The organism is Chloroflexota bacterium, from assembly GCA_016875875.1.
Taxonomy (GTDB): Bacteria; Chloroflexota; Dehalococcoidia; order GIF9; family UBA5629; genus 9FT-COMBO-48-23.
In genome coordinates this window covers 57,672-221,245 of the sequence record VGOP01000003.1, presented here as the reverse complement: position 1 = coordinate 221,245, position 163,574 = coordinate 57,672, and the positions used below count along the sequence as shown (strand labels likewise).

Genomic DNA, 163,574 nt, shown 5'->3' with positions numbered 1-163,574 from the left:
CACACCTGAGCCGACACCTACACCTGAACCGACACCTACACCTGAACCGACACCAATACCTACACCTGAGCCGACACCTACACCTGAACCGACACCTACACCTGAACCGACACCAATACCTACACCTGAACCGGTACCTACGCCTACACCTGAGCCTACACCAACACCACCTGAGATAACAACAACGCCACCTACAGCTGACAAAGGGGATAAAGAACGGGATGCCAAGAGGGAGCGTTTCAAGACAGTGCTAAAGAAGTCTCTGGAGACGAGCACCTCCAGGAGTTTGACAGCTTTGGAAAACGCTAAGGAGAAGGCATCACCGCAAGCCAAAACTGACTGGCAGCAAGCTATTAACACAATATCGAAGAAAAGCTACGGAAAACCGTCACATGAACATGGTACCGGGGCTGGGGAAAGTGGCCAAAGTGATAACAAAACCTGGAATGGAGAAAACACAAATCCTACTAGCCCCAGTCAAAGCCAGCCTTCCCCTTCGAAGTGGCAAAAACACTGGTAACAGAGCCCAGCCATCTAATAAATTCCAGACTAATTCGCCAAATGCAGGCACTATTAAATAACAGCTAAAATTGCTAGAATACAATCAAACTGCCCAACTCCAAGGAGGCTGAGATGAAAGTTGCCAAAATCCTTACCGCTGCCGTCATTGCTCTAGCCATAGTTATCAGCGGCTGCGCAACCCAACCAGCACCAAGTCACACCACGCCACAACTCACCGTTCCTCCAACCAGCGAACTGCCTAATCCCAAGCTGGCAATGGCTTCAGCCTACAAGCCAACTTCAGTCAGCTTTACCCCGAAAAGTCCAACATATTCTCTCCCCTTAGACTCGACTCAAATAACTAACTCGGACCAGATTCAAAGCGAGTTCAACTTGAATTCCGGACAGGAAGCCCTGCTCAAAGGAAACGGCTTCGTGGTTATTCAGTGGGGTGGTGATGACATTGTGGGGCCATATAAAACCCTGAAAAACATGGATGTCCCTATATTCGTCACCACAGACACTCTGCTTCACCTGTATCATATTCAGTTCAACGAAATTCTGAAGCGAATCGAGGAGGAAGAGTTTTACAGCCAGCTTATCGATATGAGCCTGGCAATGCTTAAAAGAGCCGAAGCCGACTACCAGGCTTTCACCCAGCCGGCGCTTAAAGAAGCTGCCAGAAGAAACGTAGCCTATTTCGCCGTGGCTCTAAAGCTGCTTCAGACACCTTCAAATAAGATAGACTTCGACATTCCCAGCTATGTCAAAAAGGAGGTCAACGAGGAACTCAAGAATATCGAAGCTCACCAGGGATTCAAACCCAGCTCTGTCTTCAATTCAGACAAAAATTGTATATGCGATGTGCCCCTCTGCTACTGTGAGGACTATTCTCAATATGTGCCCAGGGGACATTACACCCGCAGTGAGATATTGAAGAGCTACTTCAAGACGATGATGTGGTACGGCAGGATGGCCTTCTTGCTCAAGGGAGGCGATGACGCCTTGATATCCGAGGAGGATGCCGAAATCGCTACCATTCAGGCATCTCTTATTTCAGCCGAGCTGCCCAGTGTCAAAGTCGCCGATTATACCGCCAAAGATGTCTGGGACAGAATCTATGCCGTCACCTCTTTCTTCGTCGGCACCGCCGATGACCTGACACCATACGAATACCTGACCGCCTTAGAGAAAGTCTTCGGACAGGAATTCGCCCTCAACCAGCTCGCTGCTGAAACCAAGATGCTCGAGCTGAAAGCAGAGCTGGCTCAGATGAGAAATCCTGAAATCTACGGCGGCTCAGGAGTTTGTATCATCTACCCCCCTGTAACAAAGGAGAAACTCTACGAGTGCCTGGCCAAGACCAAAGGCATGAGGTTTATGGGGCAGCGGTTCGTCCCTGACTCCTACATGTTCCAGAACCTGGTATCGCCAGCAGTGGGATTGTATGTCGGCACGGGTAATCCTTTCACCATGAAGATGACCCAACTGGGCCCGGCCAGGTGCTTCCCCAGAGGACTGGACATCATGGCAGTGCTCGGCTCAGACAGAGCCTATGACATATTAAAACGAGAAGGAGACACCGAATATCAGGGCAAGGACACCAGCTATGATAAGCAGCTCAAGCAGCTTAAAGACCAGTTCGCTGCCTTCACCGAAGAGGACTGGAACCGCAACCTGTATTGGGCCTGGCTATATGCCTTGGACTCATTGCTTGAGAAATTCGGCAAGGGCTATCCCACATTTATGCAGACCGAAGCCTGGCAGGACAAGGAGCTTAACACCGCTCTAGCATCCTGGGCGGAGCTCCGGCACGACACCATACTGTACGCCAAGCAAAGCTACACCCCCACTTTAGCAATGGCACCGGGACCGCTGCCGCCGCCAAAGTCGCTCGTCGGCTATATCGAGCCGGTGCCAGCGTTTTACGCCCGTATGCTAGACCTGACCAGAATGACCAGAGCCGGACTATCTCAGCTTGGCGCTCTGAGCCAGGAAGAGGATAATCGCCTGGTAAGCTTGGAATCCGTTCTGGAAAGGTCGCTGACTATAGCCGTCGACGAGCTTGAGGGCAAGGAGCTTACCCAGGACGACTATGACTTCATCAGGGACTTCGGCAAGAGCCTTGAGAATATAATCGTTGGCGTCGAAGCCGAAGGCAAGGAAACGACTATTGTGGCTGACGTCCACACTGATACCAACACACCGGCGCAGGTTCTGGAAGAAGGAGTGGGCTATGTCGACCTTATACTGGTAGCTTACAAAGTCCCTGATGGCAGGACTATCATCGGCGCCGGGCCTACCTTAAGCTACTACGAGTTCAAACAGCCCATCGACAGCCGCCTCACCGACGAGCAGTGGAAAGAGATGCTCAAGTCAGGCCAAGCACCACCCAGACCCGCCTGGACAAGCAGCTTTTTCCAACCATAACATGAGCACCGCTCAGGCAACCCTCTAGTAAAACACATAGCCGCGGGGCTTTAGCCCCGCTCAGCCTCCTGCCTAACCGTGCATAAACCTTTTCTGCTCCATTTCGTTTATTAATTAGCGACAGGACGGAATTCTATACAGAAAACCGTCCTATCAAAAAAACCCACAAAGAGGAGGTTCAAAACATGAAAAAGTGGAGCATCCCGGTACTAATAGCCATCGTCGCCCTGCTGATGCCCATGTCCATGATAAATGTCAGCGCCCAGGAGGAAGCTAGCCTCAGCATCAGCAAATCAGCCGACCCAACCTCGGCTTCTGTAGGTGATACCATCACTTACACCTATACTATCACCAACACCGACAATGTCACCATCGAGAACATCACCTTAGAAGATGACCCGCTTGGTACAATCGACCTCGGCGGGCAAACAAGCCTCGATTCCGGTGCCACTATTACAGCTACTGCTACCTACACTGTGGCTGAAACTGATTTACCTGGCCCGCTGGTGAACACCGCCGAAGTCTCAGGTACTGACCCTGACGGTAATCTCTTCACTGATACAGGCACAGCCACGGTTGAATTGTCATACAACACTGAACTTCAGATAAACAAAGAAGCTGACAGGGAAACGGCCTCACCACATGAAGTTATTACCTATACTTACACTATTACGAACACGGGTGACATCGCTATTGACAACATAACCTTGGAAGATGACAAGCTAGGCCCAATAACCCTGAATGGTAACGACAACATGGCGCTTGCCCCCGGCCAGACTATCACAGCCAATGCTACTTACACCGTCTCAATCTGGGATTTTCTACGAGGCAAGTCCATCGTCAATACGGCTAATGTTACCGGTACTGACGGTCTCGGCAATAGCCTAACTGGTAGCGACACAGCTACAGTTTCCCTCACTATTATTAGCAAGACGCTTTTGACCAAATTTGAGATACTCAAGCTAAGTGGCGTTCCCGGTAAGGGGATTGAAAAAGCGCCGGGATTGCAAAAGCCGTTTAATCCGAAGTCCCAGGCTGCTGAGCACGCCGGCAAGAAGGACAAAGACCAAGAAGAGGAACAGCTTCAGATAAGGGAGAGGGTAGAGAACCAAGGCGCAGAGGAGCAGCTCCAAATAATGTCAGAGGTGCAAAACCAGGCTGGCAGCGAACAAGCGACTCAAGACGATGACGATGAGGAAGCCAATCCGGGTAAGGGGCAGCTAAAGAAAAACTCGGTCACAGACAATCAAACACAGGGACAGGAAGCTACCCAAGACAATGGTCAAAACAAGCCCGACAAGGATAAGCCAAACAACAAGTCCAAGGCGGGGAAATAACCTTAGCCAAGAGTAGTTTTCGCCAAATCCTGCCAGGGCGACCTTGTAAGGTCGCCCTACTTTATTCTGCCCACCGGCATCACATACAGCGGAGCTTCATCAGAGGACATTCCAATAATTTTTGCTATCGCAGCATCATCGAAGGCACCAATCGTCACCAACCCCAACCCCAGGGCGGTCGCCTGAAGACATATATTCTGAGCAGCATGACCAACCTCGATATGGACATATCTCTCGCCCCTGGGGCCATATTTGATTTGCGTCCGCTCGTAGACAGCAGCAATCACAATATCTATGGCTCCGTCCGCCACACTTCTCTGGCCCAGAGATGCCGAAGCCAGAATAGCCCGGGCATCTCCTTCCTTGACAAGGGTCAGGTCATTCTTTACAGGATTATATTTATAGATGCCAGGTGCCAGGTTATCCACATTACCAGCTACCAGATATATCTCAAGAGGGTAAAGCGCCCCGGCCGAAGGCGCAGTGCGAAAACCTCTGGCACTGGTTATCCCCTGCCCAGCCCAGAGCAGCTTCATCACTTCGTCTTGAGTTAGAGGTGCGTCAATATATTCTCTGATTGACCTCCGCTGCTGCAGTAGTTCCTCCAGAGAAGCAGTCTTAACTGCGGTAACCTCAGCTTGTATTCCTTCCAGCTCAGCCTTAAGCTTATTTAATTCAGCATTGGCTCTATCCAGCTCGGCTTGCAGCGTGCCACAGTCGCTATCCGAAACAGACGACATACAGCCAATCGTGCCAAACAGGAGCACAACTACAAGCATAAGCATAATTCCAAATACATGTTGGATTTTTGACATACCGGTCCCTCCTTTCAACCACTACACAGAACGAGGCATCATCCCTTATATGCGCCGATAGCTTCCAGGTACTCCTTATATTCCACCATCTTAATCAGAACCCTGGCGGCATGTCTGCCAGAAGGATAAGCATAATGAGTCCCCTGTAGACGGGGCTGGTCCTCAGCAAAGAAGGTGGTGGTAAGCACCGGCTTCCCATTACTTGCCACCCACTGCTCCGCCAATGCCACCAGAAAATGAGCCACCGCTTCATTAGTTGTAGGTTGATTTCGAACTCCCATCTCGGCTAGAGCCTGAGAGCCCGGGGGCAAAAAACCGCTAATGAGAAATGGTACATTGAGCCGCCCAGAGGCGATGGCAGAGGCAACTATCTCCGTCAGTTCGCCGATTTCTTCCTCATGATAAATACCCATCCTTGAAGCCATACCAGAAACAATAGGCTTTATAAATTTGCCGATTTCCGCAGCATCTTTCGAACTAAGCGCCTTGGTAAATGCACTGGCAAGCTCACGGAATGCTTCGCGTGAGGAAAGCCACGGAGCAGTTCCACCAGAATCTGTAGACACGAACAGCGAGGCAAAAATTGAGAAACCGCTAAATCCCATAAAAATCAGTGAATCAACCTCGCTCACCTTTAACAATTTATCTGGAGCGGTAAGAAAGGCGACGAAGTTCCTATCTCCAGCAGGGTCCACAGGGTTGCCACGGCTCCACCGTGGTGGAAATACTCTATCGAACGCTGCGATAACGTTGTCTGGCAACTTGACCACATTGAGGCCCTCTGCGGCACAGGCGTCAGCACAGATAACTCCGTAGCTACCGCCGGGGGTCAATATGGCCACGTTTCTGCCTTTGGGGAGCGGCTGGGTTATAAATCCGATGGCAACATCCAGCAGCTCTTCAGGACTTTCCACCCTGGTTATCCCAATGCTCTTGAAAGCAGCCTCATAAGCCTCATCAGAACCCGCCAGCGCCCCGGAGTGAGACGTTATCGCCTTGGCAGCAGCGTCCGTTTTGCCCGGCTTCAGAACGATGACTGGCTTCTTCGGAGTCACTTTTTTTACCTTCTCTAAGAAACGCCCGCCATCAACCAAGCCTTCTATATATGCCAGAATGACTTTTACTTGTGGGTCCTCACCGAAGTACTCTATGTAGTCCTCAATCTGTATGTCCGCAGCACAACCGCAGCTTACGTAACGATGAAAACCTATTCCGCGCATGTGGCCGGATGTCACCACAGCACCGCCAACGTTCCCACCTTGCGATACAAAAGCCAATGGCCCATCCTCAACCGGCAACGGAAACATAAATGCCCTCAAATCGGACGAGGCGCTCCAGAATCCCATGCAGTTAGGGCCAATGAAACGAATCCCACCTTTTCTGGCAATCCTCAAAACTTCATCCTGCAGCTTCTTCCCCTCTTCTCCAATCTCGGCAAAGCCAGCTGAAATAATTACTCCCGCCTTCACACCCTTGGCCACACAGTCCTCCATGACTGAGGCAACGATGGGAGCCGGGATAACGAAGACAGCAAGGTCAACCGGCTCCGGTATATCACTTATGCGGGCAAAGGCTTTATGGCCCAAGATTTCATTTTCTTTATTGTTCACCGGGTATACTGGACCACGGAAACCATTTAGGGCGCTGGTGAAAGTCAAGCATCCCCACTTGTTCCAGTTGTTTGTTGCCCCGACTACAGCAACTGACTTGGGATTGAATAGCGGCTCTAGTTCTTCAACTATAGACTGACCCATTAATGCCCCCTCTCTGCTTTACTAGTCCAAAACCGATAGAGAGTGATGGCTACAAAGCTAGCCCAGCATTCAAATATTATATCAGATTCGCCTCTTGGGCATTCTACTTTAGACCAGTCAGATGTATAATTAGGCACATAGCAACCGCTAAAGCTCCAGGAGGTGCTTACATGACATCGCAGAAATCAACGACTAAGAAAGAGCCACAGATACTCCACATGCCATCACAGAAGATGGCTGTCGTCTACACGAAAGGCGACCCCAACAAAGTTGCGGCTGAATTCCTGCCGGCGCTATACGGTTCGGTTTACAAGCTGAAGTTCGACTTGAAAAAGAAGGGCATTGAGTTCAAAGTCAGCGGCCTGCGGGCGCGCTGGCCTAATGCCCATCTTGCCCCCAAGAACGACTGGCTCGGCATCTGGGGACTGCCTATCCCTGACAAAATAACATCCCTCCCACAGAAAACTGCCGGTATTGAAGTCAAAATCGAGCAGTGGGACTATGGAACTGTGGCTCAACTCCTCCACATCGGCTCTTACAGCCAGGAACAACCTACAGTTGAGCGACTGCATAAATTTATTGAGGAAAACGGCTACGAAATAGCCGGTGTTCACGAGGAAGAATACCTGACATCGCCTCGAGCCAAAGTCCAGAAGACTACCATCCGATATCCGATTAAGAAGAAATAGGCTTAGCCATTAAAATATAAACTTTAAAGGCATTGGTTCGTTAATCTGTAATACTTTTCCAGATTATCCGTATATTACTAAAAGAAAAGGACAAAAGGAGGTAAAAATGAACAGGCTAGCTAAAATCGTCATACCTGTACTTCTAATCCTGGGGCTGGTACTGGCTGCAGGCTGTGCAGCCAAACAAAGTCCAATACCGCCACCAGCACCATCGGCAGAGAGAGTGTTTCCAGCGGCAGGAGGAATATCTAAGAATTACGCCTATGAAGCTGCATCAAGCTATGCTCCCACTGAATCTGAAGGGGCAGATATAGACCGCAGACTGGTGAAGACTGGCTATATGACGCTGGAGGTGAACGATATAACCGAGGCTATTACTGGCGTCACCAGAGTTGCCAAAGAATTAGATGGCTATGTAGTCTCCTCCAATAAGCAAGGAGATAAAGACATAACCTATGGCAGAATTTCGATTCGAGTACCGTCTGACCGCTTCGATGAAGCTTTCGAGAAACTCCGCAAACTAGCAGTCAAGGTGACTAACGAGAGCACCGACAGTCAAGACGTAACTGAAGAGTACACCGACCTGCAGGCTCAGCTTCGCAACCTGGAAGCAACCGAAGCCCAATATCTGGAACTGCTCAAGAAAGCCGAGACGGTGGAAGACACACTAAAGGTGTACCAGCAACTCTCCAACGTGCGACAGGAAATCGAACGGATTAAGGGGCGCATTCAGTATCTGGAGCGCACCTCGGACATGGCGCTTATCGAGGTAAGTTTACAGAAAACAAAGCCCATAGACGGAACCGGCTGGAGCGCTCTGGAGACCCTCAAATCGGCGATTCGTGGCCTGGCTACCTTTGGCAAGGCATTAGCTAACATAGCTATCTGGCTGGTGATATTCAGCCCTGTTTGGATTATCATCCTGGTTGTGGTACTCTATTTCACGCGATGGCGCAAGGCGAAAGCCAAGCTTTCTAAAAGATAACCCGCCGGACGCCAACCAAAGGAGGAAACCATGGACAAGATGATTGCCTACTGTGGAATAGTCTGCACTGAATGCCCGGCATTTGAGGCGACTCAGAAAAACGATGACGCCAAAAGGAAGAATGTCGCCGAGATGTGGTCTAAGCAGTACAACATGGCCATCAAACCAGAGGACATTAACTGCGATGGCTGCAAGTCCGACAGCAAAAGAATCATCAATTACTGCTATGTTTGCGGGATAAGGAAGTGCGGCAAGGAAAAGGGTGTCGAGAACTGCGCCTACTGCGATGAATATGCCTGTGAAAAGCTGACCAAATTCTGGGGCATGGCACCCCATGCTAAGGCATCTCTCGAAAAAATCAGGAAAAGCAAATAAAAAAGCCTTCAGGTCTGCAGTATCACGTCGCCGACATGCCGCCGTCAATGCAGATAGTTTGCCCGGTTATGAAAGAAGCTTCGTCTGATGCCAGGAAAAGGACGGCATAGGCTACTTCCTCAGCTTTACCGTGTCTGCGCATTGGAACGCGTTCTTCAATACTACGCTCACGCTTCTCGTTCATAATAGCTTGAACCATTGGAGTGTCTATATAGCCGGGCGCCACGCAGTTCACCCTGATGTTATCCTTCGCCATTCCCACTGCTAGAGACCTGGTCAATGCCATAACACCGGCTTTTGAAGTAGCGTAGGCATAGATGCGGTGACTGTAAAATGCTGCCATAGATGCATTATTAACGATGGCTCCACCGCCAACTTTCCTCATCTCCGGCACGGCATATTTGCACATAAAGAGTATACTTTTGAGGTTTGTATCCATGATAGCATCCCATTCTTCCTCGGTCACCTTAAGGCCGCTACCACCCAGGCCGATACCTACATTATTAAACAGTATATCCAGCTTGCCATAAGTAGACACCGTTGCATCGATAACTTTTTTAGCCTCCGCTTCCCTGGTCACATCGGCCTGTATTGCCCTTGCCTCACCACCTTCTCCAACAATTAATCTGACCGTTTCTTCAGCCGCTTCAAGATTCTTGTCCACGGCGATTACCTTTGCTCCCTCCCTGGCAAATAAGATGGCGGTTGTCTTCCCGTTCCCCATACCAGGCCTTATGGAGCCGGCGCCCGATACAATTGCCACCTTATCTTTTAATCTCAACATAGAATGAACCTCCCTGAATGCAGCGCCTTAGTATTTCGGTATGAAAGCCTTTTCGCCAGGTTCCAGTTCTATCTGCAGAGCCACCAGTATCCTGGATACCATTCCATAGTAGCCGATGGTTGCCGTAAGCTTGACGATTGCCCTGTCATCAAAAAATCTCTTCAAACTAGCAAAGGTGCTGTCGCTGACCTTAACGTTCAGCGTTACCTCATCGGTGTATTGCAAAACAGCACGTTCTATATCGGTGAACTTCTTCGAAGATGCCCAATTGGAAAGCTCGTCTATCTGGCCTTTAGCCACGCCAACGTCCAGGCCTATGGTTACATGCTTGGTGAACTCGTATTCCGACCTGAGCAAATTGCCAACCCGTAAAATAGCCAGTTCCCTTAACTTCGGGTCGATAAACTCCGGATTGAGTATTGAATTGCCCAACCTGACGAAATTGCGGCCTATTTTGGGACAATTGCCCACGGCTTTGAACAAATTGAGTACGGGAACTCTACGGTCTTCCAATTTCTGGAACATCTCTTTAATAACTTCATCGGCTTGTTCTTTCTCAACTAATTTTACGCGTGCCATCTTACCTCCCAAATGATTAGCGTCCCGATGATACGCCTATGTCACCTGACTGTCAAACAAATTTATGTAGGGGCGGACCTTCAGGTCTGCCCGTGAAATTGTATATAATGTTTTCGGACAAGCCTAAAGGCTTGTCCCTACATTAACTATAACACACACCGAGACAACGCTGAAAGGATAACAGAAATGAGCATCTGGGATAGATATGCCGATTATGTCTACAGGGTAGCCACCGGAGGCATTAAGCGTAGAATGCGTATAATGCCGATAGCTCTGGTTATCTTCTTCGGCATCGTAGTCCTCTTCATCTTCGCCGCATTATGGCTGGACAAATGGCTTGCCTGTCTCCATTTCAGCCCGTCGTTGTGGAGCCTGGTGCTGGGCTGGCTTATTACGGTTCCTGGCTTCCTCATCATGTTCTGGCCGGTCATAGCCTTCTTTAGCACCAGAGGTACACCCGTACCCTTCAACCCGCCGCCGAAGCTGATTACCAGTGGACTCTACGCCCATATCAGAAACCCTATATTGCTTGGCCTGTTTATCTTCATGCTCGGGCTGGGGGTACTGCTCGGCTCATTGTCACTCATCTTCATCTTCACCCCGCTGTTCATAGTGATCAACGTCCTCTACATTAAAGCTATTGAAGAAAAGGAGATGGAGAAAAAGTTCGGCAGGGAATACCTGGAATACAAGAAAAGGGTGCCCATGTTCATCCCCTGGCTTAAGAAAAGGGAATGAGGCACGCCGAGCGACCACTCAACAGGATGTTCAACCTCTAGGCTTTTTTCTTGCCCTTCGGGTGCCGCCTCAGAAAATCGAGTATTGCCTTTGTGGATTCGTCCGCGGCGTCACCGAAGAAACCATGACCTGCATTTTCCAGTATAACCAGCTCAGCATTTGGTATTCTGGAAGCTAGAACCCTCGAGTTCTCGACTGGAATCAGCCTGTCAGCATCGCCGGCTATAACCAAAGTTGGAGCCTCTATTTGGGGCAGCCGCTCATAGGTATCATGACCAATTATTGCCTGTGCCTGGCATGCATAGCCATGAGTCGGCGTGGGATATTTCGAGGTGATGGCTACATAAAATTCAACAGCCTCAGGATATTTATCGATGAATTCCTGAGTCCACAGCCAGGGCGCCGTCTGCCTGGCTCGCTCCTCCACGGGCAATTTTGCCATCTCCGGGCTGAAAAGAAATGCCAGCGCCTCCTCGGAGGGCAATATCGTTTTTTCTCCCCCACACTGGGTGCAACCCAGTATGAGACTTATCAACTTGTCAGGATGATTAAGTGCAAACTCCTGAGAGATCATGCCGCCCATAGAAACGCCGAAAACATGTGCCGAGTCAACACCGATGGCATCGAGCAATCCCTTGGCATCATCGGCCATCATCTTCATGGTGTAAGGTATGTCTGGCTTGTCGCTCCGCCCGGTACCCCGGTTGTCAAAAGAAATCACGCGATACTCCTTAGAAAGGGGAGGAATCAGGGTTTCCCAGTGTCCAGAGTACTGCCCATAGCCCTGTATTAGCAATATTGGTTCACCATCGCCCTGGCTCTCATAGTAGATATTTATATCGCCAACCTTTGCCGTAGGCATTTCACACCCTCCTTCTTTTAAATATCACATCGCCCATTTTACATCAACTGTGTCTACAAAAGCGATAGTTGCCAGAAGTTATTCTGGAATAGAAATTCTAAATACTAAAAGCCAAACCCTAAACAATATCAAAATTCCAATACTTAAATTCAAAACACTAAGGGCTCGCCCAAAAATGTCATTGCGAGGCGAAGCCGAAGCAATCTCAAGTATAATCGCCGCTATCAGTCGACATCAATGCGATCATTTTTGATTGGGATATTTGAATTTGTTTGGAGCTTAGAAATTGGGATTTAGGGTTTTCCCAGGCGCATGTAGCATTGCGGGGTATTTTCAGCTAATATGTATATCCGAGAACCTGTATCAGATGCCCCGCACTGGAGTTGGATAGGAGCTGTTAAATGGACGCTGTAATTTACGAAGACATCCCCCGCTATGACGTATATCTTAAAGCCATTATGGTGCTGCCTGTGTTCTTCATCATTGCCGGGGTATATTATCTATTCATCGCCGAAGTCGAGGCAGCGATTGGCATGTTTGCCACAACCATCCTTATGGCTGCCTTATACTGGGCAATACTTCCCAGGAAGTACCAGATACTCGATAGCAAGTTTAGAATAGTCCTCGGTGGCCCATTCTCTTTCAATATCCCCTTCGACAACCTGGAAACTGCCGCCAAGCCAGAGGGGGCGACCTTCGGCATCAACTTCGCCACCTGTTTCTCAAACGAGCGCACCGTGCAAATAATTCGAAAAAAAGGCTGGAATGTAAATATAACCCCCAGCGACCGCGACCTGTTCCTCGAAAACCTGAAAAAAGCATTGATTGACTGGAGGCGAAGCAACCCAAGTACCTAAAAGTAGACATTTAATTTTAACTTTTAATTTGTAATTTTGACCTTTGGCCTTTAACTTTTGACTTATCATGAAACCGATTGAATATCTGGGGAACAAAATTAAAATCATCGACCAGACAAAACTGCCTGGCAAGCTGGTCTTTGTCGAGCTCCACAGCTACACCGAGGTCGTCGCCGCCATCAAGTCGCTGAAGGTGCGCGGCGCGCCAGCAATCGGCGTGGCTGCCGCCTACGGCATCGCCCTCGGCGCACAAAATATAAAGGCACAGAATAAGGCAAGGTTCCTCAGTCAACTTGATAAAATCCTGCGCGCCTTCGCCTCAGCCAGACCCACGGCGGTCAATATATTCCGCGCCATCGACCGCATGAAACAGGCGGCTACAGTGGCTGATTTCGCCACCATAAAGCAGTCGCTCATCGATGAGGCAAAGGCAATTCACGCCGATGAACAAGCCGCCACCGAGCGTCTCAGCCGTATCGGCGCTGAGCTTATCAAGGATGGCTTTGTCATACTGACCCACTGCAACGCCGGTCCACTGGCTACTGCCGGCTACGGCACGGCTTTAGGCGTCATCAAAGCCGCCGCGAAGCAGGGCAAAAAAATCGAGGCCATCGCCACCGAGACGCGCCCGCTGCTCCAGGGCACCCGCCTCACCACCTGGGAGCTGATGCAGGACGACATACCGGTAACTCTAATTACCGATTCCATGGCTGGCTATTTCATAAACAGGGGCAAGGTGAACTGCGTGCTGCTCGGTGCCGACAGGATTGCCGCCAACGGTGACACCGCCAACAAAATCGGCTCCTACACCCTAGCCGTACTGGCTAAAGAAAACGGCATACCGTTCTATGTGGCAGCGCCCACCAGCACCATCGATTTGTCTTTGAAATCCGGCACCCAAATACCCATCGAAGAGCGCGATCCCGAAGAGGTAACTAGCATCGGCGGCATCCGCCTGGCGCCAAAGGGCGTCAAAGCCGCCAACCCCGCCTTCGACATCACCCCGCACAAATACATAACCGCCATCATCACCGAGAAAGGTATAATTACGAAACTATATACAGAGAGATTTAAGGAATTACTAAGGTAAGATTTATTTAAGAGCAATGGATCTACAACTACATCTTTGATTGAATTTACATAGAGGTTTATAATCGTAGAGTATGGGCTGGATTAGTATTATCTTTTCTGCATTTGCGTTAATTATATCCGCAGTGGTAGGGTATATTACCTGGAAAAATCGTGATGAATCCCGTAAAGCACGTGATTACTCTGTAATGGCAAGAATCATTGATACTGTGGATAATGATAAGGCCAGAGAAGACAGAAATTATATTTATACACTTGTAGATAAAGGACACTTGGATTTTAAAAATATACCCAAAATACTAGACCAGATAGGTAGAGAGCGAGTTCATTCTATAGAAAGAACCATTAATGCGCTTGACAACGTCGGCTTCTTCTTAAAAACAGGCTACAGTAGTTATTCAGAAGCACCTCAAGGTATATGGCAAATGGCTAACGCAATGTGGGAACGGTTAGAACCCTTTATTAACCACTTTAGGACCCAGCCAGGCAGACAAAAAGGATATGCCGAATATTTTGAACAAATGGCTAAAGAGGCTTTAAAACATTTAAAAACCACCACTAAATAAAAGTGCAGCGATTTTGTTCAATTTTGATCTATCCATAACTTTAATCGTTGTTTGTAATTATGAATGAAACTCAACATAGGATAATTGTCGCTATCGCGGTTCCCAAGTATAATCTTGCAGTTTGCATTATAGATTGGCAGCAAGTCTGCCCGACTACAAGGGACCAAAATGTAACCTGCGTTTATGCTAAGGAGATGCTTTGAAAGTAGTTAACCGGGTTTCGTAATCACGCCAACACCATTCGGCCAATCTCTTAGGATTTCTGTTTTTAATACATCAAATTGAGCATCCGAAAATTTTGGGTCGAACAAAACAACATATACTAGGTCAAAATAAAATGTGTAATTATGTATTTGACCACGTAATTTATGAAAATCAGAAGCTTTTGTAGACACCTTAATTTCAATTCCAATCTTATCTATTTTTATGTCGATTTTTGCTTGGGGCCCAACTAATACTTGCTCTTCCGCATTAGGAAATTTTCTGTTTAGGTATCTATAAAGTTCTTCTTGATAATCTGGCTCAGTTTTACAACTTTTCCGTTGTCGGAAGTATTTGATCTCATCCCAAATTTTAAATTCTTTTTCATTTTCCATACCTTGTGCTTCGAAAGTCCATTTTGGGATATAAGGTCGCTTGGATGGTCGTGGCGGGGGTCTTCCTCCTATAATTTTCCAAAGGACTATTGCGACTATGACCACAATAGCCAGCGGCAATACCTTAGTCTTTATTATATGCCATATTCGTTGGATTATTGAGCTTATTGTCTGCCCGATTTGTGCTACCGAATCTTGAATTTTTTTCACCGCCGCTTTCAACCACTCTGATATTGGAGGAGGAGGTGGCGGTGGTGGAGGACCACCAGAGATTGTTATTGTGGCTATAGTTTTATATGTTTTGTTTGCTTCCTTTGAACGAAAATTTAGCTCGGCATCTGAGCAAGAATAGTTGCCGTCTTGCATGGCACGGAGTCGATAGGTACCAGGAATACCTGGATTGTCCCAATGAACGCTTACCGTGCCAGTTGTCCACTGGGGGCACACCTTCGGTACCCCATCATATATGCATTTAACATCAACGACCGTATTTTGCGAATCGACTAGCCCTACCAAAATCTGTTGAATACACGCTGGGACGTCAGGCGGATTGTTTATCTTGAAGCTTACACTACCACTGATGGTTTCCCCGGACTGGTAATTGGTCTTAATGCCACTCATACCAGTAATATCCCAATCCGCGTAGCAGTTCTGCGCAGATGCATTGGCTGTTGGGAAAATACTTAGGCAGAATAGTAAAAGTGAAATCAGGACAACCGCAAATAACTTACTCACGAAGATATCTGACAACTTCCTAATCAACAGCGCCATGCTCCCCTTCATCTCGACATAAACCGCTGGTTAAAAATAATCAGAATAGCTTCTGATACAAATTTGGAGCGAGAGCTAAATCTGCATCAAAACATAGGGCAGATGAACCTGGTAAGCACCCACCATATCAGTGCGATAAGAACCAGGGCTATAAGTATGTTGAGTAATATTCTAATCATTAGATTGACCCCCTCTCGGCATTGCATTCAACTACTTGGACTGGATACCACCCCGATTATACACCCAGCCAAAGAGAAATAGAATACCTGCTTTTCCCCCTCACTCTAACTCTCTCCCTCCAGGGGAGAGAGGATTCTATAGATTTTCTCTCGCCTGGGGAGAGAGACTTAATATTTAATCTCCTCTCCCTCGACGGGAGAGGATTAAGGTGAGGGTGAGCATTAAATCCTAAACCCTAAGCACCAAATCCTAAACAAATTCAAATGACCCAAGTGTTCCCGGGGTCATTGCGAGCCGAAGGCGTGGCAATCTCATACCCGCCTACTCTCCGCCGAGATTGCTTCGTCGCTGGTGCTCCTCGCAATGACAGAAGGAAGGCAGGAATCCTTCGACGGGCTCAGGATGAACGGGGAGGAAGGGGTCAGAATAAGCGGGGGAACAGGGGAGAGAGAATAAATAAGGCGATGAGATTACCACGGCACTGCGTGCCTCGCAATGACAGAGGGAAGGCTCAGATCCTTCGACAGGCTCAGGATGAGCGGGGGGAAGAGCACGCTTGATTGTCAGCAACGAGATTTCCAAGTATAATCTTTGCATTTCCGCACAGCCCTAGTAGCTGGGCAAGTCTAAATACGGAGGGGTAAAATGCAACCTGCATTGATGCTGGTGTTCATCACGGTATGGCTATTTTTACTGTGGTTCGGCTCCATTGCGCTGGAAGCTACCGGCATGGAGCGGTCGAGAGCCCGCTTCCAGGCGTTGTCAGCGCTAACCACTAGCGGCTTTACCACCAGAGAGTCAGAAGATATAGTTGGCCATCCCAGGCGTCGACAGATAGCCAGCTATCTGATGTTTTTGGGCAGCGTCGGCATCGTACTGTTCTTAATTTTGATATTCATGTTTGTCATATTCGGTATGCAACCATCGAAACCGACCTCACCCTTTGTCCTCATCCTCGCAGCACTGCCAGCAGTTGCCCTGCTGGTGCTGTTCTGGATAGGCGTCCTGGATAAGCTGGCGACCCTAATAGTCAACCGGCTGAAGCGTTCGGCATATTTCAAGGCTGAACTAGCAAACGCGGAAATAATTCATCAGGCAGGCGACTACAGCATAGCCCGCCTGACCATAGCCGAGAAAGCGCCGGAGGTGGGCTGTAAAATAGGCAACACCAGCCTGGCAAAGCACAAAATCACCATACTGGCGATTGAAAGAGGCGACAAGGTATTACCTTCGCCCGGAGCTAAAGAGGTTGTGCAGGCTGGAGACCACCTGCTGTGCTACGGGGAAACGGAGAAGTTAAAGGTTAAAGGCTAAAAGTCAAAATGGCAGAAATTTTTCGATTACAGCGATATTATCCGATTACAACGATAATCTTCGAGATGCCATTTTGACTTTTGATATTTGATTTTTACATTTATAACGAGGAGGCTTGAATATGACTGAAGCTAAAGTTGGCATTATCGGCGGGAGTGGGCTGTACCAAATCGAAGGCATGACCGAGGCTAAGGAAACAAGGATAAAGACGCCGTTCGGCGACCCGAGCGACGCTATTACACTGGGCAAACTGGAAGGGGTGAATGTGGCTTTTCTGCCCAGGCACGGCAGGGGACATCCCATCAGCCCCACCGAGCTGCCGTCAAAAGCCAACATCTACGCCATGAAGTCGCTGGGCGTGGAATGGATACTCTCCGTAGCCACTGTCGGCAGCCTACAGGAGAAAATTAGGCCTCTGGACATAGTTATCCCTGACCAGATTATCGACCGCACCTTCCTCAGGCAGGATACCTTCTTCGGCAAGGGTATAGTGGGGCATGTCGCCTTTGCCGACCCCTTCTGCCCGGTACTCGGCGATATACTATACGATTCAGCGCGCAAGCTCGAGATTCGGGCTCATGACGGCGGCACCTGCATCGTCATGGAAGGACCACAGTTCTCCACCAGGGCTGAGTCAGAGCTGTACCGGTCGTGGGGAGCTGACGTCATCTTCATGACCGGTCTGCCAGAGGCTAAACTGGCGCGGGAGGCGGAAATCTGCTATGCCACCATGGCTGTGGTAACCGATTATGACTGCTGGAAAGAGACCTACGAGGTGGTGACCGTCGACATGGTCATTGACAATCTGAGGCGAGGCACCGAAACCGTCAAAAGGCTGCTGAGGCAAGCCATAACCCGTCTGCCTAAGGCAAGGAATTGTATTTGCGCCAGCGCCCTAAAAAATGCCATAATCACCTCCCCGAAGCTTATACCAGAGCAGGTTAAGAAAGACCTGGCACCAATTATCGGCAAGTATATAAAGTAGTCCGTCGCTTGCGGACAGGTCTAAAGACCTGTCCCTACACTAACACAACAATACAATATGTTGACCGCACCAGAGGTAATCGTGGTATTATGAATTCATGTTAAAATATAAGGTGGGAATTGTAAGCAAAGAGAAGCTATAATTGTGAAAAGGAAAGAGCTTATAAAGCATCTAACCTATCACGGTGCATTCCTCCTGAGAGAGGGACGAAGACATAGCATATATCAAAAGGGCAAATATAGGACTGAAATTCCGAGACATAGAGAGATAGTGGACGAACTGGCAAGGAAGATTTGTAGGGATTTGGATATTCCTATGCCCCGGTGAAGAAAGGAGTGATGTTTATTATGGAGTTTAGAGCGGCAATTAAGAAAAGCGGAGATTGGTGGATTGGCTGGCTTATAGATTTACCCGGCGTCAATGCTCAGGAACGAAGCAAAGAGAAGCTCATAGAATCTTTGAGAATTGGGGCTGAGGATATGCTGGCTACTCCCTTCGAACCAAAAGAGGAGGAGGAACTGGTACGCATTAAGGTGTAAACGACACCGAAGGCAACCTATGCTCAACCAGGTGCCCAACCACTAACGAGACTCCAAGCATATAAATCAAAGAACAGAGTCCCACAATTCCTGACAAAACACAAGGCACTGAAAAATGGTAGCTAAAATAGAATTCAACTGTCTGCCCACGGCTATAGGGAGTATGCCTCAGACTGACCCGAAGGAGGCATGTTCTCTGGTGGCTAAATATCTGCCTGACCTGCCTGCCTGGCCGCAACTGCCGAAACGCTCCCAACTGGAGAATATGTATGCCCAGTTCAGCGAAGGCTTCCCCGGGGTGGTACTGGAGGAGGCTAAAGTCTACGTGGAACGCACGGCGGATTTCGACAGTCAGCTTGAGCAGCTTTATAACGCCGCCTCGGAGGATAATTCTGACGACTACGGCATAAGCGCCGAATATGCTGCCGGGCTACATGCTTTTCTGGCTCTAAAGGAACAGCATCCCAGTATGGTCAAGGGGCAAATAACAGGTCCTATCACCTGGGGGCTCTGCGTCACCGACCGAGAACAACGAGGCATACTTTATGACGCCCTTCTGGCTGAAGCCCTATCAAAGTTTCTGCGACTGAAAGCCATGTGGCAGGAAAGTTTCTTAAGCCAGATTTCACCAAATACTATCATCTTTGTTGACGAGCCTTACCTGACCTCACTGGGCACAGCCTTCGTCGCCGTTCCTAATGAGCAGGTAACGACCTTGTTGGAAGAGGTTTTCAGCGGCATAACCGGACTTAAAGGAGTGCACTGCTGCGGCAGCACAGACTGGTCATTGCTTCTGAAAAGCTCAACTGACATACTGAGCTTCGATGCCTATAACTATGCCGACTCACTGAGCTGCTATCCTGCCGAAGTGAAAGCCTTTGTGGAGCGGGGCGGTAGCATCGCCTGGGGCATTATACCTAACGCCGAGGAGGCTTCAGCCAAAGAATCTGTAGCCAGCCTGTATGACCGGCTTGGTGAAGCCATGGCACCTTTTACTCGAGAGGGCATTCCCTTTAAGCAGCTAATCGCCCAAGGGTTACTCACCCCTTCCTGTACGCTGGCGTCCATGTCCACTGAAGCTGCCATACACTCATTGGAATTGCTGGCTGAGCTTTCAGTCAAGGTGAGGAGCAAGCACTCTGTTTAACAGAGAAATGTAGGGACAGGTTTTCAAACCTGTCCACAGCGGACAGACCTAAAGGTCTGTCCCTACGTTTAATGAGATCGCCACGTCGCTGAAGCTCCTCGCGATGACAGTGAGGGTGAAATTTGAAATCTCAAGCTACTTAAGCGATAATACACTGAAAAGTCTGAGATTTGTTAGATTGGGTGGTAAACGATGAATAAAAGTAGAAGAATGGCTATCCTAAAGCATCGCAAACGCCGCAAGAAGCTGGAAGAGAGAAGAAAGATGATGGCGCTGGCTGGCATTGACGTCGCGGCAGCCAAACCAGCAGTGGCAGTTGTTGAGGCACCGCCAGCACCGAAGAAGCCGGCCAGAAAGAAGATGGCAGAGGCAGTCGCCGCACCTGAAGCTGTAACCCCAAAACCGAAGGCGAAAGAAGAGGCATCCGTCGTAGCAAAAGCCCCGGCTAAAGCTGTAAGGGCAAAACCAAAAGCGGCTAAAGCAAAAGTAGCAGAGGAAGCACCGAAAAAACCAAGCAGGAAGAAGGTAGAAGCCGCCGCGGCTGAAGCTGTAACCGCCAAACCAAAGGCAGCAGAAGCAGCCAAAAAGCGTGCTTTAAAGAAGACTGAGGCCGTGGCCGAAGCCGTAACCGCCAAACCAAAGGCAAAGGCGGCTAAAGCGAAGGCAGAAGAACCGGCAGAAGAGCCGAAAAAGCCCGCCCGAAAGAAGAAGACCGAAGCCACATAGACTTAATGGCCAATGTCTACCTCTTAACCGGTAGCCCGGGTACAGGCAAAACTACCGTCATCAGACAGGCGGTAGCCATGTCTAAAGCCAAAGCCGGCGGCTTTTATACCGAAGAGATAAGAACCGGCGGAGCAAGGCAGGGCTTCAGGATTGTTACCTTAGATGGGCAGGACGCCATGCTGGCACATGTTGACTTCCCCGGCCATTATCAAGTGAGCAAGTACGGCGTCGACGTCCAGAATCTGGATAACGTTGGTGTTACCGCCATTAATCAGGCGATAGAGGAAAGCGATTTAATAGTTATCGACGAAATCGGCAAGATGGAGCTTTTCTCGCCCCGCTTTAGACAAGCCGTGCTCAAGGCGATAGATAGCGGCAAGAAAGTTCTGGGCACGGTTATGCTCAGCCCCCACCCTTTCGCCGATGACATAAAACGCCACGCCAGGGTAAAAGTTGTCCAGCTTACCCGAGCTAACCACGATCAGGTGTTGAAAGAAATACTTGATTGGGTGAAATAGACTGCACGTGAAGATAATCCTTAAGCCGATAGGCAGCATTGATAGTAACATACTACAAGAGCTCAAGGAAAAGCTGAATCAAACCTTTGGCTGCCCTGTAGAGATAATCCCAGAGGCTAGCAAGCTTGAGCAGGCCTACGACTCAAAGCGAGGGCAATACCTGGCTTCAAAACTACTTGCCAAGCTGAAGAAATCAGGCGTGGCCAAGGATGAAAAGGTCTTGGGCATAGTTGATGTTGACCTTTATGCCTCGGGGCTGAACTTCGTCTTCGGTCAGGCTGATATAGCCTCCGGAGTAGCTCTTATCTCTTTATGCCGTCTGAGACAGGAATTTTACGAGTTGCCTTCGGACGAACCTTTTTTTCTGGACAGAGCTACCAAGGAGGCGGTTCATGAACTAGGGCATACTTTTGGCTTAGAACACTGCAACAATACCAAGTGTGTTATGCACTTTTCCAATAGCCTGGCTGATACCGACTGGAAGCAAGCCACTTTTTGTAGTCAATGTCGGCCAAAGCTGATAAAATAATGTTTGTTTGAACCTCACCCCCTTGGTCCCCCTCTCCTTTTTAAGGAAAGGGGGAAGATAGTTTAGAAGAGGAGTTGATAAAGTAATGAATGGAGGTATAGACGTATGAGAAAAGTAGCTGTAGTTGGCGTTGGGATGACGAAATTCAGCGGCAAGCAAGATAAGACAACCGTTGAACTGTTTGCTGAAGCCGCCATCGACGCCATAAACGAGTCTAACTTGAAGCCAAAAGATATGCAGGCTTTGTTTATGGGCAACGCGTTGGGGGACTTCGCCGAGGGACAGGCACAACCGCAAGCTTTTGCCGCCGACTATATCGGCGCCTCGCATATACCGGCCAACAAATACGAAAACGCCTGCGCTTCATCCAGCGCTGCCTTCCGAGATGCCTTCATGTGGGTGGCTTCAGGATTCTATGACATAGTTCTGGCCGGTGGCGCTGAGACCGCTGCCAAGATGGGCACGCCTTTAGCCACCCGGACCTTCGCCATGGCCAGCGACAGCCGTTATGAATACCCAAGCGGAATCACCTTCCCCGGCGTCTTTGCACTGCTTGCCCACCTTTATGCAAAGAGGTACGGCATACCGCTGGAAAAGCTCAAGCAGCAGATGGCTCAAGTTACTGTCAACTCCCACTACTACGGCGCACGCAATCCCAAAGCCCAATTCCAAAAAGAGATAACTGTAGATGATGTGCTCAACAGCTTTATGGTATGCCAACCTCTCCAGCTCTACGACTGCTGCCCCTTCTCCGATGGTGGTTCAGCCATCATTCTAGCTTCAGAAGAAAAAGCTAAGAAGCTGACCAATAAGCCCGTTTATGTGGTCGGCGTCGGTCAGGCTTCAGCTGGAAACCTGCTCAGCCAGAAAGAGTACCTGCCGCGGCTCAGGTCTAGGGAACTGGCTGCCGAGCAATCCTATAAAATGGCCGGGCTTACACCCAAGGATATAGATGTAGTTGAGCTTCACGACTGCTTCAGCATAGCTACAATCGTTGCCCTAGACAGCCTCGGATTCTTCGAATTCGGTAAATCCGGTGAGGCTGTGGAGAAAGGTGAGACCAGGCTCGGAGGCAAGATACCGGTAAACCCGTCCGGCGGCCTAAAAGCCAAGGGGCACCCGATAGGCGCCACTGGCACTGCTCAGGTATATGAAATAGTGAAGCAGTTGAGAGGCGAATGCGGTGAACGCCAGGTCGAAGGAGCCAAGATAGGCATGACCGATACACTTGGTGGAGATGGTGGCACACTTTGCAACGTGATTCTGAAGAGGGGCTGGTAATACGACCGCAGTCTAATTCCGAAGGAGGCTAAAAGTGGAACATAAACTTAGTTTCAAACAATATAATGAGGCGCTTAAACAAAACAAACTGCTGGGATTGAAATGCAAACAGTGTGGCAACATAATTGTGCCACCGAAAATAGCCTGCGGAAATTGTTCCAGCACCGAACTAGACATCGTGGAATTGAGCGGCAAGGGCAAGATACAGACTTTTACCACTGTTTTCGTGGCACCAGAAGGACGTGAGGGAGAATGCCCGTATGTCATAGTTCTGGTGGAACTAGACGAAGGGCCGTGGATAATGGGTAACCTGACCGGCATTGACCCAAGCAAAGTGACCATGGAGATAATGGGCAAAAAAGTGCAGATGGGGCATGCGGTCTTCCCCGGGGACAAGTATTCTGCTGGTGACGAAGCCAAGCCGCTCTTCAGCCTAGGGACTTAAAGGCTATTGACATCGAAATACGTCACCGTTATACTCATTGTCAAAAGTATCAGGAGGTAGACATGAAGAAGGTGTTTTTATTCGGTTTGCTATTATTGCTGATCAGCGGCCTAGCACTGAGTTCTCTCGCCTGCTGGCCTACATCAACAACTACAGAGACTACCACCACAAGCGTGCCAACCATCGTGGCATTCTCCGCCACTTCAACCGATATAACGGAGGGAGAGTCAACAACGCTGCTCTGGAACGTTACCAACGCCACCAGTATCCAGATAGACCAGAACGTCGGCAGCGGATTGGCGGCGGCCGGAACCACTTCGGTTTCGCCAAGTTCCAGCACAACCTATACGTTGACTGCCAGCAATAGTGCCGGAAGCGTTACACAGTCCGTGACCGTCACTGTAACTTCATCAACTTCAACTACACCACCACCGGCGCTGCCACCCAATATAGTGGTCTTCGATATCAGCCCGAATACTATCCATCACCCACCCGGACCTGGACCCAACAAGGCGGTAATGCGCTGGGAAGTACAAAATGCTGCCAGCGTGACCATAAACGGCATATCAGAGTCTCACAGCGGGAACAGAATACTCACGCCGGCGCTGGGAACCCATACCTACACGCTCAGAGCCACAAATGCTCAAGGTACCGTAACCAGAGTCCAGGTTCTTCATGTAGTGCCATGAGGCAGTTTGGTTTAACAAGCTACGTATCTAAGGCCTGAGTAGCCAGCAAATAAATACGGGAGGTGATAATTCCCGTTTGATAGTTAAGGGTGGTCTACGAGTGATATTGTAGACCACCCTATGCATGCTAGAAACTTGCTTATGTTTAAAATAGAAAAGTGACAAAACAACCAGCTTTAGTTCAAGCATTACTTAAACCTGAAACCTATCCTCATAAACCGCAAAAGGTAGAGTTGGTGCAGACCCAGATGTCATTCCTGTTTCTCAGCGGCGACTACGTCTACAAAATAAAAAAACCGGTTGATTTGGGCTATCTGGACTACACCACACTGGAGAAGCGCCGCTTCTTCTGCCAGCAGGAAATAGAACTGAACAGACGCCTTTGCCCCGACGTCTATTTGGAAGTCGTGGCTATAGTCAGCAGTCGGGGGCAAATTCACCTCGGCGGCAAGGGAAAGATAATCGAATATGCAGTGAAAATGAAACAGCTACCTCAGGAGCGGATGATGGACAGGCTTTTGCCCCAGGATTTGGTGACCGAGGAGATGGTGCTAAGGGTAGCTGAAAAACTGGCGGCATTTCACGACAAAGCCAAAACAAGCCCGGAAATCAGCGCCTACGGTAAACTGGACGCCGTTAAGGTAAACACCGATGAAAACTTTGCCCAGACCGAGAAATATATCGGCGTTTCCATCACTGCCCAGCAATATCGCCAAATCAAGGTTTACACCGATAACTTCGCTGAATCGAATAAGTCCCTGTTTGATAACCGAGTCAAGGACGGCAGGATAAGAGATTGCCATGGCGACCTTCACGCTGCCCACGTCTGTCTCAGCAATGGAATCTATATCTACGACTGCATCGAGTTCAATGACAGGTTCAGATATGGTGATGTTGCTTCCGAAGTCGCCTTCCTGGCTATGGACCTGGACCGCTTTCAACGAGCCGACCTGTCCCAGGCTTTCGTCAATGCTTATGTCAGCTTTAGTCAGGATAAAGAACTGCTCCAGCTGCTAAACTTCTACAAGTGTTATCGCGCCTATGTTCGGGGCAAAGTAGCCAGTTTCATGCTGGATGACCCTCATGTCCCGGAGGAGGAAAAGACAAACGTTCTGGCTGCCGCTAAGAGGTATTTCGAGCTTGCCGAGTCATATATATGATATATTAGGAATGGAGTAAGCTAAATCGGATTAGGTGAACGTTGGGCTTGTCTATATAGTAGCGGATAAAAAGAGGCAATAGATTGAGACAGCCGTTTGTTGGATTTGTGGAAAACGAGTTGGGGACCAGGTTCTTGCTTATTGTTTGTGGCCTGCCCGGTACCTGGAAAACCGAGACGACTGAGGAAGTGTCCAAGATTAAGGGTTATCCGCTCCTTCGAACTGACCTGATTAGACTGGAGGTACTGAAAAACGAGGACATATTTGATGAGAAAGTCGCCTCTAACATGGATAAACGGACACTGGTCTATGATGAGATGTTCACCCGAGCCGAGGAGATTCTAAGTGAGGGCGATGGCGTGATTCTCGATGCCACTTTCGTCACGCAGTCATTAAGAAGACGTGCCGCTGCCATAGCCACCAAACACAACCTGACCTTTATCATCATGCAGACAGACTGTCCACAGGAAGTGTCCATCGCGCGGATACTAAAGCGCACCAAGGAAGATTATGAATCGAACGCGCTAACCGAAGAAGCCTACTTCAGCAATAAAAAGAAGTTCGAAGAAGTAAATCTGGACGACTTAAAGGGCTTGTATCCTAACCTTAATATTATCCACTTCATAGTTGATACCCGTAATGACCAGCCTGAGGACTGGTACATCACCAACGTGCAAAAGAAATAGATGAAAATAGACTTGCACATCCATGATTGGATGTTGTGCTCAAGTACTCTTTCATGCAGACAGATTTCAGATAAATTATAATAAGGAGTAGCCCATGAGTATAAAGAGCTACGATGTTAAAGACACCTCCCTGGCTTCAGCCGGCAAGCTGCGCATCGAATGGGCCGGTCGGGAGATGCCGGTAATCAAGCTAATTAGACAAAGATTTTCCAAAGAAAAGCCTTTGAAAGGTGTACGCATTTCTGCCTGTCTCCATATCACCACAGAGACAGCCAACCTGGCCTTGACTCTAAAAGATGGTGGCGCCGAGCTGGTTTTATGCGCCTCAAACCCACTGAGCACCCAAGATGATGCGGCGGCAGCGCTTGTTGAATACGGCCTGCCCACCTTCGCCATCAAGGGCGAAGATAACAAGACATATTATAAGCACATAAATTCTGCACTGGAGCATAAACCGCATCTCACCGTAGACGATGGTGCTGACCTGGTCAGCACCGCCCATCGGGAAAAGACTCAACTTCTACGAAGTATAATAGGCGGCACTGAGGAAACCACCACCGGCGTGATAAGATTGAGAAATATGGCCGATGAAGGCAAACTGAAGTATCCCATTGTCGCCGTGAACGATGCTAAAACCAAACACTTTTTTGACAACCGCTATGGCACGGGACAGAGCACCATCGACGGCATCACCCGAGCCACTAATGTTCTGTGGGCGGGGAAAAAGGTAGTGGTCTGCGGCTACGGCTGGTGCGGCAGGGGTATAGCCCGAAGAGCCCAAGGGATGGGCGCCTGGATAATCGTAACCGAAGTCAATCCTATCTCAGCCCTCGAAGCCGCCATGGATGGCTACCAGGTTATGCCTCTAATCGAGGCGGCTAAGATTGGGGACATCTTTATCACCACCACCGGAGATATCAATGTTATCGATAAGGCTCACTTCTCCCAGATGAAGGACGGGGCTATTCTGGCCAACAGCGGCCATTTCAATGTCGAGATAAACATATCGGCACTGGAGAAATTAGCCAAGTCGAAAAGGCAGATGCGCCCCTTTGTTGATGAGTATAATTTGGCTGACGGACGCCGGCTTTATCTCCTGGGTGAGGGCAGGCTGATAAATCTGGCGGCGGCCGAGGGACATCCCGCCAGCGTCATGGACATGAGCTTTGCCAACCAGGCACTATGCCTTGAATATCTGGTCAAGAATAAGGGGAAGCTTCAACCAAAGGTTTACCCCGTGCCCGAAGAAATAGATAATGAGATAGGTCGACTGAAACTCAAAGCCATGAACATAGCCATCGATTCTTTAACCAAGGAACAAAAGAAATACCTAGAAAGCTGGGAGGAGGGGACATAGCCTGGAAAAGGGCTTAATATGAAATACATTGGTTTAGACAATAAAGAAGGGATTGTAAACCGCTTTGCCGAGCATGTGTCTTCGGGTAAGGTGGAGACGTTCAAAATGTTCGGCCTGGACTTTGTCTTCGGCCGCAGAGAAGGGGCTTATGTCTGGGATGCCACCAGCGACAAAAGGCTGATTAACTGCCACTGCAATGGAGGCGTATTCAATCTGGGGCATCACAATCCCAAAATCATCGCTGCCCTAATGAATAGCCTTAAGGAGCTTGATATCGGCAACCACCATTTTGTCAGCGAGCAACGGGCAATACTAGCAGAAAGGTTGGCACAGTTAATCCCGGGCGACATCACCTACACTGTCTTCGGTGTCAGCGGGGGCGAAGCCATCGACCTAGCCATCAAACTGGCCAGGGGCTATACCGGCAAGCTCAAAATCATCTCAGCTTTGGGCGGCTATCACGGACATACCGGCCTGGCACTGGCTACCGGTGATGAGCAATACCGTCAGCCTTTCGGCCCCAACCCACCTGGTTTTGTCCAGGTGCCTTTTGGCGACATCGCTGCACTGAAGCAAGCTATGGATAAAAACACGGCAGCAATGATATTCGAGACCATACCCGCCACATCCGGAATGCCGATACCGCCAGCAGACTTCTTCCCACAGGTAAAGAGCCTCTGCAGTGAGAACGGCGCCTTATTGATTATTGACGAGGTCCAGACCGGGCTGGGACGCACCGGCAAGCTCTGGGGAATCGAACATTACGATGTAGTGCCGGATATCATGGTCATCGGCAAGGGTCTATCAGGCGGAATTTACCCCATGAGCACCACGTGTTTCAGAAAGGAATTTGAATCCTTCTTTCACGAACACCCGTTCATCCATGTGTCCACATTTGGAGGCGCCGAAGTAGGTTGCCCAGTGGCCTTGGCAGTGCTGGAGGAGTCATCTCGCCCTGAATTCCTTGAGCACGTGCATGAGTTGGCTGAGGTCTTTGCCCAAGGTTTCAAGGAACTTAAGACAAAGCATCCAACCATATTGGTTGGCCTGCGGCAACTGGGGCTGATGATGGGCATTGAGATGATAAATGAACAATGCGGGCCGATAATGACCAAGGTCTGCTATGACCACGGTATACTCTCCATCTACGCTAACAACGATAGGCGAGTCAGTCAGCTATTGCCGCCTTTGAATATAGACAAGGAGATTGCATACGAGATACTAGAGCGTCTGGACGGCGCTCTCAAGGATACCAAAGATTTTCTTAGCCTCTAATGGGGGAAACGGCGACATGAAGATAAACGCAGACTTACTGAAAGAATTCGAGAGGGGACTTGACCCAAGTCACCCAGAGAACAGCAAAATCCCAGCAAAGGTGCTGGGGTATGGGGAGATAAGCACCGTCTTTGCAATCGAAGGCGAGCCAAAACTGGCCTGCAAGCGCATGCCCATTTTTAGACACCAAGAAGAGCTAGACCAATACAAAACCATCTACGATGAGTACAACCGCATACTAAATGACCAGGTAGGCATAAATGTGCCACCATTCGGTTTTGTTTCTTTCGCCTGCGATGCTGGATACATAGTTTGCTTTGATGTTCAGGAAAAGCTGCCTTCAGAATCCTTCGGCGATAAACTCATCCATATCCTCAAAGACGATGACTTAATAACTTTCTTCCGCCTTGTCTTGAAACAGCTAAAAAAGGTCTGGGATTTTAACGAAAAAGGCACCGGCATCCAAATAGGTATTGACGGACAGATATCCAACTGGGCAATAAGGGGTCTCAACCCCAACAGTCCGCACATAGACTCAAAGACGCAACTCTACTACATCGACACCAGCACCCCATTTATCCGAAAGAACGGTAAAGAGCAGCTCGATCCAGAATTATTCCTGCGCAGCGCGCCCTCCTTTCTCCATTGGCTGATCCGCTGGCTCTTCCTAAAAGATGTCATGACTCGCTATTATAACTTCCACCTGGTTGTGGTAGACCTTATCGCCAATTTCTATAAGGAGCAGCGCCCTGAGCTAATTCCAAAGCTAGTTCAGGTCGCCAATGACTTCTTTGCCAAGGAGGCAAAAGGCTTAGAGATAAAACCTATTACTGCCGAGGAGGTACGCTCGTATTACAAAGAAGATGCTCTAATATGGACCATCTTTCTGGCGATGAGACGACTGGACCGCTTTATACACAGACGAATTTTACACAAGCCTTATATATACATACTGCCGGGCAAGATAAAGAGGTAGGTGCCCCTAACCAGGTGCCTTTAACAATGAATAAACATGAGGAGAAAAAATTGTCAAACAGCTTTAACACCACGGCTTCCTATTTTTTTGCCTCGGAGTCGGTCACTGAGGGGCATCCAGATAAGCTCTGCGACCAGGTCGCTGATGCTGTCCTCGATGCCATAATAAAGCAGGATCCCGTTGCCAGGGTTGCCTGCGAGGTTGCCGTAACCGTGGGCCTGGTGATTGTTCTGGGCGAAATTACCACCAAGTGCTATATAGAAATACCTGACATTGTGCGTCAGGTGGTCAAAGACGTGGGCTATATCAAGCCGGAGTACGGCTTCGATTATGAAAGCCTGGGCACACTGGTATCCATTAAGAAACAATCGGCCGATATCTCCGCAGGCGTAACCAAATCAAAGGAAGCCAGAGAGGAAAGGAAAATCGACGAGCTGGATAAGACCGGCGCCGGCGACCAGGGGATGATGTTCGGTTTCGCCTGTAACGAGACACCAGAACTGATGCCACTGCCCATATCACTGGCACACAAGCTGTGCCGCCAATTGGCTAAAGTCAGGAAGGACAAGACCATACCCTATCTCCGCCCCGATGGCAAATCACAGGTAACCGTGGAATACGACCACGGCAAACCTAAAAGGGTGGACGCTGTAGTCATCGGCGCTCATCATGACCCTGGCATCAGCCGCGACCAAATGGAGCAAGACATAAAAGAGAAGGTTATCAAGGCCGTCATCCCATCAAAGTTCCTGGATGATAAAACAGCTTATTACATAAATGGCGCTGGACAGTTCGTCATCGGTGGCCCGGTATCAGACACCGGCTTCACCGGCCGCAAGATATTAGTCGATACCTACGGTGGCTATGCCCGCCATGGCGGTGGAGCCTTCTCAGGCAAAGACCCTACCAAGGTCGACCGGTCCGCCAGCTACATGACACGGTATATTGCCAAGAACATCGTCGCTGCCGGGCTAGCTGACCGCATCGAAGTGCAGGTTTCCTATGTCATCGGCGTTGCCCACCCGTTATCCATCTCCTGCGAGACCTTTGGCACAGGCAAGGTGCCTGACAAAACCATCACTGACCTGATTAAGAAGCACTTTGACCTCCGCCCTGAAGCCATTATCAGGCACCTCGACCTTCGCCGCCCGATTTATAAGCAAACCGCCGCTTACGGGCATTTTGGCAGGGACGACCTCGACCTGCCCTGGGAAAAAACGGACAAAGCCAAAATATTGAAAGCCGAAGCAGGATTAAAAGGCTAAGAAGGAAACACATGAATAAGGCTATCAAATTCGGCACTGACGGCTGGCGAGCAGTTATCGCTGAAGACTTCACCTTCGCCAACGTCCGAGCCTGTGCCCAAGGGGTAGCCGACTACTTAAAACAGGCTAAGCTTGCTGAGCGCGGGCTGGTTATCGGCTATGACACCCGTTTTGCTTCAGAAGACTTCGCTGCCGCTGCTGCCGAAGTGCTTGCTGGCAACAAGATTAAGGTGCATCTTTGCTCCAAAGCAGCGCCGACACCGGTTATAAGCTATGCCGTCACCGCCACCAAGTCAATCGGCGGCATAATCATCACCGCCAGCCATAATCCCGGACGCTGGAACGGCTTCAAATACAAAGATGGGGCTGGAGCCAGTGCTCCGTCTGAGGTCGCCGTAGAAATAGAGAAGAATGCCAACGAAGTCCTATCCACAGGCGGGGCGAAGCGACTTCCCCTGGCTGACAGCCTGAAAAATGGGCTGATAACATACCTCGATCCGGACCCGGCGTACTTCAATCAGCTAAAACGACTTGTTGACCTGGAAGCTATTCGCCGCAGCCAATTAAAGGTCATTGTCGACTCTATGTATGGGGCTGGCATCGGCTATTTCAAGGAGCTTCTCAAAGGTGGTGAAATAGAAATCATCGAGATTAACGGTGATCGAAATCCATCATTCCCCGGAATCAACCCCGAGCCTATAGCCAAAAATCTAAACAAGCTTTCCAGCCTTATTAAGGAACATAAGGCAGAGGTAGGTCTGGCAAATGACGGCGATGCCGACAGAATCGGCGTCGTCGATGAAAAAGGAAACTTCCTCAACCAGCTTCAGGTCTTCTCCTTGCTTGTCCTTTACTTCCTCGAAATCCGTGGTGAGCGAGGTCCCATAATCAAGACCTTGAGCGACACCGTTATGATTGACCGGCTGGGAAATCAATTCGATGTACCCGTCTATGAAACGCCGGTAGGCTTCAAATATGTAGCGCCGCTGATGATAGAGAAGGATGCCCTTATCGGCGGTGAGGAGAGCGGCGGCTACGGCTTCCGCGGTCACGTCCCTGAGCGCGACGGCATACTTGCCGGCCTGTATTTCCTCGACTTAATGATAAATACAGGCAAGACCCCATCACAACTGCTGGGATATTTGTTTAGCAAGGTCGGGCCCCACTACTATGACCGCGTTGATGTCCATATCTCCAGCGATGAACGCCAAATGCTATCTGACAGGCTGGCTAAGGGCGATGTCGGCTCCATCGCTGGTATAAAGGTAGCCAAACTGGACACCACCGATGGTTATAAATACTGCCTTGCTGATGATTCCTGGCTGCTCATCCGCTTTTCCGGCACCGAGCCGCTCATCCGCATCTATGCCGAAGCTAACAGCACGAAACAGGTGCAGAAGTTGCTGGAAAGCGGTAAAAAGCTGTTAGGGCTTTAAGATATGGTCAATTTGGACGACGTTCAAGTATATAAACAGCTCGACCCAGCAAACATGCTGGAGCACCTCCACGGCTTGCCCCAGCAATGCCGTGCTGCTTGGCAGAAGGCTAAAGATTTTGAGCTACCCAAAGATTACGCCACCATTGATAAAGTGGTAATTCTGGGCATGGGCGGCTCGGCAATAGGCGGTGATTTAGTCCGCAGCCTGCTTTCAGCAAAAATCAAGCCCATCATCTTCGTCAATCGCGATTACGACCTGCCAGATTTTGTTGACGAAAGGACGCTGATTATCGCCTCGAGCTACTCAGGAAATACCGAGGAAACGCTGTCTGCTTTTTCTCAGGCTCTGAAAAGGAAGTGTAAAAAGCTGGCGATGACCACCGGCGGCAAGCTGAAGACTATAGCTGAAGATGCTAAAGTGCCGGTTTTCATTATAGACCATACCTCCCAACCCCGAGCAGCCCTGGGCTATAGCTTCATGCCCCTTATAGCTTTTCTGCAAAAGCTAAGCCTACTCGAAGACAAAACGGCTGAGATCGAGGCGATGATTCAAGACCTTGAGGGGCAATTGGAAGAGCTTAGGGAAACCGTCTCAACTAGCTCAAATCGAGCCAAGAAGCTATCTGCCACGCTGCACGGCAGAATAGCCGTGATTTACGGCGCCGGTATTCTCTCTGAGGTCGCCCACCGCTGGAAGACACAAATTAACGAGAACAGCAAGGCCTGGGCTTTCTACGAGACTTTCCCTGAACTCAACCACAACGCTGTAGTCGGCTACCAGTTCCCCCCGGAACTGGCCTCAAAGATGTATGTACTCCTGCTCCGCTGTCCTTCTATCCATCCACGAATCTTGATTCGCTACCAGGTGACTAGCGAGCTCCTGAAACAGAACGACATCAGCCACGAGATTATTAATAGCCAGGGCGAAGGTGAACTGAATCAGATGATGAGCCTGATTTACCTCGGCGATTGGGTTAGCTATTACCTGGCCATCCTCTACGAAACAGACCCCACGCCGGTAAAGGTAATTTACCATCTGAAAAAGCGGCTAAGTGAAGCGAAGTAGGCTGTTCCCTTTTCAATCCCCCTGCCGCCTGTTTATCTGATCAGTGACGTCCTGATGTTTTTTGTCATTTCGAGAAGTGCCAGCAATGTGGCGATCTCGGGCGCAGAGGTAAAGTGGAAAATGACGTTTTTTCATAAACACGGAGGTGAACCTAATGAGAAGTCTAGTGATTGATTTTAAAGCAGCACTTCTGATTCTGGCAGCTTTCCTTTTGATGGGAACGAATATCAGTTGTGGTACCCCAAGTCAAGAAAAGGCGGTCACGACCCCCGAAGTTCTCAGTAAACACTGCGAGGAAGCTATCGGCGAGCCACGAGTTGAGCAGATTTCCGAGCATGTCTGGGTCGCCCTGGGTTACGATCAGGCCAATACCGCCTTGATACACACTGAAGACGGCAATGTAATAGTGGATGTTTCAATGAGCCCGGTAGCAGCCAAGGCGGTTAAGCAAGCGCTACTAGAAAAAGCTCCCGCTGGCCCGATTAAGGCGATCATCTACACGCACAGCCATATTGACCACGTAGGCGGTGCCTCGGTGTGGGCAGAAGAGAACACGCAAATATGGGCGACGGATGCCTTCATCGAGCACTTCTTCAAGCAATATGGATTGTTCATAAAGGCAGAAACCACACGCGGCGTGCGCCAATTCGGATTCAATGTACCACAGGAAGAGTTGCCCTGCTGTGCCATCGGCGCACGCACTTATTACCAAGCCTCATTTGAAAGCGGGGTTCTAATGCCTACACATACTTTCCCCAAATCTAAGACCCTTGAAATCGGCGCCCTGCAAATTGAAATGCGCAAGGGATACGGAGAAACTCACGACCAGCTTTTCGTCTGGATACCTGAAGATAAGACCTTAATCCCTGCCGATAATTTCTACTGGGCGTTCCCCAATCTCTACACTATCCGTGGAACCAGCCCCAGACCTGTTGATGAGTGGATTAAGAGCCTGGATGAAATGCGGCGGTTGGAACCAGAACACCTAGTACCCATGCACACAAAACCGATTCACGGCAAGCAGGAAATCGCCGAAGCTTTGACGAACTACCGTGACGCCATCCAATGGGTTCGGGACGAGGTGGTTAGAATGGCAAATAGAGGAGAGGACATTGACACTATAGCCGAAAACATAAAGCTTCCTACCCACCTGGCTGAGAAACCTTACTTGCGCGAACTATACGGACAGGTTGACTGGTCCGCCCGTGGTATCTACACCAATTCGCTGGGATGGTTCGACGGCAGGCCGGATGAGCTTTACCCACTTCCTCATAACGAGGTGGCCAAGCGAGAGGTGATGCTTATGGGCGGGCCAGAAAAGGTGCTGGAGCTGGCCAACCAGGCTCTGCAATCAAATGATACACGCTGGGCTATACATTTGTTAGCAAAACTTCAAGACAGCGGCCTGGCAGGTGGTGAACTTGGCAAACTGCTGCGTGAAAGGCGGGTAGAAAGTTATAATCAATTAGCAGAAACAGTTGCTAACACTAACGGCCGGGCTTACCTGCTGGAATCGGCACTGGAACTCAGTCAAGACATTCCTGAACCCCAAAGTCCAAGAATCAGTGAGAAGATGGTCTCAAGCATTCCACTGGAAACAATATTTTCACACATGGCAGTCCGCCTGAATCCCGAAAAATCCAGCAACGTTCAAGAATCCGTGCACTTTGTCTTCCCCGATGAAAACAAGCAATTCGTAGTTACGGTGCGAAACGGAATTGCCGAAATAGTCGAAGGTGAACCGCTGCCGGGCACGCCTGAGCCGGTAGCTATAATCTCCGCCGATTCTCAAGCCTATCGCATGGTGGCCATGGACATATTAAACCCAGTATCAGCATATACATCGGGTAAGATAAAGATAGAAGGCAGCTGGCCGGGATTCTTGAAGTTTATGGGTCGTTTTCAAACCGCAGGGTTTAACAAATGAAGCCGTGATATTTCTGCTCGGTATTCCGTAAAATAGCACCACAACCGGTGAAAGGAGGCTCTGTATGAGACCTAAGATATTTCTTGTCCAATCCGAAGAGCTGGGGAGGGGGGACGAGCAACTGGGCTCTATGCTCATGGCTAGTTTTCTGCGGTTGCTCGGTGAAAGCGAAGATAAGCCAGGCAGTATGATATTCTGGAATGCTGGGGTACGCCTGCTTTGTCAAGGCTCCAAAGTTCTGGAACATTTGAAACAGCTTGAGGAACGGGGTGTGGAGCTTTTAGCCTGTACCACCTGTCTCGAGTATTTCGACTTAATGGACAGGCTGGCAGTCGGCAAACCGACAACCATGATGAAGTCCATCCAATCCATGCTGGATAGCGATGTCGTCAGCCTGTAACTTGAATGTCCCAGAAATGGCAAGAAGGGATTGACAAAAGGTGTATAATCCTGTTAAGGGCGTAACGATAAACTTAATAGAATAACAGGGTAGTGGGGGCAAGTAAGCAGCGTCTGTAGAAGGGTCACTTGGACGCCGTGGAGCCAATAGTGAAACCGACCACATAGGTGGTCGGTTTTTGTTTTTAAACGATAATCTCCGAGGTGTCTTGCCCCTGTGGTAACGAAACTCAGAAAGGAGGTGTAAAATGAAGTTTATGTCATTGGGATTGTACGATGTCGCTAAGTCGGCGGAGGTGGCGAAAGCTGCTGATCAATTACTGAGCAATCCGCCACCCGGATTTAAGTTATTGGCTCAGTACGTATGTCTCGGAAGACCTTTTGATGGCATTCCGCCGAACACAATGGTAAGCGTGGCCATCGGTGAGACTGATAGTGCCGAGGCAATAGCCGCCGTCAGCTATCCACTTCAGCTCGCAGGTGTAACGTTCTATAGAGTACCTCTCCTAGAGATACCTGTGGCCGGCGCGACAGCGGTGGAAAAGAAATTAAAGGGCTGAAGGCTTGCTTATTAACTCCCGCCGAAACTTTACCGCTTTGTGTATTGAGGTGCTTTGCGGGCGCGCTTGAGTCCGTACTTCTTGCGCTCTTTTACTCGGGCGTCACGGGTTAACAACCCTTCCTGACGCAGGAGGGGTTTGAACTGTTCGTTAGCCTTGACCAAGGCTCGAGCAATGCCATGTCGAATAGCCTCAGCCTGCCCTGTGATACCACCACCGGTCACCTTGATCTCACCATTATACTTCCCCACAGTATCAGTAGCCCTGAAGGGGTGTTCAATGGTATGTCGATGCTCAAGGCTAGGGAAAACCTTCTGGTAGGGCTTGCCATTAACAATAATCTCCCCCTTGCCTCCTGAGAACAGCTTCACTTGTGCTATAGCGCACTTGCGCTTGCCTGTACCGCGGTCATAGGTCTGAGTAGTCACGAAATTCAACTCCCTTTTTCAGTTGTTTTCATACCAGCGACCTGCGCCTGATGAGGATGGCTATCACCGACATAAACCTTTAGCTTTTTAAACATAGCTCTACCCAATCGATTATGCGGCAGCATACCTTTAACTGCGTGCTCAATCACTCTGGTAGGATGAGTAGCCATCATCTTTTCATAAGTCTCAGCTTTTATGCCGCCAGGGTACCCCGAATGCCGATAGTAGGTTTTCTGCTTGGCTTTTTTCCCTGTAACTCTAACCTTAGCTGCATTGAGCACAATGACATAGTCGCCAGTATCAAGATATGGAACGTATATCGGCTTATGCTTACCCATAAGCAAGGTTGCTATCTGGGTGGCGAGCTTGCCTAAGGTCTTCCCAGAAGCATCTATAACATGCCACTGACGTTCGACATCTTTAGCTTTGGTTGAATAAGTTTTCATGCTGCCAGCTCCAGACTGTTGGGATAATTGACTTTAGTAAGACAAAGACCATAAGCCGGTGCCGTCGGCCCGGCCAGGCCCAGCGTCTTTGTCTCCATAATCTGATGAAATTCCTCAAGCCCTACTTTACCTAATCCTACCCTTATTAGCAAGCCTAAGGTATTGCGAACCTGATGAGGTAGAAAAGAATTGGCCATCATGCGATAAGTGACCAATTCATCATCCTTTGTCACCCTGGCTGCGTAGACATTACGCACCGTGCTTCTCAGCTTGCCTAGAGCGGTAGCAAAGGAGGCGAAATCGTGTTCACCTTCAAGAAATTTACATGCCTTATTCATAGCTCTAATATTCAACTTCCCGGGTACAAAATATGCAAAGCCCTCGAACAGAGGTGACCGAGTTGAACTATTTAATATGTAATAATCATATTCTCGGCTCACAGCATCACGCCTGACGTTAAAATCCACATTCACTTTACAAGCACCCTTAACCGCAATATCTCTGGGCAAATAGTAGTTTAAAGCTCTAACAAAAGTCTGTGGAGGTAAGGCAGACTTAGTCCGGAAGCTAATTACCTGTCCCCTGGCATGTACGCCAGAGTCAGTCCGGCTGGCAGCTATTACACGGCTGCTTTCTCCAGTAACTTTTCTTATAGCGCCTTCCAGTTCAGCTTGAACCGTAGGCAAGTTAGCCTGCCACTGGAAGCCATAATAATTTCTGCCGTCATACTCCACAACCAGAACGATCTTGTTAAAACTGTTAAAGAGCTTCACCGATACGGTTTCTTCTTATTCTACCATCTCAATCTGAGCCAGCCGCGCTCCATCACCGACTCGGCGTCCCAATTTGACTATCCGCGTATATCCACCGGGACGTTCCACATACCTGGGCGCAAGCTCGTTAAATATCTTGTCAACAAGCTTCTTATCAGTAACAAAAGCCAGAGCCCGACGCCGAGAAGCAAGATTGCCCTCTTTTCCCAGAGTGATCATCTTCTCGGCCAGACTCCGAATCTCCTTCGCCTTTGCCTCTGTAGTGACAATTTTCTCGTATTTAACCAAATCAGCCACCAAGTTACGGTACAGTGCCCAACGGTGCGCCGTAGGCCTACTCAGTTTTCGTCCAGCTATACGATGTCTCAATCTGTAGTCTTCCCTTCAATTTCTTCAGCACTTTCGGTTTGCTCAGAAGCCGAAGCGCTTGATGCTCTCTTCTTCTCCTTTTTCTCCTTAGCCTCGGGGATAAAAGGCAAGTTAAGCAGTTTAAGAGCTGCCTCTACTTCCTCTCTAGATTTGGCACCGAAACCAGCTAAGGCACATAAACCATCGAGGCCTCTTTCCAAAATCTGGCCCAACGTGGTAACACCACCTCTTCTTAAGCTGTTATAGGTATGTGTGGATAGATGCAACTGATCCAGAGGCATCAAGTATTGCTCTGGTGGAATCAGCCGTTGCCACACTACCTCGGCTCCCGCTTGAGTAATGGCTTTGGTCAGTTCGCGGAAACAACCAAACTGCTCTATTAGTACAGCTGCACTCTGGCTAATTGCCTCTATCGGAGATACCGAGCCATCGGTCCAGATTTCCAAAATAAGCTTCTCTTGTTTACTTCCCTCTCTAAGGCTACTAGGCTCAACTGAGTAATTGACTTGACGAACCGGAGTGAAAATAGCATCTATGGGAATCGCCCCAATGGGTAGGCTGTCGCTGGAACTGGCCGGCACATAACCTCTACCTATCTCAACATTAAACTCGATATCAAGTTTAGCCTTTGGCGAGTCCAGGGTAGCCAGATAAAGCTCAGGGTTAACAATTTCGAAATCCGCCGATGGCTTAATGTCACCCGCACAGACTTGCCCTTCTCCCTCAACCTCCAGTCTTAGCTTCCCAGAGTGCTGGGCAAAATGACGAATGCGTATCGCTTTGACGTTAAGCAGAAAATCTATAGTATCCTCTTTAACGTGGGGGATTGTTGAGAATTCATGCTGGACACCATTAATCATGACCCAAGTTATTGCAGCACCAGGCAGAGAGCTAAGAAGCACCCTGCGTAGGCTATTACCTAATGTGACTCCGAAACCGTCCTCCACAGGTTCAGCAATAAAACGGCCATAGGTTTCGGTGCCTTCGACACATTCTACCTTTGGTAGTGCTAATCCTGCCAAGAGGCCTCCTTATCGGGAATAGTATTCAACGATAGCTTTTTCATCAAACTTAACTTCAATATCTTCAGCCGTCGGCAAGTTGACGATTTGACCGACCAGTTTTTGTTTGTCCAATGCCAACCAACCGGGAACAGTTCTGCCCTCAATTTCTTGAACCAGGGTTTTGTAATATTCAGTTCTAGTACTGCTTTCTCGCCAAGCAATAGCATCACCGGGCTTCACCAGACAAGAGGGGATATCTGTCTTGCGGCTATTTAAGAGAAAGTGACCATGGCAAACCAGCTGTCTGGCTTGAGAGCGTGAGCTAGCAAAGCCCAACCGGTAAACCACATTATCTAACCGTCTCTCAAACAGAATTAAGAGGTTCTCACCAGTTATGCCAGGAAGCCTTTCCGCTTCAGCAAAGAATTTGCGGAATTGTCTTTCCAAAAGTCCGTAAGTATAGCGAGCCTTCTGCTTTTCCTGCAACTGAAGCCCACGGTCAGATTTCTTTGCGCGCCGCTTTTTTGCGATACCCCTATACCCAGGGGGGGTATCCCTGCGCTCCAAAGCACACTTTGAGGTAAAACACCTATCTCCCTTGAGCATTAATTTGTCGCCAACACGACGACACAAACGACAGTTAGCCTGTGTATACCTTCCCATTTCTACACTCGCCTTCTCTTACGAGGTCGGCAACCATTATGCGGAACGGGAGTTACGTCCCTAATGCCGGTAACCAAAATCCCTGAAGCCTGGATTGCTCGGATTGCTGCTTCGCGGCCGCTACCAGGACCGCGGATATATACCTCGACCTGACGCAAACCGTGTTCTTTGGCTTTCTGGGCAGCTCCTTGCGCTGCCAATTGAGCCGCATAGGGAGTGCCTTTTCGAGAGCCCTTAAACCCAGCTGTGCCGGAACTCCCCCAAGAGATGACATTGCCCTTCTGGTCAGTAAGAGTAATGATTGTATTATTAAAGGTGGATGTAATGTAAGCCTTGCCTTCAGCAATCTGCTTACGCTCTCGCCTTCTTACTCCGGTTTTCCTTTTCTTAGGCATATTCCTTTCGTCACTCCTTTATTTCTTAGCCGTTCCACGCCTTTGTCCGCGGCCAGCCACTGTCTTACGAAGTCCTCGCTTGGTCCGAGCATTAGTTCGTGTCCGCTGCCCTCGAACCGGCAATCCGCGACGATGCCTGAGGCCTCGATAACTGCCGATTTCAATAAGTCGCTTAATATTAAGATTAACTTCCTTTCGAAGTCCGCCTTCTACTTTATACTCTTTATCGATAATCTCACGAATACGGCTAACCTCCTGCTCGCTAAGGTCCTTTACCTTAGTATCAGGATTTACACCACTGGAAGACAGAATCCGACGGCTTAAATTAGGACCGATGCCATATATATACTGTAAAGAAATCCCTACTTTTTTATCTTTCGGAATGTCAACACCAGCGATACGTGCCATATCTTATCACTCCTACATTATCCTTGACGCTGCTTATGCTTAGGGTTCTGACAAATAACCCGAACTACTCCGCGGCGTCTGATAATCTTGCATTTATCACAACGACGTTTAACAGAAGATCGTACTTTCATGTAATCACCTTAAAGCAAAAAACCCTATAATGATAAACGTTGTCAGCACTTATGTCAAAAAGTAAACTTCTCATGATTACTTATTACTTGAACCGATAAGTAATTCTCCCCCGACTCAAATCGTAAGGCGAAAGCTCCACTAATACTTTGTCTGCCGGTAAAATTCTAATGTAATGTTTCCTCATCTTACCCGAAATATGAGCTAAAACCTCATGCCCATTAGCCAGCTCTACACGAAACGTAGCATTAGGTAAAGATTCAATCACTGTGCCTTCAACCTCTATTGCTTCCTTCTTAGGCATACTACACTTCTACTATATATTATAATAGAGTCAATATCTCTGCTTCATCTTCGCTAATAGCAATAGTATGCTCGAAATGTGCGGCGAGGCTGCCATCTGCAGTAAGCACCGTCCATCTGTTCTCAGCAAGCCGCGTCCGCCAGTCTCCAGCAGTCACCATCGGCTCCACTGCCAAAGTCATGCCCTTTCTTAAACGGGGGCCTTCACCAGGCGAGCCAAAGTTGGGCACCAAGGGGTCTTCATGCAAGTCTCTACCTACCCCATGCCCCGAATACTCCCGAACCACAGAAAATCCCCTTGTTTCAACATAGTTCTGGATAGCTGCCGAAACATCTCCTAGGTAAGCACCATTACATGCCGCCCTTATTCCAACCATCAAGGCGGCTTCGGTAACCGCTATGAGTTCCTTGGCTTTAGAACTAATTCTACCCACCCCAACCGTTATCGCTCCATCACCATGGAAGCCATCAACGATCGCTCCAAAGTCCAGGGAGACAATATCACCATCACTCAGCCGCCGTTCTCCGGGAATACCATGAACAATCTCATCATTCACCGAAACACATAGGTATGCAGGGAAGCCTCGATAACCCTTAAAAGAAGCTTTAGCCCCATATTTCTTCAGTTCGCTTGTAGCTACTGAGTCAAGGTGGCTGGTCTTAATCCCTGGTTTTATTTCTTCCTTCAATCTTTGTAAAGTTGTCGCTACAATTCTTCCAGCCTGACGCATAATAGCCACTTCCCCTAGTGACTTTATCACAGTCATTCGGCCTTCACCAACTTGGGCCCGAGAACATCAATTATCTCCTCGGATACCTCCTCTATGCCGAGCTTACCATCCACTGTAACAAGCTTGCCTGCTTTCTTGTAATAATCAAGGACAGGGGTAGTCTGAGCAAAATAGACTTTCAGTCGCTCTTTTACCGTCTCCTCATTATCGTCCGAGCGCTGATATAACTCGCCACCACATTTATCGCACTTCCCCGGAACTTTTGGCGGCGAAGCCACCTCATGGTAAGGTGCCTGGCACTTGCGGCATATCCAGCGCCCACTAAGGCGTTTTAACAGCTCCCTATCAGGCACCTCGATGTATATCGCTTTGTCGATGCTCCTTGCACGACCGATTAACATCTTGTCAAGCGCCTTGGCCTGCTCGATAGTTCGCGGAAAGCCATCAAAAACACAGCCTACTTTACAATCAGGTTCATTCAGTCGCTCTGAGATTAGCTGAATTGTAACTGCATCAGGAACCAGGGCACCTTTATCCATATAAGCTTTGACTGATTTCCCCAGCTTGGTTCCTTTCTCTACTGCCTGTCTAAAAAGGTCACCTGAAGCTATGTGAGCTAATCCCAATTTTCGTGAAATTATAGCTGCTTGAGTCCCTTTACCTGCCCCTGGAGCACCGAGAAAAACCAAAAACATTTGTGCATCTCCTTACCTAAGGAAACCTTCATAGCGGCGCATTGTCAGCTGTGCTTCTATTTGTTTCATGGTATCTAAAGCCACACCCACAACGATAAGAATACCAGTGCTAGATAAAGTCAGCACAGCAACATCTGTCATTTCTCGAACCAGGAACGGCATCACCGCCACAAAAGCCAAAAAGAGAGCCCCACCCCAGGTTATGCGGCTAATGACTTTGTTAAGGTAATCAGTCGTGGGGTTACCAGGGCGAACACCTGGGACAAAGCCTCCTTGGCGCTGTAAAGTCCGCCCCAAATCCATCTGCTCAAATATCACCATGGTATAGAAAAAGGCAAAAGCTACCACCATCAAGAAATAAAGCACCCAGTAAAACAAGCCCACGGGGAGAGGTGTACTGGGGTCGAACCACCTCATAATTGTGCTGGCAAAATTCGGATCCTGCCCCTGTGGGCTAGCAAAATAACTGGCTATCGTTCCTGGGAAAATCATCAGCGACATAGCAAAGATGAGGGGTATCATCCCGGCAGTATTCACCCGAAGAGGAATATGGGTTGAACCCGTTTGGCGATACATGCGAGCCCCACGGAAGGCAGTTCGTGCATATTGCACTGGGATACGTCGATGCCCCTCTGTAAATATAACTATAAGCGCCACCATGGCCAAGCCAACAATAAGAAAGGCGATCAGGCCGACCATGTTCTCTCTGGCAATAAGGCCACGACCGACCATTTCCGGCAAACCAGCCACAATGCCGCCAAAGATTATTATGGACACACCATTTCCAATACCTCGCTCAGTTATCAACTCACCAAGCCAGACAAGAAAGACTGTCCCAGCTGTCAGCGACAGTATTATAGCTATGGTAGGCAATGCTGTGGCTTGACCAATCGCGCCCTGGCTGCGCAGCAGCGCCAACTGAGCATAACCCTGAAGAGCTGCCAAAGGTACAGTTAACCAGTGAGTAAATTGATTAATCCTACGCCTCCCAGATTCCCCTTCTTGAGATAATGCCCTAAGTTGGGGAATAACCGGGACTAATAACTGCATAACGATGGAAGCAGTTATATAGGGATAAACTCCCATAGCCGCCACGCTGAAGTTCCTCATAGCCCCGCCACTAAACAGGTCAAGCATGCCCAAAAGTTGATTTTGCTCAAAAAGCTTTTGTAGCGCAGCGAGGTCCACACCAGGCATGGGAACATGAGCTATGAAGCGAAAAACTACCAGCATTCCTACAGTGAAAAGTAGACGCCGTCTCAAATCTGGAAGGGAAAAGGCATCAAGCAATGCTTGAATAAGACGTGGTCTACCTGACACTTGCTGCATCTTAAATACCCTCCACTTTTCCACCAGCAGCCACGATCTTCTTTTCAGCAGCGGCAGAGAATTTGTTAGCCTTTACTACAAGCGGACGATCGATGTCACCGTCGCCGAGAACCTTAACCGGATACCTAAAAGACTTAATCAGTCCAACTTCAAGTAACTCTTTTGGAGTAATCTCAGCATTAGGAGAAAACACTTTCAGATCGCCCACATTAACGATGCTGTACTCAGCTTTAAATATATTAACGAAACCGCGTTTCCGAGGCAAACGCTTAATTAAGGGTAGTTGCCCTCCCTCAAAACCGAGGCGAACTCCACCCCCAGAACGAGATTTCTGCCCTTTACAGCCTCGTCCTGAATAACTACCATGCCCGCTGCCATCGCCACGCCCCACGCGTTTTCTCTTGTGCTTGGCACCTGCTGGGGGCCTTAGGTTATGCTGCTGCATCGGTGATCACTTCCACTTTAACTAAATGATTGACTTTAACTATCATACCTCTAACCGGAGGAGAATCTTCATGCTCCACCGTTTCATGAAGGCGATGAAAACCTAGGGCTCTCAAGGTTCGCTTTTGCTCCTTGGCATAGCCAATATCGCTCTTTATCCATTTGATACGCAGCTTAGCCACTTAACTCAGCCTCCTTAATCTCAAGCTCAGCTTTGCGCCTTGCTACCGCCTCCTCAGGGTTCTTAAGGCTAGCTAAAGCCAACGCAGTCGCTCTAACTACATTAACAGGATTAGAGCTACCTAGAGACTTGCTAAGGACATCCTTTATACCTGCAGCTTCAAGCACTGAGCGAACACTGCCACCAGCGATGACTCCAGTCCCAGGCGACGCTGGTTTAAGCAATACCTTCGCCGCTCCTGACTTAGCCATAACCTCATGTGGTATAGTAGCCCCTGACATAGTTATCTTGCAAAGCCTCTTCCGAGCTGTAACACCAGCCTTGCGAATTGCTTCCGGTACCTCCTTGGCCTTGCCTAAGCCAACCCCCACATGTCCGTTTCCATCACCAACAACTACTAGAGCCCTAAAACGAAGTCGCTTACCACCTTTGACAACCTTAGTTACCCGGTTAAGTGACACTAGCTTTTCACTAAGGTCGAGCTCGCTAGCATCAACTTTGGTTTTCTCTTCAATTAGTTTCTTAATCGCTTTCATCCATAAGCCTCAAAAGTCTAGGCCAGCTTTCCTGGCAGCTTCCGCCAAATCTTTAACTCGTCCATGATACTTATAGCCGCCTCTGTCAAAAGATATCTGTTTAATCCCCTTATTCAAGGTACGCTGAGCCACAAGGGAACCAACCAGCTCAGCGCTTTCCGTTTTTCTCTTTCCTGTGATTTTGTCCCTTATCTCTGAATCCAAACTGCTCGCCGAAACCAGCGTCTGCCCAATAGAATCATCTACAACCTGAGCATAAATATGCTTCAAGCTGCGAAAGACGCAAAGCCTTGGCCTCGTCGCTGTACCGCTTAACTTGGCTCTAACCCGAACGTGACGTCGCTTTCGCGCCAATCTTGTATCTGTTTTAACCGCCAATGTCTTTATTTTATCCTTTCAGCGCTGCTTTGCCCGCTTTGCCTGGTTTGAGACGGAGCCTCTCACCAGCATACTTGATACCCTTGCCTTTGTAAGAATCCACAGGCCGTATAGCTCTAATTTGAGCCGCTGCTTCACCCACAAGCTCCTTATCAATACCGATAATCCGAACACGGTTTGTCCCTTCCACGACAATCTCTATACCATCTGGTGGGGAAAAATCTACCGTATTGCTGAACCCAATTTGCAGCGATAGCTTATTCCCTGCTTTCTGTGCTCGGTAACCAACACCACTCAACTCTATAACCTTTTCAAAACCTTTGGTTACGCCCTCAACCATGTTAGCCAAAAGGCTCCGAGTCAAACCGTGTAAGGCACGATGATTCCTATTATCAGTAGGTCGCGCCACTACTAGGTTTCCATCCTTAAACGTAATGGAAATATCGGGGTGAAATGAGCGCGCCATCTTACCTTTACTTCCCTCCACAGTCACTTCATTGCCCTTAACATCTACCTTGACACCTTGAGGCACAGGTATAGGCAACAATCCTATTCGAGACATAAACTCGCCTCCGAAAGCCTACTTACCAAACATAACATAACAATTCACCACCGAGATTTCGACGCCATGCATCCTGGCCAGTCATAACCCCTTTGGAAGTAGACAAAACAGCAACACCAAGCCCACCATAGACACGGGGAATCTCCTTACGGCCAACATATAGTCTAAGACCTGGCTTACTAACCCTTTCTAAACCTGCAAGGGCAGGACGTTCATTTATATACTTTAAGGATATCTTAATCACTCGTTGTGGCTTACCCTTGAGAACAGTATAATCAGTTATAAAGCCCTCATCTTTGAGTATTTTGGCGATAGAGAGCTTAATCCTGGACGCTGGCATGAGCACACTTTCATGGTGCGCCATGATTGCGTTGCGAATTCGAGTTAACATATCAGCAATTGGGTCAGTTACCATGGACTTATGCCTCCAGCACTTTCAATCACCAGCTTGATTTTCTAACTCCAGGAATTTCACCTTTTAAAGCCAGCTGCCGAAAACAAATACGACACAGACCAAATTTGCGTATATAGGCACGCGGCCTGCCGCACAATTTGCATCTATTCCGTTGCTGCACCCTGTACTTCGGAGGGCGTTCCGATTTCAAAACTTTGGATAACTTTGCCATCTTATCGAGAACTTAACTCCTTCTAAAAGGCATACCTAGAGACTCGAGCAAGCTCCTGCCTTCTTCGTTGTTAGTTGCAGTAGTAACGATAATTATTTCAAACCCCCGCAGCTTATCCACTTTATCATAATCAATCTCAGGAAAAACCACCTGCTCCTTAATTCCTAAGGTATAGTTGCCTTCACCATCAAACGAATCGCGCGATATTCCCTGAAAATCTCTGATCCGTGCCAAAACAACACTGACGAGCTTATCAAAGAAGTCGTACATTCGCCTGCCCCGCAATGTCACCATCATACCAATAGGCATGCCGGCTCTGAGTTTAAAAGCAGCGATAGACTTCTTGGCTCGCGTTATTACCGGATGCTGCCCCGAAATAGCCACCAAATCCTTCTCAGCTCCTTCTAAAGCCTTAGGATTTTGTATCGCTTCGCCCAAACCGATATTTAGCACGATTTTATTAAGCCTCGGCACCTGCATCACATTCTCATACCCAAACTTACGCATTAGTTCAGGCACTACTTCTTTCTCATACTTTTCCTTCAACCGTGACATCCTTAAAATACACCTTCTAATTAGTCAATCACTTCATGACAGGAGCGACAAATTCGCGCTTTTCTACCATCCTCAAGAAAACGGATGCCAACCCGAGCCGGCTTGTTACATTTATTGCAAACTAACATGACATTTGATACGTCGAGCGGTGCTTCTAGCTCAATTATGCCAGCCTGCCTAGCTGCGCCGCGAGCTCGGGAATGACGCTTAATCATATTAACACCTTCAACTATCACCTTGTCGTTCTTAGGCAAAGCCTTTCGTACCTTACCCTTCTTCCCCCTGTCTTTGCCGGCAATAACAAGAACCGTATCATTCTTTCTAACCTTCATTTCACAGAACCTCAGGAGCCAACGATATTATCTTCATAAAATTCTTATCTCGGAGCTCTCTAGCTACCGGACCAAAAATGCGAGTGCCTCTAGGATTGTTTTTATCATCCAAGATAACCGCGGCATTGTCATCAAATCTAATATAAGAGCCATCCGGGCGATGATGCTGTTTAGCTATGCGCACAACCACCGCCCGAACTACTTCGCCCTTTTTCACCACGCCACCGGGTATGGCCCGCTTTACTGCGCCGACAACAACATCGCCAACAGTAGCATATCTTCTCCGCGTGCCACCAGGCACGTTGATGCACATAATCTGCCGAGCTCCAGTATTATCTGCTACTTTAAGTCTAGTATAAGGCTGAATCATTATTCCTTATCTCTTTTAAATTATTTCAGCAGGCTCGACCTCAACTACTTCTTTTCTGCTTATTATCTCCGCCACCCGCCAGCACTTTTCCTTAGACAAAGGGCGAGTCTCAACAATCTTCACTACATCGCCAACCTTACAGGCATTAGCCTCATCATGGGCTTTGAATTTAGAGGTATGCCTGACTACCTTCTTGTAAAGAGAATGGCGTCCTCGACTTTCTACCAACACCACCACCGTTTTATCCATCTTATCGCTTATTACCTTGCCGGTTCTGGTTTTTCGTTTCTCTTTCATAAGCTATCTTATGCCAAATTCCCTCTCTCTTATTATGGTCTCGATTCTGGCGATTCTCTTCTTGACTTTGGGCAACTCACGGTGATTAGCCAACTGCCGAGTAGCCAAGCGAAGTCGTAAGTTAAAAAGCTCCTGGCGAGCTTCTCCTAACCGCTTCAATAATTCTGCATCGCCTAAAGAACGAACTTCATCGATTTTCAACTTTTCGCCTCTTCTTTAACCGTCTCTTTTACCACAAACCTAGCAGCAATAGGTAGCTTATAAGAAGCTAGATGCAATGCTTCCCGAGCCATGTTTTCTTTTATGCCACCTATCTCAAATAGCATCCTCCCTGGTCTGACTACAGCTACCCAGTGGTCTGGAGCACCTTTACCGCTGCCCATCCTCGTCTCCGCCGGCTTCTTAGTCACCGGCTTATCTGGAAAGACCCGAATCCACATCTGACCGCCACGACGCAGATAACGGACGATGACACGGCGAGCAGCTTCAATCTGCCTGGCTGTTATCCACGCCGCTTCCTGAGCCTGCAAACCAAACTCACCGAAGACAATAGCGCTGCCGGCTTGCGCCTTGCCTCTCAATTGCCCTCGATGAGTTTTACGATACTTCACTCGCTTCGGCTGTAACACTTTCTCTCCTTACTTCAGGGTAAACACGACCTTTGTAAATCCAAACTTTAACTCCGATGTGACCCAGCGTAGTGCGAGCCTCAGCAAAACCATAATCAATATCGGCACAAAGTGTATGTAACGGTAACTGGCCCTGGAGGGTGGTTTCACGACGAGCAATTTCGACGCCCCCCAACCTTCCAGCACAGCTTATCTTCACTCCTTTGGCACCAGCCTGCATTGTCCGAAAAGCTGTTTGTTTCATTGCTCTCCTGAAAGCCATCCGACGTTCAAGCTGGTCAGCCACATTCCTAGCTACCAAACGAGCCTCAAGCTCAGGTTGTTCGACCTCTTTAATAGATAGTCGCACTCTCTTGCCACAGATTCCTTCTAAATGTGACCTCAACTCCTCAGCGCGTTGTCCTCCCCTACCAATAACAATACCAGGACGCGAAGAATACAAAGTTACCAGAATTTCATTACCCTGGTGGTCAATTTCCGCTCTAGCAATGCCACCATCACGGCACTTTTCTTCGACAGCGCGGCGTAGCTTCAAATCCTCATGCAGTAACTCAGTATAGTGTTTCTCATCATACCACTTAGCCTGCCAGCCCCGAATGACACCAATTCTAAAACCGTAAGGATGAACTTTATGTCCCACTTTATTCCTCCTCCCCAGCGACAAAAACGCTGATATGAGTACAACGCTTCAAGATAGGATTAACCCGTCCTCTAGCCTGCGGCCGGAATCTTTTGAAGGTATGCCCCTCATTGGCAAAAATATCGGTTATCTTAAGCTCAGTAGGTTCCATCTGGAAATTGTTTTCTGCATTTGCCGCCGCTGATTTAATTACCTTAGCCACAGCCTGAGCTGTAGGCGTCGGCAAGAACTTAAGAATAGTCAAGGCCTCATCAACTTTTTTGCCCCGTACCATATCTACAACCAACTTAACTTTACGAGGCGAAATACGAACATCTTTAGATATCGCTGCTACTTTCATGCCTAAAAACTACGCCTGCTTTCTTGCCTGAACAGTTACTTGCGACTTACTAACATGCCCACGGAATGTCCGGGTCATAGCGAATTCTCCTAGTTTGTGCCCTACCATATTCTCAGTGATGAAGATGGGCACATGCCGACGACCATCGTGTACTCCAATTGTATGACCTATCATTTCAGGTAGGACAGTAGAGGCACGAGACCAGGTCTTTATCACTATCTTTTCCCCAGAGCGATTAAGCGCCTCTATCTTCTTAAGTAACTTAGCGTCACAATAAGGACCTTTTTTAGATGAGCGTGACATTCTATCCCTGCCTTTTCAGCTACCTTTCTATTTCCGACGCTTGACAATCAATCTGTCTGAAGCCTTGTTAACACGTGTTTTCGGACCCAAAGCCGGCTTGCCCCATGGTGTTTTTGGCGCCATCCCCCGAGGAGCTCTGCCTTCACCACCACCATGGGGATGGTCACGTGGTGTCATAGCTGAGCCGCGAACTTGGGGGCGCCGTCCTAGCAATCTTATGCGTCCAGCCTTGCCCAACTTTACACCTTGATGTTCAACATTGCTTACTTGTCCCACGGTAGCCAGGCAATCGCTCAAAAAACGCCGTACCTCTCCAGAAGGCAAACGAACAAGCGAATATCTGCCCTCTTTACCCAAAAGCAGCGCCGCTGTACCAGCACTACGCACTATCTGCCCGCCTTTTCCAGGTTCAAACTCGAGATTATGAACCAAAGTGCCATCCGGAATCAAGCCTAGTTGCAGGGCATTACCGGGCTTTATCTCCGCACCCTCTCCCGTCATTATGACATCACCCACCTTGAGCCCCAGAGGAGCCAGAATGTAACGTTTCTCTCCATCAGCATAATGAATGAGAGCAATACGAGCTGAGCGATTGGGGTCATATTCTATAGCAGCTACCTTCCCCTGAACACCAAGTTTATTTCGCTTAAAATCAATTATACGTAATCTACGCTTAGCACCACCACCACGATGCCGCACAGTTACTACACCCCTGTTGTTACGCCCTGCCTTTTTCCTAATCGGCAACAATAGTGACCTCTCGGGAACCGTCTTGGTTATCTCCTCAAAAGAGGCACTAACCATGCCTCGCCTGCCCGGTGATGTTGGGCGATAAGTTTTTAGCGCCAAAGCTTACCTCCCCCTAATTCTAGGGGTGTCTCCTTTGCCATCGGGTCTTTTTAAGGAGCTTGCGATGTTTATGCTTCGCCATTTTTTTCTTCCGTTTCTTAATAACTGATCCCAATTCTATTCCCCTACTTTTTAGACTCCTTCGAAGAACTCTATTTTCTGACCTGGTTCCAAGGTAACAACTGCTTTCTTCCAAGACGGAGTCATTACATACCGTCTGCCTATTCTTCTCATCTTCCCTGGGACACTCATCACATTGACTTTAGCCACATTTACCTTAAATGCTGCCTCTACAGCTTCCTTAATTTGACGTCTGTTAGCCTCTTTCGCCACCTCAAAAGCATACTTGTTCTGTTCTTTTATCAAGGTAGCCTTTTCAGTGATTAAAGGCCGTCTTACTATCTCATAAAGATGCATATCTACATAAATCCTAAAATCTTGGCTTAATTGACATTACCCGCTGCCTCCGGGACTGACTTTGCGCCCCAAAACTCTTCCACCTTCCGCACTGCGTCCACAGTCATTACTAAGTCTTTAAAAGAAAGTAAATCAGCCACGTTGAGCAGAGGCGCCGGCATTGTCTTAACGCCTAGTAAATTGCGCGCCGACTTAACCAAATTAGTCCCAGCTTCAGCGGTAGCGATGATGACAGAATCACCAATCCCCAAAGCTATCAACATATCCAGTATTGCCTTGGTTTTTGGGCCATCAATCTCAAGTTTATCTACAATTTTCAGCTCGCCACTACCTGCTTTAGACGAAAGAACACACCTCAAAGCCAAACGCCGCATCTTCTTGGGCATATCCTGTTGGTAGCTTCGAGGATGAGGGCCAAACGCTACACCACCCTTTCTGAGCATAGGTGACCTGATATCACCACGACGTGCCCGCCCGGTATGCTTTTGAGCAAAAAGTTTCCTGTTGCTGCCACTAACCTCACCTCTTCTCTTAGTATCAGCAGTCCCCAGACGTCGATTAGCTAATTGCCTGACTAACGCTTGATGCACCACAGCCTCATTAAAGGGCACAGCAAAAACATCGTCCCTTATTTCGATCTGCCCGGTTACTTTACCCTTCAAATTATAAATCTGAACTTGCACTCTGCTTACCCCCCACCAGCTTTCTTGATGAGCAACAATCCCTTTTTAGAACCGGGCACCGCCCCCCTCACCAGCAACAAGTGACGAGCCAGATCGACATCGAGTACTTTAAGATTACGCTCGGTTACTCGCCTGTCCCCCATGTGCCCGGCCATACGCGTTCCTTTTAATACGCGCCCCGGAGATGTAGTGGCGCCAATCGAGCCAGGAGCCCGATGACGATCGGACTGCCCGTGGGTCTTAGGGCCACCAGCAAAATGATGGCGTTTGACTACACCGGCAAAACCTTTACCCTTTGATATACCGGTGACATCAAGCAAATCGCCCGGCTTAAACATATCCACATCAACTTTCTGTCCCACTTGAACAGAGTTGACATCCTCCACGCTAAACTCACGGAGATGTTTGAATTGACCTATTTCCTTAAGGTGGCCTTTCTGTGGAGAATTAAGCCGCTTGGCTTCCCCGAAGCCAAGCTGAACAGCATTATAACCATCATTAGCCTCGGTCTTTACTTGAGTAACAAAGCAAGGACCTACTTCAATAGCTGTCACTACCACTTCTCCATCATCCTGGAAAAGTTGTGTCATACCTATTTTTCTACCAATCGTACCCTGAATCATTTTTTAGCTACAACCTAATATCTATTTCCACCCCAGAGGGCAGCTGAAGTTGAGTCAACGCATCTATAGTTTTGGAGGTTGGGCCCAAGATATCAATGAGGCGCTTGTGCGTACGAATCTCGAATTGCTCTCGCGAATCTTTATCAATAAAGGGAGAGCGAATAACACAAACCTTTTCGATTTGAGTAGGGAGGGGCACTGGACCGGCAACCACAGCACCAGTACGCTCTGCAGTCTCCACAATTTGCTCCACTGACTGGTCAACTAGCCTGTGGTCATACCCTCTGATTTTGATTCGAATCTTTTGCTTAGGCATTTATCTACCTCTGACCCTAACCTCTATTTGCTCCGCTAGGCTAGCTGGTAACTCTCTATAACAATTAAACTCCAAGGAATGGGTTGCTCTACCCTGACTCAACGATCTTAGGGTAGTGGCATAACCGAAAATCTCAGCTAGAGGAACAAGAGCACGAACAATACATGTTTCACCGTGTGTCTCAATCCCCTCAATATGCCCCCTTCTTGAATTCAAGTCGCCGATGACATCGCCCAAGAACTGGGCTGGCATCACTACCTCTAACTTCATAATTGGCTCGAGGAGTATAGGATTGGCCTTGCTCACACCACCCTTCAAAGCTATAGAGCCTGCCATCTTGAAAGCCAGATCAGAGGAATCCACTTCATGGAAACTACCATCAAACAGAGCTACCTTGATATCTACTATCGGATAGCCTGCCAAAACACCGCTTTCCAACGCTTCCCTCGCCCCGGCTTCGACTGCTGGAATATACTCCTTCGGTATGTCTCCACCTCGAATCTGGTCAACAAACCTGAAGCCACTACCTCGCTCTCCTGGCTCAAGCTTGAGCCAGACATGACCATATTGTCCTCGACCACCAAACTGACGGATAAATCTACCTTCTATCTCTACTGGTACAGTAATAGTCTCTTTATAGGCTACTTGCGGCTTACCGACCCTTACCTTCACATTGAACTCGCGAAGCATGCGGTCTATTAAGACCTCTAGATGCAATTCGCCCATCCCGGAAATAAGGGTTTGTCCGGTTTCCTGGTCAGTACGTACTTTAAAAGTGGGGTCCTCTTCCGAAAGCTTGTTCATGGCCTCACCCAGCTTATCTTGGTCCGCCTTGCTTTTAGGTTCTACAACCATCGACAGCACCGGCTCAGGGAAACGGATAGCTTCGAGAAGCACTGGACGAGCCGGGTCACACAACGTGTCCCCAGTGAAGGTGTCTTTGAGGCCTAAAGTAGCGGCAATGCTGCCGGTATCGGCTTCCTCAATCTCTTCACGACGATTGGCATGCATAAGAATCAACCTTCCAAGGCGCTCCTTGCGCCCCTTACTGGAATTGAGGACTTGCATCCCCGCTTTGACTTTGCCTGAATAAACGCGAAAATAAACAAGTCTACCCATAAAGGGGTCAGCCACCACCTTAAAAGCCAAAGCCAAAAATGGAGCGTCATCGCTGGCCTGCCGAACATCCGCCTCTCCAGTTTTCAAGTCAATAACATGAACCGGAGGTATATCCAATGGGGAAGGTAGATAATCCACAACCGCATCGAGAAGGGGCTGAACCCCCTTATTCCGCAAAGCAGTACCGCAAAGCACAGGCACTATCCGATTAGCCAAAGTTAATCTTCTTACGGCAGCCTTAATCTGACCGCTTTGAATTTCTCCACCTTCAAGATAGAGTAACATCAACTGGTCATCGTTCTCGGCTAGTCTCTCAATCAATGCCTGTCTATGCTTAGCTGCCTCTTCCTTCTCTTCCTCTGGAATAGGCGATTCTACTGGCGCAACGTTCACGTCATCAGAGAACAGCCAAGCTTTGCTGTCAACCAAGTCTATTACACCCTTAAACTGACTCTCCCTACCCCAGGGCAATTGCACTGGTACAGCTTTAGCTCGCAGCCGTTCCTCAATCATGTTGACTGTGTGATAAAAATCAGCACCAATCCTATCCATCTTATTGATAAAGCAGATTCTCGGTACACTATATCTATCCGCCTGCCTCCATACTGTCTCAGATTGAGCCTCTACTCCAGCCACGGCATCGAGCACTACTACCCCACCATCCAATACCCGGAGACTGCGCTCGACTTCAGCAGTAAAATCGACATGCCCCGGTGTGTCAATGATATTTATACGTTGTTCCTGCCAGTAGCAAGTCGTAGCTGCTGCGGTGATAGTAATCCCTCGTTCCCGCTCCTGTGCCATCCAATCCATCACCGCCGTGCCTTCATCCACCCCACCAACTTTATAGGTACGTCCTGTATAAAACAAAATTCTCTCAGTAACAGTTGTCTTACCAGCATCAATGTGAGCGATGATGCCTATGTTCCGCACCTTGTCTAAAGGAAAAGTCCGGGTCATGACATTGTTTCCTATACCAACCGCTTTTTGGGGTTGTTGGGATTTAATTCCTGCTGTAGTTACCATCGATAATGAGCAAAAGCTTTATTTGCCTCGGCCATCTTATGAGTATCTTGACGCTTCTTGATAGTTGCCCCCTGCCCTTGAGAGGCATCTACAATCTCCGCAGCTAATTTCTCCGCCATAGATTTACCGCTACGGGCTTTAGCATAGCTGATCAGCCAGCGCATAGCCAGAGATAGTCCACGTTCGGGATCAACCTCAACTGGCACCTGGTAAGTAGCGCCACCGACACGCCGAGATTTTACTTGAAGTACAGGAGTGGCATTCTTAAGTGACTGTTCAAGAACCGCCAAAGGCTCTGTACTTAATTTCTTATTAACCAAATCCATAGCATCATAAACAATCCGCTCGGCTGTAGCCTTCCTCCCATCCAACATTATTTTTTTGATGAGTATAGCCACCGTAACGTTTCCGTATTTAGGGTCAGGAGGTGTTTGTCTTTTTATTACTCTAGCCCGCCTTGGCATTTATTCCTCTCCTCCCGCAATCTTCTCCTCTCCCCCCGCAATCCTCACTGCTTTGCCTCGCTTAGCTCCATACTTGCTCCGCCCCTGCTGTCTATTTTCCACCCCACCTGTATCCAGGGCACCCCGAACAATGTGGTACCGGACCCCAGGCAAATCCTTCACCCTACCACCACGGATAAGCACCACAGAGTGCTCTTGTAAATTATGACCCTCGCCAGGTATATAAGCAGTGACTTCAATGCCGTTGGTAAGCCTAACGCGGGCGATTTTGCGCAAGGCAGAATTTGGTTTCTTAGGAGTCATTGTCTTGACCAGTACACAAACCCCGCGCTTCTGCGGCGAGCGTGTATCCCGCCGAGTTATATTTTTCAGGGTATTATGAGTAACACCCAGCGCTGGAGCTTTGGTCCGCTTGCCAAGCTTCTGCCGCCCCTTTCTAACTAATTGATTGACCGTTGGCATTTCACCATTCCTTCTATTTACAGCAATTAAAAAGCCACCTAGTTGTCTACCGGTGTAATTCCCAATCAGGTCTGCGTCCCGGTTCAACCAGCCGGCTTACTCAGGTCTTCCAAACCCAGACTAGTGGCTAGTAGACACAAAGACTCACTATAGCATAAGTGTATAATAAATGTCAACAATAGAATAGCTCTGCCCAATATTACTACTTGTTGGCCTGAATCCAGTTACCAAGATTGTTTGTCTTCTTTACGGTCACCAATTACAAACATGTGAGGAAAAATCTTAGCACTGCCCATAGGCAAACACGCCTTCAAGTTTGACCAACTTTGCGGGTTCAAAGGGAAATTACTTTGATTCGCCAAGCAGGAGTTCGGCGATTGCTTTCATTTCCTCGGTGGCTTTTGAGTTAGCAGGAATTGCGCCTTCGAAGCCAGCTTCGCTGAGTTCAGGGTCGAAGTAAATCGCGCCGAGGGTTTTGACGCCCTTTCTATCAAGCTCCTCGGCCATCCGCTGTCTCACTTTATCAGAGGGGACTTTGTTGAGGATTGCCCTTACTCTGCTTATGCCCATGCCCTCAGCCATGTACGTTATTTTCTCTGCAAGCGCCATGGACTCGAAGGAGGGCTCGACTACTATCAGCACCATATCAACGTTCCGCTCCACACCCCGGCCGAAGCTCTCAATGCCTGCCTCAATATCTATAAGCACGAGCTCCTTGTCCTGCACTACAAGCTTCCCCACAAAGTCACCAGCTATATTTGCCATGGAACAGGCACAGCCCTGAAAGGGGTCTTCGATCTTGCCCACCATGAGGAACTTGAAGCCATCACCACCGAGAATGTACTCAGAAGGGATATCTGCAACCGTTATTTGGTCTGGCGTGAGCCATTTGGCACTTACCTCTCTCTTGCCAGAAGGGAGCCTGCTCAGCACAGTCATCAGTGCCCTGGGTTGTTTATCAAAGCCGAACATCCGGTAGAGCCCAGGGTTCGACTCATCGGTGTCAAAAACAAGCACGCTGTAGCCCGCTTCTCTCAAGGCATTTGCCAGCAGTGTGACGATTGTGCTCTTCCCCACACCCCCTTTGCCACAGACGGCTATTTTTTTGACGGTGCTGTTCTTCAAAGCGTGAGCTTTCAAATAGGTTCTTATTCTCTTTGAAGCTTCAATCATCTCGTCCTTGGTCTTGGCATAGCACATGCCGCAGTCGATGCAGTCGTCATCTTCATAGAAAGCCGCCCCCATGGGGCAGTGGAACAGGCCCATTTAAGATTCTCCAAGCTAATATATGGTTATGCTCTCAGCGACGTGCTCAGGCGGCCGTACCAGCTTCATTGTCCTAGCTTCAGATGGGCAGGAGATCACACAGCAGCCACAGCCCCGGCAGAGCTCTGGGTCAACATATGCCCGCTCACCTCCGAATTCGGGATAGTGCTTCATGGAGATAGCTCCGAACTGGCACCTTTCCACACAGGTGCCGCAGGCTTGGCACTGCTCCGGATGGGCTTCAGCGACAAAGCGGCTCTTGGCTGCGATCTTAATTGCCATGCAGCAGCAGTAGTGGCAGTTGCAGACCAACTGGTTGACTTCTCTCTGGTTTACCGTAGCATTGACTGTGGGATGCTGGTCTAGTCTATCCAGAATTTCGAGTGCCTGTTCATACGTGATTTTCCTGCCAGCTCCACGGTCGAGGTTATACTGGGCAGTGCGGCCAAGCGTTATGCACGACTCTACAGGGACACCACACCATCTGTCCGTGTGGGATCTCTTGCAGCCGCAGTGAAGCAAAACAATGGGGTCTTGCGATTTCAAGATAGCCCTTATGTCTTCAAAAGGCTGGACGCCGGGAACATTCTCTATCGATTTCCACCTTGGTAAGACTCGGAACTCGCTATGTTGACCCAGGTTTTCGGGCTTGGGCTGGTTCATTGGTCCCTCCATGACACCCCAGAGGTCAAAGTAGCCCCTGCCAAGCTGTTTATCGAACTTGGGGTTACCCAGCGCTGCATCATGAAGTTGTATGAAAGTGCGAGCCATTGAAGGCCCTTTCTTTGTAGGGAAAAGGAGCCCTTTCTCATAAAGCTCCCTGATATGCTTGTCTACTACTTTCTTATCTATGTTCAGTTTCTTAGCGAATTCTTCAGATATCTCCAGTGACCTGCCAGATGATTCCGCACGGTATGGGTCCGGCAGCGCAGCCACTATCTTCGCCTGCTCCAGATCGGCTAGCTTGGCAATTATCCTCTGTATGTGCTCCGATTCGCCAGCCCCGACTTTGGCTGCTAACTCCTTGTAAATAGGGGCGACCTCGCTCTTCTCTGCATCAACCCTTGCCACCAACTCCTTATAAATCTGCTCTGCATCAGTCTTTTTACTCACGGTTCTGCTGCTCCCTTCTTCTCGAATACAATGGTCGCTCTATTTTAGGTGATAAAGATTGCCAATTGGCAAAAGCATACCTTACACCTGCGTTTATTTCAAGTTTCGGGCGGCTTTCGTGCCCGGGCAACACTGCTAAATAGAAGACTCCTCCAAACTAACATAAGAAACACCGTCAAAGTTGACAATTTCGCCTAGCCTAATCTAGACTATCTACATAGTAGACGACCCCCACTGTTACAGTGATGCCATTAAAAACAATCCTCTATCTGCTACGAAGTTTGAAACAAGGAGGCCAATAAATATGTGTGTATGGTGTGAGCGCTACGCCGAAGGCTATGAGAGATGGTATTTCAACCCGGCAAATTACGCCAGAAAGCTATATAGAATCAGAAAAGAGGAGGCCGCAGGTCTCGAGCCCGGCCCACAAGCTGCTGGAGGAATGTCTTTATTGACCCGAGACTTCCTGGAAGCTTTAGACAGAAATGACCATGAGGCCATTGCCAAGGTCAAGCACGATGTGGAACAGCTTTCCTGGACTGCACACTTCGGGCAGGTTGTGACCCTAGAGGATGTCCTTAAGGTCATTGATACCATCTATCCCATCGCCATTATGACCTGCGCCTGCCGCCGCTCCATGCTGGGTCTGGCGGACGAGGAGAACTTCACCTGTATAGGTATGGGGTCAGGGATGTATAAGTGGGAGCGATGGCCTGAGACCTACCGAGGTGGAATCCAGTTCCTCACCCCTGATGAAGCCAAAGATATCGTCACCAAGCTGAACAAGAGGGGCTTAGTGCAGACTCTGGCTACCTTCGGTACCCCATACCTAGGCGGAATTTGCAACTGCGATTATCCCGATTGTAGTTTCATAAGAACCACACTGGACTACAATGTACGTGTCCTATGGAAAGGGCACCATGTGGCCCGTGTTGATACTGAACTTTGTAGTGGCTGCGCTTCATGCATCCACCGCTGCCAGTTCAAAGCACTCAGCTTCTCCCCCAGCCAGAATAAAGCTTATATTGACTCGTTCCAGTGCTTTGGTTGTGGGCTTTGTGTCTCTGAATGCCCCCAGGATGCCATCACCTTGGTGGAACGGGCCAGCCTACCCGCCCTAGCCGATGCTTGGTAAAACCTTACAGAGAGGGATTAAACATGCTGCCAACAATCACCGTAGATGACAAGAAATGCACTGACCCACTTTCCTGCCATAAGTGCCTCCGCATTTGCCCAACCCATGTCTTGGGCCTTGCCACCAAGGTGGGTCCCCAAAAGTTTAGAGAAATGGACCCGAGTCAGTTCATCGTGGCCGGGGTCCGCTTCGAAAAATGCACCGGCTGCATGGACTGCGTTAGTGTCTGTCCCAAGAGCGCCATTCAGGTGAGCTTCTGAACGGAGGTATGAAAGAAATGACCACTGGTTGGAAATATGGCAAGATACTAAAGGAAAGATTGCTGACCCTGGAAGAGCCAGGGAAAGTCCTTCCCTTCGATGCAGATAAAGGTCTGGTAGAGGAAATTACTCAAAAGTTCGATATAGGAGCTGTAGTCAGTAGCCTGCAAGGCAAGGACGAGAAGGAGGCATACAAGGCCCTCGAAGATTTGGGCAAGAAGTTGATGAAGCTCACCATCGAGCTAGCTGACACCAAATACCAGGACCGCACCGGGGAGATGGTGGAGAAGGTGTATAAGCAGACAGGTATCTCTTTCCCCCATCGCCTGAGTAGATATGTAGAGCTATCCATCTTTGGCCTGAGGCCTACCGACCGCTGGAATATATCCAGGGCAACTACCAAGGAACTGGTGCTTCAGGTCTCTGCCTGTGCGGTACACAAGGTGCTTGAGGAGGTCGGCATAAAGGGCCTTCCTTGCAAAGGATTCTGCTTCGCCTGCTTTGAGGCTGCCGCAGAGAAGACTGGCGACCACATAAATATCGAGATGCCGAAGACACTGCCACAGAACGGTATGTGTGAGTTCCACATCTCAATATAGCCAAGAGGCTGCAAATGCGCATTTATCTCTCCTTAAGCGACTCCGCTGGCTACGGCTTCTTCATCTCCAAAAGCTTCAGGTCTCACTTCCCACAGACCGCCGAAGTCCTTGAGGAGTGGTATGACCGCAGCGCTGAGAACTGTGACCTCTTCGTAAACATAAGCGAGGTAAACAAATACAGCGTGACCTGCACCGTGTGCCGCTATTTCGACAGCGAGAGTTGCGGCTCCACAGACCTTAAGGGCCCAAGCATAATCAAGCTTCTCCAGAACGCCTGCAAGCACGACAGTTTGCATTAGTCCGAATCAAAATCACTTATTCGCCAGCTAGGCCAGCAAGACAACCATCTTGGCCTTTCAGTTTCCGGGAAGATGTGGTAAAATTAAGGCAATGCAATCCCTTGTACAGTTGGGGTTGGCAGGCACTAAATGTGGGATTGACAGGTTGTCTGCTTTCCCATTATGTCCAATCTAGAATTACCGATGAATCACAAAGTTTATTGAAGGATTTTCTGTAGCCATGCCACAACAAGCTAACAATAATAATACAACCAACAATACATTCGAAGACTATACTGCCGAGGATATCCGTATTCTCGATGGCCTGGAGGCGGTGCGACGTCGCCCGGGCATGTATATTGGCAGCACTGACGAACATGGGCTGCACCATCTGATCTATGAGATTGTCTACAACAGCATAGACGAGGCAATGGCCGGCTACTGTGACAAAACCGAGGTAATAATTCATGAAGACAACTCGGTAACAGTTATCGACAATGGCCGGGGCATACCGGTGGACGTCCACCCGGCAACCAACACCTCAGCATTGGAAGCAGTCATGACCAGACTCCACGCCGGAGCTAAATTCGGCGGTCGCACCTATACAGTATCCAGCGGATTGCATGGTGTTGGCGCTTCAGTAGTAAATGCCCTATCTTCCTGGCTCAATGCCGAAGTCAAACGCCAGGGTAAAATCTATCGCCAAAAATATCAACGGGGTGATCCTACCTGCGATTTAGAAACTATCGGCGATACCGATGAAACGGGGACTACCATCACTTTCCTGGCTGACACTGAAATCTTCAGTGAGATTAATTATGAATTCGATACAATCCGCCAGCGCCTAAAAGAGCTAGCCTTTTTGAACAAGAACCTGGAAATAAGTCTCAAAGATGAGAGAACTGACCAAGAGGCAACATTCCTATTTGAAGGTGGCATAGCTAGCCTTGTCAGTCGGTTCAATAAAGACCGGCAAGTCCTCCATCGCCAGCCCGTCTACATATCCGGCATAACGAACAGCACCGTTGTAGAAGTAGCTCTTCAATACAACGATGGCTTTTCCGAGTCTACACTTAGCTTTGCCAACTGCGTCAATACCATAGACGGCGGCAGCCATCTTACCGGGTTCCGCTCAGCACTAACCCGTGTCCTCAATGACTATGCACGGAAAAACAAGCTGTTAAAGGACTCCGATCCCAATCTGATAGGTGATGACGTTCGTGATGGGCTGACATCAGTCATCAGTGTCAAGCTCGTTGAACCCCAGTTTGAGGGGCAAACCAAAGCCAAACTAGGCAATCCCGAAATAAAAACCCAGGTCGAAGCCATAGTAGCTGATGGACTTTCCCTGTATTTGGAGCAGCACCCCGATGATGCCAAATCAATCATAGATAAGTGCCTAATTTCGGCCAAAGCTAGAGAGGCAGCCCGAAAGGCTCGCGACCTTATCTTCAAGAGAAGCGGATTAGAAGCCGGCACTCTGCCCGGAAAGCTAGCTAGCTGTTCAGAGACTGACCCTCGCGAGTGTGAGCTTTACCTGGTTGAGGGTGACTCAGCCGGAGGTTCAGCCAAGCAGGGTCGAGACCGCCGTTTCCAAGCCATCTTACCACTACGAGGTAAAATACTTAATGTAGAAAAGGCCCCTAAAGATAAGATTCTGGACCATGAAGAAATCCGGGCCATTATCACCGCGGTAGGAGCCGGCATCGGTGACCAGCTCGACTTTTCCCGACTGCGCTACCACCGCATAATCATTATGACTGATGCTGATGTCGACGGCTCCCACATCCGAACGCTTCTTCTTACCTTTTTCTACCGCAACATGACAGAGCTAATAAGTCAAGGTCACCTGTTCATTGCCCAGCCGCCTCTCTATCGCATTCAAGCAGGAAAGGAACTATGCTGGATTTACTCGGAGAAGGAAAAGGAAGCCAAACTTAAGGAGCTCAAAAGTAACAAAGTGGAGATACAGCGCTATAAAGGATTGGGAGAAATGAGCGCTGAGCAGCTATGGGAGACTACCATGAACCCGGTATCACGAACTCTGCTCAAGGTGGAAATCGAGGATGCCATATCCGCTGACAGGATATTCCATATGTTGATGGGCAGTGAAGTCCCACCACGAAAATCGTTCATCCAAGCCCACGCCAGAAATGTAAGAAACCTGGATATCTAGCTCATCAGGCTTTATCTCCATTTCAGGTATAGCTTCTGCTCTTCTATATAACTCTCCACCTCATCAGGCACAAAGCCGTGAATAGATAGCCCCTGAGCTAATCTCCTCCGTATGTCCGAGGAACTGATGTCAACTGGCGATATATCCAGCCAGATCACACTCTGAGTTATTCCAGGAACAGCTGATTCCAAAGTCTTTAAATCCGGGCGGCTAAAACCCGGTCTGGTAACAACCACCAACTTACAGAGCTGAATCAATTTGGTCGGCTCCTTCCACTCCGGGAGCTCAGGCAAGCTATCCCAGCCTACTAAGAAGAAAATCCTTGCCTCGGCACCTAATTGCTGCCGCAAAATATTTATGGTCTCCACACTATAAGAAGGCCCGGGGCGGTCTACCTCGATAGCCGAAAGCTCAAAATAAGGGTTGGTAGTAATAGCCCGCTTCACCATCTCTACACGGTGCACTGCTGGGGTAATGGTCCTACCTGTTTTAAGCCACGGTTGCCCTGCGGGAACAAAGAAAATCTTGGCCAGGCTGAGCCTCAATCTGGCTTCTTCAGCTATGACAAGATGTCCCAAATGAATAGGGTCAAAAGTGCCGCCTAATACACCTATGTTCATTTGTCCCGCCTAACCTTGGGCTCAGGTCGAAAAACAGCTATTGGCGCCTCTAGAGCAGCCACCTCTTCTTGAACCATATCCAACATCCTGATTATTTCTGATATAAGCTCAGACAAACCCTGCTTAGTAATCGCTGATATAAAGAAGGCCTTTATCCCCAGAGAGCTGAAAAGCTGTCTAATCTCTGGCAACTGAGCTTGAACCTCCGGTAAATCCACTTTGTTTACCACCACAAGCTGAGGCTTTTGAGCCATCCCTGGCTTATATAAAGCCAGCTCCGTGTTCAGATTATTTATGTTATCAGCTATATTCGGCGAGCTACCATCAATCAGGTGAAGCAAAACCTTAGTCCTCTCAGCATGGCGCAGAAACTCGTGCCCCAGCCCTCTACCTAGATGAGCGCCATCCACAAGCCCGGGGATCTCCGCCAAAACGAATGTCTTCATATCCACTTCAACCACGCCAAGAGCTGGCTCAAGAGTGGTGAAAGGATAATTAGCTATTTTCGGCTTGGCTTCAGATACGGCAGCCAAAAGGGTGGATTTACCTACGCTGGGATAGCCAATAATGCCAACATCGGCAATAAGTTTGAGGTCAAGGGTAAGACGGCGTTCTTCGCCAGGCTCACCCTTAGTAGACGTTTTAGGAGCCTGATTCCTAGATGTAGCAAAATGGACATTACCCAACCCACCACGACCACCTTTAGCCACCAGAACTTTTTGTCCTTGTTGGCTCAAATCAGCCAGCAGCCCTTCCTGTTCCTCTTCTTTAAGAAATACCATTGTCCCTAAAGGCACTTTAATTATAAGGTCATCACCCTTGGCACCATGTTTTTTCTGCTTCCCTCCGCTCTTGCCGGATGCCGCCTTAAAACGCTTCTTACGTTTAAAGTAATCCAAAGTGTTAGCGCTCCTATCAGCAATAATGTAGATGCTTCCACCCTTCCCACCATCCCCACCATCAGGACCACCAAGCGGTACAAACTTCTCATGCCGAAAGCTGACTATTCCATCTCCACCATCTCCTCCACATACTAAAATGTCTACTCTATCCACTAAAGTAATGTCCTTATAAATCTTTTATCTTCTATTATATAGGTAAGCTAATAATAATATGTAAGTTACACTATTATGTGGATGGAAATATATTATGAATGGAAAAAATTGGTATTGCAATCTGCGATGTTTATCAACAGAGTTGGCAGAATTATCCACTATCCAGTGCTGTTTTTCCACAAGCGCCTAAATCAAAATGCGGATGAGGTTCTTTTGGGGGTTAATTTTTGGCGGATCTCTTTGATTGAATTGTGGAGCTGGGGATTAACGTCTATTTCCGCAGCGATTTTTTCGCAGCCGTGCATTATTGTTGTGTGGTCTCGGCCTCCTAATATTTTGCCGATTTCAGCCAGGCCGCAGTGGTTTTGCTCGCGTAATAGGTACATGGTGACCTGACGGGCTAATGCGGTTTTCTTATCTCTCCGTTTGCCTGTTAGTCCTTCAAGGTCAATGCCGTAGTAGTTAGCCACAGCGGTCATTATGCGCTTTGGTGTAAGCGTGGCTTCTTGCCTACCGTCTTTCGGTATTATGTCTGCCAGTGACTGTGTGGTTAAGTGCATATCTAATTTTGTGCCGCTCAGCCTTGAGTAAGTGACTACTCTATTAAGAGCACCTTCTAATTCCCGGATATTGTGCTGGAACTCTGTTGCTAGAAACCGTAGAACTTCCGGTGGAAGGGACATGTTAAATTGCTTCGCTTTAACTCTCAGGATGGCCAAGCGCGTTTCCAAATCTGGTGGTCCAAAATCAGCGATTAGCCCCCACTCAAGCCGGGACCTTAATTTCTTGGTGACCGAGGATATGGCTCTTGGTGGTCGGTCGCTGGTAACTACAATTTGGCAGTTATTTTCATATAGGTCGTTGAAAATGTATAACAAGCATTCCTGGGTTTGCGCTTTGCCACTCAGGAATTGAATATCATCGACCAGCAAGCAGTCGGCACTCCTGAACTTACGGTGGAAGTCATCGATCCTGTTGTTCTTGAGGGCGATTACAAATTGGTTAGTAAACTGCTCGGCGCTAGCCAGAAGCATGCGCAAGCCCTTAGCTTTAACTGTGTGTCCAATGGCATGCAGCAGATGAGTCTTGCCTGTGCCGGTGTCACCGTAGATAAAGAGGGGATTGTATCTATTCCCGGGATCTTCGGAAATCTCTAAAGCTGCTGAGTAAGCCAGGCGGTTGCATTCCCCGACTACAAAGCTGTCAAAGGTGTACTTTGGATTGAGCCTGAATGCTGCTGTTACTGGTTCCTTAAGCCTGGCGCTTATCCCGCCGTCAGCCTGGTAAGCGGCTGTTGAGCAGATAGCCTGGTTGAGAGGCCGAATTGCAAATTGGACGTCAATGGTCTTGCCAGTAACGCCGGTTAAAGTCCTTTTAATCAGAGAATGTAGGCGACTTCTTAGCCATTCGGCGATGAAGATATTAGGGACACCGATAACAAAGACGTCTTCTTTATAGCTTATACCGGTGGTGTCCTTAAGCCAAGTATCATAATTCGGCTTACTGACTTGGAGTTGAAGTTCTCCTAGAGCGGCTTCCCAGATTTCTTGTGCTGACTTCAACTCATTCCTGCCAAATTTAGTTTGAAAATCCCCGCAAATGAAACAACCCCCCACCCAGAGGTATTTTCGAGCTTTTGAGTCCCAGAGTCTATATGCTGGACCGCAAGCGATATTTAGCGGATTATTAAAAAAAGATTAGTAAAAAAATAGACCGAGGACCCGCACCACAACTCCTTAAGAGTAACACAGCGGTCTGTTTGGGTGTCAAGGGGTTTTTTGACATAATGGAGAAAGTTGGTAAAATTTATTTGTCATGGCAAAAAACATCATTTTTATGGGCACTCCGGAGTTCGCTGTTCCCAGTTTGGAGGCTTTGATTCGCAGCACTTACCAGGTGGTTGCCGTATATACGCGGCCAGATAGTAAGGCTGGAAGAGGACAGGCGGTTATGTCCTCTCCGGTAAAACAGCTGGCTCTATCTAATGGGCTGCAGGTGATTCAGCCGGACAACTTGAAGACCAGTAGCGCCATTGACCAGTTAAATAGTTTTGCTCCTGACTTGATTGTGGTGGCAGCTTTTGGGCATATTCTACCGCCAGAAGTATTGGCTTTACCCAAATTCGGCTGCCTTAATGTCCACCCTTCCCTTCTACCTAGGCATCGGGGTGCTTCCCCAATAGCCACGGCCATTTTACAAGGTGATGAAATTACGGGTGTCACAATTATGTTGCTGGACGTTGGTTTGGATAGCGGCCCCATTTTGAGCCAGAGGGAAGTCTCTATATCGGCTGATGATACTACTCGTTTACTCGCCGTTAAGTTAGCTCAAGTTGGGGCACAATTGCTCATGGAGACGTTGCCTTTGTGGATTGATGGGCGAATTAAGCCGCAACCTCAAGACGAAAGCCGGGCTAGTTATAGTAAAGTCATCTCTAAAGGCGATGGAGAGATAGGCTGGCGGCTTTCAACTTTGGAATTATGGCGACGAATCCGCGCCTTTGACCCCTGGCCGGGGTGCTATGCCTGGTGGCACGGTAAGCGATTGAAAATTTGTAAGGCCGTGCCGCTGTATGGCGAGAAGTCTGGCGAACCTGGCAAGGTGATAGCCTTGTCTCCATCAGCGCCGGCGATAGTTGGAGTTGAAACTGGAGATGGAGCTCTAGGGCTGCTGAGAGTCCAATTGGAGGGGAAGCGTGAGGTGTCAGCAGAGGAGTTTGTGCGCGGGCAGCGTGATTTTATCGGCAGCCGCTTACTTTGACATGACTTTATATTTTGACTAGAATAGAGTGTTATTCAGGAGGGATGTAGAAGATGTTTTTCTTTGACCCAATGTGGTTTCTCATTATGCTGCCACCTTTTATTTTTATGATTTACGCTCAGGCAAAGGTGAATTCAGCATTTAAAAAGTATTCCAAGATGGCTAATTCACAGCGTGTCACCGGGGCTGAAGCAGCCGAAAGGTTGCTTCGTGCCAACGGCTTGAATGATGTTAGAGTTGAAGGGGTGAAAAGCCGGCTGGGTGACCACTATGACCCGAGCAAAAAGGTGTTGCGCCTTTCCCCGGCAGTAGCTAATACTCCATCTGTGGCTGCATTAGGGATAGTGGCTCACGAAGTAGGGCATGCCGTTCAAGATAAGACTGGCTATGCCTTTCTGAAATTTCGAACGTCTTTAGTGCCGGCGGCTAATGTGGGTAGTACTCTCGGTTATATCTTTGTCATCCTGGGTTTATTATTGGTTATGTTTAGTGCCAAGTTCGGTATGACTGTAGTCTGGGCCGGCGTTTTTCTCTTTTCATTAGCGGTGATTTTCAGCCTGATTACCTTGCCTGTGGAATATAATGCCAGCAATCGGGCGAGGCAAATGTTACGCAGCACCGGCATGGTTTCTACTCAGGAGTATGACGGAGCCAGTGCTGTTCTATCGGCTGCGGCTTTGACGTATGTCGCTGCTACACTCCAGGCGGTGGCTCAGCTTTTCTATTTTGTTTTGATTGCCTTGGGCATGGGTCGAAGGTAAACTCTGGATTCTGCTTTTCTCAGCCCCCCTGAAAAACCTTTTTTCAGGGGGTTTATTATTTAGAACCCGCCCACTGTCATTCTGAGCGAAGAATCTCTGGGATTGCTAATTTATATCCGCCCCTATTATAATTGCGCCGGAACAAGCAAATTCTCACTGGGGTTATATTTTGCCTAAGAAGGAGAGACTGGACAGCTTCGCTGCACTTAAGGAGATTATTACCAGGCTGCGTGGTCCAGATGGCTGCCCTTGGGATAAAAAGCAAACTCACGCCTCGTTGAAACCGTACTTAATTGAGGAGTGCTACGAGGTCTTACAGGCTCTGGAGGAAGAGACTCCGCAAAAGCTCCGTGACGAGTTAGGAGACCTCCTGCTTCAGATTATGCTTCATGCCCAAATTGCTGCTGAAGCGGGGCAATTCAGTATCGATGATGTTGTCCAGGGCATAAGCAACAAGCTGATCCATCGCCATCCCCATGTCTTCGGTGGGCAGAAAGTACGTGATGCCGGGGAGGTGGAGGTAAACTGGGAGGCTTTAAAGCAGGAAGAGCGGGAGGAGGGAGAATCGCTTTTAGCCGGCGTACCTGAACAAATGCCAGCCCTGGCCTACAGCCAATCTATTCAGCGACGAGTAGCCAGAGTCGGTTTTGACTGGGAGAAAGTGGAGGAAATCATAGATAAGCTGGCTGAAGAGGTGGCTGAGATTAAACAGGCACCCGACCAGCAGGAAAAAGTTAAAGAGTTCGGCGATTTGCTTTTTACGCTGGTCAACGTGGCTCGCCGGTTGGATATAGACCTGGAGATGGCGCTCCGCTCGGCGAATCAGCACTTCTCCTGTCGCTTTGCCTATATGGAAAAAGTCTGCCGTGAGCGTGGTATCAACCTCGGCAGCCTGTCTTTGGATGAGCAAAACGCCTTGTGGGAAGAGGCCAAGCGTAGGGTAAAATAATCTGGTCGGGGCGAGAGGGTTCGAACCTCCGACCTCAGCGTCCCGAACGCTGCGCGCTACCAGACTGCGCTACGCCCCGCCACCGCCTATTATAAGCGGCTTTAACTTTTGGGGCAAGCATTGTAAACTATGGAGACGTTGGCACGTTTTATGTGTCATTGCGAGCGAAGCGAAGCAGTCTGATTGCCTTTCCCAGCCACCCCGAGATCGCCACGGGGTTGATGCCCCTCGCGATGACAGTGAAAGTTACTGTAGGTAGAACATAATGAAATACTGTGTTCTTATAATTGACGGTGCTGCCGGCTGGGCACTGCCGGAGCGTGATGGTAAGACTTGCCTGGAGCTTGCCCGCGTCCCGAATCTGGAGGCAATGGCGCAGGAAGGTGTTGTCGGGCTGGTTCGAACTGTGCCGCAGGGAATGGAGCCCAGCAGCGCCTGTGCCTGCATGTCGGTTCTCGGCTATGACCCAAAGGTCTATTACCGGGGGAGGAGCGGTATCGAGGCTAAGAGTATGGGCATTCCTGTTGCCGATAACGAGGTCGTTTTTCGCTGCAATTTGGTCGCCGTTCGTGACGGAAAGATGTGGAGCTATAGCTCAGGACATATCGACACCGACGAAGCCCATGCACTTATCGCTGCTCTGAATGAAAAGTTTGGCAGTGATAAAATACATTTTTATCCCGGTGTTCGCTATCGGCACATATGCAAGATAAAAGGGCATGATGATGCACTTTTGGCTAACTGCACACCGCCACACGATATACCGGATAAGCCTATTGCTGATTTTCTGCCCCAGGGACCGGGCAGTGACCTGTTACGGGACCTTATGGAAAGGTCGAAAGCTGTGCTTAAGGAGCATCCGGTGAATGTGGAGCGGAAAGCTCGCGGCGATATCCCGGCGACTATGATTTGGCTATTCTGGGGCAGTGGCAAAATACCTGAGATGCCGTCTTTTAAGCGAGTTTATGGCCTCGGGGCGGCTATGACATCCGGCGTTGACCTTCTCCGCGGCTTAGCCCAGATGGCGGATATGACAGTGCTGGATATACCGGGTGTGACCGATGGCCTGGATAATGATTATGCTGCTCAGGCAGCTGGAACTTTGAAGGCGCTGGAGAAGTACGACTTGGTTGCCATCCACGTTGAAGCGCCGGATGAGGCGGCTCATGCCGGCTCGATTGATGATAAGGTAGAGGCCATCCAGATGGTGGATAAAGAAGTTGTCGGCCGGATACGCTCCTGGAATCTCGATGTACTTAGAGTTCTGGTGTTGCCCGACCATCCAACGCCGATAAAGATTCAGACCCATACTGATGAGCCGGTTCCATTTGTGCTCTGGGGTTCTGGGGTCGCCTCCAGCGGGGCGAAAAAGTTCACCGAGGCCGAGGCTAAAAGCACTGGCATTTTTATTGAAGACGGGTATAATATTATGAGCAAGCTGACACGTGTATAGGCAAGTGGAAACCGCTTTCCAGATAGTTTAGAATAGGCAGGAAAGAGAGATGGCACTGATAGTCCAGAAATATGGCGGCAGCTCGGTGGCTGATGCCGAGAAAATAAAGAATGTGGCTCGGCGCATAGTTGCCACCAAAGAAAAAGGTAATGAGGTGGTTGTAATTGTGTCTGCCATGGGCAAAACTACCGATGAACTGATAGAACTGGCCAGGAAGATTAATCCTAAGCCTCATGAACGGGAGCTTGATGTCTTATTGTCCACTGGCGAGATAGTTTCCAGCACCCTCCTGGCTATGGCTTTGCATGAAATGGGCCATAAGGCGGTGAGCTTGACAGGTGCCCAGGCGGGCATCGAGACTGATGCTATCTACAGCAAAGCTCGCATACTGCGTATTGAACCCAAACGAGTTGTTGAAGAGTTGGAAAAGGGCAATATTGTAATTGTAGCTGGATTCCAGGGAATAACTAAGGATATGGACATCACTACCCTGGGTCGAGGTGGCTCGGATACCACGGCTGTAGCTTTGGCTGCTGCTCTTAGGGCTCAGATATGCCAGATATATACAGATGTTGAGGGTGTGTTTACTGCTGACCCTCGACTTGTGCCTGAGGCCCGTAAGCTTGAGGAAATCGGCTATGAGGAAATGCTGGAGCTGGCGACATTAGGTGCCAAAGTGATGCACTCTCGGGCGGTGGAGTTGGGCCAGGTTTACAACATGCCGATAATGGTGGCTTCCAGCTTTAGTGATAAACCTGGTACTATTATTCATGGAGGGATTCCGATGGAAGTAAGAAACAAAGCGCGGGGTATCGCTCATGACCTTAATGTGGCTAAGGTTACTGTGGTCGGTGTGCCTGACCGACCGGGTATAGCTTCAGCAATCTTTGAATCGTTAGCTAAAGCAAATATAAGCGTGGACACTATCGTTCAGAATGCCAGTATCGACAATATTACTGACTTAACCTTTACCGTAGCTAAAGGTGATTTAGATAAGGCAATGGCTCTGGTGCAACCGATAGCCAAGTCTATCGGGGCTAAGAAGTGTGTCAGCGATTCGACATTAGCCAAAGTGAGCGTTGTTGGCACCGGCATGGTGAATACGCCGGGCTATGCGTCTAATATGTTTCGGGCTCTTTCTGAACAGGGCATCAATATCCAGTTGATTACTACTTCTGAAATAAGGATAACCTGTATTATTGCTGAGGATAAGGTGAAGGACGCTGTTAAGGCATTACATAAGGCTTTTGACTTGGAGCAAGATGCAATTTAACGCTATACAGCGACAACTTCTTTTATACCCGATATCTCTTGTTTCAGGACTCGCTCGATGCCGTTCTTGAGGGTCATGGTTGACATAGGGCAACCAGCGCAGGCCCCCTTAAGTCTCAGGCTGACTATGCCTTCTTTAACGTCAACTAATTCTACATCTCCCCCGTCGGCTTGTAGGCTCGGTCTAATATTGTTCAGGACTTCTTGTACCTTCTCTTTCACAGATTCTCCCTCTTGCTTTCACTTGAATTTACTGTGGTAGTAAGCTAACATAATCAGCTTTTTTTGTCAAAATTACCTTTCGACTTAGCTTGAGATACTTGACAATGTTCACTTTTTTTGCCACAGTGACTGCGGTAAAATAGTAAGGTTATACTGGAGAGGTAATACAGAGGAAAAGCAATGCCAGATCGTGAAGAAGATAAGGCTAGACTGAGACGAAAAGCGAGTCAAGAAGCTATTGCCTTGGCTATGCAGAGTAGGTGGCAGGAAGCAATAACTGTCAATCAGAGCATAATTGAGCTTTTTCCTACAGACATCGATGCCTACAACCGGCTGGGTAGAGCATTTATGGAGCTTGGTGAATTCGCCAAAGCTAAAGAAGCCTATAGTCGTGCTTTAGGCCTTGACCCTTATAACTCTATTGCTCAAAAAAACCTCCAGCGGCTGTCTTTGTTGCCGGATTCCCAGGTTAAAGTAAAGGAGGAACGCCGCGAGGTTTCCCCGGACCTTTTCATCGGCGAGATGGGAAAGGCTGGGGTGGTAAACCTACAAAGCCTGGCACCTCGTGAGTTGTTGGCCAGGATGGCTGCTGGTAATCAAGTTCACTTGAAAGTTAAGGGAAAGCAGCTTGTAGTTGAGAATGACCAAGGGGAGTATCTGGGACTAGTTGAGCCGCCTCACGGTTTGCGCCTGGCTAGATTGATGGAAGGTGGGAATAAGTACACTGCGGCCATTGTCAGCATCGATAATGACAGTGCAAGGGTTATCATCAGAGAGGTATTTCAGCACCCGAACCAAATTGGACGTCTTTCCTTTCCAGTTAAAGCAGTTGAAGGCTTTCAACCTCATGTTCGAGATACCTTGCTTAGACATGAGGCTGTGGGGGAGGAAGCCCTGGAGGAGGCAGAGGATATCGAATTAGAGGAGGGCGAACTCATACCCGAAGGCTTCTCCATATTTGAGGGGGTTGCCCCTGATGAGGAAACGACGGTAGAAGAAGAATTCATGGAGGAGTAGTTAATTACCCCCTGAAGCGAGCGAATTTTCAGGAGATGACTAAATGGAAGTTGGAGTAGTTAAGCCAGTTATCATTGAAGAGGAGATGAAGAGCTCCTACCTTGACTATGCCATGAGTGTCATAGTCTCCCGAGCCCTGCCGGATGTGCGCGATGGCTTGAAACCGGTACATCGGCGAATCCTCTATGCTATGGATGGGCTGGGTCTCCGGCATACCAGTTCGTATAAAAAGAGCGCTCGCATAGTCGGTGAGGTTCTTGGTAAGTATCATCCTCACGGAGATGCCCCTGTATATGAGGCCATGGTGAGAATGGCGCAGGATTTTTCCATGAGGTATAGACTTGTTGACGGACAGGGCAATTTTGGCAGTATGGACGATGACCCACCAGCCGCTATGCGTTATACCGAAGCTCGCCTGGGGAAAATTGCCGAGGAAATGCTGGTTGATATTGATAAAGATACCGTTGATTTCATGCCTAATTTTGATGATAGCTTGAAGGAGCCAACGGTTTTACCAGCCAGATCACCCAATCTGCTGGTGAATGGCTCATCAGGTATCGCTGTGGGTATGGCTACCAACATACCGCCTCATAACCTCAGTGAGGTATGTGACGCTATTAATTATCTTATAGATAACCCTGAGGCTGATGTCGATGATTTGATGAAGATTGTGAAGGGGCCGGATTTCCCCACCGGAGGCATTATTTTAGGCCGGCAGGGTATTAAGAGCGCTTATGTCAGTGGACAAGGTAAGGTCGTGGTTCGGGCTAAAGTCACCGATGAAAACCTGAGAGGCGGACGTCAGCAATTGGTCATAACCGAACTTCCTTATCAGACCAATAAAGCCGCTTTGGTGGAAAGGATAGCTGAACTGGCAAGGGAAAGGCGGATCGAGGGGATAAGTGAGGTTCGCGATGAATCAGACCGCCATGGTATGAGGGTAGTTATAGGGCTGAGAAAGGATGCTCAACCTATCAAAGTGTCCAACAATCTCTACAAGTATACATCTATGCAATCGTCTTTCTTCATTAACATGCTGGCTCTGGTTGATGGGCAGCCTCGAGTCATTAATCTTAAAGAAACTTTGACTTGCTACATAGATTTTCGCCGGGTGGTTATTGCTCGCCGCTCCCAGTTTGACCTCCAGAAGGCGAAGGACCGAGCCCATATTCTTGAAGGCTTCAGAATTGCCCTTGACCGCCTGGATGAGGTTATTCAGACCATCCGAAAGGCGGAGACCGCCGATTCAGCTCGATCCAATTTAATGGAGAAGTTTGGGCTATCACAGATTCAAGCCCAGGCCATCCTTGATATGCAGCTACGTCGGTTGGCACAGCTGGAGCAGAAGAAAATAGTCGACGAGTATAGCGAGGTGGTAAAGAACATCGCTTATCTCGAAGACCTTCTGGTGAATCCGAAGAAAATACTCTTTCTTATTAAGCAGGATGTCACCGAGCTTAAGAAGGGGTATGGTGATGGTCGGCGTACTGCGATTAAGCGGGAAGAGGCTGAGGAATTTCAGGACGAGGACCTTATCCCCCATCAGGATGTGGCGATTACGCTGAGCGAACAGGGGTACATAAAGAGAATACCGGCTATAACTTATCATAAACAGCATAGAGGAGGCGTGGGCGTTACGGGAATGGTCACCCGGGAAACTGATATGGTGAAACATCTTGTGGTGGCTGATACTCATGATAATTTACTGCTGTTTACCAATCGGGGTAAGGTTTACCGGCTTAGATGTTATGATATCTCCCAGGATTTATCGCGAACGACGAAAGGAACAGCTCTGGCTAACTTGGTGCCTGTTGACCCAAGGGAACAAATAACCGCCTTGGTGGTGGTAAAAGATTTTACCCCCGGCTTGTTTATGGTTATGGCTACTTCGAAAGGCGTAGTGAAGAAGACAAGCTTTGACAAATTTGCTTCGGTCAGAAGCAGCGGGCTTATTGCCATGAAACTTCGAGGTGATGAAGAGTTGGTCGCGGCTGAGGTAGTGACCCAAAAAGGTGAAGTCATTTTGGTAACTCAAAACGGCCAAGGTATCAGGTTTGCTGTAAAGGGCTTGCGACCGGCCTCTCGGACTAGTGGTGGAGTGCGTGGTATCAGGCTCGGCCCTGGTGACCGTCTGGTGGCGATGGGTGCCATCTTTCGTGAGGCTGCTCTGCTTACGGTTACGGAGAAAGGCTTTGGCAAGCGTAGCCGCGTGCGGAACTTTCCTCTCTACTCTCGGGGTGGCAAAGGGGTAATTGCTCATCGAGTCAATGAAAAGACAGGCAAGGTTATTGCAGCTAACCTTGTCCCTCCAAATCAGCACGTTATTATCATTTCAGCCAAGGGCATTGTCATCCGTATCTCTGTTGATGAAGAAGTTTCGCTTCAGGGCAGAGCTACCCAAGGGGTACATTTGAAGAGACTGGAACAGGATGACAGTGTGGTCTCAATTGCCTGTGTCCATCAGGGGGATGATAAGGGAGGCGACAAGGCTAAGGCTGAGTAGGGGCGCCTTTCCTATCTGCTAGCCATGGAAAAAGTGCTGCAAATTGTGCAAGAGTTCGGCTTGACCTTTGTTCCCCTATTTGTGGCTATGGATGCAATTGGTGTCTTGCCCATATTGGTTCCCTTGACACAGGATATTAAGGCCAAAGAGCGCAGTCGAACAGTGCGCCTGGCGGTAGTTACAGCTCTGGGATTAGGCTTAGGCTTTGTTGCTATCGGCAAGGGCATTTTCATCTTTTTGGGCATCGAGGTGTCCGACTTTCTGGTCGCCGGCGGACTCATCCTTTTCCTCTTGGCTGCCAGGGATTTAATAACCGGCAAGATGGTTGAAGCTCAAGCTTCAGTTGGTGCTGATATGCTGGGCGTTGTCCCGTTGGGCACCCCTCTGGTAGTTGGGCCGGCAGTGCTTACCACGCTGCTGATACTGGTCGACCAGTACTCGATTATCATTGTAATAGTTTCTTTCATCCTAAATCTGGCAATAGCTTGGTTGCTTTTTGCGCAAGCTAACCGGGTAGTGGCTTTCCTGGGGCAGGGAGGGGTCAGAGCCACATCCAAAATAGTGAGCCTCTTTTTAGCAGCTATCGCCATAAAAATGATTCGCCAGGGCGTCTTGCAGGTGTTAGGATGACGCTCATCTTTATTCATGGTGCTGGCAATACCGGCCTAGTCTGGCATTATCAAACCAAGTATTTTGCCGATTCTGATGCTATCAGCCTTCCTGGTCATCCAGAAGGCAAGCCCTGCACCAGCATCGACGATTATGCCGAATGGCTTCACCGATATGTTCTGGATAAAGGTTATTCGCAGCCTGTATTAGTGGGACATTCTATGGGCGGCGCTGTGGCCCAGATGTATGCCCTGAACTATCCCGCGGATGTCAAGGCCCTTGTACTTGTCGGCACAGGAGCCAGATTAAGGGTGAGGCCAGATTTTTTAAGTTTGTTGGGAGCCGGCATCGATGCCCCTGCTGACTGGGTGAGAAATATGCTTGAGCCACTTTATAGCCGGGTAGCTCCTGAAGTAGGAGAAAAAGTAATAAATAGAGTGATCGAGGTAGGCATTGCTGTGCAGCTCAACGATTTCAGATGCTGTGACAAGTTTGACATCATGGATAAAGTTCACCAGATTACAGCTCCCACATTGGTTATTTGTGGCACTGAGGATGATATGACGCCAGTCAAGTATTCCCAATATTTGGCCAACAAAGTCGCTGGTGCCAAGCTGCTCATCATTGACGGCGGCTCTCACTTAGTCTTCATGGAGAAGCCCGGCGAAGTGAACCGTGATATTAAAGAGTTTTTGAAAGACCTTTAGGATCTTGCTTTAGCTTGTCGGAGATTCTCCATGAGAATCGGTGTGCTTTCTGATACCCACATTCATCTGGCAGAAGAGATACCCCAGGAGATCATCAGGGCGTTTTCAAATATTGATTTGATCGTCCACGCTGGTGACTTTGTTGGCTCATCGGTCCTTGAAGGGCTGCAACGGCTGGGTGGGGTGAAGGCGGTACACGGTAACGTGGATTCGATGAAACTCAGAAGCTTGCTACCAGATAAGGAGCTTTTGGTGGTCGGAGGCAGGAAAATCGGGCTTACCCACGGGTGGGGTGGCCCGGAAGGCATAGAGCACAGGGTGAGGGAGCTATTTGACGATGTAGATATCATCATATACGGACATAGTCACCGGGCCAAGATTGAACACATTGGAGGAGTTCTCTTTTTTAATCCCGGGCCAGGATGGCAGTCCTTTGGTATCCTGACAATTGGGGAAGATGTTAAAGGGGAGATAATAAAGATTTAGCGATAGGCACTGTTGGATTTCGGTTGTGTAGTTGCGAGGCTTTAGCCTCGCTTCAAAAAGCGACCCCAAAGGGTCGCGCTACATATGGCAAAATTGTAATGAGCAACAAAAGTCAACAGTATTAGGAGGTATCATGGCTGAGCCTTGGCATGAGCTTGAAGCGCTAGATAAACCGGAAATTTTGCAATTTATTTTTTACCCTCGAAAAGACTCCTTTGAGATATCAGCAGCAGCTAATGTCATTGCTGACACCGTTCTGGTTGATAAGGCGACCTCCGTTTCCTATTGCTTCTATTTTGGTGATAAGAAATACCCAAATGTTCTGTTCTTTCATGGTAACGGTGAGATAGCCAGCGATTACGAGCCCATTGGCTCTATTTATAACCAGATTGGGCTTAATCTTTTTGTAGCTGATTACAGAGGCTATGGTAGGAGTGGAGGCAAGCCCACGCTCACCAGCATGATGAAGGATGCCCATCCTATATTTGAGGGCTTTAAGCGAGTATTGAAAGAGAAGGGGTTTTCAGGAAACCTCTTTCTTATGGGTCGCTCTCTAGGCAGTGCTTCTGCTATTGAGCTGGCCTCGCATTACCAGAATCAGCTCAGTGGTCTGATTATAGAGAGCGGCTTTGCCAATGTATTCAACCTATTTGTATATTTAGGCTTTCCGCTCGAAGCTCTTGGTATCTATGTGCCGAAGACGCCTTCCAGCCTTAAACTTATTCGGAAAATTTCTCTTCCCACCTTAGTTATGCATGGTGAGTATGACCAGATAGTGCCCGTTGAGGAAGGCAAGGCGCTTTATGACAGTATTGCTGCCAAAGACAAACGCTTGCTCATAATCCCTGGGGTCGACCACAACACCATTTTCTCAGGTGGCATGGAACAATACATTAAAGCATTGCGGGACTTCATTTCGGCATATAGCTAGCCCGCGGTCTACTCTTCCTCGGCACCAGGTTCAGCCTCGGCTTCAGCCTCTTCTGCCACTTCCTCAACCCCTTCCTTAAGCTCCGCCTCAACCACCTCAGGCACCACCTCAACCTCTTCTTTGCGTGCCTCGGCTACTTTGACCACCATCTGTTCTGGGTCGCTGAGGAGGGTTATGCCATCGCCGAGATGGATGTCTTTGACGTGGATTGTACTGTCAAGCTCTTCAAGGCTTGACAGGTCTACCTCGAGGCTGTGAGGTAAGTCATCGGGCAAAGCTTCAATGTGCAGGGAATCAATTAGAGGAAGGACGGAGGCTTTCTTGATTTTATCAAGCACCGGTGCCTCTCCGACGAATACCAGAGCAACGTCTGCCTTTATCTTTTCGGTCATCTTGACCTGATAGAAGTCCACGTGGAGAAGCTCATCAGTGAGCGGGTTTCTTTGCACATCGCGAACTAGGACTAGTACTGGGGTCTTTGAATTGTCGATTTTTAGGGAGATAAGGTCGGTTCCGCCTACATGGGCCAGCAAATGCTTCAAACTTTTGGCATCCATCTTTACCGCGGTGGAGTCAATTCCGTGCCCATAGATATTACCTGGAGTGATACCTTGGCGGCGTAGAAATCTTACTTTCTTGCCGGTTATGTCTCTTTTGGAAACTTCGAGTTCATGTCGTTTCATATTGTTACCTCTCTTTGGTCTGCCGAGATTGTCCAGATCCTCAGTGTCATTCTGAGCAGAGCGAAGAATCTGGAGACCCTTAGCTATTGCTCAGTGTGACAAGCAATTTCTACTTAGACCGAAGGATAAAGAATAGTGTTTTTCAACTAAGAAGTCAAATCCTTGTACTCGTCTAGTACACTAGTGACACATCAAACAACAAGACGGTTACATCCCCACCAACTGAGAGAACTATATTTTCCCTTCATAATCAACCTGCCAGTAATTGCAAGTCTATAAATACTACCAAGTTTGGTACTTATAAAGGCACCAAATGCTATTTCTGTAAAGACTGGAATGTGAAATCAATCAAGAGCAAACGGAACCTTTAAAAACCTGTCCCTACTTCACATATATGACTCGCTAAGGGCTAGATACAAAGCTAACGGTACAGTCTACTTCTCTTCTAAGGCCTCGATGGCTATGCAGCTATGTGCTAGAGTACCGCCGGCACGTAGCGATGCAGCGACAAATATTGCTTCTGCTAGCTCCCCATCCGTTGCTCCTGCTGTTTTTGCTTTCTTTGTGTGCGCGGCAATGCAGTAAGGGCACTGAGTGATGTGAGCGCAGGCCACAGCAATCAGCTCTTTAATCCGAGTGCTCAAGGCGCCGTCAGCGAAGACCTTGCCATCGAAATTCATAAAAGCCTGCAAAAGCTCAGGCTTCAGCTCATACAACTTGCCTAATTTAGCAATGCTCTCTTTATGATAGTGACAATCAGCCATTTTTACCTCCTTTTGTTGCAGAATTCACAATTACTTTGGACAGGCCTAAAGGCCTATCCCTACACTTATTGGGGATATAAAGCTAAGCCTGGCTCAATCAGACGTGTTTAGCTAGCCAGACATCTACATCGGCCATGACACGTTTGTGCTCCGGCTCATTGAAGATTTCGTGATAGAAGCCGTCGTAAAGCTTCAGCGTCTTATCTTTCGAGCCTGCCCGCTCATACAACAGCTGGCTGCCTTCTGGGGCCGCCAACTGGTCGGCGCTTCCATGCATAATCAGCATGGGCAGGTTTATCTCTGGCATCTGCTCGGGCAGCTTCTTCCACATCTTGGCCAGCTCGGCACCGATTCGAGCAGGTAACTTGCCGCGGTATACCAGCGGGTCACTGTCGTAGGCGTCCACCACAGCCTTATCCCGGCTGAGGGTAGAGGCATCAATGACGGTGAGACGCATTTTCGGTGCCAGCGCTGCGATTACTCCGGCTATGGCAAGCAGTGCCGGCGAAACGGTGGGACTTGCCACAAGAAGTGCCGCAGACGTTATCACACCTGCTAGCTCCTTCTGGTGCTCGATGGCATAGGCGGTGGCAATCGTTCCACCCATACTATGGCCAACGAGGAAAATCTTGGCATTTTTATACTCTTTGCGCACCATGTTGAAAAAAGTTTTGAGGTCAGCGAGGTAATCAGAGAATCGGTCAACATAGGAGCGTATGCCCTCTGACTTGCCATGACCGCGATAGTCAAGTGCATAGACAGCATAGCCCTTGGGGACGAAGTAATTGACCAAGTTTTTGTAGCGCCCGCTATGCTCAGCCAAGCCGTGAGCAACCAGCAATACCGCCTTGGGGCTTTTGTCTGGCAGCCAGCACTGGTAATAGATGGTAAGCCCTTCATATCCTTTGAATTTACCTTCTTTATGTTTCATTTGCCTGCCTCCTTTTTCCCACAATTTATCGAATCACGATGACTATTGCTGTATCTGCTAAGCCGACAGACTAGGTTGCTCAATCCTACACAGTGTTGCCCACTTCTGTTAACAAAATACGCCATTATTTTGAAGGTTGGAACTCCTATCTCTCAATTTTTCCGAGCTCTCACAGCAGCCCAAAGATACATGAATGGCAAGAGGATAACCCAGAGAACCCACAATGCGTAAAATACAACCCAGTCGAACTTCCGTACCTTCATGAGCTATTACATTAATACTTCTGCAGAAGCCGTGTCAAGTGCTTGGCCTGGCACAGGAGACGAGCAATTGCGGCTACCGTCATACTTTAGCGAGATAGGCAAATAGCAAAGAGTTTTACTCTTCCTTTTGCTTGGGCTGCCTGACACGTTGGCTAGATTGAGCTCCCCAAAGCAAGATGCCCAGACCGGCGAAAAAGATGCCTAGGCCAACTGGTGTTGTCCATCCCAATATCTAGACCATATTTTCGCACCCCCTTCTCAAGATTTATGTTATCCTTTGTGGGCTTATTGTTCACAACTGATAGAAAATACGGCACATGTAGAGGTAGAACTGGAAAGCCTCTGAGGTGGCATTGTGGAGATTGGATATTCGTGCCTTTAACAAGTCCTCGATGCTGACGTGGTAGAACTGGCGAAATACCTTGAAGTAAATCTCTTTTTCATCCTCAATGACTTCGGCCAGCTTGCTAGACTCTACCCAGGGTATGACATCGTCGGTAAAGGTGTGGATAATAGCTATCTTTGTCTGGAGCTGATTAATCCTCAGGTGTGGCGATAAGCCATCAAGCGTCTGCTGGATCTCTGGGTCGAGCTCTGCCCAGAGGTCTCCTGCTCGAGCGGGATCGCGATTGGTAAGCAGTTCATGCATAGCTTGTCCTGTGGGAGAGAGGTCACTCCTGGCAAAATCCACGGAGTCTCCTCTCAGCATCTCCTCAAGATAGGACTTGTCCGAAGATTCAGGCATAAGCTCGATGAGCCACCTGGGGAGTTCTTCCGTCAAAAAAATGCGGGGTTTCCACGGTTTGGTTTCACCTTCATCAAAGTAGTGTCCTGTAATCACAGCCCCCAACCAATCATTGATGTTGTAGTAACCACCCCAGTAGCCGATAACGGATATATCATGGCTTATACTCGGCTCGGTGGCAGCAAGAAACACCAGTGGCGCGCTTAGGCAGATGCCTATCATCCCTATTTTCCCGCTAGTGAATTCTTGTCCCGAGATATATTGAAAACTGATGACTAAAGCCTCGATATCACCCTGGTGGAGTCGAAACTTAGCCAGGTTATCAAGTTGAGGCACCAGAACGATATACCCAGCACGTGCCAAGCTTTGGCCTGCTAGCAGCAGGGCTGGATCATCTTTGCCATCTTTAACAGCGCCATGAGCCAGGATTATGCCCGAGTGTCGGCCTCGGTCATTGGGACGATATAAATTGGCAACAATATCCCGGTTGCCACAGGGATATGTTACCTCAGAGATAACTATGCTTTTGGGAATAGCGTTGGTTTTCCATCTATAGCTGACACCTAAATCTATTAGCAAAGCGATGGTTCTGAGACCGGTCTGGACTGGCTTAGTCAACAGGACTACGACAAGCACGATAGGGATTATTAAGATTAGTATTATCCACTGCCAACCCATGGCCATTACCAACAAGTTTTATCTGCCCGCTACCTTACTGTGCGCCGGCACGGGCTCGTGCGCCTTTCGACCGTACACCTTCTCATACGCTTTGCAATACGGGCATATACCACCCTCAATGTTTTTGACTACCCAGAAGGCAAATCCTTTTTGCTTTTTTCGGGCTTGGGCGCACATAGGACACTCCACACACCGCTGTGCCATAGCCTTATCTTTGTCAGTAACAGTCTGCTGTTTCATGAAGCTGACTCCTTTTGCAAGCAAGAGTAGCATCTGCCTGAATGCGTGTCAATGGCAATACATCTAAACGGTACATAACCAATTGCTAAATTTTCTGCTACAATAGAAGCAGTTTAATTGCAAGACTATGTTGGTTTTCAGTTTCAGCATAACATTGGAGGGGAGGAAATCTTTCTATGGTTAAGCGAACGTCCACAGATTTTCTGGCTCGGGTTCTACTTCTACTGATGGCGGCAAACTACAACCTCAGGCCATCATTGAGGAAATATCTTAAAAGTAGCCACGGGTGGCTCAATTTTTCCATCGGTGTAAGGACGGAGACCAACACTGTCGAGAAAGCACTCATCTTTAATGACGGCAAAGCAAGAGTTTCCTCCAGTATTCCCAAAAATGTTGACGCCACCTTGATTTTCGCCGGGGACGAAGTGGTCAAAGAAATGCTGAAGGTAACACCCAACGAAGTATTGAATATGCTCTTAAAGAGCAGACTGCGGATAGAAGGAAATATGAACTATGTCCAACTATTTAACTTCCTAATGTCCTTGCTACTATGGAAAAAGCACAAGAAGATGGTGGAAAAGCAGAAAGCTGAAGATGCCAGAGAGAAGGCTGCATTGCCGCCGTCTGCCCCAATACTCCATCAGGAAATGAGTCGGAGAAGAAAGGAACGCCTGGTAGGTAAAAAGGTAGATGCTGGCGTTAAATACCTTTCCGAGCCTTACCTGTCACAATATGACATAAACGATTTCCCGAGGTTAAAAAAGTTCCTTGACATCCATTTTGAAACAAAACCTGAAATTTGTCATGAACGCGCAAAGCTAGTAACCGACTGGTGCGTAGCAAACGGCTTTGAGGTGGACAAATCGGGGAAGACCTGGGTTCCGGAATTGCGCCAGGGAGATATGTTTAGGTACTTAATGGAAAATAAAGAACCCGTCATCCGTAAGGACGACCTCATTGCTGGGACTACTACGACTAAGGAAATCGGCGTGATTCTTTACCCCGATGCCCACGCAAACATGATCTGGGGGGAATTGTTATCCACTCCTGACAGGCAACTCAATCCCTACGATATATCGCCTGAAACGGTTGAAATCCTGCATCATTATGTCTTTCCATACTGGATGAAGAGGAATTTCCGTGAGTGGGTCAGGGAAAAATATAACAGACCGCTCTCCCAGATGCTTGATGAGCGCTTTGCCGTCTACTTCCTATGGAAGACAGTGGCCATGTCACACACCATACCAAATTTCCCCAAACTTCTAGCACTCGGTACGAAAGGAATTATCCGAGAAATCAAAGAGGAACTCAAGCGCGATAAATCAGCAGACACACAGAAAAAGCATACTCTTGAGGCGATGATACTTTGTTTGCAGGGACTTGCAGCTTATGCCAGGAATCTTTCCAAGCAGGCAGCAGCCGAGGTTAAATTAGAATCAGACGCCGAAAGGAAAGCTGAGCTTGAGCGGCTAGCCGCGATCTGCGCCAGGGTACCTGAGAACCCAGCAGAAACCCTTGACGAGGCAATCAATGCTATGTGGATAGCCTGGATTGGGCTTCACACGGAAAACACCAATGCCGGTTTGTCGTTGGGCAGACTCGACCAGTGGCTCCAGCCCTATTTTGTCACTGATATGAAGAAGCTTGCCACCGAGAAGGAGAGAGAAGAGTATATTAAAAAGGCAATCGAACTGGTGGGCTGTCTCTATATGCGCTGCGCTGACCATCTACCACTCGTGCCTGACATCGGCAACTACCTTTTTGGCGGCAGCTCTTCCGACCAGGTTATTACACTGGGCGGAGTTACTCCCGCTGGCGAGGATGCAGTTTGTGACATGACTTACATCTTCCTCAAAGTGACCGAGATGCTAGGGATCCGTGACCCGAATGTGAACGCACGATATAACAGGGCAAAAAACAGCGACACCTATCTCAAGCGCCTCTGTGAGGTGAATATGGTTACCGCCGCCACCCCTTCGATGCACAACGATGAGGTAGTTATGAAATCGCTGGAAAGTTTCAATTATCCCGTCGAGGACTTAAGAGACTGGTCGGCTACAGGTTGTGTTGAGCCTACCCTTTGCGGTAAGCACATGGGGCACACCAACTGTATGATGATGAATATGGTTGCTGCACTCGAGATGGCGCTGAATAATGGCAAACATCCGCTCATGAATTGGGAAGTCGGCCCGAGAACAGGTAGCATCGAAGACGGAGCTTTCAAGACATTTGAGGGTTTCTTTGACGCATTTAAAACCCAGTTCAAGTTCCTTATCGACAAATCCGTGGAGTATAACAACATGCTTGGTGAGGCGCATGGTGTGTTGCGTCCGACTCCATTACTGTCGGCACTTATTGACGGTCCCATCAAGAAAGGTAAAGATATTACCAAGGGCGGCGCCAAACACAATTCATCTGGCTCTGCCTGCATCGGCCTGGCTGATGTAACCGATTCGTTGATGGTGATAAAGAGACTGGTGTTCGATGAAAAGAAAGTCACATTTAAAGAGCTAAAGAGGGCGATTGATAACAACTTCGCTGACAATTCTGTGCTCCATGCCATGGTAACCAAGAAGGTCCCTTTCTTCGGTTCAGACAACGGTGAAGCGGTTGACATCGCCAACAGGGTGACTGAATTTGCCCGCGATACCTATTGGAACCATGTGAATTACAGGGGTGGGCGTTACACAGCTGGATTCTGGTCCATGTCCAATCATGTTGCTTTCGGTACTCTGAGCGGTGCGCTCCCCTCCGGTAGACTTGCGGGCAAGGCATTTACCCCAGGCCTAACACCTGAGCCAAATGCATCGAAGAACCTTCTGGAAAATATCCGCGATGTGGCTCGGCTGAATCCCAGAAATATGAATAACAACATAGCTTTCAACATCAAGGTTGTGCCCAGTGCACGGGATACGCGTGAAGAGGTGGTCAACAGCATGTTCTCCTATGCCAAGACTTATTTCGAGCTTGGCGGTATGCAAATGCAGATGAATGTGGTTACCTCGGCTATGCTGCGGGATGCCATGGCCCACCCTGAAAACTACAGGAATTTGCTGGTGCGTATCTCCGGCTATAATGCCTATTTCGTTACGCTCAACAAAGACATGCAGGTCGAGCTTATCGAGCGCGCCGAATATGGGATTTAAGAAACCTCTCATCCTTGATATAAAGGGCAATTCGCTCGATGACGGGCCGGGCATACGTACGGTGATCTTCTTTAAGGGATGCCCACTTTCCTGTGTTTGGTGCCACAACCCCGAATGCAAATATGTGGGGCATGAACTAGGCTGGGATAGAAAAGAATGCATTGGCTGCAACAGTTGCATAAACGTGTGTGAACCCGAGGCGCTTTCACGCGATAACCCAGATTTCATTGACCGACACAAGTGCACTCTCTGTTTCAAATGCGCCGAGGTCTGTCCTGCCGATGCCGTGACAAAGGTAGGACGTGACATGGAAATCGAAGAAGTCATCGAGACAATAACAAAGGACGTTCCCTTTTTTGTTACCTCGGGTGGAGGCGTAACCTTGTCAGGCGGGGAGCCGACACTATTTATGAGGTTTACTGCGGACCTGTTAAAAAAACTGAGGTCACTCAATATCCAGACGCTGATTGAAACATGTGGCCACTTCGATTGCGCTGCCTTCTTCGAATTGCTGTACCCCTACCTGGACTCGATTTATTATGATATCAAGCTAATCGAGCCACAGGAGCACAAAAGATATTGCGGGGTGAGCAACGAGCGTATATTGCATAACTTCAAGGAGCTGTACCAGGCTTCCCAAAAAAAGGACGGTGTTCAAATTTTACCCCGCATTGCCCTTATTCCTGGCATCACCGATAGGCGGGAGAATTTGGAAGCGGTTGCCTCATTTTTGAAGGGAAATAAGGTTAGAAAAGTGGCCCTGCTCCACTACAATCCCTTATGGATTGAGAAATCAGAAAAGCTTGGTGTTCACAACAGCTACACCGAAGACACGAAAATGACCACCTGGATGTCACGGTCACGCGTGAAAGAGTGTCTGGCTATATTCGAAGATTTTGAGGTGGTTGGGAACTAGGTAAAGAGCGAAGCAGGTGGTTGGTAGTTTTAGCCTGCTTATGATATAGTTTTTCCACCATAGCAGCTAATTCACTGATGGTTTACAAGACGACTTAGTTATTGAATGGAGGGTGAGACTATGACCACAGCTATACCTGAAAAACCGAAATTCGCCATTAAGGAACCGAAGAACCTGTCGCCGCGAATTAAATGGCTTCGCGACTATTACTTCCAGGGCCTTAAACGGAAGTGGAACAATGAATTTACCGGCTGGACCACGGGAACACCGTGGGACTTCCAGTTCCGCGAAGGGCAGTACTATATCGTGCCCGAGACTTACACTTTTTTCTCAACCTTCACCGGTGCCTTCAAGCAGACGGCGAGAAAGGTGAAGCTACACCCCGATTTCTGGAACTGGAGTCTGCCCGAGCGCCTTGCCTGGTTTGTTAGAGAAGTGATGGTGAACTATCTGCCGCACGAGATTTTGCCCGGTGACCTCATTGCTGGCGGACGCTTCAACTTACAAGCCTCCACCTGCCTCACCAAAGAGGAGGCTAGACAGTACCGTAAGCTGGTCTATGGCAAGAACGGAGCCCGAGCCGCCATCTTATGGTTTCATGACCATGGCTATGGAAACGTAGGAGCTACCAGCGGCCATCTTATCCCCGATTACGGAACAGCAGTTGAAAAAGGCTGGAAGAGCATTTTTGCCGATATCAACAAGCACCATGAAACGCTTTCTTCAAGTGGTAAGAAAGGCAAAAAGGGTGGACAGCTCAGGGCTATGCTGACCGCTGCCACAATGGCTCGAGATGTGGCAGCAAAATACAGCCAGGTATGCACTGGTCTCGCTGCTAAAGAGACTGATAAGACCAGGAAAAGTGAGCTGCTCCAAATGGCAGAAATGCTTAAGAGGGTACCTTGGGAACCAGCGCGGACATTCTGGGAGGGGGTACAGTCTCTGTGGCTGACCCACATGCTGGTCATGAGCGATGAAAGTTATCCTGGCCCCGGCCTCTCCTTCGGCAGAATAGACCAATATCTGTACCAACTGTGGCAGAAATCCATCAATGAAGGTATGGATAGAGAATTCGGCAAAGAGATATTGAAGTGCTTCTGGATTCATTCCAATACAGCCTATGATGCCATGATTCGCACCGGGGGCAATCAGGGTATCACCTCCGGCTTCGGTCAGGTTGTTACCCTCTCGGGCATGGGGCCCGGCGGCAAGGATATGACCAATGACCTTACCTATGCTATGCTTGAGGTCATAGATGAACTGGCCCCCATTCTGGAGCCAAAGCCAAATGTTAGACTGCACAGAAACACCCCCAACAAGCTCTATGACAAGGTCATAGATATGATTTCCTCAAGCCAGGGAGCACCGTTCCTCATAAACTTCGACGAGCGTTCCATTGCCGGAATGATGCTGGAAGCCAAGAAAGCCGGCGTTGAGCATCTCATTAATAAAGACAATGTACATGATTACGCCCCTGTTGGCTGTCTGGAAAACACGATGTGCGGCAATGACCGCTCTGGTACTGTTGATATTAACCTCAATCTCCTGAAAGCGGTCGAGCTGGCACTTATCGGTGGATATGACCTGATTCCCCACACCGACCCGATGACGGGTAAAACGGAGCCTCGTAAACTGTGGGGAGCCGATACAGGCAATGCAGAGACCTTCAAGACCTGGGAGGAGTTCTGGAATGCCTATGTTGCCCAGACAAAATATATCGTCAAGAAGATTGCCGAGCTCTACGAGAGAACCGACGAGGTGCGGGCAAAGTTTCTGCCAACGCCTTATCTATCCTGTCTGGTCAAAGGATGTGCCGAGAAGGGTAAGGACATCAATGAGGGCGGCGCCGAGCTCAGCTTTGTCACGCTGGAGGCGGTGACCTATGGCACTACGGTTGATTCCCTGCTGGCAGTCAAATATTTGGTGTTCGATAAGAATATTTGCACCATGAGGGAGTTAATTGATGCTTTGAAAGCTAACTGGACAGGCCATGAAGTGCTGCAAGCCCAAGCCCTCAATAAAGCGCCCAAATACGGCAGGGATGATGATGTTGCCGATGAATTGGGAAAGAAGGTGATGGGCCTGTGGACACAGGAGACCTGGAAATACAAGTCCAAGCCCACGGGTAAGCAGTTCCGGCCCGGCATGCTGAGCTGGAATTACTGGATTTCCGATGGATATGTTTTGTCAGCAAGTCCTGATGGCAGACCCAAGGGCAAATTCCTGTCAAACGCCATCTGTCCCTCAAACGGTGCTGACATTAATGGGCCGACAGCTAATGTCAACTCGGTGGGGAAAGTTATCGGTGGCAAAGACCCCAAAGGCAATGGTGACTGGCTGGAATATTATAACCTGCTGCCAAATGGTGCCAGTCATACCATGACCTTCAACCCATCGCTTATCCGCGACCCTGAGCACAAGAGCAAGTTCAAGGCCTTTTTGCGCGGCTATGTGGAAAACGGAGGCACCTGTCTCCAGGTTAACATGATTAACGCAGATATACTGCGGGATGCCCAGAAACACCCGGAGAACTATCGGCATTTATTAGTTCGCGTTACTGGCTATAACGCCTACTTCACTGCCATAGGCAGAGAGCTGCAGAATGAGATTATAGCTCGTGAAAGCCACCAGATTTGATAAGGCTGCTTAAGTATAAGTATGGTAAGCAAAAAGACCGTTATATCTGATGACCGGGTGGTAACCCAAGAGGCAGCCCTGGAAGGTATAGACAAGAGCCAGAGTGGGCTGATACTGCACTTGCAGAGGTTCTCCACTGAAGACGGGCCCGGTATACGCACCACGGTATTCTTCAAGGGATGCCCGCTAAGATGCCTGTGGTGCCACAACCCCGAAAGCATATCGATAGAGCCACAGATACAGTGGCTGGAAAACAAGTGTATCGGCTGCGGTACCTGCATCAAAGTATGCCTCCTAGGTTGTCTGTGCAAGACAGAACAGGGAGTTGTGATTGACCGCGAAGTTTGCAACGGCTGTGGGGAATGTGCTGAAGCCTGTCCGGCGAATGCCATGGAGCTTCTGGGCAGGCGAGTCAGCCTGGCTGAGCTTTTCGATGAGTTGCTCAAAGACCAGATATATTTTGAGAAGTCGGGCGGCGGTGTCACCCTTTCCGGTGGAGAACCTATGATGCAACCTGGTTTTGCCGCTGCATTGCTCCGCCGCCTCAAGGAAAGAGGAATCAACACCGCTCTTGATACCTGCGGCGTTTGTCCCAGCGGGTCTCTGGAAAAAGTTTTGCCCTATACCGATATCGTTCTGTTTGATTTGAAGGAAGCAGAACTAGAAAAGCACTACAATTTCACCGGGCAGTATAACCAGAGGATTTTCGACAACCTTCTATATATTCGTGACTATATCCTGAATAGGGCTCCTGAAAAAGTACTGTGGATTAGAACACCACTCATTCCTGAAGCAACAGCCACATGTGATAACATCACCAGCCTCGGCGCTTTCATCGCCAAAAACCTTCAGGGCGTCGTCGAGCGATGGGAACTGTGCGCCTTTAACAATCTCTGTCGCGATAAGTACCGCAGACTAGGTATCGCCTGGGAATATGCCAATATGCCGCTTATGGGCAAAGACACGGTGCGTGAACTGGAACAATGTGCCAAACTATCCGGCATGGACCCGGAAATTGTGAGTGTCACTGGCGCCACAAAAGTGGAAGATTCATAGGAGATAGAGAAATGAGCAATCAAAGAAACATCTACAAATCCTTTTCAGAATCAGACATAAAAGATTTCGAACCCGAGATGAAGGTGGGACTGCTTGCCACGATAAATGAACAAGGTCTGCCTCATCTAACTTTAATCTCCACGCTGCGAGCTAGTTCACCCACGGAGGTTGTCTTTGGTCAGTTCGCTGAGGGATTGAGCAAAGTCAACATCAGGAAAAACCCAAAGGTCAGCTTTCTCATTCTGACGCTGGACAGGAACACCTGGCGTGGTAAGGCGAAATTTACCCACACCGAAAGAAGCGGCAAAGAATTCGACTTGTTCAACAATCTGCCTATGTTCCGCTACAACGCCTATTTCGGCATACATACGGTTTATTACCTTGATTTGGTCGAACAGTATGGTAAAGAGCCTCTCCCGATGGGCAGCATTATACAGGCAGCCTTAAAGACCTTGGTGGCAAAAATGATATCCCGCAAGAAGGGGAGAAAGGAAGTCCTCAACTTGTGGACCCGGCAACTTATAGATAAAATTGCGAACCTCAAATTCCTAGCTTATGTCGGCAAAGATGGCTATCCTGTGATTATCCCGGTAATTCAAGCCCAGACCTCCGACAACGAGCATGTGATATTCGCAGCTTCAGCATTTAATGAAGATATCAGGGCAATACCTATCAATACGACTGTCGCTTTCTTCTGCATGTCCTTCGATATGGAAGACGTCCTGCTGCGGGGAACCTACCAGGGAATACAACGGATAGGTGGCATCCAGTGCGGTAGTATCTCAGTCAAGTGGGTCTATAGCCCCATGCCACCAAAACCAGAGCAGATTTACCCGGAGACCAAGCTCGAACCGGTGACAGCTTTTTAGCGCGGTAGCTTGAGTCTCTAGTTGAAATTCTTACTATCTCTGAATGCTGCGACTATTCTTTCCCTAGCAAAAGAGACTATTCTACCGTTGAGATGTACTTCGTCAGCGAGATATTTCTTCTTAATGAACCCGTTTCCATCGGCTGAGATGAATTGCACATCTATGTAAGGAATGCCATTCATCTGGCAAAATTGTCCAAGCCTCTCGTTAAATTCTCTGGATATTTCACTCCTCTGTTCCGGACTTCCCAGAAAAGGCAAGTCAGACACAAACCGCTTCCTTGCCGCCGGTGGGATGCCATGAACACATACGGCGAATCCGTCATCTCTCAATCTCTTGATAACCTCTCCATATTTTTCTACAGTAGCCTCTACAATTTTCGCGATACTCACTTTCTCATTGTGCTTTTTATATTGCAGGTAAATATGAACCCGGGCATCTATTTCTCCGAAAACCAAAAGCAAAACGTCCCTTTCTCTGTTTATTCGCGGCAGGAATGAGTTCAGGTATTTCTTTGACTGAGAAAAGCTGTTGTCTTTATTAAGATTGTATGCTGTCGCCTGTGATATGTGGTGTATGATGAAAGGGCTTCTGAACACAAATGGCCTAACATGGCTATCTCCTATAATGTGAACTATTGCGCCATTAGATAGCTTTGACCTTAAGATGAGGCAGGTGTTGTGTAAGCACAGCCAAGGATACTTAAAAAGGACATCCGCATAATTAAAATAGATGGAGCCTCTTTTAGATAGTGCTTTTCTGAACGTTGTGTTTATTCGCTCAAAAATGTTTTTCATCGCAAACATCTTCATAGCTATGCCAGATTGGCTTTACTTTACCACTGGGAAGCCATGCCTTTCAATCAATGGATGAAAAATTTGAAAAACCGAAGCTGTTGATAAGTCTATCCGCCTGGTATAGGTATTGATACCTGCACCTACGTTGCATAGGAATTCAGATTTCGAGTTTGTTTGCAATTCTGGGGGTTAGTATTTAGGATTTCTTATTGTAAGGTGGGTAGCTGAAGGCGAGCAGTTAACTGACCTTCTCGTCTCCACAAATAGAAACGTCCCAAGTAACCTCACTTGTCCCCGGCTTTTCCTCTGCCTCTCCTCTCGGTTTTGGCTTACCTTGTGCCCGGTCGTGTACCACACACCTTCCAGCCTTCACCGCCTCCCCGTCCCTGCCAGGTCTAAGCTTGACTGCTTGGGACTTTTATAATAATAGCACATTTCGGGTTGATTTGTCAAATCTCGGTAGTGGGTCAATTTGGACATAAGGTTAAGGTGTTGTCACCGGAACTGGCTGAGTTGGTAGCAAGCTATTTATATGAAACCATAAAAATGTTGTCCCTATGCCGAAAGCAATTATTAGGGCAGCAACCATCCAATAGATAGTTCGGTTAATTTCTTTGGACAACCTCTTTCTTCGGTATGAGTCCTCAACATTTCGGAAACATGGCTTAAGGTAATAGCAGGTACCATGATATTAGTAGTGGCCTTATGGAACCTCGCAACGCACCAATACGTACCATTACCCCAATAAGTGAAGAGATTTTTATCCCCTGCCCGTGCTCCAATGGTCTAATCACGTAATTTTATACAGGGAAATAATTTTCTTTACAAGTTACTAGAAGGTAAAGCCTTTCTTGGTGAAGACTTTTATGCAAGCATCCACGACCTCTGAAGAATAAAGGACACCCTTTTGCTGTGAGATTTCTAAGAGGGCTTCTTCTATGCTGAGAGCTGGACGGTAAGGTCTGTGAGATGCCATAGCCTCAACAACATCAGCCACACTCATTATTTGTGCCTCAAGCAGAATGTCGTCGTCAGAAACCCCGAAAGGATATCCAGAGCCATTCATCCGCTCGTGGTGTTGTAAAACTATCCGGGCAATAGGCCAGGGAAATTCTATCGTGCTAAGCAAGTCATAACCCACCTGGGCGTGGTCCTTGACCAGATTAATCTCGTTTTTTCTTAAACGGCCTGGCCTGCTGAGAATCTCTGCGGGCACGTATATTTTTCCGATATCATGCAGTGTCCCGGCAACGCGTATCCCTTCGATCTGCCCTTCGGAAAGGCCAAGCTCTCTGGCGATAACACAGGCCAACTTGGCCACGCGGTGCTGGTGGCCAGCAGTGTAGGGGTCTCTGATTTCAGTTGTCAAGGCAACAGCATTGATGGTTCCCTCGATAGCTCTTTGTAATCTCGCTGAAGTTTGCCTTAGTTCTTCCTCAGTCCGTTTGCGCTCGGTAATATCAAGGATAACACTTAGTATCAGCTTACGGCCACTCGACTCGATAAGGCGGCTCTTTACCTCCACTGGCATTAAAGAATTATCTTTACGCATATGAACTGACTCGAAGGTTAACTGGCCTTTTTCGATTAGCTCTTTAATCTTTGCCTCAACGGTATTGGCATAATCTGGAGCGCTGAGTTCATAAAAATTTATCCGCACCAACTCTTCTTTTTCGTAACCATGAGACCTGCAGGCGTCCTCATTTGCGTATATGCAATTGCCGTTCAAGTCGTGGACCATGATTGAATCGGTGGTGGCGCTGAAAAGCTGGGCATTGAACTCCATCTGGTCCTTTAAAAGTTCATGTCTGCTAATAATGTAGGCCAAGAACCATGACCCCACGCCCCCCGGGATAAGCAGAATTGCCAGTGCCACCAGAAGAGGTGTGCTAGATATCAAATCAGCGATAGTCTGGAAAGAGCTTGAAGGAATGAAAGGAATATTCTGATAGTAGAATAATGCCAGAACCACACACACCAATGCTGCCAGAGACAAAAATATAGCGAGAAAATATTTTAACACTTTCCCGCGGAACCACATGCCTTTTGGTAATATTACCGGTGGCTTATAGCTCATTAATATCCTATTAAGAATATTGTCGACAATATTAGCACTAACTTTAATGCTTGGCAATCATCGCATGGAGATTGACGCACTGTATTTACTTTGGAATTTCTATAAAAAATGCACCATCACTTAGTCTCTCAAATCCAGGAGGGGAAAATCGCCTCTCCCTCTCCTGCAGTTATGGAGTTAAAAAGGGAAATTGTAAGCTGAAAAATTTCATGTTATAATGCCGCCAGTTTAATAATAGCTTTCCGAGCCTTTTGTCCTAAAGGAATAGCCAAGGGCATCGGCCGATAGGGTGCCACTGGAAACGGTGACGCCTCCCATGTTTGGAAAGGAGAGCCGAATTGAAACTAAGTTACGTTGATATTAAAAGCGCCCTGGTAACGGTGGCGTTTTATTTTTGGATCAGAAATCGTTCATATTTTTACGCTTTCGCCCCTGACTCTCTTTCAACTCTACAAGGTTCACTTCTTTGTCTTGGCTATGACAGAATATCTAGCTGTCACTGGCACAACGGACAACTGCTAGCCATTAATAAGTCGCCTCCACTTCGGCATAAATTGGAGCAAACTGTGTCAGCTTCGTATCGGAAAGCATTACAGCTAGTTATAAAAAAGTGATAAGGAGGATAGACAATGAACAAAAGGTTTTTCAGGAAATTAACAATCTTTACCACAATAGCGGTGTTGCTCTCACTGTTGATTGGATGTGCACCTTCTACCCAATCTGAACCACCAACTCCGCAATATCCAGTTCATGCCCCCGAAACAAGGTTCAAAATTGCTACCACGACCAGTCTATACGACACGGGGTTATGGTACTATTTAGAGCCCATGTTTGAGGAATATGCTGATGTAGAAATGGATATCATCTATGCGGGCACAGGAATAGCACTTGAATATGGCAGGAGAGGTGACGTGGACGCGGTGATTGTTCATGACCGTGCCGCTGAAGACAAGTTCATTGCTGAAGGTTACGGAATTAACCGGAGGAACTTTGCTTATAATTTCTTTCTTATTGCCGGCCCGGCCGGTGACCCGGCTGGAATTAAAGGCGCAACAGCAACCGAGGCCTTTAAGAAGATATATCAGGCAGGGATGAATGACCCGAACACCGTCAAGTTTATTTCCAGAGGTGACAACTCCGGGACTCACTCCAAGGAAAAACTTATCTGGAGCAAAGCCGGGTACAAATACGAGGATGTTGAGAAGTCTGGCAAATGGCATATAGAAGCTGGCAAAGGAATGGGGCCCACCCTGCTGATGTCTAACGAAGAGCAGGCATATGTACTTGCGGACATATCCACATTTCTCGCCTATACAAAAAAAACTAACTTAACCATTGTACCAATAGTAGAGGAAGACCCTGTGTTCCTCAACGTATATGCAGCTATCGCCGCCAATCCTGACACGACAAAGGTTATTAACCTAGATATTGCCAACAAGTTCATCAACTGGCTCATTTCAGCCGAAATCCAGAATTTAATCGGGACTTATGGCAAAGCCGAATACGGCAGGTCTCTTTTCTTCCCGCTGGCCGATGGTGGCTGCAAGATAGAAGGTTGCCCGTCACATGAAGAATATACAAAACCAGTTCCGTAACAGGTTTACAGAGAGCCCGGGCCATGTCTGCCTCACTACGTAGATGGTATAAACATCCAAGGTGGTAGTACGAATTGGCTGAAATATGGCAAGGATTTCTAAAAGCAATCCAGCTTATTGTCACGCTTGACCCCGAAGTCCTGGAGATAACCGGCAGAACGCTGGCCATCTCTATTTCTTCAACCATTATCGCCGCTTTAATGTGTTTACCTCTGGGTAGCCTGATTCATTTCAACAATTTCCGTGGTAAGAGAACTCTGATAAATTTGATACAGACTTTCTATAGTGTGCCCACGGTGGCGGTCGGCTTAATTGTATTTCTGCTTTTCTCTCGGTCTGGACCATTGGGTTTCCTGGAGCTTCTATTCACACCTCAAGTCATGATAATAGGTCAAGTAATACTTATATCGCCGATAATGCTGGGGCTGGTGATAGCTGCTTTAAGTGGTGTGGACAAAGCTGCACATGAAACGGCAGTAGCCATCGGCGCCAGTCAATTTCAGGCGACAACCATTGTCATACGAGAAGCCAGATATGCCATTTATTCTGCTCTAATAATGGGATTTGGGAGAGCTATATCAGAAGTCGGTCTGGCTTTGATGGTAGGTGGTAACATACGTGGATACACCAGGGTAATGACCACGGCTATTTCTTTGGAAACGTCGAAGGGAGATATAGTGCTGTCTATCGCGCTCGGAATAATACTGATCAGTCTGGCGCTAATCATCAATTTCGCTTTCAGTAGACTGCAGCAGAGGTGGAAATAGATGGCTTTACTGGAAACCGTGAGCCTGGGGCACAAATACGATGGATGCCCGGTCTTAAAAGATGCAAACCTGGGGGTCAACAGGGGCGAAGCTTTTGGTCTAATTGGTCCCACAGGTGCCGGCAAAACGACATTGCTCAGACTGTTAGACTTTCTTGAGGTGCCCACTTCAGGAAAAATTTATTTCGAGGGCGTGGATGTGACCCTTTCTGGGAAGCACAGATTAGAGACACGCCGCAGGATGGCATTTGTGCAGCAGAAGCCAATAGTGTTCACCATGAGCGTCTACGATAATGTCGCTTGTGGCCTTAGATGGAGACGGGAGGCGCATGATATTATCCGCAAGAAGGTGGATAATGCGCTGGAGCTTGTCAATCTGGCCGAATACAAAAACAGAAACGCCAAAACACTCTCCGGAGGCGAGACGCAGCGGGTTGCCATAGCCCGTGCTCTGGTTACACAGCCGGAGGTACTCTTTTTGGACGAGCCTACCGCCAACCTGGACCCCGTCTCGGCATCACAAGTAGAGAAAGTCTTAAGCAACATCATCCAGGAGCAAAGAGTAACTGTGATAATGGCTACCCACGATATGTCACAGGGGCAACGCCTTGCCGACAAAATCGGCGTGCTCATAGGTGGCGAGATACTGCAAATAGGCAGCCCCAACGAAATATTCTGTGCCCCCAAGAATATGGAGGTGGCTGAGTTCGTTGGCGTAGAAAACATCCTGAACGGAGTAATAGTGGAGAAAGATGACAATCTGGTAACCATACAAGTGAATGATAGCACCATCCAGGCTGTCTCTGATTGTGAAATCGGCGAGGCGGTTTATGCCCTCATCAGGCCCGAAGACATAACCTTCACACTGGCAAAAGGCAGGACCAGTGCCAGAAACACGTTTCAAGGGAAGGTAACCAGAATGACCCCGGTGGGACCGCTGTTGAGAATCGAGGTAGATTGCGGCTTTAATTTGCTGGGCGTGGTAACAAAGATGTCAGCGGAAGAGCTAGACCTTGACATCGGCAAGAAAGTTTACGCCAGCTTTAAAGCCACTGCGGTACATACTATTAAGAGGTGGACCTAGCGGTTCGATGGTGATGAGCGCAAATACGCCCCTATGGAATCTAGGGAATTTTTCGACCCGGTGCGCTGGACTAGCTTTTTGTTTTCGCCAGTCCAACAGATATCGCCACACGCCTCCATAATTTCGATATGAGCCCTGATTTCGTTTTCCGCTAATGCTTTTCCCATGCCAGCAAGCCGCGAAGGAGGAAAATGCTGGACGGCGATATCTTTTATGCCAGCCGGTTTGTCATCAATAATTTCCAAGATATCGCCACAGCGGTCAATATGAAACTGGATAATTTCCTTAGCTCGCTCGGCACTACCAAGAAGGTTGAACCGACCGTTATAGAACAGGCGATGGGCGGGAAAGGTAGCTTTAAGGGGCTGTGAGGCAAGATGGGCTATCTTGCTTAAAGATTTGATATAGTTCATTAGCCCGTAAACATTGTTTCTTCGGCGATACCCTTCTGGTAAGATCCGGCGATTGACTTCGAAGGCATATGCCAGGGAAGGCTGAGAGGTGATGTCAGGCAGTAAGGTATCACCGGTAAATATAGCCTCATCCTCCAAAACGATGCAGATCGAGTCGGGGGTGTGCCCCGGGGTAAAGACGAAGCTAAGGGCGTCGTCTGGCAGCTCTTGGTCATCCTCGATATTAAAGTCAATTTTCAACGAACTTCTTGCCTTATGGTATGGTAAGCAGTTCTTGTAGAAGGTTTCAGGCATTCTGCAGAAACGGCAAGAACCGGGCAGCTCAGGATGCAGGGCGCCTTCTTTTATGTGGGGGTGATAGGAAATCATCTGGCGGTAAATTGCGTGGGCCCATAATTCAGTCTGCGTTGCGGAGATTATTTCAACCACATTACCATCATGGTCTTCGTGGCTGTGGGTGACGACGGTTCTATCGATATCCGAAAATCCCTTGCCTATTGACTTTAGAAGAATCCCAAAAACCTCGAAGTTACCGAGCCGGCCAGTGTCTATCAAGGTAGTCTTCTGGCCAACGACTAAATAACACCAGGTAGGCCCAAGGTCCCAATCGGCATGGGTGTATATGTTAGGTATGGCCAATCCGAAGACATCGGTTCCTTTAGTGGTCTTATAATGGATGACCATACCTTCTCCATTATCTTTCCCCTTAACTATTAAATCCGGTGTCTTCATTGTTCGACCTCTATACTTTCTACGCGGCACTCTTGCCCGCTAATCACCTCAAGATTGGTTCCCTGGCAATCCGGACAAATCCATGCGGAGTCTTTTGGATTAAAGGCAATCAGGCAGTCTCGACACCGCAGTTCTGCCGGCACCAGTTTAAAATCGAGGGTGGCTCCCTCAGCTGCATTACCTTTCTTGAGAAAATCGAAGTAGAAAAGGACGGAATCGCTGACGACCCCTGATAGCTCACCGATGACCAGATTTATCTTGGTGACCTTATTTGCCGGAGCTGCTTTTGCCTCTTTTAGGACGATATCCAGTATGTTCTGCGTTATGACTAATTCGTGCACCGTCTTAGTTTTCGCACCTTTATCCCAAAACCTGGTGAATTATAGACTTTTGCCTTCAGCTTTTCAAAAATGTAGGACGCCCGTCCTTGACAAAACAGGGAGAACTCGCTAAAGTCTTCAACCATCCAGTAGGGCACTGAAGATCATGGCCTTTTGATATAGGAGGTAAATGAATTGCTAATTGCTGTAGATGCTATGGGCGGTGACTACGCTCCCCGGGAAGTGATTAAAGGGGCCATAGAAGCAGCTAGAGAGTTCCCGATAGATATCGCGCTAGTCGGTAACAAACCTGTGCTTGAGATGTTGCTTCGGCGTTATTCAAGAAAACCGAATATTAGCATTATCGAGGCGAGCCAGGTCGTCGAGCAAGATGAGGATCCAATACAGGGAGTCCAAAATAAGCCGGATTCGTCAGTAGTGGTCGGAGCCAGGCTGGTAAAAGATGGTATCGCCGACGGCTTCATCTCCGCTGGTAGCACGGGAGCCGCTGTAGTCGCCTCATTTCTCAATCTAAAGGCAGTAGAGGGCGTCCAGCGGTTGGCAGTGTGTGCCGTAGCCTACCTTAACCAACCTCAGCCGACTCTAATTATTGATTCTGGGGTCAATGTCAACTGTCGCCCCATCTTTCTGGTTCAATTTGCCCAGATCGCCAACATTCTAGCTGAACAGGTTCTTGATATAAGCTCACCACGAGTGGGATTACTAAACGTTGGCTCAGAGGAACTTAAGGGCAGCACTCTGGCCAAAGAGGCCCATCAGCTCATAAAAAAGACCGATTTGAATTTCATCGGCAATATAGAAGGTTTTGATGTCCTCCATGGGAAAGCTGATGTAATTGTTACTGATGGCTTCACCGGGAACGTATTGATTAAGACTATAGAAGGATACTCGCAAGTTGTCCAGAGTTTGCTGGAGCTGGGGCAAGCCGCTAAAATCGACCGTTACCTCACGGGAGCTGCCCTAGCACAGTATGTACAACTGACCGCGACTGTTAAGAATCTGGACTACAAAGAATACGGTGGAGGATGTTTACTGGGGCTAGAAGGAAACATCGTCATAGCTCATGGCCGTAGTCGGGCCAAAGCCATCAAAAGCGCTATATACTTGGCCTATCACGCTGCACGACAGGGTATAGTCGAAGCCATCAAAAATGGCCACTACGCATCAGAATAGTATTGGTATTTAGAGTTGGTGGTGCTGATGAAAACAGTCTCTTAAAGTTCGCTCTATAACGTGCTACAATTGCTCCTGATGGTATAAAAAAGGAGTGAAAAGAGAAATTTCCATAGTCAAGCTGGAGCCAGGCGTAAGCCATGCCATCAGAGCATTTCTAGCCGATAAAGGTACCCAGCAGCCTATTCGCATCGATACCAATTTTAGCGGATGCTGCGATGCCTCACTATGTCTGCGCGTGGACAATATCCTTGAGACGGATTTGACCGTAGAATTAGAAGGCCTGACATTCGTTATCAATCCCGATACTTACCAGCTTGTTGGTGAAGTAACCATCTCCTACGTGGATGAAAGGGAGAGAAAAGGATTTGTTCTCACATCAAGCAAACCTATAAGCGAGTGGGATGGTTTCGGTGTCAGTGACATTAAGATTTGACCTGAAACTTAAAAAATAAATCATAGGGAGGGTTCAAATGGAGCAATATAAACTGTTTATTGATGGAGAATTTGTCGACGCCGCAGACGGAAAGACCTTCGAATCGATCGACCCTGGCACTGAAGCTCCTATAGCAACAGTAGCACAAGCGGGAAAGGCTGATGCAGAGGCGGCTATAGCCGCCTCACGTAAGGCTTTCGACAGCGGGGGCTGGAGCGGGTTGTCCCCGGTGGCCCGTATGGCAAAAATTCAGGATTTTGCCGACCAGGTAGCACAGCAGGGGCTACGTCTGGCTGCAACTGAATGCATGGATTCAGACCAGATCATGGGACTCGCCAAGTTCGGGCCCTTGCTCGGCATCGGGTTATTGCGCAATCTGAGTCTAGTAGCGGCCACAAAATTTCCCTGGGAGGAAGAGATCCAGATCTCAGGGAATGTATTTGCACCGGGCCGTGAATTTATCCGCAGGGAGCCAATTGGCGTATGCGTGGGAATCATTCCCTGGAACTTCCCCATGACCATGGCTTTCTGGAAAATCGCCCCTGCCCTCGTAATGGGAAATACCATCGTTTTGAAACCGGCTTCGGCAACCCCATTGAGCGCACTTATCATTGCTGAAGCCGCCAAAGCGGCCGGCATTCCCAACGGGGTGGTAAATGTCATAACCGGACCAGGGGGAGAGCTGGGCAAAATTCTCTGTACCCACCCCGATGTGGGCAAGATAGCCTTTACCGGCAGCACGGAAGTCGGACGTGAAATCATGAGACTGGCATCCGACACGGTGAAAAAAGTGACACTCGAGCTCGGCGGTAAATCGGCCAATATCATACTTGACGATGCTGATATGGACCTGGCCGTAGAGGGCGCCGTTTTCGGCACCTTCTTCCACCAGGGACAGATATGCGAATCAGGTACACGCGTACTAGTCTCATCAAAGATATATGATGAGTTCCTCGACAAGATGAAAAAGCGAGCTGAATCTATCCGCATCGGATACCAGATGGACCCTAACTCGCACATGGGGCCTCTTGTCAGCAAGACGCAATTGGCCACAGTCGAACGTTACGTCAAAATGGGTAATGAAGAGGGAGCGGAACTGATCACAGGTGGAAAACGCGTCGAGGTTAAAGGAATCAATGGCGGATTCTACTATGCTCCCACCATTTTCGCCAACGTGAACAACAAAATGCGTATCGCGCAGGAAGAGATCTTTGGCCCAGTTGTCTGTGTTATAAAATACGACAGCGATGAAGAAGCAGTGGCAATTGCCAATGACTCCATTTATGGCCTGGGAGGAGGGGTATTTTCTTCTAACACCGCCAGGGCCGAGCGTGTAGCCCGCGGGGTACGTACCGGAACAATGTGGATAAACAATTACCACGTCTTTGCCGATTTCTGCCCCTTTGGTGGGTATAAGCAGTCCGGCGTAGGACGTGAGCTGGGGCTCGCGGGATTACATGAATATACCCAGATCAAGAGAATACATGTGTCCGCCCTGGCCGACCATAAGACGAATATCTCCTTTCAACTTATGTCGGACTATAAAAAGGTAGACGGTTTTTCGTACAACTGTCCGACTAATGTAGTCGCTGGCCACGGAGCTCTGAGCTCAATCTACAAGGCAGTTGCGGATCTTGGCTGCCGCAGGGCTTTGATTCTTACCGATCCCGGCGTAAGGCAGGCCGGGCTGGCTGAGCTGGCGAAGAATGCCCTTGCGGATTTCTGCGTGGGTATCTATGACAATATCCCGTCGGATCCCGATCTGGAAACAGTAGATGCGGCCACTGCCATGGCCCGCGAACTGAAGGCGGACTGTATCGTAAGCGTGGGTGGTGGGAGCGTTATCGATACTGCCAAAGGGGTCTGTGTGACCTTAAAGAACGGCGGCAAGGCGAATGACCATCTGAACATGTTGGTACTCACTGAGCCTCAAACCCCTCATATCGCCATTCCAACAACAGCGGGAACCGGCAGTGAAGTAACAAGCATAGCCGTACTCACAAGCAAAGGCGCGGGACGTAAACTGTTCATAGTCGACACACGAATCATGCCAAATGTGGCTATTCTGGACCCGCGCTTCACCACGTCTTTTCCCCAAGGATATAACCGTATCCACCGCCATGGATGCCCTGACACATGCCATCGAGGCTATGACAAGCACCATGGCAAACAAGATATGTGACGGTCAAGCATTGCAGGCTATACGCCTGATCCACGAGAACCTACCGCTCGTGGTAGCCGATGGCGAGAATGAAAAGGCACGGCTCAATTTGCAGTTAGCAGCCACCATGGCAGGTTGGGCATTCACCATGGCCCAGGTCGGCCTGGCACATGGTATGGCGCATACTATAGGGACACTATACCATGTCCCACATGGGGCAGCTTGCGGCATAGTGCTCCCGAAGGTGATGCGGTACAACGTCGATCACGCGGCTGACAAACTAGCTCAGGTAGCACAGGCCCTGGGCGTTAACACCAGCGGCATGGCGGAGCGCGATGCCGCCCTGGCAGCAGCGGACGCAGTGGAAGCACTGATGACAAAAGTGGGCCATCCGATGAGGCTGCGCGACGTGGGCGTTCCGGAAGAGAACCTGGCCATATGCGCCTTCCATGCTATTGCCGATACGGCTGTCCTATTCAATGGGCGCCCTGTCAGTGACCCGAATGAAGTTCTGCAAATTTACAGCCAGGCTTATTAGAGCTAAGACCATGATATAGAGGGGCATGAAATAACTGAATAACTGGCCTCTCAGTTGATCTCTCCAGTAAGGAGTCATCGGGGACCTGTTCTGCTTATCTGGAAACGCTTTAGAACCATGAGCAGAATAAGAATGAGAGGATATATTGCTAGAATAAGGGGTGCGTTCTGAAACAAGCTCTGGACCAAAAGAACAATGGATAACGTAATAATTAAAATGGCAGTGCTCAGCCCTGATTTTCGTATGATCAAGAAGAGTGTGAAGGCTATCGCCGCCACTATCAAAAAGTGCCACCATACTAGGCAAACAAGCACTCCATAAATCGTAGTGGCCCCCAGCCCCCCTTTGAATTTCAAAAAGACGGACCAGTTATGGCCGACCACTGCAGCAAAGCCGGCAATCATCACTACCACAAGAGATTCAGTGAGCATACTGGCAATCAATACAGCTAGCGCTCCTTCGCCCACATCCATTGCAACAACCAATACAAAAGGAACAACACCCAACTTCCTGTGGACAGCCGCTGCGCTTATACGGCCATCACCCTCCTGGCGCACATCAATCTTCCCCATCAAACGGCCGATAATGTAAGCGGAAGGAATGGAGCCTATTAGATAACCCAGAACTACTGCTATGACCTCATTTATCAAAGCGGTCTTCCTTGTAATAAGCCAGAGCGAGTGTTCCCCGACCGGTGGCATAACCCATAATGGGGCTGAAATCAGTTATAAAGAGCTCAGCGCAGTTGAACTCAGCGGCTATCTTTTCCTTGAGTTTTTCAGCTTCTTTCAAGGCGTCAGCGTGCATAACCGCCACGTGGACCGGCTCCGAATTGACTACGTGATTTCTCATTATCTTGAGCATTTTTTCAATCCCGCTCTGTTTAGTTCTAGCAGCGGCGGCGAAGTGGATGTTGCCATTGGAACCGGTTAGAATGGGCTTAATGGAAAGCATAGAGCCTATTTCAGAGGCAACTTTAGGCATCCTTCCGGTTCTATAGACATGGCGAATGGTTTCCAGAAGACCAACGAATTTAACCCGTCCTTTAACTTTTTTAGCTATGGAAATGACTTCATCAAAAGACTTACCCTCGGCGGCTGCTCTGGCTGCTGCCAAAGCGATAAGACCTTCAGCAGCGGCAACGGTTTCGCTGTCAAGAACTTCAATGGCAGTTTGAGGTGACTCTTCCTTGAATATCTCTTTAGCATTTTGGGCACTGCAGTAGAACATGCTCAGTTTTGAGGATATGGTGACCACTAGGATACTACGAGCATGCTTACTGAGTTCCCGGTAGGCCTCAAGGTAGTCCTCAGGAGAAGGCGCGGAACTTTTCCAGAATTCGGGAGCTTTTTCCAGAAACTCATAGGCCTGAGTTGAACTCAGGTCTATAAAGTCTCGATAAACGTGGCCGTTGAATAATATATTGACCGGGATTATTCTAATCCCATAGTCCTCGGCTTGCTTTTTTGTAATGCAGGCAATGCTGTCAGCGATAATAGTGGTGCTGGTCATGCCTTTCCAGTTAACATAATGTGTTATGCCTCGGATAACGAGGCTATCGTAGCACCATATATCATCGCTGTCAAGCAGGTGTAGGCGAATCTGCGAAGAAAAGATTTCAAATTTGCCCTCGGCACTCGCCTGAAGTACAATTCATTTGTTTATGGCTAGAGTTGGAACAGTAGAATTAGCTCGAATAAGCACTCGCGGCGTGGTTCAGGGGGTTGGCTTCAGGCCTTTCGTTTATCAGCTGGCTGCTAAATACAACCTGAAAGGCTGGGTTTGCAATACCTCCGAGGATGTTAAAATTGAAGTTCAAGGTGAAAGCAAAGATCTGAAGCGTTTCTTGTTTGACCTCCAAGATAAGGCACCGCCGCTGGCTCGCATAGAAAGCATAACTGTTACCTATCATCCGCCGACAGACTACACAAACTTTGAAATCCGTAGTAGCATCGCCGAAGCAGACAAATATCAACTGGTGTCTCCGGACATCGCTACTTGCCTGGCCTGCCTTGAGGAAATCTTCAACCCCGAAGACAGACGCTACCATTACCCCTTCACTAACTGTACCAATTGCGGCCCCCGCTTCACCATTATAGAAGACATTCCCTACGACCGTCCCAAAACCACCATGCGCTCCTTTCAGATGTGCACTGATTGCCAGATAGAGTACAAAAACCCTTTAGACCGCCGTTTCCACGCTCAGCCCAATGCCTGCCCCAAATGCGGGCCAGAGCTGGAACTGCTCGATGTCAAGGGAAATCATGTCGAAACATCCGACGTCATTGTCATTGCCAGCCGTCTTCTCAAAGAAGGAAAAATTCTTGCCATCAAGGGTCTGGGTGGTTTTCTCCTGGCCTGCGATGCCACCAGTGAGAAAGCTGTTGAACTGCTGCGCCAGAGAAAGAGACGCCCATTCAAGCCACTAGCCATAATGGTCGCCGACATAGAGGAAGCTAAGAGACATTGCTACGTATCTGAAATAGAAGAAAAGCTGCTTACATCGGCGCAGAGTCCAATAGTGCTGATGGGGTGGAAGCCAGAGTCCACGGTATGCGAGGCAGTAACTCCAAACCTTAAATACCTTGGTGTGATGCTACCATACACTCCACTGCATCATCTCTTGCTCAGAGATATAGGACTGCCGTTGGTAATGACCAGCGGCAATATCAGCGAGGAGCCGATTGCCAAAGATAACGATGAGGCTGTCAGACGGCTCTTGGGAATTGCTGATTGCTTCCTGGTCCATAACCGTGACATACATGCCAGGTATGACGACAGTGTGACTGTCATCGAAAGAGGCGAGCTCCAGCTTACACGGCGTGCTCGCAGCTATGCACCGTATCCTATTCACCTACCTTTCACAGCTAAGCAGGTGCTCGGCTGTGGTGCTGAGGAGAAGAACACTTTCTGTTTAACCAAAGACAATTATGCCTTCATCAGCCAGCATATCGGCGACATGGAAAACCTGGAGACCATGGAACATTTCGAAAACACATTAGCTCTGTATAAAAAGCTGTTCCGTATCGAGCCTGAAATCGTTGCCTATGACCTCCATCCGGAATACCTTTCAACCAAATACGCGCTGGAGCTGGGTAGCCAGTTCAGCCATCTTAAGCTCGTGCCGGTTCAGCACCATCATGCCCACATCGTTAGCTGTATGGTTGACAATGGAGTAGAGTCGCCGGTTATCGGTGTGGCTTTAGACGGCACGGGATATGGTAGCGATGGGCGCATCTGGGGAGGAGAATTTCTGGCCGCTGATTACAAAGGTTTCCAGAGAATGGGGCACCTTGAGTACCTCCCTTTGCCCGGTGGAGCTGCTGCCATCAGAAGGCCGTACCGAACTGCCATAGGCTACCTTCTCAAGCTACTGGGAGAGGACTCCATCAGCCCCAAACTAGGTTTCTTGAAGCAAGTTGATGCTGTTGAAATTGAGCTTATCAAGCGGCAAATCCAGACCGGACTTAACTCACCATTGTCTTCGAGTATGGGGCGTCTATTCGATGCCGTATCAGCCTTGCTAGGCATCAGGGGCGAGATAGATTATGAAGGTCAGGCAGCTGTCGAGCTTGAGATGGCAGCCTATGATGCTGGCGATGAAGTCGGCAGTGACAGTTACCCATATTCTATAGTTGAGCATGATGGGACAAATATCATCCAGCTCAAAGAGCTGCTTTCTGCCATAGTCAAGGATTTATATCAAGACGTGTCTAAAGCTACAATATCAGCCCGATTTCACAATACCGCAGCCCAGATGATATGCAAGATGTGTCAATTGATAGCCAAGAAGACCGGAATTAACCGGGTAGCCTTGAGCGGCGGTGTCTTCCAGAATCGGTTGCTGCTAAGAAAAGTCGTGCCTTTGCTTGAATCTGTCGACTTTTCGGTGTTAACCCATAAGCAGGTGCCATGTAATGACGGCGGTATCTCCTTAGGCCAGGCCGTCATCGCCAATTTCAGTTGAAAGGAAAACTATGTGTTTAGCTGTTCCAGTACAGGTTACTTCGATAGACGGCAATGAAGCTGAGGTGGAAATCGGCGGTGTAAAACGCCGAGTCAGCATAATGCTTACCCCGGAGGCCAAGGTCGGCGATTATGTCCTGCTACACACCGGCTATGCCATAAACGTTATCGACGAAGCCGAAGCCCAGGAGACACTGAAGATATTGGAGGAGATGGTGAGGCTTGGCGATGAAGCGGAATAGGTACGTATTGCATGCCGCTTTGGTTGCTGGAGTTGTGCTTTTGCTCGCCGGCCTGGCTTTATTGTGGGTCCCCAGAAGTCTCAACCGAATTGAGGAACGCAAGCCTGTCGACCCCTATGATGCGATGAAGGGTTATATTGAGGAGACTCGTGGTATAGCCTTGGAGCTCAAAGATTTCACCTGGGATGAGTTTTCCGTTATTGGCCTGGAAGTGCCGCCGAGTGACGTATGTAAGCTGGGTGAGTATGTGACTACAAAAGGGTCATTTGATGAAAGCAGCGGCTGTAAGTGGATCCCCCTGCCCGAGATGCTGCCGCGGCCAGAATCGGCAGGGACTCTAGTGCTTTATTGCGATATGTCTTTAGAGATGGCGGAAAAGGTACGAGCAACAAGGCCGTCCGATAATTCCACCATGCCCCAGTGGCTGGATCTGTGCAACCAGCTTCAGTCGACGCTGAATGGCGCAGAGCACTTAGCCATGAGCTACAAGAATACTAATGAGTACGTCCTCACTAACATTGGGGACAGCATCGGTAACTCAGACCCGGCGATAAAGCAGAAGTACCTGGATAAATTTAAAAACAAGTCTGCAGAGTATCTAAGCCTTCTTGAAGATTTGGCAAATAATCTCGAGCAAGCCGAGCAGGCGTTGTTGCAGCTAACCAACGGGAAGCTTGCTGGTGAAACTGTCCTGGAAGAAAGAGTCGAATAGTGAAATTTATTGATGAATACCGGGATGTTGAGCTGGGCAAAAAGCTGGTAGCCAGAATAGAGCAACTGTCGAAAAGGCCAGCCAGGCTGATGGAGTTCTGCGGCGGGCACACCGTAGCCATCATGAGAAACGGTATCCGCCAGCTTCTTCCCCCAACTGTAGAGATGCTCTCTGGCCCGGGCTGCCCGGTGTGTGTTACCGCCAACGCCGATATAGATAAAGCTATTGCCCTGGCCCGCTTGCCCGATGTCATTATCACCACCTTCGGCGATATGATGAAAGTCCCCGGCAGCTATTCCAGCCTGCAGAAAGTCAGAGCAGAAGAGGCTGATATCCGCATTGTCTACTCCACCCAAGATGCTCTGCAAATTGCCAGGGACAACCCAACACGGTCGGTTATCTTCATCGGCATCGGCTTTGAGACCACCAGCCCAACCATCGCCGCCTCCATTTTTCAGGCTGAAAATGAAGGAATCAGAAACTTTTACGTCCTCTGCCTGCTGAAGCTATGCCCACCAATAATGAAAGCTATCCTTGATTTGGGTGAGCTCAAGCTGGACGGCATCGTTTGCCCTGGGCATGTCAGTGCCATAATTGGCTCTCGTCACTACGAATTCATCCCCCGCGACTACGGCGTTGCCTGCGTAGTCTCAGGCTTCGAGCCGCTGGATATTCTGCAGTCCGTAGCCATGCTGGTGGAGCAAATCGAAAGCGGCAAGCCGCGGGTGGAGATAGCCTACCGCCGTGGCGTTAAGCCTGAAGGTAACATAACAGCCTTAAAGCTAATGGACAGCGTTTTTGAAGTCAGTGGCGCCGATTGGAGAGGTATAGGCGTTGTTCCAGCCAGCGGCCTGAAACTGAGAAAGGAATACGGACGTTTCGACGCCGAGCTAGCCTTTTCAGTAACCCTGGAGCCGGTCCGAGAAGCGAAGGGCTGCATCTGCGGCGATATCCTTCGCGGTGTAAAGACTCCTAATGAGTGCAAGCTATTCCGCAAGGCCTGTTTTCCAGAGCAACCTGTAGGGCCATGCATGGTATCTTCAGAAGGTGCCTGTGCCGCTTATTATCAATATGAAATTGTTTAGCAACCTCACCCCCTTAATCCCCCTCTCCTTTGTAAGGAGAAAAACTGTAGGGACAGACCTTCAGGTCTGTCCACCTCGGACAGGTCTAAAGACCTGGCCCTACATTCTCTACTATAAGTACGGAGCTGATTATGGATGATGAAATAATCCTGCTGGCTCATGGCAGCGGCAGCCGGCTGAGTCATGAGCTGATAGAGAAAAATTTCCTGCCGCCTCTAGCCAATCCGCTATTAGCCAAACTGGACGATTCGGCAGTTTTCGACCTCAGCGGTCGCCTTGCCTTCACCACTGACAGCTATGTAGTTAGTCCCATCTTCTTCCCCGGCGGCGACATTGGAAAGCTAGCTGTCTGCGGCACCATTAACGACATAGCCATGAGCGGAGCCACACCACTGTACCTGAGCCTATCGTTCATTATAGAAGAAGGCTTAACGCTCGGCGAACTGAAAAAGATAGTCAGCTCAATAAAAGCTGCCGCTGAAGAAGCTGGAGTGAAGATAGTCACCGGCGATACCAAGGTGGTAAACCGGGGCGGTGCTGATAAACTGTTCATCAACACCTCGGGCATAGGTATCGTCCCACAGGGTATAGATATATCAGGGGCTAATGCCAAAGTAGGCGACAAAATTATCCTCAGCGGTACCATCGGCGACCACGGCATTGCGGTGATGAGCCAGCGCGAAGGGCTGAAGTTCTCAGTCCCAGTTCAAAGCGACTGCGCCCCCTTGAACAAACTGGTGTCGCAGATGGCGGAAGACTCATCGCAAATTCATTCCCTGCGTGACCCAACTCGAGGCGGCTTAGCCACCACACTCAACGAATTTGCCAAACAGTCCAAAGTGGGCATCAGGATAGAAGAGGGAAAGATACCTATACATGATGGCGTACGAGCTGCCTGCGAGCTTCTCGGCTTCGACCCGCTTTATGTCGCTAATGAAGGCAAGCTGGTAGCTATAGTCACCGCAGACGATGCCCAAATGGTTCTGGCCAAGATGAAACGGAATCAATATGGTGCCGAAGCTGCCATCATCGGTGAGGTAACCGATGAGTACAAAGGCAAGGTGATAATGAAGACGCGGCTCGGGGCATCCCGCATCGTTGATATGCTTAGCGGAGAGCTTCTGCCCCGGATATGCTAGTTCTAGCAACCCATCCCTCCTCCCTTGCTAAGCAGGGAAGAACGAAACCTTATGTTTATCAGCCCTTGTAAAGAGCCAAGGGCAATACTGTATGCCTTATTGATGCTTTGCATGAAAAAGAATGCACGTTTTTAATTGAAAGTACGTTCAGGAAAGGGGAGCCATGTTATCAAACATAAGAGCACAAATAGTATCCGCTTCTTTCGCGTTAATAATGGTTATTATAATGGGCACGGTGACATATAGATATTTTGAGGGATGGACATGGATTCAATGCTTCTATTTCTCTGTTTCGACCTTTACCACAACCGGTTACGGAGACTTGCACCCGACTTCTGACGCCTGCCGCCTGTTCACTGCATTTTATATTCTTATAGGGGCAGCAATAGCATTGACTTCCCTCAGTATAATCGGGACGAGCTATCTCAAAAGGAGAGAGGATAGAATAGTAGAAAGAAGGAAGAAGAGGGGCAAGTTGCCATAAGATTTCCTCGTCCTTCTGCTAAGAGAAGTGGCAGTATAGTTTAGGGAGTGCTACCCCTATCTAAAAATTGCCACCGAATCTACTTGCATTAATCGCCACAAACCTGTAGAATTTGCGGTTGGCAACTCTTGGCAAAGAAAGGGGGTCGAATGCCTAAAGCAAACGTTCAAGAAATTCCGGTTGTCTGGATACAGACAGGTACTTGCACCGGATGTTCAGTCACAGTCCTCAATACAGTTAGCCCAAACATCAAGAATGTCCTTATCGATGAAGTTGTACCCGGTAAACATGTAAGCCTGAAATTCCAGGCGACCGTAATGGCTGGCGAAGGAGAAGCCGCAATTCATGTCCTCGAAAATATGCCAGAGACAAATAAAGGCGGCTATGTTCTGGTAGTCGAAGGCGCCATACCCACCAAAGATGGTGGTATCTACGGAGCACTTGGTGAGAAAAACGACAAACCGGTGCCCATGACAGAGCGGGTTGAAGCTTTAGCCAAGGATGCTCTGGCAGTCATCGCCCTGGGCACCTGCGCTGCCTACGGCGGTATCGCTGCTGGCAAGCCTAACCCCGGTGGTTATATCGGCACCGACAAATTTTTGAAATCGTGCAAAATCAACAAGCCCTTAGTCAATCTACCAGGTTGCCCACCCCACCCCGACTGGTTCATAGGCACGGTCGCCTCCGTGCTGCTTCTAGGCTTACCTAAACCAGAAGATTTAGATGAACTTAAACGCCCCAAGGTTTTCTACGGTAATTTAATACATGAGAATTGTCCCAGACGAGCCTATTTTGATGAAGGAAAATTTGCCAGGAAGTTCGGGGAGCCTGGGTGCCTCAACGAGCTTGGCTGCAAGGGGCCGGTTACTCATGCAGATTGCCCATTGAGGAAATGGAACCATGGAACAAACTGGTGCATCGATGCCGGTTCGCCCTGCATCGGCTGCTGCGAGCCCGGATTTCCCGATTTGGTGGCTCCTGTCTATCAGAAATTAAGCGACGCCAACATGCCCGCTATAGGCAAACTCCGAGGAAAGGAGAAATAGAAATTGAGCAAGATTGTAGTTGACCCTGTCACTCGTATTGAAGGACATTTTAAGGTTGAAGTTGTCACCGAGAATGGTGTGGTAAAAGAGGCTCACAGTTCAGGCATGATGTTCCGAGGCCTCGAAATCATCCTCCGTGGTAGAGACCCCCGTGATGCCCAAATGTATACTCAGCGTATCTGTGGCGTCTGTCCCACAAGCCATTCTATAGCCGCCACTCTGAATTTGGATAGCGCTTTTGGTCTTGCCGATAAGATACCCGATAACGGCCGGATTATCCGCAATCTCATACTGGGAGCAGCCCACGTCTCCGACCACATACTGCACTTCTATCATCTGGCAGCTCTGGATTACGTGGACGTCACCAAGGCGCTCAAGTACGATGGCAACGACCCAGATTTGAATTCAGTCAAAGAATTTGCCAAGCGAGGAGAGCTGGCCCCATTTGTGCCTCGCTACGAAGGCGATTACCGGCTCAGCGACCAGATGAACATAGGCGCCCTGGCTCATTATGTCAAGGCTCTGGAGATGAGGCGCAAGGGGCAGGAAATGCTGGTTATTTTCGGCGGCAAAATGCCCCACAATATGGCAGTCATCCCGGGCGGAGTCACTGCGACGGTTACCGTAGACAAAATAGCCTCTTTCCTGTGGATGCTGAATGAGCTAAGGGACTTCGTCAACAATGTCTATATTCCTGATGTCCTGGCAGTAGCTGAAGCCTATCCTGACTATTTCGAAATCGGCGCCGGTTGCGGCAATCTGCTTTCTTACGGAAGTTTCGACCTCGAAGGCAATAATCCTGACTACACCAAGAGGAAGAGGTTTATGAAGCAGGGAACGATTTCAACCGACCTCAAGCTTGGTGCCATCGACACGAACAAGATTATGGAGTATGTGAAACACTCCTGGTATGCCGAGTCGAGCACCGGCAAGCATCCGTCCAAAGGTATGACCGAGCCTCAGATGGGCAAGAAAGATGCCTACTCATGGGTGAAAGCTCCTCGGTACGATGGCAAAGTCTATGAAGTTGGTCCGCTGGCCCGTATAGCAGCTACCTATGCCAGCGGCGAGCCAACGGTAAAGCAACTGGTTGATTCCGTGCTCTCCAAGTTTAACGCCAGCCCCAATGCTCTATTCTCAGTACTCGGCCGCCATGCTGCCCGTGCCCTCTACACCAAGTTCCTGGCCGATTCTATGCCCGAGTGGCTGCTCCAGCTCAAGCCCGGCGAACCAGCTTACATAGATTACACCTTACCCGACGAAGCCTTCGGAATGGGGCTGGTTGACGGTGCCCGAGGTGCTCTGGGACACTGGATCGAGATTAAAGATAAGAAAATTGCCAATTATCAGTGCGTCGTGCCAAGCACTTGGAATATGTCTCCTAAAGATGACAATGGGCAGCCAGGGCCGGTAGAGCAAGCCCTTATCGGTACCAAGATAAAGGATGAAAAGAATCCCTTTGAGCTCGGGCGTATTATCCGCTCCTTCGATCCCTGCCTGGCTTGTGCCATACACGTGATTACACTTAAAGGGAGAACTCTTGGAATACACAAAGTCCGCTGAGACGCAAACGCTTCGCCGCAGTCCCAGAATCACAGTTCTTGGCATAGGCAACCTGTTGCTCAAAGACGAAGGTATAGGCGTACATCTGGTTGAAAAACTAGCCGGCGTTGTGGACAACGCCAATGTCAATATAATTGACGCTGGCACTTACCCCGACTTCCTGTCTCTGGTAAATGACAGCACAGACAAATTAATCATCATCGATGCCGTCAAGGCCGGCGATAGACCAGGTACCATCTATCGGTTCAGCTTAAATGACGTAGACCTGGACTCAGCACCGTCTATTTCCCTGCACGAGATGGGTGTTTTAGACAGCGTGAGAACGATGGCCTTGTTTGACAGACAACCAAAATCTACGGTCATCATCGGAATCGAACCCAAAACAATGGACTTCGGAATTGACCTCTCCCCAGAAGTCGAAGAAAAAATACCCAAAATAATCAATTTAGTTCTCAAGGAGATAGAGGAAACCACAGCTATGGAGGTAGACAAATGATAATCTCTGAATTAAAGCCGCTTCCGGAAATCCTGGGCTATTTAGACGGGGACAAGAAAATCTTTATAGTCGGCTGCAAAGGTTGTGCTGAGGTCTGCCAGACTGGCGATGAACCTCAGGTTCTGGAAATGAAGCAGAAACTGGGGCAGGAAGGCAAGACCGTCACCGGCTATTGCGTTGTCGATTTTCTCTGTGACAAAGCGCTGGTTAAGACCAGACTGTTTCCTCATGAGGATGAAATAGATGCTGCCGATTCCCTGTTGGTAATGACCTGCGGTATCGGAGTCCAGGCTACTGCTGCCGTGGTAAACAAACTGGTCCATCCGGCGGCTAATACCATCAATGTTGGTGGTAGCCGTGGGGAATGGCGGGGCAGCGAGCGTTGCCGTGAATGCGGCGACTGTGTGCTCGATTTGACCGGCGGCATTTGCCCTCTGACCGCCTGCACCAAATGGCTCATTAACGGGCCTTGCGGCGGTGCCAAAAACGGCAAGTGCGAGGTTGAACCCGATGTACGCGATTGCGGCTGGCACTTAATCTACGAGAGGCTGAAAAAACTAGGTCGGCTGGATAAAATGCAAACCATGCCGATAGTCAAGAACTACGCCAAAATGCAGCCGCCAAAGGAACTAAGGTCCACCATAATGTGGGCACTGGAGCAACAAGAAACAAAAGTTTAGCTATCCTTGAAGGAGGTAACCATACTATGAGTCTGCGTGAAAAACTTCAGAACGGCAAGTTTGTGGTCACCGCTGAAATCGGCCCAGCTAAGGGTGTGGATATCCATGAGTTCAACGAGAATGCCGAATTACTTAAAGGCAGAGTGGATGCCGTGAACTGCACCGACCAGCAGAGCGCTGTCATGAGGCTGGGGTCACTGGTTGCTTGTCACTTGCTCAACCAAAAAGGCGTCGAGCCAGTGTTCCAGATGACCTGTCGAGACCGCAACCGTATCGCCCTCCAATCGGACTTGCTCAGTGCTTACGTTATGGGTGTTGAGAATGTTCTCTGTCTCACCGGAGACTATGTAACTTTAGGAGACCATCCTGATGCCAAACCTGTTTTCGACCTCGACTCCGTCTCCTTGCTGCATGCTGCCCAGCAACTGGAACAGGGCAAGGATTTAGCTGGCAAAGAACTAAAGGGCACACCCAAGTTCTTTCTCGGCGCCTGTGTTACTCCCGGAGCCGACCCTGTCGAACCGCAGCTCATCAAAATGGAAAGAAAGGTAAAGGCCGGCGCCCAGTTCTTCCAGACCCAGGCCATCTACGAGCCCAAAACGTTCGAAGCCTTTATGAAAGAAGCTAAGAAATTCGGCGTGCCAGTTTTAGTCGGTATAGTAGTGCTCAGGTCAGCAGCTATGGCCAAATTCATGAATAAGAACGTAGCCGGTATACATGTCCCGGATGAGCTTATTGACGAGATGGACAAAGCCGAGAACAAATTGCAGAAGGGTGTGGAGATAGCTGCCCGCCTGATAAATGAGATGAAGGGCATGTGCCAGGGCACACACATAATGGCTATCGGCCTGGAATCCAAGGTGCCAGCAATTCTCGATGCTGCTAAATTGTAACACTAGGATAAGGGGGCAGATTTGCGAATCGTTCGCTTTGTTGCCAAGGGTAGAGCCAAATATGGTCTGCTAGCCCAAAATACCATAAGCGGACTCCGCGGCAGCCCCTTTTCTCATTTTAAGCATTTTAGCAGCACATCTACACTTGACGGTAGTACCTACAAACTGGATGAGGTCAGGCTGCTCGCCCCCTGTCTCCCCTCCAAGATAATCTGCCTGGGACTCAATTATCGCAGCCACGTTGAGGAGATGAAACTGCCCATGCCTTCAGTGCCGCTCATCTTCCTCAAACCATCCACTGCTGCCATCGGCCCCGACGACAAAATCGTCCTGCCCCGCGGCTGGAAGCGCGTTGACTACGAAGGTGAGCTGGGTGTAGTCATCAGCAAGAAGGCAAAGGATGTTCCAGAAGAAGAGGCAAAGGAATACGTACTTGGTTATACTTGTGTCAATGATGTCAGCGAGCGCCATAATCAGGCTGAAGATGGTCAGTGGACAAGAGCTAAGGGTTATGACACCTTCGCCCCCATAGGCCCATGGATAGAGACAGAAGCCAGTCCAGACAACCTGAAACTCGAAACGTACCTCAACGGCGAACTGCGCCAGTCGGCTTATACCAGCGACCTTATCTTCGGAACATCCAAGCTCATCAGCTTTATTTCCGGTGTAATGACGCTGCTCCCTGGCGATATCATAGCCACAGGCACACCATCAGGTATCGGCCCAATGAATACGGGCGATGTGGTTGAAGTCAGAATAGAAAACATCGGCACGCTGAAAAATTTCGTCATCGCCCAGCAGTGACTAGCTTACTTTTGTAGCAAGCCTGTCTTCCCCTTTTGGGATTCTATTTGACTTCTTTTTGTTTGGCTCTCTCTTCTTCCTGTAGAGCGCGGCGCAGTACCTTGCCCACCATTGTCTTGGGAAGCTCAGTGCGGAACTCAAAAAACCGGGGCACTTTATAAGCCGCCAGTTTCTCGCGGCAATAGTTTTGCAGCTCCTCCGGTGTAGCCTGCGCCCCTTCCTTCAGAATAATCCAGGCTTTCACTGCTTCCATCTGGCGGGGGTCAGGTATGCCAGCTACACAGACTTCGGATACTGCTGGATAAGTCATGAGTACCTCCTCAACTTCCCGAGGCCAGACCTGGAAACCGCCCGGCTTTATCACGTCCTTTGTACGAGAAGTTAAAAACAAATAGCCATCCTCGTCCAGGTAACCGACATCGCCGGTATGTAGCCAGCCATTGCGAATTGCTTCAGCGGTATCCTGGGGACGGTTCCAGTAGCCAACCATGATTTGAGGTGCCTTGATTAACACCTCACCGGCTTCACCCGTCTTCATCTCTTTCGTCCCCGTCTCCACATCAACAATGCGGATAAGGGTATCCGGCAGCGGGCAGCCCACAGAGCCTTCTTTCCAGACTCCACGGGCTGGCGTGGTGGTCATGGCCATCGTGGACTCACTGAGCGCATAGCCTTCAGTGATAAAACCGCTAATCCGTTCATCTATTTTCTTCTTTGTTTCTGCCATCAGCGGTGCTGCCCCGGTCCCTATATTCTTTACACATTTCAGCTCGTCTGGCTTGAGGTCAGGGTGCTCGAGTAGCTTGATGAACATCGTCGGAGTACCAGTGAGCATGGTGGGCTTGACCTCACGAACAGTTTGCAGGATGACATCAACATTCCGCGGGTCAGCTACCAGCACCATGGTCATATGTGCTACCGGTGTCATGGCAAAGCAGAAATAGACCCCCATGGTATGGAACAACGGCAGTGTGAGTAGCATCACGGTTTCCCATTCCGGGCCTACACCTTCCATCCATGCCCTTATCTGCATCCCCGTCATGGTATAGGAGATGTGGTTGCCCATCACCCCCTTAGGCACACCAGTGGTTCCTCCACTGAACATGATAGAAGCCAGATCTTTCGGGCCTACTTTTACCTTCGGACGAGCCGCCTTGGCATATTTCTTCATCAGGTCACTGAACCACAAGTCACCGCTTTTAAGCTCCATGGCATGTGGAGCATCCATGTCTTTTCCCAATGTATATTCGTCCAGTTCGGTGACAATAAGCAATCGCAGTTTGGTTTTTGGTTTCAGCCCATCCAGCATGGGGTACCAGAAATTCAACACAAAGGCTACCTCAGCCCCGACATCATTGAGAGCATTTTCCAATTCGGCCGGGGTGTAAAGGGGATTCAAGGGCACTATTATGGCACCCGCCTTCCAGATGGCGTAGTAGGTGATAAAAGTCTGGGGGATGTTGATATATAGCACCGCCACACGGTCGCCTTTTTTAACGCCGCTGGCAACCAGCGCCGCAGCCATTTTATCGCTTAACTCATTAACAGTCTTCCAGGACAGGCAGCTGTGCTGGTAAATAAGCATGGGATGGTCAGGATGCAACTTTACCACATTGTCCAACAGGTCTATGGCGTTATACTGGGGATAAGGTTCCAGAGTATACGGAACTCCTGGGTCGTAGCTTTTATACCACGGATAATCGGCCATTTTTTGTTCCTCCCTTTCAGCAATTTGCAGACATTGTAATGTTTGGACTTGAGAGTTGGCAAGAGGTTGGGGATAATTCGGGGCATTGACAAGTGGGCAGTGGGGTTTTAACATGGACGCGGAGGTTTGATATGGGTAAGTCTGACTTAGAGATAAATAAAAGCTATATGCAACATGCCTTCGATTTCACTGACGAAGTCGTAGAGCGATATCCCAATCGCCTGGCAGGGACGGAGGCCTGCCGAAATACGGCAAATCGGATAAAAGAGGAATTTATCAAGAATTGTGACCCTAGTTCAGTAAAAATAGAAGATTTCACAGTCCACCCCAAGAGTTTCTTGAAGTATATCCCCGGGCTGGTGGTGCTTTATTTTATCTGCACCATTCTATTATGCTTGCGGCTTCCTGTGCCGGCGTTTATCGGGTACACATTGGGGATCTTTGTGTTTTACGCCCAATTCGCACGCTATTGGAAACTGCTCGACCCATTGTTCCCTAAAGCCACCGGATATAACGTCTTCGGCTCCATTGAACCAGAAGGGAAGGTAAGGCAACAGGTCATCGTAAGCGCACATCACGATGCGGCATATGTGTTTCAGCTCATTGCCCGTTGTCCCAAATACTATGCTAAGCTTATCAATACAGGGGTACTATTTTTGTTGCTTGGTTTCCTCGTTGCTTTGGTAGGAACCATCTTGACCATATTTCACATTCCCATTCCTGGCTGGACGCATCCCTGGATACCCGTGATATTGCTAGTCGGTGGGGTTTTCCTGCTTCCACTGGCATTCTTCACCACCGGACAAGTATCCCCCGGTGCTGGCGATAACATGATTGCCGTAGCAATTGCCAATGAGACGGCAAAGCTTTTTCATCAGGCCAAGCAAGCAGGGAGAAATCCGCTGCGTCATACCCGGCTGATAGTAGCCTCTTTTGATGCTGAAGAAGCTGGCCTCCGTGGCGCCCGAGCGTTCTGCAAAAAACACGGTGAAAAACTGCTCCACACCAAGACCTATGTCTTGAATATTGATACACTTTACAAAGTCGAAGACCTCTCCTTTTTAGAGAATGACTTAAATGGGTCGGTAAAACTGTCACATCAAATGGCGCAGGATTGCGTCAGCATTGCAGAATCGTTAGGTTACCCTGCCAGAATCTCAGGCATGCCTTTTGGTGCCGGGAGCACGGATGCGGCCGCATTCGGCAAAATCGGCGTGGAGGCTACCAATATGGCTGGCATCAGCTTTGATATCAGCAAGTTCAGCCAGGGCATAGTGTACCATACCCCAAATGACCTGACCAAGCATATCGAGCCGGAAATGGTCGAGGCAGCTCTCGAAATCGTCCGGAATTACGTACTCAAGAAGGATAATAAACCTGAGAACATTTCTGGTCAGAAATAAGGTTCAGTTTTAATTCCTGGACAAACGAGCTACCCTCCAGGCTCACCACAGGAATGATGCCTGTACGATTACATTCCGCCGGCATTAACGTCACGGCAAATCTCGTGCCTCGTTCTCGCCTCATCCCTGCTACTGACCTTACCGATATTCTACCCTGTCTTTAAACACTGCATAAAAGCAAACAAGAATCGACTGTCTAAAATTCAACGTGCTTAAGCAGGGGTAACTTCCAAAGAGCCCGGCAAACATTGCCAAATGCTTACTTAGTATAGAAGTACTAAGTCGTCCTAGTCATAAAGTATGCAGGCATATTAGCCATAAAGTTTATAGACGCCAGAGTACTACTGCTGTACATTTATGTTAACTAAGTATAGCAGCGGATAAGTAAGATGGCTGAGTGGCTTATTTACGTAATAATAATCATTTATGCAAGCCTATACGTACTGGCTCTGGCTCTTGTAATTGCCAAAAACAAAGCGAGCCCAGAGTCCGCCAAGGCAAGACAGCCAAAGCGCATTGCTGAGCCCATTATACAGTGCGTTACCGTTATTGCTGTAGCCTTTACCCTTTACTATTTGATATGGCGATTGTCAACGCTGAATCCCGAGGCGATGCTCCTTTCCTGGTTGCTGTGGGCAGCAGAAGCCTATGGCCTGATGGTATTTCTTCTATATGCCTTCATGGCCTGGCGACTGGTGTATCCTGTGCCCCCGAAGGCAAAGCGTAACACTATCGTTGATGTACTCATCCCCACATACAATGAGCCTGTAGATGTTCTCCGTGCCACACTGGCCGGATGTGCCAAAATACGTTATCCTCACCGGACTTACATTCTGGATGACGGTGGACGTGAGGAGGTTCGTGCCCTTGCCGCCGCCTTCAACTGCGAGTACATGGCACGTCCCACGCATGAGGGAGCAAAAGCAGGTAACTTGAACTACGCACTTAGCCGAACTACCGGAGAGTTGATCGCAACTTTGGATGCTGATCACATACCACTCCCTGGTTTTCTTGATGAGACAATCGGCTTCTTTGAGGACACAACCGTAGCTGTTGTTCAAGGACCGCAGCTATTCTACAACCTCGATTCATTCGAGCATGATAGCCCCGACTGGCATGAGCAGAAGCTATTCTTTCATGTAATTCTGCCGGGAAAGAACCGCACCAACTCAGCCTTCTGGTGTGGTACTCCATCGGTGTTACGCCGCTCGGCAATCGACAATATCGGCGGTATAGCCGAAGAAACTGTAACAGAAGACCTGCATACTTCTATTCGCCTGGCAAGGCGCGGCTACCGCGTGGTCTACATTGACCGCCCGTTGGCATCCGGGCTGGCACCGGCAACTCTCAAGGACTTCCTGGCTCAGCGTTTTCGCTGGGCGCAGGGAGCGATGCAAGTCCTTCGAAAAGACAACCCACTGTGGGGTCGCGGCCTCACTTTAGGTCAGCGGATTAGTTTTTTTGCCTCAATGGAGACCTACTTCGATGCGCTGCAGAAGCTCACTCTTCTGGCTATACCTATCCTTGTTTTATTGACGGGAGTGCTGCCCATCAACACCCTGAGTTGGTCGTTTTGGGTGCGTTTTACACCCTATATGATTCTTACCTTCAGCGCACTGTGGCTTCTTGGCCGAGGTATATACAATATATGGGATATATTACGGTATGACGCTATTAAGATGTTTGCCTTCACCTCTGCGCTTCGAACGCTTATAACCGGTCGCACCAGTCGCTTCCGGGTAACCTCCAAAGTAGCAGGAGACGGCAACCGGTCGCCATTTCAACCACTATTCACACCACATTGGGTTATGATGGGTGTGTCTCTTGTTGCTATTGCTGTCGGTGTCGCACATCTAATACATCCTATCTGGTACCAACCGAACCCGTTTCCGATGCTGGTCGCCATAGGCTGGGCATCTTTTAATTTAGCTCTGTTAGCAGCAAGTGTATTCCGTATGAGAAGCGTCAGCCGCCGCGCAACGTACCGCTTCCCCGTCAGCACCGATTCTTATTGGCAGGTCATCGGAGATAAAGCCTGGTATCCAGCGCGCTCCGTTGACTTCAGTACTACAGGGATAGGATTAGAAAACACGGGTCCCAAACTGCAGCTCGGCGACCGTGTAAAGCTAATTATCTCTAACGGAATACACAAGAACGGAAGATCTGCCGTGAAAAGGCAAGGTGCATTAGCAAGAGGCAACCATAAGATCAGGCTGACCGCAGTTGTTACCAGTGAAAACAATGGTCACAACAATGAGAAGCAACGGGTTGGTTTACTGATAAAGGATTTCGCCAGCAAAGATGATGTCGCCAGATATTTCGAGAGCGTTTATTCCCCTCCCAATCTGCTCAACGGAAAGACATCGAAGCTCCAGACATCGCCGCCAGAAAACATCCTTAATTGAATATGTGCTTGATTCCTTAAGACCAGCAACTTAATCCAAATAGGTTATCTTGGCAGGTGGCCTCTCCCGCACCTCGAATTTTACCCTGGCCTCGTTGAATAGCTCCAAGAAAGAATCATCCGCATATTTTCCGAAAGTAACAAATCGCTTTATCTTGGCATTCACCAGCATCTTGGCACAGAGTATGCACGGAGTATGGGTGACATAGACCGTGGCGTCCTCGAGGCTGACTCCGTGAAGCGATGCCTGTATGATTACATTCTGCTCAGCATGAATACCACGGCATATCTCGTGCCTCGTCCCAGACGGTATGTTCATCTCGTCCCTGAGACAGCCGAGCTTAAGGCAGTCCTTAAGCCCAGCGGCAGCACCATTGTATCCAGTGGCTAATATGTGTTTGTCCTTCACCGCCACGGCTCCAACATGGTGCCGACGGCATGTTGAGCGTTCCGCCACTACTGACGCTATCTTCAGAAAATATTCATCAACTTCCGGCCTAGTTACTTTCTTCATTGCAATACAGAGATAACCTTTTCAGTTTCCCTTTTTAGATTTTCCAAGGAGGACTCGTTTACGATAGTGAAGTCGGCCATGGCTATTGGCCCACCTTTATTGGTATTCTCCAACTCGGCAATATCCCGACTGGCAGCCTCTTCCTTTGTCAGTGGTCGAATCGGTCTTGTCGCCAGCCTATCATACCTTGCCCGGGGTGACGCCCAAACAGCGACCACGTGAAAATCATCACCATAACGACTTTTGAGCAATGTGTACTCTTCCCAGGAATAGAGGCCATCCACAACAACATCTGAAGACTTGAGCAAAGCATCAATTTTCGGTAGGTTCAGTTTGGCGTAGGCCGCCATCCCGTGCTCTTTTCTCAATTGCTGCCTGACATGTCGTTCATTTTCTTCGTTCAGCTCCAGTCCCCTTTTTCTGATTTCCTCGTCGGTAATATCTCCGAATCTTATCCTCTTGAATCCGTTCCTCTCAAATACTCTGGCCACCTCGGACTTACCTGAACCAGCCATACCGACAATTGATACCACCTTCATTTCTTAACCGTTTCCCGCCGAAATTCGTCTTCACATTATATGGAAAAACCGCGCGTCGAGTAAAGAGCTACTAAGGAAGAACTTTTGATGCCCTGTTCCCCCAATGCTATAATTAATGTCAAAACCTCATGCACATCCCCAATAAAGCTAACTTCTGCCGAAGACTAACCACAGATAAAGGAGGGCACAAGATGAAAACAAACTTGGTCACGATGCTTGCTCTTGCAGTGCTTTTCACGTTGGGACTGATTGCCAATCTGAGCTGCGGTTCCGCTGGCTGTGCCGATGTATACTTGGAAGGGGTAAGCATCGGTTCAGTCACAGTCGCAGGAAAACCGGTTACCGGCCTGCCAACACAGACGGTGAATATCGTGCTCAACGTTAACGCCAACCGGATAAACATAAGCACCGCTGGCGGGGAAACCACCATTAAGATGAGCCCCTCGGGTGCCACCATAATAACTGGTCCGAATGGCATAAGCTTTACCGGTGTCAAGCCAGAACAAGTAGAAATCAAGTGGCAGGGCACAGAGTAACCAGAAGAATTTATGGACGTTTTAGCTGAACTGAATCCCGACCAGAAAAAGGCCGTAGAAACTATTGATGGACCGTTGCTCATTGTAGCCGGCCCCGGCAGCGGCAAGACCAGGGTCATCACCCACCGCATCGCCTACCTGATAAAGGTCTGCGGCATAAACCCTCATCGTATCATGGCAGTCACCTTCACAAATAAGGCTGCCCGGGAGATGGCGGAGAGGCTGGGAAAGCTGCTGGGGCAGACAGCAGACGCCTTAACTCTGGGCACCTTCCACGCTATCTGCGCCCGCATCCTGCGACAGGAGGGCAAGGCCATCGGGCTAGACTCCAGGTTTGTTATCTATGATGAGGAAGACCAGCTAAGCCTGATAAAGCAGAGCCTGCAGGAACTCGACCTCGACCCCAAGCAGTATATACCGAGAGCCATTCAATCAGCCATCAAGTACGCCAAAAGTCGGTTGCTGACCCCTTCAGATTACGCGCAGCAGACTAGCAATTATTTCGAAGGCATAGTTCAGCGCGTCTACGAGCGCTACCAGCAGTCCCTCACCCAGAGCCAGGGGGTCGACTTCGATGACCTGTTGATGAAAACAGTCCAGCTTTTCAACGACCACCCCAAGGTTCTGTCCAAATATCAATTACGCTATCTGCATATACTCGTCGACGAGTTTCAGGACACCAACATCACCCAGTACATGCTGATAAAACAGCTGGCCGGAAAACACCGCAATGTCTGCGTTGTCGGCGACCCTGACCAGTCCATATACTCATGGAGGTTCGCTGACCTACGCAACATACTCAGCTTCGAGAAGGACTACCCGGATGCAAAGGTGGCTTTCCTGGAGCAGAACTATCGCTCCACCAAGACCATATTGGATGTAGCTTCCAGCATCATCTCAATAAACTCGCGTCGGAAACCGAAACGCCTGTGGACAGAGAATGAGGCTGGCGTTCCAATTTCTGTTATCGAGGCTTACAACGAGGATGAGGAGGCCCAGTTCGTCATCAGCGAAATAGAGAAATTGGTCAGCGAAAACATCACCTCACCCGGCGGCTGCGCCATTATGTATCGGGTCAACGCCCAGTCGCGAGCTTTGGAGGAAATTTTCATGCGCTATGGTGTGCCCTACAAGCTCGTCGGTGGCACCCGCTTCTACCAGAGGCGCGAGATCAAAGACGTCATCGCCTACCTGAGGCTGATTCACAACCCTGCCGACGGCATCAGCCTCACCCGCATAATAAATGTCCCCGGCAGAGGTATCGGCCAGCGTACTCTGGCCGAGCTATCAGGCTGGGCCAAAAATCAGGACATATCTTTATATTCAGCACTGAAGCTGGTGTCAGAGAAGAAGGGGCCAGCTTTAACACCTCGAGCCAACTACGCTCTGACCAGCTTCTTCACTGTACTCAATGAACTCATCGCTAGAAGCCAGGAGTTAAGCCTCACAGGTTTGCTCAATGAGGTGGTGGAGCAGACGGGTTACAAGCAGCATGTCCTCAACGAAGAGAACGGCGAGGAGCGCTGGGAGAACATCCAAGAGCTATTTACCGTAGCCAGAGACTACGATGAGCTCAGTCCCGGAGAGGCGTTGGCCACTTTCCTTGAAAAGGTAAGCCTGGTATCAGATATAGACGAGTTAGATGAGCGTGTTGATGCCACCACGCTGATTACTCTGCATCAAGCCAAGGGCTTGGAATTCCCCGTCGTTTTCATCGTCGGCATGGAAGAAGGCCTGCTGCCCCACCGAAGGGCACTTGACGACCCCGATGAACTGGAGGAGGAACGCCGCCTGTGCTACGTAGGGGTAACCCGGGCCCAGCAGCGAGTCTATCTATTACACACCTATCGCCGCAACCTGTTCGGCGGCAGCTCGGCAACTCAACGTTCCCGCTTCCTACAGGACATCCCACCACAGCTCATAACCAGCAAAGGCCTGTGGAAAGAAGAGGAGGAAGAATTCACTCCGGTAACTGACCTTTATTCCAAGGCGACACCGAGACCAGTCAACAACCTGAAATTAAAAATTGGTGACCATGTTCAACACAAGATATTTGGCGAAGGCGTCGTCATAAATTGCTCCCCAAACAAAAACGACCAGGAGATAACCGTCGCCTTCGATGGAGCCGGCGTCAAGAGACTGCTGCTCAGCCTGGCACCTTTGGAAAAGGTGGGAAAAAGCTGAAGACCCGCCTGCAATTGTTTTCATACACTAAACCGTGTAAAATAAGCCAGCATGCCAATCAAAATTTTAGCTCGGGAAGTCGTTTCAAAGATTGCTGCTGGGGAGGTGGTGGAGAGGCCGGCTTCGGTGGTGAAGGAGCTGGTGGAGAACTCTCTGGATGCCGGTGCCACGCAGATATCAGTTGAGGCGCAGGGCGGCGGCGTAAGCCTCATCAGGTTCACCGACAACGGCAGCGCCATACCAGCACGCGATGTTGAACTTGCCTTTCACCGCTACGCCACCAGCAAGATTGATGCGCTAGCCGACCTGGAGAAAATCTCTACCCTAGGCTTTCGCGGCGAAGCCCTGCCCAGCATAGCCGCCGTAGCCGAGGTGGAAATTCTGACTAAAGCCGCCGGTGATACCGCCGGCACCTATCTTTACCTCAAGAACGGCTCAGTAATAAAGCGCGAGAAACGTAGCCGGCCTCAAGGTACTACCGTCACCGTGCATCACCTCTTCCGTAATTTCCCGGCGCGGCTGAAATTCCTAAAATCAGCCACCACCGAGAGTGGCCACATCGCCAACCTTTTGAGCCAGTATGCCCTGACTTTCCCTGAGGTAAAATTCAATCTTGCCCTCGATGGGCGGCTCACTTTACGTACGCCGGGCAATGGCAGCCTCCGGGATGTTGTCGCCGAAGTCTATGGCCTTGAAGTAGCCCGACAGATGCTGGAGATTGGCGAAGCAGACCAGTCTCCCAGCGTTAGTGGACTGGTAAGCCCACCTTCATTGGCCCGCTCCAGCCGGGGCTATCTCAGCTTCTTCGTCAACCGCCGCTGGGTGCGGAGCAGCCTCCTGGCTCGAGCCACTGAAGATGCCTATCACGGCTTTCTTATGACCGGCAAGCACCCTATCGTGGTTTTAAATATTTCTTCACTGCCGCAGGAGATTGATGTCAATGTCCATCCCACGAAAACAGAGGTAAGATTCCGCAATAGCCAGGCCGTCTATACAGCGATACAGAAGTCAATAGAGAAAGTGCTGGTCAAAGCACCGCCACCTAAAATCAAGGCTGGCACCCCGTCATTTACCCCACCACCAGGCCTGTGGGAAACGAAAGACACCGTAATGACCTCCTTACCTATACTCAGGGTTGTCGGACAACTAGCCAGCAACTACGTCATGGCTGAAGGCCCCGAAGGGCTTTATCTTATCGACCAGCATGCCGCTCACGAACGTGTGCTCTTCGAAAAAATCCTGGCCCAACGCTCCCAGCAGAAGATAGAAATTCAGGGACTGCTTGAGCCGGTGAACATAGAATTTAGCCCCAAACAGGAAGAGGTTTTGAAAACGAAGTGCGAGCTTCTCGGCGAGTTCGGCTTCAACCTCGAGCCATTTGGTGTAAGGAGCTACCTGCTAAGAGCTGTGCCAGCAATAATGAAGGAAGGAAACCTGTCCGAAGCGGTGAAGACACTGCTGGACTCTCTCGCCGCCGAAGGAGAGCCATCGAAACACGAGGAAAAAATAGCTCAATCCGTAGCCTGCCACAGTGCCGTCAAAGCCGGGCACTCATTAACTGCCGAGGAAATGAGAGAGTTGATAAAACAACTGGAACAGACCACCCAACCCCGCACCTGCCCTCACGGTAGGCCAACCATGATTCATCTAAGCTCACGCCAGTTAGAAAAAGAGTTTGGCAGAACTGCTTAGTCCCATCCATTCTAATTGCGTTCACATAAGCCACTCTTTGCCGGCACGCTCATTAAGATTACACAATGACAAGTCCTCAGATGCAGTTGCCTTCTTGATTTCAGGAATAGCCCTGACACAATTTCTGTTGCAGGAATCACAGTAGAGTATGTCGTCATACCTACCTTCTTGCGTCTTCTTTGCCCAATCGGCGTCGGCAATGAGCTGACGCCCCAAAGCCACAAGGTCAGCTTTGTTCTGGAAGATAATGTCTGCGGCTAGATGTGGTGAGTTGATCCGTCCCACAGTAATTACTGGGATATCTACTGCCTTCTTTATCGTCTCTGCCTGGGAAACATATGTCCCCATAGGCTGCTTTTTGGAAGGCATAATTTGTCTGGGCAGACGCCCGTAAGAAACATCAATGACATCGACTCCACCTTTTTTCAGAGCCTGAGCCAATTTGATGCTCTGTTCCAGCGTGATGCCGTTAACCATTCCTTCTTCAGCAGACAGACGCCAGAACAAAGGGTATTCTTCACCCACAGCCTTTCTGACCGCCTTGACGCATTCCAGGGCAACAGTCATCCTTTTCTCCACGCTGCCGCCATATTTATCACTCCGCTGGTTATCTAGCGGTGAAAAGAACCGATGCAGCAGATACGCGTGGGCACCGTGAATATTCACAAAATCGAACCCGGCTTCCTTAGCACTAGCCGCGGCAGCAGCAAACTTGCCGATTATGATTCTAATTTCAGCTGCCTTAAGTTCACGAGCATCTCTCGTGGGTGAAGGGGCAATCAATTCTCCTTGGGTACCGGTAAGCCCAGCAGGGAAATGAGAGCCGTGCCACAGTTGAATACCCAATTTTGCTCCAGCATCATGAACGTCAGCAGCAAGGGATGACAACCCCTGCAAGAAAGAGGCCAGAGCTCCGCTTTTCCCCCAAGCTTCATCAGAGGCTAAAATATCCACCGCGGTAGCCGGCAAGGTAATAGCACCTACACCACCTCGGGCTCGCTCGAGATAAAAAGCCTTAGCCCTTTGGCTGCGAAATCCCAGACTCAACTGCAGCGGCGCCATTATTATCCGGTTCTTGACTTCCAGACTTTTGATGGTAATCGGTGTAAACAATTCACCTAAATTCTGTCCTGGCATTTCTTATTAACCTCTCCTTTTTCGTGATAACTTATAAACCGGTCGAGAGCTATGGCTGCACTATGCACCGAGGAATAAACAGGAATGTTCGCCTGTTGGCACTTTTGCTGACAAGCAATTGTGGTTTCCCAGCTTTCAGCATTAGTGAGCTGGTCAATGACCACCACCATCGGTTTGTCAGTCTCACTGTAGATTCTAATGGCGTTATCCAGTATGGCAATAGCGAATTCCTTGGGGAAAGAGGGAAATGGCGGGTTAATGCCCAAAGGTAAATGGAAGACAAGAATATCAACGCCGCTGTAGTCAGCCAGCGTTTTCATCACAGAGTAGGCTCCTAAGGTATTATAGTATTGACCGCCAAGGTCAACAGGATTGTTAACGCTTAGACCAGCGGCACCAGCGCTGAGGAAACTCCTGAGTTTCTGTCTTAATTCCTGCGGTAGTGATGGCAAATCAAGCCCTGTGGCAACATAGGCATCAGTAGCCACAACCGCAGCCCCACCACCAACATCTATAGCACCAAGTCTGCGCCCATTAGTTATTGGTAAATAAAGGAATGTAACCAGAATATCGGCTAACTCCTCCAAAGTAGTCACGGGAATGACGCCCGCCTGCCGCACAAGTCCATCCCATATCTTAGCCGAACCAGCCAGAGCTCCAGTATGCGAGGCCACCGCCCTTGCCCCAGCCTCGGTGCAGCCGCCTTTCATCATTATAACCGGCTTGACTTCTGCTGCCTTTCTCACGGCTCTACCAAAGCGCCTGCCGTCCTTGAGTCCCTCAATATAGGCAGCTATGATTCCAGTCTCGGGGTCAGCGGTGAGATATTCCAGCAGCTCACTCTCATTAACATCCGCAGCGTTACCGAAGGAGATCACCTTACTGAAACGAATGCCACGTTGAGCCGCGTACCGGGTGAAATAAATGGCGTTGCCACCGCTCTGGCAAATGAAAGACACCGGCCCGCTTTCCGTGGGATAATCGGGAGCAAAAGATAAGCCGGCTTTGGGAGAATAAATTCCCATACAATTGGGGCCGATGAGCCTTATGTCGCCTTGCCGAGCCAAATCACAAACCTCCGCCTCCAGCCTTCTGCCTTCCTCGGTGCCATTTTCACTGAAGCCAGAGGTGAAAAACTGGACTACCTTCACTCCCTTAACGGCACAATCCCTAATTAACTGCGGCACTGCAGCCGCTGGAATACAGGATATGACATAGTCAAGCGAATCTGGGACATCCTTAACATTCGGATAGATTTTTAAGCCTCGAAACTCACCGCCTTTTGGATTAATGGGATAAACCGGGCCGTTGAACTTGCACTCGACCAAGGCCCTTACATAAGTTTCGGCCATAGCATCATAGCTCCTGCTGGGCGAAACTCCGGCTACAGCCACCGATTTGGGATTGAAGACAAAATCAAGATCGGCGTTACCTGTCATCTGTTACCTCATTCAATCTGTCATTGCGAGCAGAGCAAAGTAATCCCCGTCTATTACCCACGTCTGCCTCGGCCGAGATCGCCACGGGGCTTGTGCCCCTCGCGATGACAGAAGAAAAACTAAGATTGCTCCGTCGCTATGTTTCCCACGACGACTACTAACTACACTCTATAGCAAACCTCAGGAAGTTCCTTCCCCGGATTACTATCCCTCACATATCTAAGCATATGAATGACATAGAGAATGACAAAGCCAGCCAAATCCTCCCCCTTCATCAGCTTTATCCTGTCGCCAGAGAAAAGAACTCTAAAACTACTTGGTAATTCTTCATCGGCACGGTTAAAAATAAAAAAGACCTGCACCCCGGGAAAGATCTCCTTGCTTATCGCCCAGTCCTCACCCATTCCCAAGGATTCCACCTTAGCACCGATAAACTCAGCTAACTTAGAAACATCGGCAACGTACTCAAGGGCTTCCTTCCTGACTTTCAGCGCCATATCTATCTGCCTCTGATGCGGGCTCACCGCTCCCTCTATTTCCCGCAGGCTAATCAATTTCTTGTCTTTAAGCCCCATTTGATACCATCCTCCGCAAGCGATTCATAGCGCAAGCTTGGAGACTATTTCCTTTGCCCCCTGCCTGAGCGGTGAATTTTCAGGAAGCTCAATTATCGGCTTGCCTTTTATATCCAAATCGGTAAGATTCTGGTCTTCGGGTATAGTAGACACAAGGTCGAGGTCAAAATCGTGGATAGCCTTCCCTATCTCCTGTGGCAGACCATTCTTAACCCGGTTTACTGCTAGGGACACCTTCCCGACCTTAGTTCTCATCTCCTTGATCAAATCTTTCATTCTAGCCGCCGTAGTGATACCCCGCATGGTTACATCGGAAACAATAAGCAGGAAGTCTACGTCTCGAGTCGTCTGCCGGCTTATATGTTCCATCCCAGCTTCAGAATCGATAACCGTATAATCGTAATTTTTAGCCAGCCGGTCTATGGACAGGCGCAGCATGTGATTGGCGGCACAATAGCATCCCGGACCCTCAGGCCGCCCCATAGCCAGAAGGTCAACCTTCGCCGACTCTACCAAGGCTTCCCTTATTTTCATATCCAGAACATCCTGTTTGGACACTGTGGGCGAAAGGCGCCCCTTCTGTATATCTTCAGTGACATCCTCGCGAGCCCGGCCTACGGTTCCTCCTAGAGGCAAGCCTAAAGCGGCATTGAGGTTGGTGGCAGGGTCGGCATCAATAGCCAGCACTACTCCTTTTTTAGACAACAAATCTATGAGCAGGGCAGCGATAGCCGTCTTGCCCACCCCACCTTTACCGGCTACTACAATCGTTTTTCCCATTTCACCCTCCAAACTCACTCTTTAACAATTGGGCCTCAATCGTATACCCGGGGCATCGCCATCGGTTCCGCGACGTATCATTATACCTTGAAATGAACATCATAGCCATTTTAGCCCTGGCAGGCCTTATTTCTGGGGAATTTTACCGTCTCTTGCAAAGGGATACCCTTTAGTGTATAATACTTGTCTAGTGGTTTTAGTTTAGGTTATCACAAACTTAGTTTATATTACTCATATCTACTCAAGTGCTGGATGACCAAGGCTCCAACCAACTATTTATAAGAGAGGAGGTCATCCAATGGGTTTTCAGGACAAGTCGATCCAGTGTTCCGACTGCGGAACTACCTTCACCTTCAGTGCTGATGAACAAGAACTCTTCGCGTCTAGAGGCTATACTAACGAGCCCAAGCGCTGTCAATCCTGCCGCCAGGCAAGAAAGTCAGAGCGTTACGGAAACAGTGGCTACAGGTCTCAAAGGCAAATGTTCTCCGCAACTTGCGCTCAATGTGGCAAAGACACCGAAGTGCCGTTTGAACCGCGCGAAGGTAGACCAGTGTATTGTAGCGATTGCTACAATAAGGTCAAACTAAGCAGGTAACGCTGCTTTTTAAAGGACACACATAGGCCGGGGATACCCGGCCTATGTGTGCTTCCATTACATATCAACTAAAGGAGGCACCAATTGAATATCTATGTGGGCAACTTGGCCTACGAGGTAACCGAAGAGGAATTGCGGGAAGAATTCGCGGCTTTTGGAGAAGTGACATCTGTAAGCATCATAAAAGACAAGTATAGTGGGCAATCTAAGGGATTTGCGTTTGTTGAAATGCCAACGTTGTCTCAAGGCCAAGCGGCAATTAATGGTCTGAATGGTAAATTGCTACACAACCGGGCACTGTCTGTAAGTGGTGCTCGCCCTCGTACCGATAACAGGAGCCGTGGTTCCTATGGTGGCGGCAGAGGTGGTTCCTACGGTGGCGGTAGTGGTGGTAGGCCTGGCAAAGGAGGAGGCCGGAAAAGATACTAAATGGCCTCATCAACTCAGGAAAGAAACAAAGAGGTAGCGAACAATATCCACAGCAAGAGGATAACAGTCGGCAACCTTAACATTCGATATTTTGCCGGTGGGCAAGGTGACCCGCTAATTGTAATTCATGGTGGTGGCGATGGCGCCAGGTCATGGCGGGAAAATGCGAAAGAGCTTTCCAGAAATTATAGTGTATATATTCCCGACCTCCCCGGCTTCGGGCACAGTCAATCGGCTAACGATAAGTTTCATCTACCAGACTTCGTAACCTTCATAGAGGACTTTGCCGATACACTGGGCCTCGAGCGCTTCTATTTAATGGGACATTCGATTGGTGGTGGTATCGCCTTACACTACGCGCTGAAATTTCCCCAGAAAGTAAAGGGGCTGGTGCTGGTAAGCAGCTGGTGCCTGGGAAAAGAAACAGCACTTTGGGTCAGGCTCCTGTCTCATCCAGCTCTTTGCAAGTCTCTCGGGGAAGCTGGCATTGCTATCTTAAAGGGTGTTAAATGGCTGGCTCGCCTATTCTATGCTCCTTTTAAATTTGCCAACCCTCTTACCCGGGTCAAGATGGACATAGGAAAGACCATGACGACATTGAGGGGGCAGACAACAGTGTTGCTGAACCAGCTTTCTGAATTAACTATGCCTACGTTGTTGGTCTGGGGTGCTGGGGACCGTATTGTACCTGCGGCTCATGCTTACGTTGCCGCTGAGCTGATTCCTGACTGTCAGTTACACATCTTCGAAGGGTGTGGTCATAGCGTCTACAAGCAAAGAACCGAGGAGTTTTCACAGCTTCTGGCGAATTTCTTGGACTAAAAGCTGCCATCTTTGACAAGAGACATTATCCCCTTGCATCAAAACCTCATCAACTAATCTCCTTTCTAGAGATATAAGCACAGCCCTTCAGTTATGTCCATTGCCCCTTTCTACAACGTGCAGAGACTTTCTTCAAGTGGTATACTACCTCCGTTAAGCATTACAAACCTTGCCGCAAACTGCAAAGAACTAAATACAGAGAGGGGGAAGGAAAGTAATGGACGAATATAAAGTTTACAAGTATAGATGGGTTATTCTGGCTGTCTATATGTATGTAGCCGCTCTTACTCAGCTGTACTGGCTGAACTTTGCCGCCATTGAGACTTTCATTGAAGAACGTTTAAGCATACCGGCAAGCAGCGTCATGTGGTTCACGCTGGTTTTTCCCCTAGTCCAAGTTTTACTTACCATGCCCGCTGGCCTGGTTATCGATAAGAAGGGATTTAAATACGGCGTTGGCATAGGTGCCCTTTTCACCGGCATATTCGCCATGCTCCGCCTGGTTAATCCTGACTCATTCACCATACTCCTGATTTCCCAGATAGGAATTTCAATAGGGCAACCTTTTGTACTGAACGGCGTTACCAAGCTTGCCGTAACCTGGTTTCCACAGAAAGAAGAGGCCACTGCAGTGGGGCTCGGCTCTCTGGCACTGTTCATTGGCATGATGGTTGGGTTGGGAGCAACGCCAGCGCTGGTGCAATTCCTGGGATTCGAAACCATGCTCCTAATCTACGGCGCCATAGGCCTTTTGGGCGTGGTGCTGTTCTTTACCCTGGTTAAATCCAAGCCCGAAATTGCCCCCCGAGAAGTAGAGGAGCAGGAGGAACTCACAAGCTGGCAAGGTATCAAGACGATTCTTAAAATGAGGGACTTTGTGATTCTCGGCTTTATAGCCTTGATAGGTATTGGAGTTTTCAACGGCCTGGCTACCTGGCTGGAAAAAATATTGAACGAACTGCATCAGATTCCAATGACCGATGCCGGCACTATATCCGCAATACTGATTCTTAGCGGCATGCTCGGCTGCATCATCATCCCATTGGTTTCGGACAAAATAATGAGGAGGAAGCCATTTCTACTGCTGGCATCCTCAATTGGAGTTGCATCCATCATCGCTTTGATGCTCACTAAGGGTTATGCGCTGAACATGGTCAATGGCATATTCCTGGGCTTCTTCCTGATTTCTGCTCTGCCCATAATGCTGACGATGTCTGCCGAGATCACGGGCGCCAGGTTCGCCGGGATTTCCGTGGGCTACTTGCAGCTTTTGGGAAACGCCGCTGCCGTAGCTATTGTTCCCACGATGGAATTCATGCGCGGAACCACCGGGCAGTACATCTTGCCGCTGGCATTTATCGCAGGATTATTGGGCATATCTTTCATACTGGCAATAGTGTTAAGAGAGCCTGCCAAAAGCTAATGGAGGTAGAATTTCTCTAGAGTAATGTGTGCTTGCTATCACATTGGTCCAGGCTAGTAAATAAGAGACGACAACAACATACAGGCCACTGCAATATATCTATCCCTACACTCACTCTACAATTACTATCTTATAAGCTACAACTTGAGCCGGATAAGACTCCATAACGGGTCCCGAGAACCATATCTGTACCTTCTTGCCCTCTTCTAAAGAGGCAAAGCTTGCCGGGTATCGTACGTCACCGACCAGCATGCGTATCAAGGTCATGCTGGTTATCGTGACCGCATACTTATCAGATGTCTTATCATCGAGTGACCCCACGAGAATCTGTCCCGGCTTTTCACCCTCTTTAACCTGCTGCACGCCGTCAATCCAACCTACCAAGTCTGGTTCTGCGTATGCCTTTGAAATGGCACAGGCACTGAATAAAGAAATAACAGCTGTTAAAAAGATAGCCCCTAAGAACAACTTGGTCTTAACCATCGCTGTAGCCACCTCCTCTTAGGTTCCCAATATATATAACGAAGAGAAGGTAAAATTAGTTTAGCCAGCTTGAAAGGCTTTAAGGGGGGAAATAAATAGTCAGGTCACATTTGTGCAAGAATAGGGTCTTGTAGGCTCTTTCGAGTAGAAGGTTGGGGAAAATCGTGATTGCCCCTTATGGTTCACTTTCGCCGTAGACGGAAGCGAAGAACGCCTGCTCCAGCTCAACTACCTCAGCCGGAAGCTGGTTAACCTTGCCCAGACTCAGGGCAGAGACGTATATTTTCGCCATCTCCTCCGCCAGCTCGCAGATAGTCAAAGCTTCACGCATGTCCCTGCCCACGGAGAGAACGCCATGATTTGCCAGTATGACGGCGTTTCTAGGTCCCAGCGCCGAGACCACGTTTTTCGCCAGCTCTGGGGTACCGGGGAAACCGTATTGGGCAACCTTTATCTCCCCGCCGATAAGGATGACTTGCTCATCTATTAGTGGAGGTATATCCAGGCCGGCAACGGCAATGGCGCTACAAAGGGGGGGATGAGCATGAACGACGGCATTGATCTTTTTCCGCGCCTTGTGAACCTCGATGTGCATTACCATCTCTATGGTAGGTTTCAGCTCGCCTTCGACCTTCTGTCCGGCAAAATCAACCACCACTATGTCGTCAACCTTGAGCGAATCATAATAGCAGCCGCTGGGAGTAATGGCCAGCAGTTCCCGACCACCGGGGTCTTTAAGTCGCAGGCTAATATTACCCGCCGTGCCCACCACCAACCCCTTCCTCTCCATCTCCTGAGCCGCCTCAATCACTTGCTTCTTTTCAGATTCCCACATCACTATATCATCTCCTGATTCTTAAGACTTAAGCTTTCGATTGGTCAGCCCAACATCTATGACTGGACTAGGCAGATACTATCGGTGGTTTCCTGTCTCTCCACGGATGAGCTTTCTCGAATGCCGCTGAGGCTCTTAGTACCAGCGCCTCGTCGAGACGCCTGCCAACAATCTGCAGCCCTACGGGAAGTCCTTCGGAGTTGAAGCCGCAGGGGACCGAAGCCGCCGGCTGCCCGGTGAAGTTGAAGGGATAGGTAAAACAGACCCAGGAGCTTGGACTGCTGTCCTGACCATTTACCTTCTCCGGCCCCAGCGGTCCCATGTCTCCGGCCTCAAAGGCAGCTGTCGCCAGAGTCGGAGTCAACATCAGGTCATACTTCTCAAAGACCTGGCTGGCCTGCTCATAAAATTTGTAACGGTTGAACTGCACCCTGATTACATCGCGGTTATTGTAGGCTGAGGCGAACTCTATGAATGGTATGTAAGGAGGAAATACAATCTCTTTGAACTTGTCCAGTTCATTTTCGTGTGCAGTGAGAGTTTCTGATAACAAGGTGACCAGGAAATCAGGTTCCATATTCATCCAGCCTGGTTTTATCTCCTCCACCGTACAGCCGAGCTCCTTAAAGCTAAGAGCTGCCTTCCGGCAAATTTCAAGCACCTGGCTGTCCACAGGGAAGCCGCCGCCGAGGTCGGACGAGAAAGCCACTCTCAGACCCTTGATGTCGCCCTTCATGTCCTTTTGGAATTTGCCCGGATATTGCGGCAGCGAGTTCTGGTCGTAGAGCGAGGGACCGGCCATTACATCGAGCATAAGCGCATTATCCTCGACCGTCCGGGAAAGCGAGCCTTCATGATTGAGGGTTTCCCAGCCGGGCAAATGAGGATAGGTTGGCACTCTACCATAAGACGGCTTCAAGCCAAACACGCCGCAGAAGCTTGAAGGTATCCTTATGGAGCCGCCACCGTCGTTGCCGTGAGCCACCGGGCAAAGTCCTGCGGCTACGGCCGCCGCAGCACCGCCGCTGGAACCGCCCGGCGTCCTGTTCAAATTCCAGGGATTAACAGTTTTGCCAAACACGAGGTTATCGGTGATACCAACCAGTCCGAACTCCGGTAGGTTAGTCTTGCCCAGTATGACCGCACCGGCATTTTTCAAACGCTCGACCAGAATCGCATCCCTATCCGGTACAAATTTCTCGTACAGCTTTGAGCCGAAGGTGGTCCTTATGCCTTTGGTGAACACATTGTCCTTAATGGCGATAGGCACGCCTTCCAGAGGCCTCGGCTTCCCTTTTTGAAAGGCGTTTTCAGACTCCTTTGCCGCCGACAAAGCCATCTCGTTAGTCCTGGTGACAAAGGCATTTATCTTGGGGTTTATTTCGTCTATTCTTGCCAGCAGCGTTTTCACCACTTCAACCGGTGACAGCTTCCCCTTTTTGTAGGCAGACAAAAGCTCAACAGCAGACATCCAGCAAACTTCAGACATGATTAGCATACCCCCTTATCAAGATGAATCTAGTATAGCCTTCGACCACGGGCACGTCAAAGACGACCTTCGCTGATTAACATATTTAGGAGGCGTCCGGCAAGACTTGGGGAATTTCTGAAATATGGCGCAAGTATAAATGGCAACGATGGGTCAGGAAGATAGCGCCGCCCACCCCACTGACTTGAGGTCAAAAATTGTGACCTCAAGAACTCAAACTGTCCCGACTTGCACTGGAACACAAAGTCCTAAAGAGTCAAAATTATGCGAAATATACTAAACTATTGCATCATATATTAAACTATAGCTCAAGTAAAAGTAATATATATTCCATAATTGCTATAATAATACTTGACATATTATATAATTTGTGCTAATATTAATTTTGGTGACGGATTTTACAATAGGAGGCTGCAGAAATAAGTATGAACAATAATGAAACTCCAGAGGAACGATTTAAAAGACTTGCCATATCGAGAACTAATGCTGTGCTAGATAAGCTTAGAATTCTCGGCAACTTGTCTAACAGGCAACTATATAGTTATTCAGAAGAGGATATAGAAAGAATCTTCTCGGCAATAAATAAACAACTTAGAGAAGTTAAGGCTAAGTTTAACCCTGGGAAGCAACAAAGGTTTAAGTTATGAGCAGGAGTATGTAACGATGAAGAAGAGGGATGTAAATTTAGGACGCACCGATGAAAATATTGCAGATCAATACGATCATCTCTGTGAGGGCCTGCAAAAGGATGCGGGGCAGAATTCTTGGGACGCTAGGCTGACCAGCAAAGGAAAGGACTGGAAATTAGCTTTCATGTATCACCCCCTGCTAAATTGCTTGATTATAGAAGATTTTGGGACATGTGGAATGAATTCTAAAAGATGGAAGGAGTACCAAAGCTTATGGGACACGACTAAAGCTCAAGAAACTGCACTAGGAGCTCGAGGTCAAGGCAAATTCTTGTTTCATTATTTCGCCAGAGGTAAGCTTGTTCTGACTGAAAGCTTTGATGAAGATGGGATATATCGTTTTTCATTTGGAACAACTGATGAATATGATGACGAAACCGGGAAGCTAAGTGATTTTATCCCTTCTGCAAAACCACCGGATCACCAAGGCGCCCGCATTTGGATCATGGATTTAAAACCAGATCTCAGGGATGAATTGCTCGACTGTAAAGAGTTCGTGAGTCACATAGCAAAAACTTGGTGGGAAATTATTAGGAATTGGAATGTTAGCTTTATGGTCAACCTTGATGGCATTGAACGCAAAGTGGAACTACCTCAGCTACCAGCAGTCGAAAAGGAAAAGGTTTTCACTAACGAAAAGATCAGCGATCTAGGCAGGATAAAGAAGCTCACATTGCGATACTGCAAAGGCGAAGTCCCCGAATATCTTAGGGGGTAGCGGTACAGAGAGGTGGAATGACCATTATTAGGCTCCCTATTTCTGCGGACGAAACGATTAAGAACAAGATTTACGGATCATGCACTTTCGACGAAGATTTAGAGCGAGAACTAAAGAAGGTGGAATTCCCTAATCATTTTGGTTTTGCCTCCAAGAGAGCTTGGAATCATGCGAGGGAATATATTAGACGAAAATCAGAAGAGTTTGTTCAAGAAATCAGCCCAGTGAAGAAAAAAGAGGTGACAGCACTACCCCAAGATCTTATTCAGCGGGCAGTCCGTATTGTCAATGACCTTGTGAGAGAATATGCTCCAGAGCTAGCCATGGAAGCCACAGGTCCAGGGGGCAAAAAACCAAAGCCTGAAGAACACAAAACAAAGCAGCCTCCTGAAATACGAATTGATGCTTTTAGAGGTAACGCTAGAAAACTGGAGTACGACGAGTCTCTTATAACGGAATGTGAACTTATCAATGATACCGCAGATGAAGCAAAGGTGCTATTTCAAATGGAAATTAGACACGAGGAGGGTGACCTAAAATTCAATCCAAAATACACGATTCAACTTGCCCCTAATGCTAGAAAGGGAATCGATATCCCACTTGTTGATTTCCGAGAAATTATTGATAAGTCTGGCGAATATAAGGCAACTGCTGTTTTGACAGACTCGAGTGGAAATGAGCTCCACAAACGCTCGTTTACCTTTTATTTACATGAAGAGCCACCTCCACCAAAAGGAAAGGTATTCTTAAGCACTATGGTGTTTTCGAATGGCAAAGGCACAACTTTGGAAAGAAAAAGGCATTTGCCTGTAACAGAGAGGGGAGCCCTCAGAATAATTTTTGATCATCCTGATTTTGTTCATACTAGGGAGCTAGTAAGCTCCAAGAAAGCCAAGCTAGGCGAGATTCTTATCTACTCTATTAAGTGCGGCGTAGACGAAGCAATAGAGGGGCTACTTGAACTCAGGTATAATGAAGGCCAGTTGAACACGGATGAAATAAGAGTAATTAGAGATAAGCGTGATGCAATGTATTATTACGCTGTGCTAAGCGCTTTGGCATAAAAGTAAGTTTGGGTGAAGGAGTGTCCGTGCCATGGCGAAGAGAAAAAGGGGTATATTAAGGAGAGAAACAATAACTGTAGACGGCAAAGAAATAGAGGTTGATACTTTCGATGCAACATTGATTCTAGGTAGTGGGACAGAACTTGAAAGCATTGACGAATTGTTGAGGCAGGACGAGGCAGAAAATTTAATACGAGCTGCATTGAGTGAAATAGAGGCCATCGCAAAGAAATATGCAGGCAAAAAGAGAGAATCTTTATATTATTACGAAGCGGGTAAAGTCCTTCAGTTTGTCGACAAGCAAGGCTTCACCGATAGAAGAGGTCTTATTTGGCGTCGGATGGGATATGACCTACGCCCAGACCTATTCGGTGGGAAAAGAAAGAATGCCGAAGAATCAAAAAGGTATCCAGAAACCATGTACCACCTAGGAAAGCAGCTAAAAAGGAACGTAGAAAGAGCTAACTTCGACCAATGGTACGAGATATTAAAGTTCAAAGACATTTATAAAGACAAGGACCTTCTTGAACAGATTCTTGCATTATGCGAGCAAGGGCTATCTAGCGTTCAGCTACGCCAGCGAATTAAGGAAATTCGGGCGTCAAAAAGCAAGGACAAATGAGGTTAAAACTCTTAGTTATTCTTGGGTTTTAGCTCCCGAGACTGGCACCAGGCTGGGTGGGGAGAGACGTATAACGGCATTATATTCCGGCGGGCAGACGAGCTGGCAGCTGCCGCACTTGGTGCACTTGCTCTGGTCGATGACCTTTATACCCTTTTCATTAGTGGTGATGGCTTTCACGGGACAGGATAAGACACAATGCTCGCAGGCTCGCTCGCATTTCTCGGGAAGTATGTAATAGGCGATTAGCTCTTTGCATACCAGCGCCGGACATCGCTTCTCCAGAATATGGGCTTCGTATTCATCACGGAAATAGCGAATCGTGGTTAGGGCTGGATTGGGCGCCGTTCTGCCCAAGCCGCACAGCGAGCCACCACTTATGTCCTGCCCAACTTCAACCAGCCAATCTATGTCCTCAATCTTGCCTTTGCCAACAGTAATGTCCTCCAACATGTCCAGCATCTGCTTGCTGCCAATGCGACAGGTGGAGCACTTGCCGCAGGACTCCTTCTGTATAAAGTCGAGGAAGAACTTGGCGGTATCAACCATGCAGTTGTCCTCGTCCATGGCAATGACACCGCCGGAGCCCATAATTGCTCCAGCTTTGCGGAGCGAATCGAAATCTACCGCCGTCCGCAGCATGCTTTCAGGTAAACAGCCGCCGGAGGGCCCGCCTATCTGCACCGCTTTGAATTTCTTACCACTGCGAATGCCACCGCCGATATCGAAGATGAGCTCGTGCAGCGTTGTACCCATAGCCACTTCCGCCAGCCCGGTGTTGACCATCTTTCCGGCCAGTGCAAAGGCGGCTGTGCCCTTGCTGCCTTCAGTACCGATGCCGGAAAACCAATCAGCCCCGCGAGCCAGTATCAGAGGAACGTAGGCATAGGTCTTGACATTGTTAAGCACCGTAGGTTTGCCCCACAAGCCGGCCTTCACCGAATGAGGCGGTCTGGCCCTGGGCATGCTACGTCTGCCCTCGATGGCATACATTAAGGCGGTGGATTCGCCGGAGACAAAGGCGCCAGCTCCCTCGACTATCTCGATATCAAAGCTGAAACCGCTGCCCAGAATATTATCGCCTAATAGCCCCAGATTCTTTGCCTGTTCCAGTGCAACCTGCAAGCGCTCGATAGCCAGTGGATACTCAGCTCGAATATAGATAAACCCGTCATGAGAACCGACGGCATAAGCGGCGATAACCATGCCTTCTATGACCTGCTGAGGGTCGCTCTCCAAAACCACCCGGTCCATAAAAGCCCCCGGGTCTCCCTCATCAGCGTTGCAGATTATATATTTAGTCTGCCCTGAGGCTTCGCGGCACTGCTGCCACTTCCTGCCGGTGGGGAAGCCGGCACCACCCCGACCCCTGAGGCCAGACTTCTTTATCTCCCCGACTATGGTGTCGGGCTCCATTTGCAGAGCCATAGCCAGGCTGCTGTAGCCACCGTTGGCGATATAGTGGTTTATATTCCCGGGGTCGATGTAACCGCAGTTTCGCAGGAGCAGGCGATATTCGTGCTCAAATCTGGAAAGCTCTGGAATATAGACTGCTTTGCCATCACCGCCGTCAAGGGTGCCCAAAGCCAGGTCAAGGCAGGGGTCATCACCCAGTACATAGCCTTCGACAAGCGTGGGCACAACTTGAGGAGTTGCATTGTTATAGCAGACGGTGAAGGAACTAGGCTTGATTATGGTTACCAGCGGCTCGAAGGAGCAAAGCCCGATGCAGCCGACCTCGGTAACCTTGGCCCGGGCATTTCTCTTCGCCAGCTCGTTACTAAAAGCTTCGACTACCGGCAGTGCACCGGCGGCTCGGCCACAGGTAGCCGTGCCGATGAGTATGTGTGGGGCTTTGCCGTGATACTGGGAGTCCCAGTTGGACTTCGCCTGCTTTTGGATTTCTTCAAAGGTCATCAACTGCCCCTAATGTTTCTCCGGCTGCTCCTGGCTTACCGGCTTAACGGTCACCAGCACCTCCTCGACCTTCGGTGGTGTCATCCTAGGATAGACAGAGTCGCTGACTACCACGACTGGGGCCAGAGCACAGCAGCCAACGCAGGCTACCCTATCCAGACTGAACTCTTGGTCAGATGTGATGCCGCCGACCTGGATGTCAAGCTCCCTGGCCATGGCCTCAAGGACAAGCTTGCCTCCAGCCAAGTGACAGGCGGTGCCCATACAAACCTTAACCGGGTGCTTGCCGAGGGGTGTGAAGCGGAACAGATTATAAAAAGTGGCGATGCCGTACACCGTGCTCTCTGGGATTTCTAGAAAGTCGGCGATGGCTAGCATCGCCTCTTTTGGAATATAGCCAAACTTATATTGAACTTGCTGAAGAAGGGAGATTAAATGGCGTCTATCCTTCTTGTTTGGGACCAGGATGTCTACCAGTTCTGGCTTCAGTTCTTCCACTTCTTCACGAGGCCCGGTAAGTAGGCTGGTATCTCGCTGGCTTCTCTGGGCCCGACGATGATTTCCCAACCGGGCAGTGCCTCTTCTAGTTCTCCTTTAATTCGGGCTACTTTGCCCGGAATAACAAGCTTCTTGTGCTTTACTTTGCCTTCGATTCCAGTCTTTTTAATAAATGGCCCGATGGAGTCGCCAGAGAACTTGCCAGCAGCCCAGCCGGTGAGGACGCCAAGTCCTTCCGTATCCTTAACGCACAGCCAGGACGCAACCTTGCTACCCTCAATCTCCGAGGCAACAATAAAGTAAGTCAACGCCCAGTTGCTGGTAATCAACACCGGTGATTCGTCATTCGGCTCGCCTATCTCGTAAACCTTCTGCTCCACAGACATCGGTATGCGCGGGTCGGTATAGATATTTAGCCTCTGCACCAGCAACGGCAATAACGAGTACCGGTCGAAGTCAGAGAGAACAATTATGCCGGGATATTTAATCACAAACATGGCGGCAAGCAGAATCTCCCTGATCTCGTCTTTCGCTATGAAGCAGGGGAAGCTGATAGTAGGATAACCCAGAGGTCTGAAGTTCTGTTTCAAAGCTGCTCGTCGGATGAGTGTCTGATCCCTGATAGCTTCCTGCATATTCTTGGCGATTGGGTCCAAGACGATCTCATCAAGGCCCGCCTCCTTCAGCTTGGTGGTCAGTGGTATCAGCTCCTCCACGCTGTGACCCCTCACCACCACCGGCGTCGGCGAACTCTTAATTCCAGCAATTATCTTGTCGATGTTATCTTTGGTGACCGCGTAAAGTAACGGCTTCCTGTCACCGCATATCTTTCGAGCTGAAAGCAGAGTATCAACATCTTCGGACATTAGCACTACAGGCAGGTCGGTGCTCTCGCAGACCTTCTTCACCAATGCCTCAAACTTAGCTTTATCACCTGACTCAAACCGCAACGCCAGAACGTTCGCCTTAAGAGTCAGCCCCACCCAGGGGAACTGCAGCTCCTTTATCTTCGTCAGCTTCTCATCTATTTTTGCATCAGCATCCTTATCCGAGATAAGCAGGGCAATGCCCGGCTGATGGACAAAGGTCTTCTCATGCCGGTAAACCACCTCTTCACCACCGATCTCGAGGGCATTTTTGCCAGAGCCAATGGTCACCGGTTTGATAGGTGGTGCCAGAGCTTCTTCCAGCTCGGCCTTGACATCTGCTGGCAGGTAAGGACATTTATCAAGTGCTACACCAGCAGCAGCCAGCTTCATGGCAAAGGCAAAACAGGTGGGAAAACCACATTCACGGCAATTCTTTTTGCCTCCGTCGGGAAGCCTCTTTACAACGTCAGTTCCTTTTAACGCCATGTCGATCCTCCTAGTCCGTTTTATACAGGAAGTTCTACCTCACCCTTCACCCAGGGATGGCCTACCTTATCCAAAAACGCAATCAGCTCATCAGTGTTTTTAGCATCTTCCTCTGTAGCTATCTTATCGTACAGGTCTGCGGGTATAGCATCCTTGTATCTCTCTTTTATCTCCTTGGGCATCCACACACAGCGCTTGATTCCACCATCGGCATACAGGAACTTGGGCGACCTGAGATACTCCAGTGCTAGGCCCAGGAAGCCCTCTACCTGCCGGCCACCGCTGGTGTCTGCAGCCATAGTGGAGAAAGGCACACCGACTACTGTGGGCCCAGCAAAATCGCGGTGGACGAGGCCGAAGGCATCGACTTCGGGGATATAGAACCAAATCGCCTGGAAGCAACCGCAAGAGGTATGCGGATGCTCAAAAGCGCTATGGAGAAAGACCCTGTCATAAGCCCCCATAGATTTTATTGCTCCCAGCTCGTTGCAGCCTTTGTACTCCCCTCTTATCGGGTCTAAACATTCACCCTTCTTTACCTCCTGTACCGGCCCCTCCGGGTCGAGCTTGTAAGCGGCTCTGCCATCGAACCAGCTTATGGCCCCGCAATTAGCCACCCTCTCCGGGGTGGCAATGCATATATGGGTCGGGGCAAAGCTCTGACACAGGGCACAGCTATAAAACTCCTGAACATCGTCCTCTTTCAAGCCACGGGCCCTCTCATCCCTTGCCTTATAGACCTCGCGGGCCTTGGCTAGAAGTTCCTCAACCTTCTTCTCATCGGTAACAAAGGTGATGGAAATCTTCTCGATGACATCCAACTCAGATGTATAGAGGAACATCAGTATCTGGCCAATGGCTTCAAAAGAGTTAAGCCCCTTAGCCACGGAGTCCTTGCTCAGCCTGACCCACATCTCGTCTCTCTGGTTCATGTGATACAAGCCCTCTATATAATTGGCATAAAGGTGAATCCTTCGCTCAAACACTGGCTCCATGTCTTTCTCTAGCTTGGCACCGGCAACATCGATTAGCAAACCTATGGGGTAACTCCCCCCTTCTTTCAAGTCTTTGATGTCCGGGCCGATGACCTCAATCTTCTGGTCCTCAACCTCGTCAATACCCTTTAGAGTCACCAACTCAAATTTGCTCTTCGCCTGTGGGCCACCAAATTCGACATACATGTCGCCTTTTCTAATTACTTCGCCCTCGTATTGTGGGCCAACGTCCACTGGGAAAATTCCTGCCATTTTGTTATGCCTCCTTACTCTTTAAATTTGTAATTAGATTATCTAGAAATTCCTTCCACTGTTCATCTTTTCTCATATTAGGAAGGGAATAGCTGGCATGTGGATAATAAAATTTGCACAAGGTCATAGTCTTAAGGTGCGAGGCATAATGCTTCAGGGTGGAAAGTCCCTGCTCACCGAGGTCAGTCCTGAACCCAAGAAACATCACCAGATCGTGATTACCTTCCTTCTTGACCCCTTTCCATGCCGGGTCTTTGAGATGGTTGAGAATCTCTATAATGTCATAGCTGCTGGCTGGCTCAACGCCCAGCTCAAGCAGCTTCTTCTTGGTGTGAGCAGTAGCGCATATGGGAATATCAAGTGTCTTAGCTATCTCCACACCATACTCTATAAGAAGCTTGCCGCCTAAAGTCGTGGTAAGAGCCCAGGAGCCGAGCACCAATAGCGGCCTTGTAGCTCGTTTAATCAGGTGCGCATACTCGCTGGCATCTTCAATAATCTTAGCTGACTTAGTGCCGGTTAATACGTTAACTCGATGATATGGTAAAGTCGTGGTCATGATAAAACCTCCTTACTTAGCTACCTTAACATCCTTAATAGCTTTCTCTACTGCCAATTTAGTCATAAGCCCGCCACGGTGCATCAGAGTGTCTTCAAATTCCTGGTCTATCCCCATTGTCGCCAGACAGGGGTATTGATGATGGAGAAGTCCGGATTTCTCCACGGCGTCCCTTTCCCAGATTCCCACCAAACCGTCAGCCACATACGGACTGCAGCCACAGGGAGCCCCCCTGATAACTGTGACCCGCTTTATTTTATCTTTATCAAGCTCTATGTCCACTTCTGGCTTTCCGAAATACTTAGCAAATTCTTTAATATTAGGGTTCTGACTATCCTTCTCTGCCAGGGTACAGAAGGGAACGGGATAGACCATGTCCACTCCCATAGATTCCAGCTTGCGCTTAATCTGTTTGGCCAGACCGGGCGGCAGCCAGACGCGGTTATCCGCCGGGGCAATCACTGCTTTGGCACCGCTCTTCTTCACCATGTCGGGAATCATCTGAGCCACCCCTGGGTGCTCACCTAGAGATATCAGCAGATCGGCCTCCGGCAACTCTTTAGGCAGAAACTCATCAGCGTCATCGATTATGGCTGGCAAGTCCTGCTGGAAAGTGTAAGAATAAACCTTCCAGTCAGCCGAACCATACTTCCTTATGTTATCGGCAATTCTCTGGCCATAATGGCCTTGTATAGCTACCAGAATGCGCATAAAATTCTCTTTTGAATCTCCTTAGTGGACGACCGCATCCAGCGGGACCTCGGACGTATAAGTTCCGATCAGAGTAGGCAGAGTCAAGACTGGCTTCTCCTTCCATCCCACTTTCTCAAGATAGGCCATCACTTCTTTCTTAAAGAATATGGGTATATCTGTAGCCTTTCTGACGAAAAGGTGAAGGTCGTCAGGCAGGGTTCCCATATATTGCTTATGCAGGGCAATATAATGGGTGAGCTTCAGCTGGCGCCCCTGAGCAGTATCGTTCTTCCTGATGCACAACTTAGCCATGGTTACCATCGCCCTCTCTTTGGACTCTACCACTGTAATCAGATGTTCAGGCGATGGCTCCTCAGTGTTTACCAGCTTTTTCTCCCTGCCATCCATCACCGTCCAGTCATCCTCCTCCTTCCGGCTCATATAGAGTCTTCTATACTTGGAGGAATGAGGACCTAAGACAACTGGTATGCCCAGCCGATTACAGCCCGTGGCGATTGACGCTGCTTTCTGAGAATAAGCTCCCCAAGCAAGGCCGCAGGCACCGACGCGATTTAAGATATAGTCGGCGATAACCTCATAATTGCCTCGCAAAGGCAGAGTGGCGAAGATATTAGCCACCTTCATGGCAGCGCCGGTGATATGGGAATTAGCTACGCAGGAACCGACATTAAGAACTCCGCCGGCGTCGAAATTGGGCGGATACTTCTCATAAATAGTTTTGCCTTCCTTGTCCTTCTTCATCCCGGCCACCATAGCCGAGCAGCCGCTTAGCACCACAATATATTTCCTCTTGGCGAATTCCTCAGCGATGTCGGCTATCTCAGTAATCTCTTCAGGGAAGTTGGAGCAGCCGACGATGGCGATGATGCCGGGTATAGTGCCCAAGACGATAGGCGCACCGACTTTTCTTATCTCTACGTCCATAATCGGTCCTCGCCCCACCCTCATCTTCCACGTTTCCCAGCTGGCTGCTGCCTGCATCATCTTGATTATGGGCACATGGCGAGGGCACTCCTGGTCGCACTTGCCACAGCCGATACACTTGTTAAACACCTCCACCAGCGGCTGTATATTGCCATTTTTCGCCGCCTCGATGGCATCGCCGACCGGCAGCAAATTGGGGCAGACCTGGCTGCACATATTACACAGCTTATGGTCTTTGGCTAAATCGGGCACCTCTTCCGGCTTGACCAGCACCTTGTTCCTCTTAGGCGCCAGTTCCATAGCTACTTTTACTGCTACTTCGGCTGCCTTATCCGGGTCAAATATCAAAGTCTGCTTTCCACCTACCATGTCTTTGACTATTTCGTCTGCTTCCCTCTTGCTCACATCTTCAAGCCCATAGCAGATTTTGTCATTGGTAGCAATCAGGGCTGTGCCCACCTTGGCAGCCTCTACGGGGGTGTCGCATCTTACACACTGCTCATCGGTGACGATAACATCGGCGATGCCAGTCCTGATGAAGAAAAGCTGGCGAGACAGAGGGCCAACCACCTTAGCCCTATCACTGTATCTCACCACCTCTTGCGCGGTGCAACAAATGCCGGCGACTTCGACCTTATCCTGAAGGCCATTGGCATTTATATAATCAACGATGGGGATAGCCGTAACCGGGTTATGCCCAATCAAGAGTACAACCGGCTTCGTCCTGTCCACTGCCCCCCAACCCAGGTCAACCAATGGGGTCTCAGCCACAGATGTCGGATAGCCGAAACCTACTATCTCGGCAATGTCGGCGGCTTCCAAGGCAACGTGGTCTAGCATGGAGATATGAAGGGCTTTAGACTCATAATCAAGCGCCGAACCCTCCTGACCGGTATGAAGCGCCGAGATACAGTGAATAAGCTGATTCTCCACATACTCAACAGCCTTCTCCAGGTCACCCAAATTTTCTGGCTTGAGCCCAAGGATCGTCCGTATATGCGGCGCCTCTACAAGTATCTGGTCACCGAGATTAATTTTATAATCTTTGCCATGTTTCTCAATCAGATAGTGAAGCACATGCCGAGCGTGTCCACCATGAGCCGCCGTGCCCATACAACAGGCTAAAAGCACAACCCTAGCCTGCTGAGCTGAAATATCTATGCCACAAGCTCCCCTCTTATCCCCGGTAAGGTCGCATTTGCCGTAAGTGCAGAAGCAGCACAAATCACACATAGGCGCATAAAAGGGCTTATAGGTCTTGAGCAGCCTCATGTCCCAGTTTCTTAAATCGGGAAGCTCAGGCATCGGCGTATGCCCCACAGGTTCCCAATTATCTTCCGCCCGTATTATCTCGTTTACCGTATCTTTCCGCAGATTTTTCTTCTTTTTGGTAACTACAGCCATTATGGATACCTCCTTATATAAAGATGATTACTATTTAATTATACTATTAATGAGAATAGTTATCAATATTATATCTTGCCGTCTATAACCTCTCGCATGAGTTTACAGTTTTCAGGTTGCCTCAATATCAGGACACTGGCACCCGCCAAAATAAGGCTAATGGCGGTAATGCTCTCCCACAGAAGCCCCTGCTTTTCGCTTTCCTTAGCCTGCTTGGTCCTGGCACACTCGCTGCCAAGGTCAGCGATAATGGGCATCTGCATGGTATTATCGCCGAACATGACGCCGATGTGCTTGGTTCTCTCCATTATAGTGAAGCTGTATTCCATACCATAACCCAAGGCCGAGCTTAATGGGTCGATGACTATCCGCTCACGGGGGAACGTCTTCAGCAGCTTTACATTTAACTCCTTCTCCAGGTTTATATCCAATGGAGACTGAGCGATTATGCAATGCCCATGGTCTAAAGCCGCCTTGCTTATAGGCTCATAGTTCTCCTTGGCCAGCGGACCCAGGAGGAGATTTTCACCGGCACAGACTTCCGCCACCTTGGTCAACACCTCGATATCCTTTGTCCCATCGCCAGAGCCATAGACGATAAGCGGCGTCTTTATGGCCGATGCCACCTGCTTGACTACGGCAGCGACCTTGTCCGCCGGAGCATTCGCCCCAGCCGGGTCAGTGCTCACCAGACGCAGGCAAACGAGGTCAGCACCAAGGTCTAAGCATTTCTTCGCCCAGGCCACCGGGTCGGAAAGAACGTCCTTATAAGGCCGGCATTCCCATTCGGTCCAGTTTGTCGGCGCAGCATCAAGGACTTCTAAAGCCAGCCGAGGTCGGTTCTCTATCTTGCCCTCGAAAAAATGAAAGGGGAGAACGCTCTCTCCCCCAATCTTTAAAGCTTTTTCTCCCTTACCAATCACCACCTCGGCTACTTTTCCTGAATAGGTCTCCAAAGGTGCTTTGTAGTCCATCGTTAACTCCTTTTAAAGAATTCTAACTCTCGAGCCAAGCGTGAGAGTAAAGTGTCTCTGCCATGAGCACTTTTGTGGTTTTAACGTAGTCTCGCTCTTTCTGCGACAGCGAAGCGATGTCTATAGCCTCCCCGTCCATCGTCTTGTAGATAAGGTCAACGATCTTAGGGAGCTCGCCCTTATTTAGCTTGACCAGCTCCTCATCCAGGACATCGGCAATTGCCGAGTAGAGCCCCCTTCTTCCCAGCATTATCATGTAGGTGCGATTGAGAATACCTCTGAGTTCCTCGGGTGTGCCGTTGGATACGTTTGACAGCCCTACCGTAGATTTAACACCGGGCATTAGGTCCGCCAACATGCCAATGAATTCGACAGCATCGGCAACTTGTTTCTGGTCGGCGCTCACCGGCAGTATTATGGGGTCAACCCAGATATCCTCGTTTGGGATACCAAGCTCATTGGCTAAGGCAATTGTTTCCATAATGCTTTCTATGCGGGCATCGATGTCAGGGGGACAGCCTTTGTCGGTGAGAACGGAAATAACCACATCGGTATTATATTTCTTAGCCAGTGGAAGCATGCGCTCTTTGCTGTCAGTTCTTCCCGAGGAAGAGTTAAGCAGAGGTCTTTTCTTGCAGGCCTTGAGGCCGGCTTCCATAGCTACAGGATTCAAAGTATCCACAGATATGGGTAAATCGGTGACTCCTTGAATTGTATTGACCAGCCACTGGGTTACCTCTTCCGGGTCCCTCTTCGCCGGACCGAGATTCAAGTCTATGTAGTCTGCCCCAGCGGCAGTCTGTGCTTTGGCTAGGTCTTGGATTACCTTGGGATTGCGTTCCTTGACAGCGTCATTGACGTCTTTAGAAATAATGTGAATGCTTTCGCCGATTAAAACCATGTGAGCCCCCTTCTATTTAATGCCCCCTGAAAAGCTTCGTTTTTCAGGGTTGATGGTATGATTAGGCCGAACCAAAGCAATATTGTATCACCTCACTATATAAGCGTCAACAGTATTTGTACCTGATTTGTACCTGTGAAGGGAAGTGGCAACTTTATGTATATAAATGAGGAGCGGTGCCCCTGCAGAAAAACACAGAGAAATTGAAAGCTGCCGCTGCTGAAAGCTATAATTGACCCCTGTGAGCTAAAAAAGATGAACAGTCTTGATGATATACTCTATGAGGTCTCTAAGCCGGCCCGGTACAGCGGTGGCGAGTGGAACAGCATTATAAAAGACTGGCAGGCGACTCCCATCCGAATCACCCTGGCTTTCCCCGACGTATACGAGGTCGGCATGTCCAATCTGGCACTGCCTATACTCTACAAAATACTAAATGACCAGCCTGACGTCCTCGTCGAGCGGGTTTATGCCCCCTGGGTGGACATGGAGGCGCAGCTACGACAGCATAATATACCGCTGTTCAGCCTGGAGACCAGACACCCTCTGAAAGATTTCGACATCATCGGCTTCTCGCTGGGCTACGAACTCACCTACACCAATGTGTTAAACATGCTCGACTTGGCTCAAATCCCGCTGTTCAGCCGCCAACGAAACGATTCACACCCCCTGATAATAGCCGGTGGTAGCTGCGTCCTTAACCCGGAGCCAATGGCTGATTTCATCGACTTATTTGTTATCGGCGAGGCTGAAGAGGCAATATTGAAATTACTAGACGTCTTCCGGGCTTACAAGGACAACAAAAAGCAACTGTTACCAGAAGCCTCAGCTATTCCTGGTTCATATGTCCCGAGCTTATACAAAGTGGCCTATCACAAAGATGGCACCTTCACCAGCATAACGCCAAAGGTGCCCGAAGCCAGGCTACCAATTGAGCGGCAGATAATTGCCGAATTGCCCCAGCCCGTTACCAAGCCGGTGATACCTCATATCAAAGTAGTTCATGACCGTGGAGCAGTCGAAATCCAGAGGGGGTGCAGCCGAGGGTGCCGCTTCTGCCAGGCCGGAATGATTTACCGTCCAGTCCGTGAACTTCCCGAGCAACAAGTAATCGAAGGTGTGGCAGAGCTTATAAGCAACTGCGGCTATAATGAAGTATCACTGGTTTCTCTGAGCACCGGAGATTACCATAACATAAGCGGCTTAATCCGCCATCTGTCTAGCAAATATTACCATGATAACCTATCCTTGTCCTTACCCAGCCTCCGCCTTGATGCATCGTCCATAGACCTGGTGGAATCACTGCCTTACCGACGCAAGACTACTCTGACCTTCGCTCCTGAAGCCGGCACTGAAAGGCTGCGGCAGGTCATAAACAAACGTATATCCGAAGAGGCGATGCTTGACACTTTCGCCACTGCCTTCGAAAAAGGCTGGCTGAACCTCAAGCTGTATTTCATGGTCGGGCTGCCTACCGAAACCATGGATGACGTAAAGGGCATAGCAGACCTGGTCACCAAAACCTGCCAGCTAGGCAAGAAGCTTAGGAATAAACCGCCACGGCTCAGGATCAGTGTAGCCACCTTTGTTCCCAAGCCTCATACCCCCTGCCAATGGTTAGCGCAGGATACAGAAGAGCAGCTAACCCCCAAACATGAACTGCTCAAACAGGGCTTGCGCCGGACTGGAGCTCACCTTTCATGGCAGGACACTAAAACCAGCCAGATTGAAGCAGTCTTATCTCGAGGTGACCGCAGACTTGGCAAAGTCATCCATAGGGCCTGGGAACTGGGCAGCAAATTCGATGCCTGGCAGGAATGTTTCAACTACGATAACTGGCTGCATGCCTTCAAGGAAATCGGACTCGACCCAGCCTTTTATGCTAATCGGGAACGACCTCTGGACGAAGTATTACCCTGGCAGCATATTGACATTGGGGTAACGCCTGCCTTTCTCACTAAAGAACATCGGGATATGTGGCAAGAGAAGGAGACACCGGATTGTCGCTATGGCCACTGCAATGCCTGCGGGTTACAGCAACAGCATCCCGACTGCCAGCAAAAATTCAAGGCAACTGTCAAATTGATATAATAATACGACATTATATTAAGGAAAGGAGGGGGGCTATGGTAGGCACATCTTTGCCTTCGGAATCGGTATACTGGCCATTCAAGAAATACATGGATATGTATAACCAGTCAATACAAGACCCACAACGTTTTTGGGCTGAAGAAGCCCGCAAGTTGGACTGGTTCAAGACGTGGGACAATGTCCTTGAGTGGGAACCACCCTTCGCCCGCTGGTTCGCCGGCGGCAAAATAAACGCCAGCTATCAATGCGTGGACCGGCATGTTAAGACCTGGCGGAGAAGCAAGGTTGCCATATACTGGGAGGGTGAGTTGGGGGATAGCCAGGTATTAAGCTATTCCACCCTTTATAGGTGGGTCAATAAGTTCGCTTCAGTCCTCAAGAATCTAGGTGTAAATAAAGGGGATACGGTCGTTCTATATCTGCCGATGATTCCCGAGCTGCCCATATTCATGCTCGCCTGCGCCAGAATCGGGGCCCCACATACCGTCGTTTTCTCCGGTTTCAGTGCCCAGGCTCTGGCCGACCGAATCAACGATATACAGGCCAAGGTTCTGGTCACCGCAGATGCCGGTTTCAGAAGAGGTAAACACCTGGAACTCAAAAAGATCAGCGATGAAGCCGTAAGCCTAGCGCCCTCAATAAAAAAGGTGGTGGTGGCTAGAAGAGCAGGTATAGACGTAAAGATGAAACAAGGACGAGATTTCTGGCTTCATGAACTACTTGATGATGCTAGCTCATTCGTGCCCGCTGAACCTGTTGAGGCCACCCATCCTCTTTACATTCTTTATACATCAGGTACCACCGGAAAGCCTAAGGGCATTGTCCACGGCACCGGCGGCTACCTCGTTTTCACTAATTCCGGCTACGAATGGGTCTTTAATGTAAAGGAGGAATCGGTTTACTGGTGCACCGCCGATGTTGGCTGGGTCACCGGGCACAGCTCCATAGTCTATGGCCCCTTGTGCCATGGCGCTGCCATAGTCCTCTACGAAGGAGCTCCTGACTACCCCTCGGTAGATAGATGGTGGGACATCGTAGAGAAATATGGAGTTTCTATATTTTATACCTCGCCTACCGGCATCAGGATGCTGATGAAATATGGCGAGGATGTGGTCAAAAGACACGACCTGAGCAGCCTAGAGCTATTGGGCAGCGTTGGAGAAGCCATAAATCCCGAAGCCTGGCAATGGTATTACAAGGTCATCGGCGGCGAAAGATGTCCCATAGTGGACACCTGGTGGCAGACCGAAACCGGCGGCACGATGATATCGCCAACACCAGGTATAGAACTGGTACCTCTCAAACCGGGCTCAGCAACCTTCCCCCTGCCCGGGGTCAATGCTGATATAATTGATGAAAGTGGTAAATCAGTGCCAGCCGGAGAGAAAGGCTATCTGGTTATAAAGTCACCGTGGCCGGGTATGCTAATGGGTATACACGGAGACCCACAAAGATACCAGGAAACCTACTGGTCTAAATTCCCCGGCATGTTCTATACCGGCGACTATGCCATCAAGGACAAAGATGGCTACTACTGGTTGCTGGGCAGAGCCGATGAAGTCCTTAAAATAGCTGGACACAGAATAGGCACAATAGAGATAGAAGATGCTGTTGTATCTCACGACGCTGTAGTTGAGGCGGCTGTAGCCAGCAGGCCAGACGAGGTTAAGGGTGAAAGCGTGGTTATCTTCGCTATACTCAAGCAAGGAGTAGAACCCTCTCAGGAACTTAAGAACAAGATAAAGCAGCACATACGCCAGACAATGGGGCCTGTAGCCACTCCTGATGAAATCTACTTTGTCGCCAAGTTGCCCAAGACAAGGAGTGGAAAAATTATGAGACGAGTTCTCAAAGCGGTAGCCAGCGGCACCAAAATCGGCGACTTGACCACCCTGGAAGATGAGGCCTCCGTGGAGGAAGTGAAGAAAGCCTTTGAGGAGCTTAAGAAAGAGGTGTAGAGCGACATATATTCCTCCCTCCCTGGTGGGGGCGAGTTAGAGGAAAGGTTGTCGGCTTTACCTCCTATATGATATACTGCTCGCGATATTCGGCCTTTTGTTGAGAACTCTTTATGCCTGGCAAAGGCTACATTCTAGTAATCGACCAAGGAACCACAGGAAGCGCTGCCCTCCTCTTTGATGAGGCGGGTCAGGTGGCGTCCAGCGCCGACCGGGAGATACGCCAGATCTATCCACAGCCCGGCTGGGTAGAACACGACCCCAAAGAGATTTTCCGCACCTCTCTAGCCGTGGCCCAGGAATCCCTCCAAAAAGCTGGGGTGTCCGCCTCTCAGGTGAAAGGCATGGGTATCACCAACCAGCGGGAGACAACCGTGGTATGGGACCGCCGTACCGGTGAGCCCGTGAGCAATGCCATAGTCTGGCAGTGCCGCCGCACCGCCCCACTGTGCGAGGAACTCAAGCAAAGGGACTTGAGCGGGCTCATCAAGGAGAAGACCGGATTGCCCATAGATGCCTATTTTTCTGCTACTAAACTTCGCTGGATTTTAGACCACATACCTGAGGGACAACGCCGTGCCCAGCAGGGCGATTTATTGTTCGGCACGATAGATAGCTGGCTAGTCTGGAATCTTACCGGTGGCGCTGTCCATATTACCGACTACAGCAACGCTTCCCGTACCATGTTATTTAACATCCACACTCTTGAGTGGGACAAGGAGATTCTTACTATCCTGAGCATACCAGAGGCTGTTCTTCCCAAGGTGATGCCTTCCAGTCATGGTTATGGTGAGACTACTGCTGGCCTGCTGGGGGATGCTCGGATACCTCTGGGTGGCATAGCTGGCGACCAGCAGGCTGCCCTATTTGGCCAGGCTTGTTACGATGCCTGTATGGCAAAGAACACCTACGGGACAGGTTCATTTATCCTGCTCAACACCGGTGACAAGCCGATTCCCTCTGAGAAAGGCCTAGTGACAACTGTGGCCTGGGGGTTAGATGGCAAGTTCGCTTATGCCATGGAAGGAAGCATCTTTATCACCGGCGCTGCCATCCAATGGTTGCGTGATGGCTTGGGCCTGATAAAAAGCGCTGCTGAGAGCGAGCCGCTCGCCCGCTCCGTACCTGATAATGGTGGGGTTTACTTCGTCCCTGCTTTTGTGGGTCTGGGTGCTCCTTACTGGGATATGTATGCTCGAGGAACTATCATTGGACTCACTCGAGGCACCACCGCAGGACACTTGGCAAGGGCTACCCTGGAGGCTATCGCCTACCAAGCTCGGGATGTAGTAGAGGTGATGAGCGATGAAGCCTGCATCCAATTGGCCTTGCTCAGGGTAGATGGTGGTGGCACTGCCAATTCACTCCTGATGCAATTTCAGGCGGACATACTGGGAGTGCCCATTCAGCCGGCGCTGGTAGCTGAGACCACGTCTCTAGGAGCTGCTTACCTGGCTGGTCTGGCGATGGGCATGTGGAAAGATACCACTGAGCTTGCCCGAATGTGGCGCGCTGCTAAGACCTATGAGCCAAGTATGTCCGCTGACCAGCGGGAGAACCTTTATGCCGGCTGGAAACGAGCCGTGGAACGCGCCCGAGGCTGGGTCGAAAGCTGACACCCCCTCACTCTGACTTTCTGCCGCCAGGGGAGAGACTAAATCTATATCTCCTCTTCCCTGATGGGAGAGGAATGAGGTGAGGGTGAAAAATAAACTATCTAGCATTGGAGAGGACAGCATGAAAAGAGAATTCGGTACCATTGCCAAGGAAAAATTCGACTTAATTGTAATAGGCGGCGGCATTATAGGCACCGGTATTGCCCGTGATGCCTCTCTCCGCGGCATAAAGACTTTGCTCATTGAGAAGGAAGACTTTGGCTATGGCACCACTTCTCGTTCCTCTCGCTTGATTCACGGAGGGCTGCGTTACCTGCGAATGCTGGAATTTCACCTTGTGGGGCAGGACCTGCGAGAGAGAGAAGTTCTATTGAAAATTGCACCACACCTGGTACATCCCTACCCATTTATAATACCCATAACCAGCCTTTATTACCAAATAGCTCTGAGCCTAGGCGTGCGAATGTATGATGTGATGGCTGCGGGCAAGTCTATGCCTTCCCACCAGCATCTGTCACGGCGTGAGACTCTGGAGATGGAGCCGGAACTTGCGGAGATAAAGGGCCTGAAAGGTGCCATACTCTACTATGATTGTCAAGCGCCGTTTACGGAGCGTCTGGGCATAGAGAATGTGCTCTGCGCTGCGGAGCACGGTGCCACCATCGTAAACCATGCTCAGCTTACCGGGTTCCTTAGAGATGGTAACGATGTCTGCGGCATAAAAGTGCTGGATTGCCTATCAGGAGAGACCTATAAAGTGAAAGCGCGGCTGGTGGTCAATGCCGCTGGGCACTGGGTTGACTGTGTCAGGGATTTGCTTCACGGCGGCCCGGCCAGCACGGTACGCCGGACCAAGGGCATACACCTGCTCACTCCAAAGCTGACAAACGAGGCTTTAGTTCTCTTTTCTCCCATAGATGGTCGTCTCTTCTTCGTCATGCCCTGGTTGGACTATACTTTTATAGGCACCACCGATACCGACTATTCCGGTGACCTTGATGCTGTTTGTGCTGACGAATCTGACGTGGCGTATATGCTGCATGGACTCCACCAGGTCTTCCCGAAATTGCGGAGTGAGGACATCATCTATACTGTCGCTGGGTTGCGTTCCCTGGCTCACATCGGCGGTGAAAAGCCATCGGACATTACGCGTGAGCACAAGGTGCTTGACCATAAACAGAGGGACGGCATAGGGGGCTTCATATCGGTGCTGGGAGGCAAGATAACCGCCTACCGCGCTGTAGCCAAGGATGCGGTGGATGTGGTCTGCCGCAAGCTGGGCATGGAGGCAAAATGTACCACGGCTGAGGTTCCTCTGCCCGGGGCACCGGCTGTACCCCAAGAAAAGGTGGCCAAGGCGGCTAAGGAAAACGGCCTCCCCGTTGAGACGGTGGCGCATCTTGCCGACCTATATGGCTCCCGCTTCTCGCAGGTCTTGAAGCTGGTGAAACGTGATAAACGAGGCGGGCAACCCATCTGCCCGCACTGTAAGGATATTCTGGCACAGATAGAGTACAGCGTAAAAGAGGAAAGTGCCCTTACAGTGAGCGACTTTCTGCTCCGGCGCAGTGCTGCGGGGCTGGAGTCATGTCAGGGGTTGGATGGTGTGGAGACGGTGTCAAAAGAGATGGGGCGTCTTTTGGGGTGGAGCAAGGCTGAGCAGCAGCGGCAGGTTGAGGCCTACCGTGCCCATGCAGCTTTAGGTCAGCATTTCAGAACTGGTTCAGGGAAACGGCCGAAGAGGTCCAGGAAGGTTTGACACTCAAAGTCAAACTGTGCTAACTTTTAACGCGTGGCAGCGTAGCTCAGTGGCAGAGCAGGGGACTCATAAGCCCTTGGTCAGTGGTTCAAATCCACTCGCTGCCACCAGTCCTCAATCAAATTGTCATTTAAAGCCGAAGGCGTGGCAATCTCGTAAAATTATCAGGGGGTGATTAAAATGAAGAAGGTTATACTTTTCGGTTTACTGGCAGGGTTGGTTATGCTTATAGTAAGCCTGGCGCTTGGCCCGTTGTTTAATCTTATTTTTCCATCGTTAGCAGCAGAATATAACAATACGAATCTGTTCAGGCCATGGTCTGATCCAATCATGTACCTTATGCTTGTCGAACCTTTCATTTTGGGTATTATACTTGCCTGGATATTTTCTGTTACAAAGGACTTATTCAAAACTGAAAAAGCCTGGAAAAAGGGAATATATTTCGGGCTATGTTACTGGGTGATAACTATTCCGGGCATGGTGATGTCTTATAGCAGCTTTCCAGTATCATTGCTCATGATCATAACCTGGAGTATCAGCATATTAATTCAGGCGATAGTTGCCGGGTTAATTTACGCTAGATTTATCAAATAAAGATATAAGAGCTTTCAATTGCTTGGTCGTTGGTTCAAATCCAGCCGCTGCCACCACGAAGTATACATCCACCTCATTAGAACAAGGGACTCATCAAAATCCTCAAAGCTATCCACACAGTCAATAAAAATGGCTATTGAAATAGGGATAGGCAGATGTTACCATTTGGGTTAGACCATCAGGTGGAGGATAGCAGAATATGATAACTCTAACAGATTCAATAGAAATAGAAGCAGCACCAGAAAAAGTATTTGAATGGCTCGTTCAGCGTTTTAAAGACAAGGAAGCCTATCAAGCTTGGCATCCTGACCATGTAGACGTTAGCTGGATTAAGGGCGGACCTCTCCAGGAAGGCTCAATCATGTATGCTGAGGAGTATCTTCATGGGCAACTGCATAAACTAAAATTTGTTACTACTAAAATAGTTCCTAACAAAGAGGTGGAATATAGGTTTTTATTCCCATGGTCAATTTTTGCTCCAGGGAACACATTTCTCATAGAGCCAAAGGGGGAAAGAAGTTGTATTTTCACCGCTACAGTTAGTTTCAGAGGCGGTCCGCTATTTAAGAAACTCGCCAAAAACAGGATTGAGGCTACGAAACAGCATATGAAAGAAGAGGGGGAAAACCTGAAAAATATACTAGAAAGGAAAAAAGATTCGTCCAGAAGCAATAGCAAATAGCCTCGAAAAACTATTCACTATTGATACTAAGATAGATATAGTTAGTAGTGAATGGTTTTAGGGGTTTGGGGCTCGGTTGTAGTCTCCAGTTTGCTAAAGACTCGAACCTCCGGATTTATTAGTAAAGAGTCCTCTAGTGTAAAAGCAATATGGCAGAACATACTAGCGTGATTTATCAGGGCCAAAAGGGACTGCGTTTGGGGCGACCCTGTAAATTCCATACAGCTTCCTTTATTGCCTAGATTGCAGGAATAGGGGGAGATAGTCAATTCCTATCTCTGTCTGGCTGTTGTAAAATACCTTAAGAGCTTCTATTAGTTTTGCTGAAGGCGGCCTTTTACCTTGCTTAACCTGAGAAATGTAGGACTTACTGAAATTGCTTAACTCCGCTTCATTTCCCAAGTTGACAACAGCCTGCAATCGCCGTATTCTACAGAGGAGACAGTATTAAAGGAGTATGCGGATGAGAAGGTTGGGTATGCTTTGCTCCATGCTGATGCTGGCTTTACTTCTGTTGGCGACATCCTGTGTCACCAGAGAAGTTCCGGTAGTCGAGACGTATTATGAGACTGAATACAGGACTGAGTACAAGACGGAGTCCTACTCGGATACCGTGGAAACCGTGATACACTCCGCCGAAGGCAAAACGTTCCTTAACCACACGGTTCAGTGGTATACCGATGTGAGTGTCGCAGGCTTTGAGGGCATAAGGGGTAGCTACTATTATGGTTATGAGCTAGCTCCTTCGGGACATTCTAGAAGCCAGGTCAAAGTTCGTGTTTCACCGGGTGCACAGCTCCAGGAAGGCTTGATACGGGTGTATGACCTTACTGGCATAGGGCAGATTCCACCTAGGCCTACACCGTTTCAGAAATTGGGGTTACAGCCAGAAGAATTGTATTGGCTCGATGCCTTTAATGCTGTGCTGACGTCGGCACGCGTCCTTGGCGAGCTGCGCACGGGCATAGAGCTGGACGACTATATTGTCTTTGATGCTGAGGGGGTAAGAGAATTCGCCATACTTGCCACGACATGGCACGCATATGCCATCACAAGTGTCCTATTGGTGTGGTCAGACGATGTCGTCGTACAGGAGACCGTAACCAAGGAGAGGCAAGTCCCCTATCAAGTACCATACCAGGTAGAGAAGCAGAGAACTGTAACGAAAACCGAAGTAGTGCCCATTTGGGACGTCATTTTGGGGAGGTAGTGGCCTCTACTGTTTTACATGCCAACCTTGGTCAAGATATCCCTTGAAGTCCACGAGTTATTTACGCATTCTGAACCTGAGTTCAGCGCCTGTGTGTTCCCGAGGCCGACATGATGCGCGCTATGAGGTAAATAACACCCGCAATGAAAATATAAACCAAGCCCAGTATGATTAAACTGAATTTACATGTAGCGCATATATAAGCCATCTGTGGGTAGGGCTCCGCAACTGTGCCGAATAGCATAACTATCAGTGCCCAGTTTTCAATAGCGTCAAATACGGCGGCCAGCCACAGACCCCAGGCAAGCAACATGCCCAGAGCGCGCCACTTCCTCCCTGACAGGACACTGGCACCCCATACGCAGGCCAGAGCGATGGTGGTGGCATAAACCGGCATATAAAGGTAATCCAAGCCAAGTCCAAAGCTGGCTCTTAACTGAGCGGCAATATCCCAGGCATTGATAATATTGGTTGCTCTCTCGATGCTGCCGGCAAGCTCGAAGGCCACAATATTGGGAGTGGATGGTCCGATGACACGGAACATTACCGATAGTGCAACAGTTGCAACTAGCAAGGGAAGAAAGGTAGCAAGTCGCTTCCCTTGAGGTATTGAGTTCAGGGGGTGATACATAACAACGTAATAATTATCATTCACATAGGTTATTTTGTCAATAGCGGGTAGTGTTTCCGTGGAAATTCAACAGTCCGTGTAATATCATGGACGTCCTATGCTTTTACCTCTTGACAAGAATGCTTCCAAGCTGTTTAAATTAAGCTATAAAAAAATTTGTTTCAGGAGGTGGTTTATGCACAGGTTTTCCAAGATTTTTCTGGCAACCCTTTTTTCCCTGCTGTTAGTCCTAACTTCCATGGCTTTTGCCTGCGCACCCGCGGCGCAACCCGAATCTCCACCCAAACCACAACCCACACCACCAGGGATGATAAACTCCGCCCTGGGGCCGATTTCTCCCGACAAGCTTGGTTGGACACTAGTACACGAGCATTTGCAATCGGCATATACTGGCTGGTATGCCGATGCCAGCATGGCGCCCTATGACCGAGAGGCTGCTCTACAGGCGTGTCTAAAGGCATGTGAGGCGGCCAAGGCAGCAGGCATCCAGACAATCATTGATGCCACCGCCAACGACATGGGCGGTCGTGACCCCTTGCTGTACAAGGAACTTTCTCAGAAGACCGGTATAAACATAATCTTTGCCACCGGGCTTTATACTGAAGAGGAAGGTGCCCCGGCCTACTGGAGGATGAGGACGGCATTCGGTACGGACATCTCTAAGATGATATCCGAGATGATGATAAAAGAGATAACGGAAGGCGTCGGCACAACTGGCATCAAGGCCGGTGTTATAAAGGTGGCATCCGGCCCGGAAATGACGGACTATGAAAAGGCGGTGCATAAAGCGGCGGCTATTGCCCAGAAGGCCACCGGCGTGCCCATTATCACCCACACCCAGGGTCCCACCGGCGGCGTGGAGCAGGCCGAGTTTCTAGTAAACCAGGGCGCTGACCCCAAGAAAGTCATGATAGGGCATGTCAATAATTCCAAGGACGTCAACTATCATAGGTCAATACTTCAAAAGAGTGTCAACATTGCCTTTGACCGATTTGGAATAGCTGGTTTATTGGGCGGTGCCCCTGACGACGTCAGCGTCCAGAATATCGCCACGCTGTGCAAAGAGGGGTATGCTAATAAGATTATGCTGTCTCACGATACTATGAATTTCTGGCTGAGCCGCCCCATCCAAGTATCGGATGCAATTATGAAGATGCTCGCCAATTGGAGGGTCGACCACATATCAGAAGATATTATACCGGCGCTTAAGGCACAGGGCGTGACCGATGACCAGATTAAGACCATGATGGTCGAGAATCCGAAGAACCTGTTTCTTGGGAAATAATAAATAGGCTCCAGTTGCTGATAAACAAAGGGCAGGGGGTTTATTCCCGTGCCCTTTGTTTATGAATTGCTATAGATGGAGTTTCGTGCGTCCTGGAGCTAAGTTAATATTGACTGGAAGCGGGGGAAGTCAATAGAATAAAATATCCCAGAAAGGAGAAGCGAATGCAATATATAACCACCCCGGAGCAGGAGAAATTCCGCCAGAGCATACGTAAGCTAGCAGAGGAAAAGATAGCCCCGCGCTCTGCAGAGATCGACCGCACGGGAGAGTTCCCCTGGGATATTTTTGAGCTGTTCAAGGCTAACAACCTGTTCAGCTTGCATCTACCCAAGGAGTGCGGTGGCACGGATAAAGATATGTTAACCTGCTGCATCTTCAGCGAAGAGATATCCCGCGTTGACCCCAGTTGTTCCAACATCGTTGGTTCGAGCTGGCTTGCCGCTGAACCGATACTCATCGCCGGAAGTCCGGAGCAAAAGTTAAAACACCTGACTCCTTTGGCCAAGGGTGAAGGGACATTTGCTTTCGGGCTCACCGAGCGCAAAGCCGGCTCCGACGCCGCTGCCATGGAGAGCGTGGCCAGATTAGAGGGAAGCAAATACATACTTAACGGTTCCAAATGCTTCATCACCAATGGTAACGTGGCCATCACCTATACTATCTTCGCTAAAACAGACCCGGATAAAGGTGTGCGCGGCATCTCGGCCTTCATCGTCCCCAGAAAAACCCCCGGCTTGTCCATTGGAAAGTTGGAGGACAAGATGGGGATTAGAGGTTCGCAGGTGTCTGAACTCATCTTCGAGAACTGCCCCGTGCCCGCCGAGAACCTGC

At 49.1% G+C, this 163,574-nt stretch carries 173 protein-coding genes, 2 tRNA genes, 2 pseudogenes and 2 riboswitches (1 of these 179 only partly in view); of the genes and pseudogenes, 94 read left to right on the top strand and 83 right to left on the bottom strand.

Translation table 11 applies throughout. The features are described from left to right. From FJ023_03910 to FJ023_03900, 3 genes are all read left to right on the top strand, one after another. The coding region (locus tag FJ023_03910; GenBank protein MBM4446483.1) for a hypothetical protein at positions 1-520 on the top strand (520 nt) is incomplete at its 5' end. A 113-nt stretch (positions 521-633) separates the two neighbouring features. Beyond that, a complete protein-coding gene (locus tag FJ023_03905) occupies positions 634-2,931 on the top strand; it encodes a DUF3160 domain-containing protein (GenBank protein ID MBM4446482.1) in 2,298 nt (765 codons plus the stop codon). A 185-nt stretch (positions 2,932-3,116) separates the two neighbouring features. Then, positions 3,117-4,268 carry a hypothetical protein gene (locus FJ023_03900; GenBank protein ID MBM4446481.1) on the top strand — a complete coding sequence of 384 codons (1,152 nt, stop codon included), beginning with the start codon at positions 3,117-3,119 and terminating at the stop codon, positions 4,266-4,268. 56 nt (positions 4,269-4,324) lie between these two features. Here the strand turns inward: FJ023_03900 and FJ023_03895 are convergent, their stop codons facing one another. Together FJ023_03895 and FJ023_03890 are read right to left on the bottom strand one after the other, a co-directional pair. After that, positions 4,325-5,008, bottom strand: coding sequence for a SagB/ThcOx family dehydrogenase (locus FJ023_03895; GenBank protein ID MBM4446480.1), 684 nt, complete (start codon positions 5,006-5,008; stop codon positions 4,325-4,327). Between the two features lie 113 nt (positions 5,009-5,121). Further along, a complete protein-coding gene (locus FJ023_03890; protein MBM4446479.1) occupies positions 5,122-6,837 on the bottom strand; it encodes a hypothetical protein in 1,716 nt (571 codons plus the stop codon). A gap of 170 nt (positions 6,838-7,007) precedes the next feature. On the opposite strand from FJ023_03890, the gene FJ023_03885 reads away from it, so the two are divergent. The 3 genes from FJ023_03885 to FJ023_03875 all read left to right on the top strand — a co-directional run bounded on the left by FJ023_03885 (position 7,008) and on the right by FJ023_03875 (position 8,886). Then, a complete protein-coding gene (locus FJ023_03885) occupies positions 7,008-7,526 on the top strand; it encodes a hypothetical protein (GenBank protein ID MBM4446478.1) in 519 nt (172 codons plus the stop codon). Positions 7,527-7,632: 106 nt separating this feature from the next. Beyond that, the gene (locus FJ023_03880; GenBank protein ID MBM4446477.1) at positions 7,633-8,511 is read left to right on the top strand and encodes a DUF4349 domain-containing protein; all 879 of its coding nucleotides are present in this window, start codon (positions 7,633-7,635) and stop codon (positions 8,509-8,511) included. A gap of 39 nt (positions 8,512-8,550) precedes the next feature. Then, positions 8,551-8,886 carry a DUF3795 domain-containing protein gene (locus FJ023_03875; GenBank protein ID MBM4446476.1) on the top strand — a complete coding sequence of 112 codons (336 nt, stop codon included), beginning with the start codon at positions 8,551-8,553 and terminating at the stop codon, positions 8,884-8,886. A 22-nt stretch (positions 8,887-8,908) separates the two neighbouring features. Here FJ023_03875 and FJ023_03870 read toward each other — a convergent pair whose 3' ends face one another. Continuing rightward, the gene (locus tag FJ023_03870) at positions 8,909-9,670 is read right to left on the bottom strand and encodes a glucose 1-dehydrogenase (GenBank protein MBM4446475.1); all 762 of its coding nucleotides are present in this window, start codon (positions 9,668-9,670) and stop codon (positions 8,909-8,911) included. A gap of 27 nt (positions 9,671-9,697) precedes the next feature. After that, positions 9,698-10,249 carry a carboxymuconolactone decarboxylase family protein gene (locus FJ023_03865; GenBank protein MBM4446474.1) on the bottom strand — a complete coding sequence of 184 codons (552 nt, stop codon included), beginning with the start codon at positions 10,247-10,249 and terminating at the stop codon, positions 9,698-9,700. 186 nt (positions 10,250-10,435) lie between these two features. Between FJ023_03865 and FJ023_03860 the strand changes: the two genes are divergently transcribed. Beyond that, positions 10,436-10,987, top strand: a complete 552-nt coding sequence (locus FJ023_03860; GenBank protein ID MBM4446473.1) for an isoprenylcysteine carboxylmethyltransferase family protein — start codon at positions 10,436-10,438, stop codon at positions 10,985-10,987. Between the two features lie 37 nt (positions 10,988-11,024). Here FJ023_03860 and FJ023_03855 read toward each other — a convergent pair whose 3' ends face one another. After that, positions 11,025-11,849, bottom strand: coding sequence for an alpha/beta hydrolase (locus tag FJ023_03855; GenBank protein MBM4446472.1), 825 nt, complete (start codon positions 11,847-11,849; stop codon positions 11,025-11,027). A gap of 401 nt (positions 11,850-12,250) precedes the next feature. Between FJ023_03855 and FJ023_03850 the strand changes: the two genes are divergently transcribed. The 3 genes from FJ023_03850 (at position 12,251) to FJ023_03840 (ending at position 14,361) form a co-directional block, all read left to right on the top strand. Then, positions 12,251-12,706 (top strand): hypothetical protein, encoded by a 456-nt coding sequence (locus FJ023_03850; GenBank protein MBM4446471.1) that lies wholly within the window; start codon positions 12,251-12,253, stop codon positions 12,704-12,706. A gap of 67 nt (positions 12,707-12,773) precedes the next feature. Next, positions 12,774-13,796 (top strand): S-methyl-5-thioribose-1-phosphate isomerase, encoded by a 1,023-nt coding sequence (gene mtnA / locus FJ023_03845; GenBank protein ID MBM4446470.1) that lies wholly within the window; start codon positions 12,774-12,776, stop codon positions 13,794-13,796. Positions 13,797-13,869: 73 nt separating this feature from the next. Continuing rightward, the gene (locus tag FJ023_03840) at positions 13,870-14,361 is read left to right on the top strand and encodes a hypothetical protein (GenBank protein MBM4446469.1); all 492 of its coding nucleotides are present in this window, start codon (positions 13,870-13,872) and stop codon (positions 14,359-14,361) included. 209 nt (positions 14,362-14,570) lie between these two features. On the opposite strand, the gene FJ023_03835 is transcribed toward FJ023_03840, so the two are convergent. After that, entirely contained in the window at positions 14,571-15,728 is a 1,158-nt protein-coding gene (locus FJ023_03835) for a hypothetical protein (GenBank protein MBM4446468.1), read from the bottom strand. A 443-nt stretch (positions 15,729-16,171) separates the two neighbouring features. Between FJ023_03835 and FJ023_03830 the strand changes: the two genes are divergently transcribed. The 23 genes from FJ023_03830 (at position 16,172) to FJ023_03720 (ending at position 36,190) form a co-directional block, all read left to right on the top strand. Further along, entirely contained in the window at positions 16,172-16,468 is a 297-nt protein-coding gene (locus FJ023_03830) for a hypothetical protein (GenBank protein MBM4446467.1), read from the top strand. 85 nt (positions 16,469-16,553) lie between these two features. Further along, positions 16,554-17,222: a hypothetical protein gene (locus FJ023_03825; GenBank protein ID MBM4446466.1), complete on the top strand. Its 669-nt coding sequence runs from the start codon at positions 16,554-16,556 to the stop codon at positions 17,220-17,222. Between the two features lie 121 nt (positions 17,223-17,343). Beyond that, the gene (gene mtnP, locus FJ023_03820) at positions 17,344-18,207 is read left to right on the top strand and encodes an S-methyl-5'-thioadenosine phosphorylase (protein ID MBM4446465.1); all 864 of its coding nucleotides are present in this window, start codon (positions 17,344-17,346) and stop codon (positions 18,205-18,207) included. Positions 18,208-18,351: 144 nt separating this feature from the next. After that, the gene (locus tag FJ023_03815) at positions 18,352-18,534 is read left to right on the top strand and encodes an addiction module toxin, HicA family (protein ID MBM4446464.1); all 183 of its coding nucleotides are present in this window, start codon (positions 18,352-18,354) and stop codon (positions 18,532-18,534) included. Between the two features lie 20 nt (positions 18,535-18,554). Further along, positions 18,555-18,746, top strand: a complete 192-nt coding sequence (locus tag FJ023_03810) for a type II toxin-antitoxin system HicB family antitoxin (GenBank protein ID MBM4446463.1) — start codon at positions 18,555-18,557, stop codon at positions 18,744-18,746. 115 nt (positions 18,747-18,861) lie between these two features. Next, entirely contained in the window at positions 18,862-19,893 is a 1,032-nt protein-coding gene (locus FJ023_03805) for a methionine synthase (protein MBM4446462.1), read from the top strand. Between the two features lie 192 nt (positions 19,894-20,085). Then, positions 20,086-20,619, top strand: a complete 534-nt coding sequence (locus tag FJ023_03800) for a hypothetical protein (protein MBM4446461.1) — start codon at positions 20,086-20,088, stop codon at positions 20,617-20,619. 5 nt (positions 20,620-20,624) lie between these two features. Continuing rightward, the gene (locus FJ023_03795) at positions 20,625-21,137 is read left to right on the top strand and encodes an NTPase (protein MBM4446460.1); all 513 of its coding nucleotides are present in this window, start codon (positions 20,625-20,627) and stop codon (positions 21,135-21,137) included. A gap of 1 nt (position 21,138) precedes the next feature. Beyond that, positions 21,139-21,666, top strand: coding sequence for an archaemetzincin family Zn-dependent metalloprotease (locus FJ023_03790; protein ID MBM4446459.1), 528 nt, complete (start codon positions 21,139-21,141; stop codon positions 21,664-21,666). 105 nt (positions 21,667-21,771) lie between these two features. Next, a complete protein-coding gene (locus FJ023_03785) occupies positions 21,772-22,947 on the top strand; it encodes a thiolase domain-containing protein (GenBank protein MBM4446458.1) in 1,176 nt (391 codons plus the stop codon). 34 nt (positions 22,948-22,981) lie between these two features. Further along, positions 22,982-23,392 carry a Zn-ribbon domain-containing OB-fold protein gene (locus tag FJ023_03780; protein MBM4446457.1) on the top strand — a complete coding sequence of 137 codons (411 nt, stop codon included), beginning with the start codon at positions 22,982-22,984 and terminating at the stop codon, positions 23,390-23,392. Positions 23,393-23,454: 62 nt separating this feature from the next. Next, on the top strand, positions 23,455-24,081 hold the full coding sequence (locus FJ023_03775; protein MBM4446456.1) for a hypothetical protein: 627 nt from the start codon (positions 23,455-23,457) through the stop codon (positions 24,079-24,081). 158 nt (positions 24,082-24,239) lie between these two features. Next, positions 24,240-25,241: a hypothetical protein gene (locus tag FJ023_03770; GenBank protein ID MBM4446455.1), complete on the top strand. Its 1,002-nt coding sequence runs from the start codon at positions 24,240-24,242 to the stop codon at positions 25,239-25,241. Positions 25,242-25,306: 65 nt separating this feature from the next. After that, complete coding sequence (locus FJ023_03765) at positions 25,307-25,927, top strand: ATP-binding protein (GenBank protein ID MBM4446454.1); 621 nt, start codon at positions 25,307-25,309, stop codon at positions 25,925-25,927. Between the two features lie 100 nt (positions 25,928-26,027). Beyond that, positions 26,028-27,284 carry an adenosylhomocysteinase gene (locus FJ023_03760; GenBank protein ID MBM4446453.1) on the top strand — a complete coding sequence of 419 codons (1,257 nt, stop codon included), beginning with the start codon at positions 26,028-26,030 and terminating at the stop codon, positions 27,282-27,284. A gap of 18 nt (positions 27,285-27,302) precedes the next feature. Beyond that, on the top strand, positions 27,303-28,559 hold the full coding sequence (locus tag FJ023_03755) for an aspartate aminotransferase family protein (protein MBM4446452.1): 1,257 nt from the start codon (positions 27,303-27,305) through the stop codon (positions 28,557-28,559). 16 nt (positions 28,560-28,575) lie between these two features. Beyond that, complete coding sequence (locus tag FJ023_03750) at positions 28,576-29,535, top strand: hypothetical protein (GenBank protein MBM4446451.1); 960 nt, start codon at positions 28,576-28,578, stop codon at positions 29,533-29,535. A 26-nt stretch (positions 29,536-29,561) separates the two neighbouring features. Continuing rightward, positions 29,562-30,800, top strand: a complete 1,239-nt coding sequence (locus tag FJ023_03745; protein ID MBM4446450.1) for a methionine adenosyltransferase — start codon at positions 29,562-29,564, stop codon at positions 30,798-30,800. Between the two features lie 11 nt (positions 30,801-30,811). Next, positions 30,812-32,236, top strand: coding sequence for a phosphoglucomutase/phosphomannomutase family protein (locus FJ023_03740; protein ID MBM4446449.1), 1,425 nt, complete (start codon positions 30,812-30,814; stop codon positions 32,234-32,236). Between the two features lie 3 nt (positions 32,237-32,239). Continuing rightward, entirely contained in the window at positions 32,240-33,304 is a 1,065-nt protein-coding gene (locus tag FJ023_03735; protein MBM4446448.1) for a bifunctional phosphoglucose/phosphomannose isomerase, read from the top strand. Positions 33,305-33,458: 154 nt separating this feature from the next. Beyond that, positions 33,459-35,231, top strand: coding sequence for an MBL fold metallo-hydrolase (locus FJ023_03730; GenBank protein ID MBM4446447.1), 1,773 nt, complete (start codon positions 33,459-33,461; stop codon positions 35,229-35,231). A gap of 64 nt (positions 35,232-35,295) precedes the next feature. Continuing rightward, positions 35,296-35,631, top strand: a complete 336-nt coding sequence (yedF, locus tag FJ023_03725) for a sulfurtransferase-like selenium metabolism protein YedF (GenBank protein MBM4446446.1) — start codon at positions 35,296-35,298, stop codon at positions 35,629-35,631. Positions 35,632-35,716: 85 nt separating this feature from the next. After that, a riboswitch (cyclic di-GMP riboswitch) is annotated at positions 35,717-35,801 on the top strand. 77 nt (positions 35,802-35,878) lie between these two features. Next, positions 35,879-36,190, top strand: coding sequence for a hypothetical protein (locus tag FJ023_03720; GenBank protein MBM4446445.1), 312 nt, complete (start codon positions 35,879-35,881; stop codon positions 36,188-36,190). Between the two features lie 29 nt (positions 36,191-36,219). Here FJ023_03720 and rpsI read toward each other — a convergent pair whose 3' ends face one another. From rpsI to FJ023_03520, 40 genes are all read right to left on the bottom strand, one after another. Then, positions 36,220-36,618 (bottom strand): 30S ribosomal protein S9, encoded by a 399-nt coding sequence (gene rpsI / locus FJ023_03715; protein ID MBM4446444.1) that lies wholly within the window; start codon positions 36,616-36,618, stop codon positions 36,220-36,222. 5 nt (positions 36,619-36,623) lie between these two features. Beyond that, positions 36,624-37,064 (bottom strand): 50S ribosomal protein L13, encoded by a 441-nt coding sequence (rplM, locus tag FJ023_03710; protein ID MBM4446443.1) that lies wholly within the window; start codon positions 37,062-37,064, stop codon positions 36,624-36,626. Next, positions 37,061-37,804, bottom strand: coding sequence for a tRNA pseudouridine(38-40) synthase TruA (gene truA, locus FJ023_03705; GenBank protein ID MBM4446442.1), 744 nt, complete (start codon positions 37,802-37,804; stop codon positions 37,061-37,063). Before truA ends, rplM begins: the two co-directional genes overlap by 4 nt. A gap of 48 nt (positions 37,805-37,852) precedes the next feature. Next, the gene (locus tag FJ023_03700; GenBank protein ID MBM4446441.1) at positions 37,853-38,206 is read right to left on the bottom strand and encodes a 50S ribosomal protein L17; all 354 of its coding nucleotides are present in this window, start codon (positions 38,204-38,206) and stop codon (positions 37,853-37,855) included. Next, positions 38,203-39,228, bottom strand: coding sequence for a DNA-directed RNA polymerase subunit alpha (locus FJ023_03695; GenBank protein ID MBM4446440.1), 1,026 nt, complete (start codon positions 39,226-39,228; stop codon positions 38,203-38,205). Before FJ023_03695 ends, FJ023_03700 begins: the two co-directional genes overlap by 4 nt. Positions 39,229-39,237: 9 nt before the next feature. Beyond that, positions 39,238-39,873: a 30S ribosomal protein S4 gene (gene rpsD / locus FJ023_03690; protein ID MBM4446439.1), complete on the bottom strand. Its 636-nt coding sequence runs from the start codon at positions 39,871-39,873 to the stop codon at positions 39,238-39,240. Positions 39,874-39,875: 2 nt separating this feature from the next. Then, entirely contained in the window at positions 39,876-40,268 is a 393-nt protein-coding gene (gene rpsK, locus FJ023_03685; GenBank protein ID MBM4446438.1) for a 30S ribosomal protein S11, read from the bottom strand. A gap of 18 nt (positions 40,269-40,286) precedes the next feature. After that, the gene (rpsM, locus tag FJ023_03680) at positions 40,287-40,676 is read right to left on the bottom strand and encodes a 30S ribosomal protein S13 (protein MBM4446437.1); all 390 of its coding nucleotides are present in this window, start codon (positions 40,674-40,676) and stop codon (positions 40,287-40,289) included. Between the two features lie 17 nt (positions 40,677-40,693). Then, positions 40,694-40,807, bottom strand: coding sequence for a 50S ribosomal protein L36 (rpmJ, locus tag FJ023_03675; protein ID MBM4446436.1), 114 nt, complete (start codon positions 40,805-40,807; stop codon positions 40,694-40,696). An 83-nt stretch (positions 40,808-40,890) separates the two neighbouring features. Further along, positions 40,891-41,109, bottom strand: a complete 219-nt coding sequence (infA, locus tag FJ023_03670) for a translation initiation factor IF-1 (GenBank protein MBM4446435.1) — start codon at positions 41,107-41,109, stop codon at positions 40,891-40,893. A gap of 19 nt (positions 41,110-41,128) precedes the next feature. Beyond that, positions 41,129-41,875: a type I methionyl aminopeptidase gene (map, locus tag FJ023_03665; GenBank protein ID MBM4446434.1), complete on the bottom strand. Its 747-nt coding sequence runs from the start codon at positions 41,873-41,875 to the stop codon at positions 41,129-41,131. Next, the gene (locus FJ023_03660) at positions 41,872-42,534 is read right to left on the bottom strand and encodes an adenylate kinase (GenBank protein MBM4446433.1); all 663 of its coding nucleotides are present in this window, start codon (positions 42,532-42,534) and stop codon (positions 41,872-41,874) included. Before FJ023_03660 ends, map begins: the two co-directional genes overlap by 4 nt. Positions 42,535-42,546: 12 nt before the next feature. Further along, positions 42,547-43,863: a preprotein translocase subunit SecY gene (gene secY / locus FJ023_03655; protein ID MBM4446432.1), complete on the bottom strand. Its 1,317-nt coding sequence runs from the start codon at positions 43,861-43,863 to the stop codon at positions 42,547-42,549. Between the two features lies 1 nt (position 43,864). After that, on the bottom strand, positions 43,865-44,308 hold the full coding sequence (locus FJ023_03650; GenBank protein ID MBM4446431.1) for a 50S ribosomal protein L15: 444 nt from the start codon (positions 44,306-44,308) through the stop codon (positions 43,865-43,867). Next, a complete protein-coding gene (rpmD, locus tag FJ023_03645; protein ID MBM4446430.1) occupies positions 44,295-44,489 on the bottom strand; it encodes a 50S ribosomal protein L30 in 195 nt (64 codons plus the stop codon). Before rpmD ends, FJ023_03650 begins: the two co-directional genes overlap by 14 nt. Further along, the gene (locus tag FJ023_03640; GenBank protein MBM4446429.1) at positions 44,482-45,024 is read right to left on the bottom strand and encodes a 30S ribosomal protein S5; all 543 of its coding nucleotides are present in this window, start codon (positions 45,022-45,024) and stop codon (positions 44,482-44,484) included. Before FJ023_03640 ends, rpmD begins: the two co-directional genes overlap by 8 nt. A 9-nt stretch (positions 45,025-45,033) precedes the next feature. Beyond that, complete coding sequence (locus FJ023_03635) at positions 45,034-45,402, bottom strand: 50S ribosomal protein L18 (GenBank protein MBM4446428.1); 369 nt, start codon at positions 45,400-45,402, stop codon at positions 45,034-45,036. Between the two features lie 10 nt (positions 45,403-45,412). After that, positions 45,413-45,964 carry a 50S ribosomal protein L6 gene (locus FJ023_03630; GenBank protein MBM4446427.1) on the bottom strand — a complete coding sequence of 184 codons (552 nt, stop codon included), beginning with the start codon at positions 45,962-45,964 and terminating at the stop codon, positions 45,413-45,415. Positions 45,965-45,986: 22 nt separating this feature from the next. Further along, the gene (rpsH, locus tag FJ023_03625) at positions 45,987-46,379 is read right to left on the bottom strand and encodes a 30S ribosomal protein S8 (protein ID MBM4446426.1); all 393 of its coding nucleotides are present in this window, start codon (positions 46,377-46,379) and stop codon (positions 45,987-45,989) included. Positions 46,380-46,404: 25 nt separating this feature from the next. After that, positions 46,405-46,590 carry a type Z 30S ribosomal protein S14 gene (locus FJ023_03620; GenBank protein ID MBM4446425.1) on the bottom strand — a complete coding sequence of 62 codons (186 nt, stop codon included), beginning with the start codon at positions 46,588-46,590 and terminating at the stop codon, positions 46,405-46,407. A gap of 12 nt (positions 46,591-46,602) precedes the next feature. After that, positions 46,603-47,145: a 50S ribosomal protein L5 gene (rplE, locus tag FJ023_03615; protein ID MBM4446424.1), complete on the bottom strand. Its 543-nt coding sequence runs from the start codon at positions 47,143-47,145 to the stop codon at positions 46,603-46,605. A 20-nt stretch (positions 47,146-47,165) separates the two neighbouring features. Beyond that, positions 47,166-47,477, bottom strand: a complete 312-nt coding sequence (locus FJ023_03610; GenBank protein ID MBM4446423.1) for a 50S ribosomal protein L24 — start codon at positions 47,475-47,477, stop codon at positions 47,166-47,168. A 1-nt stretch (position 47,478) separates the two neighbouring features. Then, the gene (rplN, locus tag FJ023_03605) at positions 47,479-47,847 is read right to left on the bottom strand and encodes a 50S ribosomal protein L14 (GenBank protein ID MBM4446422.1); all 369 of its coding nucleotides are present in this window, start codon (positions 47,845-47,847) and stop codon (positions 47,479-47,481) included. A 15-nt stretch (positions 47,848-47,862) separates the two neighbouring features. After that, the gene (gene rpsQ / locus FJ023_03600) at positions 47,863-48,144 is read right to left on the bottom strand and encodes a 30S ribosomal protein S17 (GenBank protein MBM4446421.1); all 282 of its coding nucleotides are present in this window, start codon (positions 48,142-48,144) and stop codon (positions 47,863-47,865) included. A gap of 3 nt (positions 48,145-48,147) precedes the next feature. Further along, on the bottom strand, positions 48,148-48,345 hold the full coding sequence (locus FJ023_03595) for a 50S ribosomal protein L29 (GenBank protein MBM4446420.1): 198 nt from the start codon (positions 48,343-48,345) through the stop codon (positions 48,148-48,150). Then, entirely contained in the window at positions 48,342-48,773 is a 432-nt protein-coding gene (gene rplP, locus FJ023_03590; protein ID MBM4446419.1) for a 50S ribosomal protein L16, read from the bottom strand. Before rplP ends, FJ023_03595 begins: the two co-directional genes overlap by 4 nt. Continuing rightward, positions 48,742-49,413 carry a 30S ribosomal protein S3 gene (rpsC, locus tag FJ023_03585; GenBank protein MBM4446418.1) on the bottom strand — a complete coding sequence of 224 codons (672 nt, stop codon included), beginning with the start codon at positions 49,411-49,413 and terminating at the stop codon, positions 48,742-48,744. Before rpsC ends, rplP begins: the two co-directional genes overlap by 32 nt. A 1-nt stretch (position 49,414) precedes the next feature. Then, on the bottom strand, positions 49,415-49,753 hold the full coding sequence (locus tag FJ023_03580) for a 50S ribosomal protein L22 (GenBank protein MBM4446417.1): 339 nt from the start codon (positions 49,751-49,753) through the stop codon (positions 49,415-49,417). Positions 49,754-49,762: 9 nt separating this feature from the next. Beyond that, positions 49,763-50,056, bottom strand: a complete 294-nt coding sequence (gene rpsS / locus FJ023_03575) for a 30S ribosomal protein S19 (protein ID MBM4446416.1) — start codon at positions 50,054-50,056, stop codon at positions 49,763-49,765. 27 nt (positions 50,057-50,083) lie between these two features. Beyond that, complete coding sequence (rplB, locus tag FJ023_03570; protein MBM4446415.1) at positions 50,084-50,905, bottom strand: 50S ribosomal protein L2; 822 nt, start codon at positions 50,903-50,905, stop codon at positions 50,084-50,086. Between the two features lie 19 nt (positions 50,906-50,924). Further along, positions 50,925-51,020: an AURKAIP1/COX24 domain-containing protein gene (locus FJ023_03565; protein MBM4446414.1), complete on the bottom strand. Its 96-nt coding sequence runs from the start codon at positions 51,018-51,020 to the stop codon at positions 50,925-50,927. A gap of 17 nt (positions 51,021-51,037) precedes the next feature. After that, complete coding sequence (locus FJ023_03560) at positions 51,038-51,322, bottom strand: 50S ribosomal protein L23 (GenBank protein ID MBM4446413.1); 285 nt, start codon at positions 51,320-51,322, stop codon at positions 51,038-51,040. A 26-nt stretch (positions 51,323-51,348) separates the two neighbouring features. Further along, positions 51,349-52,005, bottom strand: a complete 657-nt coding sequence (rplD, locus tag FJ023_03555) for a 50S ribosomal protein L4 (GenBank protein ID MBM4446412.1) — start codon at positions 52,003-52,005, stop codon at positions 51,349-51,351. A 5-nt stretch (positions 52,006-52,010) separates the two neighbouring features. Continuing rightward, on the bottom strand, positions 52,011-52,628 hold the full coding sequence (locus tag FJ023_03550) for a 50S ribosomal protein L3 (protein ID MBM4446411.1): 618 nt from the start codon (positions 52,626-52,628) through the stop codon (positions 52,011-52,013). A 7-nt stretch (positions 52,629-52,635) separates the two neighbouring features. Beyond that, a complete protein-coding gene (rpsJ, locus tag FJ023_03545; GenBank protein MBM4446410.1) occupies positions 52,636-52,944 on the bottom strand; it encodes a 30S ribosomal protein S10 in 309 nt (102 codons plus the stop codon). Beyond that, the gene (fusA, locus tag FJ023_03540) at positions 52,945-55,023 is read right to left on the bottom strand and encodes an elongation factor G (GenBank protein ID MBM4446409.1); all 2,079 of its coding nucleotides are present in this window, start codon (positions 55,021-55,023) and stop codon (positions 52,945-52,947) included. Between the two features lie 59 nt (positions 55,024-55,082). Further along, positions 55,083-55,553, bottom strand: a complete 471-nt coding sequence (rpsG, locus tag FJ023_03535) for a 30S ribosomal protein S7 (GenBank protein MBM4446408.1) — start codon at positions 55,551-55,553, stop codon at positions 55,083-55,085. Continuing rightward, complete coding sequence (locus FJ023_03530; GenBank protein ID MBM4446407.1) at positions 55,554-56,015, bottom strand: 30S ribosomal protein S12; 462 nt, start codon at positions 56,013-56,015, stop codon at positions 55,554-55,556. Between the two features lie 345 nt (positions 56,016-56,360). Further along, positions 56,361-57,281 (bottom strand): adenylyl-sulfate kinase, encoded by a 921-nt coding sequence (locus tag FJ023_03525; protein MBM4446406.1) that lies wholly within the window; start codon positions 57,279-57,281, stop codon positions 56,361-56,363. A gap of 15 nt (positions 57,282-57,296) precedes the next feature. Then, positions 57,297-58,394, bottom strand: a complete 1,098-nt coding sequence (locus tag FJ023_03520) for a 4Fe-4S dicluster domain-containing protein (GenBank protein ID MBM4446405.1) — start codon at positions 58,392-58,394, stop codon at positions 57,297-57,299. Between the two features lie 304 nt (positions 58,395-58,698). On the opposite strand from FJ023_03520, the gene FJ023_03515 reads away from it, so the two are divergent. From FJ023_03515 to FJ023_03505, 3 genes are read left to right on the top strand one after another with little or no spacing between them, the layout of a single operon-like run. Then, positions 58,699-59,529 carry a 4Fe-4S dicluster domain-containing protein gene (locus FJ023_03515; protein MBM4446404.1) on the top strand — a complete coding sequence of 277 codons (831 nt, stop codon included), beginning with the start codon at positions 58,699-58,701 and terminating at the stop codon, positions 59,527-59,529. Beyond that, positions 59,463-59,789 (top strand): 4Fe-4S dicluster domain-containing protein, encoded by a 327-nt coding sequence (locus FJ023_03510; GenBank protein MBM4446403.1) that lies wholly within the window; start codon positions 59,463-59,465, stop codon positions 59,787-59,789. The genes FJ023_03515 and FJ023_03510 overlap by 67 nt, the downstream gene beginning before the upstream one ends. Positions 59,790-59,806: 17 nt before the next feature. Then, positions 59,807-60,388 carry a hypothetical protein gene (locus FJ023_03505; protein MBM4446402.1) on the top strand — a complete coding sequence of 194 codons (582 nt, stop codon included), beginning with the start codon at positions 59,807-59,809 and terminating at the stop codon, positions 60,386-60,388. A 32-nt stretch (positions 60,389-60,420) separates the two neighbouring features. On the opposite strand, the gene FJ023_03500 is transcribed toward FJ023_03505, so the two are convergent. Beyond that, complete coding sequence (locus FJ023_03500) at positions 60,421-60,684, bottom strand: hypothetical protein (GenBank protein ID MBM4446401.1); 264 nt, start codon at positions 60,682-60,684, stop codon at positions 60,421-60,423. Between the two features lie 223 nt (positions 60,685-60,907). Here FJ023_03500 and gyrB point away from each other — a divergent pair, with 223 nt between their 5' ends. Further along, positions 60,908-62,842 carry a DNA topoisomerase (ATP-hydrolyzing) subunit B gene (gene gyrB / locus FJ023_03495; GenBank protein ID MBM4446400.1) on the top strand — a complete coding sequence of 645 codons (1,935 nt, stop codon included), beginning with the start codon at positions 60,908-60,910 and terminating at the stop codon, positions 62,840-62,842. Positions 62,843-62,853: 11 nt separating this feature from the next. Here the strand turns inward: gyrB and FJ023_03490 are convergent, their stop codons facing one another. The 3 genes from FJ023_03490 to dnaA form a co-directional block, all read right to left on the bottom strand. Further along, the gene (locus tag FJ023_03490; protein MBM4446399.1) at positions 62,854-63,462 is read right to left on the bottom strand and encodes a nicotinate-nucleotide adenylyltransferase; all 609 of its coding nucleotides are present in this window, start codon (positions 63,460-63,462) and stop codon (positions 62,854-62,856) included. Continuing rightward, entirely contained in the window at positions 63,459-64,538 is a 1,080-nt protein-coding gene (obgE, locus tag FJ023_03485) for a GTPase ObgE (GenBank protein ID MBM4446398.1), read from the bottom strand. Before obgE ends, FJ023_03490 begins: the two co-directional genes overlap by 4 nt. Positions 64,539-64,708: 170 nt before the next feature. Further along, positions 64,709-66,190: a chromosomal replication initiator protein DnaA gene (dnaA, locus tag FJ023_03480; GenBank protein ID MBM4446397.1), complete on the bottom strand. Its 1,482-nt coding sequence runs from the start codon at positions 66,188-66,190 to the stop codon at positions 64,709-64,711. Positions 66,191-66,332: 142 nt separating this feature from the next. Between dnaA and FJ023_03475 the strand changes: the two genes are divergently transcribed. From FJ023_03475 to mazG, 3 genes are all read left to right on the top strand, one after another. After that, positions 66,333-67,277: a methionyl-tRNA formyltransferase gene (locus tag FJ023_03475; protein ID MBM4446396.1), complete on the top strand. Its 945-nt coding sequence runs from the start codon at positions 66,333-66,335 to the stop codon at positions 67,275-67,277. A gap of 53 nt (positions 67,278-67,330) precedes the next feature. Beyond that, entirely contained in the window at positions 67,331-68,038 is a 708-nt protein-coding gene (locus tag FJ023_03470; protein ID MBM4446395.1) for a zinc metallopeptidase, read from the top strand. Between the two features lie 169 nt (positions 68,039-68,207). Next, a complete protein-coding gene (gene mazG / locus FJ023_03465) occupies positions 68,208-68,987 on the top strand; it encodes a nucleoside triphosphate pyrophosphohydrolase (GenBank protein MBM4446394.1) in 780 nt (259 codons plus the stop codon). Positions 68,988-68,989: 2 nt separating this feature from the next. Here the strand turns inward: mazG and FJ023_03460 are convergent. After that, positions 68,990-69,066: transfer RNA gene (locus FJ023_03460), tRNA-Pro, on the bottom strand. A gap of 186 nt (positions 69,067-69,252) precedes the next feature. On the opposite strand from FJ023_03460, the gene FJ023_03455 reads away from it, so the two are divergent. Continuing rightward, positions 69,253-70,440: a cofactor-independent phosphoglycerate mutase gene (locus tag FJ023_03455; GenBank protein MBM4446393.1), complete on the top strand. Its 1,188-nt coding sequence runs from the start codon at positions 69,253-69,255 to the stop codon at positions 70,438-70,440. 49 nt (positions 70,441-70,489) lie between these two features. Beyond that, entirely contained in the window at positions 70,490-71,713 is a 1,224-nt protein-coding gene (locus tag FJ023_03450) for an aspartate kinase (GenBank protein ID MBM4446392.1), read from the top strand. Between the two features lie 2 nt (positions 71,714-71,715). On the opposite strand, the gene FJ023_03445 is transcribed toward FJ023_03450, so the two are convergent. Next, the gene (locus tag FJ023_03445) at positions 71,716-71,934 is read right to left on the bottom strand and encodes a NifU family protein (protein ID MBM4446391.1); all 219 of its coding nucleotides are present in this window, start codon (positions 71,932-71,934) and stop codon (positions 71,716-71,718) included. A gap of 180 nt (positions 71,935-72,114) precedes the next feature. Between FJ023_03445 and FJ023_03440 the strand changes: the two genes are divergently transcribed. The 6 genes from FJ023_03440 (at position 72,115) to FJ023_03415 (ending at position 78,187) form a co-directional block, all read left to right on the top strand. Beyond that, positions 72,115-72,951 carry a tetratricopeptide repeat protein gene (locus tag FJ023_03440; protein ID MBM4446390.1) on the top strand — a complete coding sequence of 279 codons (837 nt, stop codon included), beginning with the start codon at positions 72,115-72,117 and terminating at the stop codon, positions 72,949-72,951. 43 nt (positions 72,952-72,994) lie between these two features. After that, positions 72,995-75,454: a DNA gyrase subunit A gene (gene gyrA / locus FJ023_03435; protein MBM4446389.1), complete on the top strand. Its 2,460-nt coding sequence runs from the start codon at positions 72,995-72,997 to the stop codon at positions 75,452-75,454. Between the two features lie 24 nt (positions 75,455-75,478). Further along, positions 75,479-76,084 (top strand): MarC family protein, encoded by a 606-nt coding sequence (locus tag FJ023_03430; GenBank protein MBM4446388.1) that lies wholly within the window; start codon positions 75,479-75,481, stop codon positions 76,082-76,084. Beyond that, entirely contained in the window at positions 76,081-76,770 is a 690-nt protein-coding gene (locus FJ023_03425) for an alpha/beta hydrolase (GenBank protein ID MBM4446387.1), read from the top strand. The genes FJ023_03430 and FJ023_03425 overlap by 4 nt, the downstream gene beginning before the upstream one ends. Positions 76,771-76,800: 30 nt before the next feature. Beyond that, entirely contained in the window at positions 76,801-77,256 is a 456-nt protein-coding gene (locus FJ023_03420; GenBank protein ID MBM4446386.1) for a metallophosphoesterase family protein, read from the top strand. A gap of 133 nt (positions 77,257-77,389) precedes the next feature. Further along, the gene (locus FJ023_03415) at positions 77,390-78,187 is read left to right on the top strand and encodes an alpha/beta hydrolase (GenBank protein ID MBM4446385.1); all 798 of its coding nucleotides are present in this window, start codon (positions 77,390-77,392) and stop codon (positions 78,185-78,187) included. An 8-nt stretch (positions 78,188-78,195) separates the two neighbouring features. On the opposite strand, the gene FJ023_03410 is transcribed toward FJ023_03415, so the two are convergent. From FJ023_03410 to FJ023_03390, 5 genes and pseudogenes are all read right to left on the bottom strand, one after another. Beyond that, complete coding sequence (locus FJ023_03410) at positions 78,196-78,870, bottom strand: 50S ribosomal protein L25 (GenBank protein ID MBM4446384.1); 675 nt, start codon at positions 78,868-78,870, stop codon at positions 78,196-78,198. A gap of 434 nt (positions 78,871-79,304) precedes the next feature. Then, complete coding sequence (locus tag FJ023_03405; GenBank protein MBM4446383.1) at positions 79,305-79,634, bottom strand: carboxymuconolactone decarboxylase family protein; 330 nt, start codon at positions 79,632-79,634, stop codon at positions 79,305-79,307. Positions 79,635-79,731: 97 nt separating this feature from the next. Continuing rightward, the gene (locus tag FJ023_03400; protein ID MBM4446382.1) at positions 79,732-80,565 is read right to left on the bottom strand and encodes an alpha/beta hydrolase; all 834 of its coding nucleotides are present in this window, start codon (positions 80,563-80,565) and stop codon (positions 79,732-79,734) included. Positions 80,566-81,120: 555 nt separating this feature from the next. After that, the gene (locus FJ023_03395) at positions 81,121-82,257 is read right to left on the bottom strand and encodes a hypothetical protein (GenBank protein MBM4446381.1); all 1,137 of its coding nucleotides are present in this window, start codon (positions 82,255-82,257) and stop codon (positions 81,121-81,123) included. Between the two features lie 23 nt (positions 82,258-82,280). Beyond that, a pseudogene (locus tag FJ023_03390) lies at positions 82,281-82,491 on the bottom strand (hypothetical protein). A gap of 176 nt (positions 82,492-82,667) precedes the next feature. On the opposite strand from FJ023_03390, the gene FJ023_03385 reads away from it, so the two are divergent. The 5 genes from FJ023_03385 to FJ023_03365 all read left to right on the top strand — a co-directional run bounded on the left by FJ023_03385 (position 82,668) and on the right by FJ023_03365 (position 91,115). Continuing rightward, positions 82,668-85,637, top strand: coding sequence for a formate acetyltransferase (locus tag FJ023_03385; GenBank protein ID MBM4446380.1), 2,970 nt, complete (start codon positions 82,668-82,670; stop codon positions 85,635-85,637). Then, a complete protein-coding gene (locus tag FJ023_03380) occupies positions 85,627-86,553 on the top strand; it encodes a glycyl-radical enzyme activating protein (GenBank protein MBM4446379.1) in 927 nt (308 codons plus the stop codon). Before FJ023_03385 ends, FJ023_03380 begins: the two co-directional genes overlap by 11 nt. A 105-nt stretch (positions 86,554-86,658) precedes the next feature. Next, positions 86,659-89,190, top strand: a complete 2,532-nt coding sequence (locus FJ023_03375) for a hypothetical protein (GenBank protein ID MBM4446378.1) — start codon at positions 86,659-86,661, stop codon at positions 89,188-89,190. 21 nt (positions 89,191-89,211) lie between these two features. Next, positions 89,212-90,246: a glycyl-radical enzyme activating protein gene (locus FJ023_03370; protein MBM4446377.1), complete on the top strand. Its 1,035-nt coding sequence runs from the start codon at positions 89,212-89,214 to the stop codon at positions 90,244-90,246. Continuing rightward, a complete protein-coding gene (locus FJ023_03365; GenBank protein ID MBM4446376.1) occupies positions 90,174-91,115 on the top strand; it encodes a pyridoxamine 5'-phosphate oxidase family protein in 942 nt (313 codons plus the stop codon). The genes FJ023_03370 and FJ023_03365 overlap by 73 nt, the downstream gene beginning before the upstream one ends. 17 nt (positions 91,116-91,132) lie before the next feature. Here the strand turns inward: FJ023_03365 and FJ023_03360 are convergent, their stop codons facing one another. Both FJ023_03360 and FJ023_03355 read right to left on the bottom strand, forming a co-directional pair. Continuing rightward, positions 91,133-91,912 carry a hypothetical protein gene (locus FJ023_03360; GenBank protein MBM4446375.1) on the bottom strand — a complete coding sequence of 260 codons (780 nt, stop codon included), beginning with the start codon at positions 91,910-91,912 and terminating at the stop codon, positions 91,133-91,135. A gap of 832 nt (positions 91,913-92,744) precedes the next feature. Further along, complete coding sequence (locus FJ023_03355) at positions 92,745-93,989, bottom strand: PAS domain S-box protein (GenBank protein MBM4446374.1); 1,245 nt, start codon at positions 93,987-93,989, stop codon at positions 92,745-92,747. Positions 93,990-94,217: 228 nt separating this feature from the next. Further along, a riboswitch (molybdenum cofactor riboswitch) is annotated at positions 94,218-94,336 on the top strand. A gap of 282 nt (positions 94,337-94,618) precedes the next feature. Between FJ023_03355 and FJ023_03350 the strand changes: the two genes are divergently transcribed. The 3 genes from FJ023_03350 to FJ023_03340 all read left to right on the top strand — a co-directional run bounded on the left by FJ023_03350 (position 94,619) and on the right by FJ023_03340 (position 97,434). Continuing rightward, on the top strand, positions 94,619-95,584 hold the full coding sequence (locus FJ023_03350) for a tungsten ABC transporter substrate-binding protein (protein ID MBM4446373.1): 966 nt from the start codon (positions 94,619-94,621) through the stop codon (positions 95,582-95,584). Positions 95,585-95,658: 74 nt separating this feature from the next. Then, complete coding sequence (locus FJ023_03345; GenBank protein ID MBM4446372.1) at positions 95,659-96,351, top strand: ABC transporter permease subunit; 693 nt, start codon at positions 95,659-95,661, stop codon at positions 96,349-96,351. Next, positions 96,352-97,434 carry an ABC transporter ATP-binding protein gene (locus FJ023_03340; GenBank protein MBM4446371.1) on the top strand — a complete coding sequence of 361 codons (1,083 nt, stop codon included), beginning with the start codon at positions 96,352-96,354 and terminating at the stop codon, positions 97,432-97,434. On the opposite strand, the gene FJ023_03335 is transcribed toward FJ023_03340, so the two are convergent. Beyond that, positions 97,431-98,579: an MBL fold metallo-hydrolase gene (locus FJ023_03335; protein ID MBM4446370.1), complete on the bottom strand. Its 1,149-nt coding sequence runs from the start codon at positions 98,577-98,579 to the stop codon at positions 97,431-97,433. The two genes, FJ023_03340 and FJ023_03335, sit on opposite strands and share 4 nt — an antisense overlap. Beyond that, positions 98,576-98,920, bottom strand: coding sequence for a hydrogenase maturation nickel metallochaperone HypA (gene hypA, locus FJ023_03330; protein MBM4446369.1), 345 nt, complete (start codon positions 98,918-98,920; stop codon positions 98,576-98,578). The genes FJ023_03335 and hypA overlap by 4 nt, the downstream gene beginning before the upstream one ends. A 174-nt stretch (positions 98,921-99,094) precedes the next feature. Here hypA and plsX point away from each other — a divergent pair, with 174 nt between their 5' ends. The 3 genes and pseudogenes from plsX to FJ023_03315 all read left to right on the top strand — a co-directional run bounded on the left by plsX (position 99,095) and on the right by FJ023_03315 (position 103,228). Further along, positions 99,095-100,093, top strand: a complete 999-nt coding sequence (gene plsX / locus FJ023_03325) for a phosphate acyltransferase PlsX (protein MBM4446368.1) — start codon at positions 99,095-99,097, stop codon at positions 100,091-100,093. Between the two features lie 94 nt (positions 100,094-100,187). Further along, positions 100,188-100,529, top strand: coding sequence for a hypothetical protein (locus FJ023_03320; protein ID MBM4446367.1), 342 nt, complete (start codon positions 100,188-100,190; stop codon positions 100,527-100,529). 37 nt (positions 100,530-100,566) lie between these two features. Continuing rightward, a pseudogene (locus tag FJ023_03315) lies at positions 100,567-103,228 on the top strand (aldehyde dehydrogenase family protein). A gap of 74 nt (positions 103,229-103,302) precedes the next feature. On the opposite strand, the gene FJ023_03310 reads toward FJ023_03315, so the two are convergent. Both FJ023_03310 and FJ023_03305 read right to left on the bottom strand, forming a co-directional pair. Beyond that, positions 103,303-103,929 (bottom strand): glycerol-3-phosphate acyltransferase, encoded by a 627-nt coding sequence (locus tag FJ023_03310; GenBank protein MBM4446366.1) that lies wholly within the window; start codon positions 103,927-103,929, stop codon positions 103,303-103,305. Next, positions 103,868-104,740 (bottom strand): DegV family protein, encoded by an 873-nt coding sequence (locus tag FJ023_03305; GenBank protein ID MBM4446365.1) that lies wholly within the window; start codon positions 104,738-104,740, stop codon positions 103,868-103,870. Before FJ023_03305 ends, FJ023_03310 begins: the two co-directional genes overlap by 62 nt. Before the next feature lie 151 nt (positions 104,741-104,891). On the opposite strand from FJ023_03305, the gene hypF reads away from it, so the two are divergent. From hypF to FJ023_03245, 12 genes are all read left to right on the top strand, one after another. Then, complete coding sequence (hypF, locus tag FJ023_03300) at positions 104,892-107,195, top strand: carbamoyltransferase HypF (protein ID MBM4446364.1); 2,304 nt, start codon at positions 104,892-104,894, stop codon at positions 107,193-107,195. Between the two features lie 10 nt (positions 107,196-107,205). Then, a complete protein-coding gene (locus FJ023_03295; GenBank protein MBM4446363.1) occupies positions 107,206-107,436 on the top strand; it encodes a HypC/HybG/HupF family hydrogenase formation chaperone in 231 nt (76 codons plus the stop codon). Beyond that, positions 107,423-108,148, top strand: a complete 726-nt coding sequence (locus FJ023_03290; GenBank protein MBM4446362.1) for a hypothetical protein — start codon at positions 107,423-107,425, stop codon at positions 108,146-108,148. The genes FJ023_03295 and FJ023_03290 overlap by 14 nt, the downstream gene beginning before the upstream one ends. Further along, entirely contained in the window at positions 108,148-109,233 is a 1,086-nt protein-coding gene (hypD, locus tag FJ023_03285; GenBank protein ID MBM4446361.1) for a hydrogenase formation protein HypD, read from the top strand. Before FJ023_03290 ends, hypD begins: the two co-directional genes overlap by 1 nt. A 131-nt stretch (positions 109,234-109,364) precedes the next feature. Beyond that, positions 109,365-110,372 carry a hydrogenase expression/formation protein HypE gene (gene hypE / locus FJ023_03280; protein MBM4446360.1) on the top strand — a complete coding sequence of 336 codons (1,008 nt, stop codon included), beginning with the start codon at positions 109,365-109,367 and terminating at the stop codon, positions 110,370-110,372. A 163-nt stretch (positions 110,373-110,535) separates the two neighbouring features. Further along, positions 110,536-110,856, top strand: a complete 321-nt coding sequence (locus FJ023_03275; GenBank protein ID MBM4446359.1) for a two pore domain potassium channel family protein — start codon at positions 110,536-110,538, stop codon at positions 110,854-110,856. A 149-nt stretch (positions 110,857-111,005) separates the two neighbouring features. Next, the gene (locus FJ023_03270; GenBank protein MBM4446358.1) at positions 111,006-111,902 is read left to right on the top strand and encodes a hydrogenase small subunit; all 897 of its coding nucleotides are present in this window, start codon (positions 111,006-111,008) and stop codon (positions 111,900-111,902) included. A gap of 3 nt (positions 111,903-111,905) precedes the next feature. Further along, positions 111,906-113,465 carry a nickel-dependent hydrogenase large subunit gene (locus FJ023_03265; GenBank protein MBM4446357.1) on the top strand — a complete coding sequence of 520 codons (1,560 nt, stop codon included), beginning with the start codon at positions 111,906-111,908 and terminating at the stop codon, positions 113,463-113,465. Then, positions 113,443-113,961 (top strand): hydrogenase maturation protease, encoded by a 519-nt coding sequence (locus tag FJ023_03260; GenBank protein ID MBM4446356.1) that lies wholly within the window; start codon positions 113,443-113,445, stop codon positions 113,959-113,961. The genes FJ023_03265 and FJ023_03260 overlap by 23 nt, the downstream gene beginning before the upstream one ends. Then, a complete protein-coding gene (locus tag FJ023_03255; GenBank protein ID MBM4446355.1) occupies positions 113,958-114,641 on the top strand; it encodes a 5,10-methylenetetrahydrofolate reductase in 684 nt (227 codons plus the stop codon). Before FJ023_03260 ends, FJ023_03255 begins: the two co-directional genes overlap by 4 nt. A 26-nt stretch (positions 114,642-114,667) precedes the next feature. Next, positions 114,668-115,534 (top strand): 5,10-methylenetetrahydrofolate reductase, encoded by an 867-nt coding sequence (locus tag FJ023_03250; GenBank protein MBM4446354.1) that lies wholly within the window; start codon positions 114,668-114,670, stop codon positions 115,532-115,534. 21 nt (positions 115,535-115,555) lie between these two features. Beyond that, entirely contained in the window at positions 115,556-116,338 is a 783-nt protein-coding gene (locus tag FJ023_03245) for a DUF2437 domain-containing protein (GenBank protein MBM4446353.1), read from the top strand. A 43-nt stretch (positions 116,339-116,381) separates the two neighbouring features. On the opposite strand, the gene FJ023_03240 is transcribed toward FJ023_03245, so the two are convergent. Then, positions 116,382-118,160 carry a long-chain fatty acid--CoA ligase gene (locus tag FJ023_03240; protein MBM4446352.1) on the bottom strand — a complete coding sequence of 593 codons (1,779 nt, stop codon included), beginning with the start codon at positions 118,158-118,160 and terminating at the stop codon, positions 116,382-116,384. 17 nt (positions 118,161-118,177) lie between these two features. On the opposite strand from FJ023_03240, the gene FJ023_03235 reads away from it, so the two are divergent. Continuing rightward, complete coding sequence (locus FJ023_03235) at positions 118,178-119,449, top strand: Zn-dependent exopeptidase M28 (GenBank protein MBM4446351.1); 1,272 nt, start codon at positions 118,178-118,180, stop codon at positions 119,447-119,449. 389 nt (positions 119,450-119,838) lie between these two features. Beyond that, positions 119,839-121,854: a glycosyltransferase gene (locus FJ023_03230; GenBank protein ID MBM4446350.1), complete on the top strand. Its 2,016-nt coding sequence runs from the start codon at positions 119,839-119,841 to the stop codon at positions 121,852-121,854. A 30-nt stretch (positions 121,855-121,884) separates the two neighbouring features. Here FJ023_03230 and FJ023_03225 read toward each other — a convergent pair whose 3' ends face one another. After that, positions 121,885-122,367 (bottom strand): dCMP deaminase family protein, encoded by a 483-nt coding sequence (locus tag FJ023_03225; GenBank protein ID MBM4446349.1) that lies wholly within the window; start codon positions 122,365-122,367, stop codon positions 121,885-121,887. After that, positions 122,364-122,906 carry a dephospho-CoA kinase gene (locus tag FJ023_03220; protein ID MBM4446348.1) on the bottom strand — a complete coding sequence of 181 codons (543 nt, stop codon included), beginning with the start codon at positions 122,904-122,906 and terminating at the stop codon, positions 122,364-122,366. The genes FJ023_03225 and FJ023_03220 overlap by 4 nt, the downstream gene beginning before the upstream one ends. Positions 122,907-123,097: 191 nt before the next feature. Between FJ023_03220 and FJ023_03215 the strand changes: the two genes are divergently transcribed. Genes FJ023_03215 through mutL form a run of 3 tightly spaced genes read left to right on the top strand, consistent with a single transcriptional unit; the run spans position 123,098 to position 127,318 of the window. Continuing rightward, positions 123,098-123,442 (top strand): hypothetical protein, encoded by a 345-nt coding sequence (locus FJ023_03215; protein MBM4446347.1) that lies wholly within the window; start codon positions 123,098-123,100, stop codon positions 123,440-123,442. Positions 123,443-123,454: 12 nt separating this feature from the next. Continuing rightward, positions 123,455-125,626 (top strand): AAA family ATPase, encoded by a 2,172-nt coding sequence (locus FJ023_03210; GenBank protein MBM4446346.1) that lies wholly within the window; start codon positions 123,455-123,457, stop codon positions 125,624-125,626. Positions 125,627-125,677: 51 nt separating this feature from the next. Beyond that, entirely contained in the window at positions 125,678-127,318 is a 1,641-nt protein-coding gene (gene mutL, locus FJ023_03205; GenBank protein ID MBM4446345.1) for a DNA mismatch repair endonuclease MutL, read from the top strand. A gap of 21 nt (positions 127,319-127,339) precedes the next feature. On the opposite strand, the gene FJ023_03200 is transcribed toward mutL, so the two are convergent. The 4 genes from FJ023_03200 to FJ023_03185 all read right to left on the bottom strand — a co-directional run bounded on the left by FJ023_03200 (position 127,340) and on the right by FJ023_03185 (position 131,249). Continuing rightward, positions 127,340-128,455 carry an NADH:flavin oxidoreductase gene (locus FJ023_03200; GenBank protein MBM4446344.1) on the bottom strand — a complete coding sequence of 372 codons (1,116 nt, stop codon included), beginning with the start codon at positions 128,453-128,455 and terminating at the stop codon, positions 127,340-127,342. Next, a complete protein-coding gene (locus FJ023_03195) occupies positions 128,437-129,894 on the bottom strand; it encodes a hypothetical protein (GenBank protein MBM4446343.1) in 1,458 nt (485 codons plus the stop codon). The genes FJ023_03200 and FJ023_03195 overlap by 19 nt, the downstream gene beginning before the upstream one ends. A 161-nt stretch (positions 129,895-130,055) precedes the next feature. After that, a complete protein-coding gene (locus tag FJ023_03190) occupies positions 130,056-130,469 on the bottom strand; it encodes a DUF3786 domain-containing protein (GenBank protein MBM4446342.1) in 414 nt (137 codons plus the stop codon). A gap of 24 nt (positions 130,470-130,493) precedes the next feature. Continuing rightward, a complete protein-coding gene (locus FJ023_03185; protein ID MBM4446341.1) occupies positions 130,494-131,249 on the bottom strand; it encodes an ATP-binding protein in 756 nt (251 codons plus the stop codon). Positions 131,250-131,547: 298 nt separating this feature from the next. On the opposite strand from FJ023_03185, the gene FJ023_03180 reads away from it, so the two are divergent. From FJ023_03180 to FJ023_03165, 4 genes are all read left to right on the top strand, one after another. Beyond that, on the top strand, positions 131,548-131,847 hold the full coding sequence (locus FJ023_03180; protein ID MBM4446340.1) for a zinc-binding protein: 300 nt from the start codon (positions 131,548-131,550) through the stop codon (positions 131,845-131,847). Positions 131,848-131,931: 84 nt separating this feature from the next. After that, positions 131,932-132,276 carry an RNA-binding protein gene (locus FJ023_03175; GenBank protein ID MBM4446339.1) on the top strand — a complete coding sequence of 115 codons (345 nt, stop codon included), beginning with the start codon at positions 131,932-131,934 and terminating at the stop codon, positions 132,274-132,276. Next, positions 132,277-133,098, top strand: coding sequence for an alpha/beta fold hydrolase (locus FJ023_03170; protein ID MBM4446338.1), 822 nt, complete (start codon positions 132,277-132,279; stop codon positions 133,096-133,098). A gap of 217 nt (positions 133,099-133,315) precedes the next feature. After that, a complete protein-coding gene (locus tag FJ023_03165; protein ID MBM4446337.1) occupies positions 133,316-134,521 on the top strand; it encodes a major facilitator superfamily domain-containing protein 7 in 1,206 nt (401 codons plus the stop codon). A 111-nt stretch (positions 134,522-134,632) separates the two neighbouring features. On the opposite strand, the gene FJ023_03160 is transcribed toward FJ023_03165, so the two are convergent. The 3 genes from FJ023_03160 to FJ023_03150 all read right to left on the bottom strand — a co-directional run bounded on the left by FJ023_03160 (position 134,633) and on the right by FJ023_03150 (position 137,328). Then, the gene (locus FJ023_03160) at positions 134,633-135,004 is read right to left on the bottom strand and encodes a DUF3221 domain-containing protein (protein MBM4446336.1); all 372 of its coding nucleotides are present in this window, start codon (positions 135,002-135,004) and stop codon (positions 134,633-134,635) included. A gap of 175 nt (positions 135,005-135,179) precedes the next feature. Further along, positions 135,180-135,839, bottom strand: coding sequence for a class II aldolase/adducin family protein (locus FJ023_03155; protein ID MBM4446335.1), 660 nt, complete (start codon positions 135,837-135,839; stop codon positions 135,180-135,182). A 67-nt stretch (positions 135,840-135,906) separates the two neighbouring features. Next, positions 135,907-137,328: an amidase gene (locus FJ023_03150; GenBank protein MBM4446334.1), complete on the bottom strand. Its 1,422-nt coding sequence runs from the start codon at positions 137,326-137,328 to the stop codon at positions 135,907-135,909. Between the two features lie 425 nt (positions 137,329-137,753). Here FJ023_03150 and FJ023_03145 point away from each other — a divergent pair, with 425 nt between their 5' ends. Genes FJ023_03145 through FJ023_03130 form a run of 4 tightly spaced genes read left to right on the top strand, consistent with a single transcriptional unit; the run spans position 137,754 to position 140,421 of the window. Further along, positions 137,754-137,975, top strand: coding sequence for a hypothetical protein (locus FJ023_03145; GenBank protein MBM4446333.1), 222 nt, complete (start codon positions 137,754-137,756; stop codon positions 137,973-137,975). 16 nt (positions 137,976-137,991) lie between these two features. Beyond that, entirely contained in the window at positions 137,992-138,735 is a 744-nt protein-coding gene (locus FJ023_03140) for a hypothetical protein (protein MBM4446332.1), read from the top strand. Between the two features lie 17 nt (positions 138,736-138,752). Continuing rightward, on the top strand, positions 138,753-139,799 hold the full coding sequence (locus FJ023_03135) for a hypothetical protein (protein ID MBM4446331.1): 1,047 nt from the start codon (positions 138,753-138,755) through the stop codon (positions 139,797-139,799). A 31-nt stretch (positions 139,800-139,830) separates the two neighbouring features. After that, positions 139,831-140,421: a hypothetical protein gene (locus tag FJ023_03130; protein ID MBM4446330.1), complete on the top strand. Its 591-nt coding sequence runs from the start codon at positions 139,831-139,833 to the stop codon at positions 140,419-140,421. Positions 140,422-140,436: 15 nt separating this feature from the next. Here FJ023_03130 and FJ023_03125 read toward each other — a convergent pair whose 3' ends face one another. The 9 genes from FJ023_03125 to FJ023_03085 form a co-directional block, all read right to left on the bottom strand. Then, the gene (locus tag FJ023_03125) at positions 140,437-142,338 is read right to left on the bottom strand and encodes an NADH-quinone oxidoreductase subunit F (protein ID MBM4446329.1); all 1,902 of its coding nucleotides are present in this window, start codon (positions 142,336-142,338) and stop codon (positions 140,437-140,439) included. A gap of 9 nt (positions 142,339-142,347) precedes the next feature. Beyond that, positions 142,348-142,827 (bottom strand): NADH-quinone oxidoreductase subunit NuoE, encoded by a 480-nt coding sequence (nuoE, locus tag FJ023_03120; GenBank protein MBM4446328.1) that lies wholly within the window; start codon positions 142,825-142,827, stop codon positions 142,348-142,350. After that, the gene (locus FJ023_03115; protein ID MBM4446327.1) at positions 142,824-144,191 is read right to left on the bottom strand and encodes an acetyl-CoA decarbonylase/synthase complex subunit gamma; all 1,368 of its coding nucleotides are present in this window, start codon (positions 144,189-144,191) and stop codon (positions 142,824-142,826) included. The genes nuoE and FJ023_03115 overlap by 4 nt, the downstream gene beginning before the upstream one ends. 20 nt (positions 144,192-144,211) lie before the next feature. Then, entirely contained in the window at positions 144,212-145,429 is a 1,218-nt protein-coding gene (gene cdhC, locus FJ023_03110) for a CO dehydrogenase/CO-methylating acetyl-CoA synthase complex subunit beta (GenBank protein ID MBM4446326.1), read from the bottom strand. Between the two features lie 13 nt (positions 145,430-145,442). After that, complete coding sequence (gene cdhB, locus FJ023_03105) at positions 145,443-145,997, bottom strand: CO dehydrogenase/acetyl-CoA synthase complex subunit epsilon (GenBank protein MBM4446325.1); 555 nt, start codon at positions 145,995-145,997, stop codon at positions 145,443-145,445. 12 nt (positions 145,998-146,009) lie between these two features. Further along, complete coding sequence (locus FJ023_03100; GenBank protein ID MBM4446324.1) at positions 146,010-146,708, bottom strand: thymidylate synthase; 699 nt, start codon at positions 146,706-146,708, stop codon at positions 146,010-146,012. A gap of 21 nt (positions 146,709-146,729) precedes the next feature. After that, positions 146,730-149,039 (bottom strand): CO dehydrogenase/acetyl-CoA synthase complex subunit epsilon, encoded by a 2,310-nt coding sequence (gene cdhA, locus FJ023_03095; GenBank protein ID MBM4446323.1) that lies wholly within the window; start codon positions 149,037-149,039, stop codon positions 146,730-146,732. Positions 149,040-149,107: 68 nt separating this feature from the next. Next, a complete protein-coding gene (locus FJ023_03090; protein MBM4446322.1) occupies positions 149,108-150,013 on the bottom strand; it encodes an acetyl-CoA decarbonylase/synthase complex subunit delta in 906 nt (301 codons plus the stop codon). A gap of 22 nt (positions 150,014-150,035) precedes the next feature. Further along, positions 150,036-150,914, bottom strand: a complete 879-nt coding sequence (locus FJ023_03085) for a dihydropteroate synthase (protein MBM4446321.1) — start codon at positions 150,912-150,914, stop codon at positions 150,036-150,038. 255 nt (positions 150,915-151,169) lie between these two features. Between FJ023_03085 and FJ023_03080 the strand changes: the two genes are divergently transcribed. The 8 genes from FJ023_03080 (at position 151,170) to FJ023_03045 (ending at position 160,824) form a co-directional block, all read left to right on the top strand. Further along, the gene (locus FJ023_03080; GenBank protein ID MBM4446320.1) at positions 151,170-153,005 is read left to right on the top strand and encodes a TIGR03960 family B12-binding radical SAM protein; all 1,836 of its coding nucleotides are present in this window, start codon (positions 151,170-151,172) and stop codon (positions 153,003-153,005) included. 35 nt (positions 153,006-153,040) lie between these two features. After that, positions 153,041-154,963, top strand: coding sequence for an acetate--CoA ligase (gene acs, locus FJ023_03075; GenBank protein ID MBM4446319.1), 1,923 nt, complete (start codon positions 153,041-153,043; stop codon positions 154,961-154,963). Positions 154,964-155,076: 113 nt separating this feature from the next. Continuing rightward, positions 155,077-156,579: a glycerol kinase GlpK gene (gene glpK / locus FJ023_03070; GenBank protein ID MBM4446318.1), complete on the top strand. Its 1,503-nt coding sequence runs from the start codon at positions 155,077-155,079 to the stop codon at positions 156,577-156,579. Between the two features lie 121 nt (positions 156,580-156,700). After that, complete coding sequence (locus FJ023_03065; protein ID MBM4446317.1) at positions 156,701-158,338, top strand: glycerol-3-phosphate dehydrogenase/oxidase; 1,638 nt, start codon at positions 156,701-156,703, stop codon at positions 158,336-158,338. A 35-nt stretch (positions 158,339-158,373) separates the two neighbouring features. Beyond that, positions 158,374-158,448 (top strand) — tRNA-Met (locus FJ023_03060). Positions 158,449-158,518: 70 nt separating this feature from the next. After that, a complete protein-coding gene (locus FJ023_03055) occupies positions 158,519-158,932 on the top strand; it encodes a hypothetical protein (protein ID MBM4446316.1) in 414 nt (137 codons plus the stop codon). Between the two features lie 199 nt (positions 158,933-159,131). Then, complete coding sequence (locus FJ023_03050; GenBank protein MBM4446315.1) at positions 159,132-159,614, top strand: SRPBCC family protein; 483 nt, start codon at positions 159,132-159,134, stop codon at positions 159,612-159,614. 463 nt (positions 159,615-160,077) lie between these two features. Next, positions 160,078-160,824 carry a hypothetical protein gene (locus FJ023_03045; protein ID MBM4446314.1) on the top strand — a complete coding sequence of 249 codons (747 nt, stop codon included), beginning with the start codon at positions 160,078-160,080 and terminating at the stop codon, positions 160,822-160,824. Positions 160,825-160,906: 82 nt separating this feature from the next. Here FJ023_03045 and FJ023_03040 read toward each other — a convergent pair whose 3' ends face one another. After that, on the bottom strand, positions 160,907-161,368 hold the full coding sequence (locus FJ023_03040) for a hypothetical protein (GenBank protein MBM4446313.1): 462 nt from the start codon (positions 161,366-161,368) through the stop codon (positions 160,907-160,909). Positions 161,369-161,762: 394 nt separating this feature from the next. On the opposite strand from FJ023_03040, the gene FJ023_03035 reads away from it, so the two are divergent. After that, on the top strand, positions 161,763-162,740 hold the full coding sequence (locus FJ023_03035) for a phosphotriesterase-related protein (protein ID MBM4446312.1): 978 nt from the start codon (positions 161,763-161,765) through the stop codon (positions 162,738-162,740). Between the two features lie 164 nt (positions 162,741-162,904). Continuing rightward, positions 162,905-163,574, top strand: partial view of an acyl-CoA dehydrogenase gene (locus tag FJ023_03030; GenBank protein ID MBM4446311.1) — the 5' portion only. It continues 470 nt past the right edge of the window; only the first 670 of its 1,140 coding nucleotides appear in the window; the start codon lies at positions 162,905-162,907; its stop codon lies off the right edge, out of view.

What these genes read in the sequence shown, in the direction of transcription:
- FJ023_03905 (MBM4446482.1), top strand. Translation starts at nt 634, where the DNA reads ATGAAAGTTGCCAAAATCCTTACCGCTGCCGTCATTGCTCTAGCCATA.
- FJ023_03900 (MBM4446481.1), top strand. Translation starts at nt 3,117, where the DNA reads ATGAAAAAGTGGAGCATCCCGGTACTAATAGCCATCGTCGCCCTGCTG.
- FJ023_03895 (MBM4446480.1), bottom strand. Translation starts at nt 5,008, where the DNA reads ATGTCGTCTGTTTCGGATAGCGACTGTGGCACGCTGCAAGCCGAGCTG.
- FJ023_03890 (MBM4446479.1), bottom strand. Translation starts at nt 6,837, where the DNA reads ATGGGTCAGTCTATAGTTGAAGAACTAGAGCCGCTATTCAATCCCAAG.
- FJ023_03885 (MBM4446478.1), top strand. Translation starts at nt 7,008, where the DNA reads ATGACATCGCAGAAATCAACGACTAAGAAAGAGCCACAGATACTCCAC.
- FJ023_03880 (MBM4446477.1), top strand. Translation starts at nt 7,633, where the DNA reads ATGAACAGGCTAGCTAAAATCGTCATACCTGTACTTCTAATCCTGGGG.
- FJ023_03875 (MBM4446476.1), top strand. Translation starts at nt 8,551, where the DNA reads ATGATTGCCTACTGTGGAATAGTCTGCACTGAATGCCCGGCATTTGAG.
- FJ023_03870 (MBM4446475.1), bottom strand. Translation starts at nt 9,670, where the DNA reads ATGTTGAGATTAAAAGATAAGGTGGCAATTGTATCGGGCGCCGGCTCC.
- FJ023_03865 (MBM4446474.1), bottom strand. Translation starts at nt 10,249, where the DNA reads ATGGCACGCGTAAAATTAGTTGAGAAAGAACAAGCCGATGAAGTTATT.
- FJ023_03860 (MBM4446473.1), top strand. Translation starts at nt 10,436, where the DNA reads ATGAGCATCTGGGATAGATATGCCGATTATGTCTACAGGGTAGCCACC.
- FJ023_03855 (MBM4446472.1), bottom strand. Translation starts at nt 11,849, where the DNA reads ATGCCTACGGCAAAGGTTGGCGATATAAATATCTACTATGAGAGCCAG.
- FJ023_03850 (MBM4446471.1), top strand. Translation starts at nt 12,251, where the DNA reads ATGGACGCTGTAATTTACGAAGACATCCCCCGCTATGACGTATATCTT.
- mtnA (MBM4446470.1), top strand. Translation starts at nt 12,774, where the DNA reads ATGAAACCGATTGAATATCTGGGGAACAAAATTAAAATCATCGACCAG.
- FJ023_03840 (MBM4446469.1), top strand. Translation starts at nt 13,870, where the DNA reads ATGGGCTGGATTAGTATTATCTTTTCTGCATTTGCGTTAATTATATCC.
- FJ023_03835 (MBM4446468.1), bottom strand. Translation starts at nt 15,728, where the DNA reads ATGGCGCTGTTGATTAGGAAGTTGTCAGATATCTTCGTGAGTAAGTTA.
- FJ023_03830 (MBM4446467.1), top strand. Translation starts at nt 16,172, where the DNA reads ATGACCCAAGTGTTCCCGGGGTCATTGCGAGCCGAAGGCGTGGCAATC.
- FJ023_03825 (MBM4446466.1), top strand. Translation starts at nt 16,554, where the DNA reads ATGCAACCTGCATTGATGCTGGTGTTCATCACGGTATGGCTATTTTTA.
- mtnP (MBM4446465.1), top strand. Translation starts at nt 17,344, where the DNA reads ATGACTGAAGCTAAAGTTGGCATTATCGGCGGGAGTGGGCTGTACCAA.
- FJ023_03810 (MBM4446463.1), top strand. Translation starts at nt 18,555, where the DNA reads ATGGAGTTTAGAGCGGCAATTAAGAAAAGCGGAGATTGGTGGATTGGC.
- FJ023_03805 (MBM4446462.1), top strand. Translation starts at nt 18,862, where the DNA reads ATGGTAGCTAAAATAGAATTCAACTGTCTGCCCACGGCTATAGGGAGT.
- FJ023_03800 (MBM4446461.1), top strand. Translation starts at nt 20,086, where the DNA reads ATGAATAAAAGTAGAAGAATGGCTATCCTAAAGCATCGCAAACGCCGC.
- FJ023_03795 (MBM4446460.1), top strand. Translation starts at nt 20,625, where the DNA reads ATGGCCAATGTCTACCTCTTAACCGGTAGCCCGGGTACAGGCAAAACT.
- FJ023_03785 (MBM4446458.1), top strand. Translation starts at nt 21,772, where the DNA reads ATGAGAAAAGTAGCTGTAGTTGGCGTTGGGATGACGAAATTCAGCGGC.
- FJ023_03775 (MBM4446456.1), top strand. Translation starts at nt 23,455, where the DNA reads ATGAAGAAGGTGTTTTTATTCGGTTTGCTATTATTGCTGATCAGCGGC.
- FJ023_03755 (MBM4446452.1), top strand. Translation starts at nt 27,303, where the DNA reads ATGAAATACATTGGTTTAGACAATAAAGAAGGGATTGTAAACCGCTTT.
- FJ023_03750 (MBM4446451.1), top strand. Translation starts at nt 28,576, where the DNA reads ATGAAGATAAACGCAGACTTACTGAAAGAATTCGAGAGGGGACTTGAC.
- FJ023_03745 (MBM4446450.1), top strand. Translation starts at nt 29,562, where the DNA reads ATGAATAAACATGAGGAGAAAAAATTGTCAAACAGCTTTAACACCACG.
- FJ023_03740 (MBM4446449.1), top strand. Translation starts at nt 30,812, where the DNA reads ATGAATAAGGCTATCAAATTCGGCACTGACGGCTGGCGAGCAGTTATC.
- FJ023_03735 (MBM4446448.1), top strand. Translation starts at nt 32,240, where the DNA reads ATGGTCAATTTGGACGACGTTCAAGTATATAAACAGCTCGACCCAGCA.
- FJ023_03730 (MBM4446447.1), top strand. Translation starts at nt 33,459, where the DNA reads ATGAGAAGTCTAGTGATTGATTTTAAAGCAGCACTTCTGATTCTGGCA.
- yedF (MBM4446446.1), top strand. Translation starts at nt 35,296, where the DNA reads ATGAGACCTAAGATATTTCTTGTCCAATCCGAAGAGCTGGGGAGGGGG.
- FJ023_03720 (MBM4446445.1), top strand. Translation starts at nt 35,879, where the DNA reads ATGAAGTTTATGTCATTGGGATTGTACGATGTCGCTAAGTCGGCGGAG.
- rplM (MBM4446443.1), bottom strand. Translation starts at nt 37,064, where the DNA reads ATGAAAACTTATTCAACCAAAGCTAAAGATGTCGAACGTCAGTGGCAT.
- rpsD (MBM4446439.1), bottom strand. Translation starts at nt 39,873, where the DNA reads ATGGGAAGGTATACACAGGCTAACTGTCGTTTGTGTCGTCGTGTTGGC.
- rpsK (MBM4446438.1), bottom strand. Translation starts at nt 40,268, where the DNA reads ATGCCTAAGAAAAGGAAAACCGGAGTAAGAAGGCGAGAGCGTAAGCAG.
- rpsM (MBM4446437.1), bottom strand. Translation starts at nt 40,676, where the DNA reads ATGGCACGTATCGCTGGTGTTGACATTCCGAAAGATAAAAAAGTAGGG.
- rpmJ (MBM4446436.1), bottom strand. Translation starts at nt 40,807, where the DNA reads ATGAAAGTACGATCTTCTGTTAAACGTCGTTGTGATAAATGCAAGATT.
- infA (MBM4446435.1), bottom strand. Translation starts at nt 41,109, where the DNA reads ATGCCTAAGAAGGAAGCAATAGAGGTTGAAGGCACAGTGATTGAATCT.
- map (MBM4446434.1), bottom strand. Translation starts at nt 41,875, where the DNA reads ATGACTGTGATAAAGTCACTAGGGGAAGTGGCTATTATGCGTCAGGCT.
- FJ023_03660 (MBM4446433.1), bottom strand. Translation starts at nt 42,534, where the DNA reads ATGTTTTTGGTTTTTCTCGGTGCTCCAGGGGCAGGTAAAGGGACTCAA.
- secY (MBM4446432.1), bottom strand. Translation starts at nt 43,863, where the DNA reads ATGCAGCAAGTGTCAGGTAGACCACGTCTTATTCAAGCATTGCTTGAT.
- FJ023_03650 (MBM4446431.1), bottom strand. Translation starts at nt 44,308, where the DNA reads ATGCAGCAGCATAACCTAAGGCCCCCAGCAGGTGCCAAGCACAAGAGA.
- FJ023_03640 (MBM4446429.1), bottom strand. Translation starts at nt 45,024, where the DNA reads ATGAAAGCGATTAAGAAACTAATTGAAGAGAAAACCAAAGTTGATGCT.
- FJ023_03630 (MBM4446427.1), bottom strand. Translation starts at nt 45,964, where the DNA reads ATGTCTCGAATAGGATTGTTGCCTATACCTGTGCCTCAAGGTGTCAAG.
- rpsH (MBM4446426.1), bottom strand. Translation starts at nt 46,379, where the DNA reads ATGGTAACTGACCCAATTGCTGATATGTTAACTCGAATTCGCAACGCA.
- FJ023_03620 (MBM4446425.1), bottom strand. Translation starts at nt 46,590, where the DNA reads ATGGCAAAGTTATCCAAAGTTTTGAAATCGGAACGCCCTCCGAAGTAC.
- rplE (MBM4446424.1), bottom strand. Translation starts at nt 47,145, where the DNA reads ATGTCACGGTTGAAGGAAAAGTATGAGAAAGAAGTAGTGCCTGAACTA.
- FJ023_03610 (MBM4446423.1), bottom strand. Translation starts at nt 47,477, where the DNA reads ATGAAGGTTAGAAAGAATGATACGGTTCTTGTTATTGCCGGCAAAGAC.
- rplN (MBM4446422.1), bottom strand. Translation starts at nt 47,847, where the DNA reads ATGATTCAGCCTTATACTAGACTTAAAGTAGCAGATAATACTGGAGCT.
- rpsQ (MBM4446421.1), bottom strand. Translation starts at nt 48,144, where the DNA reads ATGAAAGAGAAACGAAAAACCAGAACCGGCAAGGTAATAAGCGATAAG.
- FJ023_03580 (MBM4446417.1), bottom strand. Translation starts at nt 49,753, where the DNA reads ATGAAAGTAGCAGCGATATCTAAAGATGTTCGTATTTCGCCTCGTAAA.
- rpsS (MBM4446416.1), bottom strand. Translation starts at nt 50,056, where the DNA reads ATGTCACGCTCATCTAAAAAAGGTCCTTATTGTGACGCTAAGTTACTT.
- FJ023_03560 (MBM4446413.1), bottom strand. Translation starts at nt 51,322, where the DNA reads ATGCATCTTTATGAGATAGTAAGACGGCCTTTAATCACTGAAAAGGCT.
- FJ023_03550 (MBM4446411.1), bottom strand. Translation starts at nt 52,628, where the DNA reads ATGATTCAGGGTACGATTGGTAGAAAAATAGGTATGACACAACTTTTC.
- rpsJ (MBM4446410.1), bottom strand. Translation starts at nt 52,944, where the DNA reads ATGCCTAAGCAAAAGATTCGAATCAAAATCAGAGGGTATGACCACAGG.
- fusA (MBM4446409.1), bottom strand. Translation starts at nt 55,023, where the DNA reads ATGACCCGGACTTTTCCTTTAGACAAGGTGCGGAACATAGGCATCATC.
- rpsG (MBM4446408.1), bottom strand. Translation starts at nt 55,553, where the DNA reads ATGCCAAGGCGGGCTAGAGTAATAAAAAGACAAACACCTCCTGACCCT.
- FJ023_03530 (MBM4446407.1), bottom strand. Translation starts at nt 56,015, where the DNA reads ATGCCAACGGTCAATCAATTAGTTAGAAAGGGGCGGCAGAAGCTTGGC.
- FJ023_03525 (MBM4446406.1), bottom strand. Translation starts at nt 57,281, where the DNA reads ATGGGCCTGTTCCACTGCCCCATGGGGGCGGCTTTCTATGAAGATGAC.
- FJ023_03515 (MBM4446404.1), top strand. Translation starts at nt 58,699, where the DNA reads ATGTGTGTATGGTGTGAGCGCTACGCCGAAGGCTATGAGAGATGGTAT.
- FJ023_03510 (MBM4446403.1), top strand. Translation starts at nt 59,463, where the DNA reads ATGCCCCCAGGATGCCATCACCTTGGTGGAACGGGCCAGCCTACCCGC.
- FJ023_03505 (MBM4446402.1), top strand. Translation starts at nt 59,807, where the DNA reads ATGACCACTGGTTGGAAATATGGCAAGATACTAAAGGAAAGATTGCTG.
- FJ023_03500 (MBM4446401.1), bottom strand. Translation starts at nt 60,684, where the DNA reads ATGCAAACTGTCGTGCTTGCAGGCGTTCTGGAGAAGCTTGATTATGCT.
- gyrB (MBM4446400.1), top strand. Translation starts at nt 60,908, where the DNA reads ATGCCACAACAAGCTAACAATAATAATACAACCAACAATACATTCGAA.
- FJ023_03490 (MBM4446399.1), bottom strand. Translation starts at nt 63,462, where the DNA reads ATGAACATAGGTGTATTAGGCGGCACTTTTGACCCTATTCATTTGGGA.
- FJ023_03475 (MBM4446396.1), top strand. Translation starts at nt 66,333, where the DNA reads ATGGCAAAAAACATCATTTTTATGGGCACTCCGGAGTTCGCTGTTCCC.
- FJ023_03470 (MBM4446395.1), top strand. Translation starts at nt 67,331, where the DNA reads ATGTTTTTCTTTGACCCAATGTGGTTTCTCATTATGCTGCCACCTTTT.
- FJ023_03455 (MBM4446393.1), top strand. Translation starts at nt 69,253, where the DNA reads ATGAAATACTGTGTTCTTATAATTGACGGTGCTGCCGGCTGGGCACTG.
- FJ023_03450 (MBM4446392.1), top strand. Translation starts at nt 70,490, where the DNA reads ATGGCACTGATAGTCCAGAAATATGGCGGCAGCTCGGTGGCTGATGCC.
- FJ023_03440 (MBM4446390.1), top strand. Translation starts at nt 72,115, where the DNA reads ATGCCAGATCGTGAAGAAGATAAGGCTAGACTGAGACGAAAAGCGAGT.
- gyrA (MBM4446389.1), top strand. Translation starts at nt 72,995, where the DNA reads ATGGAAGTTGGAGTAGTTAAGCCAGTTATCATTGAAGAGGAGATGAAG.
- FJ023_03430 (MBM4446388.1), top strand. Translation starts at nt 75,479, where the DNA reads ATGGAAAAAGTGCTGCAAATTGTGCAAGAGTTCGGCTTGACCTTTGTT.
- FJ023_03425 (MBM4446387.1), top strand. Translation starts at nt 76,081, where the DNA reads ATGACGCTCATCTTTATTCATGGTGCTGGCAATACCGGCCTAGTCTGG.
- FJ023_03420 (MBM4446386.1), top strand. Translation starts at nt 76,801, where the DNA reads ATGAGAATCGGTGTGCTTTCTGATACCCACATTCATCTGGCAGAAGAG.
- FJ023_03415 (MBM4446385.1), top strand. Translation starts at nt 77,390, where the DNA reads ATGGCTGAGCCTTGGCATGAGCTTGAAGCGCTAGATAAACCGGAAATT.
- FJ023_03410 (MBM4446384.1), bottom strand. Translation starts at nt 78,870, where the DNA reads ATGAAACGACATGAACTCGAAGTTTCCAAAAGAGACATAACCGGCAAG.
- FJ023_03405 (MBM4446383.1), bottom strand. Translation starts at nt 79,634, where the DNA reads ATGGCTGATTGTCACTATCATAAAGAGAGCATTGCTAAATTAGGCAAG.
- FJ023_03400 (MBM4446382.1), bottom strand. Translation starts at nt 80,565, where the DNA reads ATGAAACATAAAGAAGGTAAATTCAAAGGATATGAAGGGCTTACCATC.
- FJ023_03395 (MBM4446381.1), bottom strand. Translation starts at nt 82,257, where the DNA reads ATGGCCATGGGTTGGCAGTGGATAATACTAATCTTAATAATCCCTATC.
- FJ023_03385 (MBM4446380.1), top strand. Translation starts at nt 82,668, where the DNA reads ATGGTTAAGCGAACGTCCACAGATTTTCTGGCTCGGGTTCTACTTCTA.
- FJ023_03380 (MBM4446379.1), top strand. Translation starts at nt 85,627, where the DNA reads ATGGGATTTAAGAAACCTCTCATCCTTGATATAAAGGGCAATTCGCTC.
- FJ023_03375 (MBM4446378.1), top strand. Translation starts at nt 86,659, where the DNA reads ATGGAGGGTGAGACTATGACCACAGCTATACCTGAAAAACCGAAATTC.
- FJ023_03370 (MBM4446377.1), top strand. Translation starts at nt 89,212, where the DNA reads ATGGTAAGCAAAAAGACCGTTATATCTGATGACCGGGTGGTAACCCAA.
- FJ023_03365 (MBM4446376.1), top strand. Translation starts at nt 90,174, where the DNA reads ATGTGCCAAACTATCCGGCATGGACCCGGAAATTGTGAGTGTCACTGG.
- FJ023_03360 (MBM4446375.1), bottom strand. Translation starts at nt 91,912, where the DNA reads ATGAAAAACATTTTTGAGCGAATAAACACAACGTTCAGAAAAGCACTA.
- FJ023_03355 (MBM4446374.1), bottom strand. Translation starts at nt 93,989, where the DNA reads ATGAGCTATAAGCCACCGGTAATATTACCAAAAGGCATGTGGTTCCGC.
- FJ023_03350 (MBM4446373.1), top strand. Translation starts at nt 94,619, where the DNA reads ATGAACAAAAGGTTTTTCAGGAAATTAACAATCTTTACCACAATAGCG.
- FJ023_03340 (MBM4446371.1), top strand. Translation starts at nt 96,352, where the DNA reads ATGGCTTTACTGGAAACCGTGAGCCTGGGGCACAAATACGATGGATGC.
- FJ023_03335 (MBM4446370.1), bottom strand. Translation starts at nt 98,579, where the DNA reads ATGAAGACACCGGATTTAATAGTTAAGGGGAAAGATAATGGAGAAGGT.
- FJ023_03310 (MBM4446366.1), bottom strand. Translation starts at nt 103,929, where the DNA reads ATGCCACCGGTCGGGGAACACTCGCTCTGGCTTATTACAAGGAAGACC.
- FJ023_03305 (MBM4446365.1), bottom strand. Translation starts at nt 104,740, where the DNA reads ATGACCAGCACCACTATTATCGCTGACAGCATTGCCTGCATTACAAAA.
- hypF (MBM4446364.1), top strand. Translation starts at nt 104,892, where the DNA reads ATGGCTAGAGTTGGAACAGTAGAATTAGCTCGAATAAGCACTCGCGGC.
- FJ023_03295 (MBM4446363.1), top strand. Translation starts at nt 107,206, where the DNA reads ATGTGTTTAGCTGTTCCAGTACAGGTTACTTCGATAGACGGCAATGAA.
- FJ023_03290 (MBM4446362.1), top strand. Translation starts at nt 107,423, where the DNA reads ATGAAGCGGAATAGGTACGTATTGCATGCCGCTTTGGTTGCTGGAGTT.
- hypE (MBM4446360.1), top strand. Translation starts at nt 109,365, where the DNA reads ATGGATGATGAAATAATCCTGCTGGCTCATGGCAGCGGCAGCCGGCTG.
- FJ023_03275 (MBM4446359.1), top strand. Translation starts at nt 110,536, where the DNA reads ATGTTATCAAACATAAGAGCACAAATAGTATCCGCTTCTTTCGCGTTA.
- FJ023_03270 (MBM4446358.1), top strand. Translation starts at nt 111,006, where the DNA reads ATGCCTAAAGCAAACGTTCAAGAAATTCCGGTTGTCTGGATACAGACA.
- FJ023_03255 (MBM4446355.1), top strand. Translation starts at nt 113,958, where the DNA reads ATGATAATCTCTGAATTAAAGCCGCTTCCGGAAATCCTGGGCTATTTA.
- FJ023_03250 (MBM4446354.1), top strand. Translation starts at nt 114,668, where the DNA reads ATGAGTCTGCGTGAAAAACTTCAGAACGGCAAGTTTGTGGTCACCGCT.
- FJ023_03240 (MBM4446352.1), bottom strand. Translation starts at nt 118,160, where the DNA reads ATGTTAAAACCCCACTGCCCACTTGTCAATGCCCCGAATTATCCCCAA.
- FJ023_03235 (MBM4446351.1), top strand. Translation starts at nt 118,178, where the DNA reads ATGGGTAAGTCTGACTTAGAGATAAATAAAAGCTATATGCAACATGCC.
- FJ023_03230 (MBM4446350.1), top strand. Translation starts at nt 119,839, where the DNA reads ATGGCTGAGTGGCTTATTTACGTAATAATAATCATTTATGCAAGCCTA.
- FJ023_03225 (MBM4446349.1), bottom strand. Translation starts at nt 122,367, where the DNA reads ATGAAGAAAGTAACTAGGCCGGAAGTTGATGAATATTTTCTGAAGATA.
- FJ023_03220 (MBM4446348.1), bottom strand. Translation starts at nt 122,906, where the DNA reads ATGAAGGTGGTATCAATTGTCGGTATGGCTGGTTCAGGTAAGTCCGAG.
- FJ023_03215 (MBM4446347.1), top strand. Translation starts at nt 123,098, where the DNA reads ATGAAAACAAACTTGGTCACGATGCTTGCTCTTGCAGTGCTTTTCACG.
- FJ023_03210 (MBM4446346.1), top strand. Translation starts at nt 123,455, where the DNA reads ATGGACGTTTTAGCTGAACTGAATCCCGACCAGAAAAAGGCCGTAGAA.
- mutL (MBM4446345.1), top strand. Translation starts at nt 125,678, where the DNA reads ATGCCAATCAAAATTTTAGCTCGGGAAGTCGTTTCAAAGATTGCTGCT.
- FJ023_03200 (MBM4446344.1), bottom strand. Translation starts at nt 128,455, where the DNA reads ATGCCAGGACAGAATTTAGGTGAATTGTTTACACCGATTACCATCAAA.
- FJ023_03195 (MBM4446343.1), bottom strand. Translation starts at nt 129,894, where the DNA reads ATGACAGGTAACGCCGATCTTGATTTTGTCTTCAATCCCAAATCGGTG.
- FJ023_03190 (MBM4446342.1), bottom strand. Translation starts at nt 130,469, where the DNA reads ATGGGGCTTAAAGACAAGAAATTGATTAGCCTGCGGGAAATAGAGGGA.
- FJ023_03185 (MBM4446341.1), bottom strand. Translation starts at nt 131,249, where the DNA reads ATGGGAAAAACGATTGTAGTAGCCGGTAAAGGTGGGGTGGGCAAGACG.
- FJ023_03180 (MBM4446340.1), top strand. Translation starts at nt 131,548, where the DNA reads ATGGGTTTTCAGGACAAGTCGATCCAGTGTTCCGACTGCGGAACTACC.
- FJ023_03170 (MBM4446338.1), top strand. Translation starts at nt 132,277, where the DNA reads ATGGCCTCATCAACTCAGGAAAGAAACAAAGAGGTAGCGAACAATATC.
- FJ023_03165 (MBM4446337.1), top strand. Translation starts at nt 133,316, where the DNA reads ATGGACGAATATAAAGTTTACAAGTATAGATGGGTTATTCTGGCTGTC.
- FJ023_03160 (MBM4446336.1), bottom strand. Translation starts at nt 135,004, where the DNA reads ATGGTTAAGACCAAGTTGTTCTTAGGGGCTATCTTTTTAACAGCTGTT.
- FJ023_03155 (MBM4446335.1), bottom strand. Translation starts at nt 135,839, where the DNA reads ATGTGGGAATCTGAAAAGAAGCAAGTGATTGAGGCGGCTCAGGAGATG.
- FJ023_03150 (MBM4446334.1), bottom strand. Translation starts at nt 137,328, where the DNA reads ATGTCTGAAGTTTGCTGGATGTCTGCTGTTGAGCTTTTGTCTGCCTAC.
- FJ023_03145 (MBM4446333.1), top strand. Translation starts at nt 137,754, where the DNA reads ATGAACAATAATGAAACTCCAGAGGAACGATTTAAAAGACTTGCCATA.
- FJ023_03140 (MBM4446332.1), top strand. Translation starts at nt 137,992, where the DNA reads ATGAAGAAGAGGGATGTAAATTTAGGACGCACCGATGAAAATATTGCA.
- FJ023_03135 (MBM4446331.1), top strand. Translation starts at nt 138,753, where the DNA reads ATGACCATTATTAGGCTCCCTATTTCTGCGGACGAAACGATTAAGAAC.
- FJ023_03130 (MBM4446330.1), top strand. Translation starts at nt 139,831, where the DNA reads ATGGCGAAGAGAAAAAGGGGTATATTAAGGAGAGAAACAATAACTGTA.
- FJ023_03125 (MBM4446329.1), bottom strand. Translation starts at nt 142,338, where the DNA reads ATGACCTTTGAAGAAATCCAAAAGCAGGCGAAGTCCAACTGGGACTCC.
- FJ023_03115 (MBM4446327.1), bottom strand. Translation starts at nt 144,191, where the DNA reads ATGGCGTTAAAAGGAACTGACGTTGTAAAGAGGCTTCCCGACGGAGGC.
- cdhB (MBM4446325.1), bottom strand. Translation starts at nt 145,997, where the DNA reads ATGACCACGACTTTACCATATCATCGAGTTAACGTATTAACCGGCACT.
- FJ023_03100 (MBM4446324.1), bottom strand. Translation starts at nt 146,708, where the DNA reads ATGCGCATTCTGGTAGCTATACAAGGCCATTATGGCCAGAGAATTGCC.
- cdhA (MBM4446323.1), bottom strand. Translation starts at nt 149,039, where the DNA reads ATGGCTGTAGTTACCAAAAAGAAGAAAAATCTGCGGAAAGATACGGTA.
- FJ023_03090 (MBM4446322.1), bottom strand. Translation starts at nt 150,013, where the DNA reads ATGGACTACAAAGCACCTTTGGAGACCTATTCAGGAAAAGTAGCCGAG.
- FJ023_03085 (MBM4446321.1), bottom strand. Translation starts at nt 150,914, where the DNA reads ATGGTTTTAATCGGCGAAAGCATTCACATTATTTCTAAAGACGTCAAT.
- FJ023_03080 (MBM4446320.1), top strand. Translation starts at nt 151,170, where the DNA reads ATGAACAGTCTTGATGATATACTCTATGAGGTCTCTAAGCCGGCCCGG.
- acs (MBM4446319.1), top strand. Translation starts at nt 153,041, where the DNA reads ATGGTAGGCACATCTTTGCCTTCGGAATCGGTATACTGGCCATTCAAG.
- glpK (MBM4446318.1), top strand. Translation starts at nt 155,077, where the DNA reads ATGCCTGGCAAAGGCTACATTCTAGTAATCGACCAAGGAACCACAGGA.
- FJ023_03065 (MBM4446317.1), top strand. Translation starts at nt 156,701, where the DNA reads ATGAAAAGAGAATTCGGTACCATTGCCAAGGAAAAATTCGACTTAATT.
- FJ023_03055 (MBM4446316.1), top strand. Translation starts at nt 158,519, where the DNA reads ATGAAGAAGGTTATACTTTTCGGTTTACTGGCAGGGTTGGTTATGCTT.
- FJ023_03050 (MBM4446315.1), top strand. Translation starts at nt 159,132, where the DNA reads ATGATAACTCTAACAGATTCAATAGAAATAGAAGCAGCACCAGAAAAA.
- FJ023_03045 (MBM4446314.1), top strand. Translation starts at nt 160,078, where the DNA reads ATGAGAAGGTTGGGTATGCTTTGCTCCATGCTGATGCTGGCTTTACTT.
- FJ023_03040 (MBM4446313.1), bottom strand. Translation starts at nt 161,368, where the DNA reads ATGTTCCGTGTCATCGGACCATCCACTCCCAATATTGTGGCCTTCGAG.
- FJ023_03035 (MBM4446312.1), top strand. Translation starts at nt 161,763, where the DNA reads ATGATAAACTCCGCCCTGGGGCCGATTTCTCCCGACAAGCTTGGTTGG.